The sequence below is a fragment of the Brevundimonas subvibrioides ATCC 15264 genome (genome assembly GCF_000144605.1).
Classification (GTDB): domain Bacteria; phylum Pseudomonadota; class Alphaproteobacteria; order Caulobacterales; family Caulobacteraceae; genus Brevundimonas; species Brevundimonas subvibrioides.
Genome location: NC_014375.1, coordinates 1 through 216,099, shown reverse-complemented (window position 1 = coordinate 216,099; position 216,099 = coordinate 1). Strand labels below are relative to the sequence as shown.

Annotated in this window: 240 protein-coding genes and 1 tRNA gene (1 of these 241 only partly in view); 141 read left to right on the top strand and 100 right to left on the bottom strand. The window is 68.8% G+C overall.

Translation table 11 applies throughout. The annotated features are described in order from the left end of the window. On the top strand, window positions 1-2,483 hold the 3' portion of the coding sequence (locus BRESU_RS01195; RefSeq protein WP_013267658.1) for an EAL domain-containing protein. It extends 934 nt beyond the left edge of the window; 2,483 of the gene's 3,417 nt are visible here — the last part of the coding sequence; the start codon falls outside the window, past its left edge; the stop codon is at window positions 2,481-2,483. Next, window positions 2,480-2,902 carry a response regulator gene (locus BRESU_RS01190; RefSeq protein ID WP_013267657.1) on the top strand — a complete coding sequence of 141 codons (423 nt, stop codon included), beginning with the start codon at window positions 2,480-2,482 and terminating at the stop codon, window positions 2,900-2,902. Before BRESU_RS01195 ends, BRESU_RS01190 begins: the two co-directional genes overlap by 4 nt. Window positions 2,903-2,960: 58 nt before the next feature. On the opposite strand, the gene BRESU_RS01185 is transcribed toward BRESU_RS01190, so the two are convergent. Then, window positions 2,961-3,350, bottom strand: coding sequence for a hypothetical protein (locus BRESU_RS01185; RefSeq protein ID WP_013267656.1), 390 nt, complete (start codon window positions 3,348-3,350; stop codon window positions 2,961-2,963). Between the two features lie 187 nt (window positions 3,351-3,537). On the opposite strand from BRESU_RS01185, the gene tsaB reads away from it, so the two are divergent. The 8 genes from tsaB to BRESU_RS01145 all read left to right on the top strand — a co-directional run bounded on the left by tsaB (window position 3,538) and on the right by BRESU_RS01145 (window position 10,286). After that, window positions 3,538-4,215 carry a tRNA (adenosine(37)-N6)-threonylcarbamoyltransferase complex dimerization subunit type 1 TsaB gene (tsaB, locus tag BRESU_RS01180; protein WP_013267655.1) on the top strand — a complete coding sequence of 226 codons (678 nt, stop codon included), beginning with the start codon at window positions 3,538-3,540 and terminating at the stop codon, window positions 4,213-4,215. Further along, window positions 4,212-4,652 carry a GNAT family N-acetyltransferase gene (locus BRESU_RS01175; protein ID WP_013267654.1) on the top strand — a complete coding sequence of 147 codons (441 nt, stop codon included), beginning with the start codon at window positions 4,212-4,214 and terminating at the stop codon, window positions 4,650-4,652. The genes tsaB and BRESU_RS01175 overlap by 4 nt, the downstream gene beginning before the upstream one ends. Window positions 4,653-4,675: 23 nt before the next feature. Then, complete coding sequence (locus BRESU_RS01170) at window positions 4,676-5,155, top strand: Fur family transcriptional regulator (protein ID WP_013267653.1); 480 nt, start codon at window positions 4,676-4,678, stop codon at window positions 5,153-5,155. A gap of 57 nt (window positions 5,156-5,212) precedes the next feature. After that, window positions 5,213-6,613, top strand: coding sequence for a tRNA (N6-isopentenyl adenosine(37)-C2)-methylthiotransferase MiaB (miaB, locus tag BRESU_RS01165; protein ID WP_013267652.1), 1,401 nt, complete (start codon window positions 5,213-5,215; stop codon window positions 6,611-6,613). Next, a complete protein-coding gene (locus BRESU_RS01160; protein ID WP_013267651.1) occupies window positions 6,603-7,601 on the top strand; it encodes a PhoH family protein in 999 nt (332 codons plus the stop codon). Before miaB ends, BRESU_RS01160 begins: the two co-directional genes overlap by 11 nt. Next, entirely contained in the window at window positions 7,598-8,059 is a 462-nt protein-coding gene (gene ybeY / locus BRESU_RS01155) for an rRNA maturation RNase YbeY (protein WP_013267650.1), read from the top strand. Before BRESU_RS01160 ends, ybeY begins: the two co-directional genes overlap by 4 nt. After that, window positions 8,049-9,632 carry an apolipoprotein N-acyltransferase gene (gene lnt / locus BRESU_RS01150; RefSeq protein ID WP_050762442.1) on the top strand — a complete coding sequence of 528 codons (1,584 nt, stop codon included), beginning with the start codon at window positions 8,049-8,051 and terminating at the stop codon, window positions 9,630-9,632. The genes ybeY and lnt overlap by 11 nt, the downstream gene beginning before the upstream one ends. Window positions 9,633-9,866: 234 nt before the next feature. Next, on the top strand, window positions 9,867-10,286 hold the full coding sequence (locus tag BRESU_RS01145; protein ID WP_013267648.1) for a helix-turn-helix domain-containing protein: 420 nt from the start codon (window positions 9,867-9,869) through the stop codon (window positions 10,284-10,286). Window positions 10,287-10,542: 256 nt separating this feature from the next. On the opposite strand, the gene BRESU_RS01140 is transcribed toward BRESU_RS01145, so the two are convergent. Further along, window positions 10,543-11,067 carry a hypothetical protein gene (locus tag BRESU_RS01140; protein ID WP_013267647.1) on the bottom strand — a complete coding sequence of 175 codons (525 nt, stop codon included), beginning with the start codon at window positions 11,065-11,067 and terminating at the stop codon, window positions 10,543-10,545. A gap of 112 nt (window positions 11,068-11,179) precedes the next feature. On the opposite strand from BRESU_RS01140, the gene coaBC reads away from it, so the two are divergent. From coaBC to pnp, 13 genes are all read left to right on the top strand, one after another. Next, window positions 11,180-12,418 (top strand): bifunctional phosphopantothenoylcysteine decarboxylase/phosphopantothenate--cysteine ligase CoaBC, encoded by a 1,239-nt coding sequence (gene coaBC, locus BRESU_RS01135; RefSeq protein ID WP_013267646.1) that lies wholly within the window; start codon window positions 11,180-11,182, stop codon window positions 12,416-12,418. A 1-nt stretch (window position 12,419) separates the two neighbouring features. Continuing rightward, window positions 12,420-12,869, top strand: coding sequence for a dUTP diphosphatase (gene dut / locus BRESU_RS01130; RefSeq protein ID WP_013267645.1), 450 nt, complete (start codon window positions 12,420-12,422; stop codon window positions 12,867-12,869). Between the two features lie 79 nt (window positions 12,870-12,948). After that, entirely contained in the window at window positions 12,949-13,317 is a 369-nt protein-coding gene (locus BRESU_RS01125; RefSeq protein WP_013267644.1) for a hypothetical protein, read from the top strand. A 200-nt stretch (window positions 13,318-13,517) separates the two neighbouring features. Further along, complete coding sequence (rimP, locus tag BRESU_RS01120; protein WP_041761168.1) at window positions 13,518-14,111, top strand: ribosome maturation factor RimP; 594 nt, start codon at window positions 13,518-13,520, stop codon at window positions 14,109-14,111. After that, complete coding sequence (gene nusA / locus BRESU_RS01115; RefSeq protein ID WP_013267642.1) at window positions 14,111-15,853, top strand: transcription termination factor NusA; 1,743 nt, start codon at window positions 14,111-14,113, stop codon at window positions 15,851-15,853. Before rimP ends, nusA begins: the two co-directional genes overlap by 1 nt. A 15-nt stretch (window positions 15,854-15,868) precedes the next feature. Further along, a complete protein-coding gene (locus BRESU_RS01110) occupies window positions 15,869-16,549 on the top strand; it encodes an RNA-binding protein (RefSeq protein ID WP_013267641.1) in 681 nt (226 codons plus the stop codon). Window positions 16,550-16,692: 143 nt separating this feature from the next. Next, a complete protein-coding gene (gene infB / locus BRESU_RS01105) occupies window positions 16,693-19,719 on the top strand; it encodes a translation initiation factor IF-2 (protein WP_013267640.1) in 3,027 nt (1,008 codons plus the stop codon). A 277-nt stretch (window positions 19,720-19,996) separates the two neighbouring features. Then, on the top strand, window positions 19,997-20,494 hold the full coding sequence (locus tag BRESU_RS01100) for a hypothetical protein (RefSeq protein ID WP_156796087.1): 498 nt from the start codon (window positions 19,997-19,999) through the stop codon (window positions 20,492-20,494). Then, entirely contained in the window at window positions 20,452-21,174 is a 723-nt protein-coding gene (locus BRESU_RS01095) for a DUF2459 domain-containing protein (protein WP_245528581.1), read from the top strand. The genes BRESU_RS01100 and BRESU_RS01095 overlap by 43 nt, the downstream gene beginning before the upstream one ends. 67 nt (window positions 21,175-21,241) lie before the next feature. Next, window positions 21,242-21,685, top strand: a complete 444-nt coding sequence (gene rbfA / locus BRESU_RS01090; protein ID WP_013267637.1) for a 30S ribosome-binding factor RbfA — start codon at window positions 21,242-21,244, stop codon at window positions 21,683-21,685. Between the two features lie 184 nt (window positions 21,686-21,869). Further along, complete coding sequence (truB, locus tag BRESU_RS01085; RefSeq protein WP_013267635.1) at window positions 21,870-22,802, top strand: tRNA pseudouridine(55) synthase TruB; 933 nt, start codon at window positions 21,870-21,872, stop codon at window positions 22,800-22,802. Window positions 22,803-22,813: 11 nt separating this feature from the next. Next, a complete protein-coding gene (rpsO, locus tag BRESU_RS01080; protein WP_013267634.1) occupies window positions 22,814-23,083 on the top strand; it encodes a 30S ribosomal protein S15 in 270 nt (89 codons plus the stop codon). A gap of 247 nt (window positions 23,084-23,330) precedes the next feature. Beyond that, entirely contained in the window at window positions 23,331-25,577 is a 2,247-nt protein-coding gene (gene pnp / locus BRESU_RS01075; RefSeq protein ID WP_041761813.1) for a polyribonucleotide nucleotidyltransferase, read from the top strand. Between the two features lie 64 nt (window positions 25,578-25,641). On the opposite strand, the gene BRESU_RS16715 is transcribed toward pnp, so the two are convergent. From BRESU_RS16715 to rph, 3 genes are all read right to left on the bottom strand, one after another. After that, window positions 25,642-26,094, bottom strand: coding sequence for a DUF7079 family protein (locus BRESU_RS16715; protein WP_156796086.1), 453 nt, complete (start codon window positions 26,092-26,094; stop codon window positions 25,642-25,644). A 15-nt stretch (window positions 26,095-26,109) separates the two neighbouring features. After that, window positions 26,110-26,499, bottom strand: a complete 390-nt coding sequence (locus BRESU_RS01065; RefSeq protein WP_013267631.1) for a hypothetical protein — start codon at window positions 26,497-26,499, stop codon at window positions 26,110-26,112. A gap of 78 nt (window positions 26,500-26,577) precedes the next feature. Further along, on the bottom strand, window positions 26,578-27,306 hold the full coding sequence (rph, locus tag BRESU_RS01060; RefSeq protein WP_013267630.1) for a ribonuclease PH: 729 nt from the start codon (window positions 27,304-27,306) through the stop codon (window positions 26,578-26,580). Between the two features lie 70 nt (window positions 27,307-27,376). Between rph and hrcA the strand changes: the two genes are divergently transcribed. Then, a complete protein-coding gene (gene hrcA, locus BRESU_RS01055) occupies window positions 27,377-28,474 on the top strand; it encodes a heat-inducible transcriptional repressor HrcA (protein WP_050762530.1) in 1,098 nt (365 codons plus the stop codon). Continuing rightward, window positions 28,471-29,100, top strand: a complete 630-nt coding sequence (gene grpE, locus BRESU_RS01050) for a nucleotide exchange factor GrpE (protein WP_013267628.1) — start codon at window positions 28,471-28,473, stop codon at window positions 29,098-29,100. The genes hrcA and grpE overlap by 4 nt, the downstream gene beginning before the upstream one ends. A 9-nt stretch (window positions 29,101-29,109) precedes the next feature. Here grpE and BRESU_RS01045 read toward each other — a convergent pair whose 3' ends face one another. The 6 genes from BRESU_RS01045 to BRESU_RS01020 all read right to left on the bottom strand — a co-directional run bounded on the left by BRESU_RS01045 (window position 29,110) and on the right by BRESU_RS01020 (window position 33,175). Beyond that, the gene (locus BRESU_RS01045) at window positions 29,110-30,015 is read right to left on the bottom strand and encodes a dienelactone hydrolase family protein (RefSeq protein WP_013267627.1); all 906 of its coding nucleotides are present in this window, start codon (window positions 30,013-30,015) and stop codon (window positions 29,110-29,112) included. A gap of 72 nt (window positions 30,016-30,087) precedes the next feature. Next, the gene (locus BRESU_RS01040; RefSeq protein WP_013267626.1) at window positions 30,088-30,693 is read right to left on the bottom strand and encodes an alpha-ketoglutarate-dependent dioxygenase AlkB; all 606 of its coding nucleotides are present in this window, start codon (window positions 30,691-30,693) and stop codon (window positions 30,088-30,090) included. Window positions 30,694-30,710: 17 nt separating this feature from the next. Further along, window positions 30,711-30,905 (bottom strand): Trm112 family protein, encoded by a 195-nt coding sequence (locus BRESU_RS01035; RefSeq protein WP_013267625.1) that lies wholly within the window; start codon window positions 30,903-30,905, stop codon window positions 30,711-30,713. A gap of 122 nt (window positions 30,906-31,027) precedes the next feature. Beyond that, window positions 31,028-31,687 carry an LON peptidase substrate-binding domain-containing protein gene (locus tag BRESU_RS01030; protein ID WP_013267624.1) on the bottom strand — a complete coding sequence of 220 codons (660 nt, stop codon included), beginning with the start codon at window positions 31,685-31,687 and terminating at the stop codon, window positions 31,028-31,030. Between the two features lie 13 nt (window positions 31,688-31,700). Beyond that, window positions 31,701-32,603: a thioredoxin family protein gene (locus BRESU_RS01025; protein WP_013267623.1), complete on the bottom strand. Its 903-nt coding sequence runs from the start codon at window positions 32,601-32,603 to the stop codon at window positions 31,701-31,703. A 65-nt stretch (window positions 32,604-32,668) separates the two neighbouring features. Continuing rightward, window positions 32,669-33,175 carry a prolyl-tRNA synthetase associated domain-containing protein gene (locus BRESU_RS01020; RefSeq protein ID WP_013267622.1) on the bottom strand — a complete coding sequence of 169 codons (507 nt, stop codon included), beginning with the start codon at window positions 33,173-33,175 and terminating at the stop codon, window positions 32,669-32,671. Window positions 33,176-33,225: 50 nt separating this feature from the next. Between BRESU_RS01020 and BRESU_RS01015 the strand changes: the two genes are divergently transcribed. Next, window positions 33,226-33,966, top strand: a complete 741-nt coding sequence (locus BRESU_RS01015; protein ID WP_013267621.1) for a DUF6065 family protein — start codon at window positions 33,226-33,228, stop codon at window positions 33,964-33,966. Between the two features lie 20 nt (window positions 33,967-33,986). Here the strand turns inward: BRESU_RS01015 and BRESU_RS01010 are convergent, their stop codons facing one another. The 4 genes from BRESU_RS01010 to BRESU_RS00995 all read right to left on the bottom strand — a co-directional run bounded on the left by BRESU_RS01010 (window position 33,987) and on the right by BRESU_RS00995 (window position 36,552). After that, on the bottom strand, window positions 33,987-34,535 hold the full coding sequence (locus BRESU_RS01010; protein WP_013267620.1) for a CC0125/CC1285 family lipoprotein: 549 nt from the start codon (window positions 34,533-34,535) through the stop codon (window positions 33,987-33,989). Between the two features lie 82 nt (window positions 34,536-34,617). Further along, a complete protein-coding gene (locus BRESU_RS01005) occupies window positions 34,618-35,256 on the bottom strand; it encodes a LysE family translocator (RefSeq protein ID WP_013267619.1) in 639 nt (212 codons plus the stop codon). Between the two features lie 14 nt (window positions 35,257-35,270). Further along, window positions 35,271-36,101: a S1 family peptidase gene (locus BRESU_RS01000; RefSeq protein WP_013267618.1), complete on the bottom strand. Its 831-nt coding sequence runs from the start codon at window positions 36,099-36,101 to the stop codon at window positions 35,271-35,273. A 7-nt stretch (window positions 36,102-36,108) separates the two neighbouring features. Further along, a complete protein-coding gene (locus BRESU_RS00995; protein WP_013267617.1) occupies window positions 36,109-36,552 on the bottom strand; it encodes a DUF350 domain-containing protein in 444 nt (147 codons plus the stop codon). Between the two features lie 151 nt (window positions 36,553-36,703). Here BRESU_RS00995 and BRESU_RS00990 point away from each other — a divergent pair, with 151 nt between their 5' ends. The 3 genes from BRESU_RS00990 to BRESU_RS00980 all read left to right on the top strand — a co-directional run bounded on the left by BRESU_RS00990 (window position 36,704) and on the right by BRESU_RS00980 (window position 39,651). After that, window positions 36,704-37,117, top strand: a complete 414-nt coding sequence (locus BRESU_RS00990; protein WP_013267616.1) for a (deoxy)nucleoside triphosphate pyrophosphohydrolase — start codon at window positions 36,704-36,706, stop codon at window positions 37,115-37,117. 26 nt (window positions 37,118-37,143) lie between these two features. Beyond that, the gene (locus tag BRESU_RS00985) at window positions 37,144-37,317 is read left to right on the top strand and encodes a Flp family type IVb pilin (RefSeq protein ID WP_013267615.1); all 174 of its coding nucleotides are present in this window, start codon (window positions 37,144-37,146) and stop codon (window positions 37,315-37,317) included. A gap of 111 nt (window positions 37,318-37,428) precedes the next feature. Then, complete coding sequence (locus BRESU_RS00980) at window positions 37,429-39,651, top strand: protein-disulfide reductase DsbD family protein (RefSeq protein WP_013267614.1); 2,223 nt, start codon at window positions 37,429-37,431, stop codon at window positions 39,649-39,651. On the opposite strand, the gene BRESU_RS00975 is transcribed toward BRESU_RS00980, so the two are convergent. Next, window positions 39,602-40,078 carry a hypothetical protein gene (locus tag BRESU_RS00975; protein WP_013267613.1) on the bottom strand — a complete coding sequence of 159 codons (477 nt, stop codon included), beginning with the start codon at window positions 40,076-40,078 and terminating at the stop codon, window positions 39,602-39,604. The genes BRESU_RS00980 and BRESU_RS00975 overlap by 50 nt on opposite strands. An 84-nt stretch (window positions 40,079-40,162) precedes the next feature. Here BRESU_RS00975 and pgi point away from each other — a divergent pair, with 84 nt between their 5' ends. After that, entirely contained in the window at window positions 40,163-41,770 is a 1,608-nt protein-coding gene (gene pgi / locus BRESU_RS00970) for a glucose-6-phosphate isomerase (protein WP_013267612.1), read from the top strand. Window positions 41,771-41,837: 67 nt separating this feature from the next. On the opposite strand, the gene BRESU_RS00965 is transcribed toward pgi, so the two are convergent. Beyond that, window positions 41,838-42,245 carry a hypothetical protein gene (locus BRESU_RS00965; RefSeq protein WP_013267611.1) on the bottom strand — a complete coding sequence of 136 codons (408 nt, stop codon included), beginning with the start codon at window positions 42,243-42,245 and terminating at the stop codon, window positions 41,838-41,840. A 241-nt stretch (window positions 42,246-42,486) separates the two neighbouring features. On the opposite strand from BRESU_RS00965, the gene groES reads away from it, so the two are divergent. The 3 genes from groES (at window position 42,487) to ku (ending at window position 45,454) form a co-directional block, all read left to right on the top strand. After that, window positions 42,487-42,771 carry a co-chaperone GroES gene (groES, locus tag BRESU_RS00960; protein WP_013267610.1) on the top strand — a complete coding sequence of 95 codons (285 nt, stop codon included), beginning with the start codon at window positions 42,487-42,489 and terminating at the stop codon, window positions 42,769-42,771. Between the two features lie 56 nt (window positions 42,772-42,827). Next, entirely contained in the window at window positions 42,828-44,480 is a 1,653-nt protein-coding gene (gene groL / locus BRESU_RS00955; protein WP_013267609.1) for a chaperonin GroEL, read from the top strand. A gap of 122 nt (window positions 44,481-44,602) precedes the next feature. Next, window positions 44,603-45,454 carry a non-homologous end joining protein Ku gene (ku, locus tag BRESU_RS00950; protein ID WP_013267608.1) on the top strand — a complete coding sequence of 284 codons (852 nt, stop codon included), beginning with the start codon at window positions 44,603-44,605 and terminating at the stop codon, window positions 45,452-45,454. Here the strand turns inward: ku and BRESU_RS00945 are convergent. From BRESU_RS00945 to BRESU_RS00935, 3 genes are all read right to left on the bottom strand, one after another. Next, window positions 45,451-46,302, bottom strand: coding sequence for a glutaminyl-peptide cyclotransferase (locus tag BRESU_RS00945; RefSeq protein ID WP_013267607.1), 852 nt, complete (start codon window positions 46,300-46,302; stop codon window positions 45,451-45,453). The genes ku and BRESU_RS00945 overlap by 4 nt on opposite strands. Before the next feature lie 5 nt (window positions 46,303-46,307). Beyond that, window positions 46,308-47,138, bottom strand: a complete 831-nt coding sequence (locus BRESU_RS00940; RefSeq protein WP_013267606.1) for a TerC family protein — start codon at window positions 47,136-47,138, stop codon at window positions 46,308-46,310. A gap of 210 nt (window positions 47,139-47,348) precedes the next feature. Beyond that, on the bottom strand, window positions 47,349-47,960 hold the full coding sequence (locus BRESU_RS00935) for a TMEM165/GDT1 family protein (RefSeq protein ID WP_342610988.1): 612 nt from the start codon (window positions 47,958-47,960) through the stop codon (window positions 47,349-47,351). Between the two features lie 181 nt (window positions 47,961-48,141). Between BRESU_RS00935 and BRESU_RS16710 the strand changes: the two genes are divergently transcribed. Continuing rightward, complete coding sequence (locus BRESU_RS16710) at window positions 48,142-48,594, top strand: hypothetical protein (protein WP_050762441.1); 453 nt, start codon at window positions 48,142-48,144, stop codon at window positions 48,592-48,594. Between the two features lie 115 nt (window positions 48,595-48,709). Here the strand turns inward: BRESU_RS16710 and BRESU_RS00925 are convergent, their stop codons facing one another. Together BRESU_RS00925 and BRESU_RS00920 are read right to left on the bottom strand one after the other, a co-directional pair. Beyond that, window positions 48,710-49,270 (bottom strand): hypothetical protein, encoded by a 561-nt coding sequence (locus tag BRESU_RS00925; protein ID WP_013267603.1) that lies wholly within the window; start codon window positions 49,268-49,270, stop codon window positions 48,710-48,712. Window positions 49,271-49,359: 89 nt separating this feature from the next. After that, on the bottom strand, window positions 49,360-50,112 hold the full coding sequence (locus tag BRESU_RS00920; RefSeq protein ID WP_013267602.1) for a phosphatase PAP2 family protein: 753 nt from the start codon (window positions 50,110-50,112) through the stop codon (window positions 49,360-49,362). Window positions 50,113-50,371: 259 nt separating this feature from the next. Between BRESU_RS00920 and BRESU_RS00915 the strand changes: the two genes are divergently transcribed. Beyond that, a complete protein-coding gene (locus BRESU_RS00915; RefSeq protein WP_041761160.1) occupies window positions 50,372-52,276 on the top strand; it encodes a ribonucleoside-diphosphate reductase subunit alpha in 1,905 nt (634 codons plus the stop codon). Between the two features lie 356 nt (window positions 52,277-52,632). Further along, window positions 52,633-53,463 (top strand): lipid A-modifier LpxR family protein, encoded by an 831-nt coding sequence (locus BRESU_RS00910; protein ID WP_156796210.1) that lies wholly within the window; start codon window positions 52,633-52,635, stop codon window positions 53,461-53,463. A 104-nt stretch (window positions 53,464-53,567) separates the two neighbouring features. Here BRESU_RS00910 and BRESU_RS00905 read toward each other — a convergent pair whose 3' ends face one another. The 3 genes from BRESU_RS00905 to BRESU_RS00895 form a co-directional block, all read right to left on the bottom strand. Continuing rightward, window positions 53,568-54,533 carry a magnesium transporter CorA family protein gene (locus BRESU_RS00905; protein WP_013267599.1) on the bottom strand — a complete coding sequence of 322 codons (966 nt, stop codon included), beginning with the start codon at window positions 54,531-54,533 and terminating at the stop codon, window positions 53,568-53,570. Window positions 54,534-54,562: 29 nt separating this feature from the next. Further along, the gene (locus BRESU_RS00900) at window positions 54,563-55,102 is read right to left on the bottom strand and encodes a CHAP domain-containing protein (protein ID WP_013267598.1); all 540 of its coding nucleotides are present in this window, start codon (window positions 55,100-55,102) and stop codon (window positions 54,563-54,565) included. A gap of 71 nt (window positions 55,103-55,173) precedes the next feature. Then, the gene (locus tag BRESU_RS00895; RefSeq protein WP_013267597.1) at window positions 55,174-56,277 is read right to left on the bottom strand and encodes an acyltransferase family protein; all 1,104 of its coding nucleotides are present in this window, start codon (window positions 56,275-56,277) and stop codon (window positions 55,174-55,176) included. 47 nt (window positions 56,278-56,324) lie between these two features. Between BRESU_RS00895 and BRESU_RS00890 the strand changes: the two genes are divergently transcribed. Next, window positions 56,325-56,777 (top strand): hypothetical protein, encoded by a 453-nt coding sequence (locus tag BRESU_RS00890; protein ID WP_013267596.1) that lies wholly within the window; start codon window positions 56,325-56,327, stop codon window positions 56,775-56,777. Between the two features lie 3 nt (window positions 56,778-56,780). On the opposite strand, the gene BRESU_RS00885 is transcribed toward BRESU_RS00890, so the two are convergent. Together BRESU_RS00885 and BRESU_RS00880 are read right to left on the bottom strand one after the other, a co-directional pair. Continuing rightward, complete coding sequence (locus BRESU_RS00885; protein WP_013267595.1) at window positions 56,781-57,239, bottom strand: COG3650 family protein; 459 nt, start codon at window positions 57,237-57,239, stop codon at window positions 56,781-56,783. Between the two features lie 17 nt (window positions 57,240-57,256). After that, on the bottom strand, window positions 57,257-57,715 hold the full coding sequence (locus BRESU_RS00880) for a hypothetical protein (RefSeq protein WP_013267594.1): 459 nt from the start codon (window positions 57,713-57,715) through the stop codon (window positions 57,257-57,259). Between the two features lie 105 nt (window positions 57,716-57,820). Between BRESU_RS00880 and BRESU_RS00875 the strand changes: the two genes are divergently transcribed. Next, on the top strand, window positions 57,821-58,975 hold the full coding sequence (locus BRESU_RS00875) for a DNA cytosine methyltransferase (RefSeq protein WP_013267593.1): 1,155 nt from the start codon (window positions 57,821-57,823) through the stop codon (window positions 58,973-58,975). On the opposite strand, the gene arfB is transcribed toward BRESU_RS00875, so the two are convergent. Beyond that, window positions 58,941-59,342, bottom strand: coding sequence for an alternative ribosome rescue aminoacyl-tRNA hydrolase ArfB (gene arfB / locus BRESU_RS00870; protein ID WP_013267592.1), 402 nt, complete (start codon window positions 59,340-59,342; stop codon window positions 58,941-58,943). The genes BRESU_RS00875 and arfB overlap by 35 nt on opposite strands. Further along, complete coding sequence (locus BRESU_RS00865) at window positions 59,339-59,812, bottom strand: YaiI/YqxD family protein (RefSeq protein WP_013267591.1); 474 nt, start codon at window positions 59,810-59,812, stop codon at window positions 59,339-59,341. Before BRESU_RS00865 ends, arfB begins: the two co-directional genes overlap by 4 nt. Window positions 59,813-59,897: 85 nt before the next feature. Here BRESU_RS00865 and BRESU_RS00860 point away from each other — a divergent pair, with 85 nt between their 5' ends. Beyond that, window positions 59,898-60,704, top strand: coding sequence for a hypothetical protein (locus tag BRESU_RS00860; protein ID WP_013267590.1), 807 nt, complete (start codon window positions 59,898-59,900; stop codon window positions 60,702-60,704). Window positions 60,705-60,707: 3 nt separating this feature from the next. Here BRESU_RS00860 and ald read toward each other — a convergent pair whose 3' ends face one another. Then, window positions 60,708-61,826: an alanine dehydrogenase gene (gene ald / locus BRESU_RS00855; protein WP_013267589.1), complete on the bottom strand. Its 1,119-nt coding sequence runs from the start codon at window positions 61,824-61,826 to the stop codon at window positions 60,708-60,710. Window positions 61,827-61,944: 118 nt separating this feature from the next. Between ald and BRESU_RS00850 the strand changes: the two genes are divergently transcribed. After that, on the top strand, window positions 61,945-62,421 hold the full coding sequence (locus BRESU_RS00850; protein ID WP_013267588.1) for an Lrp/AsnC family transcriptional regulator: 477 nt from the start codon (window positions 61,945-61,947) through the stop codon (window positions 62,419-62,421). Here the strand turns inward: BRESU_RS00850 and BRESU_RS00845 are convergent. From BRESU_RS00845 to nepR, 7 genes are all read right to left on the bottom strand, one after another. Next, window positions 62,396-62,617 carry a hypothetical protein gene (locus tag BRESU_RS00845; protein WP_013267587.1) on the bottom strand — a complete coding sequence of 74 codons (222 nt, stop codon included), beginning with the start codon at window positions 62,615-62,617 and terminating at the stop codon, window positions 62,396-62,398. The two genes, BRESU_RS00850 and BRESU_RS00845, sit on opposite strands and share 26 nt — an antisense overlap. Next, window positions 62,614-64,068 carry an NAD-dependent succinate-semialdehyde dehydrogenase gene (locus BRESU_RS00840; protein ID WP_013267586.1) on the bottom strand — a complete coding sequence of 485 codons (1,455 nt, stop codon included), beginning with the start codon at window positions 64,066-64,068 and terminating at the stop codon, window positions 62,614-62,616. The genes BRESU_RS00845 and BRESU_RS00840 overlap by 4 nt, the downstream gene beginning before the upstream one ends. 182 nt (window positions 64,069-64,250) lie before the next feature. After that, window positions 64,251-65,912 (bottom strand): MFS transporter, encoded by a 1,662-nt coding sequence (locus tag BRESU_RS00835; protein ID WP_013267585.1) that lies wholly within the window; start codon window positions 65,910-65,912, stop codon window positions 64,251-64,253. Between the two features lie 128 nt (window positions 65,913-66,040). Next, window positions 66,041-66,178, bottom strand: coding sequence for an entericidin A/B family lipoprotein (locus BRESU_RS00830; protein ID WP_013267584.1), 138 nt, complete (start codon window positions 66,176-66,178; stop codon window positions 66,041-66,043). 52 nt (window positions 66,179-66,230) lie between these two features. Then, complete coding sequence (gene phyK, locus BRESU_RS00825; protein ID WP_013267583.1) at window positions 66,231-68,006, bottom strand: sensor histidine kinase PhyK; 1,776 nt, start codon at window positions 68,004-68,006, stop codon at window positions 66,231-66,233. Between the two features lie 61 nt (window positions 68,007-68,067). Then, a complete protein-coding gene (locus tag BRESU_RS00820) occupies window positions 68,068-68,685 on the bottom strand; it encodes a sigma-70 family RNA polymerase sigma factor (RefSeq protein ID WP_013267582.1) in 618 nt (205 codons plus the stop codon). Next, window positions 68,682-68,894 carry an anti-sigma T factor NepR gene (gene nepR, locus BRESU_RS00815; RefSeq protein ID WP_013267581.1) on the bottom strand — a complete coding sequence of 71 codons (213 nt, stop codon included), beginning with the start codon at window positions 68,892-68,894 and terminating at the stop codon, window positions 68,682-68,684. The genes BRESU_RS00820 and nepR overlap by 4 nt, the downstream gene beginning before the upstream one ends. Window positions 68,895-69,126: 232 nt before the next feature. Here nepR and phyR point away from each other — a divergent pair, with 232 nt between their 5' ends. Beyond that, window positions 69,127-69,924, top strand: coding sequence for an anti-anti sigma factor/receiver protein PhyR (gene phyR / locus BRESU_RS00810; protein ID WP_013267580.1), 798 nt, complete (start codon window positions 69,127-69,129; stop codon window positions 69,922-69,924). 83 nt (window positions 69,925-70,007) lie between these two features. Here phyR and BRESU_RS16705 read toward each other — a convergent pair whose 3' ends face one another. Beyond that, entirely contained in the window at window positions 70,008-70,370 is a 363-nt protein-coding gene (locus BRESU_RS16705; RefSeq protein WP_013267579.1) for a hypothetical protein, read from the bottom strand. A gap of 320 nt (window positions 70,371-70,690) precedes the next feature. Here BRESU_RS16705 and BRESU_RS00800 point away from each other — a divergent pair, with 320 nt between their 5' ends. After that, the gene (locus tag BRESU_RS00800; protein ID WP_013267578.1) at window positions 70,691-71,713 is read left to right on the top strand and encodes an NADP-dependent oxidoreductase; all 1,023 of its coding nucleotides are present in this window, start codon (window positions 70,691-70,693) and stop codon (window positions 71,711-71,713) included. Further along, window positions 71,710-72,117, top strand: coding sequence for a hotdog family protein (locus tag BRESU_RS00795; RefSeq protein ID WP_013267577.1), 408 nt, complete (start codon window positions 71,710-71,712; stop codon window positions 72,115-72,117). The genes BRESU_RS00800 and BRESU_RS00795 overlap by 4 nt, the downstream gene beginning before the upstream one ends. A 106-nt stretch (window positions 72,118-72,223) precedes the next feature. On the opposite strand, the gene BRESU_RS00790 is transcribed toward BRESU_RS00795, so the two are convergent. Then, window positions 72,224-73,027: a SapC family protein gene (locus tag BRESU_RS00790; protein ID WP_013267576.1), complete on the bottom strand. Its 804-nt coding sequence runs from the start codon at window positions 73,025-73,027 to the stop codon at window positions 72,224-72,226. Between the two features lie 137 nt (window positions 73,028-73,164). After that, a complete protein-coding gene (locus BRESU_RS00785; RefSeq protein WP_013267575.1) occupies window positions 73,165-75,204 on the bottom strand; it encodes a TonB-dependent receptor in 2,040 nt (679 codons plus the stop codon). Between the two features lie 111 nt (window positions 75,205-75,315). Here BRESU_RS00785 and BRESU_RS00780 point away from each other — a divergent pair, with 111 nt between their 5' ends. After that, a complete protein-coding gene (locus BRESU_RS00780) occupies window positions 75,316-75,801 on the top strand; it encodes a Fur family transcriptional regulator (RefSeq protein WP_013267574.1) in 486 nt (161 codons plus the stop codon). 47 nt (window positions 75,802-75,848) lie between these two features. Next, complete coding sequence (locus BRESU_RS00775) at window positions 75,849-76,739, top strand: alpha/beta hydrolase (protein ID WP_013267573.1); 891 nt, start codon at window positions 75,849-75,851, stop codon at window positions 76,737-76,739. Window positions 76,740-76,759: 20 nt separating this feature from the next. Here BRESU_RS00775 and BRESU_RS00770 read toward each other — a convergent pair whose 3' ends face one another. Beyond that, window positions 76,760-77,104, bottom strand: a complete 345-nt coding sequence (locus BRESU_RS00770) for a hypothetical protein (protein WP_013267572.1) — start codon at window positions 77,102-77,104, stop codon at window positions 76,760-76,762. Between the two features lie 111 nt (window positions 77,105-77,215). On the opposite strand from BRESU_RS00770, the gene BRESU_RS00765 reads away from it, so the two are divergent. The 16 genes from BRESU_RS00765 to BRESU_RS00690 all read left to right on the top strand — a co-directional run bounded on the left by BRESU_RS00765 (window position 77,216) and on the right by BRESU_RS00690 (window position 91,249). Further along, complete coding sequence (locus BRESU_RS00765) at window positions 77,216-77,980, top strand: electron transfer flavoprotein subunit beta/FixA family protein (RefSeq protein WP_013267571.1); 765 nt, start codon at window positions 77,216-77,218, stop codon at window positions 77,978-77,980. After that, window positions 77,981-78,910 (top strand): electron transfer flavoprotein subunit alpha/FixB family protein, encoded by a 930-nt coding sequence (locus tag BRESU_RS00760; protein ID WP_013267570.1) that lies wholly within the window; start codon window positions 77,981-77,983, stop codon window positions 78,908-78,910. A 247-nt stretch (window positions 78,911-79,157) separates the two neighbouring features. Further along, window positions 79,158-79,454 carry an autorepressor SdpR family transcription factor gene (locus BRESU_RS00755; RefSeq protein WP_013267569.1) on the top strand — a complete coding sequence of 99 codons (297 nt, stop codon included), beginning with the start codon at window positions 79,158-79,160 and terminating at the stop codon, window positions 79,452-79,454. Then, window positions 79,451-79,825 (top strand): SdpI family protein, encoded by a 375-nt coding sequence (locus tag BRESU_RS00750; RefSeq protein WP_013267568.1) that lies wholly within the window; start codon window positions 79,451-79,453, stop codon window positions 79,823-79,825. Before BRESU_RS00755 ends, BRESU_RS00750 begins: the two co-directional genes overlap by 4 nt. Window positions 79,826-79,832: 7 nt before the next feature. Beyond that, window positions 79,833-80,111: a DUF167 family protein gene (locus BRESU_RS00745; protein ID WP_013267567.1), complete on the top strand. Its 279-nt coding sequence runs from the start codon at window positions 79,833-79,835 to the stop codon at window positions 80,109-80,111. Between the two features lie 83 nt (window positions 80,112-80,194). Continuing rightward, window positions 80,195-81,682 carry an amidohydrolase gene (locus tag BRESU_RS00740; protein ID WP_013267566.1) on the top strand — a complete coding sequence of 496 codons (1,488 nt, stop codon included), beginning with the start codon at window positions 80,195-80,197 and terminating at the stop codon, window positions 81,680-81,682. Further along, the gene (locus tag BRESU_RS00735; RefSeq protein WP_013267565.1) at window positions 81,682-83,037 is read left to right on the top strand and encodes an amidohydrolase family protein; all 1,356 of its coding nucleotides are present in this window, start codon (window positions 81,682-81,684) and stop codon (window positions 83,035-83,037) included. Before BRESU_RS00740 ends, BRESU_RS00735 begins: the two co-directional genes overlap by 1 nt. Window positions 83,038-83,302: 265 nt before the next feature. Then, window positions 83,303-84,355 carry a GTPase ObgE gene (gene obgE / locus BRESU_RS00730; RefSeq protein WP_013267564.1) on the top strand — a complete coding sequence of 351 codons (1,053 nt, stop codon included), beginning with the start codon at window positions 83,303-83,305 and terminating at the stop codon, window positions 84,353-84,355. Between the two features lie 121 nt (window positions 84,356-84,476). Further along, complete coding sequence (locus BRESU_RS00725) at window positions 84,477-84,659, top strand: hypothetical protein (RefSeq protein WP_013267563.1); 183 nt, start codon at window positions 84,477-84,479, stop codon at window positions 84,657-84,659. Window positions 84,660-84,753: 94 nt separating this feature from the next. After that, entirely contained in the window at window positions 84,754-85,407 is a 654-nt protein-coding gene (locus BRESU_RS00720; protein ID WP_013267562.1) for a nicotinate-nucleotide adenylyltransferase, read from the top strand. A 132-nt stretch (window positions 85,408-85,539) separates the two neighbouring features. Beyond that, window positions 85,540-86,040, top strand: a complete 501-nt coding sequence (gene rsfS, locus BRESU_RS00715) for a ribosome silencing factor (RefSeq protein WP_083777503.1) — start codon at window positions 85,540-85,542, stop codon at window positions 86,038-86,040. A 170-nt stretch (window positions 86,041-86,210) separates the two neighbouring features. Further along, window positions 86,211-86,675 carry a 23S rRNA (pseudouridine(1915)-N(3))-methyltransferase RlmH gene (gene rlmH / locus BRESU_RS00710; RefSeq protein WP_013267560.1) on the top strand — a complete coding sequence of 155 codons (465 nt, stop codon included), beginning with the start codon at window positions 86,211-86,213 and terminating at the stop codon, window positions 86,673-86,675. After that, window positions 86,675-87,742, top strand: coding sequence for a murein hydrolase activator EnvC family protein (locus BRESU_RS00705; RefSeq protein ID WP_013267559.1), 1,068 nt, complete (start codon window positions 86,675-86,677; stop codon window positions 87,740-87,742). The genes rlmH and BRESU_RS00705 overlap by 1 nt, the downstream gene beginning before the upstream one ends. Window positions 87,743-87,878: 136 nt before the next feature. Continuing rightward, on the top strand, window positions 87,879-89,249 hold the full coding sequence (locus tag BRESU_RS00700; protein ID WP_013267558.1) for a S41 family peptidase: 1,371 nt from the start codon (window positions 87,879-87,881) through the stop codon (window positions 89,247-89,249). A 188-nt stretch (window positions 89,250-89,437) separates the two neighbouring features. Next, a complete protein-coding gene (locus BRESU_RS00695; protein ID WP_013267557.1) occupies window positions 89,438-90,637 on the top strand; it encodes a divergent polysaccharide deacetylase family protein in 1,200 nt (399 codons plus the stop codon). A 129-nt stretch (window positions 90,638-90,766) separates the two neighbouring features. Next, a complete protein-coding gene (locus BRESU_RS00690) occupies window positions 90,767-91,249 on the top strand; it encodes an RNA pyrophosphohydrolase (RefSeq protein WP_013267556.1) in 483 nt (160 codons plus the stop codon). On the opposite strand, the gene BRESU_RS00685 is transcribed toward BRESU_RS00690, so the two are convergent. The 11 genes from BRESU_RS00685 to BRESU_RS00640 form a co-directional block, all read right to left on the bottom strand. Further along, window positions 91,230-91,490: a DUF1272 domain-containing protein gene (locus tag BRESU_RS00685; RefSeq protein WP_013267555.1), complete on the bottom strand. Its 261-nt coding sequence runs from the start codon at window positions 91,488-91,490 to the stop codon at window positions 91,230-91,232. The two genes, BRESU_RS00690 and BRESU_RS00685, sit on opposite strands and share 20 nt — an antisense overlap. A gap of 55 nt (window positions 91,491-91,545) precedes the next feature. Then, window positions 91,546-92,115, bottom strand: coding sequence for a hypothetical protein (locus BRESU_RS00680; protein WP_013267554.1), 570 nt, complete (start codon window positions 92,113-92,115; stop codon window positions 91,546-91,548). Window positions 92,116-92,208: 93 nt separating this feature from the next. Next, entirely contained in the window at window positions 92,209-92,454 is a 246-nt protein-coding gene (locus BRESU_RS00675; protein WP_013267553.1) for a CBU_0592 family membrane protein, read from the bottom strand. Continuing rightward, entirely contained in the window at window positions 92,451-92,606 is a 156-nt protein-coding gene (locus BRESU_RS17250; protein ID WP_013267552.1) for a phosphohydrolase, read from the bottom strand. The genes BRESU_RS00675 and BRESU_RS17250 overlap by 4 nt, the downstream gene beginning before the upstream one ends. Before the next feature lie 116 nt (window positions 92,607-92,722). Further along, complete coding sequence (locus BRESU_RS00670; RefSeq protein ID WP_013267551.1) at window positions 92,723-92,992, bottom strand: ATP synthase F1 subunit epsilon; 270 nt, start codon at window positions 92,990-92,992, stop codon at window positions 92,723-92,725. After that, window positions 92,992-94,551, bottom strand: a complete 1,560-nt coding sequence (gene atpD / locus BRESU_RS00665) for a F0F1 ATP synthase subunit beta (RefSeq protein WP_013267550.1) — start codon at window positions 94,549-94,551, stop codon at window positions 92,992-92,994. The genes BRESU_RS00670 and atpD overlap by 1 nt, the downstream gene beginning before the upstream one ends. A gap of 42 nt (window positions 94,552-94,593) precedes the next feature. Beyond that, window positions 94,594-95,472, bottom strand: coding sequence for a F0F1 ATP synthase subunit gamma (locus BRESU_RS00660; RefSeq protein WP_013267549.1), 879 nt, complete (start codon window positions 95,470-95,472; stop codon window positions 94,594-94,596). 34 nt (window positions 95,473-95,506) lie between these two features. After that, a complete protein-coding gene (gene atpA, locus BRESU_RS00655) occupies window positions 95,507-97,042 on the bottom strand; it encodes a F0F1 ATP synthase subunit alpha (RefSeq protein WP_013267548.1) in 1,536 nt (511 codons plus the stop codon). 69 nt (window positions 97,043-97,111) lie between these two features. Beyond that, window positions 97,112-97,666, bottom strand: coding sequence for a F0F1 ATP synthase subunit delta (locus BRESU_RS00650; RefSeq protein ID WP_013267547.1), 555 nt, complete (start codon window positions 97,664-97,666; stop codon window positions 97,112-97,114). Window positions 97,667-97,915: 249 nt separating this feature from the next. Then, the gene (locus BRESU_RS00645; RefSeq protein WP_013267546.1) at window positions 97,916-98,680 is read right to left on the bottom strand and encodes a metallophosphoesterase family protein; all 765 of its coding nucleotides are present in this window, start codon (window positions 98,678-98,680) and stop codon (window positions 97,916-97,918) included. A 104-nt stretch (window positions 98,681-98,784) separates the two neighbouring features. Beyond that, window positions 98,785-99,564, bottom strand: coding sequence for a nucleotidyltransferase family protein (locus BRESU_RS00640; RefSeq protein WP_013267545.1), 780 nt, complete (start codon window positions 99,562-99,564; stop codon window positions 98,785-98,787). A 148-nt stretch (window positions 99,565-99,712) separates the two neighbouring features. Between BRESU_RS00640 and BRESU_RS00635 the strand changes: the two genes are divergently transcribed. Together BRESU_RS00635 and BRESU_RS00630 are read left to right on the top strand one after the other, a co-directional pair. Beyond that, the gene (locus tag BRESU_RS00635; RefSeq protein ID WP_013267544.1) at window positions 99,713-99,919 is read left to right on the top strand and encodes a ParD-like family protein; all 207 of its coding nucleotides are present in this window, start codon (window positions 99,713-99,715) and stop codon (window positions 99,917-99,919) included. Window positions 99,920-99,953: 34 nt separating this feature from the next. Continuing rightward, window positions 99,954-100,364, top strand: coding sequence for a Cif family virulence factor (locus BRESU_RS00630; RefSeq protein WP_013267543.1), 411 nt, complete (start codon window positions 99,954-99,956; stop codon window positions 100,362-100,364). A gap of 26 nt (window positions 100,365-100,390) precedes the next feature. Here the strand turns inward: BRESU_RS00630 and BRESU_RS00625 are convergent, their stop codons facing one another. After that, the gene (locus BRESU_RS00625; RefSeq protein WP_013267542.1) at window positions 100,391-102,148 is read right to left on the bottom strand and encodes an ATP-binding protein; all 1,758 of its coding nucleotides are present in this window, start codon (window positions 102,146-102,148) and stop codon (window positions 100,391-100,393) included. Window positions 102,149-102,391: 243 nt separating this feature from the next. Between BRESU_RS00625 and BRESU_RS00620 the strand changes: the two genes are divergently transcribed. From BRESU_RS00620 to BRESU_RS00610, 3 genes are all read left to right on the top strand, one after another. Further along, window positions 102,392-102,928, top strand: a complete 537-nt coding sequence (locus tag BRESU_RS00620) for a hypothetical protein (protein WP_013267541.1) — start codon at window positions 102,392-102,394, stop codon at window positions 102,926-102,928. Window positions 102,929-103,094: 166 nt separating this feature from the next. Then, on the top strand, window positions 103,095-104,141 hold the full coding sequence (locus BRESU_RS00615) for a ribonucleotide-diphosphate reductase subunit beta (RefSeq protein WP_013267540.1): 1,047 nt from the start codon (window positions 103,095-103,097) through the stop codon (window positions 104,139-104,141). Between the two features lie 85 nt (window positions 104,142-104,226). Then, window positions 104,227-105,243: an oxidoreductase gene (locus tag BRESU_RS00610; RefSeq protein ID WP_013267539.1), complete on the top strand. Its 1,017-nt coding sequence runs from the start codon at window positions 104,227-104,229 to the stop codon at window positions 105,241-105,243. A gap of 1 nt (window position 105,244) precedes the next feature. Here the strand turns inward: BRESU_RS00610 and BRESU_RS00605 are convergent, their stop codons facing one another. From BRESU_RS00605 to BRESU_RS00595, 3 genes are all read right to left on the bottom strand, one after another. Further along, on the bottom strand, window positions 105,245-106,015 hold the full coding sequence (locus BRESU_RS00605) for a molybdopterin-binding protein (RefSeq protein WP_013267538.1): 771 nt from the start codon (window positions 106,013-106,015) through the stop codon (window positions 105,245-105,247). Continuing rightward, window positions 106,012-106,806 carry a cytochrome b/b6 domain-containing protein gene (locus tag BRESU_RS00600; RefSeq protein WP_013267537.1) on the bottom strand — a complete coding sequence of 265 codons (795 nt, stop codon included), beginning with the start codon at window positions 106,804-106,806 and terminating at the stop codon, window positions 106,012-106,014. The genes BRESU_RS00605 and BRESU_RS00600 overlap by 4 nt, the downstream gene beginning before the upstream one ends. Window positions 106,807-106,915: 109 nt before the next feature. Beyond that, the gene (locus BRESU_RS00595; protein WP_013267536.1) at window positions 106,916-107,452 is read right to left on the bottom strand and encodes a hypothetical protein; all 537 of its coding nucleotides are present in this window, start codon (window positions 107,450-107,452) and stop codon (window positions 106,916-106,918) included. Between the two features lie 154 nt (window positions 107,453-107,606). On the opposite strand from BRESU_RS00595, the gene BRESU_RS00590 reads away from it, so the two are divergent. After that, window positions 107,607-107,870 carry a hypothetical protein gene (locus BRESU_RS00590; protein ID WP_013267535.1) on the top strand — a complete coding sequence of 88 codons (264 nt, stop codon included), beginning with the start codon at window positions 107,607-107,609 and terminating at the stop codon, window positions 107,868-107,870. Here BRESU_RS00590 and BRESU_RS00585 read toward each other — a convergent pair. From BRESU_RS00585 to modA, 4 genes are read right to left on the bottom strand one after another with little or no spacing between them, the layout of a single operon-like run. Further along, a complete protein-coding gene (locus BRESU_RS00585; protein WP_013267534.1) occupies window positions 107,848-108,492 on the bottom strand; it encodes an ATP-binding cassette domain-containing protein in 645 nt (214 codons plus the stop codon). The genes BRESU_RS00590 and BRESU_RS00585 overlap by 23 nt on opposite strands. Further along, window positions 108,489-109,196, bottom strand: coding sequence for a molybdate ABC transporter permease subunit (modB, locus tag BRESU_RS00580; protein WP_013267533.1), 708 nt, complete (start codon window positions 109,194-109,196; stop codon window positions 108,489-108,491). The genes BRESU_RS00585 and modB overlap by 4 nt, the downstream gene beginning before the upstream one ends. Beyond that, on the bottom strand, window positions 109,189-109,539 hold the full coding sequence (locus BRESU_RS00575) for a winged helix-turn-helix domain-containing protein (RefSeq protein ID WP_013267532.1): 351 nt from the start codon (window positions 109,537-109,539) through the stop codon (window positions 109,189-109,191). Before BRESU_RS00575 ends, modB begins: the two co-directional genes overlap by 8 nt. After that, window positions 109,536-110,249 carry a molybdate ABC transporter substrate-binding protein gene (modA, locus tag BRESU_RS00570; RefSeq protein WP_013267531.1) on the bottom strand — a complete coding sequence of 238 codons (714 nt, stop codon included), beginning with the start codon at window positions 110,247-110,249 and terminating at the stop codon, window positions 109,536-109,538. The genes BRESU_RS00575 and modA overlap by 4 nt, the downstream gene beginning before the upstream one ends. A 70-nt stretch (window positions 110,250-110,319) precedes the next feature. Here modA and moaA point away from each other — a divergent pair, with 70 nt between their 5' ends. From moaA to BRESU_RS17245, 9 genes are all read left to right on the top strand, one after another. Then, on the top strand, window positions 110,320-111,342 hold the full coding sequence (moaA, locus tag BRESU_RS00565; RefSeq protein WP_041761149.1) for a GTP 3',8-cyclase MoaA: 1,023 nt from the start codon (window positions 110,320-110,322) through the stop codon (window positions 111,340-111,342). A 2-nt stretch (window positions 111,343-111,344) separates the two neighbouring features. After that, a complete protein-coding gene (locus tag BRESU_RS00560) occupies window positions 111,345-111,581 on the top strand; it encodes a MoaD/ThiS family protein (RefSeq protein ID WP_013267529.1) in 237 nt (78 codons plus the stop codon). A 2-nt stretch (window positions 111,582-111,583) separates the two neighbouring features. Next, window positions 111,584-112,039 carry a molybdenum cofactor biosynthesis protein MoaE gene (locus tag BRESU_RS00555; protein WP_013267528.1) on the top strand — a complete coding sequence of 152 codons (456 nt, stop codon included), beginning with the start codon at window positions 111,584-111,586 and terminating at the stop codon, window positions 112,037-112,039. After that, window positions 112,036-112,590 carry a molybdenum cofactor biosynthesis protein B gene (gene moaB, locus BRESU_RS00550; RefSeq protein WP_013267527.1) on the top strand — a complete coding sequence of 185 codons (555 nt, stop codon included), beginning with the start codon at window positions 112,036-112,038 and terminating at the stop codon, window positions 112,588-112,590. The genes BRESU_RS00555 and moaB overlap by 4 nt, the downstream gene beginning before the upstream one ends. Next, on the top strand, window positions 112,591-113,067 hold the full coding sequence (gene moaC / locus BRESU_RS00545; RefSeq protein WP_013267526.1) for a cyclic pyranopterin monophosphate synthase MoaC: 477 nt from the start codon (window positions 112,591-112,593) through the stop codon (window positions 113,065-113,067). Next, complete coding sequence (locus tag BRESU_RS00540; protein WP_013267525.1) at window positions 113,064-114,260, top strand: molybdopterin molybdotransferase MoeA; 1,197 nt, start codon at window positions 113,064-113,066, stop codon at window positions 114,258-114,260. Before moaC ends, BRESU_RS00540 begins: the two co-directional genes overlap by 4 nt. Before the next feature lie 297 nt (window positions 114,261-114,557). Beyond that, window positions 114,558-115,331: a TIGR04255 family protein gene (locus BRESU_RS17045; RefSeq protein WP_013267524.1), complete on the top strand. Its 774-nt coding sequence runs from the start codon at window positions 114,558-114,560 to the stop codon at window positions 115,329-115,331. Beyond that, window positions 115,328-115,825, top strand: a complete 498-nt coding sequence (locus tag BRESU_RS00530) for a hypothetical protein (RefSeq protein ID WP_041761145.1) — start codon at window positions 115,328-115,330, stop codon at window positions 115,823-115,825. The genes BRESU_RS17045 and BRESU_RS00530 overlap by 4 nt, the downstream gene beginning before the upstream one ends. Further along, window positions 115,826-116,287 carry a hypothetical protein gene (locus BRESU_RS17245; protein WP_156796085.1) on the top strand — a complete coding sequence of 154 codons (462 nt, stop codon included), beginning with the start codon at window positions 115,826-115,828 and terminating at the stop codon, window positions 116,285-116,287. It abuts the gene before it with no gap. A 25-nt stretch (window positions 116,288-116,312) separates the two neighbouring features. Here BRESU_RS17245 and BRESU_RS00525 read toward each other — a convergent pair whose 3' ends face one another. The 9 genes from BRESU_RS00525 to BRESU_RS17240 form a co-directional block, all read right to left on the bottom strand. Then, window positions 116,313-117,473, bottom strand: a complete 1,161-nt coding sequence (locus tag BRESU_RS00525) for a tyrosine-type recombinase/integrase (RefSeq protein ID WP_013267522.1) — start codon at window positions 117,471-117,473, stop codon at window positions 116,313-116,315. A 28-nt stretch (window positions 117,474-117,501) separates the two neighbouring features. After that, window positions 117,502-117,837, bottom strand: a complete 336-nt coding sequence (locus tag BRESU_RS00520) for a helix-turn-helix domain-containing protein (protein WP_013267521.1) — start codon at window positions 117,835-117,837, stop codon at window positions 117,502-117,504. A 70-nt stretch (window positions 117,838-117,907) separates the two neighbouring features. After that, a complete protein-coding gene (locus tag BRESU_RS00515) occupies window positions 117,908-118,519 on the bottom strand; it encodes a hypothetical protein (protein ID WP_013267520.1) in 612 nt (203 codons plus the stop codon). Further along, a complete protein-coding gene (locus tag BRESU_RS00510) occupies window positions 118,516-118,851 on the bottom strand; it encodes a hypothetical protein (protein ID WP_013267519.1) in 336 nt (111 codons plus the stop codon). The genes BRESU_RS00515 and BRESU_RS00510 overlap by 4 nt, the downstream gene beginning before the upstream one ends. Before the next feature lie 92 nt (window positions 118,852-118,943). Beyond that, window positions 118,944-119,135 (bottom strand): hypothetical protein, encoded by a 192-nt coding sequence (locus BRESU_RS00505; protein WP_013267518.1) that lies wholly within the window; start codon window positions 119,133-119,135, stop codon window positions 118,944-118,946. A gap of 151 nt (window positions 119,136-119,286) precedes the next feature. After that, window positions 119,287-121,389: a ParB/RepB/Spo0J family partition protein gene (locus tag BRESU_RS16700; protein ID WP_013267517.1), complete on the bottom strand. Its 2,103-nt coding sequence runs from the start codon at window positions 121,387-121,389 to the stop codon at window positions 119,287-119,289. Continuing rightward, on the bottom strand, window positions 121,386-121,631 hold the full coding sequence (locus tag BRESU_RS00495) for a hypothetical protein (RefSeq protein WP_013267516.1): 246 nt from the start codon (window positions 121,629-121,631) through the stop codon (window positions 121,386-121,388). The genes BRESU_RS16700 and BRESU_RS00495 overlap by 4 nt, the downstream gene beginning before the upstream one ends. Beyond that, complete coding sequence (locus BRESU_RS00490; RefSeq protein ID WP_013267515.1) at window positions 121,628-121,993, bottom strand: hypothetical protein; 366 nt, start codon at window positions 121,991-121,993, stop codon at window positions 121,628-121,630. Before BRESU_RS00490 ends, BRESU_RS00495 begins: the two co-directional genes overlap by 4 nt. 1 nt (window position 121,994) lies before the next feature. Then, entirely contained in the window at window positions 121,995-122,237 is a 243-nt protein-coding gene (locus tag BRESU_RS17240) for a hypothetical protein (RefSeq protein ID WP_013267514.1), read from the bottom strand. 198 nt (window positions 122,238-122,435) lie between these two features. Here BRESU_RS17240 and BRESU_RS00485 point away from each other — a divergent pair, with 198 nt between their 5' ends. Continuing rightward, a complete protein-coding gene (locus tag BRESU_RS00485) occupies window positions 122,436-122,900 on the top strand; it encodes a hypothetical protein (protein WP_013267513.1) in 465 nt (154 codons plus the stop codon). Here the strand turns inward: BRESU_RS00485 and BRESU_RS16695 are convergent. Next, window positions 122,897-123,700 (bottom strand): helix-turn-helix domain-containing protein, encoded by an 804-nt coding sequence (locus BRESU_RS16695; RefSeq protein WP_083777501.1) that lies wholly within the window; start codon window positions 123,698-123,700, stop codon window positions 122,897-122,899. The genes BRESU_RS00485 and BRESU_RS16695 overlap by 4 nt on opposite strands. 84 nt (window positions 123,701-123,784) lie before the next feature. Between BRESU_RS16695 and BRESU_RS00470 the strand changes: the two genes are divergently transcribed. The 35 genes from BRESU_RS00470 to BRESU_RS00295 all read left to right on the top strand — a co-directional run bounded on the left by BRESU_RS00470 (window position 123,785) and on the right by BRESU_RS00295 (window position 154,679). After that, window positions 123,785-124,111: a hypothetical protein gene (locus BRESU_RS00470; RefSeq protein WP_013267511.1), complete on the top strand. Its 327-nt coding sequence runs from the start codon at window positions 123,785-123,787 to the stop codon at window positions 124,109-124,111. Beyond that, window positions 124,108-124,506 carry a hypothetical protein gene (locus BRESU_RS00465; protein ID WP_013267510.1) on the top strand — a complete coding sequence of 133 codons (399 nt, stop codon included), beginning with the start codon at window positions 124,108-124,110 and terminating at the stop codon, window positions 124,504-124,506. The genes BRESU_RS00470 and BRESU_RS00465 overlap by 4 nt, the downstream gene beginning before the upstream one ends. After that, the gene (locus BRESU_RS16690) at window positions 124,503-125,312 is read left to right on the top strand and encodes a ParB/Srx family N-terminal domain-containing protein (RefSeq protein WP_013267509.1); all 810 of its coding nucleotides are present in this window, start codon (window positions 124,503-124,505) and stop codon (window positions 125,310-125,312) included. The genes BRESU_RS00465 and BRESU_RS16690 overlap by 4 nt, the downstream gene beginning before the upstream one ends. A gap of 1 nt (window position 125,313) precedes the next feature. Then, window positions 125,314-125,571 (top strand): hypothetical protein, encoded by a 258-nt coding sequence (locus BRESU_RS00455; RefSeq protein WP_013267508.1) that lies wholly within the window; start codon window positions 125,314-125,316, stop codon window positions 125,569-125,571. Continuing rightward, window positions 125,568-126,284 carry a hypothetical protein gene (locus BRESU_RS00450; RefSeq protein ID WP_013267507.1) on the top strand — a complete coding sequence of 239 codons (717 nt, stop codon included), beginning with the start codon at window positions 125,568-125,570 and terminating at the stop codon, window positions 126,282-126,284. Before BRESU_RS00455 ends, BRESU_RS00450 begins: the two co-directional genes overlap by 4 nt. After that, window positions 126,277-127,485 carry a DUF7146 domain-containing protein gene (locus tag BRESU_RS00445; protein ID WP_013267506.1) on the top strand — a complete coding sequence of 403 codons (1,209 nt, stop codon included), beginning with the start codon at window positions 126,277-126,279 and terminating at the stop codon, window positions 127,483-127,485. Before BRESU_RS00450 ends, BRESU_RS00445 begins: the two co-directional genes overlap by 8 nt. Beyond that, window positions 127,482-129,350, top strand: a complete 1,869-nt coding sequence (locus tag BRESU_RS00440; RefSeq protein WP_013267505.1) for a hypothetical protein — start codon at window positions 127,482-127,484, stop codon at window positions 129,348-129,350. The genes BRESU_RS00445 and BRESU_RS00440 overlap by 4 nt, the downstream gene beginning before the upstream one ends. 201 nt (window positions 129,351-129,551) lie before the next feature. Further along, entirely contained in the window at window positions 129,552-130,250 is a 699-nt protein-coding gene (locus BRESU_RS00435; RefSeq protein ID WP_013267504.1) for a hypothetical protein, read from the top strand. Between the two features lie 228 nt (window positions 130,251-130,478). After that, the gene (locus tag BRESU_RS00430) at window positions 130,479-131,105 is read left to right on the top strand and encodes a hypothetical protein (RefSeq protein ID WP_013267503.1); all 627 of its coding nucleotides are present in this window, start codon (window positions 130,479-130,481) and stop codon (window positions 131,103-131,105) included. Further along, window positions 131,102-133,282 (top strand): phage terminase large subunit family protein, encoded by a 2,181-nt coding sequence (locus BRESU_RS00425; RefSeq protein ID WP_013267502.1) that lies wholly within the window; start codon window positions 131,102-131,104, stop codon window positions 133,280-133,282. Before BRESU_RS00430 ends, BRESU_RS00425 begins: the two co-directional genes overlap by 4 nt. Continuing rightward, on the top strand, window positions 133,282-133,503 hold the full coding sequence (locus tag BRESU_RS00420) for a phage head-tail joining protein (protein WP_013267501.1): 222 nt from the start codon (window positions 133,282-133,284) through the stop codon (window positions 133,501-133,503). The genes BRESU_RS00425 and BRESU_RS00420 overlap by 1 nt, the downstream gene beginning before the upstream one ends. Before the next feature lies 1 nt (window position 133,504). Continuing rightward, window positions 133,505-135,037, top strand: a complete 1,533-nt coding sequence (locus tag BRESU_RS00415; RefSeq protein WP_013267500.1) for a phage portal protein — start codon at window positions 133,505-133,507, stop codon at window positions 135,035-135,037. Beyond that, the gene (locus BRESU_RS00410) at window positions 135,034-137,052 is read left to right on the top strand and encodes a prohead protease/major capsid protein fusion protein (RefSeq protein WP_013267499.1); all 2,019 of its coding nucleotides are present in this window, start codon (window positions 135,034-135,036) and stop codon (window positions 137,050-137,052) included. The genes BRESU_RS00415 and BRESU_RS00410 overlap by 4 nt, the downstream gene beginning before the upstream one ends. 93 nt (window positions 137,053-137,145) lie before the next feature. Further along, window positions 137,146-137,490, top strand: a complete 345-nt coding sequence (locus BRESU_RS00405) for a DUF2190 family protein (protein WP_013267498.1) — start codon at window positions 137,146-137,148, stop codon at window positions 137,488-137,490. Between the two features lie 61 nt (window positions 137,491-137,551). Then, window positions 137,552-137,989, top strand: coding sequence for a ribonuclease G (locus tag BRESU_RS00400; protein ID WP_013267497.1), 438 nt, complete (start codon window positions 137,552-137,554; stop codon window positions 137,987-137,989). A 3-nt stretch (window positions 137,990-137,992) separates the two neighbouring features. Beyond that, entirely contained in the window at window positions 137,993-138,304 is a 312-nt protein-coding gene (locus BRESU_RS00395; protein ID WP_013267496.1) for a head-tail joining protein, read from the top strand. Continuing rightward, window positions 138,304-138,993, top strand: coding sequence for a DUF6441 family protein (locus BRESU_RS00390; RefSeq protein ID WP_013267495.1), 690 nt, complete (start codon window positions 138,304-138,306; stop codon window positions 138,991-138,993). Before BRESU_RS00395 ends, BRESU_RS00390 begins: the two co-directional genes overlap by 1 nt. 1 nt (window position 138,994) lies before the next feature. Beyond that, window positions 138,995-139,426, top strand: a complete 432-nt coding sequence (locus BRESU_RS00385; protein WP_013267494.1) for a hypothetical protein — start codon at window positions 138,995-138,997, stop codon at window positions 139,424-139,426. Between the two features lie 26 nt (window positions 139,427-139,452). Further along, entirely contained in the window at window positions 139,453-140,742 is a 1,290-nt protein-coding gene (locus tag BRESU_RS00380; protein ID WP_013267493.1) for a phage tail tube protein, read from the top strand. Then, a complete protein-coding gene (locus BRESU_RS16685; protein ID WP_013267492.1) occupies window positions 140,742-141,218 on the top strand; it encodes a hypothetical protein in 477 nt (158 codons plus the stop codon). The genes BRESU_RS00380 and BRESU_RS16685 overlap by 1 nt, the downstream gene beginning before the upstream one ends. A gap of 53 nt (window positions 141,219-141,271) precedes the next feature. Further along, entirely contained in the window at window positions 141,272-141,424 is a 153-nt protein-coding gene (locus BRESU_RS17235; protein ID WP_013267491.1) for a hypothetical protein, read from the top strand. A gap of 80 nt (window positions 141,425-141,504) precedes the next feature. Further along, entirely contained in the window at window positions 141,505-144,162 is a 2,658-nt protein-coding gene (locus BRESU_RS00365) for a phage tail tape measure protein (RefSeq protein WP_169308002.1), read from the top strand. Next, window positions 144,155-144,391: a hypothetical protein gene (locus BRESU_RS00360; protein ID WP_013267489.1), complete on the top strand. Its 237-nt coding sequence runs from the start codon at window positions 144,155-144,157 to the stop codon at window positions 144,389-144,391. Before BRESU_RS00365 ends, BRESU_RS00360 begins: the two co-directional genes overlap by 8 nt. A gap of 1 nt (window position 144,392) precedes the next feature. After that, window positions 144,393-145,067, top strand: a complete 675-nt coding sequence (locus BRESU_RS00355; RefSeq protein ID WP_013267488.1) for a hypothetical protein — start codon at window positions 144,393-144,395, stop codon at window positions 145,065-145,067. Window positions 145,068-145,071: 4 nt separating this feature from the next. Continuing rightward, on the top strand, window positions 145,072-145,734 hold the full coding sequence (locus tag BRESU_RS00350) for a hypothetical protein (RefSeq protein WP_013267487.1): 663 nt from the start codon (window positions 145,072-145,074) through the stop codon (window positions 145,732-145,734). Window position 145,735: 1 nt separating this feature from the next. Continuing rightward, window positions 145,736-146,155: a DUF6950 family protein gene (locus BRESU_RS00345; RefSeq protein ID WP_013267486.1), complete on the top strand. Its 420-nt coding sequence runs from the start codon at window positions 145,736-145,738 to the stop codon at window positions 146,153-146,155. Next, a complete protein-coding gene (locus tag BRESU_RS00340) occupies window positions 146,155-149,481 on the top strand; it encodes a phage tail protein (RefSeq protein ID WP_013267485.1) in 3,327 nt (1,108 codons plus the stop codon). The genes BRESU_RS00345 and BRESU_RS00340 overlap by 1 nt, the downstream gene beginning before the upstream one ends. Before the next feature lie 10 nt (window positions 149,482-149,491). After that, window positions 149,492-150,058 (top strand): DUF4376 domain-containing protein, encoded by a 567-nt coding sequence (locus BRESU_RS00335; RefSeq protein WP_013267484.1) that lies wholly within the window; start codon window positions 149,492-149,494, stop codon window positions 150,056-150,058. Next, complete coding sequence (locus BRESU_RS00330) at window positions 150,055-150,429, top strand: DUF1353 domain-containing protein (protein WP_013267483.1); 375 nt, start codon at window positions 150,055-150,057, stop codon at window positions 150,427-150,429. Before BRESU_RS00335 ends, BRESU_RS00330 begins: the two co-directional genes overlap by 4 nt. Window positions 150,430-150,496: 67 nt before the next feature. After that, the gene (locus BRESU_RS00325; RefSeq protein ID WP_013267482.1) at window positions 150,497-150,826 is read left to right on the top strand and encodes a hypothetical protein; all 330 of its coding nucleotides are present in this window, start codon (window positions 150,497-150,499) and stop codon (window positions 150,824-150,826) included. Then, a complete protein-coding gene (locus tag BRESU_RS00320) occupies window positions 150,823-151,347 on the top strand; it encodes a hypothetical protein (RefSeq protein ID WP_013267481.1) in 525 nt (174 codons plus the stop codon). The genes BRESU_RS00325 and BRESU_RS00320 overlap by 4 nt, the downstream gene beginning before the upstream one ends. A 62-nt stretch (window positions 151,348-151,409) precedes the next feature. After that, window positions 151,410-151,745 carry a hypothetical protein gene (locus BRESU_RS00315; RefSeq protein WP_013267480.1) on the top strand — a complete coding sequence of 112 codons (336 nt, stop codon included), beginning with the start codon at window positions 151,410-151,412 and terminating at the stop codon, window positions 151,743-151,745. 188 nt (window positions 151,746-151,933) lie between these two features. Next, window positions 151,934-152,485: a hypothetical protein gene (locus BRESU_RS17500; protein ID WP_013267478.1), complete on the top strand. Its 552-nt coding sequence runs from the start codon at window positions 151,934-151,936 to the stop codon at window positions 152,483-152,485. Continuing rightward, complete coding sequence (locus BRESU_RS00300; protein WP_013267477.1) at window positions 152,482-153,684, top strand: cellulase family glycosylhydrolase; 1,203 nt, start codon at window positions 152,482-152,484, stop codon at window positions 153,682-153,684. The genes BRESU_RS17500 and BRESU_RS00300 overlap by 4 nt, the downstream gene beginning before the upstream one ends. A 65-nt stretch (window positions 153,685-153,749) precedes the next feature. Beyond that, entirely contained in the window at window positions 153,750-154,679 is a 930-nt protein-coding gene (locus tag BRESU_RS00295; protein WP_342611038.1) for an acyltransferase family protein, read from the top strand. Here the strand turns inward: BRESU_RS00295 and BRESU_RS17780 are convergent. Together BRESU_RS17780 and BRESU_RS17775 are read right to left on the bottom strand one after the other, a co-directional pair. Then, window positions 154,676-155,305 carry an acyltransferase family protein gene (locus BRESU_RS17780; RefSeq protein WP_425358230.1) on the bottom strand — a complete coding sequence of 210 codons (630 nt, stop codon included), beginning with the start codon at window positions 155,303-155,305 and terminating at the stop codon, window positions 154,676-154,678. The two genes, BRESU_RS00295 and BRESU_RS17780, sit on opposite strands and share 4 nt — an antisense overlap. Before the next feature lie 26 nt (window positions 155,306-155,331). Beyond that, the gene (locus BRESU_RS17775) at window positions 155,332-155,658 is read right to left on the bottom strand and encodes an acyltransferase family protein (RefSeq protein ID WP_425358229.1); all 327 of its coding nucleotides are present in this window, start codon (window positions 155,656-155,658) and stop codon (window positions 155,332-155,334) included. A 313-nt stretch (window positions 155,659-155,971) separates the two neighbouring features. Here BRESU_RS17775 and BRESU_RS00285 point away from each other — a divergent pair, with 313 nt between their 5' ends. The 4 genes from BRESU_RS00285 to BRESU_RS00270 all read left to right on the top strand — a co-directional run bounded on the left by BRESU_RS00285 (window position 155,972) and on the right by BRESU_RS00270 (window position 158,483). After that, window positions 155,972-156,415 carry a hypothetical protein gene (locus tag BRESU_RS00285; RefSeq protein WP_156796081.1) on the top strand — a complete coding sequence of 148 codons (444 nt, stop codon included), beginning with the start codon at window positions 155,972-155,974 and terminating at the stop codon, window positions 156,413-156,415. Window positions 156,416-156,478: 63 nt separating this feature from the next. Next, on the top strand, window positions 156,479-156,883 hold the full coding sequence (locus BRESU_RS00280; RefSeq protein WP_013267474.1) for a hypothetical protein: 405 nt from the start codon (window positions 156,479-156,481) through the stop codon (window positions 156,881-156,883). Window positions 156,884-157,219: 336 nt separating this feature from the next. After that, window positions 157,220-158,029: a glycoside hydrolase family protein gene (locus tag BRESU_RS16670; protein WP_013267473.1), complete on the top strand. Its 810-nt coding sequence runs from the start codon at window positions 157,220-157,222 to the stop codon at window positions 158,027-158,029. Between the two features lie 76 nt (window positions 158,030-158,105). After that, window positions 158,106-158,483 carry a hypothetical protein gene (locus BRESU_RS00270; RefSeq protein ID WP_013267472.1) on the top strand — a complete coding sequence of 126 codons (378 nt, stop codon included), beginning with the start codon at window positions 158,106-158,108 and terminating at the stop codon, window positions 158,481-158,483. A gap of 223 nt (window positions 158,484-158,706) precedes the next feature. On the opposite strand, the gene BRESU_RS00265 is transcribed toward BRESU_RS00270, so the two are convergent. The 3 genes from BRESU_RS00265 to BRESU_RS00255 all read right to left on the bottom strand — a co-directional run bounded on the left by BRESU_RS00265 (window position 158,707) and on the right by BRESU_RS00255 (window position 159,620). Beyond that, entirely contained in the window at window positions 158,707-159,081 is a 375-nt protein-coding gene (locus BRESU_RS00265) for a hypothetical protein (RefSeq protein ID WP_013267471.1), read from the bottom strand. Window positions 159,082-159,084: 3 nt separating this feature from the next. Continuing rightward, window positions 159,085-159,333, bottom strand: coding sequence for a hypothetical protein (locus BRESU_RS00260; protein ID WP_013267470.1), 249 nt, complete (start codon window positions 159,331-159,333; stop codon window positions 159,085-159,087). Between the two features lie 210 nt (window positions 159,334-159,543). After that, a tRNA-Arg gene (locus BRESU_RS00255) sits at window positions 159,544-159,620 on the bottom strand. A gap of 127 nt (window positions 159,621-159,747) precedes the next feature. Between BRESU_RS00255 and BRESU_RS00250 the strand changes: the two genes are divergently transcribed. Next, window positions 159,748-161,028: a hypothetical protein gene (locus BRESU_RS00250; RefSeq protein ID WP_013267469.1), complete on the top strand. Its 1,281-nt coding sequence runs from the start codon at window positions 159,748-159,750 to the stop codon at window positions 161,026-161,028. A 128-nt stretch (window positions 161,029-161,156) separates the two neighbouring features. Here BRESU_RS00250 and BRESU_RS00245 read toward each other — a convergent pair whose 3' ends face one another. Then, window positions 161,157-161,945, bottom strand: a complete 789-nt coding sequence (locus BRESU_RS00245) for an SDR family oxidoreductase (protein ID WP_013267468.1) — start codon at window positions 161,943-161,945, stop codon at window positions 161,157-161,159. 1 nt (window position 161,946) lies between these two features. After that, window positions 161,947-162,249, bottom strand: coding sequence for a 4a-hydroxytetrahydrobiopterin dehydratase (locus tag BRESU_RS00240; protein ID WP_013267467.1), 303 nt, complete (start codon window positions 162,247-162,249; stop codon window positions 161,947-161,949). Between the two features lie 122 nt (window positions 162,250-162,371). Between BRESU_RS00240 and BRESU_RS00235 the strand changes: the two genes are divergently transcribed. Genes BRESU_RS00235 through BRESU_RS00215 form a run of 5 tightly spaced genes read left to right on the top strand, consistent with a single transcriptional unit; the run spans window position 162,372 to window position 166,790 of the window. Beyond that, on the top strand, window positions 162,372-163,079 hold the full coding sequence (locus tag BRESU_RS00235; protein ID WP_013267466.1) for a Crp/Fnr family transcriptional regulator: 708 nt from the start codon (window positions 162,372-162,374) through the stop codon (window positions 163,077-163,079). Window positions 163,080-163,134: 55 nt separating this feature from the next. Beyond that, window positions 163,135-163,911 (top strand): class I SAM-dependent methyltransferase, encoded by a 777-nt coding sequence (locus BRESU_RS00230; protein ID WP_013267465.1) that lies wholly within the window; start codon window positions 163,135-163,137, stop codon window positions 163,909-163,911. Beyond that, window positions 163,899-165,497 (top strand): 2-polyprenylphenol 6-hydroxylase, encoded by a 1,599-nt coding sequence (ubiB, locus tag BRESU_RS00225; RefSeq protein WP_013267464.1) that lies wholly within the window; start codon window positions 163,899-163,901, stop codon window positions 165,495-165,497. Before BRESU_RS00230 ends, ubiB begins: the two co-directional genes overlap by 13 nt. Before the next feature lie 47 nt (window positions 165,498-165,544). Next, window positions 165,545-166,054 carry a hypothetical protein gene (locus tag BRESU_RS00220; protein ID WP_050762437.1) on the top strand — a complete coding sequence of 170 codons (510 nt, stop codon included), beginning with the start codon at window positions 165,545-165,547 and terminating at the stop codon, window positions 166,052-166,054. 25 nt (window positions 166,055-166,079) lie between these two features. Further along, complete coding sequence (locus BRESU_RS00215; protein WP_013267462.1) at window positions 166,080-166,790, top strand: EF-hand domain-containing protein; 711 nt, start codon at window positions 166,080-166,082, stop codon at window positions 166,788-166,790. On the opposite strand, the gene BRESU_RS00210 is transcribed toward BRESU_RS00215, so the two are convergent. The 4 genes from BRESU_RS00210 to BRESU_RS00195 form a co-directional block, all read right to left on the bottom strand. After that, window positions 166,787-167,059, bottom strand: a complete 273-nt coding sequence (locus BRESU_RS00210) for a hypothetical protein (protein WP_013267461.1) — start codon at window positions 167,057-167,059, stop codon at window positions 166,787-166,789. The two genes, BRESU_RS00215 and BRESU_RS00210, sit on opposite strands and share 4 nt — an antisense overlap. A 45-nt stretch (window positions 167,060-167,104) precedes the next feature. Next, on the bottom strand, window positions 167,105-167,467 hold the full coding sequence (locus BRESU_RS00205; RefSeq protein ID WP_041761760.1) for a DUF1318 domain-containing protein: 363 nt from the start codon (window positions 167,465-167,467) through the stop codon (window positions 167,105-167,107). Window positions 167,468-167,484: 17 nt separating this feature from the next. Continuing rightward, window positions 167,485-167,679, bottom strand: a complete 195-nt coding sequence (locus BRESU_RS00200; RefSeq protein WP_013267459.1) for a YnbE family lipoprotein — start codon at window positions 167,677-167,679, stop codon at window positions 167,485-167,487. A gap of 73 nt (window positions 167,680-167,752) precedes the next feature. After that, window positions 167,753-170,929 (bottom strand): intermembrane phospholipid transport protein YdbH family protein, encoded by a 3,177-nt coding sequence (locus BRESU_RS00195; protein WP_013267458.1) that lies wholly within the window; start codon window positions 170,927-170,929, stop codon window positions 167,753-167,755. A 396-nt stretch (window positions 170,930-171,325) separates the two neighbouring features. Between BRESU_RS00195 and BRESU_RS00190 the strand changes: the two genes are divergently transcribed. After that, window positions 171,326-172,696: a M23 family metallopeptidase gene (locus BRESU_RS00190; RefSeq protein ID WP_013267457.1), complete on the top strand. Its 1,371-nt coding sequence runs from the start codon at window positions 171,326-171,328 to the stop codon at window positions 172,694-172,696. A gap of 9 nt (window positions 172,697-172,705) precedes the next feature. Here BRESU_RS00190 and bioB read toward each other — a convergent pair whose 3' ends face one another. After that, window positions 172,706-173,731: a biotin synthase BioB gene (bioB, locus tag BRESU_RS00185; RefSeq protein WP_013267456.1), complete on the bottom strand. Its 1,026-nt coding sequence runs from the start codon at window positions 173,729-173,731 to the stop codon at window positions 172,706-172,708. A gap of 161 nt (window positions 173,732-173,892) precedes the next feature. Between bioB and ahcY the strand changes: the two genes are divergently transcribed. Next, entirely contained in the window at window positions 173,893-175,284 is a 1,392-nt protein-coding gene (gene ahcY / locus BRESU_RS00180) for an adenosylhomocysteinase (protein ID WP_013267455.1), read from the top strand. Window positions 175,285-175,345: 61 nt separating this feature from the next. Here the strand turns inward: ahcY and BRESU_RS00175 are convergent, their stop codons facing one another. After that, complete coding sequence (locus BRESU_RS00175) at window positions 175,346-176,461, bottom strand: hypothetical protein (protein ID WP_013267454.1); 1,116 nt, start codon at window positions 176,459-176,461, stop codon at window positions 175,346-175,348. A gap of 110 nt (window positions 176,462-176,571) precedes the next feature. Further along, window positions 176,572-177,696, bottom strand: a complete 1,125-nt coding sequence (locus BRESU_RS00170) for a hypothetical protein (RefSeq protein WP_013267453.1) — start codon at window positions 177,694-177,696, stop codon at window positions 176,572-176,574. Between the two features lie 133 nt (window positions 177,697-177,829). Here BRESU_RS00170 and BRESU_RS00165 point away from each other — a divergent pair, with 133 nt between their 5' ends. The 4 genes from BRESU_RS00165 to BRESU_RS00150 all read left to right on the top strand — a co-directional run bounded on the left by BRESU_RS00165 (window position 177,830) and on the right by BRESU_RS00150 (window position 182,049). Beyond that, on the top strand, window positions 177,830-178,036 hold the full coding sequence (locus BRESU_RS00165; protein ID WP_013267452.1) for a twin transmembrane helix small protein: 207 nt from the start codon (window positions 177,830-177,832) through the stop codon (window positions 178,034-178,036). A 15-nt stretch (window positions 178,037-178,051) separates the two neighbouring features. Beyond that, the gene (locus tag BRESU_RS00160; RefSeq protein ID WP_013267451.1) at window positions 178,052-178,624 is read left to right on the top strand and encodes a cob(I)yrinic acid a,c-diamide adenosyltransferase; all 573 of its coding nucleotides are present in this window, start codon (window positions 178,052-178,054) and stop codon (window positions 178,622-178,624) included. Window positions 178,625-178,813: 189 nt separating this feature from the next. After that, a complete protein-coding gene (locus tag BRESU_RS00155; protein ID WP_013267450.1) occupies window positions 178,814-180,316 on the top strand; it encodes a CoA-acylating methylmalonate-semialdehyde dehydrogenase in 1,503 nt (500 codons plus the stop codon). Window positions 180,317-180,396: 80 nt separating this feature from the next. After that, window positions 180,397-182,049, top strand: a complete 1,653-nt coding sequence (locus BRESU_RS00150; protein ID WP_013267449.1) for a methyl-accepting chemotaxis protein — start codon at window positions 180,397-180,399, stop codon at window positions 182,047-182,049. Between the two features lie 32 nt (window positions 182,050-182,081). On the opposite strand, the gene BRESU_RS00145 is transcribed toward BRESU_RS00150, so the two are convergent. From BRESU_RS00145 to BRESU_RS17715, 3 genes are read right to left on the bottom strand one after another with little or no spacing between them, the layout of a single operon-like run. Next, complete coding sequence (locus tag BRESU_RS00145) at window positions 182,082-182,267, bottom strand: hypothetical protein (RefSeq protein WP_041761135.1); 186 nt, start codon at window positions 182,265-182,267, stop codon at window positions 182,082-182,084. Then, entirely contained in the window at window positions 182,264-182,476 is a 213-nt protein-coding gene (locus BRESU_RS00140; protein WP_013267448.1) for a hypothetical protein, read from the bottom strand. The genes BRESU_RS00145 and BRESU_RS00140 overlap by 4 nt, the downstream gene beginning before the upstream one ends. Continuing rightward, window positions 182,473-182,604 carry a hypothetical protein gene (locus tag BRESU_RS17715; RefSeq protein ID WP_013267447.1) on the bottom strand — a complete coding sequence of 44 codons (132 nt, stop codon included), beginning with the start codon at window positions 182,602-182,604 and terminating at the stop codon, window positions 182,473-182,475. The genes BRESU_RS00140 and BRESU_RS17715 overlap by 4 nt, the downstream gene beginning before the upstream one ends. A gap of 180 nt (window positions 182,605-182,784) precedes the next feature. On the opposite strand from BRESU_RS17715, the gene BRESU_RS00135 reads away from it, so the two are divergent. Further along, window positions 182,785-183,690, top strand: coding sequence for a hypothetical protein (locus BRESU_RS00135; protein ID WP_013267446.1), 906 nt, complete (start codon window positions 182,785-182,787; stop codon window positions 183,688-183,690). Window positions 183,691-183,697: 7 nt separating this feature from the next. On the opposite strand, the gene BRESU_RS00130 is transcribed toward BRESU_RS00135, so the two are convergent. Together BRESU_RS00130 and secA are read right to left on the bottom strand one after the other, a co-directional pair. Then, complete coding sequence (locus tag BRESU_RS00130) at window positions 183,698-184,864, bottom strand: aminotransferase class V-fold PLP-dependent enzyme (protein WP_013267445.1); 1,167 nt, start codon at window positions 184,862-184,864, stop codon at window positions 183,698-183,700. A 96-nt stretch (window positions 184,865-184,960) separates the two neighbouring features. Next, the gene (gene secA, locus BRESU_RS00125) at window positions 184,961-187,816 is read right to left on the bottom strand and encodes a preprotein translocase subunit SecA (RefSeq protein WP_013267444.1); all 2,856 of its coding nucleotides are present in this window, start codon (window positions 187,814-187,816) and stop codon (window positions 184,961-184,963) included. Window positions 187,817-188,046: 230 nt separating this feature from the next. On the opposite strand from secA, the gene BRESU_RS00120 reads away from it, so the two are divergent. After that, the gene (locus BRESU_RS00120; RefSeq protein WP_013267443.1) at window positions 188,047-189,000 is read left to right on the top strand and encodes a foldase protein PrsA; all 954 of its coding nucleotides are present in this window, start codon (window positions 188,047-188,049) and stop codon (window positions 188,998-189,000) included. Further along, window positions 188,997-190,397 (top strand): bifunctional glutamate N-acetyltransferase/amino-acid acetyltransferase ArgJ, encoded by a 1,401-nt coding sequence (gene argJ, locus BRESU_RS00115; RefSeq protein WP_013267442.1) that lies wholly within the window; start codon window positions 188,997-188,999, stop codon window positions 190,395-190,397. Before BRESU_RS00120 ends, argJ begins: the two co-directional genes overlap by 4 nt. On the opposite strand, the gene rlmN is transcribed toward argJ, so the two are convergent. From rlmN to hslV, 3 genes are all read right to left on the bottom strand, one after another. Further along, window positions 190,394-191,551: a dual-specificity RNA methyltransferase RlmN gene (rlmN, locus tag BRESU_RS00110; protein WP_013267441.1), complete on the bottom strand. Its 1,158-nt coding sequence runs from the start codon at window positions 191,549-191,551 to the stop codon at window positions 190,394-190,396. The genes argJ and rlmN overlap by 4 nt on opposite strands. 211 nt (window positions 191,552-191,762) lie before the next feature. Beyond that, window positions 191,763-193,064, bottom strand: a complete 1,302-nt coding sequence (gene hslU / locus BRESU_RS00105; RefSeq protein ID WP_013267440.1) for an ATP-dependent protease ATPase subunit HslU — start codon at window positions 193,062-193,064, stop codon at window positions 191,763-191,765. Next, window positions 193,061-193,630, bottom strand: a complete 570-nt coding sequence (gene hslV, locus BRESU_RS00100; protein ID WP_013267439.1) for an ATP-dependent protease subunit HslV — start codon at window positions 193,628-193,630, stop codon at window positions 193,061-193,063. Before hslV ends, hslU begins: the two co-directional genes overlap by 4 nt. A gap of 143 nt (window positions 193,631-193,773) precedes the next feature. Between hslV and BRESU_RS00095 the strand changes: the two genes are divergently transcribed. Together BRESU_RS00095 and BRESU_RS00090 are read left to right on the top strand one after the other, a co-directional pair. Beyond that, a complete protein-coding gene (locus tag BRESU_RS00095) occupies window positions 193,774-194,163 on the top strand; it encodes a BLUF domain-containing protein (protein ID WP_013267438.1) in 390 nt (129 codons plus the stop codon). Window positions 194,164-194,208: 45 nt separating this feature from the next. Continuing rightward, window positions 194,209-194,964 (top strand): HesA/MoeB/ThiF family protein, encoded by a 756-nt coding sequence (locus BRESU_RS00090; RefSeq protein WP_013267437.1) that lies wholly within the window; start codon window positions 194,209-194,211, stop codon window positions 194,962-194,964. Window positions 194,965-195,048: 84 nt separating this feature from the next. Here BRESU_RS00090 and typA read toward each other — a convergent pair whose 3' ends face one another. Then, on the bottom strand, window positions 195,049-196,887 hold the full coding sequence (typA, locus tag BRESU_RS00085; protein WP_013267436.1) for a translational GTPase TypA: 1,839 nt from the start codon (window positions 196,885-196,887) through the stop codon (window positions 195,049-195,051). Window positions 196,888-197,082: 195 nt separating this feature from the next. On the opposite strand from typA, the gene BRESU_RS16665 reads away from it, so the two are divergent. Continuing rightward, the gene (locus BRESU_RS16665) at window positions 197,083-197,544 is read left to right on the top strand and encodes a cytochrome c (protein ID WP_013267435.1); all 462 of its coding nucleotides are present in this window, start codon (window positions 197,083-197,085) and stop codon (window positions 197,542-197,544) included. Between the two features lie 9 nt (window positions 197,545-197,553). Here BRESU_RS16665 and BRESU_RS00075 read toward each other — a convergent pair whose 3' ends face one another. Both BRESU_RS00075 and BRESU_RS00070 read right to left on the bottom strand, forming a co-directional pair. After that, window positions 197,554-199,605, bottom strand: coding sequence for an OPT family oligopeptide transporter (locus BRESU_RS00075; protein ID WP_013267434.1), 2,052 nt, complete (start codon window positions 199,603-199,605; stop codon window positions 197,554-197,556). 83 nt (window positions 199,606-199,688) lie between these two features. Then, entirely contained in the window at window positions 199,689-200,522 is an 834-nt protein-coding gene (locus BRESU_RS00070) for a phosphatase PAP2 family protein (RefSeq protein ID WP_013267433.1), read from the bottom strand. A 191-nt stretch (window positions 200,523-200,713) separates the two neighbouring features. Between BRESU_RS00070 and mutM the strand changes: the two genes are divergently transcribed. The 3 genes from mutM to BRESU_RS00055 all read left to right on the top strand — a co-directional run bounded on the left by mutM (window position 200,714) and on the right by BRESU_RS00055 (window position 203,129). Beyond that, complete coding sequence (mutM, locus tag BRESU_RS00065; protein WP_013267432.1) at window positions 200,714-201,577, top strand: bifunctional DNA-formamidopyrimidine glycosylase/DNA-(apurinic or apyrimidinic site) lyase; 864 nt, start codon at window positions 200,714-200,716, stop codon at window positions 201,575-201,577. Further along, window positions 201,577-202,110: a DUF1697 domain-containing protein gene (locus tag BRESU_RS00060; RefSeq protein WP_013267431.1), complete on the top strand. Its 534-nt coding sequence runs from the start codon at window positions 201,577-201,579 to the stop codon at window positions 202,108-202,110. Before mutM ends, BRESU_RS00060 begins: the two co-directional genes overlap by 1 nt. Window positions 202,111-202,193: 83 nt before the next feature. Beyond that, window positions 202,194-203,129, top strand: a complete 936-nt coding sequence (locus BRESU_RS00055) for a pirin family protein (protein WP_013267430.1) — start codon at window positions 202,194-202,196, stop codon at window positions 203,127-203,129. Between the two features lie 3 nt (window positions 203,130-203,132). Here BRESU_RS00055 and BRESU_RS00050 read toward each other — a convergent pair whose 3' ends face one another. Further along, window positions 203,133-204,482 carry an alpha/beta hydrolase family protein gene (locus BRESU_RS00050; protein ID WP_013267429.1) on the bottom strand — a complete coding sequence of 450 codons (1,350 nt, stop codon included), beginning with the start codon at window positions 204,480-204,482 and terminating at the stop codon, window positions 203,133-203,135. A gap of 136 nt (window positions 204,483-204,618) precedes the next feature. Between BRESU_RS00050 and BRESU_RS00045 the strand changes: the two genes are divergently transcribed. After that, complete coding sequence (locus BRESU_RS00045; RefSeq protein WP_013267428.1) at window positions 204,619-205,584, top strand: alpha/beta fold hydrolase; 966 nt, start codon at window positions 204,619-204,621, stop codon at window positions 205,582-205,584. 43 nt (window positions 205,585-205,627) lie between these two features. Further along, window positions 205,628-206,464 (top strand): aldo/keto reductase, encoded by an 837-nt coding sequence (locus BRESU_RS00040; RefSeq protein ID WP_013267427.1) that lies wholly within the window; start codon window positions 205,628-205,630, stop codon window positions 206,462-206,464. A 183-nt stretch (window positions 206,465-206,647) separates the two neighbouring features. Here BRESU_RS00040 and gyrB read toward each other — a convergent pair whose 3' ends face one another. Continuing rightward, on the bottom strand, window positions 206,648-209,095 hold the full coding sequence (gyrB, locus tag BRESU_RS00035; protein ID WP_013267426.1) for a DNA topoisomerase (ATP-hydrolyzing) subunit B: 2,448 nt from the start codon (window positions 209,093-209,095) through the stop codon (window positions 206,648-206,650). A 302-nt stretch (window positions 209,096-209,397) separates the two neighbouring features. Between gyrB and BRESU_RS00030 the strand changes: the two genes are divergently transcribed. Continuing rightward, complete coding sequence (locus tag BRESU_RS00030) at window positions 209,398-210,621, top strand: cation:proton antiporter domain-containing protein (protein WP_013267425.1); 1,224 nt, start codon at window positions 209,398-209,400, stop codon at window positions 210,619-210,621. Window positions 210,622-210,858: 237 nt separating this feature from the next. Here BRESU_RS00030 and recF read toward each other — a convergent pair whose 3' ends face one another. Beyond that, the gene (gene recF / locus BRESU_RS00025; RefSeq protein WP_013267424.1) at window positions 210,859-212,004 is read right to left on the bottom strand and encodes a DNA replication/repair protein RecF; all 1,146 of its coding nucleotides are present in this window, start codon (window positions 212,002-212,004) and stop codon (window positions 210,859-210,861) included. Between the two features lie 146 nt (window positions 212,005-212,150). Between recF and BRESU_RS16660 the strand changes: the two genes are divergently transcribed. Beyond that, entirely contained in the window at window positions 212,151-213,122 is a 972-nt protein-coding gene (locus tag BRESU_RS16660) for a lysozyme inhibitor LprI family protein (protein ID WP_013267423.1), read from the top strand. Between the two features lie 4 nt (window positions 213,123-213,126). Here the strand turns inward: BRESU_RS16660 and dnaN are convergent, their stop codons facing one another. Both dnaN and dnaA read right to left on the bottom strand, forming a co-directional pair. Further along, a complete protein-coding gene (gene dnaN / locus BRESU_RS00015; RefSeq protein WP_013267422.1) occupies window positions 213,127-214,245 on the bottom strand; it encodes a DNA polymerase III subunit beta in 1,119 nt (372 codons plus the stop codon). Between the two features lie 145 nt (window positions 214,246-214,390). Beyond that, window positions 214,391-215,827, bottom strand: coding sequence for a chromosomal replication initiator protein DnaA (dnaA, locus tag BRESU_RS00010; RefSeq protein ID WP_013267421.1), 1,437 nt, complete (start codon window positions 215,825-215,827; stop codon window positions 214,391-214,393). Window positions 215,828-216,099 lie beyond the last annotated feature (272 nt).

Here is a 216,099-nt window from a genome sequence, read left to right as displayed (position 1 = left end):
GCTATGCCGACGTGATCTCGAAATCCGGAAAGTCGCTGCTCGGCATCATCAACGACATTCTCGACTTCTCGAAGGTCGAGGCCGGCAAGATGGATCTGGAGATCGTCGAGGTCGATCTGGCCGACGCCGCCGAGGACGTGGCCAGCCTGTTTTCGGAGAAGGCCGCCAGCAAGGGACTGGATTTGGCCGTGTTCGTCGATCCCCGCCTGCCGCAGGTTCTGGGCGACCCCACCCGGCTGCGTCAGGTGATCGGCAACCTCGTCAACAACGCCATCAAATTCACCGATCTGGGCGGGGTGCTGATCGCCATCGACCGCGACCCCGAGGATCCGCGACGCATCCGCGTGGCCGTTCACGACACCGGCCCGGGCATCCCCGCGGACAAGCTGCCCACCCTGTTCGAGGCCTTCACCCAGGCCGACCAGAGCACGACCCGGACCCATGGCGGGACCGGGCTGGGCCTGGCCATCTGCGATCGTCTCGTCCGCTCGATGGGCGGCGTCTGGTCCCTGTCCAGCACCGTGGGCGAGGGGTCGACGTTCGCCTTCTCGGCCCCGCTGCACCCGGTGGCGGACCCGGCCGTCCCGGCGCCGATCGACGCCGGCTGGACCGTGGGCGTGCGCGGACTGTCGGGTCAGACGCAGCGGGCCCTTCGGCTGTATCTCGACGCCTGGGACGTGCGCGTCACGGACCACGACGCGGGGCCGGCCATCGTCGGGGCCGGTCAGGACGCGCCGGATTTCGGGGTCGTGGTCTGCGACAGCGAGGACGCGGCGGCGGCGGTTCTCCGGGGCTCGCCCGAGGCCTGCGTCATGGTCAGGCCTCTGCGGCAGGCCGACCTGCGGGACGTCGTGCGCCAGATGCAGGACGGGGTGCGGCCGCGGCTGACCTATCAGACGGTGCGCGTGCCCCCGGGAACGACCTTCCCGGGCGTGCGCGTGCTCGTCGTCGACGACTCCGAGGTGAACCGCGAGGTCGCCGTCGAGGCCCTGTCACGCCTGGGTGTCGAGACCTTCACCGCCAACGACGGACTGCAGGCCGTCGAGCGCCTTCGGCTGCAACGCTTCGACCTGGTCCTGATGGACGGTTCGATGCCCGTTCTGGACGGGTTCGACGCGACGCGGGCCATCCGCGCGGAGGAGGCGGAGAGCGGGCGCCCCAGAGCCGCGATCATCGCCCTGACCGCGCATGTGGTCGGGTCGGGCGCCGACGCCTGGAAGGCCTCGGGCATGGACGGGGTGATCCACAAGCCCTTCACCCTCGAGGATCTGGTCCGGGAACTGGCCCGGTTCTGCGGGGACAGGGCCGTGTCGGGGGCCATGTCGGGGGCCGCGGTCTCCCCGCCGGTCGCGGCCGCGACGCCCCTGGACGAGGTGCGCACCGACCTGTTCGACGCCACGATCCGGGGGGAGCTGCTCGCGATGGCGCGGAACGGCCGGGCGGACTTCGTCACCCGCGTGCACGCCCTGTATGCGACCAACGCCCCCCTGCGGCTGGCCGAGATCGTCCAGGGCGTCACGGCGGAGGACGCCGAATCGCTGGCCCGGGCGGCGCACGCCCTGAAGTCCATGAGCCTGAGCCTGGGAGCCTCGGCGGTGGCCCGCGAGACCTCGCGGATCGAGACGGCCGCCCGATCCGGCGAGCCCGTCTCCACCATCGGCGTGGACGCGATCCAGTCCCTGGTGTCGCTCACCCTGGCCGCCATGGCCGAGCCTGCGGATGAGGCCCCGGCTCAGCTCAGCGCCGCGGAGGACCTCGCCATCGCCATCGAGCGCGGCGATCTACACCTCGTCTATCAGCCGCTGGTGACCCGCACGGGGCAGCTGTCCGGCAAGGTCGAGGCCCTGGTGCGCTGGACCCACCCGCAGCACGGACGTCTGGGCCCGGACGCGTTCATCCCGCGCCTCGAGGCCGAGGGCTGTATCGCGCGGCTGACGGACTTCGTCATGACGCGCGCCATGCAGGATCTCGCGGCGCGGCCCGACCTTCTGGTGTCGATCAATGCCTCCGCCGCCGAGTTCCAGCTGCCGGGGTTCGCCGCGCGGGTGGCCACCGCCGCCGGCGCGCTCGGCTTTCCGCCGGAGCGGCTGGAGGTCGAGGTCACCGAGACGGCCATGCTCGAGGTCGAGGCCGCCCGGCAGACGATCGACGCACTGCGGGCTCACGGGTTCGGCGTCGCCCTGGACGACTTCGGCGCGGGCTACACCAGCCTGCATGCGCTTCGGGAGCTGAAGTTCACCACGCTGAAGGTGGACCGCAGCTTCGTCGAGCGCTGCACCCACGACACCGCCTCGGCCGCCATCATCCACGCCGTGATCGGCGTGGGCCGGGCCCTGGGGATGAAGGTGGTCTGCGAGGGCATCGAGACCGCGGAGCAGGCCAACTTCCTTCGCATCGCCGGAGCCCACTACCTGCAGGGCTATCATTTCTACCGCCCCCTGACGCTCGACGCCCTGCCGGGCGCCGCCGAGGACGCCGCATGACCGATCCGAGCCGTGACCCGTCGCGACCGACCATCCTGATCGCCGACGACGACCCCACCCTGCGCGCCATAGGGGCGGAACTGCTGGCGGATGAGGGCTACCGCGTCCTTCATGCCGAAGACGGCGACGACGCCCTGCGCGTGGTGGCGGCCGAGCCCGTCGACCTCATCGTCCTCGACATGCTCATGCCCAACAAGGACGGTCTGGAGACGATCATCGAGCTCCGGCGCCGAAAGGTGTCCGTCCGCATTCTCGCGATCTCGAGCGGGGGGAGCATGGATATCGACAGCCTGCTGAGACCCGCGCTCGCCTTCGGCGCCGATCGCGTCATGTCCAAGCCCCTGCGCATTTCGACCTTCGCCGCCACGATCGCGGAGATGCTGTCGCAACCGCCCTCGATGACCAGCCCGCTCGCCTGATCGGCCAGAGCGTCGTGTGGGTGCGGCCGAAGCGGAGCCCGGGAAGGTCCCGCCGCCCTCAGACCACCATCACGGTGCCGATCAGCAGCCGGGCGCCGCGCTGGCGCAGGATGATGTTCATGGCCGACTGGAACTGGCGCGACAGGCGGTCGACGTTGGGCGGCTGGCCGGGGAGCAGGGTGGCGGCCTCGCGCTGGACCAGGATGTTGAAGACGGCGCGGACGCGCGGCGCCGACTGCTGGGCCCGCAGGAGCAGGGCGGGGTCGGCGATGTCGACGCCGGTCTCGACCGTCATCACGCCGCGCCGGCCGTCGGAGGTGAAGGTGTTGGCGGTGACCGTGGGGTAGCGGAAGAAGGTGCTGGTCGACGACCCGCCTCCGCCCCCGGAGGCGAGGGCGGGCGTGGCCGCGAGGGCCAGGGGGGCGGCGAGCAGGGCGCGACGGTTCATGGGCACCGGTGTGCCACAGTGGCGCTTAAGGACGGGTTACGTCGCGTGGGTCGTTCGAAACGGCTCGCCCGGGCGGCGCGGCTGGGGCATGGTCGGGCGTGGCCCCGTCTTTCCGAAATCCCGTTTCAATCGCGCGTCCGGACCGAGCGGTCGCGCGCCCCGCGACCCTCACGCCGGAGGGCCGGGCATGAGGGTTCTGGTCATCGACACGGCGCTGGACGCCTGTACCGCCGGGGTGTTCGAGAACGGCGTGCCGCTGGGCCTGCGGTCGGAAGTCATGGCGCGCGGCCATTCCGAGCGGCTGGGCGGCTTCGTGCGCGACGCGGTGGCCGAGGCGGGCGGCGGGTTCGAGGCCATCGACCGGATCGGCGTCACGGTCGGGCCGGGATCGTTCACGGGCCTGCGGGTCGGGCTGGCCTTCGCCCAGGGCCTGGGCGCGGCGCTGGAGCGGCCGGTGGTCGGGGTCTCGACCCTGTCGGCCCTGGCCCGGAGCGCCGACCAGGGGCACGGGGCGACCGCGGCGGTCATCGATGCGCGGCGGGGCCAGGTCTATGTCCAGACCTTCGTCGACGGCCGCGCGACGTCGGACCCGCAGGCGCTCGATCTGGAGGCGGCGACCGGCCTGCTGGCGCAGGGCGGGCCCTGGCGGCTGGCCGGGTCGGGGGCGGCGCTGATCGACCCGGACGCGGACCCGGACGCGGGCGCCCTGACCGCCCTGTCGGCCGAGGCCCTGGCGGGGCTGACCGTCCTGCTGGATCCGGCCGACCATCCCCCCCGCCCCCTGTATCTGCGCGCGCCCGACGCCACGCCGCCCACCCGCCTGCCCGGGCAGGCGCGGCCCGTGGCGACCCCGTCCGGCGCATGAGCGAGTCCGGCGATGTGGTCGAGGCCCTGGCCGCCCTCCACGCGGAGGCCTTCGATGCCCCCTGGTCGACCCGGGCCTTCGCCGATCTGCTGGCCGGGCCGGGGGTTCTGCTGGAGGCCGAGACGGACGGGTTCGTCCTGGTGCAGGTGGCGGCGGACGACGCCGAGATCCTGACCCTGGCGGTGCGGCCGGGCGCGCGGCGCGGGGGCGTGGCCTCGCGTCTGGTCGCGGCCGTGACGCGGCGGGTGGCGGCGGCGGGCGCGACCCGCCTGTTCCTCGAGGTGGCCGAGGACAACGGCGCGGCGCGGGCGCTGTACGACCGGCTGGGCTTCGAACCGGCGGGTCGGCGACCGCGGTACTACGCCCGCCCGGACGGCCCGGCGGTCGATGCTCTGCTACTGGTTCTCAACTTGCCGGCGAGCCTTCCCACGGGCTGATCGCGGGCCTATCTTGCCCGCCCATGGACCGGATCGAGAAACTCTGCGCCGAGCGCGGCATGCGCATGACCGAACAGCGGCGCGTCATCGCGCGCGTCCTGGGCAGCGCCGAGGATCATCCGGACGTCGAGGAGCTGTACCGCCGCGCCTCCGCCATCGATCCGCACATCTCGATCGCCACCGTCTATCGCACCGTCCGCCTGTTCGAGGAGGCCGGGGTGGTCGAGAAGCACGACTTCGGCGACGGCCGGTCGCGCTACGAAGAGGCCGGCGACGACCACCACGACCACCTGATCGACACGCGCACCGGCGAGGTCATCGAATTCTTCGACGCCGAGATCGAGCGGCTGAAGACCGAGATCGCCGAACGGCTGGGCTTCGAACTGGTCGGCCACAAGCTGGAGCTCTACGGCAAGGCCGTCGAGGGGGCCGAGCCGTCCAAGCGCGAGGGCCTGATCTTCACGCGCAACGCCGCGCGGGTGAACCCCGAGAGCCTGTCCTGATCGACGGCCGCGGTGCCTCGCCTTGCGGTCGCCGGGATCGGCGATCATAAGCCCGCCATGACCGAAACCCTCGTCCCGCCCATGGTCGAGACGGCCGTGCCCCCTGCGGCGCCCAAGCGGCTGTTCATCAAGACCTACGGCTGCCAGATGAACGTCTATGACTCCGAGCGCATGGCCGATGTGCTGCGCCCGCTGGGCTATGCGCCGACCGATACGCCCGAGGGGGCCGACTTCGTCATCCTGAACACCTGCCACATCCGCGAGAAGGCGGCCGAGAAGGTCTATTCGGAGCTGGGCAAGCTGCGGCTGATGAAGCTGGACAAGGCGGCCTCGGGCGGCGGGGCGATGACGATCGCGGTGGCCGGCTGCGTCGCCCAGGCCGAGGGCGAGGAGATCATGCGTCGCCAGCCGGCGGTCGACATCGTCGTCGGCCCCCAGGCCTATCACCAGCTGCCCGAGCTTCTGACCCGCACGGCACGGGCGCGGGGCGAGCGGATCGGGGCGGACTTTGCGCCGAACGAGAAGTTCGACGCCATGGCCCCTGAGCTGTTGGGGGTGCGTGGCGTCGACGGCCCGACCGCCTTCCTGACGGTGCAGGAGGGATGCGACAAATTCTGCAGCTTCTGCGTCGTGCCCTACACGCGCGGGGCCGAATGGTCGCGGCCGGTCGCCGATGTGCTGGACGAGGCGCGCGGACTGGCGGCGCAGGGCGTGCGCGAGGTCACCCTGCTGGGGCAGAACGTCAATGCCTACGACGGGGCGGGGCCGGACGGGGTCTGGACCCTGGCGAAGCTGGCGCGGGCGCTGGCGGAGGTACCGGGTCTGGACCGGATCCGCTATACGACCAGCCACCCCAACGACATGTCCGAAGACCTGATCGAGGCGCACCGCGAGCTGGACGCCCTGATGCCCTATCTGCACCTGCCGGTGCAGTCGGGGTCGGACCGGATCCTGCGGGCGATGAACCGCAAGCACGGGCGGGCGAAGTATATCGACCTGATCGGCCGCATCCGCGAGGCGCGGCCCGACATCGCCATCTCGGGCGATTTCATCGTCGGCTTTCCGGGCGAGACGGACCGGGATTTCGAGGAAACCCTGGGGCTGGTGCGCGAGGTCGGCTACGCCTCGGCCTTCACCTTCATGTATTCGCCCCGGCCGGGGACGCCCGCCGCGACCATGGGGACCCAGGTCCCGCCCGAGGTGGCGCTGGCCCGGCTGCATGCGCTGCAGGCGCTGATCGTCGAACAGCAGATGGCCTTCAACGTCGCCCAGGCGGGCAAGACGCTGAACGTCCTGTTCGAGAAGAAGGGCCGCAACGGTCGCCAGGCGATCGGACGATCCCCATATCTGCAGTCGGTTCACGTCGAGGACGCGGATCATCTGATGGGCCGGATCGTTCCGGTGCTGATCGAACATGGTCAGCAGAACAGTTTGAAAGGTCGCCTGATTGGCGCGTGAAAGTGAATTCCTGGCGCTGGACGACGCCTCCCTGAGAGCCGTCATCGGGCCCAACAGCCGCCACGTCGCCCTGATCGAGGACGCGTTCAAGGTGCTGATCGAGGCCCCCGGCGGCGGGGTCTCCATCAACGGCGGCGCCCGCGACCGGGCCAATGCCAGGGCGGTCATCGCCGGGCTGATCACGCGCGCCGAGAAGGGCGCCGAGGTCAACGAGGCCGACGTGCGCGCCGGCATCGGGCAGGCGCGCGGCGTGGGCAAGGGCTTCAGCAACGACCCCATGGCCCTGCCGGTCGGCAAGCGGGGCGCGATCGTGCCCAAGACCAATGCCCAGGCCCGCTATCTGGACATCTTGGCCAACCACGAACTGAGCTTCGGCGTCGGACCGGCCGGGACGGGCAAGACCTTCCTGGCCGCCGCCTACGGCGCCTCCCTCCTGCGGAGGGGGCAGGTCGACAGGCTGGTCATCACCCGCCCGGCGGTCGAGGCCGGCGAGAAGCTGGGCTTCCTGCCCGGCGACCTCAACGAGAAGGTCGACCCCTATCTGGCTCCGATCTGGGAGGCCCTGAACGATATCCTCGGGGCCGAGGACGTGCAGCGCCGGCGCGACAAGGGCGAGATCGAGGCGGCCCCCATCGCCTTCATGCGCGGGCGGACCCTGAGCCACGCCTTCGTCATCGTCGATGAGGCCCAGAACACGTCCAGGCTGCAGATGAAGATGGTCCTGACCCGGCTGGGTGAGGGCGCGCGGATGGTGGTGACCGGCGATCCGTCGCAGATCGACCTGCTGAACCCGCGCGATTCCGGCCTGGCCCACGCCTTGCGCATCCTGCGCGACGTGAAGGGGGTCGGGGTGCTGGAGTTCGAGGCGCAGGACGTGGTGCGCCACGCCATGGTCGAGCGGATCGTGCGCGCCTATGACGCCGATGCGGCGGGCGGTCGGCCGAAGGCCGATCTCGAGGATCCAGAACGCAAGGACCCTGGCGCTTGATCGAGGTCGAGGTCGAGGCCGACGACTGGACAGACGCCATCGACGACGTCGAGGCGGTGGTCGAGCGGGCGGCGGTCGCCGCCCTGGGCGAGCAGGCCGGCGGCGTGGTCGTGCTGCTGACCGACGATGCGACGGTGCGCGATCTGAACGCGCGGTTCCGGGGCAAGGACCGGCCGACCAATGTGCTGTCCTTTCCGGCCGCCGACATGCCCGATACCGGGGGGCCGCGGCCGCTGGGCGACATCGTCCTGGCCTACGGCGTCTGTGCCGGCGAGGCGACGGCGCAGGGCAAGACCCTGACCGGCCACCTGACGCATCTGGTGGTGCACGGCGTGCTGCATCTGCTGGGCCGGGACCACGAGGACGAGGCCGAGGCCGAGACGATGGAGGCCGAGGAGCGGACCATCCTTGCCAGGCTGGGGGTCGCCGACCCATACACCCTGCCGCATGACGCCTGATCCGAAAGCCCTGCTGAACCTGGCCCTGAGCGGACGTCTCGCCCGTATCGGGCTGGCGCTGCTGGCCGGGATCGCGGCCGCCCTGGCGCATCCGCCGTTCGGGATCCTGCCCGGCCTGCTCGGCTACCCGCTGCTGATGCTGCTGGCCGAGCGGTCGACCTCGACGCGCGGGGCCTTCTGGGTCGGCTGGCTGGCGGGATTCGGCTATTTCGGTGTCGGCTGCTGGTGGGTCGCCGAGGCCTTCCTCGTGGATCCGGCCCAGGCCTGGATGGCCCCCTTCGCCGCCAGTCTGCTGCCCGCCGGGATTGGTCTGTTCTGGGGCGGGGCCACGGCCCTGTATCGCCGGTTCGCGCCCTCGGGTGTGGCCCGGGTTCTGGTCTTCGCCGCCCTGTTCGGCCTGTTCGAATGGCTGCGCGGCCATGTGCTGACCGGCTTTCCGTGGAATCCGGCGGGGGCCAGCTGGGCGGCGGGATCGGCGGGATCGCAATTCGCCTCGATCGTGGGCGTCTATGGCCTGGGGGTCGTGACGGTGGCGGCGGTGTCCGCCTTCGGCCTGCTGGTCGACGACGGCCCGCGGCGGTCGCGGCTGATCGGCGCGGCCGGGGGCGCCGTGGCGCTGGTCGCCCTGCTCGTCTTCGGCGCGGTGCGGCTGCAGGGCGCGGTGGTCCAGCCGGGCGACACCCTGGTCCGGATCGTCCAGGCCGATGTGCAGCAGGAATCCAAATGGACGCCCGAGGCCTACCGCTCGATCGTCGACCGCTACGTCGCCCTGACCGGCCGCCCGGCCGCGCGCCAGCCGGACATCGTCGTCTGGCCCGAGGGGGCCCTGCCGGCCAGCTTCAACGACGTGTTCGGCCCGGCCTCGGCGGACGGCCCGGCGATCGCGCGGGCGCTCGGTCCCGGCCAGACCCTGCTCGCCGGGTTCGCGCGCGGCGAGGCCGGGGCGGACGGCGAGGCCCGCTACTACAACAGCCTGTTCGCGCTGGAGGACGTCGGGGCCGCGGGCCTCCGGGTCGCGGCGGTCTATGACAAATACCGGCTGGTGCCGTTCGGCGAGTTCCTGCCGCTGGGCGACCTGATGGGATCGCTGGGCATCCGCAGCCTGGTGCATATGCCGGCCGATTTCAGCCCGGGACCGCGCCCGTCGCCGATCACCCTGCCGAACGGCGACCGGGTCCAGCCGCTGATCTGCTACGAGAGCCTGTATCCCGGCTTCACGCCCGGGGGATCCGGGCGGCCCGAATGGATCGCCAACGTCTCCAACGACGCCTGGTTCGGGGCCACCTCGGGCCCGATCCAGCACCTGAACCTGGCCAGCTATCGCGCCATCGAAACCGGCCTGCCCGTCGTGCGGGCCACGCCGACGGGGGTCTCGGCCATGATCGATCCATGGGGCCGCGTGGTCGGGGGCCAGAGACTGGATCCGGGCGAGAGCGGTGTCATCGATGCCCTGCTGCCGGAACCGGCCGGACTGACCGTCTACGGACGGTTCGGGGACGGGGCGTTCTGGCTGCTGGTTCTGGCGGGTCTCCTGCCTCTGGCGGGCCGGGTCCTCCGGGCGCGTCGTCCCTGAACCGAAACGCCGGCCCGACCCTCGATTCGGCGAAGGATACCGGCCGTTCCGGGGGCCAACCTTGGCCGGAACGGCCGCGCCGCACGGACCGGATCATGCCGTGGCGCGTCCCAAAGTCGCCAGGGCCCGCTGAATTCAATCGTGGAATCCTCATTTCCCAGAATTTGAATGACAGCTACAACAGACAGGCGCATGGAGCGCGGTGGTTTCAATCGAGGCGAAGACAGACGACAGATGGCAAGAGGTGTCGGTGAGGATGGACCCCATCCGGTGGATCGTCATGTGGGCAGACGCGTTTGCGAGAAGCGCATAAGTCTCGGTTACAACCAGAGCGATCTGGGACGTGCCCTCGGTCTGACCTTTCAGCAGATCCAGAAATACGAAAAAGGTGCCAACCGCATCTCGGCATCCAAGCTCTGGGACATCGCGCGCTTCTTCAAGGTCGACGTGGCCTACTTCTTCCAGGGGTTGAACAACGAACAGCCGGGCGTCGCCGACGGCGCGGGCCCTGCCGCCTTCGAACACGACTTCCCCTCGACCCGCCACACGATCGAGATCGCCCGCCTCGCGCCCCAACTGTCCAGCCGCCAGCAGAAACTGGCGCTCGACATGATCCGCGAAATGGCCGGCAAGGCCGATGCCGACGCCGCCTAGACAGGCATCGCCGCCCGACGCGTAGAGCCTCGCCGCCGGAGACACGGCGGTGTGCTGACGCTCGACGCGCGGCGTCTTACCGATAGAGCCAGGGACGTGGCCGGTGCCCGACGCGTGGTGCCGCATGGCCTGGGCGGAGCGGCGGACACCGTCCGACCTCTTCCGCGGTTCGTCTTAAACGGGAGTCTGGGGCACCGCTCGCCGGGGCGGGAGTCGCCGTTTGAGCCGCAGGCCTTCTGACAACCCTCGCGCGTATTCAGTCCGGGGTCTGCCGCTGACCGAAGGTAGGGGCCGCCGCCTTTTGCTCGGCCCAGTAGGCCGGGCCGTCGTCCGGCTTGAACATCGTGCGCGGTGACCCGTTTTTCGCCACCACCGCGAAGGTGTTGGTCGAGGCTTGGTACAGCAGGGTGTCGCCGTTGGGCCGCGTCGCCGTCTCGACGCCCGCCGGCGGGCGGGTGGTGAAGGCCGTGACCCTGGACAGGAAGTCCTCGGGCGAGGTCGCCCCGAAGGCGTCGCCGTTGCGTTCGTACAGGCGCTGGATCTTGGCATCGACCGTCTCGCGGCGACTGGCGGTCAGGACCGTCCGTTCACCCGGGCCGTCAGCCGTCGCCGCCCCGGCCGCCGGTGCCCCCGTGGCCGATGTCAGGGTCACCTCGGCGGCATCCGCCGCGCGATCGCGCGTCTCGACCGCCGAGGCCCCGTTGCCGCACGCCGCCAGTCCGGCCATCGCCGCCCCCGCCAAGGCCGCCAGAGCGGCCGTCGTCGTGATCCTGAACCGCATTCAACCCTCCATCCGAACTCGCAGAACGATGTTAGCCACAGGTTGCATGTTCATGCAATGTTCTTTTTTTTCGGTTCTCGACGCGATGACCCGGCTTCGCTAGACCGGCCCCATGTCCAGCCTGGCCCTGACCGACCGGAAAATCCTGCTGATCGTCGGCGGCGGCATCGCGGCCTACAAGGCGCTGGAGCTGGTGCGGCTGCTGAAGAAGGCGGGGGCCGAGGTCCGGACGGTGCTGACCGACAGCGGCGCGGCCTTCGTGACGCCGCTGTCGCTGGCGGCCCTGACGGAGCATCCGGTGCGGATGGGCCTGTTCCTGCCCGACGACGAGACGACCATGGGCCATATCGAGCTGTCGCGGTGGGCCGATCTGGTGGTCGTGGCCCCGGCGACGGCGGGGCTGATCGGCAAGGCGGCGAACGGTCTGGCCGACGATCTGGCCTCCACGACCCTGCTGGCCACGGACAAGCGGGTCCTGCTGGCCCCGGCGATGAACGTGCGGATGTGGCTGCACCCGGCGGTCCAGGCCAATGTCGAGCGGCTGAAAGGCTTTCCCGGCTTTCACGGCATGGCCGTGGTGGGTCCCGACGACGGCGAGATGGCCTGTGGCGAGTTCGGCCCGGGACGGATGGCCGAACCGGCCGCGATCCTGTCGGCGATCGAAGGTCTGCTGGCCGGGTCCGATGGCCGGTCGCTGGCCGGTCGGCACGCGGTGGTCACGGCCGGGCCGACGTTCGAGCCGATCGACCCCGTACGGGGCCTGACCAACCGGTCCAGCGGGAAACAGGGCTATGCCATCGCGGCCGCGCTCGCCGCGCGGGGGGCCGTCGTGACGCTGGTGTCCGGACCCACGGCGCTGGCGGTGCCGGTCGGCGTGACGCGCGTGGACGTGGAGAGCGCGCTGGACATGCAGGCGGCGACGACCGCGGCGCTGCCGGCCGACATCGCGGTGCTGAGCGCCGCCGTCGCCGACTGGCGGGTGGACACGGTCGCGGGCGGCAAGATCAAGAAGGCCCCCGGCGGCCCGCCGACGCTGAGCCTGATCGAGAACCCGGACATCCTGGCCGGTCTGGCCACGCCGGGCCCGATGCGGCCGTCGCTGGTGATCGGGTTCGCGGCCGAGACCACGGATCTGGAGGCGAATGCCCGCTCCAAGCTGTCGCGCAAGGGGTGCGACTGGATCGTCGGCAACGACGTGTCCGGTCCTGTGTTCGGGGCCGACGGCAATACGGTCCTGCTGGTCACCCGGGACGGGGCCGAGGCCTGGCCGCGCCTGACCAAAACCGAGGTGGCGTCCCGTCTGGCCGACCGGATCGCCGACCATTTCGCCGAACCAACCGAGAGCCGCTGACGTGAGCACCCTGCGTATCCTGCGCCTGCCCCATGCCGAGGGCCTGGCCCTGCCGGCCTATGAGACCGCCGGTTCGGCGGGGATGGACCTGAGGGCCGCGGTGCCCGAGGACGCGCCGATCACCCTGGAGCCGGGCGCGCGCGCGCTGGTGCCGACCGGGCTGAAGATCGCCCTGGATCAGGGGTGGGAGGCGCAGATCCGTCCGCGCTCGGGCCTGGCCCTCAAGCACGGGATCAGCGCGCCCAATACGCCGGGCACGATCGACAGCGACTATCGCGGCGAGGTCGGGGTCATCCTGATCAACCTGGGACAGGAGCCCTTCGTCATCCGGCGCGGCGAACGGATCGCCCAGATGGTCATCGCCGCCGTGGCCCAGGCCACGGTCGTTGAGGTCAAGACGCTGGACGACACGGCGCGCGGCGCGGGCGGGTTCGGCTCGACCGGGCGCTAGGCCCGCATCCAAAGCCTCGGACTGGCGTTAACCCCGCGACGGCCAAGCTGGGCCGCACGAAACGGACCGGAGCGCGACCATGGACTCGCTGTTCGCCCAGCTGGGCAATCTGCTGCAGGGGCTGCTGGCGCTCGCCGACAGCGGCTTCGACGGCGTCAACCAGGTGCTGGGCCTGGTCATCGCCGGCGTCTTCGCCTTCTTCCTGATGGGGGCCTGGAGCGGTCTGGGGAGCGCGGCCTTCGGGGCCATGGTCGTCCACACCCTGATCGAGGCCGTGCGGCCGATGCTGGACGGCGGGGCCTTCGCCCTGCCGGACCTGACCGACATGAGCTTCTGGATGACGCGTCTGGCCCTGTTCCTGGGCTATGCCATCGTCATCGCGGTGTTCTTCTTCGTGCGCACCCTGCTGACGGGCGGCTTCGGTCGCAGACGGTCGCACGCGCACTGAATGTTGGCGCTGACGGCCGTTCGGCCTGCCTGAGCGCGAGAAGGGCGGGCGTGCGCGCCCGTCCTTTCAGACGCGCCCTTTTGTTTCGAGGGCGAGTGGTCTATATCGCGTCCCACATCGTTAGACCGGCGTCCAACGGCGTCGTTCAAAGCGGCGGCCGTCGGGGCCGACCGCTTTTATTTTTGCCCGAAACGAACCCCTTGCGCGCCAAGACCGTCGAAGACCGCGAAATCCTGGAGCTGATCGATCCCGTGGCGGACTCGATCGGTCTCTCGATCGTGCGCGTGCGCCTGATGGGCGGAACGCTGCGTCGTCGCCTGCAGGTCATGGCCGAGCGCCCGTCGGACAACGACATCGACGTGGGCGAGTGCGCCCGCCTGAGCCGGGCCATGTCCGAGGTGCTGGATGCGGCGGACCCGATCGCCGGCGAGTACCTGCTGGAGGTCTCGTCGCCCGGTATCGACCGACCCCTGACGCGGCTGAAGGACTTCGACCTGTTCGAGGGCCTGGAGGCGCGGCTGGAAAGCGACCGGATGATCGAGGGGCGCAAGCGCTTCAAGGGCATCCTGGCCGGGACCGACGGCGACAACATCGCCATCGACCTGGACGGCGAGGACGATACCGCCCTGATCCCCTTCGACTGGCTGGTGGACGCCAAGCTGGTCATGAACGACGCCCTGCTGAAGCGCGGGGCCGCGATCCGCGCCGCGCGGGGCGAACCCGAAGACGACGGCCTGCCGGAAGGCACGCCTGAAGACCAAAACAACGCCAAGACTTCTGAGGACGACGCCTGATGGCCGTGACCGGTATTTCCGCCAATCGCCTGGAACTTCTGCAGATCGCCAATGCGGTCGCCCAGGAGAAGAACATCGATCGGGAGATCGTGATCGAGGCGCTGGAAGAGGCGATCCAGAAGGGCGCCAAGTCCCGCTATGGCGCGCACCACGACATCCGCGCCCGGATCGATCCCAAGACCGGCGAACTGGCCCTGACCCGTCACGTCACCATCGTCGAGGACGACTGGATGCCGGAAGACGAGCTTGAGGAGTTCAACGACTCGGCCATGGTCCGCCTGACCGACGCCTCCAAGCGCGATCCGGAAGCCGTGGTCGGCAAGGAATACGTCGAGGACCTTCCGCCGTTCGAGTTCGGCCGCGTCCAGACCCAGATGGCCCGTCAGGTCATCACCGGGAAGGTCCGCGAGGCCGAGCGGGCCAACCAGTACGAAGAGTTCAAGGACCGCGTCGGCGAGATCGTCAACGGCACCGTCAAGCGCGTCGAATACGGCAACACCATCGTCGACCTGGGCCGGGGCGAGGGCATCATGCGCCGCGACCAGTCGATCCCGCGCGAGGTGTTCAACATCGGCGACCGGATCCGCACCTACATCTACGACGTCCGTCCCGAGGCCAAGGGCCCGCAGATCATGCTCAGCCGCGCCCACCCGGGCTTCATGGCCAAGCTGTTCGCCCAGGAAGTGCCGGAGGTCTACGACGGCGTGATCGAGATCCGCGCAGCCGCCCGCGACGCCGGCTCGCGCGCCAAGATGGCCGTGCTGTCGAACGATTCCTCCATCGATCCCGTCGGCGCCTGCGTCGGCATGCGCGGTTCGCGGGTCCAGGCGGTCGTCGCCGAGCTGCAGGGCGAGAAGATCGACATCATCCAGTGGAACCCGGACGAGCCGACCTTCATCGTCAACGCCCTGGCCCCCGCCGAGGTCTCCAAGGTCGTGCTCGATGAAGAGGCCGACCGCGTCGAGGTGGTCGTGCCCGACGAGCAGCTGTCGCTGGCCATCGGCCGTCGCGGCCAGAACGTGCGCCTGGCCAGCCAGCTGACCGGCTGGCAGATCGACATCATCACCGAAAGCCAGGACTCCGAGCGCCGCCAGCGCGAGTTCAGCGAACGCACCACCCTGTTCCAGGAAGCCCTGGACGTGGACGAGGTCATCGCCCAGCTGCTGGTCACCGAAGGCTTCGCCACGGTCGAGGATCTGGCCTTCGTCGACAACTATGAAGTCGCCGAGATCGAAGGCTTCGACGAGGACACCGCCGAGGAACTGCAGGCCCGTGCCCGCGACTTCCTGGAGCGTCAGGCCGCGATCCTGGACGCCAAACGCGTCGAGCTGGGCGTCGAGGACGGCGTGATGGCCGTGCCGGGCGTCACCGGCGCCATCGCCGTGGCTCTGGGCGAAGGCGGCGTGAAGACGGTCGAGGACCTAGCCGACCTGGCCACCGACGAGATCCGTGGCGGCTACGAGATGAAGAACGGCGAGCGGGTGAAGGTCCCAGGCGTGCTGGAAAGCTTCAATCTGGCCCAGGAAGACGCAGAGCTGCTGATCCTGCAGGCGCGGGTCGCGGCGGGCTGGATCGACGCGTCAGAACTGCCGCAGCCGCCGGAGCCGGAATACGAGGAAGAGGGCGAACTGGCCGAGGGTGAGTACGACCCCGAGGCCGTCTTCGAGGACGTCGCCCCCGAAGCCGCCGCCGACGACGCCGAGGTTGCCGAAGGCGACCTCGAGCCGACCCGCGACGCGTGATGCGGTGCCCCGTCCATGAGCCTGCGCGACGCGACGATCGATAGAGAGCGCCGGGACCTGGTGACCCACCAGGCCATGGATGAATCTCGACTGATCCGTTTCGTCGCCGGCCCGGACGGGGCCGTCGCCCCCGACCTGGGGCGCAAGCTGCCCGGCCGCGGCATGTGGGTGGAGGCCTCGCGCGCCTCCGTCGACACGGCCGTGAAGAAGAACCTGTTCTCGCGCTCGGCCAAGGCCCCGCTCCGGCCCGCCGCCGATCTGTCCGACACGGTCGAAAGCCTGCTGTTCCGGCGCTGTCTGGACCAGATGGGGCTTGCCCGGCGCGAAGGCGTGCTTATCTCAGGCTTCGAGAAATCCGCCGCGACGATCCGTTCGGGCAAGGCCGCCTGGCTGATCGAGGCCAGCGACGGTGCGTCGGATGGGCGCGGAAAGCTGATGGCCTTGGCCCGGCACCAGACGACCAAGGTCTGTGGTGTTTTCAGCGCCGATGATTTGAGTTTGGCCCTCGGGCTGGAAAATGCGATACACACCGTCCTGCTGCATGGCGGCAGAGCCGATCGCTGGACCCTCGAGGTCGAACGACTGGCGGGATTTCGATCGCTTCGGCCCGCGGCCTGGGACACGGATCATCCGGGTTCTGCGAACGGGAACGGGTCGGACGAGGACCCGAAGGACGAGCCTGAACGGGCGGATTGACGGGCGGGGTCAGGCCTCTTTCGAGAGGCGGACGCCGCACGGCTTTTTGCGTTTTCAGGGTTTGAGACGACGAGACGATTTTTGCCAGGGCTACTTTTGACTAAGACGCGGCGGACTTCTCCGCCCACGAGTAAAGCGACCGGATGAGCGACGAGAACGACAAGACCAACGACGGCCAGCAGCCTTCGGCCCCCACCGGAACCCCGTCGACGACGGGACCGCGGGCCCCGCTGAGCCTGAAGCCGCGGGCCGTGGGATCGGTTTCGACCGGTACCGTGCGCCAGAGCTTCAGCCACGGCCGCACCAAGACGGTGGTGGTCGAGACCAAGCGGCGCGTCGGCGCCGTGCCGGGCCAGCAGCGGACCCAGGGCTTCGACGTCGCGCGTCCCCGCACCGACGCCCCCGCGCCCCAGGCCCCGGCTCCGCGCCCGCAGATGCAGCAGCCCGCCGGGGGCCGCCTGTCCAGCGAAGAACAGGAAGCCCGCCGCCGCGCCATCGAACTGGCCACCCGCCAGCAGGCCGAACGCGCCGCCGCCCAGGCCGCCGAACAGGCGCGCCGTGACGCCGCCGCCCGCGAGCAGGCCGCCGCGACCGCCGCCGCCGCCAATGCCGCCCAGGCCGAGGCCGCCGCCGCCCGCGCCGCCGCCGAGGCCGCCCGCGCCGAGGCCGCCAAGCTGACCGCCGCCGCGCCCGCCCCGACCGGCAAGCCGGCCGCCCGCGCCCCGCTGGCTCCCAAGCCGGCGGCTCCCGCCCCCGCCCCGGTCGCGACCCCCGAGCCGACCCCGGCTCCGGTGGCCGCCGCTCCGGTCGCCCCCGCTGCGCCCGTCCGTCCCGCGCCGCCCGCGCGCCCGGTCGTCAACTTCGGCCAGCGGGTCCCCAAGGCCCCCAATCCCGCCCGCGCCCCCATCGACCGTCCGGCCTTCGGCGCGCGTTCGGCCCGTGAAGAAGCCATGGGTGGCGGCGAGAAGTCCTATTCCGACCGTCCGGCCTCCTCGCGTCCCGGCGGCGCGCCCGCGCGTCCGGCCGAGCCCGTCCGCTATTCGGCCCTGACCCCGCGTCCGGCCCCCGGCGCGGCCCGTCCCGGCGGCGCCCGCACCGGTCCCGGCGGACGCCCCGCCCCGAACGCCCCGCCCGTCGCGGCCGAGGTCTCGCGCCCCAGCCGCGCGCCCGGCGGCGGCTTCGCCCGTCCGGTCAAGCCGGAGGACGACCGCGACAAGCGTTTCTCGGACGCCGGCAAGGCCGTCAGCCGCACGCGCGGCGAACCCAAGCGCCGTGAAGGCCGCCTGACCATCCAGTCCGTGGCCGGCGACGGCGACACGGCCGAGCGGATGCGCTCGCTGGCCTCGGTCCGCCGGGCCCGCGAACGCGAGAAGGAAAAGCGCAAGGGTGGCTCCACCGACGCGCCGAACCGTCCGCGCGAAGTCGTCATCCCCGACGTCATCACCGTGCAGGAGCTGTCCAACCGGATGGCCGTGCGCGGCGTCGACATCATCAAGTTCCTGATGAAGCAGGGCCTGATGATGAAGATCAACGACGTCATCGACACCGACACCGCCGAACTGGTGGCCGACGAGTTCGGCATGACGGTCCGCCGCGTGTCGGAATCCGACGTCGAGGCCGGCTTCCTGTCGGACGACATCGACGAGGAAGCGACGACGCCCCGCGCGCCGGTCGTGGCCATCATGGGCCACGTCGACCACGGCAAGACCTCGCTGCTGGACGCCCTGCGCACCACCGACGTCGCCTCGGGCGAGGCCGGCGGCATCACCCAGCACATCGGCGCCTATCAGGTCCGCACGCCCGGCGGCGACGCCGTGACCTTCCTCGACACGCCCGGCCACGCGGCCTTCAGCGCCATGCGGACGCGCGGCGCCAACGTCACCGACATCGTCATCCTGGTGGTGGCGGCCGACGACGGCGTGATGCCCCAGACGATCGAAAGCATCCAGCACGCCAAGGCGGCCGGGGCTCCGATCATCGTCGCCATCAACAAGGTCGACAAGCCGGACGCCGATCCGCAGAAGGTCATCAACGAGCTTCTGCAGTATGAAATCATCGGCGAGGCCCTGGGTGGCGACACCCAGATCGTCGAGGTCTCGGCCAAGTCGAAGACCAATCTGGACGGCCTGATCGAGGCCATCCTGCTGCAGGCCGAGGTCATGGACCTCAAGGCCGACCCGGAACGCTCGGCCGAAGGCGTGGTCATCGAGGCCAAGCTGGACAAGGGCCGCGGCCCGGTCGCCACCGTCCTGGTCAAGCGCGGCACCCTGCGTCGCGGCGACATCGTCGTGGCCGGCTCCGCGTGGGGCAAGGTTCGCGCCCTGCTGAACGAGCGCAACGAACAGCTGACCGAAGCCGGTCCGTCGGTCCCGGTCGAGATCCTGGGTCTGGACGAGGCCCCGTCGCCCGGCGAACCGCTGGCCGTGGTGGAATCCGAGGCCCGCGCCCGCGAGCTGACCGAATACCGCGCCCGCACCAAGCGCGAGAAGGCGACCGGCGGCATCAACCAGGTCAGCCTGGTCGACATGATGGCCAAGCTGGGCTCCAAGAAGATCTCGGAACTGCCGGTCCTCATCAAGTCCGACGTCCAGGGCTCGGGCGAGGCCATCCAGGGCTCGCTGGAGAAGATGGGCAACGACGAGGTCCGCGCCCGGGTCGTCTATTCCGGTGCCGGTGGGATCACCGAGAGCGACGTGCAACTGGCCAAGTCGGCCGGCGCGCCGATCCTAGGCTTCAACGTCCGTGCCTCGAAACAGGCCAAGGACCTGGCCGACCGCGAGGGCGTGGAGATCCGTTACTACGCGATCATCTACGACCTGCTGGACGACATGAAGGGCGTGCTGTCGGGCATGCTGGCACCGCTGCAACGCGAAACCTTCCTGGGCAATGCGGCCGTGCTGCAGGTGTTCGACATCTCCAAGACCGGCAAGATCGCCGGTTGCCGGGTGTCCGAGGGTGTCGTGCGCAAGGGGGCCAAGGTCCGGATCATCCGCGACGACGTCGTGGTGCTGGAACTGGGCACGCTGGCCACGCTCAAGCGCTTCAAGGACGAGGTCAACGAAGTCCCGTCGGGCCAGGAGTGCGGCATGCACTTCCAGGGCTTCCAGGACATCAAGGTCGGCGACTACATCGAGTGCTTCACCGTCGAAGAGATCCAGCGGACGCTGTAATAAGGGCGCTACCGCTCGCGCCGCGGGCGCTCGCTGCCTGAGCGCGGTATCCGTCTCCTCCCCGTTCGCCGCTTGGCGAATGGGGAGGGGGACCGCCCGCCGCTTGGCGGGGGGTGGAGGGGTTGTTGACGCCCCACCGACCGAGAGCGCTTCAAGAGCCCCTCCGTCAGCTCGCTAAGGGCTCGCTGCCACCTCCCCACGCCTTCGGCGCGGGGAGGAGACGATCCTCCCTCGCCCCGCCTCCCTTCCGCCGCAAGTCGCGGTATGAAGTGACGGCATGCTTCACCGTTTGATGGCCGTTCTGACCCTTCTCGCCCTCGCCACCCCGGCGGCGGCGGACACCCGCTATCTGTCCTTCAACCCGGCTGACCGGATCACCACCGCCCTGACGCGGGGGGTGACGCTGGAGGTCGAGCGCGGGCTGTTCGGGGCGGTCAGCGTGCGCCGGATCATCTCGACCAGCGCGCGCGGCGCGGCCACGATCAACAAGGGCGGGCCGGACGGGGCGAAGTCTGTCCTGCCGGACGGCGCCACCCAGGCCACCGTCTATTCCATCGACACCGAGGGCGACGGGCGCGGCCTGGCCCGGGCCCTGTGCCCCGGCGCGGACGAGACCTTCCTGGTGCTGGGACGGGTCCAGGCCGGGCGGCCGATGGCGATGCAGGCGACCGGTCGCTGGCCCGATGGCCATTTCCGGCACTGCGTGACCCTGTCCTACGACTACCGGGGCGAGTGGAGCCTGCCGCCGCGCACCCCGCCGCCCGCCGCGCGCTGATGGGGCGGGCGTTCGGGTTCCTGCTGGCCGGGGCGCTCGGGCTGGTCGCGGCCTTGTGGACCTGGACCCTGCCCGGCGATGCGGCGTCGCTGGCCGGGGGGACCGACGGCGTGACCGTCCATGTGCTGAACAACGGCTTTCACACCGACATCGCCGTCCCGCGCGCGGCGCTGGAGTCGCAGGGCGGGCCGCTGGCCGAGGCGTCGCGGTCGATCGGAGCGGGGGACTGGATCCTGATCGGCTGGGGAGACTCGAAATTCTTCATTGACACCAGCCCGATGGAGACGCGGATTCCCGACGGCCTGCGCGCCTTCTTCTGGCCCGGCAACGCCTCGGTGGTGATGCTGGACCCGGAGACGGGCGATCCGTCCCGGCGGTTCCCGCCCGCCGCCCGGCGCACCCTGCGCCTGACACCGGACGGGTTCGCGGGGCTGACGCGGCGGGTCGAGGGATCGCTGTCGCTGATCGAGGGCCGCCCCCGGCTGTCGGTGGCGCGGGATGGCGACGGGGCGCACTTCTTCGCCAGCCGCGAGCACTTCTGGATCGGCTATCTGTGCAACAGCTGGACCGCGCGCGTGCTGAACGCGGGCGGCCTGCCCGTCCGGCCGCAACGCTCGGAGACGGCGGGCGAGGTGATCGCCGCGATCGACCGGGCGCAATTGGACACCGCCGCCCCATAGGACTAGACCCCGCCCCTTCGCTTTTTCGAGCCCGGGTCCGATCCCCGGCGGCGAACAGGATCCGTTCATGGCCAACAAGAAATCCAAATCCACCGCCGGTCTGGTCAGCCAGCGCCAGCTGCGCGCCTCGGAAATGATCCGCCATGCCCTGGTCGAGGTCATGCGCGAGAACGAGATCCGCGATCCGGCCCTGATCGGGGTGTCGGTGACCGTGACCGAGGTGCGGCTGTCGCCCGACCTGAAACATGCCACCTGTTTCGTCGAGCCGCTGGGGGCCGGGATCGAGACCTCGGACACGGCCGGCCATATCGACGAGATCGTCAAGGCGTTGAACACCCATGCCAAGTTCCTGCGCGGGGCGCTGGGGCGGCACATCGACATGCGGTTCACCCCGGACCTGCGATTCCGCCACGACGAGAGCTTCGCCGCCGCCGAGCGGCTGAACCGGCTGCTGGACGATCCGCGCGTGCGGGCCGACTCCTTCGTGCCGCCGGTCGAGGAAGACGAATGATCCTCCCCCGGAGCGTAGCGAACGGGGGAGGGGGACCGCCCCCGGGTCTCGGCTTCGCCGAGCCCGAGGACAGGCATTGCGCTTGCGTCGTGGTGGAGGGGGCGACCCCGGACACCCTGCTTGCTTTCGCCCCCTCCACCGCTTCGCGGTCCCCCTCCCCCGCTGCGCGGGGGAGGATTTAGTCGTGGGTCGCAGGAAAAAAGGCCTCGTCGTCAACGGCTGGGTGTGTCTGGACAAGCCCTACGAGCTGGGATCGACCGACGCGGTGTCGAAGGTCCGCCGGCTGTTCGACGCGCAGAAGGCCGGCCATGCGGGGACGCTGGATCCGCTGGCGTCGGGCATCCTGCCGATCGCGCTCGGCGAGGCGACCAAGACCGTGCCCTTCATGATGGAGGCCGAGAAGGTCTATCGCTTCACCATCAACTGGGGCGTCTCGACCGACAGCGTCGACCGCGAGGGCGAGATCATCGGCCGCTCCGACGTGCGGCCCCCGGTCGAGGCGGTGCGGGCGGCCCTGCCGGCCTTCGTCGGCGAGATCGACCAGACCCCGCCGCGCTTCAGCGCCATCAAGGTCGACGGCCAGCGCGCCTATGACCTGGCGCGCGAAGGGGCCGACTTCGAACTGGAGAGCCGCCGGGTCACCATCCATTCGGCCGAGGTCACCGACGCGCCGGACGCCGACCACGTCGAACTGACCATCCGCACGGGCAAGGGTGTCTATGTCCGGTCGCTGGCGCGCGACCTGGCGGTGATGCTGGGTGCCGAGGGGCACGTCTCGGCCCTGCGGCGCGAGCGGGTGGGGCCGTTTTCGGTCGAGAACGCCGTCACGCTGGATTTCCTGACCGATCTGGTGCATAGGGACGCCGCCTTGGAAGGCCTACTGCCCGTTGCGACCGCCCTGGACGACATCCCGGAGTTGGCCGTCACGGACCAGGACGCCTTCTCGCTTCGTCAGGGACGACCGATCGTTCTGCTCCCCCGACAGGTCGAGACGCTGAAGAGCCGCCTTCGGGACGGTTCGCGCACCGTTTCCGCCTTTCAGGGTCAGACCCTCGTCGCTCTCGGTCAGTTGCGGGCCGGCCGGCTAGAACCCGACCGCGTTTTCAACCTCCTGTAGGAGTTTACCCGATGTCGATTACTGCCGAACGCAAGAACGAAGTCATCACCGAGAACGCCCGCTCCGCCGGCGACACCGGTTCGGCCGAGGTCCAGGTCGCGATCCTGTCGGAGCGCATCGCCAACCTCACCGAGCACTTCAAGACCCACAAGAAGGACAACCACTCGCGCCGCGGCCTGCTCAAGATGGTCTCGCAGCGTCGTCGTCTTCTGGATCACCTCGTGAAGGTCGATCGCGAGCGCTACACCGCTCTGATCACCAAGCTGAACCTGCGCCGCTAAGCGCGGTTCGCGATACCGGTTTTGAGGCGCGGGCCATGCCTGCGCCTCTTTCCGTACCTAACGACCACCGGCGCGCCGCCGGACGTACGGCGCAGACTGACGCGAGGGCCAGATCGGTCCTCTCCTTAGGAACCGTTCGCCATGGGGCGGGGGATTCCTGGATCGAAGGACTGAACACCCGACGCATCCGCACCCACTGATGGGACCCCGGCCGGAATACGCCGCCCGGGATACGAAAGACGAAAACATGTTCGATATCAAACGCAAGACGATCGACTGGGCTGGCCGCCCGCTGACCCTGGAAACGGGCCGCATCGCCCGCCAGGCCGACGGCGCCGTCCTGGCCACCTATGGCGAGACCATCGTCCTGGCCACCGTCGTCTACGGTCGCGCGCCCAAGCCGGGCCTGGATTTCTTCCCGCTGACCGTCAACTACCAGGAAAAGACCTTCGCCGCCGGCAAGATCCCGGGTGGCTATTTCAAGCGTGAAGGCCGTCCGACCGAGAAGGAAACCCTGGTCAGCCGCCTGATCGACCGTCCGATCCGCCCGCTGTTCGTCAAGGGCTTCAAGAACGAGACCCAGGTCGTCATCACCGTGCTGCAGCACGACCTCGAGAACGATCCCGACATCGTCGGCATGGTCGCCACCTCCGCCGCCCTGACCCTGTCGGGCGTCCCCTTCATGGGCCCGATCGGCGCCGCGCGCGTCGGCTACATCGACGGCGAGTTCGTGCTGAACCCGACCCTGGACCAGATGCCCGACAGCCAGCTCGACCTGGTCGTGGCCGGCACCTCGGACGCCCTGATGATGGTCGAATCCGAAGCCAAGGAACTGTCCGAGCAGGTCATGCTGGACGCCCTGATGTTCGCCCACCGCGGCATGCAGCCCGTGATCGACGCCATCATCGAGATGGCCGAGCACGCCGCCAAGGATCCGTTCGACTTCCAGGCCGAGGATCACTCGGGCGTCGTCACCCAGATCCAGTCGCTGGTCGGCGAGGACATCAAGGCCGCCTACACCCACCCCGGCAAGCATGCCCGTCATGAAGCCGTCGGTGCCGCCAAGAAGAAGGCCTCGGCCGCTCTGGTGAAGACCGACGAGAACCCGGACGGCGTCGATTCCGCCAAGTTCGGCGTCGCCTGGAAGGAATGCGAAGCCCACGTTCTGCGTCGCGACATCATCGACAATGCCCATCGCGTTGACGGTCGTGCGCTCGACAAGGTCCGCGACATCGTCTCGGAAGTCGGCATCTTCCCGCGCACCCACGGTTCGGCTCTGTTCACCCGCGGTGAAACGCAAGCCATCGTGGTCGCCACCCTGGGCACCGGCGAGGACGAGCAATACGTCGACTCCCTGGCCGGGACGTACAAGGAGAAGTTCCTCCTGCACTACAACTTCCCTCCCTACTCGGTCGGCGAGACCGGTCGTATGGGCGGCGCGGGCCGTCGGGAAATCGGTCACGGCAAGCTGGCCTGGCGGGCGATCCGTCCGATGCTGCCGACCTCGGAAGAATTCCCCTACACGATCCGCATCGTGTCGGAGATCACCGAGTCCAACGGTTCGTCCTCCATGGCTTCGGTCTGCGGCGCCTCGCTGGCGCTGATGGACGCGGGCGTGCCCCTGAAGAAGCCCGTCTCGGGCATCGCCATGGGCCTGATCCTGGAGCCGTCGGGCGAGTTCGCCATCCTGTCCGACATCCTGGGTGACGAAGATCACCTGGGCGACATGGACTTCAAGGTCGCCGGCACGCGTGACGGCATCACCTCGCTGCAGATGGACATCAAGGTCGCCGGCATCACCGAAGAGATCATGAAGAAGGCGATCGCCCAGGCCTCGGCCGGCCGTCTTCACATCCTCGACGAGATGGACAAGGCCATCGACGGCGCCCGCACCGAGCTGGGCGAATACGCGCCGAAGATCGAATCCATCAAGGTCCCGGTCGACAAGATCCGCGACATCATCGGCACCGGCGGCAAGATCATCCGCGAGATCGTCGAGAAGACCGGCGCCAAGATCAATATCGAGGACGACGGCACGGTGAAGATCGCTGCCTCGGATCAAGAGAAGATCGACGCCGCCAAGAATTGGATCTCGTCCATCGTGTCCGAGCCCGAGCCCGGCATGATCTACTCCGGCAAGGTCGTGAAGGTCGTCGACTTCGGCGCCTTCGTGAACTTCTTCGGGGCCAAGGACGGCCTGGTCCACGTGTCCCAGATCGCTCTGGAACGCGTCGCCAACCCGGCCGACGTCCTGTCGGAAGGCCAGGAGGTCAAGGTCAAGTTCCTGGGCTTCGACGATCGCGGCAAGACCAAGCTGTCGATGAAGGTCGTCGACCAGTCGACGGGTGAGGACCTGACCGACAAGATCAATGCCGAGCGCGCCGAACGCGGCGAAGCCCCCCTGACGGAAGACACCGGCGGTGGCGGCAAGAAGCGTGAAGGCGGCGGAGACCGTGGTGGCGATCGCGGTCGCGGCCGCAGCCGTCGCGACTGATCCGTCGCGTCATCGCTGAATGAAACGAGGCCCCGCTGGCGACAGCGGGGCCTTTTCTATGGCGTCACAGGTGCCAGGCGACCACAGCTATCAGGGCGGCAGCCAAGACCCACCAGACCAGATGGGCGTTTGGCGTCTTTCGACCGCCTTCGGCGGCCAGGACCTGCTCTATCGAATCGCCTTTCAGGACTCGTTCAAGCTCGGGCCACCGCCGAAGCTTGAGCAAGTGTCTTGCCGGCTTCGTTGCCAGGCGGGCGCTCACCCGGCTCACGACCCAATCAGGGTCGAACATGGCCCACTCTCCGGCGATCTGCATGAGATTGAAGCCGAGGACGGGCGCCACCTCTTCGTTCAGTATCCCGATCACCTCGTTCGGTTCAAAGCCGCCGGAACGTGCTGCCTTGAGAATCCCCTCATAGTGAACGGCCTGGATCTCCGTATCGAGAAACAGGTCGGAAAGGGCGACCCACAGCGGAGCGCGGCGTGCGGTCTCCTCCGGAGATAGAGGTTCGCCCACTCTCACGTCAGGCGATCACGCAGAGCACTCGCCAGGCTTGGTCTCGCCAGGACCATACTGGCCGCAGGCGCGGTCGATCTCGCCCTGGATCAGGGCGCAGGCGTTGTCGGGGTTGCAGGGCGGGTGGCTGGCCGGGCTGACCATGGTGCAGCGCTCGGCCAGTCGCACGGCCGCCGCCTCGCCGACCTCGGCGGTGCAGCTTCCGGCCGCCGCGGCGGACGGTTCGCCTTCCGGTGCCATGGCCTCTTCCTGGGGCGGCGCATCGGCGGGCATCTCGGCCGTCGACTGGACCGGAGCGACGGCCGCGTCGGAAGAGGTCTCCGTCGCAGGCGCGTCGGCCGGTGGCTGGCAGGCGGCCAGGGCAAGGGCGGCGATCAGGGCGAGGGACGCGGTCAGGCGGGTCATGGGCCGTCTCCGGGCGGGAAAGCGCGACGATGCGCCGCTTCCCGCCCTCTGCAAAGCCCCCTGCCTCGATCTCCCGTTCTAGCGCGCGGCGGCCGCGGCCACGGCGGCGCGCTGCAACGCGAACAGGTCGTTGCAGCCCAGTTCAGCCAGCTGGAACAGCCGGTCGAACTCGGGACGGCTGAAGCCGCGCTTCTCGCCGGTCGCCTGGATCTCGACGATGGTGCCCGATCCGGTCAGGACGAAGTTGCCGTCGGCCTCGGCGTTGGAGTCTTCCTCGTAGTCGAGGTCCAGAACGGGCGTGTCGGCGAAGATCCCGCAGGAGACGGCGGCGACCTGGTCCAGGATCGGATCGACCTTCATCACGCCCTCGGCGCGCAGGTAGTTCAGCGCCGTGGCCATGGCGACCCAGGCCCCGGTGATGGAGGCGGTGCGGGTGCCGCCGTCGGCCTGGATGACGTCACAGTCGATCAGGACCTGACGCTCGCCGAGGGCCTTCAGGTCGACGACGGCGCGAAGGCTGCGGCCGATCAACCGTTGAATTTCCTGCGTCCGGCCCGTCTGCTTGCCCGCGGCGGCCTCGCGGCGGCCGCGGGTGTGGGTGGCGCGGGGCAGCATGCCGTATTCGGCCGTGACCCAGCCCGCGCCCTTGCCCCGCATCCAGCCGGGGACGTTCTCCTCGACCGAGGCGGTCACCAGCACCTTCGTATGGCCGAACGAGACCAGGCAGGAGCCCTCGGCATAGCGGTTGACGCCGGTCTCCAGCGTCACGGCGCGGAGCTGTTCGGGGGTGCGGTCGGAGGGGCGCATGGGGGATTTCCTGAGGACGTGCGAATGCGTTGGCGTATCGGGCCGGGCTGCTTATCCTGAAAGGGTGAGCCTGTATGCCCCCCACCCGTCCCCGTTCGCCAACCAGGCCGGCCCCGCGGCCGGGCTGACGGCGCTGGACGCGCGCGCCCGCGACATCTTCCGGCGGGTGGTGGAGACCTATCTGGAGACGGGCGAGCCGGTCGGATCGCGCACGGTCTCGCGCGGCGGGGTGCAGCTGTCGCCCGCTTCGATCCGGAACACGATGCAGGACCTGACGCTGGCGGGGTTGCTGGCGGCACCGCATACGTCGGCCGGGCGGATCCCGACCCACGCGGGCCTCAGGCTGTTCGTCGACGGCCTGCTCGAGATCGGCGACATCGGCACCGAGGAGCGCCGCGAGATCGACGGGCGGCTTGCCGGACGCGGCAAGGGGTTCGAGGAGGCGCTGGACGAGGCGACGTCGCTGCTGTCCGGGCTGGCCGGGGGCGCGGGGATCGTGGCGACCCCGATCCGCGACGCCGGGGTCAAGCATGTCGAGTTCGTGGCGCTGGGGACCGATCAGGCCCTGGCGGTGCTGGTCGGCGACGACGGCTCGGTCGAGAACCGGATCATGACCCTGGCGGCGGGGGTGACGCCCTCGACCCTGCAGGAGGCCTCCAACTTCCTGAACGCGCGGCTCAAGGGCCGGCCGCTGGCCGAGGCGCGCAGCGAGATGGGGGCCGAGCTGGCCGCCGCGCGCCAGGAGCTGAACGCCGCCGCCGCCCGGCTGGTCGAGGACGGTCTGGCGGCCTGGTCGGGCGGGCCGGACCGGGAGCGGTCGCTGATCGTGCGCGGCCGCGCCAACCTGCTGCAGGACGCCGGCGCCAGCGAGGATCTGGAACGGGTGCGCGTCCTGTTCGACGACCTGGAACAGAAGGAACAGCTGATCGGCTTGCTGGACGGGGTCAATGCGGCCCAGGGGGTGCGCATCTTTATCGGGGCGGAGACGCGGTTGTTTTCGCTTTCGGGTTCCGCTGTGGTCGCAGCACCCTATATGACGGGCCGCCAGCGGGTTCTGGGCGCCATCGGCGTGATCGGACCCGCTCGACTGAACTATGCCCGCATCATCCCGTTGGTGGACTACACCGCCCGGGTGCTGGGCCGCATACTGGACGGACAAGACACGTGACCGATACGACCAACCCGAACGATCTCGAAGCCCAGCTGGACGAGGCCCTGGCCAATGCCGAGGCCGGTCTGGACGCCGATCCGGACAACCTGGCCCCGCTGGACGCCATGATCGCCGACCGCGATCTGTGGAAGGACCGCGCCATGCGGGCGGCGGCCGAGGCTGACAACGTCAAGCGGCGCACCGAAACCCAGATGAACGACGCGCGGGCCTTCGCCATCCAGCGCTTCGCCAAGGACCTGCTGGGCGTGGCCGACAATCTGGAGCGCGCCCTGATGGCGGCGCCCAAGGATGCGGACAGTGCCGCGGCGGGCCTGATCAACGGGCTGGAGCTGACCCAGAAGTCCCTGCTGCAGGCGTTCGAGACCAACGGGCTGAAGCGGCTGGCCCCGGGCCTGGGCGACGCCTTCGATCCGCACCTGCATCAGGCCATGATGGAACAGCCCTCGACCGAGGCCCCCGGCGGCACCGTCCTGCAGACGATGCAGGCGGGATACGAGCTGTTCGGGCGTACGGTGCGCCCCGCCATGGTCGTGGTGGCGGCCAAGGGCTCCGGGGCCCAGGGCGCGAACCCCTATGCCGCCGCGCCGGACGGCAGCGGCGGCACCTTCGACGGCCAGGCCTAGGGGTTCGACCTAGGCCTTCAGCTTCGCCTCGAACAGGGCCGTCAGGCGGGCCCAGCCGTCAGCGGCGTCGGCGGCGTTGTAGCTGGGGCGGTAGTCGGCGTGAAAGCCGTGCTCGGCGTCGGGATACAGCTTGATGCCGCTTTCGGTCGCGCCGGCCGTGGTCAGGGCCGCCTGCATCGCGGCGACCGTGTCATTGGGGATGCCCTGGTCCAGCCCGCCGTAGTTGCCGATCACCACGCCCTTCAGGTCGGCCGCCAGATCGACGGGATACGGGCGGCCGCTCTCGATCTGGGCCGGGGTCGCGGTCGGCGAGGGGGCCAGGCGGCCGTACCAGGCCACCCCCGCGTCGATGGCGGCGAAGCGCGCCGCGGCCTGCCAGACGACCTTGCCGCCCCAGCAGAAGCCGGTGATGCCCACCTTGTCGTCATTGGCCCATAGCTGGCCCGAGGCCCAGCCCAGGGTGGCGTCGATGTCGCCCATGACCTGTTCGTAGCCCGCGGCGCCGACGATCGCCTGGATGCGCTGGAAGTCGGTCAGGGGCGCGGGGTCCTCGACGCGCACGAAGAAGGCCGGGGCGATGGCGGCGTAGCCCTGTTTGGCCAGGCGGCGGCAGACGTCCTGGATATAGGCATGCAGGCCGAAGATCTCGGACACCACGATGACCAGGGGATACGGGCCGTCCCCTTCCGGGCGCGCGACATAGGCCGGCAGGGCGAACCCGTCCGGGGCCGGACAGGTGACCATGCCGACCTCCAGCCCCGCGGTATCGGTGACGATCGGCTGGGCCGACTGCGACAGGGCGGCGGGCGCATAGCCGGTAAACACGGCGGCCCCGACCGTCAGGGCCCCCAGGCCCCGGCGCGACAGTTTCAGGTCTTCGGCGGTCAGGCCTTCGGGACGGGTCAGCAGGGTCATGGGATTTCCTCTCGGGGCTCGGGCGAGTGTGGCGGCTGGGGGCACGGGGTCGAGTCGCCGCGGACTGCGGCCTCAGGTCGCGCGCCGCAGCGTCAGATTGATACGCCCGCCGTCGCCAAGAAGTTTCGACGACCCGACCAGAAGGCGGTCGATGCCGTGGCGCGCCAGACGCGACGCGCCGGTCAGGGCGCAGACGTCGCCGGACGCGAGGCGGATCGACCGTGTGGGTCCGCCTTCGGCCGCGCCGATCCGGAACAGGGCGGTGTCCCCCAGCGACACGGACACGACGGGCGCGGTCAGGTCGGCCTCGTCCCGGTCCTGGTGCAGGCCCATGCGGGCGGTCTCGCGATACAGGTTGACCAGACAGGCATCGGGCGGGGCGCTGCCGTCGGTCAGGGTGTTCCACAGGTCCAGCAGGCGCGCGGGGATCGCTGGCCAGGGCGCGCCGGTCTCAGGGTGGGTCGGCTGGTAGCGATAGCCCGCGCGGTCCGAGACCCAGCCGACCCGGCCGAGATTGGTCATGCGGACGGAGAACGGCTTTCCGCCTGGCGTGACCGGCCGGTAGAAGGGCGCGGCCGCGATCGTCGTCTGGACCTCGGCCAGCAGGTCCGCCTGCGCCGCCGGATCGAGCGCGCCGGGCCAGTAGCGGAAGCCGGGCAGGTCGGGAAACGGCTCCATCGCGGGGCCGCGCCGGATCAGTCCAGCGCCCGCGCCTCTTCCGGCAGCATGATCGGCACGCCGTCGCGGATGGGGAAGGCCAGTTTCGCGCTCTTCGAGATCAGCTCGTTGGCCGCGCGGTCATAGTCCAGCCTGCCGCGCGTGACGGGGCAGACCAGCACCTCCAGCAGGCGGGGATCGACGGAGGAGGGGGTGTTGAAGGTATCGGACATTGTCTGGTGGGCTACCGCTCGCGCCGCGGGCGCTCGCTGCTTGAGCCCGATCCCTGCGGCCTTGGAAAATGAAGTCTGCGCTCACGCCGCGAACGACCGCGTCGTGAGCGTTAGCGCCCTTCTTACTGCATCGCCGTGGGGCTGTCGCCGTCGCCGGGTTCGGCCGCGTCGATGCGCATCAGGGCGGTGAGGACGGCGACGCGGTCGTCCAGGCTCAGGGACTCCAGCAGGGCCTGTTTCTCGGGGCCTTCGAACGGCAGGGCCATGGAAAGGCTGTTGACCAGAGCCTCCTGCGGGGCGGCCTCGGCGGTCTCCCAGTCGATCTCCAGCTGGCGGCGTTCCAGATAGGCCCGCAGGGCCGCAAGGAAGGTTTCGCGTTGGAACCCCTCGCCGCCCGTGGGCGCGGTCAGGTCGGCTTCGAACGGGGCGAAGATCGCGCGGACCTGACGATAGGGGGTCTGGGTCGGCAGTTCCGACGCGACGCGGAAGCGGGCGACGCCCGTCAGGGTCACGAGATACCGGCCGTCGGACGTCTCGGCGAAACTGGTGATCCGACCGGCGCACCCCACGGCCGACAGGCTGGGCAGGGGGCGCGGCCCGCCGACGGGCTGGATCAGGCCGATGATCCGGTCGCCCGCCATGGCGTCGTCGATCATGTTCAGATAGCGCGGCTCGAAGATGTTCAGAGGCAGCTGGCCGCGCGGCAGCAGGATGGATCCCGGCAGGGGAAACACCGGAATGACCTGCGGCAGGTCGACAGCCTTCACATAGCCCTGGGCCATCGTCGCGCCTTCTCTAAGCAAACAGGATCGAGGACAGGCGGCGGCGGCCGTCCTTTGCGATGTCGGACGACAGGCCGGCCGCCTCGAACACCACCAGCAGCTGCTTGCGCGCGGCCTGGTCGTTCCACTCCAGATCGGCCTGGATGATGTCCAGCAGGCTGGTCGCGGCCCCCTTCAGGTCGCCGGCGGCGGCCTGGGCCAGCGACAGGTCGTAGCGGGCCTGATGATCTGCGGGATTGGCCCGGAGGGCGGCTTCCAGCGCCTCGGTCTCGCTGGCGGGCGCGGCCGAGGCCAGAGCCAGCTTGGCGCGCAGGCTGACGACCGCGGCGTTCTTCGAGTCGGCCGGAGCCATCGCAATGGTCTGGCGCGCCTGGTCGGCGTCGCCCCCGGCCAGATAGACACGCGCCATGCCGGCGATGGCGTCCTCGTTCTCGGGCTCCATGGTCAGGACGTGGGCGAAGGCCTGGGCCGCGCCCCCGAAGTCGTCCAGCCCGAGCGATTCCTCGCCCAGGGCCAGCAGCTGCTGGACGTCGGTGTTCACGCCCGCGCCGCCCGACAGCTTTTCGATGAAGGCCTTGATCTGGCTTTCCGGCACAGCGCCCTGGAAGCCGTCGACCGGCTGGCCGTCGACGAAGGCATAGACGGTGGGGATCGACTGGACGCGCAGCTGGCCGGCGTAGGCGGGGTTCTTGTCGACGTCGATCTTGACCAGCTTGACCGCGCCGCCGGCGGCCCGGACCTGTTTCTCCAGCGCGGGCGTCAGGGTCCGGCACGGGCCGCACCAGGTGGCCCAGAAGTCGACGATGACGGGCTGGATCTTCGACTGGGCGATGACGTCGGCCATGAAGCCGGCGTCGGATCCGTCCTTGATCAGGTCATCGGCGCCGGCGGTCGGGGTGGGATCGACAAGGCTCATCGGAGGTCTCTGCTGCAGTCCAGGATAACGCGGAAGGTCTCAGATGGTCGCGGGGGGCCCCAGACTCAAGCGTCGAAGGCGATCACGAGCGGTTCACGACCGATCGCGGTCAGGAACTGGCGGAAGGCGGCCTGCGACAGGGCGGTCGTCGCGGTATTGGTCAGGGGGTGGAAGTTGACGATGTCGGCCTCCCACAGGCGACGGTCCAGCACGAAGGTCACGCGCCGGTCGACGTCGTTGATGAGGCCGAGCGCCGTGACCGATCCGGGTCGCACGCCCAAGGTGTCCCACATCAGGCTCTCGTTGCCGAACGACAGGCGGTCCGAGCCGATGATCCGGGGCGCAGCCTTCAGGTCGATGACCGTGTCCTGCCGGGCCGAGATCAGCCAGAGCCGCGCCTTCTTGTCCTTCAGGAACAGGTTCTTGGTATGGGCCCCCGGCAGGGCGGCCTTGAGTTCGAGGCCCTCTTCCACACGGAACACGGCGGCGTGGTCCGTCGTCGCCTGCGGGATGCCCTGTCCGGCCATCCACGGCAGGAGGCTGTCGCGATCATGCAGCGGTTGAGGGGTCATGGGTCGCCGGGCTAGGGTTCGGCCTGTTCGATACCGAAGGATGCGTCGCCTTGGAACTGGAATGCTACCCGATGTCGTCGCGGCCGCCGGACATGGTGCCGGGACGTCAATCGCGGAACTGGATGGACGCCTTCGTCAGCCGGCATCCCTATCGCTGCCTGCCGCTGACCATGGCCAATACGACGGGCTGGGAGATCCTGTGCCCTTTCACCTTCACCGCCGAGTGGAACGGCGGGCCGTCGCAGTCCGACATCACGATCACGCCGGAACGGCCGCAGCCGGAACTGGACCATTTCGTCACCTCGCACTTCTCGCGCGGCGTCCTGACCATGCATCCGCAGTATCTGTTCCGCACGCCGCCGGGCTGGGGGATGATCTGTTCGGGCAGTCCCAACCATGTGAAGGACGGCATTCAGGCCCTGGTCGGGCTGATCGAGACGGACTGGCTGCCGTTCCCTTTCACGATGAACTGGATCTTCACCCGGCCCGGCCGGATCAAATTCGAACGGGGCGAGCCGTTCTGCTTCATCAACCTGGTCGAGCACCGGAAGATGGAGGCGGTGCAGCCGGTGATCCGGACGCTGGAGTCCAACCCGGTGATGAAAGGGCAGTTCGAGGCCTGGAACCGCCAGAGGACCGACTTCAACACCCGCCTGGCGTCGGGCGATCCGGATGCCGCCAAGGAGGCCTGGCAGCGGTTCTACTTCAAGGGTGAGATCCCGGAAGCCCTGGGGTCGGCCCCGGACACCCATGCCAACAAGCGTCGGCTGAAGACGCCCCGGGTCGGCTGAGCCGACCCGGGACTTCAGACTCACATAGGGCGGGTGACGCGGCTGCCGATGTTGGCGATGACCTCGCGGGCGTCGAACGCATTGGCGTCGCCGGCGGGCTTTGCTCCGCGACCCATGACGATCTCGGCCGTCGCCTCGTAGCGGTCGACCTGGCGAACGTCGAAGTCGTTGCGGCCCCAGAAGGGATCACCCCACGGGCTCCAGCCGCGCCGGCCGTAGTAGCGCCACGACGGGCCCCAGTAGCGATAGCGATCGAAGAAGGGGTCGCCGATCGTCTGGTAGCGGGTGTCGCGATCGGTGGCGCGGTTGGCGGTCGAGAACCAGTCGAAGCCGCTTTCGGCCGTCAGTTCGGCGGCGCGCAGCAGGAGCGACATTTCGACCTGCTCGCGCGAGGTCACCGAGTTGCCGGCGAAGCTGACTCGGTAGCGGTCGGTCTCGAGCCGCTGCTCGGCATAGCCGCCGCGCTGGCCATTGGCTCCGGCCGGGGCGTAGGGCGTCGCGGTGGCGCACGCCCCGAGGGTCAGGGCGGCCGCGGCGACCAGCAGAAGGGTCTTGGTCGGGGTTTTCATCGAAGGACTCCACAAGGAGGAGGGAAAATCCGCCTTTGCACCTGAACGGGACATGAACGTCTCCGTTCCCGGCATAGGCAAGTCATTCTAAACGCGAAATAATCAGAGCGGCGGCGGCGAGGAGCAGGCCCCCGACGAAGACGCCGAACGCCCGCCGGAACCGGGGTTCGTTCATGCGTCGGGCCAGGGCTGCGCCCCCCAGACCGTAGGCGCTCATGGTGATCAGGTCCATGCCGACGACGACGCAGGCGAAGACGGCCAACTGGGGCGCGGCGGGCCGTGCGGCGTCCATGAACGGCGGCAGGACGGCCGAAAAGAACAGGACGATCTTGGGATTGGCCAGCTGAACCAGGAACCCGTCGACGAAGGCCGGACGGCGCGGGTGGATGCGGCCTTCGGTGGCAGCCGGCGGGGACGGGGGACGGAATGCCCCGCGCAGGGCCGACACGCCCAGCCAGGCGACATACAGGGCTCCGCCAATCGCGATGATCCTGAAAACGTCCGGAAAGGCCGCGACCAGCGCGCCGAGTCCCAGGGCCGCGGCGGCGAACCAGACCAGGGTCGCGGCATTCATGCCGAGGACCGCGATCAGGGCCGCGCGCCGCCCCCTTTCCATGCCGGTGGCGACCGAGAAAAGATTGGCGGGGCCCGGGGTGACGGCCAGGACGGTCATCACCCCGACGAAGACCCAGAACAGGTGCGGATCGACCGGCAGCGTCATCGACAGGCGATCGATCAGGCGGACAGGCAGACGACCTGCGCCACCCGCAGGTCACGCCGCAGGTCGTCGGCGACGCGGCCATAGTTCTCGGTGGTGACCGGTTCGCTGAGCAGAGGCTCGTCCGGCGACTGCTCGCCCCGGATGGCCGGGCCGAGCGTGTCGGGAGAGGTGGTGTAGATGCGGCCTCGACGCGGGGCCTCGGCGATCGTGACCCCGACCACCCGGCCGCGCCGGTCCATGGCGGGAGCGCCCGACAGACCGGCCAGGGTTCCGTCCAGCCCCTCCGTCCGCCCGACCTCGGCCCAGGCGAGGACCGGCTCGTCGCGGCTGCCCCGACCCCGGACGTGCAGCACCTCGCGGCCCAGCAGCCGGGACGCCACCTCTCCGGCCGACCCTTGCGGAAAGCCGGGATGGAAGGCGCGCTGGCCGACCCGCAGGGGCGCCACAGTGGTGACCGGCAGGGCGGGCGGGCCGCCTGCGGTGATCAACAGAGCGATGTCCGCTCGCGGCGACAGGCGGACGTCGGCGGCCACCGCCCGCCCGCCCCCGACGACCAGGGCGGGCCGACGGCATCCCTCCACGACGTGCTTGGCCGTCAGCCAGCGTCCGTCGCCCGCGATGGAGAAGGCGGTGCCCGACGCGGGCTGGAAGGGGATGTCGGGCGCGACCACGGTGATGGACGGGTCGAAGGGCGTGATCGGACCCAGCAGGGCGCCCTCGATGGCGTCGGGCGGCGGGGGCGCGGGCGGGGCGTCGGCATTCTCGCGCTGGGCCAGCGATGCGAAGACGAGCAGGGAGCCCGCGCCGGCATAGAGCAGCAGATCGGCGGGGCGGGGCAGGTTCACCGGGACCTCAGCCCGTCAGGGCGGCGGCGAGGATCAGGGCGGTCGCCAGCTTGGCCGAGACCAGCAGCACCGCGGCCGAGACCTCGCCCTCCTGGATGCGCTGGGGCAGGCCGGTCAGCAGAAGATCGACGACCCGGAATGCCAGCAGCTGCAACACCAGGGTCGCCACCCCCCACAGGGCGATGTCGACGACCGAGGTCGAGACCGACATGGACACGGCCAGGGGAATGGCCAGCCCGACCAGCACCCCACCGAACGCGACGCCGGCCGCCGCATTGCCCTCGCGGATCAGGGCGATCTCCTTCCAGGGCGTCAGCAGGCCATAGACGACCGCACCCGCGCCCAAGAGGGCGAAGGTCACCACCATATGCAGGACCAGAACCGGAAATCCGCTGGCGAAGGCCTGGACTTCGGGGCTGGTCAGGGTCTCGGACAGGGTCGACGGAGCCATGAGGCCTCAGGGTGTGCGGGGCGGTGGGTCGGCAGGAGGAACGAAAGCAAAACGTCTTGCCCGATTGTGGCCACGATCGGCAAGGACGCGGCAGCCACACTGCGTGACCAATGATTGCAGTCCCGTTACGCGAACCGGTATGGGGGCCGCCATGACCGATGCTCCGCTGCCTGTCGTTCTCGTCGTTGCCGCCGCCCTCGTCGATGTGGACGGCCGGGTGCTGATCGCCAAACGTCCGGAGGGCAAGGCGCTGGCGGGGCTGTGGGAGTTTCCGGGCGGCAAGGTCGAGCCGGGCGAGCGGCCCGAAGCGGCCCTGATCCGCGAGCTGAACGAGGAGCTGGGCATCGATGTGCAGGAGGCCTGTCTGGCCCCGTTCGTTTTCGCCAGCCACGCTTACGAATCGTTTCACCTGTTGATGCCACTATATCTGTGTCGGCGGTGGTCCGGCCTGGTCGTCGCGCGCGAGCACGCGGCCCTGGCCTGGGTCCGGCCGAATGCGTTGACGGACTACCCCATGCCCCCGGCCGATGCCCCGCTCGTGGCCTGGCTGAGGGACCTGCTCTGAGGCCATCGAAGGAAAGGTGCGTGACCATGTCCCTGATCCGCCGCTTCCTGAGCGACGAGCGTGGCGCCACGGCGATCGAATACGGCATGATCGTCGGCGCGATCTTCCTCGTCATCGTGGCGGGTGCCACGGCCTTTTCCGACAAGGTCATCGTGATGTTCAACCGGGCGAGCGAGGCCATGACGGCCGCCGCCGGCTGAGCCGAGCGGCCGCTGTAACCCCGCAGGCGTCCGGCGCGACCCTTGGGAACGTGGCGGTCGCCGCGTCGGCCGGGTAAGGGTCGCCCTGTCTCGACGTTCGGATACCTCCGCTTGCGCCTGTCCCTCCTGATCGCCTGGCTGTTCGTCCTGCTCGCGGGCGGTTTCGGCCTGCCCGAACCGGCGCGGGCCCAGCCCGGAATGTCCCGGGCTCCATCGGCGATCGCCCCGGGGCCACAACGCAACGTCCGGATCGAGGTCGAACTGGTGCCCATGAACGCCTGGGCCGCGCCAGGATCGACGGCGGTGGTCGCGCTGCGCCAGAAGATCCAGCCGGGATGGCACACCTACTGGCGCAATCCCGGTGATTCCGGCGGCCCCACCACGCTGGACTGGAGCCTGCCGGCCGGGGTCGTGGCCGGCGAGATCCTCTGGCCGCTGCCGAACCGCCAGCGTCTGGGGGACATCGTCAACCTGGGCTACGAGGGACAGGTCTTCCTGCCGGTCCCCATCGATATTCCCGCCGGGGCCCGGCCCGGGACGACGATTCCCCTGACCGTGACCGCGCTGCTGTTCGTGTGCAGCGACGAGATGTGCGTACCGGACAGCTTTACCCTGAGGCTGGACCTGCCGATCCGCGAGGGGACGGCGCCGCTGACGGGGTCGGACGGCGCGGCGATCCAGCGTCTGGTCGAGACCGCCCCCCGCCCGGCCGGGATCACCGCCCGCGCGACCCTGACCGGGGGACGACTGGTCCTCAGTGCCACGGGCGGTGCGCTGGCCGGGGCCGATATCGGACGCGCGACCTTCTATCCGTTCGAGGCCGGCCGGATCGACCACGACGTCGCCCTGTCGGCGGCAGCCGGGCCCGACGGCCTCTCCCTGACGCTCGACCCCACCGACGATCTGGTCGCGAGCGGTCTGACCGCGCCTCTGGCCGGGGTGCTGGCGACCGACGCCGGGGCCTGGGAGATCGCGGCGGTGCCCGGATCGCTCCTGCCCGGGACCACCGGGCGCGGTCTGGCCACGGCCGATGCGCCCGGCGGCGGCGCGTTCGATGCGGGGACGGCGGCCCGGGCGATCCTGTTCGCTTTCCTCGGGGGCCTGATCCTGAACCTGATGCCGTGCGTCTTCCCGGTCCTGGCCCTCAAGGCGGCTGCCCTGGCGCGGTCATCGCGCGATGCCGGGGAGGCGCGGGTCGACGGCCTGGCCTATCTGGCGGGCGTGCTGGCGACCTTCCTGATGCTGGGCGGTGTCCTGCTGGTGCTGCGCGGTCTGGGTCAGGAGATCGGCTGGGGGTTCCAGCTGCAGTCGCCGCCCGTGGTCGCCCTTCTCGCCCTGCTGATGCTGGTCGTTGGTCTGAACCTCGCCGGCCTGTTCCAGATCGGGCTGGGGCTTCAGGCGGCGGGCGGGTCGCGGCTGTCGCGTCTGAACGGGCCGATCGGAGCCTTCTTTACGGGCGTGCTGGCCGTGGTGGTGGCCGCCCCCTGCACGGCCCCCTTCATGGCGGTGGCGCTCGGCGCGGCGCTGGTCCTGCCCGCGCCGCTCGCCCTGCTGGTCTTCCTGTTCCTCGGCCTCGGCCTGGCCCTGCCCTATCTGGCGATCAGCCTGTCGCCGGGTCTGCTGGCTCGCCTGCCGCGTCCCGGCCCCTGGATGGAGCGTCTGCAACAGGTCCTGTCCGTGCCCATGTTCGCCGCAGCCCTGTGGCTGGGCTGGGTCTTCCAGCGGCAGCAGGGATGGACCCCCGCGGTGTTGCTGATGGCGGGGGCGGCGCTGCTGGGCCTCGCAGCCTGGGCCTTCGGTCGCCGACAGACAGCGCGCGCGGCAGGCAAACCGGCTCGTCCCCTCATGCTCGCATCCGCGCTGGCCCTCGTCGTCGCGCTGGGCCTCACCGGGGTGGCGTCCAGTCTTGCCCCCTCGGTCCGGACCGGGTCGGGCGACGGCAGCGGCCCGGCCACCCGACCCTGGTCAGCGCAGGCGGTCGCCGAGGCGCAGGCCGCCGGAAAGCCGGTCCTCGTCGACTTCACCGCCGACTGGTGCGTCAGCTGCAAGATCAACGAGCGGACGTCGCTGCAGTCGCCCCGCGTCGCCGAGGCCATCGCCCGCACCGGGACCGTCTATCTGGTCGCGGACTGGACGCTGCGCGACCCGGTGATCGCGCGGGAGCTGGCCCGCCATGGCCGCTCGGGCGTGCCGTTGTATCTGGTCTATGCGCCGGGCGAGCCCGCGCCGCGCATCCTGCCGCAACTGTTGACCGAGGGGGTCGTCCTCGAGGCGCTGGAGGCGGCTAGTTCGTCTCGACGCCCGACTGGGCGTCCGGCTGCGGCGGGGCGGTGATGACCTCGACGTTGTCGTTCAGCAGATAGGACAGCTCCGACAGGGCGGTGGCGCGGGCTTCCGGGCTCGCCGCGCTTTCGACGGCCTGGATCCGGACCGGGATGTCCTCGGAGATGCCGCGCAGGATGCATTTCAGGTCGCCGTCGGTGCCCCGTTCCTTGAGGATCAGGTGGGCCTGCATGTCCAGGGCCGAGAGGGCCGTGGCGCGGGCCTTGAAGGCCTCGAAGTCGGTGCCGGTCGCGCCGGTCGGCCCCCAGGCGTCGACGACGGCCTTGAGCGCGCTGGCCCGGGTCACGATGTCGGCGAACATCGGCTCGCTCGCGACCGAGACCGGGGCCCCGGCGACGGCCGCGGGCTGGGCGGCGGCGAGGGCGACGCTGGGGTCCGACAGCAACAGCGAGACGGCGATGGCGATGCCACACGACATGGTCTGGTCCTTTTCGCGACTCTGCGATTGAACCGGTCTACGCCCGACCCGTAAACGAGACCTTGATTAACGAAAGGCTGCCCCATGTCCGAGATCGATATCTGGAGCGGATTCGACGCCGCAGCGGCCCGGGACGCCGGGGCGCGAATCGTCGATCAGTTCGCGGCCGACCCCGACCGGCTGGCGCGCATGAGCGTCGAGGCGGCGGGACTGTATCTGGACCTGTCCAAACAGAGCTGGACCCGGGGCGGGTTCGAAGCCTGTCTGGACCTGGCCCGCGCGGCCGGGGTCGAGGGGGAGCGCGCCCGCCTGTACGCCGGAGAGGCCGTCAACAATACCGAGGGGCGGGCGGTGCTGCATCCCGCGCTTCGGGCCGGCGATGACGCCGACTTCCATGCCTTGGGCGAGGCGGTCTCGGCCGAGGTTCGCGCCGTGCAGCAGGCCATGGCCGACTACGCCCGCGCGGTGCGGGACGGCCACGAGACCGGCGCGACGGGCAAGGCGTTCAGGGCGATCGTCCATATCGGCATCGGCGGGTCGGACCTCGGCCCGCGCGTGGTCTGGGACGCGCTGAAACCGCTGGAGCCCTCGATCGACCTGCGCTTCGTCGCCAACATCGATCCGCGCGACATGGCCGAGGCCCTGACCGGACTCGATCCCGAGACGACACTGGTCGTCGTCGTGTCCAAGACCTTCACGACCCAGGAAACGCTGGCCAACGCCGAGGCCGCCAAGGCCTGGCTGGCCGCCAGTCTGCCGGAGGCGGGTCGTGACCGGCATTTCATCGGCGTCACCGCCGCGCCGGAGCGGGCCGGGGGCTTCGGCTGCGGCCGGGCCTTCGCCTTCAGGGACTGGGTCGGCGGCCGCTATTCGCTGTGGTCGGCGGTAAGCCTGTCCTGCGTGATCGCGCTCGGTCCCGACGTCTTCGACGGACTGCTGTCGGGGGCCCGGGCCATGGACGACCATTTCGTCGATGCCCCGCTGGAGCGGAACGCGCCGGTGCTGATGGCCCTGGCGCAGATCTGGAACGTCGATGGCCTGCATCGCCCGGCCCGCACGGTCGCCCCCTACGCCCACGGCCTGCGCCGCCTGCCGGCCTTCCTGCAGCAGCTCGAGATGGAATCGAACGGCAAGCGGGTCCACCGCGACGGCGCGACCGTCACCCGCCAGACCTGTCCGGTGGTGTTCGGCGAGCCCGGCACCAACGGCCAGCACGCCTTCTTCCAGCAGATCCATCAGGGGCCGCAGGTCGTGCCCGCCGAGTTCGTGATCGTGTCGGAAACCCTTCCGGACGCGGCCGGCGCGCCCCTGTGGTCCAACGCCCTGGCCCAGGGCCAGGCCCTGATGCTGGGCAAGACCACCGAGGCCGCCCGCGCCGAGCTGATGGCGGCCGGATCCACGGACGCGGAGGCCGACCGTCTGGCCAGCCACAAGACCTTTCCGGGGAACCGCCCGTCCACCACCATCGTCATGGACCGGCTGACCCCGGAACGGCTCGGGGCCCTGCTGGCCCTGTATGAGCACAAGACCTTCGTCGAGGGTGTGATCTGGGACATCAACAGCTTCGACCAGTGGGGTGTGGAGCTGGGCAAGGTTCTGGCCAAGGCGATCCTGACGGACGTTGCGGCGGGCGGCCCGTCCCCCGATCTGGATCCGTCGACGGCAGCGCTTCTGGGGCGTCTCATGGCCTGAAGGATCGGGGCATGAAAAAACGGGCTTCCGCGAGGAAGCCCGTTTCATCAGTGAGTGCGCAGACCGACTACCAGCGGCGGTCGTAGCGGTAATCGCGCCGGTCGTCGCGGCGATCGTAGCGACGGTCCCGACGATCGTCCCGGCGGTCGTAGCGATAGTCGCGGCGGTCGTTGTAGCCATAGCCGTAGCGGCTGTTGATGCCGTGCTCGCGCTCCCAGTGGCCCCGGTTCCGCCAGCAGCGGCCGTCGCGATAGAAGCTGCAGTCGTCATTGTTGTCCGAGGCGGCGGCGGCCAGCAGGCCTCCCGCGATGGCCCCGATCACGACGCCCGCGACGACGTCGCCGCCGTTGTCGCGACGCTGGTCGTAGGAGTTCTGGCCCCCATAGTAGCGGCTCTGGGCCTCGGCCGGCGCGGCGGCGGCCAGCGTCAGGGCCAGAACCGGTGCGGCGGCGAAAGCAAGCTTGATGATCTTCATGTCCCTGTCTCCTGAAACGTGGCGTCCGGGCACAACGCCCCTCCCCAGGGTGAAGGTCTAGAACAGGCAATCTGAACGGACGGAGGGGACGTCATTCATCTGGCGTTCATCGCGCCGCCGCCTTGACGATGCCGCCCCGTCATCCTACTTCCGCCCTGCGTTAGCACTCGCGGGTCACGGCTGCCAAAAGCCGGTCCACGAGGGCGACATCAAACTCTAGAGCTATACGGAGAACTCACAGATGGCGTTTCGTCCTCTCGGCGATCGCGTGCTGGTCAAGCGCGTTGAAGAAGAATCCAAGACCAAGGGCGGGATCATCATCCCCGACACGGCCAAGGAAAAGCCCCAGGAAGGCGAAGTCGTCGCCGTGGGCCCCGGCGTCCGTGACGAGCGCGGCACCGTCAATGCCCTGGAACTGAAGGCCGGCGACCGGATCCTGTTCGGCAAGTGGTCGGGCACCGAGGTCAAGCTGGAAGGCGAAGACCTGATCATCATGAAGGAATCCGACGTCCTGGGCGTGCTCTAGCACCCGACCGTCGACCCCCTTCTTTACCCATCAGATTGACATAGGAGCCGCCTCACATGGCTGCGAAACAAGTACAGTTCTCCACCGACGCGCGCGAGAAGATGCTGCGCGGCGTCAACGTCCTGGCCAATGCGGTCAAGGTCACCCTGGGGCCCAAGGGCCGCAACGTGGTCATCCAGAAGTCCTTCGGCGCCCCGCGCTCGACCAAGGACGGCGTCTCGGTCGCCAAAGAGATCGAGCTCGAGGACGCCTTCGAGAACATGGGCGCCCAGATGATCCGCGAAGTCGCTTCGAAGACGAACGACAAGGCGGGTGACGGCACCACCACCGCAACCGTTCTGGCTCAATCAATCGTGCAAGAGGGCCTCAAGGCCGTCGCCGCCGGCATGAACCCGATGGATCTGAAGCGCGGCATCGACAAGGCCGTCACGGCCGTGCTCGCCGACATCAAGGCCTCGGCCAAGAAGGTCGAGAACAACTCCGAAATCGCCCAGGTCGGCACCATCTCCGCCAACGGCGACGCCGAAGTCGGCGAAATGATCGCCAAGGCCATGGCCAAGGTCGGCAACGAAGGCGTCATCACGGTTGAAGAAGCCAAGACCGCCGAGACCGAACTCGACGTCGTCGAAGGCATGCAGTTCGACCGCGGCTACCTGTCGCCCTACTTCATCACCAACGCCGACAAGATGGAGGTTCAACTCGAAGAGCCTCTGATCCTGCTGTTCGAAAAGAAGCTGTCGTCGCTGCAGGCCATGCTCCCGATCCTGGAAGCCGTGGTTCAGTCGGGTCGCCCGCTGCTGATCATCGCCGAGGACATCGAAGGCGAGGCCCTGGCCACGCTCGTCGTCAACAAGCTGCGGGGCGGCCTGCGCGTCGCCGCCGTCAAGGCCCCGGGCTTCGGCGACCGCCGCAAGGCCATGCTGGAGGACATCTCGGTCCTGACCGGCGGCCAGGTGATCTCGGAAGACCTGGGCATCAAGCTCGAGAACGTCACCATCGACATGCTCGGCAAGGCCAAGAAGGTCACCATCACCAAGGACGACACCACCATCGTGGACGGCGTCGGCGGCAAGGATGAGATCGAGGCCCGCATCAGCCAGATCAAGAAGCAGATCGAGGACACCTCGTCCGACTACGACAAGGAAAAGCTGCAGGAACGTCTGGCCAAGCTGGCCGGCGGCGTTGCGGTCATCCGCGTCGGCGGCTCGACCGAAGTCGAAGTGAAGGAAAAGAAGGACCGCGTCGACGACGCCCTGAACGCCACGCGTGCAGCCGTTGAAGAAGGCATCGTCCCCGGCGGCGGCATCGCCCTGCTGAAGGCGACCAAGGCTCTGGACGGCCTGACCGGTGACAACGCCGACCAGACCGCCGGCATCGCCATCATCCGTCGCGCCATCCAGGCCCCGATCCGTCAGATCGTGGAAAACGCCGGCGTCGAAGGCTCGATCGTGGTCGGCAAGGTGCTCGAGAACACCTCGGCCACCTACGGCTTCAACGCCCAGACCGAAGAGTACGGCGACCTGGTCGCCATGGGCGTGATCGACCCGGCCAAGGTGGTTCGCACCGCCCTGACCGACGCCGCCTCGGTGGCCTCCATTCTGATCACGACCGAAGCGGCCGTGGCCGACGCTCCCAAGAAGGGCTCCTCCGGCGGTGCCGGCGGCGGCATGGGCGGCGGCATGGGCGGCATGGGCGACATGGACTTCTAGTCCACGCCTGTATCGCACTGACGACAGAGAGGGCGGGTCCAGCAATGGGCCCGCCCTTTTCCTTGGCCTTTGAACCAACCTTGGCCATGGGTGTTTGACTCCGTCTCTCTGGAGGAAGTCCCATGCCCAGCCGCCCCACCTGGCAAGGCCATCTGAAGCTGTCATTGGTCAGCTGTCCGGTGGCGCTGTATACGGCGACCTCGAGCGCCGACAACGTGCGCTTCCATATGATCAACCCCAAGACCAACAACCGCATCCGCATGGTGGCGACCGATCCGGACACCGGGCCGGTGGAGCGCTCGGAGCTGGTCAAGGGCTATGAGGTGTCCAAGGACGAATACGTCCTGTTCGACGACGCCGACTTCGACAAGGTGCGGCTGGAGAGCACAAAGACCATCTCGATCGACAAGTTCGTCGACGAGACCGAGATCGATCGGCTGTTCTGGGACGCCCCCTTCTTCGTGGTGCCCGAGAAGGGGACCGGGGTGGAGGCGTTCGCCGTGATCCGCGACGCGATGGCGAAACAGGGCAAGGTGGCGCTGGGGTGTCTGGTGCTGCGCGGCAAGGAACGGCAGCTGGCGCTGGAGGTGCGGGGCAAGGGGCTGGTCGCCTACACCTTGCGGGCCTACGACGAGGTGCGCGACGCGGCGGACTATTTCGACGCCATTCCGACGGTGAAGGCCGACGCCGACATGGTCGAGATCGCCGCGCGGATCATCGCCCAGAAGGAGGCGGACTTCGATTCCTCGGACTTCGTCGACCGCTACGACGACGCGCTGAAGGCGATGATCAAGACCAAGACCAAGGGCGGCAAGGGCATGGTGGCGGTCGAGGAGCCGGACGACACCAACGTGATCGATCTGATGGCCGCGCTGCGGAACAGCCTGAAGGGCTCGGCCTCGCCGGCCGCCAAGAAGGCTCCGGCCAAGAAGGCGGCCCCGAAGAAGCCGGCGGCGAAGAAGAAGGCGGCCTAGCCGGCGGCCGGGGGCCTGGGGACCAGCCGGATCTCGAACAGCCGGGGCCAGTTCTTGCCGGTGACGAACAGGCGGCGGCCGGCGGGATCCCAGGCGATGCCGTTCAGGACGTCGTCGTTGGGATTGGCGACCGGATCGGGCAGCAGGCCGGTCAGGTCGATGATGCCCTTGACCACGCCGGTGGCCGGATCAATGCGCAGGATGAAGTTGGTCTGCCAGACGTTGGCGAAAACCTCGCCGTCGATGAACTCCAGCTCGTTCAGCTTGGGCACCGGGCGGCCGCGGTAGGTGACCGGTACCACGCCGGTCTGGGTCAGGGTCTCGGGGTCGAAGAAGCGCAAGGACGGGGAGCCGTCCGACAGGATGATGCGGGTGGCGTCGCGGGTCAGGCCCCAACCCTCGCCCTCATAGGTCCAGGTGCCCGCCGGATCGAGATCGTCGGCGTCCCAGATGAAGCCCTGCCCGCCCTGCCAGGTCAGGGTCAGGACCCGGTCGCCCCAGTCGGTCAGGCCCTCGCCGAAATGCTCGACCGGCAGCTCCTTCTTCTCCAGCACGACCCCGTCCTCGAGCCGCACGCGGCGGACGCTGGACGGGTGACGGCCGGTGCTCTCGATCAGGACGCCGTCGCGGTAGATCAGCCCCTGGGTGAAGGCGGCCGGGTCGTGCGGATAGGTGTTGACGATCTCGTAGTCATAGATCGGGGGTGCCGGCGGCTGGGGGGCCGCCTGGACCGTGGGCGCGGGCGCAGGCGCCGGAGCACTCTGCGACCAGGCGAGGGGCGCGCCCGCCAGGACGACCAGCCCGATCAGGGCCGGGATCAGGACGGGTCTCCGGGAGGGCGCGCGCATGGAGATCAGCCGTTCGGATCGGCGGCGGCGCGGGCCTCGGCGGCCTGGGCGTCGGCCTCGGCACGGTCGGCCACGCCCCGCGCCAGAAGCGCCTGGTCCTTTTTGGATGTGGCCGCTCGACCCATCATGTTCAGCGCCTCCACGCCGGCCGAGAAGGCCATGGCCGCGTAGATATAGCCCTTGGGCACGTGGAAGCCGAAGCCGTCGGCGATCAGCACCAGGCCGATCATCAGCAGGAAGCCCAGGGCCAGCATGACCACGGTGGGGTTTTTGGCGATGAAGTTGGCCAGGGGGTCGGCGGCCAGCAGCATGACGGTGACGGCGGCCAGGACGGCCACGACCATGATCGGCAGGTGCTCGGTCATGCCGACGGCCGTCAGGATGGAGTCGATCGAGAAGACCAGGTCCAGGATGATGATCTGGACGATCGCCGATCCGGCGTTGGAGATCATGACGTCCTTCTTGTCGAGGACGTCGTGCGAGGGCGTGGGGTCCACCGTGTGGTGGATTTCCTTGGTCGCCTTCCAGATCAGGAACAGGCCGCCCGCGATCAGGATCAGGTCCTTCCACGAGAACTCGTTGCCCATGACGGAGAAGACGGGCTGCACCAGGCCGACCAGCCAGGCGATGATGGACAGGAGCGCCAGTCGCATGACGAGGGCCAGGCCGATGCCGATGCGCCGGACCTTCTGGCGTTGCTCGGGCGGCAGCTTGTTCGACAGGATCGAGATGAAGATCAGATTGTCGATCCCCAGCACCACCTCCATGACCACGAGGGTGACGAGCGCAGCCCAGGCGGCGGGGTCAGACAGAAGCGGCGTAATCGAGTCGAGCATCGGGGGTCCGGAAGCAGTGAAAGGGTGCGGCGTTTCGTCCGCTATAGCGCATCGAACGCGTATCGGGACCCCTCGGGGACGCCGGGCGAGTGCGACACAATCGCAGACGACGCACGCCGTTCGCCGTGAGGGGCCGCACGGGAGCGATCGTCGCCCGATTTGAACCCATGGCGCATCCTCTGGCGGACATCAACGCCAGTGACGAACGACCTAGCCGGCGACGAGCACCCAGAGACCGGTGGCCGCGAACGCGGCCGCGGCCGCCATGCGGATGTATTTCAGCGGCAGGCGTTTGGCGGTCGCCTCGCCCAGCCAGACGGCGGGACCGTTGACCAGCATCATGCCCACGGTCGATCCGGCGACCACCAGGGGCAGGTTCTCGAACCGGATGGCGAGGCCCGCCGTAGCGATCTGGGTCTTGTCGCCCATCTCGACCAGGAAGAAGGCCGCCAGGGTGGTCCAGAAGATGCCCATGAATGTCTTGTCGACCTGGGCCTCGTCCCGGACCTCGAGCGTGTCGGGGATCAGGGCCCAGAGCGCGAACCCCAGGAAGGCGACGCCGACGATCCATCGCATCCACGGACCGTCCAGATACTGGGCCGCCAGGGTGCCGGCCAAGGCGGCGAAGGCGTGGTTGGCGAGGGTCGCGGCGAAGATGCCGAGGACGATCGGCAGGGGCCGGCGCCAGGCGGCGGCCAGGGCGATGGCCAGCAGCATGGTCTTGTCCCCGATCTCCGCGATGGAGACGAGGCCGACCGATATCAGGAAGGCGTCCAGGGCGGGCTCGATGCAGGGCGGGGTCTGTGAAAACAGACGGGCCAATGAGGCGGCGCGTTTAGGCCGGGCCCCCGGCGGGTGCAAGCTGAACGACGGCGGTAGACAGCCCAATATGGTTAAGATAACGCTGGTCGGGCCTCGAAAACGCCTTTGAAGCCATTTCGCTTCTCAGGGGAATACGTGGTCTATCAGAGGGTTAGGGGGAGAATTCATGGAACCAGTATCGATGTTGGTCGCCTCCATGCTGCTGGGCGGCATGGTCGAAGCGCCCGACGGATGCGCACCGCATCCGCATTACGACGGTGAACTGTGCCCGTGCACGCGGGAGGCCACCTTCTACGGCCCCTGGACCCCGGGTTCGCCCTGGCCGCACGGCGCGCCGGGCGGCGGCTATGGCCCGCCGATCTACATTCCGGCCGGTCCGGACATCCATGTGAGGTCGCCGGGGGCCCGGGTGTACGGCCGCCCGATCGAGGTCGCCGGTCCTGTGGTCTATATCTCCGGTCCCCCCGTCTATGTCGAAGCCCCGCCGATCCGCGTGGCCCCGGCCCAGATCTACGTCCAGCGTCCGGAAGTCCACGTGAACCCGTCGCAGATCCTGGTCGAGCCGCCGCAGGTCCATTTCTCGGACTGCACGGACGGCACCGTCTGCACGCCCGTCACGCCGGGCGGCCACTAGGCGCTGGCGAGCGCCTGCGGGTTCAGACGGCCCCGCAGGCCCCGTCGGTCGATCAACGACCAGAGACCCGGACGCTGCAGAGCGGCCGGGTCTTCCGTTGTCTGGAGAGGTGCCGTCAGCTCGCCGGCGGGACCACGGCCTGGACGTTGACCGGCTCGGCCACCGAGGCGGCGCAGAAGGCGCGGGCTTCGCGCGCCAGGCCCAGATAGCCGCCGTCCAGCGCCGCCCGGATCGCCTCCTCGCAGCGGTCCTCGGCCAGCAGACCCGTCACCGACCGCTGGACCGTCTGGTAGGCAACCTGGCGATCTCGCAGCGAACGCGCGGCGCGACGGTCGTCGGGCAGGCAGAGCGACATCCAGCCGGCGTCGGCACAGCGCGCCACCAGTCCGGCCTCGCGCTCGGTCAGGATGCCGGCCTCCGAACCGGCGGCGGCGACCTCCGTGGGGGTGGTGCCGGCCGGGGTGTCGCCCGGGACCGGGGACGGCGCGGGCCCGGTGCGCGGGGTCAGCTCCAGTTCCGAAGCATCGCCGGTGAAGGGAATGATCTCGATATTGGGCACCTGATAGCGGCAGACCCAGCGGTCCTGCTCCATGGCGCACGACTGCAGCGTGGCCTGGACCGCCTGGGGGGCGGGGGCAGGAGGGGCGACGACGAGGGCGAGCATCAGGCCGATCATGTCGGTCCTCCCGCAATACGGGTCGAAACGGGGGCTTCGACCGTCGACCCGTAGTTAACGCCGACGCCGGTCCGGGGCCTAGTGAAATTTCACGCTTCGGCGACCGTCGGTTCGTCAACCAGGGTGGCGTGATGGACCGCCTGGCGACGCTCGACCGCATAGCTGACCAGCCACAGGGCCATGGCCCAGGCGGCCCCCACGCTCCAGCCCGCGAAGACGTCCGTGGCCCAGTGCGCGCCCAGATAGATGCGCGTCAGCCCGACGAGGACCGCGATCAGCACGCCCGTGCCGATGACATAGGCCTTCAGGCTACGTCGCGGGAAGGCGCGCGACAGCATGACGGCCAGGCTGAGATAGAAGACCGTGGACAGCAGGGCGTGGCCGGACGGGAAGCTGGCGTTGATCGTTTCGACCGCCTGGAACTGCTCCGGCGGGCGGGCGCGTTCGAACATGGCCTTCAGCCCCTCGGACAGGGTCACGCCGCCCAGAAGGCCGAAGACCAGCAACAGGGCCGACAGCCGCTTCTTCTGGATGATCAGAAAGATCACCGCGATCGTGGCGAACAGGGCCAGGACCGAGATCCCGCCCAGCGCCGTCAGGTCATTGGCGGCCGTGGACAGCCACCAGGGGCCCCAGGCGTCGGACGGATCGGCGTTGGGCCGCAGGATCGACAGCACGCCCTGGTCGAAGGCCTGGCCGTCGGCCTCGCGCATGTCATCGGCGAGTTCGGCGAAGATCGAGACCCCCAGTCCGACGATCAGAAGGGCGGACAGGGCGACGAATTCGGTACGGGCCAGACGAAGGGCGCGGCGAAAAAAACGGACGGGGGCGGAGGATGGCATCGGCGGCTAACGGCCAAGCTGCTGTCGCGTTCCCGATCACGGAGTCGTGAATACGGGTCGCCCCGCGCGTCGCGAGCCTGTCGCGCCCTTTTGCACAGGGTCATCCCCTGTGCCGAAGTGATTCGGAACGAATTGCGGCGTCAAGCCCGTTGACGGGTCGTTAGGCATCTGCGCCCCATATGTTGGTTCGGGGCGCGCTTCGGCCACTAGATGCAGTGGTCGGGGCCAGGCGGCTTCTCTTCGATTTTAGTTCAGGGCGATGACGATTATGGCTGGCGGCGAAGCGTTGAAGACGGTTGATTTTGCGGCAGTTCCCGGTGCGGCACCGGCGGCGCCGACGTCCGAGCGTCCCCATCTGACGGTCGTGCGCAGCCTCGAACTGGACCGGACCCGCGACGACCTGCTGACCGACTTCGGCAAGAAGACGCTGGAGGACCGCTATCTGCTGGCCGGCGAGAGCTATCAGGACATGTTCGCCCGCGTGTCGACCGCCTATGCTGACGACGCCGACCACGCCCAGCGCGTCTATGACTATATGTCCAAGCTTTGGTTCATGCCCTCGACGCCGGTGCTGTCGAACGGCGGCGCGAACCGCGGCCTGCCGATCTCCTGCTTCCTGAACTCGGTGCAGGACAGCCTGGACGGCATCCAGCGCGTCTGGAACGAGAACGTCTCGCTGGCCTCGAACGGCGGCGGCATCGGCACCTACTGGGGCGGCGTCCGGTCGATCGGCGAAAAGGTCAAGGGCGCGGGCCAGACCTCGGGCATCATCCCCTTCATCCGCGTGATGGATTCGCTGACGCTGGCCATCAGCCAGGGCAGCCTGCGCCGGGGCTCGGCGGCGGTCTATCTGGACGTGCACCACCCCGAGATCGAGGAGTTCCTCGAGATCCGCAAACCCTCGGGTGACTTCAACAGGAAGTCCCTGAACCTGCACCACGGCATCAACATCACCGACGAGTTCATGGAGGCGGTGAAGGCCGGCTCGGACTTCGCCCTGCTGTCGCCCAAGGACCAGGCCGTGATCCGCCGGGTCGACGCCCGCTCGCTGTGGCAGAAGATCCTCGAGATCCGCCTGCAGACCGGCGAGCCCTATCTGATCTTCTCGGACACGGTGAACCGCCAGATGCCGCGCCACCAGCGCGAGCTGGGGCTGAAGGTCAAGCAGTCGAACCTGTGCAGCGAGATCATGCTGCACACCGGTCCCGACCACCTGGGCATCGACCGGACCGCCGTCTGCTGCCTGTCGTCGGTCAACGCCGAGATGTTCCTGGAGTGGCGCGAGGAGCCCCGCTTCGTCGAGGACGTGATGCGGTTCCTGGACAACGTGCTGGAGGACTTCATCACCCGCGCGCCGCCGGAAATGGCCGCCGCCGTCTATTCGGCCAAGCGCGAGCGCTCGGTGGGTCTGGGCCTGATGGGCTTCCACTCCTTCCTGCAGTCGCAGGGCGTGGCCTTCGAGTCCGCCATGGCCAAGTCGTGGAACATGCGGCTGTTCAAGCACCTGCGCCGCGAGGCCGACAAGGCCAGCGTCAAGCTGGCCGAGGAGAAGGGCCCCTGCGAGGACGCGGCCGAGCGCGGCGTCATGGAGCGGTTCAGCCACAAGCTGGCCATCGCCCCGACCGCCTCGATCAGCATCATCTGCGGCGGCACGTCGGCGGGCATCGAGCCGATCCCGGCCAACATCTATACCCACAAGACCCTGTCGGGCTCGTTCGCGGTCAAGAACCCGTACCTGGAGAAGCTGCTGGACGGCTACGGCGCCAACACCGACGCGGTGTGGTCCTCGATCCTCGAGCACGAGGGCTCGGTCCAGCACCTGACCATGCTGAACGACGACGAGAAGGGGATCTTCAAGACCGCCTTCGAACTGGACCAGCGCTGGGTCGTCGAACTGTCGGCCGACCGGTCGCCAGAGATCTGCCAGGCCCAGTCGATCAACCTGTTCATCCCCGGCGACGTGAACAAATGGGACCTGCACATGCTGCACTGGTCGGCGTGGGAGCGGGGCGTGAAGTCGCTCTACTACCTGCGGTCCAAGTCGGTGCAACGCGCCGCCTTCGCCGGGGCCGAGGACAAGGCCGAGGTCGAGCCAGATCCCAACCAGCCCGACCTGTTCAGCGCCGCCCCCACCGACTACGACGAGTGCCTGGCCTGTCAGTAGGTTAGGGGCGCTACCGCGCACCGATGTAAGGGCGCTACCGCGCGCGACGCGGTCGCGCGCTGCTTGAGCGCATCTTGTGAAGTGGGGCGCTATCCCTCGGCTCGCGGAGCCTCGCTGCTTGAGCGCGGGGCGGGCTGAAAGGCGGCCGGGACCCGGTCTGGTTTTACCCGCTGCCGGGGGAATTCGCGCGTGGCGGCGGGGTGCGGGAACCGGTGCCTCTACCCCGCGTTGCGCAGGCGTCAGGGCCTTGTCACAAAATCGCGGTTGGACGGCCCTGTTTTTCGGTGCACTCTGTGCGCTGTTAACGGGCTGTGGGAGGACCGTTGCCTTATCTGGTGCGACTTGCGTTGAGCGTGATGTCCCTGGCGACCCTGGCGGTCCCGGCCTCCGCGCAGACGTGGGTGAACCAGAACTGGTCCGAAGGCGAGCAGGCCTCGGCCAGCACCATCACCGCCCGGCTCAACACCCCCACCGCCCTCACCGTGGCCACCGGGGCCGCGTTCGGACCCGGCCTCGAGGTCGAGGACGCCTTTGCGCCCACCGACATGCGCAATCCCTTCGCCGCCGCCACGACCCACGACGTCTGGATCGAGGGCGACGGCCACGCCGACCGGCTGCGGATGCGGGCCCGCGGCGAGCTGCGTCGCGCCGACGGGGCCCCCCTGCCGGTCTCGCCGCTGGACCAGGGCGCCTTCCAGGCCGAGGGCTATGACGTCAGCTATACGCGGGGCTGGCCGGTGGCGCGGGGCTACACCGCCTCCGGGCTGGAGGTCAGCCTGACGCCGCACGCCGGCATTGGGGTCGGCGACCGGGGCGGTTTGGCCGAGGCCGGGGCGACGCTGAAGATCGGACGCGGCATCGACCGGCTGGTGCCCGAAGGCAGCGCCGCCTTCGGCCAGCGCGCCCGCTGGTATCTTTATGCCGCCGGGTCGGGGACGGCCGTCGGTTACAACTTCGCCCGCAACCGTGACGGCGACTACGCCCGCTCCGGCGTCAGCCACGACAGCGGCAACTTCCTGGGCGACGCCTCGGTCGGCATCGCCCTGCGGCGCGGCGACATGCAGGGCTCGTTCGGGATCGTCTATCGCGAGATCGAGGCCGAGGGCATGCGCAGCGGACGCGGCATCGACAACGACGTCACCGAGGGCCTTGTGGCGTTCCAGCTGTCGATCAAGCCGGAATGGTGAAGCTGAGGGCTTAGTGAGTAGGGCTTAGGGTCCAGGGCCAGGCATCGTTGTCTTGTGCCTCAGAACACGCCCTAAGCCCTAAGCCCTACTCACTAAACCTTCCACTAGATCCAGCCCTTGCGCCGGAACCACAGCAGCGGCAGCAGGGCCGAGACGGCCATGACGACCAGGGCCATCGGATAGCCCGTCGCCCAGCGCAGCTCGGGCATATGCTCGAAATTCATGCCGTAGATGGCCCCGATCAGCGTCGGCGGCATCAGGACGGCGCTGAAGATCGAGAACACCTTGAAGATCGACGACTGCTCGATGTTGATGAAGCCGAGCGCCGCCGACAGCTGGAAATTGATCCCGGCCGCCACGGCCTGGTTGTGCGCGATCAGGCTGGCGGCGTCGCTGGCGAGCGACTTCAGGTGCTCGCGGCCTTCCGGCGTCTGGTCCATCCGGTCGTCGAAGCCGACGAAGGCGAAGACGCGGGCGAGGCCGGCCAGGCTCTGCTCGATCCGGGCATTGGCGATATGGGCGCGGCCCAGCTTGGTGACCAGGTGTTCGAACCCGACGCGCTTGCTGTCGGAAAAGACGTGGTTGCCGACGGCCTCGACCTTGTGCGCGGTCTTGGCCAGCACGTCGGAGGCGCGGTCGATGATCGCCTCCATCAGGTTCAGGAACATCTCCAGGCCCGTGGCGCACAGCGACGGATCGCGCTCGAGCTTGTCGGTGAACTGGATGAAGGGGCGGGGATCGAAATAGCGGATGGTGACCATCGGTCCGGCGGTGAGCACGAAGGTCACCGGGTCGCTGCCGGGCAGGTCTGCGTCGCCGTTGTGGATGATGTCGGCTGTGACATAGGTGGCCCCGCCCTCGCGGTACAGGCGGCTGGACGCTTCCAGCTCGCTCATCTCCTCGCGTGTGGGAATGGCGATGCCCAGGGCCTTCTCGACCGCGATGTCTTCCTCGCGCGTCGGTTCGATAAGGTCGATCCAGAGCGTGTCGGGCGGCATCGTCCAGGGACCGGCGACGTCGATCTCGACGGATTCGCAGGCCGCGCAGCCGGCGCGATAGAGGCGGATCATGCGGCGCGCCTCAACGCGAAGTCAGAAGATCAGGGCTGGCCGCCGCCCGACGTCGCGTTCGAGGCCATCTGGCGTCCGGCGTCATAGGCGTCGCGGGCGCCGTTATAGATGAAACCATAGGTCGGATAGACGGTGGTGCCCAGATCATGGATCGGGTTGTACCACACCTTCACCTGGCTCCAGTCGTTGGCTCCGGAGACGTCCACGACCGTGACGTTCTCCTCGACCTTGCCGCGGCTGCCGCCCCAGTTGGCATGGGTCACGCGAATCACTCGGTCGGTCAGGATGTCGGAGACGACGGCGACGTGGCCCCGGCTCATCCGGCCCTCGGGGCGGAACACCAGAACCGAGCCGGTCTCGGGCGCGCGCCCGGTACGGAAGCGATCCACGGCCTGGTTCCACCAGGTCCAGGCATCGCCGAAGATGTTGATTCCAGAGAACATCCGCGCGAACGTCACGCACTGCCAGTAGGGATCCTCGGCTCTCGCAGGCGTGGCCACAACGGCCGGAGCGAGCGCGAAAAGACCGAGGGTCGCCGCAACCGCGGCGGCAGTGAGCCGTTTCATCATGCTGGATTGTTTCCGACTGTTACGCCCGCACTATCCCTAGACGATAGTTTACGAGCCGTGAACCACCCGCGTCAGGCGAGCTGGGCGGCCTGTTGACGCTGCCTGTTACGGTCGGCCCGGCGCTCGGCGAGACCGCGCAGGGCCCGCCGGGCGGGGTGTTCGACCAGGTGATAGGCGATGGCCGCCACGATCGGCAGGGCCAGAACCACGGCCAGCCACACGAAAAGTTGAAGCTTCTTGTCCTCGGCTCCGCTGACCCGGGCCGCCAGATTCACCGCTAGCAACTGCCAGGGCACCAGCACCATATAGACGGCATAGCTGATCTCACCCAGATAGACCGCAGGGCGCGACGCCAGCCAGCCGGTGTTGGGCAGGGACGCCAGCGCCAGGATCAGGCCGCCGCCGAACAGGACCACCACGCCGTCCGGGGTCCCGAGGGATCCGGCGACGGCCATGGCCAGGACGCAGGCGGCCGAGATCCAGCCGGGCCGCGGCAGGCTTGATCGCCGATGAACCAGGTAGAGGGCACACCCCAGGGCGAAGCACGGCACGATCCGCAGGGCTCCCCAGCGGATGGTCGCCTCGGTCAGGGAAAAGCCTGCCAGCGCCTCGAAGGCGGCATAGAGGCCGATCATGAAGACGGCGGCCCCGACCAGGGCGAGGACCGGCCGATCGCGCAGCCGCCAGGCCACGAAGGCGAAGGCCGGGAAGGCCAGATAGGCGAACCATTCCGCCGAGATGGACCAGGACGAGTGGTTCCAGCCCGCCTGCGGGGCCAGGCCCCAGGCGTGCAGCAGCAGGAGGTTGGCCGGCAGCGAGGGCCAGCTGAGGATGTTGCCGTCGATCGCCATGCCCAGGGCGACCGCCGCCAGGCCCAGAACGCCCACGCCGATCAGGGTGGCGACGTGCAGCGGATAGACCCGGGCGATCCGCGCCCACAGGAAGGTCCCGTAGCTGAATCGCTTCTCGCCGTGCGCCGCCAGATAGACGTGGCTGAGGATGAAGCCCGACAGCACGAAGAACAGTTCGACGCCCAGATAGCCCTTGGTTACCAGGGTCGGCACCACGGCCACATCGAGGTTGGGCCAGAAGGCATAGAGTGCCACCCAGGCGGCCGCGAAGAAACGCAGGGCGGTCAGGGGGCGCAGGTCGGCGGGTGCGGAACCGGGTGTCATGGGCGAATGTTTGCACCCGCACCGGTTCGGGAAGCGTTAAAACAGCCATGATAGCCCGCGACTCCATGCTGCAGGACCTCACCTTTGACGATCTGACCGTGCTCAGCGCCGGCGACTCCGGCCTGTCCCAGGATCAGGCGCGCGTCGCCCTGACCGGCGCGCTGGGCCTGCTCGATCGCCATGCAGCGCGCGAGACCGTGGTCGCCCTGTTCGACGCCGTTCCAGGGGCGGAGGCCGCCGCCCGGTCGGAGGGCGCGGCCCGCTCGAAACGCGGGCTGTTCGGCGGACTGATCGCGGGCGCGGGCGGCCTGTCCGGCAAGGCCGTCGCTGAAGCCATGGGCCTGCTGGACCAACTGGAGGACGTCGGGGTGTCGAAGGCCGATCTCAAGCGGCTGTTGCCCGCCGCGCGCGATCGTGTCCGGGCCCTGACCGGACGCGACGTGCTGGGCGAGGCCGTGCGCAGCGTGCCGGGCGTGGGACCGCTGCTCGGCGACGCCTGAGGCCTAGGGGGCGGGGGCCTGCGACAGGGCCAGGATCGTGTTTCCGCAGCCGTTGAGGGTCTCCTCGCCCAGTTCGACCTTGGCCGTCAGCGGATAGATCCGGTCGCTCATCCCGTCCGAACATTCGGTGGCGATCAGCGTCATGACGAGCGTCTGGCCCGTGTTGGTCGTGCCGCTGTAGACGGCCGTGGTGCCGGTCACCACGGGGTCGGAGGTGGGGGCCGTGACGTCGGCGACGCCCGGCCGGGTCAGGACCAGGGTCTCGTGCGCCACGTCGATCGCCCAGAACGGCTCCGTGCCCAGAACCCGCAGCGGCTGGACCAGATCGATCCCGCCGATCACCACCGGGGCCGGAGCCGTGGCGGGCGCCGCCTCGCCGGTGTCGTCCGAGCCCGCTGAACATCCGCCCAGCGATGCGCCGAGCGCGAGAACGAGGGTCAGGGCCGGGATCGAGGCGCGCATCGGAACTCTCCTGAGGATCAGGTCGTGGGACTGTCCTCGGGATAGACGCTCCGTGCGTCTGCGCAAGCCTCGTGGCGGACGTCGCCGATCTGGACGACGGATTTCAGGGCGCGGGTCTCCTCGCCGGTGTCGGGGCAGGCCTCGGCCGTCAGGGTCAGCACCAGGGGAGTGCCGTCGCTGAGCTGTGTCGTCCAGACAGCGGTCGCGCCGTTGATCGCCGGGGCCCCCGCAGGGCCCGAGCGCGGCGTGGGTACATCGCCGACCAGATCGGATTCGTCGCGCCAGGCGATGGTCCCGCCCGCCACATCGACCGTCCAGAAGGGCTCGGTCCCCATGGCGCGGATCGGCTGGGCCAGATCGAAGCTGCCGAGGGTGGCGGCCTGGACCGGCGCGGCGGGCGCTTCGGCCGGCTCGGCCGCTTCGGCGCAGGCGGACAGGGCGAGGATGGACAGGACGGGCAACAGGATCAGGCGCATTGAGAGTCCTTTTCGAAACGACGTTCGTTCAGACAACACAGCTTGTTCGGCCCGGGTCAAGCGGGGGGTGTCGCGTCGTCAGGTTCGGGCGCCTAACGTCGCCGGATGTCGATTCGCGCGCGCCCGGCCCCCGCGGTCTATGAGTTCTTCGCCGGCGGCGGCCTGGCGGGTCTGGGCCTGCACGGCTTCCGGACCCTGTTCGCCAACGACATGGACAGGGCCAAGGCCGCGAGCTGGCGGGCCAACCACGCGGGAGACATCCATGTCGGGGACGTCTGGACCCTCGACGCCGGCGACCTGCCCGGGCGAGCCGATCTGGCCTGGGCCTCGTCCCCCTGTCAGGACGTCAGCCTGGCGGGCGCGCGCGGGGGGCTGGACGCGCGGCGGTCGGGGGCCTTCTGGGGGTTCTGGCGGCTGATCGAGGCGCTGGAGACGGAGGGGCGCGCGCCGCCGGTCATCGTCATCGAGAACGTTGCCGGTCTGCTGACCTCCGGGCAGGGGCAGGATTTCGGCACGATCTGCGACGTCCTGGCCGGGGCGGGTTACCGCGTCGGCGCGCTGGAGATGGACGCGGCCCACTGGCTGCCGCAGTCCCGGCCCCGGCTGTTCATCGTTGCCATGCGGGGCCTGTCGGGGCCGGTGGCATCCGGCCCGGTCGGTCCCTTCCATTCCGCGCGGGTGGTCGCGGCCCGGACACGGCTTTCGCAGCGGGCGCAGGCGGCCTGGGTCTGGTGGTCGCTGCCCGCGCCGCCCCGGCGCAATCTCGATCTGGCCGCTCTGCTGGAGCCGGACACGGCGGTGGACTGGTTCACGCCGGCGCAGACCGGGGCCCTGATGGCCCTGACCGCCCCCCTGCACCGCGACCGGCTGGAGGCCGCCCGGGCCTCCGGCGAGCGGCGGGTCGCGGCCGGCTTTCGGCGGGTCCGGGTCGAGCGGGGGCAGAAGGTCCAGCGTCTGGAGTTGCGGTTCGACGGCCTGGCGGGCTGTCTGCGCACGCCGTCGGGCGGATCCTCGCGCCAGTATCTGATCGTGTGCCAGGCCGGCGTCGTCCGTGCCCGCCGCCTGACCGGCCGGGAGGCCGCCCGGCTGATGGGGCTGCCGGACAGCTATGTCCTGCCGAAGGGCGAGACGGCGGCGCTGAAGCTGATGGGGGATGCGGTGGCTGTGCCGGTCGTGCGGGCGCTGAGCGACGGCCTGCTGCGCCCGGCGCTGGAGGGCCGCGCCGTCAGTCCAGCGTCGGCTTTCCCCGGCCCGACTTGATGCCCGAGCGCTTGGCCTTGCCGTCCAGACGGCGTTCCTTTGACGCCCGCGTCGGGCGGGTCGGGACGCGGTAGGTGGGGGCGATCGACGCCTGATCGACCATCTCCTGCAGCCGGGCGACGGCGTCGGCGCGGTTGCGCTCCTGGGTCCGGTGGCGGACGGCGGTGATCAATATGACCCCGTCCAGCGTCAGCCGGCTTCCGGCCAGCTTCATCAACCGTTGCTTGACCGGATCGCGCAGCGAGGGCGAGTTGACGACGTCGAACCGCATCTGGACCGCGGTCGAGACCTTGTTGACGTTCTGCCCGCCCGGACCCCCCGCCCGGTAGAAGCGGAATTCCAGCTCATCCTCGGGGATGACGGTCACGGTGCCGGGCGTGCGGGCGCCACGCGCCGGGCCCGCACCACCGCCTGGTCCAGTGCCTGCAGGAAGGCGGAACGGTCCCGGGGACCGAACGGCGGCGGGCCCGAGGTGGCCACGCCCATGGAGCGCAGATGCTCGCCCACCATTCGTCCGGCCAAGGCCGAGCCGATCGAATCCGGGGTGAAGGGCTGGCCGTTGGATTTCAGCGCCTGGGCGCCCGCCGTCAGGCAGCGGTCGGCCAAGGGGATGTCCGAGGTCACGACGATGTCGCCGGGCCCGGCCCGCTCGGCGATCCAGTCGTCGGCGATGTCTGGGCCGGCATCGACCACGATCTGCTCGATCCAGCTGTGGCGCGGCGTGTTGATCCAGCTGTTGGACACGACGAAGACGTGCAGGCCGTAGCGTTCGGCCACGCGATAGACCTCGTCCTTCACCGGACAGGCGTCGGCGTCGATGAAGATGCGGGGGGCCATGGCGGCACGATAGCCCGCCTGTGTCGGTGCGAGAAGGCTCCGCGCCTTCACACGGCCTTAAGCGGCCCGGCCCAGCCTTGACCCCATGACGGCCGTGACCCCGACCTCGACGACGCCGCTGCCCGCGGCCCAGGTTTCCGCGCGCGAGCAGAAGGTCGCCGAGCGCGATCGCGCGCGTCTGGCTGAGGCCCGGTCGGCCGTGGAGACGCTGAAGGCGAACGGCGCGGGCCGGACGGGTGCGGCCGCCGAGGAGCGAAAGGCGCAGGCCAGGAAGAAGGTCGAGCAGCTGAAGGCGCGGCTGAAGATGATGCAGATGAGTGCGGCCGCCAATCCCAAGGCCCTGGCCCAGATCGCGCGGGAACTGAAGGCGGCGATCAAGGCCTACGGCGGGGCCGGCGGATCGACCGCCGGCCTGGACGCCGGCACCCCGGCCGACACGCCCTCCAGCGGGCCGTCCGTCACGCCAGAGGGCGCGGCCTCGGCGGCGGGTCCGCCCGGCGCGGAAGCCGGGGGCGAAAGCCCTGCGCCGACGACCGATGACGGTTCACCCGACGAAGCCGGTACCGATCCGTCGAAGGACGGCGGCGGGGCGGACGAGCGCGGGGCGACGTCCGACCCCTATCGGCGCATGGCCGAGGCGGCGCTGGCCCGGGGAGCGGAGGCCAGCCGACGCGGCGCCGATCAGGACGCGGACCGCGACTTCCTGTCGGGCGTGCGCGAGCTGGCGGCGATCCTCAAGAGCCTGGCCCGGCGCGCGGTCCAGGAGGCGAAGGTGAATCCGTCCCTCGGCGCGGATGCCGACGAGGCGCTCAAGGCCTCGGATGGCGTCGACAGGGCCATTGCAGAAACCGCCGGCGACCTGGGGGCCGCCGGCGTCTCGATACTCGCCTGAGGCTCAGCCCTTGGCCCAGACGCCGAACGGGTCGGACCAGGACAGGCCCATGGCCTCGGCGACGGCCGGATAGGTGATCTCGCCCTTCAGGACGTTCAGGCCGCGCGCCAGATGCGGGTCCTTCTTCAGCGCCTCCAGACCGTGGTCGGCCAGGGCCAGGCCGAACGGCAGGGTGGCGTTGTTCAGGGCCTCGGACGAGGTACGCGGCGCGGCGCCCGGCATGTTGGCGACGCAGTAGTGGACGACGCCGTCGACCGTGTAGGTCGGATCCTCGTGGGTCGTGGCGTGGCTGGTCTCGAAACAGCCGCCCTGGTCGATGGCGACGTCGACGAGGACGCTGCCGGGCTTCATCCGGGCAAGGTGCTCGCGCTTGATCAGCTTCGGTGCCTCGGCACCGGGCACCAGGACCGCGCCGATGACCACGTCGGCCTTGACGATCTCCTCCTCGATTGCGCCGATCGAGGAATAGCGGGTGATGACGCGGCCGTTGGTGACCTCGTCGATATAGGCCATGCGCGGGATCGATCGCTCCAGCACCACGACCTCGGCGCCGAGGCCCATGGCCATGCGCGCGGCGTTCAGGCCGACGACCCCGCCGCCCAGCACCAGGACGCGGGCCGGGGCGACGCCGGGGACGCCGCAGAACAGCAGACCCATGCCGCCGTTGTGCTTCAGCAGGGTCTCGGCGGCCGAGAAGACGGCGATCCGGCCGGCGACCTCGGACATCGGGGCCAGCAGGGGCAGGCCGCCGCGCGCGTCGGTGACGGTCTCATAGGCGACGGCGGCGCATTTCGAGGCCAGCAGCCCTTTGGTCTGCTCGGGATCGGGGGCCAGGTGCAGGTAGGTGTAGAGGATCTGGTCCTCGCGCAGCATCTCCCACTCGACCTTCTGGGGCTCCTTCACCTTCACGATCATGTCGGCGTTGGCGAAGATGGTCGGGGCGTCGGCGACCAGTTCGGCCCCGGCGCGCGTGTAGTCCTCGTCCGTGAAGCCGGCGCCGAGGCCGGCCCCCGTCTGGACCGAGACCGTGTGACCGTGGGCGACGTATTCGCGGACGGCCGTGGGCGTCAGGCCGACGCGGTGTTCGTTCTTCTTGATTTCCTTGGGGACGCCGACGCGCATGGGGTTTCCTCGCCTCTAATGGGGTTAGGCGGAAAATAGCGCCGGGCCGATCGCAGGTTCCTGTTCTTTTCGCTGACTGATCGGCGTAAACTCGCAGAACCTTGCGTCTGGAGCGATAATGAAGACCGTATCCGCCGTGGCGCTGGATGCCACCGACAGAAAGATGCTCCGCGCGCTCCAGGCCGACGGGCGGATGAGCAATACCGATCTGGCCCGGGCGGTCGCCCTGTCCGAAAGCGCCTCCCTGCGCCGGCTTCGGGCGCTGGAGACCGCCGGGGTGATCAGCCGTTATGCCGCGATCATCAACGAACGGGCCGTGGGCCTGCCGATCAGCGTGTTCGTGACCGTGACCCTGTCGTCCCAGGCCGAGAGCGCCCTGACCGCCTTCGAGACCGCCATCGCCACCGTGCCCGAGGTCGTCGAATGCTATCTGATGACAGGTGGGTCCGACTATCTGCTGCGGCTGGTGGTGAGGGACGTCGACGATCTGGAGCGGGTCCACGCCAAGGCCCTGACGACCATTCCGGGGGTGACGCGGGTGTCGTCCAGCGTCGCCATGCGGACGGTGGTCAAGCGCGGGGCCCTGCCGGTTTGATCACGCGGACCAGACCGATCACCAGCCAGACCGCCGCGATCAGCAGCACCAGATCGCTGACCAGCCTGATCGTGCCGTAGAGGGTGACCGTTTCGACCGATCGCGCGGTCGCCTCGGCCAGCAGGGCCGTCGCCCCGCCCGCGACCAGCAGGACGAGCGGCCAGACGAGCGGCTTCAGCCGGCGGCCGGACTTCACTTCAGCGCCAGGGTGACCTGTTTGATGTCGACGTATTCGTCGATCCCGTGGATCGAGCCCTCGCGGCCGTAGCCGGACTGCTTGACTCCGCCGAAGGGGGCGACGGCGGTGGAGATCAGGCCGGTGTTGATTCCGATCATGCCCGCCTCGATGTGGCGGCCGATGCGCATGGCGCGGTCGAGGTCGCGGGTGAACAGATAGGAGGCGAGGCCGAACTCGCTGTCGTTCGCCTTGCCCAGCGCCTCTTCCTCGGTGTCGAACGGGAAGACGGGGATCAGGGGGCCGAAGGTCTCCTCGTGGCGGAAGAGCTCGTCGTCGCCCCCGAGCGTGACCGTCGGCTGGAAGAAGCGGCCGCCCAAGGCGTGGCGCGCGCCGCCGGTCAGGACCCGACCACCCGAGGTCTGGACGCGGGAGAGGTGATCCTCGACCTTGGCGATGGCCTTGTCCTCGATCAGGGGGCCGACCTTGACGCCGTCCTCGAAGGCAGGGCCGACGGGGATCTTCGCGACCTCGGCGGCGAGCTTGGTCGCATAGGCCTCGGCGACCGAGGCCTGGACATAGACGCGGTTGGGACAGACGCAGGTCTGGCCGGCGTTGCGGAACTTGCCCTTGATGGTCTCGGCCACGGCCAAGTCTAAGTCGGCGTCCTCGAACACGATCAGGGGGGCGGCCCCGCCCAGCTCCATCGACACCCGCTTCAGGGTAGGCGCGCACTGCTCGGCGAGCTTGCGGCCGATCGGGGTCGAGCCGGTGAAGGACAGTTTGCGGATCAGGGGCGAGGCGGTCAGGACGCCGCCGATGGTGGCCGCATCGCCGGTGATCACGCTGAGCGCCCCCTTCGGCAGGCCCGCCCGGTATGCCAGTTCGGCCAAGGCGATGGCGGTGAAGGGGGTCTGGCTGGCCGGCTTGACCACGGCGGTGCAGCCGGCCGCGAAGGCCGGGCCCAGCTTGCGCGTCAGCATGGCGGCGGGGAAGTTCCAGGGGGTGATCAGGGCGCAGGGGCCGACGGCCTCGCGGAAGGTCAGGATGACGTGGCCCAGCGGGGTGTCCTGGGTCTCGCCGAGGATCCGTTCGGCCTCGCCCGCGAACCATTTGATGAAGCCGTTGGCGTAGGTCACCTCGCCCTTGGCCTCCTCGAACGGCTTGCCGTTCTCGAGCGCCATCAGGGCCCCGAGGCCCTCGGTGTTCTCGTCGATCAGCCGGGCCCATTCGCGCAGGAAGGCGGCGCGCTTGTGCGGGTCGGACCGGGACCAGGCGGGGAAGGCGTCATGCGCGGCCTGGATGGCCCGGTCGGTCTCGGCCACGCCGAGGTCGGGGATGTGGCCGAGGATCTCGCCGGTCGCGGGATCGTCGACGGCGATGCCATTCGCCCCGGCGGGGATCGCCGCGCCGGCAATGAGGGCGTGCTCACGCAGGAGCTTCAGACCGGCGTCGCGGGCGGCGGTGTTCATGGGAGGTATCCTCGTTCTTCTCCCTCCCCCAGCGGGGGAGGGTCGTCGATGCGAAGCATCGACGGGGTGGGGAGGGCTCGGCGACACATCGGGGGGCTTTACCTTGCCGCCCCCACCCGGTCGCTTCGCGACCACCCTCCCCCGCAGGGGGAGGGAGAAACGCATTCGCCAGACCTAACGCCTCAGTCGCCGATGGTGTTCAGGTCGCGACCCCGGGTTTCGGGCAGGAAGATCAGGGCCACGACGGCCGCCACCGCCGTGAAGGCCACCGAATACCACAGGCCGAAATAGATGTTCCCTGACCAGGCCACGAGCGCGAAGCTGGCGGCCGGCAACAGGCCCCCGACCCAGCCGGTGCCGACGTTGTAGGGCAGGCTCATCGCCGTATAGCGCACCCGCGTCGGGAACAGCTCGACCAGGGCCGCGGCCTGGGGCCCGTAGACGGCGGTGGCGGCCACCATGAAGACCATCAGGATGCCGAAGACGGCGATCAGGTTGATCCCCGCCGGATCGGCCGTGGCGGGATAGCCGGCTGCGGTCAGGGCCGCCTTGACGCGGGTCTCGACGTCGGTGCGGGCGGTCTTCAGGGCGGCGGCCTCGAGACCGGTGCCGTCGACCGAGGCGACCTCGACCGTGCCGATGCGGACCGAGGCGACCGAACCGGGCGCGGCGGCCAGATTGTCATAGCTGACCCCGGCATTGGACAGCACCGACTTGGCGAGGTCGCAGGACGAGGCGAAGGCGGTTTTGCCGACGGGATCGAACTGCACCGCGCAGGTGGCCGGATCGGCGATCACGGTCACGGGCGAGGACGCCTGGGCCTGCGCCAGCGCCGGGTTGGCGGCGTTGGTCAGGGCGTGGAAACCGGGGAAGACCGCCAGCAGGAACAGCACCATGCCGCCCACCATGACGGGCTTGCGTCCGACCCGGTCCGACAGCCAGCCGAAGAAGACATAGAGGAAGGCCGAGGCCAGGGTGATGGCCAGGATCAGGCCGTCGACGGTGCCGACGTCGACCTTCAGCACCCGCTCCATGAAGAAGCGGGTGTAGAAATAGCCCGCGTACCAGACGGCCCCTTGCGCGAACATGATGCCGACCAGGGCGATCAGCACGAACTTGCCGACCTTCCAGGTGCCGAAGCTTTCCCGGAACGGAGCCTGGCGTTCGGTGCTCTCGGCGACCATCCGCTTGAACGCCGGGCTCTCGTGCAGCTTCAGCCGGATCCACAGGCTGATGATGAGCAGGAGCGACGACAGCAGGAACGGAATCCGCCAGCCCCATTCGTCGAAAGCCTCGACGCCCAGGATCACGCGGGTGATCAGGATGACGCTGAGCGCCATGATCAGGCCGATCGCGGCGGTGGTCTGGATCCAGCCGGTCAGGAAGCCGCGCTTCTTCGCCGGCGCGTGCTCGGCGACATAGATGGCCGCGCCGCCGTATTCGCCGCCCAGGGCGAAGCCCTGCAGCACCCGGAGCGTCAGCAGCAGGATCGGGGCGATGATCCCGATCTGGCCGTAGTCGGGCAGCAGGCCGATGGCGACGGTGGCCACGCCCATCAGCGAGATGGTGACGAGGAAGGTCGTCTTGCGCCCGGTCTTGTCGCCGAACCAGCCGAACACGAGGGCCCCCAGGGGGCGGACCACGAAGCCGACGCCGAACGTCAGCAGGGCCAGGATGTAGGAGGTCGCCTCGCCCACGTCGGCGTAGAAATGCCGGGCGATGATCGTGGTCAGCGATCCGAAGATGAAGAAGTCATACCATTCGAACGCCGTGCCGGCCGCCGAGGCCCCCACGACCGTCTTCAGGCCTGGCCCGCCCGCATCCTTCGTGGCCGTTTCGCTCATCGTGTCCCTTCCCGCGGGCGTCGTCTGATGGACACCCTTCGCCCCGATCTAGCGTCACACCCGGGCGGCGGACAAGCGAAAGCCCCGCCGGTGAACGACGGGGCTCAAGCTTCGGGGAGGAAGACGGCCTAGTTCTTGGCGGCCTCGGCGGCACCCGTGACGGCCGATCCGGCGGCCTGGGTGTCGCGGCCGGCACCGGCGACGGTGTTGCAGGCGGCGGTGGTCAGAGCGGCGGCGGCGGCGACCAGAACGAAAATCTTGCGCATGGGAATACTCCTGAAAATCCGGGCGGCGGGGACGGATCGCCGGTTCGCCAGATCAACGCCGTGTGCGGGTCAGGGTTCCCGGCCGCACCACGGCATCGCTGCGTTCCAGATCCTGCGGGTCGGTGGGCCGCACCGCTTCGGGCGTGGCGAAGACCATCCGCGCGATCGTCCCGCCCCCGGGGGCGGGGATCAGTTCCGCCTCGCCCCGCAGCTGCTTGGCGAAGGCCCCCATCAGGGTCCGGCCGACACCGGCCTTGCCGGGCTCCTCCTGCGGCCCCGGCCCGTCGTCCTCGACCTCCAGTACACTGGTGTCGCCATGGACGCGGAAACGGACCTGGAGCGCCCCGCCGCGACCGGCGAACGCGTGTTTCTGGGCATTGGAGACAGCCTCGACGAGCCAAAGCGCCAGGGGGGCCAGCTTGTCGGGATCGACGACCAGGCTGTCGGCGTCGATCGCGCTGGTGACCAGGGGACCCCGGCCGGACTCGGCCGCCACCAGCTGTCCCACCAGCTCGTTGATGAAGTCGCGGGCATCGGCGTGACGGATGTCGTCGGACTGGTAGAGGGTGCGATAGATCAGGGCCAGGGCGGAGATCCGCTGGCGCGTGTCGCCCAGGGCCACCTTCGCGGGTTCGTCCTTTAGCGCCCGCTGTTGCATGGACAGCAAGGACGAGATGATCTGCAGGTTGTTCTTCACCCGGTGATGGATCTCGCGCATCAGCGCGTCCTTTTCCGCCAGGCTTTCGTTCAGGGAGCCGTCGCGCGTCGAGATGGCGTCGGCCAGACTGTCCAGGGTCGAGGCCAGCACCCGGATCTCGGACGGGGCATTGGCCGCCTGGACCGGACGCACCGAATAGCGACCGCGAGCATACAAGGAGGCGATGCGCTCCAGATAGTCCAGCCAGCGGATGACGATCCGCTCGGACACCAGCATCACCGCCGCAAACGCCGTCAGCCAGGCCGCCAGAGGCAGCAGCAGGACGCCGATCGGGTTCAGCCGCGCCCAGGACAGCAGGCCGGGGGAAGGGGCCGAGACCACCACATAGACATCGCGTCCCGCCAGGGCGGCACCGGCGTAGTCGCGGTGCTCCCCGGTCGCGTCCCAGGCGTCGAAGGTGGCGGATTCGCCCTGGCGGGCGCGCTCGACCCACCCCAGCAGCGTCTCGCCCCGACGCAGGTCGAAGGCCCGGGCGTCGGTGGCGACCAGCACCTGGCCGGCCTCGTCGGTCAGGGCGGCCTGGGCCCCGGCGGGCAGGGAGCGGTCGGCGAGGTCGGGCTGGAGGTCCTGCAGCGGCAGAACGGCCGCCATGGCCCCGGCGAACACGCCGCGGGGGCGTTCCCAGCGCACGCCGACGATCAGGGCGGGGGTGAAGCTGACGGCGCGCGTGGCCTGCCCCACGGTGATGGTCTCGCCCCGTCTCAGGCGCTGGAACCAGACTTCGTCGCGGAAATCGACGTCGGCCGCCGCGCCCTCGACCGCCCCGCCACAGACGGACGCGCCGCCCGTTCCGACCCGGTACAGGGCCTGGAAGCCCTCGACCCGGTCCACCAGCGAGGACAGGCGTTCGGCGCAGGCGGGGCCGTTGCCCTCGGGTGCGAGCGCCTCCAGCAGCACGGTGGCCGTGTCCAGCCGCGCCTTGGCCGTCATCGCGGCGCGTCCGGCCGCCTGCTGCAGGTCCGCCTGGCGATCGATCGACTGGCGTCTGAATTCGTCCTGGGCCTGGACCGCACCCAGCACGAGGATGGGCAGCAGGGCGATGGCCATGGCCATGCCCATGCGGAACCGGATGCCCTGAAACCGGGGCGAACGCGTCAGGAACCGCTTCATCGAGCGCGGAACCCGCGACGAGAGACGAGGCCCCGCGACCGGGCCGCTTTCAGCCATCCGGTCAGCCCCGGCTCGCGCTGCTCAGACGGTCCGCGTCGGCCAGGATGGAGCGCATGGCGTCACCGGCGGCCCGGCCGTCGCGGCCGTATCCGCCGCGTTCAAGCGTGGCCTGCAGCGCCTTGCGGGCCCGGCTGACCCGGCTTTTCACCGTGCCGACCGCGCACTGGCAGATCTCAGCCGCTTCCTCGTAGGCGAAGCCGCCGGCACCGACCAGAATCAGCGCCTCGCGCTGTTCCTCGGGCAGGGTGTTCAGGGCCTGACGCAGCTCGTCGAGGGCGACCGGGGCTTCCGGATCGTCCACGGCGACCAGGGTCCGCTCGGCCGCTTCCTGGTCGAGCTGGGTCGACCGCCAGGACCGGCGCTTCTCGGAATAGAACTGGTTGCGCAGGATCATGAAGGTCCAGGCCTTCATGTTCGTGCCCATCTGGTAGCTGGCGCGCGCGTCCCAGGCCTTCATCATCGCGTCCTGGGCCAGGTCGTCGGCCGCCGTCGGATCGCCCGTCAGGGTCCGGGCGAAGGCGCGCAGGTGAGGGATCAGCTGGACCAGCTCGCGCTTGAAGCCCTCGTCGTCGGCGGACGGCGGCTTGGGCGCGGTCGAGCGCGGGGTACCGACGCTCACGCCTTGTCTCCCCCGGCCTTGCGCTCATCGGCGCGGCGCAGGATCTCCAGGAACTCGTCCAGCACCGGCTCGTTCACGACCTCGTCGAACATGTGGCGCAGCTTGACCCCGATCGCCTGCTGGCGAAGACGCGCCTCTTCCAGAGGCGGTTCTCCGGCACTGGTCTTGGCCGCGGCAGGCTTGCGCCCCTGGTCGGGTGTGTCGATCATGAATTACAGGCCGCCAATGTTGATCTCGATGATGAATGCGCGCCGCCGACTGACACCGGCTTGTCGTTGCTTCGACCCGCTGAACGTCATGGCTTGACCCCGGTTCCGGGGTTAACGGCATTTAATGGTCAAGCTGGCTTGTGTCACGGGAACCGTTGCAGCACGGATACGTTCTGCCCTTCACGCCCGCCCGGGAACGGGTGGCAAAATCGATTAGTCGGGGACTACCTGAATGAGCCTTCTGGCCAGACTTGCGCCGCACCTGCCCTATGTCCGTCGTTATGCGCGGGCGCTCACCGGCGATCAGGCGACGGGCGACAACTACGTCCGCGTCGCGCTGGAAGCCCTGGCCGCCGGAGAGCGGCAGCTGTCGCCGGACATGACGCCGCGGGTGGCCCTGTATCATGTGTTCCACGCCATCTGGTCCTCGACCGGGGCGCAGCTGGAAGACACCAGCGGCATGGGCGACGGCACCGACGCCTCCAGCCGCCTAATGCGCATCGCCCCCAAGTCGCGCCAGGCCTTCCTTCTGACCGCTCTGGAAGGGTTCACCCCGTCCGAGGCGGCCCAGATCCTGTCGGCGGATGCGCAGGGCGTCGAACGCCTGATCGCCGACGCCCAGGCCGAGATCGATGCCGAACTGGCCACCGACGTCCTGATCATCGAGGACGAGGCGATCATCTCCGCCGACATTGAAAGCCTGGTCCGCGAGCTGGGTCACAACGTGACCGCGACCGCGACGACGCATGACGAGGCGGTCGATGCCGTCGCCCGTCATCGTCCGGGTCTGGTTCTGGCCGACATCCAGCTGGCCGACGGTTCGTCGGGCATCGATGCCGTCAAGGATATCCTGAAGCGGTTCGACGTGCCGGTGATCTTCATCACCGCCTTCCCCGAGCGGCTGCTGACCGGCGAACGCCCCGAGCCGACCTTCCTGATCACCAAGCCGTTCCAGCCGGAAACGGTGAAGGCGGCGATCAGCCAGGCCCTGTTCTTCCACCCTACGCGCCAGACCCGGGAAGCCGCCTGATCCCAGGCGAACTCTCCGACACGACAAAAAACCCCGCCGGTTCGCACCGGCGGGGTTTTCTCATTGCAGGAGAAGCTGCGTCCTCAGTTGGAGGACGGGGCGACCTGAACCGTCGGGGCATTGACGTTGGGGGCCTCGCCGGTCGGCGGGTTGGTCGGCTCTCCGGTCGCGGTCGTGGGCGCATCGGCCGTCGCGACGCCGTCGCCGACGTCGAACGCCTGGGCCTGGCTGACCTGGTTGTCGTCGTCATCGTTGCCGGGGCGGTTGAACGCGCCGCTGAAGAACAGGAACACGACGAGGAACCCGATCACGGTCAGGCCGATGGCGATGGCCATTTCGGTGCTGATACGCCGTCCGCCCTTGCCTTGCTTGGTATACTGGGCTTCGACCGGCCGGCCTTCGTGCACGGCGTCGGCGGCTTCGGAATGGGGGTCGTCGTGGGACATCAGGGGCTCCGGTCTGGCCAAAAGGGTCGGACAGACAACGCCATGAAAGCGTCACCGTTCCTGATCCGGCGGGCGTTCGTGGATGAATCGAAAAAGATCGCACGCGCTGGAACCGTCTCGGCGTTGTGCGGTTATCCCTCTGCGGAGGCGGCGACGCCCCCCCGACTTGGACCGGCCCCGTGCCAGTCCTTGCCGCCTCCGCGCCTCATTCTCGATGATGCCACCTTGAAGGCGACCCGGATCGGGTCGCCTTTTTCTTTGGCCTCAGGGTCCGGCTGGGCCATGATGGGTCTGCAAAAGAAACCAACCGGGAGACGACCATGGCCCTCATGAACCGCCAGTGGGTCCTGCGCCAGCGGCCGCAGGGTCTGGTGCAGGACGCCGATCTGGAGCTGGTCACCCATCCGGTGCCGGATCTGGAAGACGGTCAGGTCCTGATCCGCACCATCTATCTTTCGCTGGACCCGACCAACCGCACCTGGATGAACGACGCCGTCGGCTATCTGCCGCCGGTCGGGCTGGGCGACGTCATGCGCGGCCTGACCCTGGGCGTGGTCGAGCAGTCGCGGTCCGGCCGGTTCGCGGAGGGCGACATCGTCTCGACCGCGATGGGCGGCTGGGGCGACTACGGCGTCGTCGCCGACAGCGCCGTCTCGAAGGTCCACCGCGCGCCCGGCCTGCCGCTGACGGCGAACATGTCGGTCATGGGCATGACCGGGATGACGGCCTATTTCGGCGTCACCGACGTGCTGCGGCCCGAGCCCGGCCAGACCATGGTCATCTCCGCCGCCGCGGGCGCGGTGGGCTCGATCGCCGGTCAGGTCGCCAAACAGCGCGGCGCGCGGGTCATCGGCATCGCGGGCGGCCCCGAGAAATGCCGCTGGCTGGTCGAGGAGCTCGGCTTCGACGGAGCCGTGGACTACAAGAACGAGGATGTGGGCGAGGCGCTCGACCGGCTGTGCCCGGACGGCATCGACCTGAATTTCGAGAACGTCGGCGGCGACATCATGATCGCGGTCTGGAACCGGCTGAACCTCAAGGCCCGGATGGCGGTGTGCGGCATGGTCTCGGCCTATAACGCCACGAAACGTCCGCCGTCGCCGGACCTCAGCCGCCTGATCACCCACCGGATGACCGTCCAGGGCTTCCTCGTCATGGACTATGCGCCTCGCGCGAAGGAAATGGTGGCCGAGCTCGGTCCCTGGCTGGCCTCGGGCAAGGTCAAGTGGAAGGTCCATGTCGACGACGGCCTCGAGGGGGCGGTCACCTCGCTGAACCGGCTGTTCACCGGCGACCACGACGGCAAATTGCTGGTCCGGGTGTCCGAGGAACCCGCCTCGTGAGCGATCCGCTTCACGTCCATTTCGAGGATCTCGAGATCGGCCAGGTGCTCCAGCTGGGGGCCTGCGCCGTGGACGAGGCGGCCATCGAGGTGTTCGTGACCCATTTCGCGCCGGGCTGGGACCTGGCCTATGGCGCGCCGGACGCCCTGGTCTATGCGCTGTGGAGCCGGCTGCAGTCGGACAAGTCCGCGGGCTGGGCCCAGTCCAAGCTGCTGGCGGTCGACGGCCTGCGCTACATGCGCAATCCGCCGGCCGGCGAGCTTCTGCGCGGCCGGATGACGGTCATGGGCAAGGATCCGGTCGGGGACGAGAAGGGCATCGTCATCGCCCAGCACGACCTGCTCGACGAGGGCGGCCGGCTGGTCTTCTCGTGCCTGACGCGCGGGCTGTTCGTCAGAAGGTAGGCAGTAGGCAGTAGGCAGTAGGCAGTAGGGAATAGAAGCAAGGCAGGTCTGCGATCGACGCCTTCTACTGCCTACTCCCTACTGCCTACTGCCTACTGCCTCGTTTTCAGGCGTTCGCGGCCGTCGGCATTTCGGACGCGCGCTGGAAGGCCAGGGCGATCAGGCGGTCCCAGCCCAGCAGCGACACGAGGTGGGCGTAGATCTGGCCCAGGGCGCCGTTGTCGCGCAGCTCGGCCAGCTTCTCGGGCGACAGGGCCTTCAGCTTCTCTTCCGACACGGCGAAATAGTCGGCCAGCTTCTGCGGTTGACCGGGGTTGCCCTTCTCGTCGCGCGGCGTGAACACGGCCTCGCGCACGTCGAACAGGTCCAGTTCGGTCAGCAGGGCGACGAAGCTGTCGGTGCGCTGGCGCTCCTGCTCGAAGTTGTTGCAGAACTCCATCGCCTGGGTGACGTATTCGGTCGGCTGGCCGTTCTCGAACAGCGGCACGCTGCCGCCCTCGGCGATGAAGGGCGCGGCGCGATCGATGCACAGGATCAGGCGACCCTGATCGGCGTCGTTGGCGAACACGAACGGATAGCGGCGGACATAGGCCGGGATGTAGGCCTCGGGACGGAAGTCACCGGCGGCGCTGACGTACAGGTTCTCGCCCTGGCGCAGGCCCATGACGGCGCACGGTTGCTTGGTCTCGCCCAAGAAGACGATCGGGTAGGACAGGGCGCCCGGCGCAAACTCGGTCACGGTGATCGGCACGACGTGCGAGGCGCCGACGAAGGCATAGGGCTTGTCCAGCGCATTGACGCCCAGCTTGCCGTGCAGTTCGGCCGACAGGGGCTCCGGCTGCGCATAGAACAGGACGTTGCCGTCCAGCTGGGGCATGCCGTTCGGGGCGGACGTGGTGGTGTCGGTCATGGACGCGGGCTCTGGAATTGCGGGAAGGCGCGCTTCTAGCCGAACACGCCGGTTCGGGCAAACGGGGGCGCAGATGCCCTGCCGGATTCACGCGGCAGGGCATCTCGCCTCGTCGTTTTTCCCCGGGCGATCACGGTTCAGAACCGGTAGGCGACCCCCACGCGCAGGTTCCGGCCCGGCATGGGCGCGATGTCCTTCAGGAAGGAGACATGCTCGCGGGCCTCCTCGTCGGTCAGGTTGCGCGCCTCGGCGAAGACCGTGACGTTGCGATCGGCCAGCGGACGCCAGGCACCGGTCAGGTTGACGAGGGTATAGCTGTCGGTCCCGATCTCGAACGCGGCCAGCTCGTCCTGCTCGCCGACGTGGCGCACCTCCAGCCCGGCGTCGAAGGCCGTCGAGGCATAGGCGACGCGCCCGGTGACCGAATACGGAGGAATGCGGGCCGCGGGCCCCAGGTCGGTGTCGGCATGGACATAGTCGACCTGGCCTTCCAGCGAGACGGTGCGGTCGCCGCTGGACCAGACGGCATAGGAGCCCTCGGCCTCGAAGCCATAGAATTCCGCGTCGGTCTGGATGAACTGGAAGACGGGAAAGTCCTCGCCGCCGTCCGAGAAGATCGCGCCGGTCGGCCGCTCGTCGATGAAGCCGTCATAGCGCGAGCCATAGACGTGCAGGTCGCCCTCGAACGCGCCCTTTGCATAGTGGATCGTGCCCTCGAGGGTCGTGACCTTCTCGGTGTCGAGGGTCGGATCGCCCGTCTCGTAGGCAGCCGTGGCTATGTGCAGCCCGTCGGCGAACAGCTCGACCTCGCTGGGCGCGCGCTCGTTGCGGGCCAGGCTCAGGGCCACGAACAGGCCAGGCGCCGGCCGGGCGAAGGCGGCGATGGAGGCCGATACGTTGTCGTACTCGCGCTCGATCTCGGTCGTCGTGCCCAGCGGCGTGGCGGTCAGGGTGCGGCGGTCGAAGCGCAGGCCGCCCTCGAACCCGGTCGCGCCGCGGTCATAGCGCTGGATCGCATAGATCCCCTGTTCCTCGATGTGGGTCGACGGCACATAGGCCTCGTCGCCGATCGCGGAGAAGTCGCGGGACAGGGCCTGGACGCCGATGCCGCCGTTCCAGGCCCCGGTCTCGCCGACCGGCCGCTCGCGCTGGACCAGGTCGATCCGGCCTTCCTGGCCGTCGGAGTTGAAGATGGTGCCCGGTTCGCCCGGACCCTCGAACTCGGTGTGGGTGTATTCGGCATGGCCGTAGTTGCCGCGCAGGGCCGAGAAGGGGCCGGCGTCGAAGCGGTACTCGCCCCGGACGTCCTCGCGCGTCTGGTTCAGCTGGATGAAGACGTCGGGTTCGGCCACCGTGCCGTACTGGCTGTCGGTCTCCTTGTAGGAGGCCCCGATGAAGCCCTTGGTGCCGACATATGAGCCGCCGGCGCCCCAGGCCTGCAGTTCCGTCGCGCTGTTGGGCTGGGTGTCGTTGTCGTCGCGCGCCACGCCGTCCAGCGCGGCCTTGCGCGCCGACAGCGACGGCGAGGGGATGGAATAGTCGTCGGTCCGGCGATCGACGCCGTCGACGTTGAAGACGAACGGCCCCGCCCCGAACGTCAGGCGACCGAAGATCGACCGGCCGTCGTCGACGCTGGAGGCCTGGGTCGAGATCACGCCGTCGACGCCGCCCTCCGGCTGCTCGCTCGGCACCCGTCCGTCGATGATGTTGACGACGCCGCCGATGGCGGATCCGCCATAGATCAGGGTGGAGGGTCCGCGCACCACCTCGATCCGGCTGGCCTCGGCCGGGTCCGTGGCCACCGCGTGGTCGGGCGAGACCGAACTGGCGTCGATCAGGCCGATGCCGTTCGACAGCACCTGGACGCGCGGTCCCGACAGACCCCGGATGACGGGGCGGCTGGCCCCCGGCGCGAAGCTGGTCGAGCGCAGGCCGGGCTGGCTGGACAGCAGGTCGCCCAGGGACTGGGCCGGGGCCACGGCCAGGGCCTGCTCGTCCACCACGTCGGTGGCGATCACGGAGGCGCGCTGGCTGACGCCATAGGGCGCGGCCGTGACGATGATGTCGTCCACCTGGTCCGCACGGGGTGCGGACTGGGCGGCCGCCACGCCGGCGAGGGCCGTCCAGGCGGATGCGGTGGACAGGAGGACGCGAAGGGAGGTGCGGGCAGTGGGCATGGCGTGGGGTCCGGAAGCGGGGAGGGCTCGTGGTTTGTGTTATGAGATAACATCACGCTCCGTCAAGCGGCCATGGTTGCGGTTGTCGCCGTCCCGCCCTAGCTGTGGCCCATGGGTTCCTCCTGCGATCACGACCATGCCCCGGGCGGCCTGACGGCCACCGAGGTCGGCCGCGCCCTCGACCTGGCCGAAAGCCGCTGCGTGGCCGAAGGCGAGCGGATGACCGCGCCGCGCCGCCGCGTGCTGGAGCTGCTGCTCGACGCGGGCGAGCCGGTGAAGGCCTATGACCTGATCGCCCGGTTCGGCACCGACGGCACCGCCGCCAAGCCGCCGACCGTCTATCGGGCGCTGGAGTTCCTGGAAAAGCAGGGCATGGCGCACAGGATCGCGTCGATCAGCGCCTATGTGGCCTGTTCGGTGGGCGACCGCGCCCATGCCGCGGCCTTCCTGATCTGCGACTGCTGCGGCGCGACCGAGGAGGTGACCCCGCCGCAGGGCGAGGCCCTGCAGCAGGCCGCGACCGCGTCGGGCTATCTGCTGGAACGGACCACCATCGAGGGCCACGGCCGATGCCCGGCGTGCCGGGTCGCCGCATAGGGTCTTCCTCGCTGGCGTCCGGCCCTGCGACTCCCTAGGTTCTGTCCATGGACGCCGCCCGGCTCTTCCCGCCACGTCGCCTGAGCGTTCCCATCGATAACCGATGGGGCGGTGGAACCATGGCGGTGCTGGACTTCGGCGATCCGAAGCGCCCGGTGGACCTTGTCTTCAGCCACGCCAACGGCTTCAACGCCGTCACCTATCGCTCCATCCTGGCCCCGCTGGCCTCGTCGTTGCGGATCCTCGCCCCCGATCTGCGCGGCCACGGGGCGACCCGGCTGCCGACGGCCATGGACGGCCGACGCGCCTGGCACGATCACCGCGACGACCTGATCTCGCTGCTGGACGCCTTCCCGGGCCCGCCGGTGGTCATGGCCGGGCATTCGATGGGCGGCACGTCCAGCCTGCTGGCCGCCGCCGAGCGCCCCGACCGGGTGTCGCAGCTGGTCCTGTTCGATCCGGTGATCTGGGGCGGGCTGACCAACGTGCTGTTCCGCACGCCCCTGCTGCGCCGCTTCAGCGACCGCATTCCGCTGGTGAAGAGCGCCCGTCGACGCCGCGCCGTCTTCGACAGCCGCGAACAGGCCCTGGCCGCCTATCGCGGGCGCGGGGCCTTCAAGGGCTGGCCGGATACGGTGCTGGTCGACTATCTGGCCGACGGCCTGACCGCCGCGGACGAGGGCTTTGCCCTGAGCTGCGCCCCGGCCTGGGAGGCCTCGAACTTCGTGTCCCAGGGTCACGACCCATGGCGCGCGATGCGGACCTATCGCAAGCCCATCCGCATCCTGAAGGCCGCCACGGGCTCGATCACCCAGATCCCGGCCCACCCGCGCGGCCTGCCGCACGTCTCGGTCGAGACCGTGGCCGACACGGGGCATCTGTTTCCCATGACCCGGGCCGACGTGGTGCGCGACGCCCTGTTCGACGCGGCGGTCTGACGCGACACCGGGATCCGGCGTCAGGTCTTGGGCAGGCTGGCCTCATAGGCCTTGCGATCGCGCAGGATGGCGGCGGCGCGCGCGTCCCGCTCCAGCTTCAGGCGATCCTCGATGGCGACCAGTTCACGGTTCTGTTCGGCCGACGCCTCGGCGCGGCTGACCCCGGCCGGCCGCTTGGTGATGTCGGGCAGATAGATCGGCTGAACGCATTCGCGCCCCTCGGCGTACCACCAGCGCCCGCTGTCGATGCATTTGTCTTCCGGATCGACGTAGAACCGCTGCACAGCGAACAGACCCACCATCAGCAGGGCGAACAGGCCGAAGAACAGTCCGCCGATGCGGCGCGCGGTCAGGAAGCGGTTCATCTCAAATCATATCCCGGTGCGACGCCCGATCACGCCACGTTACGTTGACAGGCCGGTTCGCCCGTTCCATTCCCTGCGCCAACATTCCGGCGATCCTATGGACAGGCAAACATGAAGGTTCTCGTCCCCGTCAAACGGGTGATCGACTATAACGTCAAGGCCCGCGTCAAGGCCGACCAGACCGGCGTCGATCTCGCCAACGTCAAGATGAGCATGAATCCGTTCGACGAAATCGCCGTCGAGGAGGCGGTTCGTCTGAAGGAAGGCAAGGAGCACCACGCCGCCGGCACCGTGACCGAGATCGTGGTCGTCTCCATCGGCGTGACCCAGGCCCAGGAAACCATCCGCACGGCGCTGGCCATGGGGGCCGACCGCGGCATCCTGATCCAGGCCGACACCGACCTCGAGCCTCTGGCCGTCGCCAAGCTGCTGAAGGCCGTGGTCGACGAGGAGAAGCCGGACCTGGTCCTGATGGGCAAGCAGTCGATCGACGGCGACAACAACGCCGTGGGTCAGATGCTGGCCGCCCTGCTGGACTGGCCCCAGGCCACCTTCGCCGCGAAGATCGAGATCGCGGACGGCAAGGCCAAGGTCACCCGCGAGGTCGACGGCGGCAACCAGACCCTGTCGGCGGCCCTGCCGGCCGTCATCACCGTGGACCTGCGCCTGAACACCCCGCGCTATGCCTCCCTGCCCAACATCATGAAGGCCAAGAAGAAGGAGATCGCCATGAAGGCGGTCGCCGACTACGGCGTCGACACGGCCAACCGTCTGACCGTGCTCAAGGTCACCGCCCCGCCGGTCCGCTCGGCCGGGATCAAGGTCGCCGACGCCGCCGAACTCGTGTCCAAGCTCAAGACCGTGGGAGCCCTGTAAATGGCCGTTCTCGTCATCGCCGATCACGACGCCACTCACGTCCGCGACACCACCCACAAGACGGTCACCGCCGCCCTCGCGCTGAGCCCCGACGTCGACGTCCTGGTCGTCGGCCAGGGCTCGAAGGTCGTCGCCGATGCGGCCGCGCAGATCGCGGGCGTCCGCAAGGTCCTGCTGGCCGAGAGCGGCGAGCTGGGTCACACCCTGGCCGAGGCCGTCACGGCCACGGTCGTGCCGCTGATGGCCGACTATGACGCCGTGCTGTCGCCGGCCACCATGGACGGCAAGAACTTCATGCCGCGCATCGCCGCGAAACTGGACGTGGCCCCGATCTCGGACATCGTCGAGGTCGTCTCGGGCGACACGTTCATCCGTCCGATCTACGCCGGCAACGCGCTGGAGACCGTGCAGTCCTCGGACGGCAAGAAGGTCATCACCGTGCGCGCGACGGCCTTCACCCCGGCCGCGGAGGGCGGTTCGGCCGCCGTCGAGACCGTGACGGGCACCGATGCGGGCAAGGCCGGCTTCGTCGGCGAGGAACTGGTCAAGTCCGACCGTCCCGAACTGGGGGCCGCCAAGATCGTCGTCTCCGGCGGTCGCGCCCTGGGCTCGGCCGAGGAGTTCCATGCCGTGATCGAGCCCCTGGCCGACCGGCTGGGGGCCGCCGTCGGGGCCTCGCGCGCCGCCGTGGACGCCGGCTATGCTCCCAACGACTACCAGGTCGGCCAGACCGGCAAGGTCGTCGCCCCGGGTCTCTACATCGCCGTGGGCATCTCGGGGGCCATCCAGCACCTGGCCGGCATGAAGGACTCCAAGGTCATCGTCGCCATCAACAAGGACGCTGACGCCCCGATCTTCCAGGTCGCGGACTACGGCATCGTCGGCGACTACAAGACCATCGTGCCGGAGCTGATGTCCGCCCTGGGCTAGAGCGATGCTTCGGCGCAACCCGAGCCATCGGTGGTTCATGCGTGGCATAGGGGGGCCACTGCTGCCGCGCACATGGGAGGGCTGGTTGATTGTCGGCATCGCAGGCGGAGCCTGTGTCGCGTTAATCGCCTTGCTGAGCTGAGTTCACCGGATCTTGGAGGGCGCGGCACCGCAAGGTCCGCGCCCTTTTTTCGTTCTGGCACACAGGCCTCTTGACTCATTTCGACGTTTAGCTAATTGTCGATTCATGAGCTCGGTGTTCAAGGCCCTTTCCGATCCGACCCGTCGCCGGGTGCTTCAGCTGCTCCGCCAGGGGCCGATGACGGCCGGCGAGATCAGCGACCGTTTCGACGTCTCGAAGCCGACCATGTCGGCGCATTTCGCGGTGTTGAAAGAGGCCGACCTGGTCCACGCCGAGAAAGCCGGAAAGACGGTCGTCTATCACCTGAAACTGTCTGTGCTCGAAGAGGCCCTGCTGGGCTTCGTCCATTCGTTCGGTCTCGACGCCCGGCCGTCGACGCCCCCAGAGGAGCCTGCGAAATGAACAAGGACCTGATCAACAGCCTGGCCTGGGGCGGCGGCATCGTCGCCCTGGCGCTGGGTGCCAGTTTCGCCCGCAGCCAGGGCTATATCGACCATGAGACCACCCTGCGGATCGTGCTGGGGGCCACCGGCCTGATGATCGTCGCGTTCGGCAACCGCATCCCCAAGACCTTCGTCCCGGGCGCCGGTGCGCGGAAAGCTCAGCGCGTCGCCGCCTGGTCCATGGTGATCAGCGGCCTCGTCTATACGGCAGCCTTCCTCTTCGCGCCGATCGCGACGGCGGTGATGATCGGCTGCGGCGCGGTGATCGCCGGGATCGCCGTCACCTTCGGCTACTGCCTGTCGCTGCGGAGCCGGGCCCGGGCCGCTTGAACCCATCATGGCGCGCCTCCCCGTCAGATTGACCCCCGGGGCCTCGACCGACCGCATCGACGGCTGGGATGCAGACCCCGAGGGTCGGCCCGTCCTCAAGGTCCGGGTCCGCGCCCGCCCGGTCGAGGGCGAGGCGAATGCGGCCCTGATCCTGCTGCTGGCGAAGGCCCTCGGCGTGCCCCGCTCGACCGTATCCCTTGCGCGCGGCGGACAGTCGCGGCTGAAGATGATCGAGGTCGAAGGCCTGGACGACGCGGGGCTGCGGGCCCGTCTTACCGATCTGTAACATTTCCGCCTTTGACGGACGACGCCGTAGGCCTTTGTAATCCTCCCTCGTTCGGTGCCGTCGGCATCACAGGGGAGCGTTCCATGATCCGTCACGCCTTGCGGGGCCCCAGCCTCGCCGTCTTCGCCTGCGCGCTGGCGCTATCGGCCTGTGCCACCACCGGGGACGGGGCCGCAAGCCCCGACGGATCGGACGAGGCGGAGGCCTCGAGCGAGCGGACCCTGGCCACCGGCCTGGACTACGCCGCCAACCCGGACCCCTATCCCTCCACCTATCAACCGTTGCCGCGCGACAACGTCGCCATCGTCGGCGGAACGGTCCTGACCGGCACCGACCAGCGGATCGAGGCCGGCGTGGTCCTGGTCTCGGACGGCAAGGTCGAGGCGGTCGGCCCGGCCTCGACCCCGGTGCCCGCCGGATACCGCGTCGTCGACGCGCGCGGCCGGTTCGTCACCCCGGGCATCATCGACGTCCACTCCCACCTCGGCGTCTATCCCTCGCCCGGCGTCAGCGGCATGAGCGACGGCAACGAGGCGACCAGCCCGAACACCGCCCAGGTCTGGGCCGAGCATTCGATCTGGCCCCAGGATCCGGGCTTCAACACCGCCCGCGCGGGCGGCATCACCACGCTGCAGATCCTGCCCGGATCGGCCAACCTGTTCGGCGGCCGCTCGGTCACCGTCCGCAACATCCCCTCCATCACCATGCAGGGCATGAAGTTCCCGGGCGCGCCCTATGGCGTGAAAATGGCCTGCGGCGAGAACCCCAGCCGCGTCTATGGCGGCCGCAACCAGTCGCCCGCCACCGGCATGGGCAATGTCGCCGGCTACCGCGCCGCCTTCATCGCCGCCCAGGACTATCGCGACAAATGGGACAAGTGGCGCGAGACGGGCGAGGGCTCGCCGCCCACCCGCAACCTGCAGAACGAGACCCTGGCCGGGGTTCTGGACGGCACCATCATGGTCCAGAACCACTGCTATCGCGCCGACGAGATGGCCGTGATGCTCGATATCGCCAAGGAGTTCGGCTACCGGATCACGGCCTTCCACCATGCCATCGAGGCCTACAAACTGGCTCCGCAACTGGCCGCGGCCGGGGTCTGCGCCGACATGTGGACCGGCTGGTGGGGCTTCAAGATGGAGGCCCTGGACGGGATCGAGGCGAACGTCGCCCTCGTTGATGCGCCCGAAGGCTCCTGCGCCGTCATCCACTCCGACGACGCCCAGCTGACCCAGCGCCTGAACCAGGAGGCCGCCGCGGCCCTGGCCGCCGGCCGCGCCGCCGGGCTGGACATCACCGAGGCCCACGCCATCAGCTGGATCACCTCCAACGCCGCCCGCTCCATCGGCATCGGTGACGAGACGGGCTCGCTGGAGCCCGGCAAGCGCGGCGACGTCGTGATCTGGAGCGCCAATCCGTTCAGCGTCTATGCCCGCGCCGACCAGGTCTTCATCGACGGGGCCCTGACCTTCGACCGGTTCGATCCCCGCTATCAGCCCGTCTCGGACTTCGAACTGGGCCAGCCCGGCTTCGGCCTGGTCGCCGCCACCGTGAACGAAGGAGCCCGCTGATGCGTCGTCTCGCCCTGATCTCGCTGACGGCGCTCGCCCTGTCGGCCATGCCCGCCCTCGCCCAGGAGCTGACCGCCATCACCGGCGGCCGGGTCCTGACCGGCACCTCGATCATCGAGAACGGCACCGTCGTGATCCAGAACGGCCGCGTCGTCTCCGTCGGCACCGGCGCGGCGCCGTCGGGGGCCCGGATCATCGACGCGCGCGGCAAGGTCGTCGCCCCCGGCTTCGTCGCCGTGGACGCCGGGCTGGGCGCGTCCGAGATCTCGTCCGTCGACGGGTCGGACGACCTGTCCAACCGGGCCAACACCATCTCCGCCTCGTTCGACGTCAGCTACGGCCTCGATCCCTGGTCCTTCACCCTGCCGGTGGCGCGTCTGGGCGGCATCACCCGGGCCATCGTCATGCCGAACCACGCGGGTTCGGGCGGCGGCGGCCTGCACCAGGACGATGGCGAGGTCGAGTTCGCGGGTGCCGGCGACGGCGGCTACCAGACGCCCGGCCTGTTCGCGGGCACGGCCTCGGTGATCCATCTGGCCGCCGGGACCGACATTCTGGTCAAGCCACGCGTGGCCATGGTCGCCCCGTTCGGCGAAGCGGGGGCCGGCATCGCCGGGGGCGCGCGCGGCGCCCAGTTCGTCCAGTTCAGGGAGACCCTGTCCGAGGTGCGTCTGTATGCCCGCAACAAGGCCGCCTACGACCGGGCGGGCCTGCGCGACCTCAGCCTGTCCCGCGCCGATCTGGAGGCCCTGATCCCGGTCGCCAACGGCGAGATGCCGGTGGTCGTCACCGTGCGGCGCGCGGCCGACATCCTGCAGGTCCTGCGCCTCGCCGACGAGGAGGGGGTCAAGGTCATCCTCGACGGCGCCGACGAAGGCTGGCTGGTCGCGCCCCAGATCGCGGCGGCCGGCGTGCCCGTGCTGCTGAACCCGATCGACAACCTGCCCGGCAGCATCGAGACCCGCGCCTCCCGCATGGAGAACGCCGCGGCCCTGAACGCGGCGGGCGTGGTCATCGCCATCAAGGGCAATGGCGTCCACCGGGCCCGCGAGGCCCGCTACAACGCCGGAAACGCGGTCTCGCACGGCCTGCCGTTCGAGGCGGCGATCGCGGCCCTGACCGTCAACCCGGCCCGCATCTTCGGCATGGGCGGACAGTTCGGCGAGCTGCGCGCCGGGGCCGCCGCCGACGTGGTGGTCTGGTCCGGCGACCCGCTGGAGCCCCTGTCCCTGGTCACCGCCGAGTTCATCAACGGCCAGGAACAGTCCCTGACCAGCCGCCAGATGCTGCTGCGCGACCGCTATCGCGCGGGCGGACGGGTCAACGGCGGCATGCCGGTGGCGTACGGCAACTAGGACCCTCTCCCTCCCCCTCGGGGGAGGGTGGCTGAGCGAAGCGAGGCCGGGTGGGGGCGGCGAGGCAAGGCCGCACAGGTCTGTATCTGGATCGCCGTGCCCTCCCCACCCCGCCATCGCTGCGCGCTGACGACCCTCCCCCGAGGGGGAGGGAGACGTCCGTCGTACGCCCGCCTGTAATTCGCCGCTCTCTTCGCCTATAGGCGGCGCTCAAGCAGCGAGGCTCCGCGAGCCGAGCGGTAGCGCCCCTCTTAGAAATACCCGAATGAAGTTCCTCGACCAGGCCAAGATCTACATCCGCTCCGGCAACGGCGGGGCGGGCTCCGTCTCGTTCCGGCGGGAGAAATTCATCCCGAACGGCGGGCCGGACGGCGGCGACGGCGGCAATGGCGGCAACGTCTGGGTCGAGGCCGTGGACGGTCTAAACACCCTGATCGACTATCGCTACCAGCAGCATTTCAAGGCCCCGACCGGCGGCCACGGCCAGGGCCGCCAGATGCACGGGGCCAAGGGCGAGGACATCGTGCTGAAGGTCCCGGTCGGCACCCAGGTGCTGGGCGAGGACAAGGAGACGGTCGTGCTCGACATGGTCGAGGCGGGCCAGAAGGAGCTGCTGCTCAGCGGCGGCAACGGCGGCTGGGGCAATGTCCGCTTCAAGGGCCCGATCAACCAGGCCCCGCGCCACGCCAACCCCGGCCAGGAAGGCCAGGAGATGTGGATCTGGCTGCGGCTGAAGCTGATCGCCGACATCGGCCTGGCGGGCCTGCCCAACGCCGGCAAGTCGACCTTCCTCGCCGCCGCCTCCGCCGCCCGGCCCAAGATCGCCGACTATCCGTTCACGACGCTGGCCCCCAACCTCGGCATGGTCGACCTGTCGCCGGGCGAGCGGTTCGTCATCGCCGACATCCCCGGCCTGATCGAGGGTGCGTCCGAGGGGGCGGGGCTGGGTACCCGGTTCCTGGGCCACGTCGAACGCTCGGCCTCGTTGATCCACCTGATCGACGGCACCCAGGACGATGTCGCCGAGGCTTACCGCATCATCCGCGGCGAGCTGGACGCCTACGGAGAGGGCCTGGCCGACAAGCAGGAGATCCTGGCGCTGAACAAGATCGACGCCCTGACCCCCGAGGCGCGCGAGGAGAAGGCCGCCGAACTGGCCGCCGTCGCCGGTCGCCGGCCCATGCTGGTCTCGGGCGTGTCGGGCGAGGGCGTGCCCGAACTGCTCCGCGCCGCCTGGGCCGAGGTCCGCAAGACCCGTGGCGAGATCGACGAGGAAGGCGACGAGATCGAGACCTTCGCCGACGGCTGGAAGCCCTGATCCAGAGCTTGATCGCTTGAGATGGGTCCCGGCGCGGGTCCGCCGAAAGCGTGACCCGGACTCGCTGAAACCGGGAACCGCATCGGTCCTTCGTCCGCTCCTTCCCCCGCAAGGAGCCAGCATGACCGATAGAGACCAGACCCGCGGCCGCGAGAAGAACGGGGCCATTCCCGGCGGCAAGCCCGATGCCTCGACGTCGGATCAGGCCGTCGAACGCACCGGCAAACAGGGCCGCGAGAACGCGGGCCCTGACGGCCCCGATCCCACGGTGGTGGGCGACACCTTCAAGAAAACCGGCGGCTGACGGGCGACAAGCGCGCCGGGGCCGTGTTAGCTGCGGACCTGTTTGCTCATTCGTGAGCATAACCGCCCTCCGGCCCTGACCCGAGACCCGCCGCTTGTCCTTCTTTCATGCCGGTCCCGCGCCCAAGGCCAGCGGTCCCAGACCCGGAGCCCTGAGGGACGGGCTGGACCTCCGCCCCGGCATGCGGGTCGGGCTGTTCGGCGGGTCGTTCAATCCGGCGCACGACGGCCACGCCCATGTGGCGGAGACCGCGATGCGGCGGCTGGATCTCGATCGCGTCGTCTGGCTGGTCTCGCCCCAGAATCCGCTGAAGGATGCCCGCCAGACCGCGCCCCTGGCCGACCGCCTGGCCTCCGCGCGGGCCATCGCTCCGGGCCCGCGCATGATCGTCTCGGACTTCGAGACCCGCGCGGGCACCCGCTGGACGGTCGATACCCTGAGAGCGCTGAAGGCGCGGCATCCGGGGGTGCGCTTCGTCTGGCTGATGGGGTCCGACAATCTGGAGAGCTTTCATCGCTGGCGCGGCTGGACCGACATCATGCGCATGATGCCCGTGGCCGTCGTGGCCCGGCCCGGATCCCTGCTGGAGAGCCGCTCGGCCCCGGCTGCCCGCCGCTTCGCCGGCCACCGCGTCGCGTCGGAAGAGGCGCGGATGCTGCCCCTGATGGGCGCCCCGGCCTGGACCTATCTGACCGCCCCCCTGAACCCGAGTTCGTCCACAGCGCTGCGGGCCAAAGCCCAAAGGTGACCTTTCCGGGCTTTCATGCTAGAGAGCCTCTTTAGTGAACCCGCCCGGAGCCTTCCGCTGACCCCCTCGCCCGCGCACGACGCGCAAGACCATCCCGTTCAGGACGACGCCGTTTCCAACACGGCCCACGAGATGGACCCGATCGAACCCATCCACGCCGAGGACGGCGACGACGGTTCGGACGAAGACCTTTCCGACGATTCCGCCGCCGACTTCCCGTTGTTCAACGCGGATTCCGACGACGCCGACGACGCCTCGAACTTCGACCGGCAGGGCGAGGTGCCCACCGGATCGAACCCGCTGGAGATCGCCCTCCTGTCCAAGCTGGACGAGGACAAGGCCCAGGACATCGTCCTGATCGACCTGAAGGGGAAATCCCCGATGGCCGACACCATGATCGTGGCCTCCGGCCGCTCGCACCGTCACGTCGGCGCCCTGGCCGACCACCTGCTGCGCACACTGAAGGAACAGGGTCTGGGCCGCGCCAAGGTCGAGGGCCTGCCGCACTGCGACTGGGTTCTGATCGACGCCGGCGACGTCATCGTCCACCTGTTCCGCCCCGAAGTCCGGATGTTCTACAACATCGAGAAGATCTGGGCTGTCGACAGCGCGCACCGGACGGCGCAGGCGTAAAAACCCTTCTCCCCCTGCGGGAGAAGGTGGCCGAGCGAAGCGAGGTCGGATGAGGGGTCACCACGACGCCCGAAGTTGCGGAGCCTGACCCTCATCTCGAACGCCAACTTGACCCCTCATCCGTCAGCCTTCGGCTGCCACCTTCTCCCGCAAGGGGAGAAGGGACGCCGATGAAACTCGCCATCGTCGCCATCGGCAAACCCGGTCGCGGTCCCGAAGCCACGCTCGCGACCGACTATGCCGCCCGCGCCACCGCCGCCGGGCGGGCGCTCGGGCTCGGCCCGCTTGATCTGGTCGACCTCGACCCGCGCAAGCCCGGCAAGGCGCCGGAGGCCGAACTGATCCTGGCCGCAGCGGAAGGGGCGCACCTGATCGCCTGCGACGAACGGGGCAGGACCTATCCCAGCCGCGCCTTCGCCGACCACATCGCCACCCTGCGCGACCGGGGCGAGCGGCGACTGGTCTTCGCCATCGGCGGGGCGGACGGGCTGGACGCCTCGGTCCTGGCCGCCGCCGGATCGACCCTGGCCTTCGGGCCCCAGACCTGGCCGCACGCCCTGGCCCGCGCGATGCTGGCCGAACAGCTGTACCGGGCCGTGACGATCCTGGCCGGATCACCCTATCATCGCGACTGATGAATAGGCCTGTCCTCCTGTCCCTGCTGATCGCCCTGTCGGCCCTGCCGGCGGCGGCATCGGTGCAGGAGGATCTGGAGCAGCTTCAGGCCCGCTACCGCGACGAGGTCATTCGCGCTCGCCGCCTGCGCGCCGACGCGGCCGAGGCCACCGTCTCCCTCGCCGCGCTCGACCGTCAGCTGGCCTCCCTGCGGCGCGACCAGACGGCCGACGACATCCAGATGTCGTCCCAGCGCCAGCGTCTGCGCGACCTGTCCCGACGCGAGGCCGCCATCGTCACCGAACTGGCCCGCACGCGGGATGCGCAGGGCCGGCTGTTCTCGGCCCTGCAGATGATGAGCCGCCGTCCGCCGCCGCCCCTGCTGATCCCGGCGGACGAGGCGGTCGACAGCGTGCGCGCCGCCATCCTGATGAAGGCCATGGCCCCCGCGCTTCAGCGCCGCGCCGCCGGCTTCGATGCGCGTCAGGCCGAGGTGCGCCGCATCCGCCGCCTCGCCGTCCTGGCCAGCGAGCGCCTGCTGACCAGCGAGAGCGCGCAAGGGGATCGCCGGGCCGAGATCGAGGATCTGGTCGCCCGCCGCGCCGCCCTTCTGGCCGTGCTGAAGGCCGACGCCGACCGGGCCGAGCGCGCCTCGGCGGCGCTGGAAACCCGCATCCGCAATCTGGGGGGCCGCCCCGCCGACGTGGCCCGGTCCGAGGACGCCACCCCCGCCATGCGCCTGCCCGCCGGTCGCGCCCGCCTGACGCCGCCGGTCGCGGGATCGCCGACGGTCCGGTTCGGACGCGGATCCAGCGGCTGGCGCTGGCCCTCGTCGGCCGGGCCGGTCACATCGCCCGCCGCCGCCCGGGTCGACTATGCCGGTCCACTGAGCGGCTGGGGCCAGGTGGTCATCCTCGATCTCGGGCCCGGCTGGCGGGCCGTGATCGCGGGTCTGGACGGGGTTTCGGTCACCGCCGGGGACCGGATCGCCGACGGCCAGCCGGTCGGGACCGGAACGGCGGGCGGAGAGGTCTATCTGGAACTGCGCCGCGAGGATCGCCCCATCGATCCGGCTCCCTATCTCTAAAGAGCGGAAACAGGCGAAACCGCTTCCCAACCCCGCCGCGCACTGATTTTATCCACCGACGCGGCGTCGCCACGATTTCATCGTGACATGCCGTTCCACGACGTTTCCGCCGGATCGGCGGGCTGAAAGAGACCGAATGCGTAAACTGCTCATCGCCGGTGGCACCGTCCTCGCCCTGGGCCTCAGCGGGATGACCGTGGCGTCCCAGACGCCGCGAAACGAGACCTTCCGCATGCTGCAGCTGTTCGGCGACACCCTGGCGGTGGTCGAGCAGTATTACGTGGTCCCGGTCGACAACAAGAAGCTGATCGAGGCGGCGCTGGCGGGCATGATGACCGCGCTGGATCCCCACTCCAACTATCTGTCGCCGGACGGATTTGGCGACCTGCAGGAGCGCACCACCGGCGAGTATTCGGGCGTCGGCCTGACCATCTCGGCCGAGGGGGGCTTGGTGAAGGTCATTTCGCCGATGGACGACAGCCCCGCCGCCCGCGCGGGCGTCAAGGCGGGCGACATCATCTCGGCCATCGACGGCCAGAACGCCTCGGGCCTGACGGTCTCCCAGGTGTCGGACAAGCTGCGCGGCGCCATGGGCACCTCGGTCAAGGTCACCTTCCTGCGCGACGGCGAGGAGCCGCTGGAAACCACCCTCGTCCGCGAGGTCATCAAGGTCGAGAGCGTCACCGGGCGGCTGGAGGGCGATTTCGGCTATCTGCGTATCTCGACCTTCAACGAGAACACCGGCCGTGAACTGGCCGCCGCGATCGAGAAGATCAAGACCGAGAAGCCCGACGTGAAGGGCTTCGTCCTGGATCTGCGGAACAACGGGGGCGGGCTGCTGACCGCCGCCATCGACGTGTCCGACGCCTTCCTGGAACGCGGCGAGATCGTCAGCCAGCGGGGGCGCAAGCCCGACCAGATCGAACGCTATGCCGCCCGGTCCGGCGACCTGACCGGCGGCCTGCCGCTGGTGGTTCTGATCAACTACGGTTCGGCCTCGGCGTCCGAGATCGTGGCGGGCGCCCTGAAGGACCAGGAGCGGGCGACGCTGGTCGGCCTGACCAGCTTCGGCAAGGGCTCGGTCCAGACCGTGATCCCCCTGCGCAACGGCCAGGACGGAGCCCTGTCGATCACGACGGCGCGCTACTACACGCCGTCGGGGGCCTCGATCCAGAAGATCGGCATCGAGCCGGACCTCGAGGTGGCCCGCAACGAGGCCGAGGCCCGTATCGTCTCGCGCTCCAGCTTCATCTATTCCGAAGCCGCCTATGCCACAGCGCTGGACGCCTCCATCGGGGCCGAACGCAAGGGAGCGCACACCCCGCGCGAGGCCCCGGGCGAGGACTACGACAAGGACGCCGACTACCAGTTGCAGCGGGCGCTCGACGTGCTGCGCGCCGGTGGCGACCTGACCCGCCTGGCCGCCGCACCCGAGGGCATCGTCATCAGCGACGGCACGGTCCAGACCGCCGCCGTCGACACGACGGAAGAGCCCGAGGGGGAATAGACAGGACTGACTGGCAAAGACGCGCTCAAGTCGGGAGGCTCCGCGAGCCGACCATAGCGCGCCGCGTCAGCGGCCAGAAACATGCCTAACGCCCCGTTAGGCTTTCTTAACCGCCGTCCGTTCATAGTCGCAGGCGAAGGTCGAGGTCTGGAAATCCGTCCGGTCCCTGCATCGAGCGTCCGCCCATCATGTTCGCCAAGCGTCAGTCCGCCCTCGCCGCCGCCGCCGGTGCCCCGCCCACGGGCCGGGGGCTGAAACTCGACTTCAAGCCGGTCGGGGCGCTGCTGAAGAAGCCGCCCGTCGCCGTCGGGGCCGCGGGCCTGCTGCTGCTGGGCACCGTCGCCCTGTTCCTGACCGTTCTGGGCGATCCGCGCGCCGGTACGCCTTCCGCCCGCGTCGCCCTGAAGCGCGAGGCCCCCGTCGCCCCGCCCGCGCCCTCGGGCCTGGAAGCGTTCAGCATGGGCGGCTTCGGGGCCTGGCAGGGTCTGTCCGGCGCCCCCGTCGACCCCGCCACCGGCGCGGCCGGAGGCGATGCCCTGATCACCCTGCCCGACGGCGCCAGCGTCGCTGGAGGCTCGGCCATCGCGGCCCCGCCCCAGCCCGCCCAACCCCTCGTCGCCGCCCCCATCGCGGGCCTCAGCCAGCCGGGACCGCAGGGCTTCCTGCCGGTCATCGCGTCGGACGGCCGCGTCCCGGCCCAGGCCTATGCCCGGCCCTTCCGCCCCAACGGCAAGCCGACCGTCGCCCTGATCGTCGGCGGCCTCGGCCTCAACGCCGTGACGACCCGCGCCGCGATCGAGCGCCTGCCCGCCGACGTCACCCTGTCGTTCGTGCCCTATGCCGAGGGCCTGCAGGGCTGGATCAACCTCGCCCGCGCCCAGGGCCATGAGGTGATGATCGAGATCCCGATGGAGCCGACCGGCTATCCCAACACCGATCCCGGCCCCTACACCCTGCTGAACAACGCCACGCCCGACGATGTCCAGGCCAAGATGGCCTGGCTGCTGGGTCGCGCCACCGGCTATTTCGGGGTCACCAACTATCTGGGCGACCGGTTCGTGACCTCGGACACGGGCATGAGCGCCTTCCTCGGCATCCTGCGCCAGCGCGGCATCGCCTTCCTCGACGATGGCTCGGCCCGCCGCCGCCCGGGGGCCTGGGCCAGAGCCTCTGCCGACAGCATCATCGACGAGACCCAGACCCCCGCCGCCATCATCGGGGCCCTGAACATGCTGGAGGCCACCGCCAAGAGCCGCGGCGCGGCGCTCGGCACCGGCTTCGCCTATCCCGTCACGGTCGAGGCGGCCGCCCGCTGGACCGCCGGCCTCGACGCCCGCGGCCTGCAGCTGGCCCCGGCGTCGGCGATGACGCAGCGGCCGGGGCGCTGACGCGCAGGCAGTAGGCAGTAGGCAGTAGGCAGTAGGGTGCCGCGATCGTGCGCCCCTCGCAAATCCCGACCTGCGCGCCCGCCATTTTCCTTGCTTCCTGTTGCCTACTGCCTACTGCCTACTGCCTCCATGTCTGACTTCCCCAAACACCGCCCCAACGTCGGCGTCGTCCTGTTCAATGCCGAGGGCCAGGTCTGGTACGGCCACCGCGCCGGCCAGCTGACCGGCCACGCCTGGCAGTTCCCGCAAGGGGGCGTGGACAAGGGCGAGGACCTCGAGGCCGCCGCCCGGCGCGAACTGGAGGAGGAGACCGGCGTCACCTCGGTGGAACTGCTGGGGCGGACCGACGGCTGGATCGTCTACGACTTCCCCGAGGCCCTGAGGCTGGCGCACAAACTCAAGGGGCGGAAGCCGTGGGACGGCCAGAAACAGGTCTGGTTCGCCTTCCGCTTCACCGGCCCCGCGGACGAGATCGACCTGAACCGCCATGCGGAGGTCGAGTTCGATTCCTGGCGCTGGGGCGACCTGTCCGAGGCCTGCGACCTGATCGTGCCGTTCAAGCGCGAGGCCTATGTCCAGGTGGTGGCGGCGTTCAGCCGGTTCGCCGGCTGAGCCCACGGGATTCAGCCTGGGGACAGACGTCCTTCAGCACCCGCTTCGTCGACGGCGGGTATTTTTCCAGCAGCCGCGCCGGCCGGACCGGTCGCTTCACCAGCTCACCCCCGCAGTTCAGGCAGACATCCTCCGCGCAGTCGGCGCAGAAGGTGCATTCGAAGGTGCAGATGCGCGCGTCAGGGCTGTCATACGGCAGGTCCCGGTCGCAGCATTCGCAGTTGGGTCGAAGCTCGAGCATATCGCGCCGTAACAGGTCGCCATGCGCCGCGCCAGCCGTCGCCCCCGCCGGAGCCTCAGTCTTCCTGCGCCGCCGGGTTCATCAGGGTGACGATCAGCCCGGCGGTGCGGCCATAGCCGGGGGCCATCGCGGGGTCGATCACGCGGGCGAAGACGGCCTCGCCGTCCAGCCGCGCGAAATACTGGGTCACGCCCGCCTCCAGCCGGCCCGTCTCGGACCAGTCGTCCAGCGTCGCCAGCCCGGCCTTCATCGCCGCGACATCGGCCGGGGTCACACCCAGGGCCACAACCCGGCACCAGGCCACAGTCTCGTTCACCCCGACGACGATGCTGCCGGTGTCGGAGACGACGAAGCCGAACTCGAGGTCGGCCCATTCCAGATCGTGGAAGGCCGACCGGGTGGGGGCGTCCTGCGACGCATCGACCAGCACCACCCTGTCGGCATTCAGGTCGGCGTTCATCAGGTCGAACGGCAGACGTCCCGCGATGTTAGGCGCGCATACCGACCGCACCGCGTGCATGAAGGCGGCGGCGGGTACGGCGTCGGGGGTCTGGGCCTTCGCCCCGGGTGCCAGGGCGGCCAGGGCCAGGGCGACGGCGGACAGGCGGGCAGGGGACAGCGGCATGGCGTCGTTCCTCTCAAGGTCGACGAAGCTTAGCCATGCGCCTCAGCGGCGCCCAGAGCCCGGACGGCCTCCACCCCGCGCCGTCGGAAACCGTCAGCCGCGCCGCTGCAGCGCCAGCCGCACCAATCCGGCGATCGCGACCAGGGCCCAGGCGCCCTCCATCAGCGCCGCCGACAGGTTGAAGTCCACCGACAGCGACCACAGGATCAGCAGGGCTCCGGAAAGGTTCAGGCACAGGGCCGGCCACTGCTTGGGATCGAGCTTTCCCGACGTCGCCCCGGCATAGGCCACCAGGATCAGCAGGACGCCGAAGATGCCGGCCAGGTCGATGGGGGTCATGAGGGGGCTCCGTTCGCGCGTTTCAGCGTCAGGATGACGATCTCGGGCGGCGCGCGGAACCGGACCGGCAGGATGGAGATCCCCACCCCACCGGTCACAAACAGCTTGCGGCCGCCCTCGTCATAGAGCCCGCAGGCCCAGCGTTCCGACAAGAAAAATCCGGCGACCGCGAAGCAGTCGCCGGATCAGAAAGATGCAGCCGAGAGGTCCGAGGACGGCTCCGATCCAGGCCAGGGTCAGGATGGCCCCCGGCCCGGCCATGTCGGGATCAGGCCGCCGCGATCTCGGTGGCTTCCTCGGCCAGGATGGACAGGCCGGCGGGAGTCACGTCGGCGAAGCCGCCGCGCACCGTGAAGGTGCGCCGCGACGACCCGTCGAACACCACGACCGGGCCTTCGCGCAGGGCGGTCATGAAGGGCGCGTGGTCGGCCAGGACGCCGAAGTCCCCTTCGACGCCGGGCGCGTCGACCTGGTCCACGAGGCCCGAGAAGACCTCGCGTTCGGGCGACACCAGCGAGAAGCTGAGCTTGCCCGCCATTACGCCGCGTCCGCCGCCAGCTTCTGGGCCTTCTCCACGGCTTCCTCGATGGGGCCGACCATGTAGAAGGCGGCTTCGGGCAGGTGGTCGTATTCACCGGCGACGATGCCCTTGAAGCTGCGGATGGTGTCGGCCAGCTCGACGAACTTGCCGGGCGAGTTGGTGAACTGCTCGGCGACGAAGAAGGGCTGGGACAGGAAGCGCTGGATCTTGCGGGCGCGCGAGACGATCAGCTTGTCCTCTTCCGACAGCTCGTCCATGCCCAGGATGGCGATGATGTCCTTCAGGGCCTTGTACTGCTGCAGCACTTCCTGGACCGAACGGGCGACCAGATAGTGCTCCTCGCCGATCACCAGCGGGTCCATGATCCGCGAGGTGGAGTCCAGCGGGTCCACGGCCGGGAAGATGGCCTGGGCGGCGATGTCGCGGTTCAGCACGGTCGTCGCGTCCAGGTGGGCGAACGAGGCGGCGGGCGCGGGGTCGGTCAGGTCGTCGGCGGGCACGTAGATGGCCTGGACCGAGGTGATCGAACCCTTCTTGGTCGAGGTGATGCGCTCCTGCAGGTTGCCCATCTCGGTCGCCAGCGTCGGCTGATAGCCCACGGCCGACGGGATGCGGCCCAGCAGGGCGGACACTTCCGAACCGGCTTGCGTGAAGCGGAAGATGTTGTCGACGAACAGCAGCACGTCCTTGCCTTCCTCGTCGCGGAAGTACTCGGCCTGGGCCAGGCCGGTCAGGGCGACGCGAGCGCGGGCGCCGGGAGGCTCGTTCATCTGGCCGTAGACGAGGGCGCATTTCGAGCCCTCGGTCGAGCCGCCGTTCTTGGACGGGTCCACGTTCACGTTGGACTCGATCATCTCGTGATACAGGTCGTTGCCCTCGCGGGTGCGCTCACCCACGCCGGCCAGCACCGAATAGCCGCCGTAGGCCTTGGCGATGTTGTTGATCAGCTCCTGCATGGTCACGGTCTTGCCCACGCCGGCACCGCCGAACAGGCCGATCTTGCCGCCCTTGGTGTAGGGGCAGATCAGGTCGATGACCTTGATGCCCGTGACCAGGATTTCCGACGAGGTCGACTGTTCCTCGAACGTCGGGGCCTCGCGGTGGATCGGGCGGTACATGGTGGTGGCGATCGGGCCCTGTTCGTCGATCGGCGCGCCGACGACGTTCATGATGCGGCCGAGCGTGCCCGGGCCGACCGGTGCCAGGATGGAGGTGCCGGTGTCGGTCACCGGCTGGCCGCGCGTCAGGCCCTCGGTGGTGTCCATCGAGATGGCGCGGACCATGTTCTCACCCAGGTGCTGGGCGACTTCGAGGACCAGGGTGAAGGGCTCGCCCGTCTTCTGGTCGACGTTCTGGGTTTCCAGCGCGTTCAGGATGGCGGGCAGCTGGCCGGTGAACTCGACGTCCACCACGGCGCCGATGACCTGGGCGATCTTGCCCACGCCGGTGCCGGCCGTATAGGCGGCGTTTCCGGTCGCCGAGGCGGCGGCGGGGGCGACGGGCGCCTTGGGCTTGCGGGGCGCGGCGGGCTTCTTGGGGGCGACGGTGTCGGTCATCGGTGGGGTCCGTTTCGGTCTGTATCTGTCAGGATCGGAGGATCAGAGCGCTTCCGCGCCGGCGATGATCTCGATCAGTTCGGTGGTGATCTGGGCCTGGCGCTTGCGGTTGTACGTCAGCCTCAGGGAGGTGATGAGTTCGCCCGCGTTGCGCGTGGCATTGTCCATGGCGCCCATCTGGGCCCCGAAGAAGCTGGCCTGGTTCTCGAACAGGGCGGCCAGGACCTGGGTCGTCAGGTTGCGCGGCAGCAGGGTCTCGAGGATTTCCTCTTCCGAGGGCTCGTATTCATAGACCGCGCCGTTCAGGTCGACCGGGGCGGCATCGCCGTCGACGACCGCGGGGATCAGCTGCTTGGGCGTCGGCACCTGCGAGATGACCGACTGGAAGCGGCTGTAGAACAGGGTCACGACGTCGGCGTTGCCGGCCTCGAACTCCTCGGCGATCATGCGGGCGATCGGCTCTGCGGTCGTCATGCCGATGACCTTGTGGTCGCTCAGCTCGAACGTCTTGATGATCCGGCCGCCGTACAGGCGGGTCAGGCCGTCGCGGACCTTGCGGCCCACGGCGATGATCCGCACGTCCTTGCCGTTCGCGATCAGGGTGTTGATGCGTTCCTTGGCGGCGCGGATGACGTTGGTGTTGAACCCGCCGGCCAGACCCTTGTCGCCCGTGGCCACGACGATCAGGTGCTTGTGGTCGTTGCCCGTGCCGGACAGCAGCTTGGGTGCGCCGTCGCCCGACACGCCCGCCGCCAGGTTGGCGATGACGGCGGCCATCTTGCGGGCATAGGGCCGCGCGCTTTCAGCCTGCCCCTGGGCACGCTTCAGCTTGGCCGCGGCGACCATGTTCAGGGCCTTCGTGATCTTCTGCGTGGACTTCACGCTTTCGATCCGATTGCGCATTTCCTTGAGGCTGGCCATCGGGCGCTACTCTTTCAGCTTTCCGGGGTCAGACTTAGGCGAAGGTCTTGGCGAAGGCTTCGATCGCGGCCTTCAGCTCGGCTTCCAGGTCCTTGGACAGGGCCTTGGTCGACTTGATCGCGTCCAGCGTCGACTGGTGGGCCGAGTGCATGCGGGCCAGCAGTTCGGCCTCGAAGCGGCCGATGTCGGCCACGGCGATCTTGTCCAGGAAGCCGCGCGTGCCGGCATAGACCGAGACGACCTGCTCCTCGACGGTCAGCGGCGAGTACTGCGGCTGCTTCAGCAGTTCCGTCAGGCGGGCGCCGCGCGCCAGCAGTTGCTGGGTCGAGACGTCCAGGTCCGAGCCGAACTTGGCGAAGGCGGCCATTTCCCGGTACTGGGCCAGCTCGCCCTTGATCGAACCGGCGACCTGTTTCATCGCCTTGATCTGGGCCGAGGAGCCCACGCGCGACACCGAGATGCCGACGTTCACGGCCGGGCGGATGCCCTGGTAAAACAGGTCGGATTCCAGGAAGATCTGGCCGTCGGTGATCGAGATCACGTTGGTGGGGATATAGGCCGAGACGTCGTTGGCCTGGGTCTCGATGATCGGCAGGGCGGTCAGCGAGCCCGAGCCGTTGTCCTCGTTCAGCTTGGCCGAACGCTCCAGCAGGCGGCTGTGCAGGTAGAAGACGTCGCCCGGATAGGCTTCGCGGCCCGGCGGGCGGCGCAGCAGCAGGGACATCTGGCGATAGGCCACGGCCTGCTTGGACAGATCGTCATAGATGATCAGGGCGTGCATGCCGTTGTCGCGGAAGAACTCGCCCATGGCGGTGCCGGCGAACGGGGCCAGGAACTGCAGCGGGGCGGGCTCCGACGCCGTGGCGGCCACGACGATGGTGTAGTCCAGGGCACCGCGCTCCTCGAGCGTCTTGACGATCTGGGCGACGGTCGAGCGCTTCTGGCCGATGGCGACGTAGATGCAGTACAGCTTCTCGCCTTCCGACGCGCCTTCGACGTTGATCGACTTCTGGTTCAGGATCGCGTCGATGGCCACGGCGGTCTTGCCGATCTGGCGGTCACCGATGATCAGCTCGCGCTGGCCGCGGCCGACGGGGATCAGGGTGTCGATGGCCTTCAGGCCGGTCTGCATCGGCTCGTGCACCGACTTGCGGGGAATGATGCCCGGAGCCTTCACGTCCACGCGGCGACGCTCGGTGAACTGGATCGGGCCCTTGCCGTCGATCGGCTCGCCCAGCGGGTTCACGACGCGGCCCAGCAGGCCCTTGCCGACCGGAACGTCCACGATCTCGCCCAGGCGGCGGACCTCGTCGCCTTCGGCGATCTGGGCGTCGGCGCCGAAGATCACGGCCCCGACGTTGTCGCGCTCGAGGTTCAGGGCCATGCCCTTCACGCCGGCCTTGGGGAATTCGATCATCTCGCCGGCCTGGACGTTGTCCAGACCGTGGATGCGGGCGATGCCGTCGCCGACCGACAGGACCTGACCCACGTCGGACACGTCGGCTTCGACGCCGAAGTTGGCGATCTGGGACTTGAGGATGGCCGAAATCTCGGCGGCGCGGATGTCCATGGTCGGGCTCTCTGGCTTTCGTCTTCTTGGGCGTCGGCGGCGAGGCCGACGGTCAAATCGTGGTGTGGCTTATGCCCGTTTGAGGGCGAACTTCATCTGGTCGAGCTTGGTCTTCAGCGAGGCGTCGAACAGTTTCGACCCGACCTTGACCTTCAGGCCGCCGAGGATCGACGGATCGACGCGGGCGGTCATTTCGGGGGCCTTGCCCAGCGCCTGCATCAGGGCCGAGCGGATGTGGGTCGTCTGGGCCGTCGTCAGCGGCATCGCCGACACGACCTCGGCCGCCACCACGCCGGTGTGGCGGGCATACAGGGTCTCGAAGCCGGTGATGACGCCGCCCAGGTCGCGGGTGCGGCCGTTCTGGGCCAGCAGACCCAGGAAGTTCCGGGTCGTCGTCTCGAATTTGGCGGCCGTGGCGATGGCGGTCAGGCCCTTGCCCTGGTCCTCGGCCGACAGGATCGGCGACATGGCCATGCGGCGCAGATCCGCGCTTTCGACCCAGGCCGCCTTCAGCGACTTGAGGTCGGCGCGCACGGCGTCGAGTTTGCCCGTTTCAAGGGCGAGATCGAACAGCGCCTGGGCATAGCGCGCGCCGACTTCCGTCGTTCTGAAATCGTCAGCCAAGGCCTGTCCGTCCGAATACGTATCTGTTCAAACGACCGGCCGCGAGCCTCGCGCCGGTCAAAGGCTTGAAATGCTTAAGGAAAGCACGCCAGTGACCGGTTCATGCGAACGACCCTCTGGAAGCCGGGCGCCTGATAGCATGGGCTTTTGCCGGTCGCAACCGACGTGCGGACCCACGACCGCCCGCGCCCGTGCCGGGAGGGCCTGTCCACGGACGCTGACGACCGGGCAGCGACAGATCGCCCCGGTCTAGACCTCGAACACCCGATAGGGCGTCTCGCCCAGGGTCCGCAGCACCGGCAGGGCCACATTATAGACGGGCACGCCCCGGTTGGTCCGCCCCTCGGGCGCGCCCCGGTGGGCATGGCCGTGGACCACCAGTTTGACGTTGTCGTAGCGGTCGATGGTCTCGGCCAGCCGCGACGACCCCAGGAAGGTATGGATCTCCGGCGGCTCTCCGACCACGGTGTCGACCACGGGCGCATAGTGCAGCAGCACCACCGACCGCTCGGTCCGCAGCGACCGGATCGAGGTCTCCAGCTGGTTGGCGTCCTCGACCGCCTCCTGCACGAAGGCCTTGATCGAGGCCTCGCCGAAGGAACTCAGCATGTAGCGGCCGAAGCCGCCGACGAACCCCTTGGTGCCGGCGAAGCCGACGCCGTCGATCTCGTGGTTGCGCCCGCCCGACAGCATGGTGACGCCCGCGTCGCAGAACATCTCCATCACCACCTCGGGCTGGCCGCACTCGTGCTCGTGGTTGCCCATGACGCCCACGATGGGGATGGTGCAGAGCTTGAGGTCCTCCAGCAGGGCCTCGACCTCGCCCGTCTTGCCGAAATTGACCATGTCGCCGCACAGGCACAGCACGTCGGCGTCGTCGCTGACCCGCTCGAACAGGTCGCGATAGGGCGAGGGACCCTCGCCGACGTGCAGGTCGCCCACGGCCGCCACGCGCAGCCGTTTCGCCGGCCCCGCATCCATGCCCGGCTGCGGCGCCTGAAAGTCATCGGTCACAGGCCACCCCCGCGCTCAAGTCGCGAGGCTCCGCGAGCCGAGCATAGCGCCCTGCATCTGCGCTCAAGTCGTGAGCGACCGCGTCGCGAACATAGCGCCCTCGTTCAGGGTATCGGGTCATGGCGTTCCTCAAGGCCCTTGCCGACCACGTCGCCGAAGCCGAAGTCGGTGATGTCGGCGATATAGTCGCGCGGACTGAACAGGCGTCCGCGGCACACCTTGACACGCGGGGCGGGCAGGGTGACCTGGGCCTCCAGCCGCTGCGCCAGTTCGGTCATCAGCCAGGCCGGGATGTTGTCGCGCTCGGTCGGATAGGCGAAGCGGAAGTTCAGCAGGTGCGCCATCAGCACCTCCCAGTACAGATCCATCTGGTCCAGCAGCGACTTCCAGTCGATGGCCTCGGACTGTTTCAGGATGACGTGGTTCACGTCGGCCCCGTCGTAGCGATAGCGGTCCTGGATGAAGACCTTGGACAGGATCAGCGCCGTCGGCGGGGTGATCTTCACCGCGTGGCCATAGACCTCGATCGTGTCGTCGCCGAACCAGCTGTCGGACACTGCGATGGTGCCGTTCGACATGGCGAAGATCACGTCGAAGAAATGCTTCTCGTCCTTCCAGACCTTGGCGATCCAGCGCTCGTCCTCGACGTCGGTGCGGTACCCGCGCGTCTGGAAATAGGCCAGGATCCGGGGATAGTCCCCGGGCTTGCAGAAGACGTCCAGATCCTTGGTCGGCCGCCGGATCCCGGTATAGGCCGTCACCGCATAGGTGCCCGACAGCAGGAAGGGGATGCCGCTCTCCTGCAGCAGCCGCAGAGATTCCGCATAGAATTCGACCGCGTCCTCGGGCGGATGGAAGCTCGGTTCGGCGGCGGTATCGGACATGCGGGCAACCCCTGCGGACAAGGGCTTCAGAACGGCCGCCCCGCGCGCCGGGTTCCGTCGTCAGGTTCGCGGTACGGGACGTGCGCACCGGATTGACGGCCCCATATACGAACCGTATATGATCCATATACGTAAGAAGGGGCCCCTCATGGGACTAGTGAAGATCGACGACGGCCTGCACGAGGACATCCGCCGCGCCAGCACGGTGATGTGCCGGTCCATCAATGCCCAGGCCGAGTTCTGGATGAAGATCGGCAAGCTGGCCGAGGCCAATCCCACCCTGACGTTCAACGACATCGTCCGGGCCGAGATCGAGGCGGCGTCCGCGCGCCCGCCCCTGACCGTCGTCGCCTGACCGGTCGCCCGGCCCGAACCTCCGCAGGATCCGAATGACCGTCCAGGCCGACCTCGCCGCCTTCTTCGCCGACTATGTCGAGGCCTTCGCCCGTCGTGACCCGGATCGCCTCAGCGACCTGTGGGAGCCGGTCGGCCTCTTTCCCTCGCCCACGGGCAATTTCGCCATGCCCCGCGCGGCCTTTCGCGACCACTGCGTGACCCTGATGGAATTCTATCGGCAGCAGGGCGTGGTCCGGCCCGTGGGTGACCTGCTGTCGGCCGAGGCCCTGTTTCCGGACGTGGCCCAGGCGCGGATGGCCTACCGGATGCTGGGCGAGGCCGGCGAGATCATCGCGACCTGGGAGCATGTCTACATCCTGCGCCGCAGCGACCGCTGGCGGATCTCGCTGACGATCGCCGACGGCGAAATGGCGGCCTGGGCGGACAAGGGCGTCGACCTGTGATCCGCCGCCCGGCCTGATCCGGGGGCTCAGGCCGCGAGGTCGGCCAGGGCGTCGGTCCGGGTCTCTTCCGACGTCGGGAGGACGGCCTCGATGGCCGCCAGCAATCGCGCCATCTCGATCGGCTTGGCGACGCTGACGTTCATTCCGGCCTGCCGATACGCCTCGACCTGATGGGTCATCACGTTGGCCGTCAGGGCGATGATGGGCACGGGCGGGCGGCCCATGTCCGCCTCCTCCGCGCGGATCGCGCGCGCGGCGGTCGGGCCGTCCATCACCGGCATCTGGACGTCCATCAGGATCAGGTCCCATAGCCCGTCGGCAGCGCCCCGGCGCCAGGCCGCCACGGCCTCGGCGCCGTTCTCGACGATATGGGGGACGATGCCGGCCTGGCCGAGCAGCACGGACAGGACCTGGCGGTTGACCGGGTGATCCTCGGCGGCGAGGACGCGCAGCGCGCGATGGTCCCGCGCGGGGACATCGCCCGGGTCCCCGACCGGATGGCGTGGCGCGTCGACCCGCTCCAGCGGTGCCTCGAAGGTGAAACGAAGCCCGTGCGGCTCGATCCGCTCGGCCTCGATCGACCCGCCCATCAGATGGGCCAGCTCCATGCAGATCGACAGTCCCAGGCCCGTGCCGCCATGTTTTCGGGTGGTCGAGGCGTCGGCCTGGACGAACTTCCCGAACAGCAGGGGCAGCTGCTCCGCCGTCACCCCCGCGCCGGTGTCCTCGACGGTGACACGCAGGCGTCCATCGACGGCATCGGCGACCACGGAGATCGTGCCCGCATCCGTGAATTTGATCGCGTTCGAGATCAGGTTGGACAGGATCTGGCGCAGGCGGGTCGTGTCCCCCCGCCAGGTTCCCGCCGCCGCCGGCTCGACCCGTGCGTCGAACGACAGCCCCTTGGCGTCGGCGACGGCCCGGAACGTTTCCCGCGACTGTTCCACCAGGGTCTCCAGGTCGAAGTCCGCCGTTTCCAGCTCGACCTTGCGCGCCTCGATCTTGGCCAGGTCCAGCACGTCGCTGAGGATGGTCAGCAGGGCGTGGCCCGACTGGGTCACGATATCCAGCCTCTGGCGCTGCCGCACGGACAGCCGGTCGGCGGTCATGGCCTGGGCCATCCCGAGCACCCCGTTCAGCGGCGTTCGGATCTCGTGGCTCATGGTCGCCAGGAAGTCGCTCTTCGCCCGGTTGGCGTCTTCGGCGTCGGTCTGGGCGCGCTCGAGGGCGAGCACCGTGCTGGACAGCTTCATCCACGTCGCCAGCCCGGCGGCCGGCAGCAGCAGGGCACCCAGGGTGATCTGGAAGGCCTCCAGCGCTCCGAAGCCATGCGCGATGGCCCCGACGGGAACCAGCGTCAGGTACAGGACCGGCGGAAGCGCCGCCGAGAACGTCATCTGCCGGGAGCCCGGACTGACCATGACCGCGTTCAGGAAGGCCCCGCCGAGCAGGAGCGGGCCGCAGATCAGCCCCATGGTCGTGCCGGACAGCATCGGCATGGCCCCGCCGAGGCCGAAGATGACATTGTTGATGAAGACCAGCGCCAGACAGACCGGGGGATAGGTCTCTGCGCCCAGCCAGGCGGCCAGCGTCCCCTTGGGTCCCATCTGGCTCTCGACCACCTGGGTCAGGGCATAGATCGCCAGCCAGACGAGGCTGAACGTCACGCTCGACACGTTGCAGAAAACGGCTCCGATCACGACCGCCATCCCGATCCGGACCGTCCATTGTCGCGAGCGACTGAGCATCGCGACTTCGATCTGGTGCGTCTCTGCCGGCGTCATTCTGGCGTCTCCCTGCGAGGACGGAGCGCCTGACGTGTTCAGGGAATGTAAATTTCGCAGACCGGTGTAATTCTACCTAGGCCGTTCGGGGGATCGCCCCGGGTCTGCGCCCTCTTCCTGGGTGTCCGTTATCATCGCCCGAGTTAGGACAGCTGACGCTCAAAACCGCCGCCTTTTCAATGACCGTCCTCGCCAGCGACCCTTCGAACGCGCCTTGTATCCGGCCCGTGCCAGACTCGCTGGATGACCCATGCCACTCACACCCCCCGCCCCACCGCCGAGACCTGGGCCCTGATCCGGGACGACTATCGGTCCGGCATCACCGCGCCCGTTCTGGCCGAACGCTATGGCGTACCCGAGCGAACCCTGCGGCGCCGAGCCGCACTGGAGGGCTGGCGACGGGCCGATGCGCCGACCCCGTCTCTGGCAACGCCGCCGGCCTGGCTGCGACCGCCGGTGTCGCGCGAGGAGGCGCTGGCGAGGGACCCCGACCTGGCCGAGGTCGACGCGGCTGAGGGGGGCGACCGGATAGGCCTGTTGTTCGACCCTGATCCCCGCCACCTGCGGCTTTTTGCCTTCCGTCAGGCCTCGGAGGCGGCGGCCATGGATCGGCCGGTCCAGGCGGTGTCGTGGATGCGGCTGGCCCAGATTGTGGATCGCTGCGGCGACCGGATCGAGGCGGACGGCCGGCCTCTGCGCGAGGTGGACCATCTCCGCGCGGCCTACCTGCGCCGTCTGGGCGAGCTGTTACCGGAGGACATGCCCGCCGACGACGCCTGACTGGCAGGCGTGGCACCCGCTTTTTCTGGCAGGCCTGCCAAACGCTCCCCTGTTCCACACAAGATGTTGATGTTGGGGATCGTTAACCAACTACCCGTAGCTTTTGGATCGATTCTGGGGTTGGATAGAGCCTCGGTCCCCCATCGCTCCTGTTTTGGTCATTCGCATGAACGCCCACGTCTCGATCAAGCCCGCCCTGCCTGGCCTGCTGACCCCCTCGGCCGCCTACAAGCCCTTCCGCTATCCGTGGGCGTTCGACATGTGGAAGAAGCAGCAGCAGGTCCATTGGATGCCCGAAGAGGTGCCGCTGGGCGAGGACTGCAAGGACTGGGCGGCGAACCTGAACGACAAGGAGCGCAACCTGCTGACGCAGATCTTCCGCTTCTTCACCCAGTCCGACATCGAGGTCGCGGACAACTACATGGAAAAATACGGTCGGGTGTTCAAACCGACCGAGGTGAAGATGATGCTGTCGTCCTTCGCCAACATGGAGACCATCCACATCGCGGCCTACGCCCTGCTGCTGGAAACCATCGGCATGCCCGAGAGCGAGTTCGGGGCCTTCATGGAATACGAGGCCATGCGCGACAAGCATGACTTCATGCAGACGTTCGGCGTGGACACCGAGGCCGACATCGCCCGGACGCTGGCCATGTTCGGCGGCTTCACCGAGGGGCTGCAGCTGTTTGCCTCGTTCGCGATGCTGATGAACTTCCCGCGCCAGAACAAGATGAAGGGCATGGGCCAGATCGTGTCCTGGTCGGTCCGCGACGAGAGCCTGCACTGCGACGGCATCATCAAGCTGTACCACGCCTTCAACAAGGAAACGGGCGTGGTGACCAAGGCCGTGGCCGACGACATCGTCCAGTGCTGCGAGACCGTGGTCGGGCTGGAGGACAAGTTCATCGACCTGGCCTTCGAGGCCGGCGAGATCAACGGCATGACGCCCGAGGACATCAAGCAGTACATCCGCTTCATCGCCGACTGGCGTCTGCGCCAGCTGAAGCTGCCCGAGCTCTACGGCGTGAAGGAAAACCCGCTGCCCTGGCTGCAGTCCCTGCTGTCGGGCGTCGAGCACGCCAACTTCTTCGAGGCCCGCGCCACGGAATACTCCAAGGCCGCCACCACCGGTGCCTGGCACGGCGCCGAAGGCGTCTGGGGCGAGTTCGACAAGATGCTGGCCCGCCGCGACATGAGCATGGTCGCGGGTTAAATCTCGGCTTCTCCTCCCCATTCCTCCGGAACGGGGAGGAGAAGCTTAACGTTTGTTCCTTGTTTGTTCCAGAGGGGGTGCTGACATGATCAACGTCGCCCTCGTCGGGTTCGGGTTCGCCGGTCAGACCTTCCATGCGCCCCTGATCTCGGCCACCCCCGGCCTGACCCTCCATACGGTGGTGACCTCGCAGGCCGACCGACTCGCAGCCGCCTGGCCAAAGGCCCGGGCCGTGCCCGACCTTGAGACAGCGCTCGCCGACCCCGCCGTCAATCTGGTCGTCCTCGCGACCCCGGACCCCCTGCACGCCGACCAGGCCGAAGCGGCCCTGCGGGCCGGCAAGGCGGTGGTGGTCGACAAGCCCTTCGCCCTGACCCTGGCCGACGCCCGGCGCGTGGTCGACCTGGCGAAGGCGCGGGGCCTGTTGCTTTCGGTGTTCCAGAACCGCCGATGGGACGCCGATTTCCTGTCCCTCCGGGCCGAGATTGCCTCGGGCCGGCTGGGCCGGGTGGTGACCTTCGAGAGCCGCTTCGACCGCTATCGTCCCGTCGTCCGCGACCGCTGGCGCGAGGCCGCGGGGGCGGGCGTCTGGTTCGATCTGGGGCCCCATCTGGTCGATCAAGCCCTCGTGCTGTTCGGCCGGCCGCTGGGCGTCACCCTGGACCTTGCCGTCCAGCGCGACGGCGGCCTCAGCCCCGACTGGGCCCATGCCGTCCTGCGCTACGAAGCCACCCGCGTCGTCCTGAACGCCGCCATGATGATCGCCGCGCCCGATGTCCGTTTCGCGGTCCACGGGACCCGGGCCAGCCTGCTGTCCTCGGGCCTGGACCCGCAGGAGGATCAGCTGAAGGCCGGTCTGCCCGTCGGCGGGCCCGGCTGGGGCGTGGATCCCTCGCCGATGATCCGGGTCGAGGGCGACAGCGGCCATCGCGTGCCGGTCGAGGGCCCGGCCGGCGACTATCCCGCCTACTACTCAGGGATCGCGGCGGCCCTTCGCGGCGAAGGGGACAATCCGGTCCCGCCTGAACAGGCCCTCGCCGTCATGGAGGTGATCGAGGCCGGGGTCGAAAGCGCCCGGCTGCACCGCGAGGTCGCCCTGTAAATCAGATCCCCGCGTACCAGGCGTAGCCGCGGTCTTCCCAGTAGCCGCCCTTGCCGCCCTGGATGTCGTCGAAGCTTTCGACGGCTTCGATCCGGCGGATGTATTTGGCGTGCTTGTAGCCCAGCTGCCGTTCGACCCGCAGCCTCAGCGGGGCCCCGTGAGGGACGCCCAGGACCTCGCCGTTCATGTCGTAGGCCAGGATCGTCTGCGGGTGCCGGGCGTCGATCAGGTCGATGCTCTCATAGTAGCGCGGGCCGTCCTCGGTCTGGGTCAGGGCGTCGAAGCAGTGGAAGACGATGTATTTCGCCTCGGGCTTCAGCCCCGCCTCGTCCAGCAGGGTCTCCAGCCGCACGCCGGTCCATTGCCCGATCGCCGTCCAGCCCTCGACGCAGTCGTGCTTGGTGATCTGGGTCCTGCCGGGGCGGGCCCGCAGCTCGGGCAGCGACAGGCTCAGCGGCCGCTCGACCAGACCGCCCACCTCCAGCCGGTAGTCGGCGAAGCCGGCGTCCCTCAGCGCCACATAGTCCGCCGCCGCCGGCGAGATGGATCCGTTGGGCTTGAAGTCCGGGCTGATCTCCGAGACGTCGTATTCCGGGGCCAGGGCCTCGCGCGGAATGAGCAGCCGCTGGGCGCGCAGCGTCAGTTCTTCCGCCGAGACCAGCAGGCGCGTGCCCGCCTCGCCGACGCGCTGGCAACCCGCCAGGGCCACCACGCCGACCGTCGCCAGCGCCCGGCCCAGCCAGGACCGGCGGTTCATCGGGGTCCCGCTCATGCCCCGTCTCCCTTCGTGTGATCGGACGGCTCCAGCACGAACCATCCCGTGATCATCGCCCGCATGTTGTTCACGAAGCCGGTCCAGACGACGAGGAAGACGTGGATCACGATGAACCCCACGATCAGCCCGGCCGAGATGAAATGCAGCGTCCGCGCCGACTGACGGCCCCCCATGATATCGAGCAGGAACCCGCCCACGGCGTTGAACCCCGGCGACATCGACAGCCCCGTGATGAGCATCATCGGCAGGATCACCAGGATGATGGAGACATAGGTCAGCTTCTGAATGACGTTGTAGTTGCGGGCCTCCTCGTCCTTCGGGAAGTGGAAGCGGGCGTGTTCCTTGACGCTGGCCCAGGTGCCCTTCAGCTCGTCCGACGTCGGCCAAAGCCGCCGCCCGAACCGCTTCGAGACGAAGCCGTAGGCCAGATAGATCAGGCCGTTGATGACGAAGACCCAGGCGAAGAAGAAATGCCAGGTTCGCGCCTCGGCCAGGTTCCGCCCCTGGGGGATCAGCAGCCAGTTCGGGATCGCCGGAATGCTCAGCCACGGATCGGCGAAGGTCGACCGCACGCCCCAGTACAGATGGGGATGGGCCAGCAGGATGTTGGCCCCGCTCATCAGCAGGATGACGATCGCCGTCACGTTGAGCCAGTGATTGATCCGCACGAGCGGCGGATGACGATAGGTATCGGTCCGGCCGCCGGGCAGGGGGCGATCCGCGTGACCGTCGCCCGGCGGGCCGGATGCGATCTCGCCCGGCGAGGCGTCCAGCGTTCCGTCCGTCATCGTTCCCCTCCCGCAGCCACCGGATGATCCTACAGGAACCCCCCGTCCGGCAAATCGCCGTCTGCGGCGAATACGCCCGCCCGGCGTCGAGGGTTACCCGACCGGTATCCTATTTCGGCGATCCGCACCGGCTGCGGTCCCCGGCCCGACAGGCCAGCAGGTCCGCGGCGTACTGGCCGCGCGCCCGCTCGGCCGCATCGCGATCCAGTTCCCACTGCCGGCGAGCAGCCTCGGCCTGCCGCGCCGCCTCCTCATAGGCCAGTCGGTCGCGGGTCGCCTGGTCCACGGTGGCCTGATAGCGGGCGCGCTCCAGCTCGTACGCCTCCCGATCCGCGCGCTCCTGGTTCTCGGCCAGCTGGTTGCGGGAGGCGATCTCGTCGTTCAGGGCCCGGGTCGTCCGCAACTCCGCCGGGTCCTGTTGCGCATCGTCGGCCCGGTGATAGGCCTCGCCGTCGTTGACCGCGGGGACAGCCGGCGTCGCCGCATCAGTCGGGCTCAACAGGCGGTCGACGGGGTCGGAGGTTGAGCCGTTCTGTGCCTGCACCGGCACCTGCGTCGCGCGAGGATCGGTCTTCTGGGCGTGACCGGTTCCGGCCGTCATCAGCAGGGCCGCGAGGGCCAGGGTCACAGGGGTCGTCACCGTCATCGTCTTCACCTCCGGCCGCCCGTGCCGGCGGCGTCGCTCAACCCGATCCTTCGGCCATATCAGGACGACGCGCCATCGACCAAGACCGTTCACCCGTGAGGTGCGAACGACCTGAGCCTTGCCTCAGCATCATCTTGCCCTAGGGTTATGCATCATGATGCTGTCGACCACATCCGGGACCTTTCCCATTCCTCCGGACGTGGCCGCGCGCCTGCCATGGGTGCCGCCCGTGCCCAATGCCGACGCGCCGGACTACGAGGTCCTCAGCAAGGCACTCACTGAATGGCTGGACGAGTCGCCGACCCACCTGATCGACTTCGAGCGCCTGCGCCGCTGGCATCTGGTCCAGGAAGACCTGGCGGCCGAGGCCGCCTCGAAAGGCGTGACGTACCAGGTCACGGCCGACGGTCTGGACTGATCCGGCCCCCGGCCATCACGATCCGGTCTGCCCCCAGTGCCTCCAGATCGGCCGCGTCATGCGAGACCACCAGGACCGTCGTCCTGATGTCCTGCGTCAATGCCACCAGCCACGGGATCAGGTCCGCACGACGGTCGGCGTCCAGGCCCGAAAAAGGCTCGTCCAGCAGCAGCAGGCGCGGATCGGCCGCCAGGGCGCGGGCGATCGCGATGCGCCGGGCTTCTCCGCCCGACAGGTTCCGCGTCCATCGACCCATCAGGTGCCCGATGCCCAGCCGCTCGATCACGGGGTTCATGTCGACAGCGCCGGCGGCGAACCGACGGCCATAGGCGATGTTATCGGCCACGCTCAGATGCGGAAACAGCCGCGCATCCTGAAAGACATAGCCGATCCTGCGGGCATGGACCGGCGGGTTCAGCGCCTTGTCCGTCTCGACGAGGACGGCCTGATCCACCGCGACCCGCGCGTGCTCCACGGGAATGAGGCCCGCCACGGCGTGAAGCAGGGTGGTCTTGCCGGCTCCCGACGCGCCCTGGATGCCGACGATGCGGGCCGGGCTCTCGAAGGACACGTCGATGCGGAAGCCCCCGCGTTCAGCGCGGATGGCGCAGGCCAGGCTCATGCCACCACGCTCCGTCGGCCGAGGACGCGGCTGACGGCTTCGGTCCCGACCAGCGCGATCACGGCGACGGCGATCGAGATCAGAGCCAGCCTCAGCGCCGAGGTTTCGCCGTCCACGCCCTGCAGCGCGCCGTAGATGGCGACGGGCAGGGTCCGGGTCTCACCGGGGATGGCTCCGACGAAGGTCACCGTCGCGCCGAACTCGCCGAAGGCGCGCGCGAATCCCAGCAGCGCGCCGGCGATCACGCCGGGCAGGGCCAGCGGCAGGACGACCGAGAAAAAGACGAAGGCCGGGGGCGCGCCCAGGGTCGCCGCCGCCTGCTCAAGGCCCCGGTCGACGCCCTCGATCGCCAGCCGGATCGGCCGGACCATCAGCGGCAAAGCCATGATCCCCGCCGCCAGTGCCGCCCCGGTCCAGTGGAACAGCAGGCTGACGCCGAAGACGTCCGCCAGGAGGCTTCCCAGCGGTCCGCGCGACCCGAACAGCAGCAGCAGGGCCAGACCCGTCACCACCGGCGGCAGGACCAGCGGCAGGCTGACCGCCGCCTCGACCAGCCATTTTCCCGGAAAGCGCCCGCGCGCGAGGATCCAGCCCAGACCGACGGCGGCCGGCAGCGTCGCGAGCGTTGCGATGCCGGCCACGCGCAGCGACAGCCCGAGGGCCTCGACCTCCGCGGCCGAAAGGGGCGCGACCAGATCACTCACCGGCAGGATCCATCGCCGCCAGATCACGAAGGGTGGAGGCCGCTGTAACGTCGAGCGCGGCCCGCAGTTGCTCGTAGGCCGCCAGCAGCGCTTCGCCTCGCGGCGTCAGTTTCGCGCCGCCGCCGCTGGCCCCGCCGCGCTCTGTTTCCACGACGGGGACTCCGGTCAGGGCGTTGACGGCGTCAAGCAGGGTCCAGGCGCGGCGATAGGACATGCTCATGGCCCGCGCTGCCGCGCTGATCGAGCCGGTGTCGCGGATGTGCGCCAGCAGTTCGGCCTTTCCGGGCCCGAAGCGGCCTTCGCCGATCCGGATCTGGAACCAGAGGCGGGGGGCGTCGCTCACGCGGCGGCTCCGAAGCCGTGTCGTTCGAAGGCGATGCGGGCCGGGGTCGAGCGCAGGAAGGTCATCAGCGCATCGGACCTCGCGCGCGCTCCGGTGGTCAGGGCCGCCGGATAGATGATCCGGGGCTGGACGGCGGCGGTCGGGGTCGCCACCACGCGGACGGCGTCGAAGCCCAGGGCGTCGCTGCGATAGACCACGCCCAGATCGACGTCGCCGCGCGCCACGAAGGCGCGGACGGCCCGGACGTCGGCGGCCGTCACCCGGGTGGAAGTCCCGGTGTCCCACACGCCCAGCCTCTGCATCATCTGGCGCGCATAGCGGCCCGCTGGAACGCTGTCCGGGTCGCCGATGGCGATGCGGCCCTGCCAGGCGAAGGGTTTGGACGATCGATCGGCCGGGGCGATCACCACCAGGCTGTTGGTCAGCAGGTCGATGCGAGTGTCCGGCCGGATCGCCCGGGCCGCTGCCAGCCGGTCCATCCACTCGCTGTCCGCCAGGATCACCAGATCGGCCGGGGCCCCGACCTCGACCTGACGCGCGATCTCGCCGCTGCCGGCGAAGACGGTGCGCACCGGACGACCGGTGTCGGCGGTGAACCGGGCAGCCAGCTCGGTCAGGACGTCGGTCAACGACACGGCCGCGAACAGGGTCAGGGGCGCGACCGACGACGGCTGTGCGCAGCCGCCCAGCGCAGCCAGGCCTGTAACCATCAGGGCGCGGCGGTCGATCAGGACAGAAATGACTTTGCTCCCACACCGTGACCGTTATGCTGGTTTGAGCATGACGCCCCTGTCAACGTCCAGCCAGACCGCGATGCCCATGGTCGATCCGTTCGGCCGGTCGATCGACTATGTCCGCGTCTCGGTCACCGACCGCTGCGACCTGCGGTGCACCTACTGCATGAGCGAGCGCCAGACCTTCCTGCCGCGGGTCGAGCTTCTGTCGATCGAGGAACTGGACCGGCTCTGTTCGGTCTTCGTGGGCCTGGGGACGCGCCGGCTGCGTCTGACGGGCGGCGAGCCGCTGATCCGCAAGGGGTTCATGGATCTGGTCGCCGGCCTGTCCCGGCATCTGCGCTCCGGTGCGCTCGATGAACTGACCCTGACCACGAACGGTACGCACCTGGCGGAGCATGCCGGGTCCCTGGCCCGCCACGGCGTGCGGCGGATCAATGTGTCGCTGGATACGCTGGACCCGGACGCCTATCGCCGCGTCACGCGGGGCGGCGATCTGTCGAAGGCTTTGGCGGGGATCGCGGCGGCCCGGGCGGCGGGGATCGCGATCAAGATCAACACCGTGGCCCTGAAGGCCGACAACGCCCCCGACCTGCCCGACATGGTGGCCTGGGCGCACGGCGAGGGCCATGAGATCACCCTGATCGAGACCATGCCGCTCGGCGAGATCGACGCCGACCGGACCGACCAGTTCCTGTCGCTGACGGAGGTACGGCGCGACCTCGAGGCGCGCTGGACCCTGACCCCGCTGGCCAGGCGGACCGGCGGCCCCTCGCGCTATGTCCGGGTCGAGGAGACGGGCGGGACGCTGGGGTTCATCACGCCGATGACCCACACCTTCTGCGAGACCTGCAACCGGGTTCGGGTGACCTGCACGGGGCGGCTCTATCTGTGCCTCGGCCAGGACGATCATGCGGACCTGCGGCCGGTCCTGCGCGCGGGCGACGACGCGGCCGTGGCCGAAGCGATCCGCGCCGCGGTGGCCCGCAAGCCGAAGAGCCACGATTTCCGCATCGGGACCGGCCTCGCCCCCGCCGTGGCGCGGCCCATGTCCATGACGGGGGGCTGACCATGGCGCGCGTGCTGCTGTTCGGATCCCTGGCCGACGTCGCCGGCTGGCGCGAGCGCGAAATCGATGGCGACAGCGTCGAGGCATTGCGGGCGACGCTGGCCGAAGACGAGCGGCTGGCGGACCGTCTGGCGCGGCCCGGCCTGATGACGGTGGTGAACCAGGTCGTGGTGCGCGGGGACCATCCCGTCGGGCCGGACGACGAGGTCGCCTTCGCCCCGCCCGTCTCGGGCGGCTGACGATGGTGCGGCTTCAGACAGACCCGATCGATCCGGCCGCCCTGCTGGCGGCCTTCTGCCGCGAACGGACGGACGTCGGGGCGGTGGTCAGCGTCACCGGCCTGTGCCGCGCCGCGACGGACGGGCAGGCAGTCGAGACCCTGGCCCTGGACGCCTGGCCCGGCTTCACCGAACGGGTCATGGGCGAGCTGGAGACCGAGACCCGCGCGCGGTTCGACCTCATCGACGTGGTCGCCGTGCACCGCTGGGGAGAAGTCCGGGTGGGCGAGGCGATCGTCTTCGTCGCCGCCGCCGCCGTTCATCGCCGCGATGCCTTCCTGGCGGCCGATTTCCTGATGGACCAGCTGAAGACCCGCGCCCCCCTGTGGAAGCGTGAGGACGGGCCGGACGGCCGCCGCTGGATCGAACCACGCGTCAGCGATCACGCCGACGCCGCCCGCTGGGAGACCCGACCATGACCGATATCCTGCCCGCGCCGGGCGGCAAGCTGCTGCTCGATCAGCCGGTGGTGCCCGTGCGGATCGCGGTCCTGACCGTGTCGGACACACGGGACCATGACAGCGACACCTCCGGCGGTATCCTGGCCGAGCGGATCGCGACGGCCGGCCACATCTGTGTGGAAAAGGCCATCGTGCCCGATGACGTCGACGCCATCCGCACGCAGGTGCGGGCCTGGATCGACGCGGGCGCGGTGGACACGATCCTGACCACCGGCGGCACGGGCCTGACCGGGCGCGACGTCACGCCAGAGGCGCTGGAGCCGCTGTTCGACAAGCGGATCGACGGCTTCTCGGTCATCTTCCACACCGTCAGCTACCAGACCGTCGGCCTGTCGACCCTGCAGTCGCGGGCCACGGCAGGCATCATCGACGGGGTCTTCGTCTTCTGCCTGCCGGGGTCGAACGGGGCGGTGCGCGACGGCTGGGACCGGGTCATCCGGTGGCAGCTCGACAGCCGCCACCGGCCCTGCAACCTCGTCGAGATCATGCCCCGGCTGCGGGAGGTCTGAATGGCGGACCTGACCCATATCGACGCCGACGGCCGCGCGCGGATGGTCGACGTCTCGGCCAAGGCCACGACCGTGCGTGAGGCGGTTGCCACGGGCCGGATCATGATGGCCCCCGAGACCCTGTCCGTGGCCCTGTCGGGCGGCGGCCGGAAAGGCGACGTCCGCGCCGTGGCGGAGATCGCCGGCGTCATGGCGGCCAAGAAGACGGCCGACCTCATTCCCCTGTGCCATCCCCTGCCGCTGGATGCGGTGGTCGTGGCCGTTGAGGCCAGTGCCGACGGATCGGGCCTGTCGGTCACGGCGACGACCCGGACCACGGGCCGGACCGGCGTCGAAATGGAGGCGCTGACGGCGGCGACGGTCGCGCTCCTGACCCTCTATGACATGCTGAAGGCCGTCGACCGGGGCATGACGATCGAGGCGGTCGGGCTGTTCAGCAAGACGGGCGGCGAGTCCGGCGACTGGGTCCGCGCGTGAGCCTGCCGACGGTCGAGACGGCCCGCGCCGCCATGCTGACGGCGGTCGGCACCCCGGCTGCCGAGCCCGTGCCGCTGATCGAGGCCGACGGTCGCTGGCTGGCCGAGCCCGTCGTCGCCCTGCGGGACCAGCCCCCCTTTGATGCGTCGGCCATGGACGGCTGGGCGGTGCGCACCATGGACCTCGGCACGCTCGCGCTGCGGATCGTGGGAGAAAGCGCCGCCGGGCGGGGCCGCGACACGCCGCTCGGGCCGGGAGAGACCGTCCGCATCTTCACCGGTGCCCCCCTGCCACCCGGGGCCGACCGGGTGGTGATCCAGGAGGAGGCCAGCCGAGACGGCGATCACTTGACCGTTCCGGCCAGCGCCGACGCGCCGGCCTGGGTCCGGCCGCGCGGGGCCGACTACGGGAACGGCGCGCGCCTGCTGGAGGCGGGTCTGCGTCTGAGCCCGTGGCGGGTCGCCCTGGCCGCCTCCGCCGGTCGCCCCGAGGTCCTCTGCGCCCGCCGTCCCCGCGTCGCGATCCTGGCGGGCGGCGACGAGGTGGTCGAACCCGGCACCCCTGCGGGCCCGTACCAGATCCACGACGCGGCCGGGCCGGGCGTGGCCCTCGTCGCCCGCCGCGCAGGCGCAGAGGTGCGCCGGTTGGCGCTGGTGGGCGACACGCTTGACGCCATCGCCGAGGGGCTGGGACACGCCAGCGCCGACCTGATCGTCACCATCGGCGGGGCGTCGGTCGGAGACCACGACCTGCTCAAGCCCGCCGCCCGCACCCTGGGCGCCACCCTTCTGGTGGAGGGGGTGGCCATGCGGCCGGGCAAGCCGGTCTGGTTTGCCACCCTGCCGGACGGTCGCCTGCTTCTGGGCCTGCCCGGCAATCCGGTCTCGGCCCTGGTGTGCGCCGAACTGTTCCTGGTGCCGTTGTTGGCGGCGATGCAGGGCGGACGCGTCGCACCCGCCTTCCGGCCCATGACGCTGGCAGAGGCCCTGCCCGCCAACGGACCCCGCGACCACTATATGCGGGCCGTGATCGTGCGCGATGAGGACGGCCTTGCGACGATCCGGGCGCTCCCGGATCAGGATTCCTCCATGGTCACGGTGCTGGCCGGCGCCGACGCCCTGCTGCGTCGCCCGCCCCACGCGCCAGCACTCGCGGCAGGCGATCCCGTGCCCGTCGCCGGCCTCGATGTCTGAAGAAAAGTGGCGCACCCGAGAGGATTCGAACCTCTGACCCCTGCCTTCGGAGGTTATTGGCGGCGCTTGGCACGGGGTTGTTTTGGCTCGGCAAATTCCGTCTCCGGGGCTTGGGCTCCGGGACTATTCCGGGACTCCCATCATCCCGTGCCGGCCGCCGTCCAGAGCTTGGGTATAGCGTAGCCCATTTGGTGCCGGCATCGCCCATCTATGACTGGGTGTCCTCCCTCATCTGAGCGGTGCCTTGCACCGGTCGTTGAAGGGTCGTAGGAATCTATATCGAAGGAAGAAACGCCATTGAGCCGAAGAACCTATGATCGCGCGCCTCTCTTCGAGGTTGGGATCAGCCTCTTCACCGAGGCAAATGGCCTAGTCGATGCTTACGATATAAAGGGGCTTCACGATCGCTATCGCGACATTTTCCCAAATGTCGAAAAGCAGCTGCCTATTATAGCCGGCACGAACGGCACGCCATTTCAGGTGACAGGACCCGAAGATGATCATCATCGCTGGTGGTTTGTTTCAGAGGACGGGCGCGATCTAGTTCAGGTTCAAACAAACTTCCTTGGGCGGAACTGGCGTCGCCAGAGCCTGCCAGGCGGTGACATGCCTCCCTACGGTGGGTTCAGCTCTCTTCTGACAAGCCTGGAGGACTGCTGGGGCCGTCTAACTGCGTCGATCACCGACGCTGGTCGCGACATGCCCGAGATCTCACGGGTTGAAGTGTTTTACGACAATATGTTGCCCTATGGGGATGGCGTTCGGATTCGTGATGTCCTGGAAGGGATCGCCCTAGGGACGCCTGGTCCTGTTTCCAATTTCCAACTCGCTTGGAGCGAGTCGCTCCCCAACTCGGCGTCGGGGCACCTGCAGATTGAAGCGCGCGCTGTTCATGCTACGGCGCCTACCGGTGAGCAGGGCGATTTCATTAGGCTGCGGTTCATCGCCAAGGATGATGCTTCTACCCTAGAGGAAGCGCTCGCCATCCTGAATGAGGCTCACGCGACTATGACGGATCGATTGCACAGCTTGACGACAGAGGCCTACAGGGCCACTTGGAAAGCATCATGAATGCACTTCTGACCTCTGATGAAGTCCATAAGGTGCAAACGCAGCGCGTCCCGGCAGCCGCGCGGGAGACCTCGCGCTTTGTCCAAGTCGACCCGGTGCCTGATGCGACCGTCGACACCGCCACACTGCCAGTCGACCATTTCCGTTTCGGAACATGGATTGGCGAACAGCTCACGGCAGTTAGACACCTGCCGGAAAACTGGGATGGCTATGGCGCGCCGAAAATCGCGTGGCCCGTGATCCGTGCAATGTCCCGCTCCCTCGCGGGCCTACAGCCGGCGAGGGCTTTTCGTGCTGGTGCCATCGTTCCTGGCGCAGATGGGTCGCTTCAGATCGAGTGGCATCTCGCCACCGTCTCTATCGAGTTCTGCATTGATCATGACCTCGCCGAAACGTTTTGGATGAAGGATCGTGTGACGGGGGCTGTCGTTTTAGTCGAGGGCGCGGCTGCACAAGAGGCTTTTCGTGCCTCGATGGGAGCGTTGCGCTGCTGAGTGTGCAATCCGATTGTCCAACCATATGGATCGACTGATCTGGTCGATGATTTGGGAATCGGTAACGCCGACAGGGTTATCCGCCATTGCCGAACGCCCGTTCAAATAGTCCAAGATGAACTGACCGGCGGCAAGCGGGTATCAAGTCAAGCATTTGCACCACGGCGCGGCGAAACCACTTCCATTGATCTAGAATGCCTCCTGCTAAAAGCGGGATTGAGTTCGCTTCATCGCTGCGGTGAAATGCCGAATACATATGCGATGATCGCAATCGCTGCGGGCAAACTCCGAGAGAAGAGCGGCGTTGTTGCCCACACGCCGAAAGGTGAGGACGACACTCCCGCTAACCCCTTTCACGGCGACATTTTCGGCTGGACCAAAAATGACGGTCGCAACTTAGTGGCGGACAGCGTGATCCTAGCCTTGAGCGATACGCCGTTTCCCGCCGGAGGGGCCGGATAATCTGAGGGGCTCCGCGTAGTCACGATTACTGGCGGCGCTTTGCCCGGCGTTGTTTCGCTGCCGCAAACTCCGCCTCCGGAGCCGGGGCACCAGGACTATTTCGGGACTCCAGCTGCGACCGCAGGCCGCTGTCCAGGGCGTGCGAATAGCGCAGGGTCGACTTGATGTCGGCATGGCCCAGCAGGCTCTGGACCATCCGCAGGTCGCCGGTCTCGGCCAAGGTAGTGGTGCCGACGTGATGGCGGGTGCCGTGGATCAGCCGCGGCTGCGTCAGGCCCGCGCGCTTGGCGGCATTGCGCAGGCGGGTGGCCATGCCGGAGCGCGAGACCTCGACCAGCTGGTCCTGGCCCTCGGCATCACGACCGGCAGTCTCGAACAGGATGGACTGGAGGCCGGCAGCACGGGCTCGGCCAGCGCGGGCCGCGATCTCGCGCGCGTCGTCGGCGCGGAGCGGCAGATACAAGGCACCGCGCTTCCTCTTGTTGATCGCCAGCACTGGGCCGCCGGGGGCGTCGGGAATGAAGGCCGCCGGCGGAATGAAAGTCTCGCCGAAGCGCAGCCCATAGGTCAGCAGCAGGCGCAGGACGAACCGGGCGGTCGGGTCGCATTCGGCCGACCAGGCGGCCTGCTGTTCGGCGCTGTAGAGCCGGATCTCGGTCTCGGGCTCTTTCAGGACCAGCGCCTTGTAATCGATCACCGGCAAGCCCTGGACCTCCCAGACGTCGCGGGCGCGGAAAAGGACGCGGCGGATGGGGCGCATGACGTCGGCATTGACCGTCGCGTTCGACAGCGTGTGGCGCTTGGCCTTGCGGTCCTTGGTGTCGGCGTGCCGGGTGAAGGTCTCGCCCCGGCGCTTCTCGATCGCGCGGGCGATGGTGCGGGTCGTGATCTGGGAGATCGGCGTGGTCGGGCCGATCAGTCGGGTGGCGATGGCGAGCCGGTGTTCCAGCTGATAGGCGCTGGCCCTGTGCTGACCGACCTCTGCCCACCAGCGGCCGGCGGCCTGGTCCCACGTCATGCCCGAGCCGTCGTCCAGAGTGCCCAGCGCGGCCTGCTGGCGGATGCGGCGTTCCACGTCCTCGGCCTTCCGGCGCGTCTCGACGCCGGTCGAGCCATGGTAGCGCTGGCGCTTGTACTGGAAGTCGTAGGCCCAGAACCGGCTGTTCTTCGGCAGATAGACGGTCATGGATCAGGCCTCGATCGATGCGGTCGCGTCAGCGCCCGGGTCGGCCCTTGCGCTGGGTGAAAGGGACGACCCGGGCGCCGCCATGGCTGACGACGGGTCGGGCCTCCCGAACAGGGGCGGCACTCTCTGTCAGGTAGGCGCGAATGTCACCCTCGGTGTAGGCGCGGTGTCCGCCGCCGCCCCGGCGGACCGCGCGGATCAAGCCCGCGTCGGTCAGGGCGCGCAGGGACTTCACGTCGATGCCAAGGAAGGCGGCGGTCGCCTCGGCCGTCGCCAGGGCTGCCGAGGCGAACAGGGACAGCAGGCGCGCCTCGGTGGCCGGGCCGATGGCGACAGGGTCGAACTGAGTGCTGCCGTCAGCCATCACCGCGCCACCCATCGGCCGCGCCGGATCAGGTCGTGGGCCCAGCCGATCAGGTATCCAAGCAGACCGGTCATTGGCCGTGGCCCTTCGGCATCGGCCGATCGCCCCAGCGATAACCCGTCGGGATAGGGTCATCTGGGCCGAGCGGTTCGCCGGTCCCGATGTCCTTGACGTAGGAGTCGCGCTCCGGTCCGCAGCACGCGACGTGCAGAACGTCACCGCTGACGTCGTCCATGACTATGTCGTCGTCTTTCAACACTTCATCGCACGCCAGACAGTACGTCGCGCCTTCGATGACCTCGGGATTGCGCGTTGAACGGAACTTCCAGGGCGTGGGAAGCAGGTGGCCCCACTTCACCACCCACGTCGCGATTGCCGCATCCAGGTCCGCGAATGCCGCCTGGTGCACTTCCGGCTTGCCCGCAAGATCGTAATCGCCGTCCTTGCCGAACTCGCCTTCGTCGGCCGCATCCTCCAAGGCGCGGGATACGAAAGTCTCGGCGTTGGGAAGCATCTGCGCCGGGTCGCCTTTGATCGCCTCGACGATGTGGAAGGATCGGCCGTCGAAATCGACCAAGCCCGCTTCGATCACGGCTTCACGCGTGTCCTCGGGACCGACGGTGTAGGTCTCTTCGTCGAGGCTGGCCCACCACTGCCAAACCGGCTGGTTCTGCGCGCTCATGCTGCCCTCCGCCGGGGCTCAGCGCGGGCGCGCTCGGGGGCAGCCGCGCGAAGGGCGGGCTCCAGCGTCTCGCGACCGCTCTCGTTCAGCCAGGCGATGCCGATGCGGGTGTCGCGGCCGTTGGCCATGTCCAGCGTCCAGACCTCGACCACTGTGTGCAGCAGCTTGTCGGTCTCGAACTCGAAATCCTCGCGCTCCACCAGTTCGATGGACCGGCCCTGGCGGTCGCGCTCGATGGCGCGCGCGAGGGCGGGAAGGCTATCGAAGCCGATCGGACGGGTGTCGAGGTCGGCGGGTCCCTGACGGATCAGGGCGAAACGCAGGTCGTTCATCTTGGGTCTCCGGTAGGGGACGCGACGGCGGGCCGGCGCGAGGGGTTGGGGTAGGAAGGCGAGGAGGGCGGCGGCCTCGGACCAGGGCGGCCTCACGACAGGCCCGCCACTTCGACGACGCGGGTCCCGGCGATCCGCTCGATGCGAATGTTCGGGGCGATGCGGCGCAGGCGGTCGAACAGGGCGACGGCCATGTCGTGGTCGACGCAGGGTGCCTCGATCGCGCCACCGCCGAGGATGGCACGCACACGATGGTCGCCAGCGGCGAGAGGGGCGCGGGTCATCTGGTGGTCACCGGCTGCCCGTCCTCGGGCGTCGCGGGCCGCTGTCCGTCCTCGGGCGAGGCGACGGGCGGAAGATCGAAGACCTGGCCATGCCGGGGAGCGCGTGGCGATGGGCGCGGGCTTGTGGGCGGGCGGCGGGCGTCGCGCGGGGTCATGCCGCCGCTCCCGATCCGAACACGACTTCCATGGCCCAGCAGGCCAGCAGGGCGATGGCGCGGCTGCGTTCGTGCGGCAGTTCCCGCTCCACATCGACGAAGGCAATCGAGGCCGCGTCCCCGTCGATCGTGGCTACCAGGCCGCCGTCACCGTCCTCGGTGAACGGTCCCTCGACCTTCAGTTCCGCCATCAGGGCGCGGGCGGCGTCTTCGTCGATGTCGTCGCGGCTCTGGAAGAAGGCCTCGACCCGGTCCAGCAGGCCCTGATCGGCGGCGATGTCGGCGGCACTGCGGTTCCAACGATCAAGGGGATCGTCCAGCAGTTCGGGCTGGGTGCCGTCGACCGAAGCGGGCGCGGGGGCGGCCGGGGCGACCTTGGTCTCCAGCCAATCAGTGGCATAGACGGCCGGGGCGGCGGGGATGGCGTTCGCCGCGTGCTGGGCCGCGTTCAGGTCCATGTGCGGGACCATCAGGTCCAGGCCTTCACGTTCGAACCACGCGAGGCCATCGGCTGTCAGGACCGCCATCGGCGGGATGCCGCCCGGCACGCTGACGGCACGGATCAGACGCGCCGTGACCAGTTCGCTGAATGCGGCATCGGTCCAGTATTTCCCGCAGTAGGCCCCCCACGTCGTCCAGGCCTCCGGGATGTTGGAGGCGGCCAAGATGTCCGGTGCGAGAGCCGTTGGGCTGATGGTGCGCGGTTCGCGGCCAATCTTGTGGGCCAGTTCGATCAAGGCCAATCGGGCGCGTGGCGACAGTGGCCGGGCTTCGTCGGTGTTATCGGTGCCGGGTAGAGCGGGGGTTTCAGCCGAGTCCGCGGTGCGGGTCGATCCGCCGCCGCTGGCGGCCTGGCGCTTGTCCCAGCCCAGAGCAAAGCGGCGCTCCTGGGCGTTGGAAGCGTTCAGGCAGTTCCGGCCCTGGACGTAGAAAGGGCCGCTCTTGCGATCCAGCCACTCAATCAGCGGCCGATGGAATGTCGGCCGCATCGCGGCGACAATGTCGTCGGTCGCCATCTGGATCGCGAGGGCCGGCGTTTCCATGCCGTGCGGAAGCGGACGGCTTTCCGCGATCCGGCCATCCGACATGGTCACCGCGACTCGAGCACAGTAGCGGCCGCCCCGCTTGTAGATGGTCAGCGTCGGCGGGATCGGCGACTCCGGCGGGCGCGTCGAGGGCGGCGCGATTTCATCCGTCGCACGCTCCCATCGCTCTGCCAGCCATTGAGCGTCGTGTTCGGCCTCGGGCTCGGCTTCGCTGGGTGCCGATGTGGCCGATGCCGTCGCCCGCCCGAAGACGGCGTTGCGCAGGGCGTCCCAGCTGCCGGTCGCCTCATAGGCCGCGATCTGCTCGGGCGTGGCCTCTCGCGCGATGCGCAGCTTATCGGTGACGTCCTTTTCCTTGTTGCGGTCGCCGTTCGACGATCGCCCTGTCTGGCGCGCCAGTTCGGCCCCTGACCAGCCTGAGGCCTCGGCCAGTTTCAGCAGCTGGCGGGCGTCCTCCAGCGGCGTCATGTCCTCGCGCGCGCTGTTCTCGATCATGATGATCTTGAGCGCCTCGACCTCGGTCGCCTCGCGCTCGACGAACGGCAAGCCGTCGACGATGCCCAGGCCCGACAGGTCGGTCTGCTGCGCCAGCATCATCGCGCCGCGCCAGCGCCGCTCGCCCGCCAGGATCATGCGAACGCCGTTCGCGTCAGCCGGGGTCAGCAGGCAGGGCTGCAGGATGTCGCCCGCCGCCACGATCTGGCCCGCCATTTCGGGGATGGTCGCCGGATCGATCGGCCGGTTGGCCGGGTTGGGGCGGCATTGGTCCAAGGGCCAGCGTGTCGGGACCGGGATAGCGTCGTTCGCGGGCGTCAGGCCCTGGGCGATGTCGATCCCGCGCAGGGTCTGGCGGCCCAGATCGGTGATGGCCGGGACCTCGCCGGGCGACCAGACGAAAACGCCGTCGTCGGCCAGACCCTTGATCGTCTTCCTGAGGTTGGACGGGTCGCGCTGCAGTTCCTCGGCAAGGCTCCGCATCGACGCGATGGGGCGGTCCTCGCGGTCGGCGACGCGGCGGACCAGGTCCGCATGTTCGAAGGCGGCGGCGGTCATGAATGAAGTCCTTGCGATGCTTGGTCGGAAACGAGGGGGACGAAGATCAGCCGATCGGGCCGGACCAGCCGACGCCGTCTGGCGACGGTTCGCAGCGATGCCGCGATGGCCTCGGCCATGGCCTCCTCCTGAGCGGCGCGCGTCCGTGCGGCGCTGTCCGGGGCAGCGCGCGAGGCAAGGCGTCGCGCCTGTGCCGCCCGTCCCTGTGCCCAGGCGATCTGTTGCTTGAGGGTCTTGCTCATGCTGCCAGCCCTCCGGCCGAGCGCATGCGGTTCAGCGCGGCCTCGACCTCGACCGGGTCGCAGGCGCGCTCGCCCGTCGTCCAGCCCAGCCATTCCTCGTCGAGCGGATCGGCGGTCGGTTCGCCCCGGCGCAGGGCCTCGCGGCGGCGTTCCAGGGCATCGCCGGGGCGCATCGCGAAGACGTTGACGACCGGCACGCCTTCGGCCCCCGACCGGGAACAGACGCCCGGGCAGAACTCCAGCCGTCGGCTGGGACGCTGTCGCAGCAGGTGGACGGCTAGGGCGTCGATGCTGACGAAGGTCAGCGGATCGTCGGAGCGGGCGGCCGGGATGAAGGTCGGAGGGTTGGCATAGCGGACCATGTCAGGCGGCCCCGCTCAGAACGGCGACGGCCGCGCCCAGCACGGCGTTCAGCAGAACACCTGCGACCAGAGCGCCGGCGGCGACCGTGATCCAGAAGGTGACCGCCTGGCTGACGGCGTCCGCCCAGCGGGGCAAGGGTGGCCGGGGTGCCCAGACCACGCCATCCCATGGCGGCGGATAGTGGAAGGGTCGTGCGACCGTTTCTGACGTGGCCAGATGGTTGGCTGATCTCAGGGCGTCCATATCGGGCATCCGAATGCGACAGGGCCAGATACCCTGCAGCCTCGTTATCCCAACTGTTTGGTTTAGATGTCAACCTGACGGTTTAAACAAAACGGTTTAGTCCGACCTCGTCGGCGAAACCGTTCGAGCGTCTCGACACCCGTACAACGGGCAGACTACCGTCAATGCGCGCCGACATGGCGCTGCTGGGGAACCTCAATGGACGTGAAGAAACTAGCCATCCTGCTCGCGCTGACGGCACCGATTGCCGCCTGTGCGACAGCGCCCGCGACCTATGCGGTCACGAACACAAGGGTCCTGCCAGACAGCAAGGACGTCGTCTGGGAGAGGGCTGTCGAGTTCTTCGCCATGAACAACCTCTCGATCAAGACTATCGAGAAGGACAGCGGCATTATCGCAGCTGAGCGGATGATCGGCTCGCCCAGCAGGGGCGGGATGATCGGCACCTGGGCCAGCTGCGGGTCGGAACTCCTGATGCTGCCAGTGGCTCAGAGCGTTGACCTGAATGTCTTCGTGCGCTCCGTGCCGGCGGGCGGCACCTCGATCACCGTCAACACTGATTTTACGGAAACGAGGACGTTTGATGCCTCGCGAACGACGGTCAACTGCAACAGCACTGGCGTGCTTGAGACCAGCATTCTGGACTCGGTTTCCGGACGTTAGAACCGACGGATAGACTGCACGACTAGGCCGCGAATGCGGACCTCGACATCTTCGCTGGCTCCGTCCGTCATGCTCAACGGCGCGGACCAGCGGGGATTGCCCGACCGAGGCCACAGCAGGGGGCCGGTCGCGGTCAACTCGACCTGTTTGATGCTGAGTTCGCGCTCGGCTCCGCTGAAGCGGAGGCGCTCGACCTCAACGATCTGGCCGGTTTGAAGCCCTAGGCCCGAGCCCTCGAAGTCCACGCAGTGGACCAGGTCCCCGTCGAAGATGCCCAAGCGATCGACGGAATCTCCGAACACTTCGGAGAGCCATTGGTCTGCGTGGGGGAAGCGCGGATCTCGCGCGAAGGCATGACGGCGCGGCGAGACCTGCGAGGTATCGTCCGCCTCAAGCCAATTTCCTGCCTGCACGCGATCACGGATGGGCAAGGTCTGCGGCTTGGCCGGTTCCTGCCAAGTGCGCAACTCGGTCACGCTGGCCTCTCGGCCGCCGCCCATCAGCGTCAGTCGCTCACGTTCCAGATCGCTGAGCGAGAAACCCAGCCCCGTAACCAAACGCAGCTGGACGGTCGGATTGAAAATCGTCGGAGCCTGGCCCCGTTCGTACTTGGCCCAGCCCTGGCCCGTCATGCCCGCATGACCGCCAGCGGTTTCCTGGCTGACGCCGGCGCGCTTGCGTAACACCCCGAGGGCGCGGCCCAGAAGGACGGCGTCTTCGTTCGGAACTGAGGTTTCAACCGTCCGGGCCATGTGGCGCGGACGATGAAACGACGTTTGCGCTAAGGCGAGCGACCGCATAGCTGTGATTACCTAAACTAAACGGTTGCGAAATCCACCGAATAAGTTTCCATCTGTCCGGCGACGCGAATCAGAGCGACCGCCATGACCGATCAACCGACATTGAAACTTCGCCCCAAGCTGCATCGCTGGCTCGCCGATCGTGGCCTCGGCGCGCGTGCGCTGGCCGAGCGGTGGAGCATCACACCGCAGGGCGCGAGCCGTTACCTGCTGCCGTTCGATCATCCGAAGCGGATCGTGCCTAGCGAGGCGCTGATCGGCGATGTCCTGAACTGGACGCTTGGGGAGATTGGCGCGGCCGATTGGTATCCGGTGGCTCTAGCCGGTGGACCTCTGCGCGGCTCCACCGGCTATGCCGCCGAAGTCGTGAGCCTCCCAGCTACGAACGCCGTTCGCGAGGCGACCCAGTGAGCGCGGGGTTCAAGCGCCGCCGCAAGGCGCAACCGGGGAACATCACCACGGCCGACGACGTCGCCCTGTTCCAGACGCTGGCGAAGCGCGCCCGCACCTTGGCTGCCCAGCCATCAGGCGATGCGATCGGGCTGGTCCAGTGCGCCGAGAAGGCCGCCCACGCGGTGCCGCCGCAAGGTCATCGTCAGGCCGACAGCGCGTTCTTCAGCCTGGTCCGTCTGGGCAAGCGCTTCCTGCTGCTGACCCCGGCTGAGCGGGAGGGCGCGGTCGCCGACCTGATCGCCTGGGCCACCACCATCGAACGCGCGCTGGCGGATGTTCAGACCGCGCCGGTTCGATCCACCCCGCGCCCCGCCCCGACCTATCGCGCGCCCTATGCGGAGAACGACCTATGACGACCCTTCGTAAACTCGCGCCGATTGCTGGCGCAGAAAAGATCATCCGAAACCCAGTCCCGCCGCCCCCCAAGCTGGCGTGGCTGCAACTTGATCTGCTGGTGATCGACGAAAGCTATCAGCGCAGCCTGTCTGGCCGATCGATGGCCTTGATCCGCAAGCTGGTCGCCCACTGGGACTGGAACTGTTTCAAGCCCCTCTCGGTCGCCCCGATTGGCGACGGCCGGTACGAGATTGTCGATGGCCAGCACACGGCGATGGCTGCCAGCAGCCACGGGTCCATCGACACCCTGCCTTGCCTCGTTCTGACCGCCGAAACGCGCGAGGCTCGCGCTCAGGCCTTCGTGGGCATCAACTCGGATCGGGTGAACCTGACGCGGTTTGCCATCTATCGCGCACAGGTCGCAGCCGGAGATCCCGAAGCCGTGGCGGTCGACGCCGGTGTGGCTGCAGCAGGTGCCACGCTGATCGACAAGCTGCAGCCCTGGCAGGAGTACGAACCCGGTAGCTGCGCCACCGTCGCTACCCTCCTTCAGCTGGCCCGTAGCGGCGGAAAGAACCGCGTCGCGCGCCTGTTGAAGATCGCCAAGGCTGGTGGCGTCGGTCCGGTGCCAGGCGCACTCCTCAAGGGCCTGGAACTGATCACCACGACGCCGGAGCCACCGTCCGACGAGGCGCTGTCCAAGGCTCTTATCAGCATCGATAACGACGAACTGGGACGTCGCGTCCGTCAAAAGCGGTTCCAGCGTCCGGACCTAACGCCGGCAGCTGCCTGGGCCGACGTCGTGCGGTCACTTGTCGCCTGATATGACCTCGCCTCAGCGTACCTCTATCGATCAGCCCGCCAAGCGCATCATCGGTGCCCATCACAAGATTGACGGCCTCGTTTATGAGCGGCCCGAGGTCATGCCGCCCGACCCTGCCGTGCTGTCGGAGGAGCGGCACGAGCGAACCTTCGTCCGGCAACAGCGCGCCCGTGACGTCAGCTGGCAGAATATCGCCCAGCAGCTGCAGCGCTGCGTGCTGGACGTTCGCCGGCGGCACGATCCCCGGTGGCCCGGATGACCAGCCTGCCGCGCAACGCCATGGCCGTGATGGCGCACCGTGTGACGACCGATCCGGACAGTTCCGACTTTGCGCCCACGCCGCCCTGGGGCGGACGTGCGGGTGCCGAGATTATCAGGGAACTGGACCCGCATGCGCAGTCCGCCTGGGACCCGGCCTGCGGCGGCCTGCATCTGGTCCATGGGCTGGAGGACTATTTCCCGACCGTCCACGCCTCGGACGCCTACCTGTACGACGGCAACGTCATCCATGACTTCCTCGGCCCCGATCGCCCGCCGTTCGGGGCTGTCGATTGGATCGTGACCAACCCTCCGTTCCGCCCGGCCGGGGCCTTCATCCGGCGCGCGTATGGGCTGGCTGGACGCGGCGTGGCCATGTTGCTGCGGACGGGGATGCTGGAAGGGCAGGCCCGGCACGGGCTGATCTATGGCGACTGCCCCTATGCCGTGGTCGCGCCGTTCAGCGAGCGCCTGCCGATCCACATGGGCCGCTATGAGGCGGACGGGTCGAGCGCGGCCTTCTACAGCTGGTTCTTCTGGATCAAGCCGATCCTGCGTCCGCGTCGCTTCATGAGCCGCTGGCCCGACGGAGCGTGGCGTCCGAGCGTTCGGGACATCGCGCCAGGCGCTGAAAAGCGCCTTTTCCGATCGTCGGACCTCGCCTTCGCCGTCACCGATCCGAACGCCGTTCGCACCGAGGCAGCCGATGTCTGATCGCAAGCTGTTCGAAGATGCCCGGTCACGGGTCGAGATTCAGGACCTGGTCAAGGACCTGGTCGTGCGGGCCGGGAGCCAATGGCGTGGGCAGTGCCCCCTGTGCAAAGCGTCCAAGGCCAAGTCGCCGACCGGTCAGTTCGCGATCAAGCCGGACAAGGGGACATGGCGATGTTTCGCCTGTGGCCAGTTTGGCGACGTCGTCGATCTGGAGCGCGAACTGTCGGGCGGGACGGCGGTCGAAGCCGCGCACCGACTGCTGGGATCGTCGCCGGCCGCGCCCCGGATCGAGCGTGATGCGGCTGCTCGGCCTGCGCCTGTCGACGACGGGCCGTCATGGTCGGACCGCCATGCGCTGGACCTGTGGCGCGAGGCCGTGGCCTTCGCCGGGTCGCTGGCCGAACGGTATCTGCTGGCGCGCGGCATCGACCCGCGCGTGCTGGCGGCGGCGGGCCCGGCGATGCGGTTCCATCCGAACGCCAAATGGGGCTGGTCCAAGGATAGGGGCCAGTGGATCAAGGCCCCGGCGCTGATCCTGCAGACCGTCATCCAGGGCGAGCACGGCCGGGCGGTCTGGACCGGCGGGGTCCACGCGACCTTCCTGAGCCGCGACGGCAAGGCGAAGTCGAGCCTGGTGCCCGCCAAGCGGATGTTCGGCCCGCAGCAGGTCGACGGGGTCGCAGCGGGTGCCGTGCTGATCCCGTTCCAGGTCATCGGCCACAGCGAATCCGCGGGCGATCTGCTGGGCGACATGGGCACCGGCGAAGGCGTCGAAAGCGTGCTGTCGGTCGTGACCCTGCATCTGCGGCGGACGGGCGAAGTCCTGGCCGCCTGCGCCGCCCTGTCGCTGGACCGGTTGCAGGGCGGGCTGCTGCGCGACGCCGAAGGGTGCATTGACCCCTACAATCCCCAGCCGAACCCGGAGCGACCGCCCTTCACCTGGCGCGGCCGGCACCGCCTGTGCCTGATCGGCGTCGACCGCGACATGTCGTCGATCAGGGTCAAGGCGCGGACCCCGCGCGGCCGGACGTGCGAGTTCACTCTGGACGCCGAGGCGCGGGCACGGTTGTGCGGGCGGTTCGCCAGCAAGGCCTGGAAGGCCGCCGGGGCGCGCGAGGCGCGGGCCATCGCCCCCAGCCCCGGATGCGATTTCAACGACGAACTGCGGCGCGTTCTGGCCGCTGAAATGAGGCGTGCGTGAGCGACTACGAACCCGTCATCGATACGCTGAGCGAGGCCGATCCGGACACGGAGCGTCGGCTGGGCGCGTTCCCCAATCCGTCGCCGGCGGAATGCCCGGTCGTGCCGCTGGGCTACGACGGCAACCTGATGATTTTCGGCATGCCCGAGGGCGAAATCCGGCGCGAGATCGCCGGGCGGATCGGCAGCCTGCTGAAGACCGATATCTTCTGCTGCTCGGCGGGGCAGGCCTTCCTGGCGAACTGGCGGGACAAGGACGACAAGTTCCAGCGCGAACTGGCGGCCGTGTGGTTCAACCGTCAGTGCCGCGAGGCGGGCAAGTGGGATGCGCGGCGGATCTCGCGTTCGCTGGGCGTCTGGCCCGACGGGCCGGTCAAGATCGTGCTGCACAAGGGCGACGAGGTCCTGCGCTATTCGCCCGACGGCATGGTCGAGACCGTGCCGATCATCGACGCCCTGCGGGTGCGCTCGGGGCCGCTCTACAAGCTGTTTCCGCCCGGCATCGCGCCGACCGATCCGGCGACCTCGGCGGATGGCCACTGGCTGTTGAAACAGTTCGGGATGTGGCGGTTCGACGTGCTGGCGGAGGATGGCCTGACAGGTGCGGATGTCCTGGCCGGATGGGTCATGGCGGCCATGCTGGGGGCCGTGGCACCGTTTCGAGGGCATCTGCTGATCCGGGCCATGGCGGGGTCGGGGAAGACGACCCTGATGACGCTGGTCCATGCCGCGATGTCGGCCCTGTCGGGGGAACTGATCAACAGCTTCTCGGACGCCGGTTTCCGGTCGGACATCGCCGGGATGGCGCGGCCGATCGCGCTGGACGAGGTCGAGGGCGCGCTGGACGGCGGGCCGAGCCCGGTCGAGCAGGTCATGGCCTATCTGCGCAACATGGCCACCGGTTCGGGATCGAACCGCAAACAGGGATCGCAGGACGGCGGGACGGTGACCCAGACGGCCGTGGGCTCGGTCATCATGGCCGCGATCCTGCCCCCGCCGCTGGACTCGGCGCTCGGGTCGCGGGTCGCGGACATCCGCCTGCTGCCGCTGAACGGATCGGACCTGTCGGAGGAGGACCGGCTGGCTCGGCCCCGGCTCGCCACCGATCCGGTGATCGCTGAGGCGACGCGGCGGGCGGGCGAACTGTCGCCGGCCTTCCTCGGCCGTGCCCTGACGGGGGCGTGGCGGTATCGCCAGGACGTGGAGTCGATGAAGGCGGCGCTGATCGACGCGAACCACGACGCCCGGACGGCGGACCTGATCGCCATGCTCGCGGCCGGGCGACGGTTGCTGCTGCATGACGCCCCCCTCACCCCCCGGGAAGCGGCGGACGACGTCGGTTTCTGGGCTCCGCTGCTGAAGCAGCGGGAGACGGTCGAGGTGACGTCCAATCCGGGGGCGGACGCCCTGGCCCACCTGCTGACGGCCGACAGCGGTCTGCATCGCGGGGATCGGCGCGTCACCATCGGCGAACTGGTGACGTCCACAGTGTCGGGCGACAAGTTCTATGACGACGAACTGAAGGTGCTGGGCCTGCGCATCGAGAAGGGCGTCGGCAAGGATGCCCGCGAGGGGCCGTGGCTGCTGGTGGCGAACCATCACCCCGGCCTCGATCGCATCTTCGCGAAGACGCGGTGGCGCGATCACCGATCGGCCCTCGCCTATCTGGACGCCATGGGGCCGGACTATGCGACCTGGGCCACCAAGCCGCTGACCTATGGGCTGGGCATCAAGCAGCGCGGGCTGGCGATCCCCCTAACCCCCTGGCTGGAGAACAACCTCTCGCGCGGGTCGGGGGCCAAGGCGAGCGACGGCGTTCCGGCCCGCGTTCTCGAAACCGTTCCGGACGAAGCCTATGACTTCTAACGGGAAAGACCCGCCCGGAACGGTCGGAACGCCCGGAACGCCGGGCCGCGCACATGTAGGGGCGAGCGGGCAGGCAGGCACACAGGACAGGTGCGTTCCGTGCGTTCCGACCGTTCCCTCTCTCTTATTCAATAGACCTATCAATAGATTAGACTGGAACGCTGGCCGGAACGCCAGCGGAACGGTCGGGGGAGCCGCCCGATGACCACGTTCATGCCGCGCGAGAAGGACGAAAGCCTCGCTCGCCACCTTTTCCGCAACGCCGACGCGATCGGTGCCAGCCGCGACCAGGTCACCCGCCTGCGCCGTGCGGCGGTGCTGGCAATGGGCGGTCGCTATGAGCGGATCGAAGCCGGGCGGATCGCCGCCGAGGTACGCGACGAACTCAAGGGCAACCTGGCCGAGGCCGTGATGGTGGCGCAGGCCAAGGGCGAAACCATCCTGCCGTTCAACGATGACGGGGCTGTGCGGATCAAGGGCCGCGACGGGCTGTGGTCGGCGCAGGACGCCGGGATGATCACGATGGGTCAATGCCAGATCGGCCTGGAGTATCGCCGCCTGTGGGAACTGGTGTCCGCCTCGCCGCTCGGGTCGCAGTTCGGACGGATGAGCGAGACGCGGGTCGCCGCGTCCTCGACGGACGGGACCGTGCTGCGCGGTCTGCACCTCGCCTATGCCGGGATGCGCCTGACGGCGGCGGAGGCGGCGGTCATCGAGCGTGACCCTGGCCAGCGTGGGCTGACAGTGCTGCGTGCCGTGGCCGGCGAGGGGCGCACCATCCGGTCGCTGGCCGCCAGCGGGCACCAGAACGCGGTGCTGCGTGCCAAGCTGGGCGAGGCCCTCGACCTGGCCGGTCGATCCTTTGTTCAGACCGAGGGCTTGCGAATCACAGGACGTTAAGTTCACAACTTCATTGCGGTTGAAGTGCCGCCCAAAGCCCGCCCCGCCAATCGGCCCGGCGGGCTTCTCTTTGCCTCGAATGGCAGAAAACCCAATCAAGTCAGACGACTAGACCGACCCGATCGGGTCGCGGGTCCCTTCCAGCAGGGGGCCACCCTATACGGTGGGGCAGAGCGCGATTTCGCGTTAGCCGCACTCTTCGAAACATTCTGAAGCCGGTGAACTCGCATGACCTTGCTCATGAAGTCCGAGTTTGCGGCGCATCAGGGCGTCGGGGCCTCGGCGGTATCGAACTGGGCGAAGAAAGGCCTCCTGGTCTTCGGGGCCGATCCGGCCCGGCCGGGGAAGGAACTGGTCGACGTCGAGAAGTCGGTCCTGCTGATCCGGGGCACGATCGACCAGACGCGGGGTCGCCCGCGTTCGGCTGAGGCTGCCCAGGTCGAACAGGGCGAGGCGGCGGTGCCGGCGGCGGCGACCGTCGCACGGGTCATGGCGCTGAGCGGGCCTGAGGCGGCGCGGATGGAGGAGATGCGGGAACGCACCCTCGGGCGTCGGATCGAGAACGAGAAGAACCTGGGCCGCCTGGTCCAGCTGCCGGAGGTGGAGCGGCGGACGGCGGATCGCGGGCGGCTGATCCGCGAGCGGACCCTGTCGCTGCTGCGGCAGCAGTCGGAGCGGGTCGCAGCCGAGACGGACCCGAGGAAGATTTACGCCCTGCAGGCGGAAGAGTTCGAGCAGCTGTTCACGCGGCTGGCCGACGAAATCGAGGCGGAGGCCTCGGCGGAGGCGCAGGCCGACGCGGTGCTGGCGACGATCGCCGACAATGCGGAGGACGACGAAGCGGAGGCTGCATGACCAACGCGGCACGCTTCGACGGATATGCCGGGACGATCCTGGCTGCGAACGCCGTTCGCGTGGACCGCGCGCTAGCGACAGGCCTGCGTCCCACGCCGCGCATCAGCGTCTCAGCCTGGTCGGAAAGCCATCGGCATTTCGCCGACGACGCGCCCGAGCCCGGGCCGTTCAGGAACGGCAAGGCCCCGTATCTGGTCGAGCCCATGGACCGGCTCTCGCCGCACGATCCGTCCAGCGTGGTGACGATGACAAAGTGCGCCCAATCGGGCGGTTCGGTAACCGGCGAGAACTGGATCGCTTACACAGCTGACGTCGCGCCCGGGCCGATGATGTACGTCGGGCCGACGATCACGGCGGCCAAGGATTGGCTGGCCGAGAAGTTCTGGCCGATGGTCGAGGCCTCGCCCCGGCTTAACCCGGCGCGCCGCGACGGCGTCGTGATGCCCAAGCGGTCGCGGGACGGAAACGGCACCACGGCGCTGCGCGTCCGGTTCCGGCGCGGTGGCTGGATGCTGATCGCCGGAGCCAACTCGGCCGCGACGCTGCGGCAGCACTCGATCCGCTACGCGATCGAGGACGATCTGGATCAGTTCCCCGACGACCTGGACAACCAGGGCTCGCCGGAATCGATGGTGAACGCGCGCCTGACCGTCTTCACGCGGCAGGGCATCGCCAAGCGGCTGAAGATTTCGACGCCGACGAACAAGGGCAGCTCCAAGATCGAGCGGGCCTATGGCGAAAGCGACCAGCGTCGCTACTACCTGAAGTGCCAGCACTGCGGCGACCGGTTCGACCCGGTCTTCTCGGATCTGGTCTGGCCCGAGGGGCAGCCGGCCAAGGCCTTCCTGAAAGCTCCCTGCTGCGGGGTCGTGACCCAGCATTGGGAAAAGGCGGCGATGTCGCTGCCCGATGGCTGGGCACCCACCTGTTCGATCGAGGGCGAAAGCCCTGACCGTGTCCTGAGCGAAGAGGAGTTCCAAGCCGCGCGTGCGCGGGACGTCGGGGGCCGCAATCCCGGCTACCAGATCACCGGGATCATCTCGGCCTTCCTGACTTGGTCGGACCTGTGCGTCGGCTTCGTCGACGCTCAAGGCGACGTGAACCGGCTGCGAACCTGGACCAACCTGCAGCTGGGAGAGAGTTTCGTCCTGAAGGGCGACGCGCCTGCGGCGGACTCGCTGAAGGTCCTGATCGAGCAGGACTGGGGCAAGGGGCAGCTGCCATGGGGGCCGCTGGTCTTCACCCTGGGCTGCGACGTCCAGGGCGACGGGATCTATGTCGAGGCGCTCGGCTGGGCCTTCGGCCTGGAGAACTGGAGCCTTGATCACCGGTTCCTGCCGGGGAAGACGGACGTCCCGGGCGAGGGGGCGTGGGCCCTGCTGGAAGCCTACGCCAAACAGACCTTCACCCTGCCGGGCGGCAAGGCGTTCGGCTTCGACATGGTCTGCGTCGATGCCGGCTATCACACCGAGGCGGCGAAAGCCTTCGCACGCCGCTCGCCCAAACGCCTGCCCGTTTTCGGGCGTCCGGGCTGGTCCATCCCCATTTTGGGACGCGGCCAGCCAATCCATTTCGACCCGCGCCGGACCGGCCGGGCCAAGCGTCGCAAGGTGGCGGGCGAGGAAGCTCACCTGGTCGGGACCTTCGGCGCGAAACTCAGCTGGTTCGGGTTCCTGAAAGCGTCGATCGACCAGGCCGAGGCCGAGCAGCGGGGCGAGCGTCCAGAGAAAATCAAGGGCCGGGTCCACTTCGGGCGCGACGCCACCGACGACTATTTCGACATGCTGACCAGCGAGTCCGGCGTGGTGCGGATGAAGGCCGGTCAACCGGTCCGGGTCTGGGAGGTCGAGGCCGGCCGACAGAACCACTGGCTCGACTGCCGCATCTACAACCGCGCCGCCGCCGAGGCCTTGGCGCTGGACCTGAAATCCGAAGCCGACTGGCTGGCGCTCGGTGCATTCCGAAACGCCGCCGCCGATCCCGTCCAGGGCGACCTGATCGCCCTGGCCAACCGACCCGTTCCTGACGCCGCGTCCATGCCCGAGGGCGGGACGGCGACGGAAGGGGCCGCGCCTGCGACACCCGCCCCCGACCCCGCCGCAGGCGCGGCCATCCCCACTACCCCGACGCTGGCGGCGACGCCCTGGGTCGACGTCGACGAAGGATGGCTGGACTGATGGCTGAGATCGATCCGCAGACCCAGATCACCGCGCTGGAGAACGCCCTGTCGTCCGGCGAACTGACCGTCGAATCCAACGGCGATCGCGTCACCTATCGCAGCGTCGCCGACCTGACGTCCGCGCTCGACTACTTCCGTAGCAAGCTGGCCACCCAGACGGCCGCGCCCGGCACGCGGTCATCGTTCGGCTTCAGCGCTGTCGCCTTTTCGAGGGACTGAGATGGCCGAATCCTGGACCCTCGGCCGCGTCCTGGACGCGGCGATCGAACCGTTCATGCCCCGCGAGGCGCTGCGCCGTCGCACCCTGCGCATGGCGCTGGACGCGACGCGGCAATACGACGGTGCCGCGCACGGCCGCCGCACGCAGGGTTGGAAGCGGACGAGCGGAAGCGCCGCCCGCGAGGTTCAACAGGGTCTGGTCGGCCTGCGCAACGGCGCGCGCGAACTGGTCCGGAACGACAAATACGCGGCGTCGGCCCTGCGCCAGATCGTGGCGAACATGGTCGGCGACGGCATCACCGCGACCGCCACCCACGCCGATCCGCTCTTGGCCGAGAAGGCCCAGGCCGTCTGGGACGACTGGGCCGAGAGCCTGGTCGACGGCGAGGAGGATTTCTACGGCATCCAGAAGCTGACTGCCCGGTCGATGATCGAGGGTGGCGAGACGCTGCTGGTCTGGTCGCCGGACAAGAAGGGGCCGAACGGTCGCGTCCGGGGACTCGAGGGCGATTTCCTTGACCACCAGAAGTCGCTGGATTCCGCGGCTGGAACCCGCATCGTGCAGGGCGTCGAGTTCGATCCCGATGGCTTTCGGGCAGGCTACTGGCTGCTGCCCGAACATCCCGGCGACGCGCGCGGCTATGTCGGCGCGGCCCGCAAGTTCGACGCGGCCCATGTGGACCATGTGTTCGAACGCCTGCGCTGGGGCCAGCCGCGCGGCGTGTCCTGGTTTTCGCCGGTCATCATGGACATCCGCGACGTCGGCGACATCGAAGACGCCGTCAGGATGCGAAAGAAGGTCGAGGCGTGCCTGGCTCTGATCCTGACCCCGCCCGAAAACGGGAGCCCGTCGGACGCTTTCGACCAGGCCAAGGCCGCCGCCGGAATGGGTGACGGGACCGGCGTCCGGGTCGAGAAGGAGGCCGACAGCGTCCGACCTGGCATGGTGTTCCGCGCGCGCCCCGGCGAGACGGCCAACACCCTGAACCCGCCGTCCTCGGGCGACACCGTCGGCTTCATCCGCCAGCAGATGATGGGCGTCTCGGCCAATCTCGCGCCCTATCACCTGGTCACGGGCGACGTCAGCCAGGCCAACTATTCGAGCCTGCGGGCATGCCTGCTGGGTTTCTGGGCGAACCTGGACGACTGGCAGCAGAACGTGCTGGTGCCGAAGATGCTGACGCCCGCGTTCCGTCGGATCATGACCCGTCAGGCCCTGCTGACAGGCGACCGGCGCTATCTGCAGGTCAAGCCGTCCTGGGCCATGCCGCCCCGTCGGTTCGTCGATCCGCAAAAGGACATCGCGGCCGAGAAGGAAGAAATCCGCGTCGGGCTGAAGACCGAAACCAAGGCCCTGGCCGAGCGCGGCCTGAACCCCGCCAAGCACCGGGCCGAAATCGCGGCCGATAACGCCGACCGCGATCGGCTGGGCCTGGTGAACGATGCCGATCCCCGGAAATCGACCAAGTCGGGCCAGCTGCAAAAGCCGACCGGCTTCATCCGACCCCAGCCTGACGCAGGAAAGCAATCATGACGGACACCCAGACCCGCCGCGAGGCGCGCCTCACCGTGGCTCGCGCCGCGCTGACGCCGCGCAGCTATGACGCCGAAAACCACACCGTCGAACTGATCGCCGCGACCGGCTTTCCCGTGCGCCGCTACGACTGGGAAGCGGGCACCTACTATCTGGAGCAGCTGGACATCAGCGAAGCGGCCATCGACGGCAGCCGCATCGACCAAGGCGTCTGCCCGATGCTGAACGCGCACTCGTCCTGGGCGATCGGGGACCAGCTGGGCCGGATCGAAAGCTGGCGGGTCGAGAACGGCCAGCTGATCACCGTGGCCCGGTTCGGCGTCTCCGACGCGGCCGTGGCCGCCGAGGCCGAGGTCGCGGCCGGCACGTGGCGCGGCGTGAGCGTCGGCTATCGCCGGGATGAAATGCTGAAGGAGGTTCGCCAGGACGGCAAACTCCCGACCTACAAGGTTACGCGCTGGGGACTGATGGAAGTGTCCCTGGTCCCGATACCCGCTGATCCGGCCTCAGGGGTCCGGTCAGAGGACGATCTCCACCCCTGTTCCATCATCGAAAACCGGGATTCGACCGACACGATCGGCGCGCCCGACAGCCCTGAAGAGGACGAAACCATGATCCGTTCCCGTATGCTGGGCGGCGTCGCCGCTCTTGCCCAGAACGCGCCCAACGACAACCCGGGTGGTGCGCCTGCGTCGGAGGTTCGCAGCGAACCCGCGACCCCGGCCGTTCAGTCCGATCCGAACGTCGTTCGCATGGACGTCTCGGCCACCCTCGACTTCATGGATGACGTCCGCACCTTCGGTGTCGACGAAACCCAGGCCCGCACCTGGGCCACGACGCTGACGCCCGACGGTGCCCGCGCGGCCCTGATCCGGGCGGCGGCGGAAGTGCAGCGCGGGCAAGCCCCGCTGCAGCCCGGACAGCGGCAGAACGCCTCGATCACCCACGATGATCGCGACAAGCAGCGTGAGGCGATGTCGAACGCCATCCAGCACCGCTTCAACCCCTCGGTCGAACTGACCGATGGCGGTCGCCAGTTCCGCAGCATGTCGCTGATGGAAATGGCGCGCGAGAACCTGGAGCGGAACGGCACCCGCACGCGCGGCCTCGGGAAGCGCGAACTGGCGGATCTCGCCCTGCGCCAGCACTCCACATCCGACTTCCCGAACGTGCTGTCCAACGTCACCCGCGCGACCTTGCGCAGCGGCTATGCCGAGGCCCCGCAGACCTTCAAGGGCTGGCAGCGCCGCGCGACCGTGTCGGACTTCCGTCAGGTCTCGCGCCTGCAGATGGGTTCGGCCCCGTCCTTCCTGCTCGTCCCGGAAGGCGGCGAGTTCAAGATGGGGACCATCGGCGACGGCAAGGAAGTCTATGCCCTGGCCACCTATGGCCGGAAGTTCGCGATCACGCGCCAGACGCTGATCAACGACGACGTCGACGCCTTCACCCGCATCCCGGGCCTGATGGGTGCCGCTGCCGCCCGGTTCGAATCCGACGCGGCCTATGCGCCCCTGATCGCCAACCCGAACATGTCGGACGGCGTCGCCCTGTTCCACGCCAGCCACGGCAACCTCGCCGCGTCGGGCGGGGCCATCGCCGAGGCCGGCGTCCAGGCGGCCGAGATCGCCATGGGCAAGCAGGTCGGCCTCGGCGGCGAAATCCTGAACCTCGCGCCGAAGTTCATGATCGTCGCCCGCAAGGACGCCCTGCCTGCCCGCAAGCTGATGACGGCGGTCCAGGCCACCCAGACCTCGGGCGTGAACGTCTATTCGAACGCGTTCGAGATCATCGTGGAATCGCGGCTCAACCGGACCTCCGGTGCGACGCCCTGGTTCATGGCGGCCGATCCCAACCAGGTCGACACGATCGAATACGCCTACCTGGACGGCGACGACGGCGTGTTCCTGGACGAGCGCGAGGGCTTCGACGTCGACGGCATCGAATACAAGGCCCGCCTGGACTTCGCCGTGAAGGCGATCGACTGGCGCGGTCTGTATCAAGACCCCGGCACCTGATCCTCCTGACCAGCCGGCAACCTTGAAGGGCCGCACCGAAAGGGCGGCCCTTCGCGCATCCGCCTTCAAACTTTCAGCTGAGGAACCAGCATCATGAAGACCAAGATTTCTTCGGGAGAGGTGATCGACTTCACCGCCCCGGCCGGGGGCACCGTTTCGGGCACCGGCGTACTGCTCGGCACCGACCTGTTTCTGATCCCGGTCACTTCCAACGTCGCGGGCGACACGGTGTCGGGCCATGCCAATGGCGTGTTCGACCATGTCGCCGAAGGCGCGGGTTCGGGTCAGGCCTTCGCCGTCGGCGACCCCGTCTATTGGGACGCGACGAACAAGCGGATCACCAAGACCACGACCTCGAACACCAAGGTGGGCGTGGCCGTCGCCGCCAAGCTGACCGCCGCGACGACCGTCCGTTTCCGCATCAAGCAACCCGCCTAAGGGGTGCGCTGCCCTCCGGCAGCTGCGCCTTTTCCTTCACCCCCGACACCGGAGACTTCCGATGAAGACCCGACTGCTGATGGCGGCCTCGGCCGCTGCCCTGGCCGCATATGCCGCCCAGACCGACGCCGCCGGCGGCAAGCCCGACCCGATCAAGAAGTCCGACCCCGGACCTGCGCCGCTGACGGCAGATCAGGTCGACCCCGCCGCGCCGCAGCCCGATCCCGCCCCCGGTGCGGTCGGCAATGCGCCCGACGCAAATCCGAATCCGCCCGTGAACAAGGACGAGGCCGCCAAGGCGTCCTCGACCCACAAGAAGACGTCGATCGTCTGGGTCCAGCCGGGCCACGAAACCCTCGGCATCGGCCAGCTGCTGACCACGTCGCCGCACGAAGCCGAGGCCCTGCGCGCCGCCGGCCGCGCGCGGTACGCGTCCGAGGCCGAGATCAAGGCGGCGAAGACCGACAAGGTCGACGTCCCTCATCTGGACGGCATCTAGACCATGTCGTTTCCCGAGGCGCGTGCGCGGCAGCAGGCGGCCGTGTTCGCGCGCCTCGGGGAGCCGGGCCACTGGAACAGTGCGACTGACCCGGTGCAAGTCCGGCTGGTCGAGGCGGACGACATGGCCTCGCTCGGCGAACTGCAGCTGATCGTTCCCACGATGGCTATCCGGGTCCGCAAGGCCGACCGCCCCGATGTTCAGGTCGACGATACCTGCTGGATCGTGGCCATTGATCGCACCTTCCGCGTCACCTCCGATCCCATGCTGGATCGGAACGGCGTCTGGGTCTGCCCCGTGGTCGAGGTGACCTGATGCGCCACAGCGTCCTAGGCCGCGAGAGCATCGAAGACCTGGCGCGAGGCACGGAGGACGAGATTGCAGGGTTCGTCACGTCCGCCATCGGCGAGGCCGGTCAGGACCTGAAGGCCGCATGGTCGGACCAGATCAGGGCGGCGCGGCTGGGCGAGAGGCTTGCCCGCACGATCAAAGTCCGGGTCTATCCGCAGGGGCAGACCAGCGTGGAAGCAGCCGCCCTGGTCTCGACCAAGGCCCCCAAGATCATCGACGCCTATGCGCGCGGGGCGACGATCCGGCCGGTCAACGGTGCTCGCTATCTGTGGATACCGACCGAGGACGTGCCCCGGAAGCGCCAGGGCAATGCGCTGACCCCGCAGGAGGTGGAAGCCCGTTTCGGGCGCGACCTGGTTGTGATCCAGCCGGGCCATCACCGGCTGGGCAACACGCCGTCGATCGTGCGATCCGGCGTCGCCTACGCGGGGCTTCGCGGGCTGTCGATCCGCAAGGCCAGCGGGCGCTGGAAGAACGCGACCGCCAACCAGAGGACGCGGGGCAACCGGTCCTTTCGCGAAGTCACCCAGTCGTTCGTCATCATGTTCACCCTGGTGCCGAGCGTCCGCGTCGGGAAGCGGCTGGACCTTGAAGCGCTGCAGCGTGAGTCCGAGGCCGCCTATGGCACCCTTCTGAGCAAGCACTGGAGATAGGATGGCCAGTCTGCGCGAACAGGTGATCGAGGCCGTCGTGGCCCTTCTCCAAACGGCGGTGCCCACGGCGGAGGTCAAGCGGAACGTGGACGCCCCGGATCGCGCCCCGACGGGGGGGCTGATCGTGGTGCGCGATGGCGATCCAGGAGAACCCGAACAGACGTTCTCGCCTCTGACGTACACCTACACCCACGCGATCGGCGTCGAGGTGGTCGCTCCCGCCGACCCTGACGCCCGCAGCGCCGCCTTGGACGCGATCCTGATTGGGATCGGCAATGCGGTCGAAGCCGATCGCACCCTGGGCGGCCTGGCTGAGTGGCTGGAACCCACGTCGCCAGATCTCGGCGATGCCCGGGCGACGAACGCCCAGCCGGTCCGCTGGGCCACCTTCGACCTGAACGCCGTCTATTCGACCCGCAATCCGCTGGTCTGACCCACCCTTTTTGACAGGAGACTGCCATGTCCCGCGCACGCGGTTCCAACGCCCTGATGGCGCTGGCCTATGAGACCGACTACGGCGTTTCGCCCGGTTCGGGTTACAAGCAGGTCCCGTTCGTGTCGTCGAACATCGGCGAGTCGCAGGGCCTGATCGAAAGCGACGTCCTGGGGTTTGGTCGCGATCCGCAGCAGCCGGGCCGCGACGTGGTCGAGAACGCGGGCGACGTCGTGGTGCCGATGTGCGCGCGCAACATCGGCTTCTGGCTCAAGCTGCTGTTCGGCGCCCCGACGACCACGGCCGGTCTGGCCGCGACCGGGAGCCTGACCTTCACGGCGCAGCCGACGGCCAGTTCGACGATCACCATCGGCGGCCAGGCCTTCACCTTCGTCTCGACCACCCCGACCACGAACCAGATCAAGATCGGCGCGACCCTGGCAGAGACGGTCGCGAACGCCGTTCGCGCCCTGAACCTGAGCGTCGTCGCGGGTGTCGCGGCGGCGACCTATCGCGGCGACCCGCGCGGCGCCCGGATCGACATCGCCCATGACACGATCGGCACCTCCGGCAACAGCATGACGCTGGCGGCCGGCACGTCGCCCGCCTCCAACGTCACCGTGTCGGGTGCCACGCTGGCGGGCGGCGCAACGTCGGGCGGCTACAATCACGTCTTCATCGCGGGCGCCCAGACCCTGCCGTCGGCCTCGATCGAGATCGGCATGCCGGAGGTCCCTTCCTACGGCCTGAACTGGGGGGTGAAGGCCAACACCTTCGGCGTGCCGCTGCAGCGCGGTGGCAACCTGAACGCCACGATCGGGCTGGTGGCCCAGGGCGAGACGACGGGGGCCGCGACGTCGGCAGGTTCGCCGACCCTGCTGGACCTGATGAAGTTCTCGTCCTTCGCGGGCCTGGTCCGCCGGTCGGGCGCGCCGGTCGCCGACCTGGTCAGCGGCCAGTTCAACGCGTCGAACGGCCTGGACCCCGTCCCGGCAATCCGGGGCGATGGCCGGATCAGCGGCGCGGACGAAGGCATGCTGTCGGTCACCGGTCAGGTCGGCATCCGCTACTCGACCCGCGAGTTACAGGTGCTGGCCGAGGACGGTACGGCCTCCGAACTGGAGTTCGCCTGGACGATCCCGGCCTCGATTTTCGCGCTGCGAGCCGTCGCGCACAACGTCTATCTGCCGCGCGCCAAGACGCCCGTGACCGGTCCGACCGGCATCCAGGCCGACTATGCCTGGCAGGCGTCGGAAGCCCCCGGCCTGGGCCGGACGCTGACGATCACCCTGGTCAACGACGTCGCGAGTTACTGATGTTCGTTCTGGACCAGACCGCCGCGCCCGTGTGGCTGGACGTGGCGCAGGACATCCGCATCGCGTTCCGCCCGGCCGGGACGGAATGTCTGGCCGCCGGTCGTCGTGCCGCGCGGCTGGCGGTCCGCGACGACGACACCGCCGACGGCACCGTGGCCTTCGTCATGGGCTGCGCCCGCTGGGGAGCCGTGGCCTGGGAGGGGATCGGAAACGACGAAGGGGAGGTCCTCGCCCTGACGCCGGAGGGTGTCGGTCGGCTGCTGGACCAGCGGCCGGACATCTATCAGGCCGTGGACGATCAGTATGTCGGCCCGCTGCTGGAGCTGCTCGCAGAAAAAAAAGGATCGTCGCCCTCGCCGACTGGCATTTCGGCCAGGGCGGCCCCGCCTACTGCGAAGCGTGCCCGGAAAGAGCGGAAGACGAAGCCGACTGCCCCGTCTGCCCCTATCGAGAACACGAGCCCGCCAGCGCCCTAGGCGACGGTGTCTGGTCCACCCTGCGATCCTGCCAGGGGCAGCTGAGGGTCGGGATGGGCGGGGCTTTCGCGCTGGATTTCTCGGCCGTGATCCAGACCGCCAACCTGGCCGGACCGATCAGCCCGGCCTTCGGCCTGTTGCTGGCCGAGAGCCTGCCCGAGGTCGAGCGGGCCATCGTGGCCAGCCTTCGAAAGGATGAGGAATGAGCACGCGCAACGTCGCCTTCCGTCTGAAGTCCGAAGGCAAGTCCGAACTGATCCGCGACGTCAGCGAGGCCAAGGCCGCCATGGTGGGGGCCTATGATGCCGCCGCCGCCTCGGCCGAGAAAGCGTCTGTCGCGACGGAGCGGCAGGAACGCCGTTACCGGCAGCTGGCCCAGGCCGCGCGCGAGAGCGAATCCCAGAGCCGCAACCAGGCAACCATTAACGGCCTGATCGGGGTCGGCGATGGGTCTGGCAAGAGCGCGCGGGACTCCGCGGCCCTGTTCGAAGCGCAGGCTGATGCGATGGAGAAGGCGGAACGCCGGGCGGCCCAGCTGAAGGTCGTCCTGGACCCGGTCGGCCGCGCGCAGGACCAGCTGAACGACGAACTGCGCGAGAACATCGAACTGCAGCGTCAGGGGTTCCTGACCACGGAGCAGCTGGCCCAGGCCCAGCAACTGGCCCGGACGCGGTTCGACGAAACCACGATGGCGATCGAGCGCCAGAACCGGGGAATGAGCCGGCAGGCCGTGGCCAGCCGACTGAACCTCGCTCGGCAAGGGGCCGACGTCGCCGTCACCGCTGCGATGGGCATGAATCCCGCGATGATCGCGATCCAGCAGGGTCCGCAAATCCTCGACGCCCTCGCGACATCGGGGTTCAAGGCATCGGCGGGGCTGATCGCTGCGGGTGCCGCCGCCACTGCCTTGGCGGGCGGTGTGGCCCTTCTCGGCGCGGCATGGCTTGAGGGAGAGGACGCAGCCCTCGCCTATGAACGCGCCGTCACGGGTATCGGCCGCACCGCAGACCTGAGCGCCGCAGAACTGGAGGCGCTGACGGTTACCGCAGCCGAGCAGGGCGAGGTCTCGGAAAAGGCTGCCCGCCAGCAGGCGACCGCCTATCTGGCGACCGGTCGCATCGGAGGCGAGGTGATCGGCGGGCTGATCCGGATCGGCAAGGACTATGCATCGGTCATGGGGCTGGATGCAGAAGCTGCGACCCAGTCTCTGGCGCGCGCCATGGTGGAGCCTGACAAGGCCGGTCGCGAACTGACGCGGACGATGGGGCTGCTGGACCAGGCGCAGCTGCGTCAGATCGACAGCCTGATCAAGTCGGGCGATCTGCTCGGCGCGCAGAAGATTCTGCTGGAAGCGCTGGATGGAGCGGTCAGCGGCCACGCCGCGAACGTGGGGCAGATCACCAGCGCATGGGATGCTGCCAGCCGCGCCATCGGCGGGGCGATCAACAAGTTCGGAGAGTGGCTCTACGTCACCGAGACCGAAAAACTGGCGAAAATGGATAGCGACATCGCCAAGGTGCAGCGCGGAGAGGGCGCGGGCGACCTTGGCGTCATGACCGATCGCCGCAACCAACTGGCGTTCCAAATCGGTTACGATAACGCCGCGCGCGAGAACGCCGCGCGGCTGGCCAGCCGAAATCAGACTGCTCAACTGAGCGAGGATCGCCGGGCCGCCGCTGCTCGGGGAGGCTCGACGCGCCGAGGGCCCGACCCCGCCGTCGAAGCGGAGCGCGAAGCGCGAGAGGCTTTGCAGCGCCAGCGGCGCGAGGAAGACGTGGCCGCTCAACAAGCCTTGGCCATCGCCCAGGCTCGCAACGACGTCGACATGGTCCGACGTCTGGAGAACGAGAATGCGCTGCGTCAACGAACGCGGCAGCTGATCGACGACGAAGTCAGCGCGACGGAGGCGGCGACGAAGGCTGAGCGCGAACAGGCCGAACTGATCGCCGCGCGCGGGGTGCAGCGGGATCGCGAACTGGCAACGATCATCCGGATGAACGATCTGGAGGTCGCGCGCATCCTCGGCAACGAGCGCCTAGTTGCCAGCGGCGAGCGGTATCTAGACCTGCAAGATCGGATCGCCCGGTATCAATCCGCCGGCGCGCAAAGCCTTGAGGCGGCCGTCCGGGCAGGGTTCGATCTGCTGGCTGTGGACCAGGCCCGCGCCAAAGTCATGGAACAGGTCAATGCCGAGGCGGAGGCGGATCGCCGCCTGACCCTGGCACGACTGAGCGGAGACGACGGCGAAGCCCGTCGCCTGCTCATGGAAAAACGCATTAACGACCGCGCCCGAGAGATCGAGGACCAATCACGCCTCGGCCCAAATCCGATGAACCGGGGCGACGGCGTCGACCAGGCCATGTCCGAAATCCAGGGGGAACTAGACGCCGAAGCGCGCGGCGTGCGCCGGGCGTGGGTTCGGGACTTCATCGGCGACATCCGCGAAGGCGGAATCGGCGAGGCGCTGGGCCGCCAGTTCGAAACCGCCTCCGATCGCCTGATCAACCGGCTGCTGGACCAGCTGTTCGAGATCGACTGGGGCCAGATGTTCAAGGGTGGCGGGGGAACCGGCGGGAGCGGCGACTGGGCCAGCGCGATCGTTCAGGGCGCGAAGTTCCTGTTCGGCAAGAACGCTAACGGGACGGACTTCTGGACCGGCGGCCCGACCTGGGTCGGGGAGCGGGGTCCAGAACTGATCAATCTGCCGCGCGGCGCGCAAGTCATAGAACACAACCGGGCCATGCGAACGGCGTTCGCAGGTTCGGAGCGTTCGGCCCCAAACATCTCATTGGTCATCAACGCACCAGGGGCCGACAGCGCGGCTGCGGACAGGATCGAAGCCAAGGTCGACGCCTTCGCTGCCGCCTTGCCGTCAATGCTGAACAGCATGGTGCCCGGCATCGTGACCGACGGATACAAGCGCCGGGTCATCAGGTTTGAGTGAGTGGGGAATCGCCGTCTCGACGGTCGTGGACAAGGCGGGTGAGGCCGTTGTGACTGTCGTCGCGCAAAAGGGCGACACAGTTTTGCGGTGGCCCATCCTGATCGATTGGCCCGCCGGTGAAGAAGCCGCCGATGTCGAGGCCCGCGCGCTGGCGGTGCTGGCAGGCCAGTTCATCGATCTCGCTACTGCCTTGAGCCAGGCATTCTTCAAACGCCGAGAAGAGGGCTGACATGGCGCTGACGTTCCCCCTGGCGCTGCCCGTCGACGGAGCCGCCGCCCAGTATTTCGAGATCGAGCAGGTCGACTATCAATCCCAGCGCGCGGGCGGCCGGGTCAACGGCGTCACGGCGGGCTTTCCGCTGTGGCACGCCAGCTGGTCGTTCGGATCTTCGATCAGTCGCGCGAAGTCGGACGCGTGGCGCGCCTTCGTCGCATCGCTGCGCGGGGGCAAGCGTCCGTTCTTCGGTTATGACCAGTCGCGCCCCTATCCGCTTCTGACGCCGCGCGGATTCGCGGGTCTGGTGCGGGCCGGGACCAGCACGCCCTACGACGGAACCGCGACCTCCTGGGCCACCAATGCCGAACGCGAGATCATCGCGATGTATGGCCAGCCGAACGGCTTCATCCTGAGTGTCGGCGACTATGCGATGTTCAGGTGGGTGAACGGAACGGAGCCGCGCCGATCGCTGCACCGGGTGACGGATCTGGGGATCGCGACGGGTGCCGGGGCGCTGGGCGTCACGATCGAGCCGCCGATCCCCAACCTGGTGCCCGGTTCAGCCATCTGCGACGTCGCGCGGCCCAACTGCATCATGAAGCTGAAGCCTGAAGCGAAGATCGGCACCATGGGCCGCGCGCACCGCGTCGAAGGCCAGGTCCTCGCGATCCAAGACCTGAGGGAATGATCCCATGAAATCGTTCAGCGCAGAGGCGCTGGCCGCCCTGGCCAGCGGCGACGTCATCGTGTCCGGAGCCGTGCGGTTCGGGCTGCCGACCCCGGCATTGTTCTGGGGCGGCCACGGCAACCAGGTGCTGGACGGCGAGGTCTATGTCGGCCTTGGCGACCAAGGCTTGATCGAGGCGGTCGGTGGGACACTGGGCGGTCAGGAACAGGGCATCACCCTTACCCTCTCGGACGTCGACCCGGATGTCGCCGCCCGCGTCGACGTGCCCGCGCTGCGGAACGTCAGCGTCGTGATCCGCCGGCTGATCTTCAACGGGTCGGGGTCGACTCTTCTGCACGAAGGCGTCTGGCTGCGCGGTCGGGTGGACAGCGCGACGACGGAGGAGACGCCCGGCGGCACCTCGACCCTGAGACTTGGGATCGAGGGCGCGGCACGGGGGCTCGGCCGCCGGTCGGAACGGATGCGCAGCGACGCCGACCAGCGTCTGATCCTGTCCACGGACGGGTTCTTCAGCCGGGTCGCCTATGCCGGGGAGAAGACGATCAGCTGGGGCGGCAAGCCGCCTGCGCGCGCCGCGACCCTGATGGGCGGGACCTATGGCAGCGTTCGTGGCGGCGGAGCCGGGGGCGGTTACGGCGGCGGCTTCGAACTGACGAGCGGGGTGTGAGATGACGGCCATCCCTGCACCCGCCCTGACCCGCGATGGCGTCGCGCTGATGGCCTATCTGGAATCCCGGATGGGCTGGGCCTTCGGCTATGGGCCGGAGCCGCTGACGCAGGATTGCGCGCGGTTCGTCGGAGGCGGGGTCAAGGCCGCACGCGGCGTCAACCCGCTGGACGCATTCTCCAGCCAATGGACCACGCGGCGCGGCGCGCGGCGGGTCCTGGCGGCGCACGGCGGCATGGCCAGGGCGGTCGGCGAGGTTATGCGGCCGATCCCGCCGACGATGGCGGCGCGGGGCGACGTTGGCCTCACGGCCGACAGCACTCTGGTTCTGGTCGAGGGTGAGATGGTCGTCGGGCTACATCCCGAGCGCGGTCAGGTGCGGCTGCCCCGGACCGCGATGACGTCGGCCTGGAGCCTGTGATGCGCCTGAAACGCCTGCTTCTGGGCAGCGCCTTGGCGCTGAGCTTCGTCGTGACCGCGCCTACGCCTGCGAAGGCTGACCCGATCACGGCGACGATCACCGCGATCTCGGTTTTTGCCTCGTCTGCCGTCGGCAGCTTCATCGTCAACGCGGCCCTGACCGCCGCCGTCAGCTGGGGGGCCAGCAAGCTTCAAGGGAAGAACAAGGCGGGCGTGGCGGAGCGGCAGGCCAGCGTCCAGTCGCTTTCGCTGGGGGAGGTGCCCCGCGAGGCTTTGCTCGGAGAGACGATCACCGGCGGGTCCCTGGTCGACGTCTTCAATCACGGTGGCCAGTACGGCACGGACTACGTCACCCGCTGCATCGCCCTGGCCGACCACAGCGTCGATGCGCTGGTCGGTTACTACATCGACGACGTCTTCTATGCCTGGACGGGCAATGGCCTGCAGCCGGGGTTCGGCGATGCGCTGGACATGGAGTTCGTCAACGCCTCGGCCACGGGCACGTCACCGCCCGCGCGCTGGCTGTCGGCCTCGGGCTGGTCCAACACCGACGTCGGCGTCGGCGTCACGCGGATCTGGGTCAGCTGCAAGTTCGACGAGAAGGTCTGGCCGCAGGGCCTGCCGCAAATCCGGTTCGTGCTGCGCGGCCTGAAGGTCTATGACGCGCGCAAGGACCCGGGCCTCGGCTATGTCGGAGCCGGTGCCCAGACCTGGGACGATCCCTCGACCCACGCCTGGTCCCGGAACGCCACCCTGCTGCGCTATGCGACGGTGCGCGGCATCTATGTCGAGGGACATCAGGGCGAGGCGGAACACCTGCTGATCGGCCGTGGCCTGACGCCCGAGGAAGCGCCGCCTGCGCGCATCATCGCCGCCGCCAACCTGTGCGACGAGGACGTCGACGGCGACTTCGCCCCGGGCACGACGCTCTACATGGTCAACGGCACGATCCGGGCCTCCGACAGCTTCATCTCGGTCGAGGAAATGTTCGCCGCCGCCATGGCGGGCGTCATCGTCCAGCGCGAGGGCGGGGTCGAGATCGAGCCCGGCCAGGCCAAGGCTGCGGTTCTGACCATCACCGACGACGACCTGGTCGTGGGCGAGCCGGTGACCTTCTCGGATTTCCTGACGGACGGCGACGGCGGTCGGATCAACACGGTCGTGCCGCGCTATGTGTCGCCCGAGCAGAACTGGAAGGATTTCGCCGGTCCGGTCCGGCGCGATCTGGCCGACATCGCCGAGGACGGCGGCCCGCGCGAGATGACGCTGCCGCTGGTGCTGGTCACTGACGGGCGTCAGGCCGACTGGTGCGCCGAGATCGTGCGTCGATCCAGTCGTCTGGAACGGCGCGCCACCGTCGTCCTGCCGCCCGACTGTTCCATGCTGGAAGAGGGCGACTGGATCGCCTGGCAGAGCGCCCGGCACCACGCGGGCGCGACGGTCCGATATCAGATCGCGGGATGGTCCACCGACGCCTCCTGGCGGATGCGCCTGTCGCTGCGCGAGATCGCGTCTTCGGTGTTCGGAGTACCGTACCCGGTGGAGTCGACGGCCCTGCCGCCGCCCGCACCGGTCCCTGTCGACGCGCTGGCGCTGAACAGCGTAGCGGCCGAGGCTGCGATCCTGGCGGGCGACACCTCGACCATGCCGGGCGTCCGATTCACCTGGGCCACGCCCGTGGACGGTGCCATGACGGCGATCCGGGCCGAGGTGCGCCGCGTCGGCGAAACGGAAGCGGCGACCGCGCGGACGGAGGACCTGGCGTCAGGCGTCATGGTCATGTCGAACGGCGTGCCGGCGGATGCCGCGATCGAGGGCCGCCTGGTGCCGATCGGGAACCCAACGCGGCCAGTGCTTCCCAGCGTCTGGTTCCCACTGTCGACAGCGCAACTGGTCGCCGGCGACGTCGATCCCACCAGCCCCACGGTCGTCGATCTGTTCGGTGACATCACCGACATCTTCGGCGACCTGTCCGACCTGTCCGGCGACCTCGTCACGGAAACTACGATCCGCGCCCAGCAGGTGAGCAACATCAACACCCGCCTGATCTTCCAGGCGAACAAGCTGCTCAACTCCAACTTCACCGACGGACTTAACCACTGGAGCGCGTCGGGTTGGAGCGTCCTTTCCGACCCCACACAAGGCACGTTCGCCTATATGGCCGCCGCCGGGACGCACAGCGCAATCTCGGACACCATTTCGGGCAATGCCGGAGCAACCTATTCCGTCGCGCTGAACGCTGAGGTCGGAGGTGTCGGGGGCAATGCGTCGGTCTTCGTGACCTTCTACAGCGGCGCGTCGGCGATCTCTGACAGCGCGGCCCTGACGTTTGCCAATCCAGGCTGGGGCCGGGTCGAATACAGCTTCACGATGCCGACGGGCACGAACGGCTTTAGGGTCGTGGCGCGGAAGAACGGCGCGGCCTCCTATCTGGCCTGCAACAAGGTGATGGTGAACGGCGGCCCGGTGGCCCTCCCATGGAACGACCAAGCCTCGAATGATGAGGTCGGGGCCTCGGTCATCAGCAACAGTCTCGCCATCATCGACCTGGAGACCCAGCAGGCGCTTGCCTATTACGAGGTCGTCGCCTCGGCCAGCGGAGGCGCTCCAGCGCGACTGCGGCTGGTCTCGTCCTCGCTGGGCTCGGCCGTCGCCCTGGACGCGCCCTTCATCTATTTCGGCGGCAACACGGTCTTCGACGACGCCACCGACACATTGCGCACCACGACAGGCGGCACCACGCGGGTCATCGCCTGGGGCGCGCCCTTCGGCACGACCGGCGACCTGACCCAATGGGAGGGGCCGTCCAGCATCGCCTTCTCGGCCATGAGCCGTGCCAACGCCTTCACCTGCATCGCCAATGCCCCGCCCTATGTCGACGGAACCTCCGTGCGGGGGACCGCGCGGACATGGGCTGTCAGCGGACAGATCGGAGCCTTCGCCAGCTATCCGACGGTCTCCACCAACGACCCGGGCGGGACCTGGACGGTCGGTGCCGGCGGGCGGTGGGAAGTCGAGGTCAAGGGCACGACGCAGTTCGACAGCGGTGCGAGCTTTCCGGCCGTGCCGCCTGTCTTCGCCAGCGGCTACTACCTGATCAGGCTGGTCCGGGTCAGTGACAACACGATCCAGTGGACGAGCGACCCGATCGACTGCTCGGCCCGCCAGACGACCAAGGTCGGCTGCATCCCGATCAGAGAGGTCATCGATAATCCGGGGGCCGAAACCTATCGCTGGCAGGTGGCCCTGACAGGCCGGGGCAGCACGGCCGAGACGACATCGGGCACCGTCGATCTGTCGATCAAGATCACCCACTACACCTCCTGAGAGCGAGCTCATGACCGATCAGACCCTGACGACCCGTGCCGCCGTCGAAGCCGCGCTGGCCGAAAAGATGGCCGAGGCTGCCGCCATCCTGGACGGCGCGGCCGACCTGTATCCGGACGGCCTGCCCGCCAACCTGGACCGCGCCCGCCGGTTCGCCGCGACGACAGCGGCAGTTCTGGCCGTCACCACGCAGCCGACAGTCGAGACCGTCAGTCGCGAGATCGACCGCGAGCGGGACCGGCGCATCGATTCCGGGTTCACGTTCGACGGTCACCGCTATCAGTCCCGTGCGTCGGACCGCGAGAACATCATGGGCGCGGCGCAGCTGGCCATGGGCGCGCTGGCCCAGGGCGCGCAGGCCGGCGACCTGCGCTGGGCCGATCCGGATCAGGACTTCGTCTGGATCACGGCCGACAACGAACTGGTCCCCCTGGATGCGCCGCAGGTCCTGGCCCTGTTCCAGGCCGGGGTGGCGTTCAAATCCGCCCTGACCTTCCATGCGCGAGGCCTGAAGGACGCGGCGGCCGAGGCTGCAGACGTGGCCGCCTTCGACTGGCGGACGGGCTGGCCGGAATGAGCCGCTTCACCGACGCGACCTGGCGCGAGACGGGCGAGACCCGCGCCGGTCGGCCGATCGTCTGCCTGACCTCGCCGCTGTCCTATGACGTCGGCTTCCTCGGGTCCGGATGGGCCATCACCGCCCCGGAAGGGTTCTGCACCGACCTGGCATCGATTCCGCGGTTGATCCTGCGGACGGAATGGGGCCAACGGCTGGCTGGGCAGATTGCCCGGTCCGCCGTGGTTCATGACCGGATGCGGACCGACAGGCGGTGGCCCAAGCTGCTGGGCGACTATGTATTCCTTGAGGCCATGGGCGTCGACGGCGTGTCGCGTGTGTCCCGAGCGGTCGCCTTCGTGGCCGTGCTGCTGAACTTCAATCGAGACTGACCTTCGCTCGCCAAGCCACGCCCGTCGTCGGCTGCCTGTTTTCAGCCTGACGTCATGGGAGGGACCGATGTTGGACCCGCGAGAGTATGCGGCGTTCTGGGGCGCATGCGGCGGGCTGTTGTCCGGGGCTGTCGGCCTGGTGACGGCCTATTCGGCCAAGGCCGGCAACCCGATCGCCCAGCGTCGGGCCTGGCTGGGTCTGGCGCTGGGGATCGTGGCCGGACCGATCGCTGCCGAGGCCCTGACCGAGGGGATCGTGCTGAAGATCATCCCCGCGCTGGATATGCGCGGCGTCGCCCTGACCGTCGGGTGGATGGTCGCCAATGATCCGCGTGCCCTGTTCGATATGCTGACCCGCGTGGTGCGGGCCGTCTTCAACCTGGAGCCTTCGTCATGAACGCCCACGTCGTCATGGTTCTCTATGCCGGTATGGCCTTTCTCGCCTCCGGTGCCGCCCTTCTCGAAATCGCCCGGCTCTTGGGCAAGGCGTTCGAGACCAAGGTCAGCGCGCCCTGGTGGGTGCGGGGGCTGGTGTTTTTGGCCTCGGTCATCCTGTTCGGATACGGCGGGGTGATCCTGTTCCCCGGCCACGCCCTGCAGGTGCATTCCATGTCGATCGGCCTGCCGCTGGTGGGCACGGTCATGCTGGCGATGGCGCTCTGGATTCTGGACCAGGTCACGGGTGAGCGCGACCCGCCCCCCTGGAGCGTCGATTTCCTGCGGCTGGCCGCGATGATCGGGCGGGACAGCGTGATCAAGGCTGCGGCCTTTCGCACCGAACCGGCCGTCTATCTGGACCCTATCCCGACCGACGTCCCGACGCCCGGCCGTCTGGCGCGCGTGGTCGTCATCCTGGGGGCTGCAGCGGTCATCGGGAGCGTCGCGGCCCTGATCCTGACCGACAGCTTCGCGGGCTGATTCCGCTCCATCCCCGATGATCGCGAACGCCGTTCGCATCCCGCACCGACAAAGGACCCGTCATGGCCACTGCTCATCTGAACTTCGCCGCCCGCCTCAACCAGGGCACCGTCGGTGTGGAAGCCCAGTGCTTCCCTGGCGTCGGGGCGCAGGATCGCGTCGACATCGCCTCGGTGCCCGCCTCACAGCCCACCAGCCCGCAGGCCGTGGTCGCCACCGGCGTTCGCTACGTCGAGGTCATCACCGACGCGAAGGTGAAGGTTTATGCCGGGGCCGAGGCCACTGGCGCCGACGACACCGCCAAGGCCGCTGTCCGCGCCGCCCGCGCCATGGTCATCGACACCGCCCGCGCGTTCGAGGTCGCGGCCGGTCACGTCATCTACGTCTGGACCGTCTGACCATGGTCGGCTCGATCGGCCAGATCGGCCGCACGATCGGGGGCGTGGGCCTTTCCGCCCCTGCCAAGGGCGGGGGGGCTCCGGCTGGCTATGGCTTCCTTCGCATCGGCTCTGCCTCATCCAATCAACTCGTGCGTGTCGGTAGCGACAGCTCCGCGCCGCGCATCGTCATTCCTACGGGGGCATAGATGGCCGACCTATTCACCAGCAGCCCAGCCGACCTTGGCGCGATCACGAAGGCGCTCCGGAGCGGATGGCGCGCGGCCAGCGGCACGCCCGTCTCCGTCGTCAACTCGACGGCCCTGACGCTGCTCGACTACTGCATCGTGCCCAAGGCGGTGCTGAGCCCGAGCAGCGAGATCCACGTTCGTGGCATCTTCAATGCCGTCACGCCCAGCGGAAACTGCGCGATCAATGTGGCGATGAACCAGGCGGGGTTCACCCCTGCCGGAAACGCCAACGGTCACACCCTGCTGTTCAACGGCAACGCGACGACGGCGAACGGCCTGTTGATCGTCAACTCCACCATCATCTTCCGGAACAGTCTGCACGCCCAGATCTCGGGCATGACCGGCTCAGCGGGCGGTGCGGGGGCGGCAGCGTCGAACAACCTCGCGCTTTCGACCTACGACTTCGAGAACAACGACGTCGAAATCTACTTCGCGGCCCTGAACGCAACAGCGGCCAACACCCACTATGCCACCCTTCTGGGCTGGGCTGTCGAGGTCTTCAACCAATGATTACGAGCGCCACGCGGTTCACCGACAAGTCGGGCTTTCTGAGCGTCTATTTCAACGGCACGAACTGGATCGGGATTGAGCCGTCAGATCTGACGGCGGTTTTCCTGCCGGCGGGCGTCACCAGCGACCCCCTCGCGTTGATCTCCCAGGTCAGGGGCACCGATATCGCAATGGGCGCGAAGTCGGTCGGCCTGGCCATGGGCTACAGCAGCGGCAACGCGGCCTCGGCAAACGGTTGGACTGGCGCGGCCGATCAGCCGACGACATTCGGCACCCTGCGAACCCATGACACGGGCGTGTTCTGGCAGGACATTGAGACGTCGCAGGGGGTTTACAACGCGGCCGCCGTCGCCCGCCTGGATTCCATGGTCAACGCAGCTTCGGCGGCCGGGAAAGACGTTCTCTATTCCATCGGCTATGTGCCCGCCTGGGCTAGCGGCGGCTCCATTCAGGCCCCGCCGACCAACAACGCGTTTGTCAGCAACTTCGTCGCCTGGCTCCTGGCCCGATACGGCACGAAGATCACGCACATCGAGGGCTGGAACGAGCCGAACGTCTCGGGGTCTTTCACCGGCACGCTCGCCCAGCTCGTCGCGCATCAGAAGGCCATCTGGACGGCTGTGCAGACCTACAACACGGCCAACTCGACGACCATCAAGGTTCTGAGCCCTCAATGGACCTTCCAGAGCGGGGTCGCGGCCACGCTGGGCCTGAACGCCTACATGGCCGCCGCCTACGCGGACAGCGGTTCGACCGGCTACTACTGCAACGTCATCGCCTATCACTTCTATTCGGAGACGAACTCGCTGCGGTTCGACCGAGCGTGCGTCAACGCCGTGATCACGGCCATCGCCGCCTTCACCGGCGCGAGCGCCCTGGAACTGTGGTGCACCGAGGTCGGGGACTCGTTCCCCAATGCCCGCGCGGTCAAGGAGATGATCGCCTTCTGCCTGGCGAACAACGTCAAGCGGGTGATCCTGTACGACTGGTATCTGCCGGGCGGCAGCGGCAGTGACATGCGCCTGTCCCGTGTCCTGACCCCTGCCCAGTTCGACGCCATCACCGCGATCTTCCAGGGCAAGACGATGAACTGCCTGAACTCCTATCGATCGCAGAGCATCAACAACGGCGGGTCGCCCCAGACCCAGGGTGCCCCGCTCGGCGCAACGATCAACAACGTCGCCGTACTGCTCACCTAACCTGCGTCGTTCTTGCGGTGAGAGACCATGTCGGCCAAAGCTCTCGACGGGATGGGGGCTTGAACGTGCAGCGACACAACGCGGTGGAATGGCTTCGTGTCGTCAGCGCCCTGGGCATCGTGTGGTTTCACGCCGGGGTTCCCGGCTCGCAATGGGGCTATGCGGGTCTGGTCGTCTTCCTGCTGCTTTCGCTGATGTTCGAGGCCGGTCCGAACCACGCCAAGATCCAGCCCCTCAAGACGCGGGCGGCCCGCCTCCTTGTCCCGTGGGCCTTCTGGTGGGCCGTCTATGCAGGCCTGAACATCGTCCAACAACAGCCGATCGTGGACGCCGACAACGGGCTGATCGCAGGCGTCCTCACAGGCCCCAGCGCTCACCTCTGGTATCTGCCATTTGCGTTCGTCGTTCTCGCCGTATTCGGCGCGCTCAAGTCCAGGACACCGTTGTCGGCGCTGGCCTTAGGTTCGGCGGTCGCTGCTGTCGTCCTGATCTGCGGCATCCCCCTCTGGCGGCCGATTTCTCTCGGGGCCGGCTTCCCCTTCGCGCAGTGGGCGCACGCCACGACGCCCGTGTTGATTGGCATTCTGGTAGGCTGCTGCCTGCGGTCGCGCGGGGTGTGGATATTGTCCGCTCCCGTCATCGCCGCGTTGGTCTGGGCCTGTTTGAGACCGTTCCCGGACGTCGCCTCGGTCTATCTGCTTGCGCTGGGCCTGACCGTCGGTGCGATCCTGTTTCCCCGCGCCACAGCCAATCGTCTCCCGTCTGCCGAGAGGATCTCAGGGGCTATGATGGGGGTCTATCTTGTGCATCCGCTGGCGCTGTTCGTCGTTCGGCCGCTCACGGAGATGGCACCCCCGGTAGGGGTCATCGCCGCCTTCGGGATTTCGATGCTTGGCGTCTTGTTGGCCCAGTGGATCGCGCCATGGCCGTCTTCGCTGGTGCTCGGCACACCAATGTCGAAGGGCCGAGGCATGAGCAAGGTCGCCCTGGGCTAGGCCTCACGCCGCAAGCCGGACGCGAACGCCCGAGCAAGCCATTTCGTTACGGGCTTCTCAAACAAGAAGTAGGTGAAAATCGCAGCACAGATCGCTGCTGTGATGCTGCCAGCTACCGATAGCCACCCTATCGTAAAGCCTAGCTTCCCCAAGACTTGGGGCACTACGGGCGCTGCGATCGGGTGAATAAGGTAAAGCGAGTATGAGGCCGCCCCCAAGAAGATCACCCAGGATGGAAAACGGCCTTTAAAATGTGGCTCCAACGCAACCGCGCCACAAACCACCAAGCTCGCTGGAAGAACGAGGGTGATGATCTCTCCTAGTCCTCCGCCAGCGCTGGGTGCGAACAGGATGAGGATGAAGCCTCCCACCAAGGCGGCGAGTGGAACCCAAAGGGGAGCTTTTCGATGGCTGAGATGCTGCGCAATCAGCATGCCCGCGAGGAACTCCAGGACGCGCATATTCAGATAGACCGTCCATGCGGGCCAGTCGGGCTGCCGGAAAAGCGCGCCGATCGCGCACAAGGAGAGAACGACGGCGAGGAAGGGCAAGACACGGAGGCGCAGCAGCAGAGCCAACGTGAAGAGAGCGTAGAAAAACATTTCGAAGATGAGCGTCCACCCCACCCCCAGCAATGGTTCGATGTTTCCATCTACATTGTAGGCGGGGATGAAGAAGTAGGACTTGATGATGTAAGGCCAGTCGATCTGAGGTGCAGAACGACTGACGGTATGACCAACAAGATGGCCAGCTTCATCGACGTAACGAGCCAGTATAGCGGCACGATCCGGATTAGGCGCTTGGTAGCGAACTCTCTCCAGCCGCCCGACGCACGTTCTAGGTGGATCGAGGACGCGTACATTACGAAGCCGCTGATCACGAAGAAGATGTCTACGCCCATGGTGCCGCGGCCCCAGACATAAGACCCCGGCGTTAAGCGTTCGCTGGCGTAGAAAGTCGAGTGAGTAACTACAACCATGAGAGCAGCGACAAAGCGAAGGCATTGAATGCCGTCGAATGTCACGCGTGCCCGCGCGGTCGGCAAAGTCTCAACCATCACCCGATCCCCCAAGGCCCCTTCGGGTTAACTTCAAGCGGCGAAGAAATCTAGGGTTCGCAGGACGCTCTGAAGAGACCGTCAGCGGCGATACCACGGGCGATCGTGGCGGGGTGCCAATACCCCGCCTTGACCCCCACGCCCCTGATCCAAGTGTGTGGATTGTCGCTAACTCAACTCTTGCAAGTATCGCTCCGCTTACCATGTCAAATCTAGGCATGGGTTGGAGGGTCTTGTGGCTCGCAGTTTCTTGGACGACATCCGGATTTCAGGTGGGAAAACTGGAGTGAAAATCGAGGGGGCCTCAAGAATCAGCTTTGGAAGGCTGATCGTCTCGGACACGCAACAGGCGATTGATATCAGCCATTCCACCGACCTCGCGTTCGGTAAGGTGGATGTGCAGTATTCCGATGGTGGCGTAGCGATCGTAAACTCGTCGGATATCAGATTTGATGAGCTTCATGTGACCGGCAAAGTGCCGCCGGAACTGGCTCAGAGCGCGAGAAACGATGTGCTGGCCAACCCAAGCATCTCCGCCAAAGAGATCGCCAGCAAGTACGGGGATCGGCTAAAGCCCGCTGGCGTCGACCTGGATGCGTGGGTGGCCAGAGGCGCAAACGCCGCGTCCATCGTCGCGCTTTTGCTCCAGCTGGCTGGCTTGGGTGGTCCAACCGGCTGAATTGTCGATTATCGCTATTGGACCGTACGTTGACCGAGTGCTGACTGCCCCTACCGTAGGGGTATGACACCCGGCGACTGGCAACGATTCCTTCAGAGCGGACAGCGATCCGAGCGCCCGATCGGCCGGATCTCGGCCTATCTTAACGGCTATTTGGAAGCGTCCGACCGTCAGGTCCGGGTTGGGCACGAATATGTGCGGAAGGCGATCGAGAAGCATGGCCTGACGATCGAGCATCTTCCCGTCATGGCAGAGGCCCTCGCAGCCGGAGAGGTTTATCATGATCGTGGACGTGACCTGACCTTCGTCCACTTTTCCGCTGAGCATCAGCGTTGGTTTCAGCTGACCATCAAATGCTGCACCGAGCGGCGTCGCCTTTACGTGAAGACATTCCACGGCCTCGCCATCGGCGACGTCCTGCGGAAACGGAAGCTCTATCAGGTCGTGTGGCCTATCCCAGGCCAATAAAAAGGGGCGGTTGCCCGCCCCTTATACGCGGTGGGGACTCCGATTCCCCCACATTGCACCCGCCCACTTGCCGAGAAACGGACTGGCTACGGCCCGGAGATTCACCGTGTCGCGCGCAGGTGCATAATGCACGACTTCACCGTGAGGGTCCAGTTAGGCGTCTGATCCGCACGGTCGGCTGACTGAGCCATGCCCAGACCGTCAGGCCGATCATCGCGGCCGAAGCGATGACCATCGCGACCTTGAGCCAGCGCTAGGTTCGATCCCTCCCAATCCTAGTGCCCTGACGCCCGCGCGCATCGCGCGCCAAACCCCAAACATTCCCGGAGACTGACCATGGACGTTCGCGCGCTCCAGCGCCTGCTGCTGGCCCAGGGGTTCGATCCCGGGCCGATCGACGGGCAGATCGGAAAGAAGACCGAGGCCGCCCTGAAGGCGTGGCAGGCCGCGCGGCGGCTGCTGCCCGATGCCGTCATCGGTCCGCGCACGCGTGACGCACTGGCCGCCGCCGGGCTGACTTTTTCGACGCTGCGCGTCACCACCCGCTGCGTCGACCTGATCAAGGCGTGGGAGGGGATCGAGGACGGAAACCCGCGCACCGTCAATCTGGAACCCGCCCCCGATCCGGTCGGCATCTGGACCCTGGGCTGGGGGCACGCCCTACAGAACCAGGATGGCTCGTGGTGCCGGACCAAGGCGCAGGCGGACGCCGCCATGCTGCGCCTGTTCAACGCGCTTTCGATCACCCGCGACCAAGCCAAGGTGCTGCTGGCCGCCGATATCGAGGTCCGCCTGCCGTCGCTGCTGGCCCTGCTGGATGGGGTCGCGACGACGCAGGACCAGCTGGATGCCCTGATGTCGTTCGTCTTCAACGTCGGAGCCGGGCAGAAGGGCTTCGCCGGGTCCACTCTACGTGCCCGCCATGCGAACGGCGTTCGGGTCTCCGCGCAGATCGACTATGGGGCAGCGAAAGCCTTCAGCCAGAACGCCAACCCGGCGGGACCTACGGAGCATGCGTTTGGCGCGTATTCGAGGTCTGGCGGCAAGTGGTTCCTGGGTCTGTTCCGCCGGCGGATGTGTGAAGCCATGATCTATCGGGGCGACCCCGTTGACGTCGCCTTGGCGCACGCGGGGGCTCTGTCGTGACCCCGCGCCTCGCTCTCTATGCCTTCGCCATCGTGTGCGTGGTGATGGTTCTGCATGCGCTGGGGAGGCTCACCCGATGACCTCCCTGCTTACCGGCATCATCGCCGCCTTCCGGACCTTCCCCCTTCGGTCGTGGCTGATCCTCGCGGCCGTGGCTGCCCTGCTGACCCTCGGGGCCTGGCTCTACTTCGCCGGGCGCGAGGATGAACGCGACGACCAGGCCGACCGGCAGGCCAGGGTCGAGGCCAAGGCCTCGGCCGGACGGGAGACGGCGGCCACCGAACGAACCCTCGACACGACGGCCATCCAGGCCAGACAAGCGGAGAGAGACCATGCGGCTGAAGCCCTTCCTGACAGCGCTCCTGATGAGCGCGATCTGCGGCGTCGGTGTCGCCAGCTGCGCGACGCCGGGCTCGATCCGGCCGCCTGTCGAGGACTTGAGGGTCCAGGCTAAACCCCGGCCGTCTGAGGATGTCCTGACCAGCCGCATCGCGGGCGAGCGTTACGACAACGCGGTCGAGGCCTGGGGCGAGGCGGGCTGGGCTGCAGTCGGTCGTTCGTGCCGGTTCTGGCGTGCCCAGGGAATGGCTCTGCCGTTCGAGTGTCCGGCACCGGAGCCGGAGCGCCACCCCGATCCGGGGTAGGTCGATCCCCGTCCATCGATCCCGCGTCGAGCCTCACGTTTCCGCATTGAGCCCCGGTCCCGTCGCAGGGGCCGGGGCTTTCGCGGTTTCAGGCCCGATCCACTTGCCCATCCGTACCCGCCACCCGGCCGCCTCCAGCGCCAGCCGCCAGGTCTGGGTATGCGCCCACCATTCCGCGCTGTTGACCTTCAGCCGGGTCAGGTCGCGCGGCCACAGGCTGTTGCCGTCGGTGAAGGTGATGACGCCGGGGCAGAGGGGGCAGGGCGGCCAGGTGTCCGCCAAGTCGTGATCCTCGCCCCGATCGGCTATCATCGCCGACAGATCGACCTTCCCTCCGTGGCCGGTGTCGCATCGCCAGCGGACCTTGCCCCCGTTGGCCGCCAGATAGCCGAGCGTCGAACCGGTCACGGGCTAGGCCTGCGGCCAGTCCAGGGCCGGGGTATCGAGCGGCCGGGCGGGGCCGACCCCTCGGCCGGCGGCGATGCGCGCGGCCTGTCGCTCGACCTCGCCCGGGTGCATGGCCTCGATGTCGCGCAGGATCTGGGCCGCGCTGATCCGGCCGCCCGGCCCATGGCCGAGCCGGGCCGCGTGACGCGCGATCCGTTCGACGCGCCGGGCCGGGCTGATCGTCGCCGGCGTCGTTTGCAGATTGTCGTTCATGTTCATCCCTCGGTGCCGCCGACGGACGTGGCCTCCTAGACGCGAACCCGGTTCGCGGGCAAGCGAAACGTGAACGGAATGAGAACGGCCTCCGGGACTATTCCGGGACTATCGGTCCCGGAGCGGCCCGATCTTCGCCAAATGTTCCCAGCCGGGCGCTTGACGCCTTGGCCGGAGATGGCGGTAACGTGTTGATCTGCATGAAGGAAGTGGCGCACCCGAGAGGATTCGAACCTCTGACCCCTGCCTTCGGAGGGCAGTACTCTATCCAGCTGAGCTACGGGTGCATCGCCATGGCCTCGCGGCCGGACGAAGGGCCTTACAGCAGGTCTGCGGACGTCTCAATCCCGGAATGAGGCTTGGCGTGCCCGAACCGCGCGCATAGCGTGCCGCCGGTCGTTGCCGGAGTTCGCCATGCGTCGCCTGTTTCTCGCCGTCCTGCTGCTGCTCGGTGCCTGTGCGTCGACCCCGGGCGTCGCTCCCTCGGGCGACAGTCTGGACGCCATCGCCGCCGACTATGTGCATCTGACGCTGGAGATCGGGGAGCGCGAGCCCGGCTACGTCGACGCCTACTACGGACCGCCGGAATGGGCCGGGGCCGCCAAGGCCGCACCGCGCGACGTCCCCGCCCTGATGCAGGCGGCGGCCGCCCTGACCGACCGGCTGAACGCCGTGTCCGTGCGCGGGGCGGATCCCATGATCGTGCAGCGCAAGGCCTATCTGCTGGCCCATGTCTCGGCCGCCTCGGCCCGGCTGCGTTTCATCCAGGGCGAGCGGCTGCCCTTCGCCGACGAGGCCTTCGCCCTGTTCGGGGTCCGGCCGGAGCTGAAGCCGCTGTCGGACTATGACGCCACGCTGGGGCGGATCGATGCGATGCTGCCGGGCGACGGGGCGCTGGTCGACCGGGTCGCGGCGTTCAAGTCGGCCTTCATCATCCCGAAGGACCGGCTGGATACGGTCATGACCGCCGCCATCGCCGAATGCCGCCGGCGGACCGCCGGTCACATCGCCCTGCCGGCCAACGAGCGGTTCACCCTGGCCTTCGTCACCGACAAGCCGTGGTCCGGCTACAACTATTTCCAGGGTGATGCGGCCTCGAAGATCGAGATCAACACCGACTTCCCGATCTACACCGAGCGGGCGATCGATCTGGGGTGCCACGAGGGCTATCCCGGCCACCACGTCTACAACGCCCTGCTGGAACGCACCTTCGTGCAGGAGCGGGGCTGGGTGGAGATGAGCGTCTATCCGCTGTTCTCGCCCATGTCGTTCGTGGCCGAGGGCAGCGCCAACTACGGCATCGACCTGGCGTTTCCTGGCGACGAGGGCGCGCGGTTCGAACAGGAGGTGCTGGCACCCCTGGCCGGGATCACGAACGCCGATTTCGAAAAGAAGGCGCAGCTGCAGGCCCTGACGCGGCAGCTGGGGCGGGCGGAATACACGATCGCCGACGACTTCCTGGCCGGGCGGGTGAACCGCGAGGAGACCATCGCGCGGCTGGCGAAATACACGCTGACCACGCCGGACAAAGCGGCCCAGCGGCTGCGGTTCATCGAGACCTATCGCAGCTACATCATCAACTATGGCCTCGGCCGCGATACGGTCCAGGCCTGGGTCGAGGCGCAGGGCGGGGATCACTGGCGCGGGATGGAGACCCTGCTGTCCAGCCAGATCCTGCCGGTGGATCTGGGGTAGTAGCAGGCTTCAGAACCCCTCCGTCAGTTCGCAAGAGGCTCACTGCCACCTCCCCATTCGCTCCGCGAACAGGGAGGAGACGCGCTCAAGCAGCGAGCGACCGCGTCGCGAGCGATAGCGCCCTTAACTCACTGCGCCGTCATTCCGCCGTCGATCTTGAACTCCGATCCCGTGACGAATTTGGATTCATCCGACGCCAGGTAGAGCACGCACCAGGCGACGTCGTTCGGCTCGCCGATCCGCTTGAGGGGAATGCCGCGCGCCAGCCGCTCGTGGGCCTTGACCTCGTCACCGCCGGCCATGGCGATGAAGGGGTCCAGGATCGCGGTCTTGATGAAGACGGGGTGCACCGAGTTGACGCGGACGTTCCAGTCCATCTTGGCGGCCTCGAGCGCGACCGTCTTGGTGTACATCCAGACGGCGGCCTTGGTCGCATTGTAGGCCCCCATGCCGACCCCGGCGGCCAGTCCCGCAATCGACGAGATGTTGACGATGGAGGCTGCGCCCGAGGCCCGCAGATGGGGCATGGCGTGCTTGCAGCCGAACATCACCGACCGCATGTTGATCTCGTACTGACGCTGCCAGTTCTCGGCGGTGTCCTGCTCGGAGAACAGCAGGACGTCGCCGACGCCCGCGTTGTTCACCAGAATCGACAGCCCGCCCATGTCGGCCGCCGCGCGTGCCACGACGTCGGTCCACTGGTCCTCCGCGGTGACGTCGTGGGCGTAGCCAAAGGCCGAGCCGGGAATTTCGTCATTGATGCGGGCCGCCAGGGCCAGCGCGCCCGGGCCGTTAATGTCGGTCACCGCGACCTTCGCCCCCTCGCGCGCCAGCATCCAGGCGATCGCCTCTCCCAGGCCCTGGGCCCCGCCGGTGATCAGGGCCGCCTTGCCGGCGACGCGTCCAGGTTTCGTCATGTCATTCCCCTCCCAGGGACGTCGCGGCGTCATTGATGAAGCGCGCCAGCGTGAGATCGAGCTCTGTCACCCCGCCCGCGTCGTGCGTCGTCAGCAGGATGTCGACCCGGTTGTAGACGTTCGACCATTCGGGATGATGGTCCATCGTCTCGGCCTTCAGCGCCACCCGGGCCATGAAGGCGAAGGCCGTGTTGAAGTCGGCGAACTTCAGCGCGCGGGCGATGGCGGGGCGGTCGCCGGGGGCCACGGCCCAGCCCGACAGGGCGGCGGCGGCTTCGGTCGGGGGAACGGTGGGACGGGTCATGCCGCTGGCCTAGACCCGCTGGCCGGAGCGGGCAAGATCACGCGGGGGAAGCGCCGGGGCGTCAGGAACCCTCGGTCGGGCCTGACGTTTCAAAGCGTCACTGTTCGTCGTGGAGGGCCGTCATGGACAATCTGTGGATCGCGTCGCTGGAGCCCGCCGATCGCAAACGGCTGGAGCCTCATCTGCATGAGACTGCGTTCACGCAGGGGCAGATGCTCTATGACGCCGGCGAGGCGGTCGACGAGGTCTGGTTCCCCATGAGCGGCGTGGTCAGCCTGATGACCGTCCTGCCCGAGGACCGGATGGTCGAGACTGCCGCCATCGGGCGCGAGGGTCTGGTGGGCGTCACCTGCGGGCCGATGAATGCGCGGGCGTCCAGCCGCGCCATCGCCCAGATCGAGGGGGCGGCCGCCTGCTGCCCGGCCGACGTGTTTTCGGACGCCCTGGCCCGCAGCGAGGCGATGCGGGTCGCCCTGTCGAAATTCACCGAGGGCCTTTTCGCCCAGGTGCAGCAGACCGCGGCCTGCAATGCCCAGCATCGGCTGGACGAGCGGCTGGCCCGGTGGCTGCTGACGCTCCACGACCGCGCCGACGGGGCCCGGTTCAACCTGACCCAGGCCGATATCGCGGTGATGCTGGGCGTGCGCCGGGCTACGGTTTCGGAAGTCGGTACCGACCTCGAAGGCAGGAAACTGGTCAAGCGCGGCCGCGGTTGGGTCGAGATTCTCGACCGTCCGGCGCTCGAGGACGCCGCCTGTGGCTGCTACCAGTCCATGCGCGGTGTCCTGAAGGATCTGGGTGTGCCCCGCCCCAAGGCACCCGCCATTTGAGGCCGCGACGCCACCGCCCGGTGACGCGCCGGTTGTCTCGCGCTAGACCGCCCGGATGAGCGATACCGACAGCCCCTCCGCCAAGACCTCGCCGTTTGGATTCCGCGACGTCGACGCGCGCGAAAAGGTCCAGATGGTCCGGGGCGTGTTCGACAGCGTGGCCTCCAGCTACGACCTGATGAACGACCTGATGAGCGGGGGCGTGCACCGGCTTTGGAAGGACGCGGCCGCGGCCAAACTCAACCCCCGTCCGGGCGAGGTCATCCTGGATGTCGCGGGCGGCACCGGGGACATGGCCCGCCGCTATTCGAAGATGGCGCGCGCGGCCCAGGAGCGGCGCGGCGGCGAAGATGCCCGGGTCGTGGTCCTCGACTACAATGCCGAGATGATCCTGGCGGGCGTGGACAAGGGCGGCGAGCCGGAGATGATCTGGACCGTCGGGGACGCCATGGCCCTGCCGATGCCGGATGCGTCGGTGGACGCCTATTCGATCAGTTTCGGGATCCGCAATGTCTCGGACATCGCGGGCGCGCTGAAGGAAGCCCGCCGGGTGCTGAAGCCCGGGGGGCGGTTCCTCTGCCTGGAGTTCTCGCGTCCCACGGCCGAGGCGGTGAGGAAGGCCTATGACGCCTGGTCCTTCCACGCCATTCCGCGAATCGGCGGCTGGGTCGCCAAGGACCGCGACAGCTACCAGTACCTGGTCGAGAGCATCCGCCGCTTCCCGGACCAGTCGACCTTCAAGGCCATGATCGAGGACGCCGGGTTCAGCCGGGTGACGGTGACCAATCTGTCCGGCGGTGTCGCCGCGATCCATTTCGGGTGGGCGATCTGAGCCTGTCCACGTCATACCGGGTCGCGCCCGCGCCGCCGCCCACGGTCCCCGTGCGCGATCCCGTCGGCGCGACCTGGCGGCTGCTGCGCTGGGGCGGTGCCCTGGCGAAGCACGACGCGCTTCTGCCGCGTGAGCTGACGCCGCTGCTGCCTGGCTGGATGCGGCCGGTCGCCGGGTTCATTCACCTGTTCGCCGGCAAGGAAAGCCGCGACGGGCGTCCCGGCCAGCGGCTGGGCCGCGCCTTCGAGACCCTGGGGCCCGTGGCGATCAAGCTGGGGCAGGTCATGGCCACCCGCGCCGACATCTTCGGCATCGAGTTCGCGCGCGACCTCGGCCGGCTGAAGGACAAGCTGCCGCCCTTCCCGACCGAACTGGCGCGCCAGGAGGTCGAACGTTCCATCGGTCGCCCGGTCGAGAGCCTGTTCACGGACTTCGGCGATCCGATCGGCGCCGCCTCCCTGGCCCAGGCGCATCCCGCCTGGCTGGCGGACGGGCGCAAGGTCGCGGTCAAGGTCCTGCGCCCGGGCGTGGAGCGGCGCGTGACGACGGGGCTGGATGCGATGCGCCTCGCGGCCCGTCTGGTGCACCGCTTCGTGCCCGCCGCCCGGCGGCTGGAACCGGACGCCTTCGTCGAGACGGTGGCCCGGTCGATGTATCTGGAACTGGACATGCGGCTGGAAGCCGCGGCGGCGTCCGAGCTTCACGACATCATGGAAAGGGCCCGTGGCGACGGGGCTCACATGTCGGCTCCCAAGGTCGTCTGGGACGGGGTGGGCAAGCGCGTCCTGACGCTGGAGTGGGCGGTCGGCATGCCCATGACGGACCCCGGGGCGATCCTGCAGCCCGGGCTGGATATCGATGCCCTGGCCGACAACGTCGTGCGCGCCTTCCTGGTCCAGGCCCTCGACTACGGGACGTTCCACGCCGACCTGCACGAGGGCAATCTGTTCGCCTATGCCCCGGCCGAGCTGACCGCCGTCGATTTCGGCATCGTCGGGCGGCTGGGCGAGGGGGAGCGGCGCTATCTGGCGGAGATCCTCTGGGGCTTCCTGACGCGCGACTATCCCCGCATCGCCCGCGTGCATTTCGAGGCCGGATACGTCCCGCCGCACCATTCGGTCGAGGCCTTCGCCCAGGCCCTGCGCGCGGTCGGCGAGCCGGTGATCGGCCGGGCCGCCAGTCAGGTCTCGATGGGCCGGCTGCTGGGCCAGCTGTTCGAGATCACGGCCCTGTTCGACATGCACCTGCGGCCCGAGCTGATCCTGCTGCAGAAGACCATGGTGTCGGTCGAGGGGGTGGCCCGGCGCCTGAACCCGGATCACGACCTCTGGTCGGCGGCCCAGCCCGTGGTCGAACGCTGGATCACGCGCGAACTGGGCCCCCGCGCCCAGGTCCGCGACGGCCTGAAGGAGATCCTGTCCGGGGCCCGGGCCCTGTCCCGGCTGGTCCAGGATCCGCCCGCGCCGCAGACGGTGGTGGTCGAGCCCGTTCGCACCCCGACCTGGATCGTCGTCTGCATTTCCGCGGCCACGACGATGTCGGCCGCCGCCCTCGTTCTGTCGCTTTGGACCCGGATCATGGGCTGAGCCTTCCGGAGTATCGAATGCCAGTCTCTTGCCGCCTTGCGGGCCTGATGGCCCTGTCCGTCCTGACCTGGGCCGGGCCGACGCTGGCCCAGAGCCTGCCCTCGACGCAAAGCCGCTCGCTGGCCCCCTCGGGCGGAGCCGCCGCGACCCTGCCCAACAGCTTCGATGCCCCGGCCCGCGCACCGACGCCGGCACCCGCCACGGCCCCGACACCGCCGACGGCACCGACCGAGGTCGCGGTGGCCGAAGCGGCCTTGCGCGTCGTCATCGAACAGCTTCGGGCCGGGACCATCGACGCCCGCCTTTACACCCCGGGGCTGGCCGCGCGGCTTCGGGGCCAGCTGCCGACCATCACCCCGATGCTGAACGGCTATGGCGATCTTCTGACGATCGAGGCCCAGGGCACGCGCGACGGGGCCGGCCAGTTTCTGGTCACCTTCGACGAGGCGGCCACCCAGTGGGTGATCGGGCTTGACGAAGAGGGCCTGATCGCGGCGCTGTTGTTCCGTCCGGCTCCGCCGGAATCATCCGAACCGGCGACCCCGCCGCCCGCCTGACCCTCCTCAACGACCCGGGATTCCCATGCGCGCATCCGTCCCCTCTCTCGCCGCCCTGACGCTGGCGGGTGTCGTCTGTTCGGCGTGCGCCAGTGATCCGGGACCGGGGGGCGGTCTGCTGGGGCCCGGACCGCTGGCGGGCGGACCCGGCCTGTTCGTCAGTCCGTTCGGCGAACTGTTCGCGTCCGAGCCCGGCCAGCCCTGGCCCGTCGGTCAGTGGTTCGCGAAAGCCGACGCCAACGGCGATGGCCGGCTGACGGGCGTGGAGTTCGTGGCGGACGGCCAGCGTGTCTTTCGCGCTCTGGACCTGCGGCCGGACAATCGCCTGACGCCCGACGAGATCGTCCTCTACGAACGGGGCCTGGATGCCGCGCGCGCCACCATCCCCGGATTCGAGGGGCAGGGAGGACCGGTTGGCCGGCCCGGCGCAGGTTATGGCGGCATGGCGCTGAATGGCGGGGCGCAGGAAATCGAGTCCCGCATCCCGCCCACGCCCGTGCGGGGACCGCGGGCCCCGCGGGGTCCGCTGGCCTATGGCCCGATCGCGGCGGCGGGCTTCTTCAACTATCCGCAGCCCATCAAGGCGGCGGACACCGATACCAACCAGACCGTGACCGCCCAGGAGTGGTCGCTGGCCACCGATCGCTGGTTCCTTGCGCTGGACACGGATCGCGACGGCGTCCTGACCCTGGCCACCCTGCCGCGCACGCCGCTGCAGGGGCTGGTGGAGCGCTAGTCGTCCTTGAAGGGGCCGTGGCCGGGGTCGAGCGAGTTGTCGACCCGGTCGTCCCATCCCTCGCGATGTGACTTGAACGCCAGCGCCATCAGCCCGTAGGCGAGGCCGACGGTGCCGACGACGCCCAGCCCCATGGCGATCCATCCGTGGAGCGGCAGAGCGCCGCCCCCGATCGCGAGCCAGAACAGATTCAGGCCCCACGTCGCCACGGCGGAGATCGCCAGGCCCAGCAGGGCGACCAGACAGATGCGGACGATGCGGGCGTTCATGCCCCGCTCGTTAGCACACCGTCCGTTTTCACGCCTGCGTCAGATTCAGCGCTGGACCCACTGGCCGGCGGCGTTGCGGTACCATTGGCCGGACGTGATGCGCGGCAACAGCTGGCTTTCGAACATGCGGGCACCCGCTACGTCGGGCGTCGTGCCGGCCTGGGCCGCGCTGGCGGCATAGGCCCGGGCGCGGGCGGCATTCGTCGTCGTCACGGCGTCCTGGACCGCCGGGTCCGACGCGGACGTCCTGATGCCCAGGTAGCCGTCGGCCTGTTCGCCGACGACACCCTGCGCCTTGGCGGCATCGATGGTGGCCTTCTGGGCCGGGGTCTGCGCGAACGAGGCACCGGCGGCGACGCCCAGGGCCACGACGGCGGCGCCGAGGACGAACATCTTGCGAAGGGACATGGGGTTGGTCTTTTCCATCAGAACAGATTGGGGTTTTCGGTCAGTAGGTCGCGCAGCTCCTGATCCAGCCGAACGCGAACGTCGGCGTCCAGCTTGGCGTAGATCTGGATCGGATCGACCTGCAGCCGGATCGTCGGGGTGCAGCCCGCGAGCAGGACGGCCGTCCCCATCGCCAGAAGCAGGGGGCGTGTCAGGCGAAAAGGCAGGGTCATCGGCTTGTCTCCGTCGGCGTCTTCACATCGTGAGGCCGGTGTGCGCCCGGGGCGGTGAACGGGGTCTGAACGGTCAAGGCCGGGTTTCGTTCGGTGCGGCCTCGATCTCGGTGGGGCCGGACCGCGCGCGATTGATCGCCAGCAGGTCCGAGACAAGCTGGTTGAGGTTCAGGGTGGTGTCCAGCGTCAGGTCGATCCCCGTGTTCGAGGGCAGGGGCAGGGGCCTGTTCAGGAATTCGCGGCTGATCAGCTCCGACAGGCTCAGGCGCAGCTCCTGGCGCTGGGGCGGATCGTGCCGGCCCTTGATGTGGAACAGAACGCCGACACGGCCCTGATCCAGGCTGTTCACGTCGGCGGTCAGCACGTCGAAGGCCAGGTTCTCCATGGCCTGATAGGCCAGATCCTCGACCGTACCGGGCGGGACCTCCCCTCCGCCGCCGGCCTCCAGCCCCGTCAGGGCTTCGCGCTGGATCGACAGGCGTCCGGCCTGGGCGGCGTACAGGGTGCCGCCGGTGATCTTCACGCCGCTGTCCGGATCGCTGGTGAAGGGCAGGCGGCCCGACACGACGGCATCCAGCTTGACCTTGTCGCCGAACCCGGACCCGGCGATCAGATCGCCCAGCTGAACCCGGTCCAGCACGATGACGCCGGAAAACGGCCGGCGGTCCAGAGGCACCGAGAAGGGCTCGACGCTGACCGACCCGCCGGCCGCATTGATGCGGCCGCCGGCGACGGTGATGGCGGCCTTGTCGAGCTGGAACGTCAGGTCCAGGTCGGTCAGGGGCGCGATCGACTCCAGCGTGGCGACGCGCAACGTCTGGCCCGGTGCGGTGGTCAGGGGGGCCAGGTTGGTGAAGTCGATGGTTCCCGACAGGCCCTTCACCGGCCCGGCCGGGCTGACGAAATCCATGCCGGGGATGACCAGACGCCCGGAACTGGATCCTTCGGGCAGGTCGGGCCGCCAGTCGATCCGGCCGGTGAACGACGCAGTGCCGGTCGCGGGGGACTGGACGAAGTCGGCGGCGAGGGGGCTGAGGTCGGCGGGCTGCAGACCGCCTTCGGCGAAGACCAGAGAGGGTGCATCGATCGTGACGCCGCCCGCGCCGGTCAGGCCGTCATGGGCCAGGGTCAGGCGGCCGAGGCTGTCGCCGCTGCTGGCCAGATCGAACGTTCCGGACCACTGCTCGTCGGCAAGTCTCGCGGTCCCGGACGCGGTCAGGGGGTTGAAGCGGCGCGGCCGGGTCGCGTCTTCCACGCCCGCCGAGGTCACGACGGCCTCCAGCCCGAGGCCCGCGGCCGAACCCGTCACGCTGACGCGGCCGGTCGCATCGACCACATCCAGGGCGAGGAAGGGGGCGACGGCGGACACCGCCTCGAACCGCCCGCCGGCACGCCAGCGGCCGTCCTGTGACACCACGAGCGGGCCCCCGGAGGGACACAGCCGGCCCGAGACGTCCATGACGTCGTTCTCGTCCAGCTCCAGCCGTTCGACGCTCAGCGGGATGCAGGTTGCGGCGGTGTAGGTCAGCCGCCCGCCGTCGGTCGCCAGGACGCCTCGCGTCTGGACGCGGAGCCCGCGCGCGAGGCCGAATTCCAGCGCCGCCCGTCCGTCCAGCGTCGCCTGGAACCCGCCTGCCGTCAGCCGCCAGTCGGGGACGGCAAAGGTCGCCTCGGGCAGGCCGCGTCCGCGCGTGGCCGTCAGGGACAGGGCACCGCCCCCGCGCTGGCCGGGGGCGGCGGCGAAGATCGGCCGGGCGACGGGGCTGAGGGTCAGCACGCCGCCGTTGGCCGGGGCGATGCGGGCGGGCTGCGTCAGGCCGATGGCCAGACCGGCCGTGCCCGACGTGACGCGCAGCGATGGCGCGCTCAGGGCGAAGGCCCCCAGCGCCCGCTTCATCTCGGCCAGTTCCGGCACGTCCTCCGGGCCTGTCGGGCCGAACAGCGGCCAGGCCCCGTTCCGCGCCGCGACGCTTCCGGTCAGGGCCAGCGCCTCGGGCCGGTCCGAGACATAGTCCAGCGCCATCCGGCTCGAGACGTCGTCCAGCTGCAAGGTGTCGAAGCCGAAACGGCCCAGGGCTGCCGTGACCGATCCCCCGGCGATGAGGCGTCCGGCCTGTGTCGCGAGGCTCAGATCGGGCACCGACAGCGACACGGCCGACAGATCGAAATCGGCGGCACGACCCGACGCCGCCCGCAGGGTGACCGGCCCCTCGAACCGCCCGCCCAGTCCGCTTCCGCGCCGGGTGGCGGAGACGCGGGCGTTCGTCGCGCGGACGGTGGCCTCGCGGGCCGAAATGGCCGGCGACACGAACCGTCCCGCCGACAGGCGGACATCGGACACACCGCTGAAGGCCAGGGTCTCGATCCAGCCGGTGACCGTGCCCTCGGCCCTGAGCGTCAGATTGGCCCCGGTGGCCGTCACCTCGCCTTGGCTCAACCGCCGCCCGGTCAGGGCCAGGTCGATGACGGCGCGGCCATCCCCGCGCCGCGCCTTGAAGTCCGGATAGGGCAGGTCGCCCGTGGCGCGGAGCGACACCGCCTCGCCCGATGCGCCTGCCACGGTCAGGGCGTCGGCCGACAGGTCGGTGCTCACCGCCACCCGGTCGCCGGTCGTCGTCAGGTCCAGTCGCCCACCCAGGCCCCGTGCCTCGGTGTCGCCGCTCTTCAGGGCGGCGGCGGGCATGCGCGCCGCCAGCCGCATCAGCTTGCCGTCGTCGATCCGGGCATCGGCCAGCAGGGACACGGGCCCGTATTCGGTGTCCAGCCGCAGGCGTCCGGTCTCGATCAGGACCAGCGGGCCCCGGCTGTCCGGGCGGGCGGGTCGACCGGTGAATTCCTCGACCAGGGGATCCAGCGACCCCAGCGACAGCTTTCCGGCCTTCCAGGTGGCGCGCGCGACCGGTCTCACCAGCCGGATGCGCGAGGGCGTCACCCCGAACCCCTGGCGCGACCACGGCAGGCCCAGCGCATAGTCCACCTCGACCCGTTCGACGGTCACGTCCGGGTTCGAGGGATCGCCGATGCGGACCCGACCGACGAAGCCGGTCAGCTCCAGCCGCTGGATCGTCACGTCGGCCTCGATCCCGCGCCGATCCAGCCAGCCGACGAGGATTTCCCGCGCTGCAACACGCCGGTTCATCCATGCGGTCGCGGCCAGGACCATGACGATAAGCAGGACGACGCCCAGAACGGTCAGGATGCGTCGGCCCGTCCGCCGCTGCCGGGTCCCCCGCGGAGACGGGTCGCTCATGCCTGGGCCGTTGCGTCGGCCCGGTCTGGCACAGCCAGCCGTGCCAGAAGACCGGAAGAGGAGGGGGTTCGGCTTTGCGTTGCGGCGCTGCCACAATGAGTGGCGCGATAGCCACGTTGAATGAAGCCTCCCGCACCCTCGGGCCGGGACGTGTCGCAGCGAACAGCAAAGCGGATCATAGCTTGGCGATAGACTGTCGCGACCACTGTAGAAATACCTGGATAGCCATGTTTCTACCCGATGGGATCACGGCGGTTAATGGTTTGTAACGAACCTGCTTCCCATCCTGCGATCGGCGAGTTATAGGGCTTGCTTCGCGATTGGGGGGCTCTCCGGCGCGATCCTTGCTTTTCGTAGAACCAGTCGCCGTGTGGCGTCGTTGTTTGCCGGGGACCGATGGCCCAGTTCGATCCGCGCCGCCAGCCGATGCGTTTTGCACCGCACCTGCTCACAGCCGTGGCAGCCGTGTCGGTGGCGATGCTCGCGGGTCGGGTGTACCAACCCGCCCAGGCTGAGGTGGTTCCCGAACTGACCCCCCAACAGATGGCTTCGCTGGAAGCCCGGGCCTTTGAATCCGCCGGGACGCCCGCCGGACTGACCGCACCCGAAGCCATTCCCGTCCAGATTCGCCGGGGCGAGACCTTCGAACAGGCCGTGCGTCGCACCGGGATCGGTGCCGCAGAGGCTTCGGCCGTCGCCGCCACCCTGTCCAATGCCTTTGACCTCAGCCAGATGCGCGCCGGCCTGCGCTTTGAAACCGCGATCTCGCATCCGCGCGGCGGCCGCGGCGACGCCCGCCTGATCGGCCTGACGATGCGCACGGGTCCGGCCAGCCAGCTGACCGTGTCGCGCAGCTTCGACGGCGCGCTTCGCCTGCGGGCGCTCGAGGAACGCGTCAATCACGAGACGATGGTGGTCAGCGCCAATGTCGAGGGCTCGCTGACGGCGACGGCCCAGCGCATGGGGGCCGATGCCGCCATCCGCCGCAAGGCCAACCAGCTGTTCGGCCATCGCTTCGACCTTGATCGCGATATCCGTGCCGCCGACGAGTTCACCCTGGTCTTCGATCGCTCGGTGACCGAGAACGGCCGCACAATCGACACCGGCGACCTGCTGTACGCAGAGCTGAAGGGTGCCGTCTTCTATCGCTTCCAGCGCCCCGGCGCGCGCGAGGCGGAATATTTCGACGCCACCGGCAAGAGCATGCGTTCGTCGATGATGCGGACGCCGCTGGACCGGGCGACCCGGATCAGCTCCAGCTTCGGTTTCCGCGTGCATCCGATCTCGGGCTACCGCAAGATGCACCAGGGCATCGACTTCGCCGCCGGAACCGGGACGCCCGTCGTCGCTCCCGCCGACGGCGTGGTGGTCGAGGCCCGTCGCTGGGGCGGCTACGGCAACTGGCTGCGCGTGCGTCATGCCAACGGCCTGGAAAGCGGCTACGGCCACCTGTCCCGCTATGGCTCGGGCATCCGGGCCGGCCAGCGCGTCAGCCAGGGCCAGGTGATCGCCTACGTCGGCTCGACCGGTGCCTCGACCGGCCCTCACCTGCACTACGAACTCTGGCGCAATGGCCAGCGGATCAATCCCGGCAGCATTCGCGTCGAGGACAATGTCCAGTTGGCGGGTTCCGATCTGGCGGCCTTCCGCGCCGAGAAGTCGCGGATCGACCGGATCATCGCCTCGGGCGGCGAGCGCCGTCCGGCCGTGATGCGCGCCAGCGTCGAGGGGCTCCGCCCCGCGACCGCGACGACGACCCGTTCCTGATCGAACCCGTCAGGCGGTCTGAACGGCCGCCGTCGGTGCCATCGGCCGCAGGTCCAGCAGCGAGAACAGCCGCGCATCCTCGTCCTGTTCCGGGTTGGGCGTCGTCAGCAGCTTGCCCCCCACGAAGATCGAGTTGGCCCCCGCCAGGAAGCACAGGGCCTGCATCTCCGGGCTCATGGTCTCGCGACCGGCCGACAGCCGCACCATGGCCTTCGGACAGACCAGACGCGCGACGGCGACGGTCCGCACGAACTCGATCGGATCGATCTCGCCGGACTGCAGCACGCGTTCGCCCAGCGGCGTGCCCGTCACGGGCACCAGCGCATTGACCGGCAGGCTGTCGGGATGGACCGGCAGGGTCGCCAGCGCATGCAGCAGGCCCGCGCGATCGCGACGGCGCTCGCCCATGCCGACGATGCCGCCGCAGCAGGTCGACATCCCGGCGTCGCGGACGTGCTCCAGCGTGTCGAGCCGGTCCTGGTAGGTCCGGGTCGTGACGACCTCGGCATAGTAGTCGGGCCCGGTGTCCAGGTTGTGGTTGTAGTAGTCGAGGCCCGCCGCCTTCAGCTGGCGCGCCTGGTCGGCCGTCAGCATGCCCAGGGTGGCGCAGGTTTCCAGACCCAGGGCCTTCACGCCCGAGATCATCGCCGCCAGCTTGGGCGTATCGCGGTCCTTGAGCTCCCGCCAGGCCGCTCCCATGCAGAAGCGCGACGCCCCGCCGGCCTTCGCCGCCATGGCCTCGGCCAGCACGGCGGTGGTGTCCATCAGCTTTTCGGCCTTCAGCCCGGTGTCGAAGGACGCGGACTGCGAGCAATAGCCGCAGTTCTCGGCACAGCCGCCGGTCTTGATCGACAGCAGCTGCGACTTCTGGACCTCGGAGGGGTCGAACCAGCGGCGGTGGACCGTGGCGGCCGCGAACACCAGTTCCATGAACGGCCGTGCGAACAGGGCCTCGACCTCGGACAGGGTCCAGTCGTGACGGGGAACCGACAGGTCGGCGAGGGCGGGGCGAAGGGGGGATGCGTCGTCAGCCATGGCGGCTTGCTACCCTCCCGAAGCGGCCGCGCCAAGTCGTGCGCCGTCGGCAACATATAAGGACATCCTTATGTGATCTTGCTCGTTGCCCGGTTGGGGGCTATACGCGCGCCATCCGATTTCACGCCAACGGTCCCCGGGGCCGGAAAGAGCCGCAGCCCATGCCCGACTATATCGTCCGCGACATCTCCCTCGCCGAGTTCGGCAACAAGGAAATCGCCATCGCCGAAACGGAAATGCCAGGCCTGATGGCGCTGCGCGACGAGTTCGGCCACGACAAGCCGCTGAAGGGCGCGCGGATCGCCGGCTCGCTGCACATGACGATCCAGACCGCCGTGCTGATCCAGACGCTGGAAGCCCTCGGCGCCGACGTCCGCTGGGCCTCGTGCAACATCTTCTCGACCCAGGACCACGCCGCGGCCGCCATCGCCGCCGCCGGCACCCCGGTGTTCGCCACCAAGGGCGAGACCCTGGAAGAGTACTGGGACTACGCCCACAAGATCTTCGAATGGGCCGACGGCGGCTACCCGAACCTGATCCTCGACGACGGCGGCGACGCCACCCTGCTGTGCGTGCTCGGACCCAAGGCCGAGAAGGACATCTCGGTCCTGTCCGACCCGCAGAACGAGGAAGAAGAAGCCCTCTACAAGGTCATGAAGCGCTACATCGCCGAGAAGCCGGGCTTCTATTCGGCGATCCGCGACGCCATCGGCGGCGTGTCGGAAGAAACCACGACCGGCGTGCACCGCCTGTACCAGATGGCGGAAAAGGGCGAGCTGCCCTTCCCCGCCATCAACGTCAACGACAGCGTCACCAAGTCCAAGTTCGACAACCTGTACGGCTGCCGTGAATCGCTGGTCGACGCGATCCGTCGCGGCACCGACGTCATGCTGTCGGGCAAGGTCGCCGTGGTCTGCGGCTACGGCGACGTGGGCAAGGGCTCGGCCGCCTCGCTGCGCCAGGGCGGCGCGCGCGTGATCGTCACCGAGATCGACCCGATCTGCGCCCTGCAGGCCGCGATGGAAGGCTATGAAGTCCAGACCCTGGACGACTCGGTCGGTCGCGCCGACATCTTCGTCACCGCCACGGGCAACAAGGACGTCATCACCGTCGACCACATGCGGGCGATGAAAAACAACGCCATCGTCTGCAACATCGGTCACTTCGACTCGGAGATTCAGGTCGCCGGCCTGAAGAACTTCAAGTGGGACGAGATCAAGCCGCAGGTCCACCACGTCGAGTTCCCGAACGGCAACAAGATCATCCTGCTGTCCGAAGGTCGCCTGGTGAATCTGGGTAATGCGACGGGTCACCCCAGCTTCGTGATGTCGGCGTCCTTCACCAACCAGACGCTGGCCCAGATCGAGCTGTGGACCAACAAGTCCAAGTACAAGAACCAGGTCTACGTCCTGCCCAAGCACCTCGACGAGAAGGTCGCCACCCTGCACCTGGGCAAGCTGGGCGCGAAGCTGACGGTCCTGTCCAAGGAACAGGCGGACTACATCTCCGTCCCGACCGCCGGACCATTCAAGCCGGACCACTACCGCTACTAGGCGGTCGCGGTACGCCGCACCGACGGGAAAAAGGCCGGCCGCAGGGCCGGCCTTTTTTCGTTCAGGCGGCGATCGCGTCCTCGGTTTCGTCGCGGCCCCGCAGGCCGGTCTCGAAATCCATGAAGATGTCCATCAGTTCTTCCGCGCCGGCGGGCGTCGCGTGGGGACCGAACCGGAACGTCCAGAAGCTGACGATGTGCTGGATGGCCCCCAGCTGGTCTCCCAGGCGTGCGAACAGGGACGGGGCTTCCAGCAGGAAGTCGCGAAAGCCCGAGGGATTGCCGTCCCGCGTCAGGCTGGCATAGGCCTCGTCATACACCTGGAGCGTGGCTCGTACGGCCGCGCAGGTCTTGACGATCCGGGCCCGGAGGACATGGCGTCCCCGGGCGATATAGTCGCGCGCAGCCTGGTCCACGGGGCCGACGGGTTTCACCGAGGCCACCCGGTCGGCCACTTCGGAGATCTGGGACGTCATGCTCCGCAGGCTCCACTTGTAGTACAGGAAGCCCTTCCAGCAGAAGACGCCCTCCTGATACTGCTCCGGGTTCAGCCGCAGCGTCTGGCCCAGGGCGTCCATCCCGTCCTCGCCGGCGTTGGACAGGATTTTGGACGCCATCCGTTCGATGGAGTTTCCGTTGCCGGAGGCCCCGCCCATGCTCAGCGCGACCAGGGGCGTGATCTCGGCCTTCACGAAGTTGAGCATGTTCTGCAGGTCGGCCTCGCTGAGCGCGAAATAGCAGGGGGCCGGATCGATCCCGGACCGCCTGAGCTGCTCGCGCAGGAGGAAGGGGTCCAGGGACGGCAGCTTGTCGATCAGGCGAAGCGTGGTCACGTCGGGGTGCTCGGGCGGGATGCCGAACACCTCCATCAGCGTCATCTCGAAATTGATCTGATTGACGAAGACGTAGCGCCCGCCGGACTTGAGCTCGCCGTTGTCGATCGGAACGATCACCTTGGTGGCGATCTGGCGGCGGCCCCGGAAGGAATCGATCTCGTTGCGGCGCAGCCGATGCTTCACCAGCAGGCAGGCGTTCAGCGCTGGGGTCTGGAACAGCGGGGCCTCGCGCCATTCCGCCGTGTGTCGATGTTCCCTGGAGATCTTCAGCAGGTTGAGCACGCGGGCCGTGGACGCCGAACGCTCGAGGTTCTCAAGGCTCCGAACGGCACGATCCGACATGAACGCTACTTACCAGGGATTGATCCTGGTCTGTCGATACAAGCTACAGCTTTACAACAGGATAACCTTCATTGGCCCCCGGGGGACCCCGGGACCCGCCCCTGCGGGCATCAGGCCGCGAGGGCCAGAATGTCCGGCCTCTCCCGCCCCGACAGGCTCATCTCGAAGTCAGACAGCAGGTCGATCAATTCGTCGGCGTTGGGCGGGGCCTTGTCGGGCGCCATGCGGTAGGACCAGAAGCTGACGATATGCTGGACCGCGCCCAGTCGCTCCCCGAGCCGGGAGAACAGCAGCGGCGCGTCGCGCAGGAAGTCGCGGAAGGCCGTGGGCCGGCCTTCCTGCGTCAGGCCCCGGAACGCGTCGTCATAGACCCGCAGCATGTCGGCCGTGGCCTCGCAGGTCAGCAGGATCCGACGACGGACCTGTTCGCGGGCACGGTCGATCGCGGCATGCTGTTCGGCGTCCACCCGGCCGGACGCCCGGACGCGTCTCACGCTGTCGACGACGCCGCCGATCTGGCCCGTGATCGTCTGCAGGGCCCATTTGTAGTAGAGGAACCCCTTCCAGCAGAAGACGCCCTCCTCGTACTCGTGGGGGGCGAGCTGAAGGGTCTGGCCCAGCGCGCTCATGTCCTCGCCGGCCGAGTTGGACATGATCTTGGCCGTCAGCCGGGCCACGGGGTTCTCCGCCGTCAGGTCGACGTCCGACCCCAGGCTCAGGTCGACCAGCGGCGTGATCTCGTCGGCCACGAAGGCCGTCATCCGCGCCACATCGGCCTCGGACAGGTTGAAATAGCAGGCGGCCGGGGTCTGGCCGTTCCGTCTCAGCTGTTCGCGCAGCAGGAAGGGGTCCAGTCCCGGCAGTTCGTCGATCAGCGCCAGGGTGCGCCGGTCCGGATGGTGCGGGGCGATGCCGAAGCTCTCCTCCAGCGTCTTGTCGAACCCGATCTGGTCAACGAACAGATAGCGGCCGCCCACGCGCAGGTCGCCGTCGTCGATCGGCAGGATGATCTTGGTGGCGACGTAGCGGCGGACACGGAACTGTTCGATCTCGTTGCGGCGCAGGCGGTGCTTGATGATCAGGGCCTTGTTCAGGAGGGGATTCCGGAACAGGGGCTGGGATTTCCACGCGTCGGAGCGCCCATGCTGACGCCAGACGTGCAGCAGGTTCAGCACGCGCGCGGTGGACGCGGACTTGCGCAGATTGGCGAGATTTCGAAAGGCACGGTCGGTCAATCGGGGCTCCTGACCCCGATATCCTGCACGGCAAAGGTTAGGGCTGCGCAGACAACTACGGTTCGCGAGGCGTTAAAGGGTGCGGCGTGGCTGCCGCTGGCGTCGCGCCTTCAGCGGGATTAAGGACGCGCTCATGAGCATCGTCTTCAACATCCTGATCCTGCTGGCCATCCTCGCCGTCGCGGTGGTGCTGGGCTTCGGCATCTATTCGCTGTTCCGCGGCGGGGACTATGCGCGCTCCAACTCCAACCGGCTGATGCGCCTGCGCGTCGTCCTGCAGGCCACGGCGGTCGTATTGCTGATGGCCGGGCTGTGGTGGAAGACCAGCCACGGCGGCTGAACAAGGAACACGCCTTTGGTCGTCCTGAACAAGATCTATACCCGCACGGGGGACGGTGGAGACACCGGCCTGGCCTCGGGCGAACGCGTGTCCAAGAGCGATCCCCGCGTGGAAGCCTACGGCACGGTCGATGAGCTGAACGCCGTGATCGGCGTGGCGCGCCTGCATTCGGGCCAGAACGACCGCATCGACGCCATGCTGGGGCGCATCCAGAACGAGCTGTTCGATCTGGGCGCCGATCTGGCCACCCCGCTCGATCCCGCCCCGAAATGGGAGGCCCTGCGCATGGTGGCGTCTCAGGTCGAACGGCTGGAGGCCGAGATCGACTGGATGAACGAGAGCCTGAAAGCGCTGGACAGTTTCATCCTGCCGGGCGGTTCGCCCCTGTCGGCGCATCTGCACCTGGCCAGAACGGTCGCCCGGCGCGCCGAGCGCGACACCATCCGCCTCGTGGAGGCGGGCGCGGCCGTCACGCCGGAGGCGCTGCGCTATCTGAACCGGCTGTCCGACCACCTGTTCGTGGCGGCCCGGCGCGCCAATGCGAACGGCGCGGGCGACGTGAAATGGGTTCCCGGTTCGACGCGGTGACTAATCCTCCCCCTTGGGGGAGGTGGCACGAAGCGAAGCGAAGTGACGGAGGGGGCCCACGCAAACGCCCATGTCTGCGGCCTACCCCCTCTACCCCCGCGTAAAGAACGCGGCGGTCCCCCTCCCCCTGGGGGGGAGGATCGGCTAAACCGCCCGCCAATCAAGAACATTCAGGTCCAGGGAAACGCCATGCGCGACATCCACCATTTCATCGACGGCGCGTCCTTCACCGGGTCGTCCGGCCGGTTCGCCGACGTGTTCAACCCCAACACGGGCGAGGTCCAGGCGCGGGTCCAGCTGGCCTCGGTTGCCGAGATGGATCGCGCGGTGCAGGCGGCGCAGAACGCCTTCGAAGGCTGGTCCTCGACCAACCCCCAGCGCCGCGCGCGGGTGATGTTCGAGTTCAAGCGGCTGGTCGAGGCCAACATGACCGAGCTGGCCGAACTGCTGTCGTCGGAGCACGGCAAGGTGGTCGCGGACTCGAAGGGCGACATCCAGCGGGGCCTGGAGGTGATCGAGTTCGCCTGCGGCATCCCGCATGCGCTGAAGGGCGAATACACCTGGGGCGCGGGCCCCGGCATCGACGTCTATTCGATGCGCCAGCCGCTGGGCGTGGTGTCGGGCATCACCCCGTTCAACTTCCCGGCCATGATCCCGATGTGGATGTTCGGCGTGGCCATCGCGGTCGGCAACACCTTCATCCTGAAGCCGTCGGAGCGCGATCCGTCGGTGCCCGTGCGTCTGGCCGAGCTGATGATGGAGGCGGGGGCCCCCGCCGGGGTGCTGAACGTCGTCCACGGCGACAAGGCGGCGGTCGACGCCATCCTGGAGCATCCGCTGGTCCATGCGATCAGCTTCGTCGGCTCGTCGGACATCGCCCACTATGTCTACCAGACCGGCGCGGCCAACCATAAGCGGGTCCAGGCCATGGGCGGGGCCAAGAACCACGGCATCGTCCTGCCCGACGCGGACATGGACCAGGTGATCAAGGACCTGTCGGGGGCCGCCTATGGCAGCGCCGGCGAGCGCTGCATGGCCCTGCCGGTCGTCGTTCCCGTGGGCAAGAAGACCGCCGACGAACTGCGCGAGCGGATGGTGGCCGAGATCCCGACCATGCGGGTCGGCGTCTCCACCGACGCCGGCGCCCACTACGGCCCCGTCGTCACGGCCCAGCACAAGGCCCGCGTCGAGGGCTGGATCGACCAGGGCGTCAAGGACGGTGCCGAACTGGTCGTCGACGGCCGCGGCTTCAGCCTTCAGGGCCACGAGCGCGGCTATTTCATCGGCCCGTCGCTGTTCGACCACGTCACGCCCGAGATGGAGTCCTACAAGGAGGAGATCTTCGGCCCCGTGCTGCAGATCGTCCGCGCCGCCAGCTTCGAGGAGGCGCTGAGCCTGCCGTCGAAGCACCAGTACGGCAACGGCGTCGCCATCTTCACCCAGAATGGCCGCGCGGCGCGCGACTTCGCTGCCCGGGTCAACGTCGGCATGGTCGGCATCAATGTGCCCATCCCGGTGCCGGTCGCCTATCACACCTTCGGCGGCTGGAAGCGCTCGGCCTTCGGCGATACCAACCAGCACGGCATGGAGGGCGTGAAGTTCTGGACGAAGGTCAAGACCGTCACCGCCCGCTGGCCCGACTCGGACTTGGAGCACGCCGACAGTTCCTTCGTGATCCCGACGATGGCGTAACGACCGACCGAACAGCGTCCGTAGTTCTACCTATGACGTTGTAAAGGCGTTGTTATTTTTCCCGCGAGAAGTTTCCCCCCATGCACGACGACCGTGCCGGGGGAGATTTCGCGGTGTCTGACGACCTGGGCCTGAAAGAACGGCTGGACTTCATGCAGCTGGATGCGGCCGCCCGCGGGCGCATCCAGGCGATGAAGCCCATGATCATGGACGCCATGCCGGCGGCCCTCGATACCTTCTACGACCGTGTCCGGGCCACGCCGGCGACGCGGGCCTTCTTCTCCGACGACAAGCATATCGGCAAGGCCCACACCAAGCAGCTGAACCACTGGGGGGTGATCGCCGACGGCGAATACGACGGCACCTATGCCAAGGCCGTGAACACCATCGGCGAAGTTCACGCCCGCATCGGGCTGGAGCCGCGCTGGTACATCGGCGGCTACGCCGTGGTGCTGGAGCAGATGGTCGGCAAGGTTCTGGACCAGCGCTGGCCCCGCCACGCGCTCGCGCACAAGGGGGCCACCGCGGGCTCGACCGCCGCCGAGCTCAGCGTGCTGGTGAAGGCCAGCCTGCTCGACATGGACCTGGCCATCTCGGTCTATCTGGACTCGCTGGAGGCCCGTCGGGTGGCGGCCGAGACCGCCCGCCAGACGGCCGAGGCCGAGCAGGCCCGGATGCGCGAGACGGCCGAGGCCGAACGCCACAAGGCCGAAGGCGAACAGACGGTGGTGTTCGAGGCTCTGGCCTCCGGTCTGAAGCGCGTCGCCGGCGGCGACCTGACGGTGCGCATCGACGTCGCGGTCGAGCCGCGCTTCCAGTCGATCAAGGATGATTTCAACGCGGCCATCGCCGCCCTCGGCGAGACCATGAACTCGGTGCGGGGATCCGCCGGCGGCGTGCTCAACGGGTCCGAGGAGATCGCCTCGGCGTCAGACGATCTGGCGCGGCGCTCCGAACAGCAGGCGGCCTCGCTGGAACAGACTTCGGCGGCTCTGGAGGAGATCACCGAGACCGTGCGGCGCACGGCGGACGGATCCCAGAAGGCGGCCCAGGCGGTCGCCTCGGCCCGCGAGGACGCGGCGCGTTCGGGCGAGGTGGTCCAGCGCGCCATCGGCGCCATGGGGGCCATCGAGACCTCGTCCAGCGAGATCAGCCAGATCATCGGCGTGATCGAGGAGATCGCCTTCCAGACCAATCTTCTGGCCCTGAACGCCGGGGTCGAGGCTGCGCGGGCGGGGGATGCCGGTCGCGGGTTCGCCGTCGTGGCCTCCGAGGTGCGGGCCCTGGCCCAGCGCTCGGCCGACGCCGCCAAGGAGATCAAAGGTCTGATCACCACCTCCGGCAAACAAGTCGGCCAAGGGGTGGCCCTGGTCGGCGAGACCGGCGAGAGCCTGACCCGGATCGTTGAACAGGTCGCGGTCGTGGACCGTCTGGTGAAGGAGATCAGCACCTCCGCCCAGGAACAGGCCAGCAGTCTGGGCGAGGTCAACATCGCCGTGGGGCAGATGGACCAGATGCTGCAACAGAACGCGGCCATGGTGGAACAGACCACCGCGGCCTCCCACTCCCTGAAGGGCGAGGCGGGCCGGATGAACGCCCTGGTCCAGCGCTTCACCCTCGGCGCCGCCTCGCGCGAAACGGGCGGCCGCGCGGTCGCCGCCCCCCCGCCGAGCCGGTCCCTTTCGGTCGTCGGCAATGCGGCGCTGAAGGCCGACGAATGGGAGGCGTTCTGACCGCCGGCGGCAGATGTACCGGACGGGCGGGCTCATCCCTCGCGCAGGACCACGACATATCCCGGATGCGCCTCCGCTTCATCGCGGGCATGACGCAGGGCTGCGCGGCGGTCCCGGAACGCGCCTGAAAGCAGACCGTCGGTGGACGACAGCCGCCACAGGGGACCCACGCACCGGACCTCGATGACCGGCGGTGGAGCGGCGGGCCCGGGGATCACGACGGTTTCGCCAGCGACTGGTGCCGCAGAGCGTCGGCCTCGGCCTGGAGCGCGCGGGCCAGGGTCTCGGCCCGCGCCCGGTCGGCGATCGGTCGGGTGGCGCAGCCGTTCAGCACGACCGACCAGCCGCCGGCCCGGGCGCGGACGGCGTAGCGCAGCGGCCGGACCTCGCGAGGGTGTTCTCCGGAGAAGGCAGACCCCTGCATCATCGGACCGGAGCTCTGCGGACCGGCGCGCCAAAGGCGGTGCCGATCATCACCAGCGCCATCGACCAGACGCTCCGCGACGGCGCGGCGGGCTTTCTCAGGCTTTCGACCACGAGGGCATTTCGGTTCATCACGATCTCCTTCGATCAGGACCGGACAGGACACCCGATGGCCGTAAGGTCGCTATGCCGAACGGGGGCGGGCGGATAAGGCCGGCATAAGCCGGGCTCGCCTGCGCGGTGTGCGAAGCGACGCAATTCGGTGTTAAACGTTAGGCTGGCCGATATGCTGAAGCTGGAGTGCCTCCCCGCATGCGTCGTTTCCTGATCTGGTCCGCCCTGGCGGTCGTTATCGGCCTGACAATCGCCGGCGGCGGCTACTGGGCCTACTGGAACTTCTATGCGCGGTTCCAGCCGGTCACGGTCGCGCGCAACCAGGCCGAAATCCAGCGCCTGCTGGACGAGTCGTCCTGGGTGTCCGAGGGCGGCGGCGGCCAGCCGCTGTACATCATCGGCTATCGCGACAGCGCCGCCAGCCAGCGATACGAACGCGAGGAAACCGAGAAGCTGCGCGCCGGTGGCGTGGAGGTCCGTGTCGTCGTGTTTGCCCGCCCCGACCGGGAAGGCCAGGCCCTGTCCACGGGTGCCGAGCGCGCCACGGTCGCGGAGCTGTGGCTGAGCCGCGACTGGAGCCTGTATCAGCGCTGGACCGCCACCCCGGCCGCCAACTGGACGGCGGCGGGCATCCCGGCGGCGGACGGGAACCTCGCGCGCTCGGCCGTGGTCGATGCCAGCCGGGCCTTCGTGGAGAAGCTGACCGACCTGCTGCGCGATGCCGGCGTGCCGACCGGCTATCCGCTGGTCATCTGGCGCGACCGCGAGGGGTTCATGAAGGCCTGCGCCTGTTCCGACGCCCGGTCCTGGGCCTTCATCCGCGACGACTTCGACGCACCCGACGCCGTGGCTCCGACCGGCCTGGACGAGCCCGGCGATCCGGTGCCGCCGGGCGTTCCCGGTCCGGCCGCGCCCGGCAGCCTGCCCTATCCGACCCTGCCGGGCATCCCGCCCGTCGATGGCCAAGTCGCGCCCGGCCAGCCGGTCCCGCCCGCGGGAGCCCCGGGCGCGCCCGCGACCCCGCCCCGCGCGACCCCGACCCGGCCCAGCCAGCCGACCGCGCCGCCTCAGCCGACGCAGCAGGAAGACACGACCTTCTTCTAGGGCGACGTCAGAACAGGCGACTGCAGGTCTGGATCAGGCGTTCGACGTCGTCTTCGTCCTGGTAGAGCCCGAAGCCGAAGCGGATGACCTCGTCGCGCACGTCGGTGACGACGTTGGCCTCCAGCAGGCGCGCCCGCCAGGCCTGGGCGTCCTTGTGCTTCAGCGCCAGGAATCGGGCGCGAGGCGCGTTGTCGCCCGCGACCGGGTTCAGGATCACTGCCTCGCCCAGGCGTCCGCACTCCCCGGCCGCCAGCGCCTTCGCGAACCGGGCCGAGAGCCTGTCGGCATGGGCGGATATGGCGGCGGTCGTCAGGCCCTGCTCATCCAGCATCCGGCGCACGGCGTTGAACCGGTACAGGGGCGTGGAATCGAAGGTCGCCCCCCAGAAGCGGCCGGCATCGGCGCGGTACTGGACCCCTTCCGGCGGTCCCATCAGGTTGCCGAACTCGGCGAACCAGCCCGTGACCACGGGGCGTTCGCAGAACCCTGCGGGCGCGTGCAGGAAGCCCGCCCCTTCGCCGGTCATGGCGTATTTGTAGCCGCCCGAGACATAGAAGATGCGGTCCGCCACGGCCGACAGGTCTGTCGGCGTGGCCATGAAGCCGTGATAGCCGTCGACGATCACCCACGGTCCTTCGGGCCGGGCCAGCGCCGCCAGATCGTCGATGCAACCGATCGCCTGGCCCGTCTTGAAGAAGACCTGACTCACGAAGATCACATCATGACCGCCGGCCTGCGCCGCCGCCGTGAAGCGCGCATCGAAGGTCTCGAACGGCTCCAGCGGCACGCGGGTGACGACCGCCTCGCCGCTCTCTTCCCAGCGTTCGGCCTGTCGGCGGAAGGCGTGGAACTCACCGTCCGTCGTCAGGATGCGGACGGGCTTCGTTTCCCAGCCGGAAAAGACGCGGATCAGGAAATCGTGGGTGTTCGGCGCGAAGACGACCGTCTCCGGGTCCGGCAGATTCAGCTCGCGGGCCACATGCTTCTGCGCCTCGGGCACCACGTCGCCCAGGATCAGGTCCCATTTCCGGTCGGCGAAATGGTTCGCCTCGACCCAGGCCCGCACCTGTCCGTCGAAGGAGGCGTCGGGCCACAGATGATGGCTGTGGGCCGCGAAATGAAGCCGCTCCGGATCGAGCTCCAGGGCGCGGGAGAAGAGGGGCTTGTAAGTCATGCGAACTCCTGAAGACCCTTCTTCAACGCGCGTCACGGCAACCCGTCCCGCCGTCGGCGCTCAAGTCGCGCGCCACGGCTACCAAGCGGTGGTGCCTTAGACCAGCGCGCCGTGGCAGTGCTTGAACTTGCGACCCGAGCCGCACGGGCAGTCCGAGTTGCGGGCCGTCCGTTCCCAGCCGGCGGGCAGAAGCTCGACGGGCAGGCGTGCACGGTCGTCGCCCGTCACCTGGCCCTCCGGGTTCTGGGCCAGCGGATCGGCCATCTCGTTGACGCCGGTCCCGGGGTTCAGGTGGATTTCCTGGAACTCGGGCATCTCCATCGCCGGCGGCTGCTCGAAGCGGAACTCCACCGTCATCAGCCAGCGCGTCACATTGTGCCGCAGCTCGTGCAGGAGCGTTTCGAACAGGCTGAAGGCCTCGGTCTTGTACTCGTTCAGCGGATCGCGCTGGCCATAGCCGCGCAGGCCGATGACGCCGCGCAGGTGGTCCAGATGCACCAGGTGCTCGCGCCACTGCATGTCGATCATCTGCATCAGGAACTGCTTCTCCAGACCGCGGGTCTGGTCGGCCCCCAGCTGCTCCAGCCGTTCGGCGGCGCGGGCGTCGGCGGCGTCCTGCAGACGCTGCTCGACCTCCTCGTTGGACACGCCTTCCTCGGCGGCCCAGTCGTGCAGCGGCAGGTCGAGCCCCAGGGTCGACTTCACCTTCTCGTCCAGGCCGTCGATGTCCCACTGTTCGGCATAGGCCTTGGGCGGCATGAAGCGGTCGACCAGGTCGGTGACCACGTCGCGGCGGAATTCGCCGACCAGTTCGGACAGGTCGTCGGAGTCCATGAACTCCTGGCGCTGCTCGAACACGGCCTTGCGCTGGTCGTTCACGACGTCGTCGTACTTCAGCAGGTTCTTGCGGATGTCGTAGTTGCGCGTCTCGACCCGCTTCTGGGCGGTCTCGACGGCGCGGTTCAGCCACGGGTGGCTGATCGCCTCGCCCTCGGCGACACCGAAGTTGCGCATGATCGCGTCCAGCCGGTCGCCGGCGAAGATGCGCAGCAGGTCGTCCTCGCAGCACAGGAAGAATTTCGACGTGCCGGGGTCGCCCTGACGGCCCGTCCGGCCGCGCAGCTGGTTGTCGATGCGGCGGCTTTCGTGACGCTCGGTGCCCAGGACGAACAGGCCGCCGGCATCCAGGGCGATCTTCTTCTGGACGGCGATGTCGGCCTTCAGCCGGGCCTCTTCGGCGGCCAGCATCTCGGGCGTGACCTCCACGGCCATGTTGCGCTGGTCCAGACGGTACTTGTCGAGACGCATCTCGAGGTTGCCGCCCAGCTGGATGTCGGTGCCGCGGCCGGCCATGTTGGTGGCGATCGTGACCGCGCCGGGCAGGCCCGCGTCGGCGACGATGAAGGCTTCCTGCTCGTGCTGGCGGGCGTTCAGAACGTTGTGCGGGATGCCCTTGAACTTGGTCTCGTATTTGATGTCCCAGGCGGCGTCGCCGATCTTGGCGGCCTCCTTGTCCTTGCCCGCGAACTCGGGCTTCAGCGTGCGCGACACCTCCACCTTGTGCTCGTAGTTGTTCAGGATCTCCGACAGCTGTTCGGACTTCTCGATCGAGACGGTGCCGACCAGGATCGGCTGGCCGCGCTCGCGGCACTCGGCGATCTGGCGCGCGATGGCCTGAACCTTCTCGGCATAGGTCCGGTAGACCTCGTCGTCATAGTCGATGCGCTGGACCGGGCGGTTGGTCGGAACCTCCAGCACGTCCATCTGATAGATGTCGCTGAATTCCTGGGCCTCGGTCGCGGCGGTGCCGGTCATGCCCGACAGCTTTTCGTACAGGCGGAAATAGTTCTGGATCGTCACCGAGGCCAGGGTCTGGTTCTCGGGCTGGATCTTGACGTCCTCCTTGGCCTCGATGGCCTGGTGCAGGCCTTCGGACAGGCGGCGACCGGTCATCATCCGGCCCGTGAACTCGTCGATCAGGACGACCTCTCCGGCCTTGATGATGTAGTCCTTGTCCTTCTGGTACAGGGTGTTGGCGCGCAGGGCCTGGTTGACGTGGTGGACCAGGCTGATGTTGGCGGCGTCGTACAGGCCGGTGGTGTCCTCGGCGAAGTGTCCGCCCTCTTCCAGCAGCTGCTCGATCTTCTCGGAGCCTTCTTCGGTCAGCAGCGACTGGCGCTGCTTCTCGTCGAGATCGAAGGTCGTCGGGTCCTTGATCAGGTCCTTCACCAGGGCGTCGCAGATCTTGTACAGGTCCGAACGGTCCTCGGTCGGGCCCGAGATGATCAGGGGCGTGCGCGCCTCGTCGATCAGGATGGAGTCGACCTCGTCGACGATGGCGAAATGATGCGGACGCTGCACCATCTCGCGGCGGTCATAGACCAGGTTGTCGCGCAGATAGTCGAAGCCGAATTCGTTGTTGGTGCCGTAGGTGATGTCGGCGTTGTAGGACGCCTGGCGCTGGCCCTGGCTCAGGCCGTTGACGATCACGCCGACCTCGAGACCCAGGAACCGGTAGACCCGGCCCATCCACTCGGCGTCGCGCCGGGCCAGATAGTCGTTGACGGTGATGACGTGGACGCCCTTGCCCGACAGGGCGTTCAGATACACCGGGGCCACGGCGACCAGGGTCTTGCCCTCGCCGGTGCGCATCTCGGCGATGCCGCCCTCGTGCAGGATCATGCCGCCGGTCAGCTGCACATCGTACTGGCGCTGGCCCAGGACCCGCTTGGACGCCTCGCGCGACACGGCGAAGGCGTCGTCCAGCAGCTTGTCCAGGCTCTCGCCGGCCGCGACCCGGTCCTTGAAGGTCTGGGTCATCATGCGCAGCTCGTCGTCCGACAGGGCGGCGTAGCGAGGCTCCAGCGCATTGATCTTCTGGACCCGGCCCATGAAGTCCTTGACCTTGCGGTCGTTGGAAGAGCCGAAGAATTTCTTGGCAAAGCCGAGCATGGGCGGTCCGGAAACGGTCGAGCGGTCGATCACTCTGGGAATGCCCTGAACGGGCGTCGATGAACGCCGCGTGAGTGGCTGCCGGGCGAGGCGGCGAAACACGCCGCGCAAACGATCGAAAACCCCTCGACTTGGGCGCAGGCGGGACTTAAGCACCGACCCTACCCCTGTCAACGCGAGGGGCTTTTCAGCCCGGCGTTTGGACCCCTTCAGTCGGGACGGAGCGTCCGATGCGACATTCGCGCAACCCCCTCGTTTTGATCGCCTTCAGCGCCGTTCTGGCGCTGGCTGCGTGCGGTCGCGGCGGGGGAGACGACCAGCCGCCGGAGCCGGGCGACCGGGCCGTGGCCAGGGTCCAGGACCAGACGATCTGGGCCTCCGACGTCAAGCGCGAGGCTGTGGCGCAGGGACTGGTGGGCGAGGGCGAGCCGCTCGACATCACCTCCAACCTGTTCCGGCGGGTGCTGGACGAGGTGGTCGATCAGAAACTTCTGGCCCGCGAGGCCGAGCGGCGGGGGCTCGACAATTCCGCCCTCGCCCAGCGGCGGCTGGAGGCGACCCGCGAGCGGATCCTGGGCGACATGCTGGTCGAGAACGTCGTCAACGGCCGCATCAACGACCAGGCCGTCCAGACCCTGTACCAGGAGCAGCTGCGTCTCGCCCGCACGTCGGAGGAGATCCGCGTCCGGCTGATCCTGTCGCGTACCAAGCCCGAGGCCGATGCCGTCATCGGCATCCTGGGGCAGGGGGCCTCGTTCGAGGCCGTGGCGCAGGAGCGTTCGATCGACGAGGCCACCCGGTTCTCCGGCGGCGATCTCGGCTATTCGACCGCCGACGTCATGCCCCAGGCCTATGCCGGGGCCCTGCGCGACGCGCCCGCGGGCTCCACCGTCGGGCCGTTCCAGACCGAGGGCGGCTGGGCCGTCCTGCGCGTCGAGGACCGGCGTCGCGAAAGCCCGCCGACCCTGGATCAGGCCCGGCCCCAGATCGTGCGCTACCTGACCTACGAAGGCGTGCGTCAGCTGCTGGAGGAACTGCGCGGCAAGGCCAAGGTCGACGTTCTGCTGGCCGCCGAGGGCAATGCCCCCCAGGAGCCCGCCTCGGCCCCGCGCGCCGCTGCGGCGCCCGCACCGACGGCTTCCGCGACCGCCCCCGCTCCCGCTCCGACGGCGGCTGCCCAGTGAGCGGCGATCCGAAGAAGCCCGTCTCGACCGGCAAGGCCATCGAACAGGCGTTCGAGAAGGCGCTGGACCCGTTCGCCACAGCGATCCGCAAGGCGACCCAGCCGGCCCAGGCCGCCAGTCCGGCCGCCGCCCCCGGCAAGCCCGGGCTGAAGGTGTCGCCCCTCGCCGTGCCCTTCCCGACCATCCCGCCCGTCGGCGGGGTCGAGATCACCACGGCCCGCGCGGGCTTCTACAAGCACGAGCGCGACGACCTGGTGGTGTTCCGCTTCGCCCGGGGCACGACCTGCGCCGGCGTCTTCACCCGCCACAAGATCGGCTCGGCCCCCGTCGACTGGTGCAAGCGGCATCTGGACGGGGCGAGTGGCGGCGAGGACGTGCGCGCCCTGGTCGTCAACGCCGGCTGCGCCAACGCCTTCACCGGCAAGGCGGGGGCCGATGCCGCCCGCCGAACGGCCTCCGAAGTCGCCAAGCGGTTCGGCTGTCGCCAGCGCGACGTCATGCTGGCCTCGACCGGCGTCATCGGCGTCCTGCTGGACGACCGGAAGATCGCGGCCAGGCTGGGCGAGATCGAGACGAAGCTGGACGGCGACACGACGCCGACCGAGCAGTGGGCGGCGGCCGGTCGGGGCATCATGACCACCGACACCTTCCCCAAGGGGTCGTACGCCGAGTGCCGCATCGATGGGGTCAAGGTGCGGATCGCCGGGATCGCCAAGGGTTCGGGCATGATCGCGCCGGACATGGCGACCATGCTGGCCTTCATCGTCACCGACGCCAGCATCCATCCGAACGTGCTGCGGGCCATGCTGGGCCTTCATGTACGCACGACCTTCAACTCGGTGACGGTTGACGGCGACACCTCGACCAACGACACCTGCCTGCTGTTCGCCACCGGGGCATCGGGCGCGCCGCGCATCGGCCGTCTGGGCGACCGCCGGCTGAAGGAGTTCTCAGCCGCGCTCGACAAGGTCATGCTGGACCTGGCGCACCAGCTGGTCCGCGACGGCGAGGGCGCGACCAAGTTCGTCCGCGTGACCGTGGACGGCGCCGCCAGCCCCGCCTCGGCGCGCAAGCTCGCCAAGTCGATCGCCGACAGCCCGCTGGTCAAGACCGCCATCGCCGGCGAGGACGCCAACTGGGGCCGGGTCGTCATGGCCGTCGGCAAGACCGAGGAACCCGTCGACCGCGACCACCTGGCCATCCGCTTCGGGCCGAACGTGGCGGCCGTCGACGGGGCCGTATCCCCGACCTACGACGAGGCGAAGATGGGCGCCTATATGAAGAAATCCGAGATCGAGATCAGCGTGGACGTCGGCTCCGGCCGCGCCTCCGCGACCGTCTGGACCTGCGATCTGACCAAGGGCTACATCGAGATCAACGGAGATTACCGGAGCTAGGCCGCCGCCTGCTCGGCCTTCCTGAGCGCGCTGGCCCGGACCTTCTCGCTCTCGGACTTCAGCTGGCCGCAGGCCGCCAGGATGTCCCGCCCGCGCGGGGTCCGGATCGGGCTGGCGTAGCCGGCCTTGTTCAGGATCGCCGCGAACCGCTCGATCGTCTTCCAGTCCGAGCATTCATAGTCGGTGCCGGGCCAGGGGTTGAAGGGGATCAGGTTGACCTTGGCGGGGATGCCTTCGATCAGCTTGACCAGGGCGCGGGCCTCGTCGGGGCTGTCGTTGACGCCCTTCAGCATCACATATTCGAAGGTCACGCGCCGGGCGTTCGAGATGCCCGGATAGGCGCGGATGCCGTCCATCAGCTGTTGCAGCGGATATTTCTTGTTCAGCGGCACCAGGACGTCGCGCAGCGCATCGTTGGTGGCGTGCAGGCTGATGGCCAGCATGGCCTGGGTCCGGGTGCCCAAGGGCTCCAGCTGAGGCACCACGCCCGAGGTCGAGACCGTGATCCGGCGGCGCGACAGGGCGATGCCCTCGTTGTCCGAGATGATGTCGATGGCGTCCGACACGTGGTCCAGATTGTAGAGCGGCTCGCCCATGCCCATGAAGACGATGTTGGACAGGCGGCGGTCTTCCTTGGGCGACGGCCATTCGTTCAGGTCGTCGCGCGCCACCTGGACCTGGGCCACGATCTCGGCCGCGGTGAGATTGCGGACCAGGGCCTGGGTGCCCGTGTGGCAGAAGGTGCAGTTGAGCGTGCAGCCCACCTGGGACGAGACGCACAGGGCTCCCGCCCGGCCGACGTCGGGGATGTAGACGGTCTCGATCTCGATGCCGGGGGCGGTGCGGATCAGCCATTTGCGCGTGCCGTCGGCCGAGACCTGGCGCTCGACGATCTCGGGCCGGGCCAGGGTGAAGGCGGCCGCCATCTTCGCCTTGGCGTCCTTGGCCATGTTCGTCATGGCGTCGAAGTCGGTGACGCCGAAATGGTGGATCCAGCCCCACACCTGGCTGGCGCGCATCTTCGCCTTTTCCGGCGGGCAGATGTCGGCGTCGATCAGGGCCTGCCGCAGGCCCGCACGCGTCAGACCGCTGAGGTTGACGGGGGCCCTGGGGGCCGAGGCAGAAACGCGGGACAGGTCGAGCGTGACGCTCACGGGCGATGATCCTGAAGGGAGGGGAGGGGGCTTGTAACACAAAACCCTCTCCCGGCGGGAGAGGGCTTGAGCGCACGGCGGCGAAGCCGTCATTCTGGCGCGAAAGGGTGAGGGGCCGGTGCCGACCGGTGAGGGCTGCCCCTCACCCGTCCGGCTTCACGCATCGCTGCGCTCTGCGAGCCTCAAGCCCTCCCCCGCCGGGAGAGGGAGATCACAGAATAAACCGGCTCAGGTCTGCGTTCTTCGCCAGCTCGGCCACCTTGCCGCGCACCGCGTCGCCGTCGAAGGCCACGGTCTGGCCCGACAGGTCGGAGGCCTTGAACGAGGTCTCCTCCAGCACCCGTTCGATCACGGTGACCAGACGCCGCGCGCCGATGTTCTCGACCGCGCCGTTGGCCGCCACGGCCGCGTCGGCCAGGGCCTCGACCGCGTCCGGCGTGAACGTCAGGGTCACGTCCTCGGTGGCCAGCAGGGCCTGGTTCTGGCGGATCAGATTGGCCTCGGGCTCGGTCAGGATGCGCACGAAGTCATCCCGCGTCAGGGCCTTCAGCTCGACCCGGATCGGCAGGCGACCCTGCAGCTCCGGCAGCAGGTCCGAGGGCTTGGCGACGTGGAAGGCCCCCGAGGCGATGAACAGCACGTGGTCGGACTTCACCGGCCCGTATTTGGTCGAGACGGTCGTGCCCTCAATCAGGGGCAGCAGGTCGCGCTGCACCCCCTCGCGCGACACGTCGGCCCCGCCGCGATCCTGACGGCCCGCGACCTTGTCGATCTCGTCGATGAAGACGATGCCCTCGTTCTCGGCGAGCAAGAGCGCCTCGCGGGTCAGACTGTCCTGATCCAGCAGCTTGTCGCTTTCCTCGGCCAGCAGGGGCTGAAGCGCGTCACGGACCGTTGTCCGCACCGACTTGGTGCGCCCGCCACCCAGCTTGCCCAGCATGTCGGACAGGTTCAGCAGGCCCACATTGCCGCCGCCGCCGACGTCCAGACCCTGGATCGGGGACGCGGTGTCGGCCAGTTGCAGCTCGATCTCCTTGTCGTCCATCTCGCCGGCCCGCAGCTTTTTGCGGAAGGCGTCGCGCGTCGCCGGCTGGGAGCCGGGCCCGACGAGGGCATCGAGGATCCGCTCCTCGGCGGCCGCCTCCGCCTTGGCCCGGACGCCGGCGCGGCGGGCGTCGCGCACCATCAGCAGGGCCGCCTCGACCAGGTCGCGCATGATCTGGTCCACGTCGCGGCCGACATAGCCAACCTCGGTGAACTTGGTCGCCTCGACCTTCAGGAAGGGCGAGCCCGACAGACGCGCCAGACGCCGCGCGATCTCGGTCTTGCCGACGCCGGTGGGCCCGATCATCAGGATGTTCTTGGGCGTGACCTCGTCGCGCAGATCGTCGGGCACGCGCTTGCGCCGCCAGCGGTTGCGCAGCGCCACGGCGACGGCGCGCTTGGCGTCATCCTGGCCGACGATGAACCGGTCGAGTTCGGACACGATTTCGCGGGGGGACAGGTCGGTCATGCGCGGCCTCCGCCCAGGATTTCAACGGTCAGATTGCCGTTGGTGTAGACGCAGATGTCGGCCGCGATGGCCATGGCGCGGCGGGCGACGGCCTCGGCATCCATGTCGGTGTTGTCGATCAGGGCCCGGGCGGCGGCCAGGGCATAGTTGCCGCCCGATCCCACGGCGGCGACGCCGTATTCGGGCTCCAGCACGTCGCCCACGCCGGTCACGGTGAAGATCGCATCCTTGTCGGCGACCAGCAGCATGGCCTCCAGCCGGCGCAGATAGCGGTCGGTACGCCAGTCCTTGGCCAGATCCACGCAGGCGCGGGCCAGCTGGTCGGGATACTGTTCCAGCTTGGCTTCCAGCCGCTCGATCAGGGTGAAGGCGTCGGCCGTGGCCCCGGCGAAGCCCGCCAGGACCTTGCCGCCGGCCAGGGTGCGCACCTTGCGGGCCGCGCCCTTGACGATGGTCGCGCCCATCGAGACCTGGCCGTCGCCCGCGATGACGGTGCGTCCATCTTTGCGGACCGCCAGGATGGTGGTGCCGTGCCAGTCGGGGAATGTGGGTGGTGTCTGGATCATGAGTCCCAAATGGAGACGCAATTGGGACCCGGCAAGCCGAAAGCTCAGCAAATACAATGTGACGGAACTGCCACATTTTTACCCATGTAACGGGTTACAAGGACACAATCATATCCGTTAATGTCCCTATTTGAGGTAACAACTTGCTTTACCGCCTCATCTACATCAGTGAAGCCGTCGGATCGACGGGGGCCTCCACCCTCTCGATCGCGCAGATTCTGGGCATTTCCGAACGCAACAACCGTCGCGACCACATCACCAGCGGTGTGATGTTCCACGACGGCTGGTGTCTGCACGCCATCGAAGGCGCGCGGGTCGACATCGATCGCCTGATGCGCCGTCTGCGCGAAGACCGGCGTCACACGAACATCCGCGTTCTGGTCGACAAGCCGATCGCCGAGCGCCGTTTCTGCGAGCCCATGGGCCTGTGTCACGACCCCTTGGCCATGCTGCGGATGATCGGCTCGCCCGAGATGGCCTCGATCACGGGCTACGAGGCCGAACGCATCGTGGACATCCGGCTGGCCGCCTAAACCGCAGCGCGTGACCTTCGCCCTCCGAGCCCCTAACTGGGGCGGATGGCATTTTCTCCCGAAGAGGTCGAACGCTACGCCCGCCATCTGGTCCTGGCCGAGATCGGTGGACCGGGTCAGCAGAGGCTGGCGGCCGCGACCGTCCTGATCGTCGGTGCCGGCGGGGTCGGCGGCCCGGCCGCCCTCTATCTGACGGCGGCGGGCGTAGGGACGATCCGCATCGTCGACGGCGACACGGTCGCCCTGTCCAACCTGCAGCGCCAGGTCCTGTTCGACACCCCCGACGTCGGCCGATCCAAGGTCGAGGCCGCGGCCGACCGGCTGCAGGCGATCAACCCCCATGTCCGGGTCGAGACGATCGACCATCCCCTGACCACCGGAAATGTCGCCGGGATCATCGCCGGGGTGGATGTGGTGCTGGACGGCACCGACGACTTCGCCACGCGTCACGCGGTCAATGCGGCCTGCGTCGCCGCCGGGGTGCCTCTGGTCTCCGGGGCCCTGGGCCGGTGGAGCGGTCAGGTCGCGGTCTTCGCGGGCCGCCCCTGCTACCGCTGTCTGGTCCCGGAAAGCCCGCCGGACGCGGAGACCTGCGCCCGTGTCGGCGTCGTCGGTGCCCTCGCGGGGGTCATCGGTGCCATGGCCGCGCTGGAGGCGATCAAGCTCATCACCGGGGCGGGCGAGCCGCTGACCGGCCGCCTGCTGCTCTACGACGGCCTGTCCGCCACCAGCCGCACGGTCACGGTGACCGCGGACCCGGCGTGTCCGGTGTGCAGCGAGGCAGTAGGCAGTAGGCAGTAGGCAGAGCAGGTCTTGCAGCAGTCGCGGGCGGACGAGCCTTCCCTACTGCCTACTGCCTACTGCCTACTGCCTACTGCCTGATCATCACGCCCAGTCGGGACGCGCGCGCTTCTTGCGGAACGACGGGTTCAGCGTCTGCTTGCGCAGGCGGATGGACTTGGGCGTGACCTCGACCAGTTCGTCGTCGGAGATGTAGGCGATGGCCTGTTCCAGCGACATCTGGCGCGGCGGGGTCAGGCGCACGGCCTCGTCCTTGCCGGAGGCGCGGACGTTGGTCAGCTGCTTGCCCTTGATCGGGTTGACGTCGAGGTCGTCCCAGCGGGCGTTCTCGCCGATGATCATGCCTTCGTAGGTCTTCTCGCCGGCGCCGACGAACATGATGCCGCGATCCTCGAGGTTCCACAGGGCGAAGGCCGCCGTGTCGCCGTCGGAGTTGGAGATCAGCACGCCCTTCAGACGGCCGGCGATCTCGCCCTTGAAGGGCTCGTAGTGGCTGAACACGCGGTTCAGCACGCCCGAGCCGCGCGTGTCGGTCAGGAACTCGCCCTGATAGCCGATCAGCGACCGCGACGGGGCCTTCAGGCTGATGCGGGTCTTGCCGGCGCCGGACGGACCCATGTCGGTCAGCTCGGCCTTGCGCTGCGACAGCTTCTCGATGACCACGCCGGAGTATTCGTCGTCGACGTCGATCATGACGTCCTCGATCGGCTCCATCTTCTCGCCGTTGGGGCCTTCCTGATAGACCACCCGCGGACGGCTGATGGAGACCTCGAAGCCTTCGCGGCGCATGTTCTCGATCAGCACGCCCAGCTGCAGTTCGCCCCGGCCCGCGACCTCATAGGCGTCGCCGCCCTCGGTCGTGGTCACGCGGATGGCCACGTTGGCCTCGGCCTCCTTCAGCAGGCGGTCGCGAATGACGCGCGACTGGACCTTGTCGCCTTCGCGGCCGGCCAGGGGGCTGTCGTTGACCGAGACGGTCATGGAGATGGTGGGCGGATCGATCGGCTGGGCGGGCAGGGCCTCGGTGACTTCCATGGCGCACAGGGTGTCGGCCACGGTCGCCTTGGACATGCCGGCGATGGCGACGATGTCACCCGCCTCGGCACCCTCGTCGACGGCCTGACGCTTCAGCCCGCGGAAGGCCAGGACCTTGGTGATCCGGCCGCGTTCGATTTCCTTGCCGTCGCGGTCAAGGGCGTGGATCGCCATGCCGGGAACGGCCTTGCCGCTCTCGATCCGGCCGGTCAGCAGACGGCCCAGGAAGGGGTCGCTCTCGATCAGCACGTTCAGGATCTGGAACGGCTTGTCCTTGTTGTCCTGCACCTTGGGCGCGGGCACGTGGTCGACGATCAGGTCAAACAGCGGGGCCAGGTTATCGTTGGGGACGTTCAGGTCCATCGTCGCCCAGCCGTTCCGGCCCGAGGCGTAGATGTGCGGGAAGTCCAGCTGCTCGTCCGTCGCGCCGATGGCGGCGAACAGGTCGAAGGCCTCGTTGTGGACGCGGTCGGGATCGGCGTGGGCGCGGTCGACCTTGTTGATGCAGAGGATGGGACGCAGGCCCATCTTCAGCGCCTTGGTCAGCACGAACTTGGTCTGGGGCATCACGCCCTCTTCGGCGTCCACCAGGATGACGCAGCCGTCCACCATGCCCAGGATCCGCTCGACCTCACCGCCGAAGTCGGCGTGGCCGGGGGTGTCGATGATGTTGATGCGGGTTTCGCCGGCCTTGCCGTTCCAGAGCACGCTCGTGCACTTGGCCAGGATGGTAATGCCGCGTTCCTTCTCCTGGTCGTTGGAGTCCATCGCCCGTTCGGTCTGGGCCTCGTTGGCTCGGAAGACGCCGGACTGGGCCAGCAGCTGGTCCACCAGGGTGGTCTTGCCGTGGTCGACGTGGGCGATGATGGCGACGTTGCGTAGGTTCATGGCCGAGGTTCTAATTCTGTCAATGCGAAAAGGCGGCCGACAAATGCGGGGGCCGCTCGTTAGGGGCGTCATGCGGGGAGCGCGCGCCTCTTACAGGCTGGACGCGCGAAAGGCCATAGGGGCGCAATACGGCACCGGTTTGACAGATTCCGGGTCACGGCGCAGCTTTCCCCCTCAATCAGAGGGAGCGGGCCGGTGAAGCGTACGATCGTGATGGGCGTCGTCGCCCTGATGTGTGTGGCGGGCGTTGCAGGGGCACAGGGCCAGACCTCGCCCGGCCCGTCCGAAATCGTCGCGGCGCGTCAGGCGGCCTTCGCCATGTCTGCGGCGGCCTTCGGGTCGATCAGGACCGGCCTGGACAGTGGCGCCCCGGCCCAGGGCCTGGCCTTCACGGCCGGAGGCCTGAACCGCTGGGCGACCGCCCTGCCGACGATGTTCCCGGCCGGCACCGGGTCGGACAGCCTGCCGGGCGCGACAAAGGCGAAGGCCGGGATCTGGACGAACCGCGCGGACTTCGAGGCCAAGGCCGCGGCCTACAAGGCTGCGACGGCCGATCTTCAGGCGAAGATCGCGGCCAACGACACGCCGGGCGCGCTGGAGGCCTGGACCGCCGTGCGCGGTACCTGCGGGTCGTGCCACGACGCCTATCGGGAATAGGCCGCCGCCTCAGACCTTGGCGGACCGGCTCCGGACCCAGGTGTAGAGGGCGAAGGTCAGGACCGCGAACACGGCGATACCCGACAGCATCGCCGGCCAGGTCGAGCCCTCGGGCAGCATGGCGAAGGGCGCGTCATCGCCGGTGGAGACGATGACCCCGGCGGTCATGACCAGGAACAGGCTCTCGCCCACGATCAGGCCGGAGGCCAGCAGCACACCCATCCGGCGGCCGACGTCGGCGAAGCGCGTCGTCTTGATCGCCCGGTCGTAGAACCAGCCTGCCACAGCGCCGATCACCAGCATCGTGGTGACGGCGGCCGGCAGATAGAAGCCGATCCCGACGGCCAGCGGCGGCAGCTTCACCTTGCCCTTGGTCGTGGCGTTCAGGACCGCGTCCACGATGATGATGACCACGCCGATACAGGCTCCGAGGCCGATCAGGTCCCAGCGCAGATCGCCGCCGATGACGCCCCGCGCGAGGGCCGAGATCAGCGTCGCCTGCGGGGCCGCCAGCGGCTCGTCGGCGATCCCGGGCGGGCCTCCGGCAAAGCCGAAGGCCTTGTTCAGAAGGTTCAGGATCAGGGGGATCACCAGAGCCCCCGCGCCGACACCCACGATCAGGGCCGTCTGCTGACGCCACGGCGTCGCCTCGACCAGCTGGCCGGTCTTGAGGTCCTGCAGGTTGTCATTGGCGATCACGGCCACGGCGAAGACGACGGCCGTCACGATCAGGGCGAAGGCGACCACAGAAGGATCCGCGGGCACACCGGCGAGGGCCAGGACCCCCAGCATCAGCACCGAGGCGATGACCACGGCCAGAATGCCCACGCCCGAGACCGGGCTGTTGGACGAACCGATCAGCCCGGCCATATAGCCGCAGATGGCGGCCACGGCGAAACCGATGACCACCACATAGACCAGCCCGCCCGCGACCAGCAGGCCGGTCGAGCTGGCCAGGGTCGGATTGCCCTGGGCGAACCAGGCCAGGATGCCGGCGATCCCGATCAGGCAGACGACCGACAGGCCGGCCACGATGGTCATGGGGATGTCCTGTTCCGTCCGGTCCAGGACCTGCCCGGCGTTGCGCTGACGGTTCGCCGCCAGGGCCGAGGTCAGGCCGCCGATCAGGGGCCCGGCGAGCTTGATCAGGGTCCAGATGGCGGCGACGCCGATGACGCCCGCCCCCATGAACCGGACCTCGCGGGCCCAGACGGTGGAGGCCAGTTCCTCGGCCCCGACACCGGCGGGCAGGGTGGTGGCGATGGAGGGGATGCCGTTGGCGGTCAGCCAGGCGATGGTGTCCGGGCTGGTCAGGATCGGCACGGCGATACCCCAGGCCAGCAGCAGGCCGAAGGCCTGGGCGAGACCCACACTGAGACCGATCAGGTGGCCGGCGCCCAAGAGGGCGAACTGCATGCCGAAGCCGAGGCCCGTTGCCCCGCCACCCAGCGATGCGGGCAGTTTGATGAACCGGGCCGCCTCTCCGGCGAAGACCCGGCCGGCGACCAGCAGGGCGTAGCCCGCCGACACGATCGCGCCCGTGACCACGACCCACAGGCCGGAAGCGTTTTCCCGCACCGCGCTTTCGGTCTGTTCGGCCCCGCGCGAACCGACGGTCAGCACCTCGGCGGCGGCGACGCCTTCCGGGTAGGGCAGGCCGGCCTCGACGACGAGGGCGCGACGCAGGGGGATGGAGAAGGTCACGCCCAGGACGCCGCCGAAGACGCAGATCAGCACCGATTCCCAGAACGGAAACTCAAGCCACCAGCCGACCATGACCAGGCCGGGCAGGACGAAGATGATCGAGCTCATGGCCCCGCCGACCGAGGCCACGGTCTGGACCGTCATGTTCTCCCAGATCGTCGAGGTCTTGAACATCCGCAGGATGGCCATGGAGATGACGGCCGCCGGGATCGCGGAGGCGAAGGTCAGACCCACTTTCAGGCCCAGATAGGTGTTGGCGGCCGTGAAGATCACGGCCAGCACACAGCCCAGCAGCACGGCCCGGACGGTCAGCTCGACCCGTTTGGCGGGGGCGGCGGCAGCGGTGGTCTGGGTCATTCAGGGATCCTCGGCGATCGGTCGCGCGACCTAATCGACAAAACCCCCTTTCGGCAACGCTCCTCTTCGAGCGGTCGAGCTCCTCAGGCGGCCTGCAGGCCGCGCGCCCGTTGCCGGAGCGCCCGCCGGGCCCGACGCGCCTCGACCGGGCAGGCCAGCATCAGCCGGTGCAGCACCGCCAGCACCAGACCGGTGATGGCCCAGGACAGCAGGGTGTCGGACAGGAAATGCCCGCCGAACGCCATCCGGTTGACCGACAGGGCCGCGCCATAGGTCAGGGCGGCCGGCACCGTCCAGCGCCGCCACTCCGGCGGTGTCATCAGCCAGACGGCCGCCACCATCCAGGCCGCCGACGAGGCCTCGCCCGACACGAAGGAGCAGTTGCGGGCGCAGCCGTCGCTGATCGTCCAGGCGGGGGTGAAGGCCGCTTCGCCGCCGAACAGGTCGACCTGGACCGGACGGGGGCGGCCCCAGGCGGACTTCAGCAGGCCATTGACGATCAGGCCCGGTCCGATGGCCAGGCCGGCCAGCAGGACGACCGCGCGGCGGCTGTAGTGCCGGAACCGGACGGCCTTTGTCCTCAGGCCGACGGCGACCTCGCCCAGCAGTCCCAGCGCGATTATCATCAGCGCATAGGTGGAGGACTGGCGCAGGGCCTTCAGCACCACATCGCCGGACAGGGGGAAGCCGGAGCCGGGAGAATAGAACAGCCGGGTCACGGCCAGATCGACGCCGGGCAGCATCACGAAATAGACGGACAGGGCCAACAGGGCGACGGCGGCCACCGTCACCGGTTCGCCGAGGCGCAGCCCGGCCGCCAGGGACAGGCGGACCCGCGTGGCCTCGCGCCGGATACCGTGCAGGCTGACCCGCGGCCGGGGCCGTTGGCGTGTGTCGTCTGCCGTGATGTGCGCCATCGAATCCCCCGATACGAAGCTGAGCCCAAGCCCTGCCCCTTTCCTGCGGCGGATGCATCACGAAAAGATAGGTGTTCGGTGGCGATCGCGTGGCGTTTCGGTTCAGAACGCTCCGTCCACGGTTGATCGCGCCGGTCCGGTCGGTGGAGGGTGCCCCTTCACCCGGCGTGCGCCGTCGGCTAGACCGCGCCATGCCCGAGCTTCCCGAGGTCGAGACGGTCCGCAGGGGCCTTGAGCCCGTCCTGGTCGGCGCAGCGCTCACCCATGTGCGACAGAACCGTCCGGACCTGCGATTCCCCTTCCCCGAGCGCTTCGTGGAGCGTCTCTCCGGCGCGGTGGTCGAGCGGATCGACCGCCGGGCGAAATATCTGCTGACGGCCCTGTCGACCGGCGAGACCTGGGTGACCCATCTGGGCATGACCGGCCGGTTCACCGTCGACGGCGAACAGCTGGGCGAATTCGAGGAACCGGCCCCCATCAGCGGCAAGCACGAGCACATGAGCCTGTGCGCGCTGCGCGACGGCGCCGCGACCCGGATCGGCTTCGCCGACGCCCGTCGGTTCGGCTTCATGGGGCTGATGGCGACCGAGGCGGTCGACAGCCATCCGTGGTTCGCCGGCCTGGGCCCCGAGCCGCTGGGCAACGGCTTCTCCGGCGCGCATCTGGCCGAGGCGTTCGACGGCAAGAAACAGAACATCAAGGTCAGCCTGCTGGATCAGCGGACCGTTGCGGGCCTTGGCAACATCTACGTCTGCGAGGCCCTGTATCGCGCCCGCATTTCGCCCCGGATCGCGGCGGGCAAGGTGTCCCGACCGCGGCTGGAGCGGCTGGCCGTCGTGGTGCGCGAGGTTCTGAACGATGCGATCGCGGCGGGCGGCTCGACCCTGCGCGATTTCGCCAATGCCGACGGCGGCCACGGCTATTTCCAGCACCGGTTCGACGTCTATGGCCGCGAGGGCCAGCCCTGCCTCGGTGAGGACTGCAGCGGCGTCGTCCGGCGCATCGTCCAGGGCGGGCGCTCGACCTTCTACTGTCCCGGCTGCCAGAGGCGGTGATGGACCACCGCATCATCCTGTTCCGCGCCATGAACACCGGCGGCGTGCGCGCCCCGGTGACCGAGCAGCGCGCGATGGCCGGGGCGATGGGGCTGAACAACCCGCGCACCCTCCTGGCCAGCGGCAATCTGGTGGTCGAGAGCGACCGGGACCCGGCCGGACTGGAAGCCGCGATCGAGGCGGAAACCGAGGTCCGGTTCGGCCGCCGGATCGAAACCCTGGTCCGCACCCCCGCCCAATGGGCGGCGATGATGGCCGCCAATCCCTTTGTCGAAGGGGCGGCATCGGATCCGACCCGGCTGCTCGTCATGGTGATGAAGGGCGAGATCCGGCCCGGCGCGGTCGAGGCGCTCCGTGCCTTCGCCACCGGCGACGAGGGCGTCGAGGCGGTCGGCGGAAACCTGTTCTTCTGGCATCCGCACGGCATCGGGTCGTCGAAGATGGCCGAGAAGGCCCAGCCCCGGCTGATCGGCACCGGCACGGGGCGCAACTGGAACACGGTGCTCAAGCTGGCGGCCATGGTGGGCCTGTGACGACGCGGGCTTGATCCCCGGACTTGAAACCATGCCCCGGCTCGCGCGATGCTGGTGGCCACAGCCTCCCAGGAACGACCGACATGATCGAGATGGTGATCGACGCGCGCAAGAAGGACCTGGGCGGGTTCGAGGTCGGGCGCATCCTGCCCTTCCATTCGCGCCGGATGGTGGGACCATTCATCTTCCTCGATCAGATGGGCCCGGCCGAGTTCGCGCCGGGGTCCGAGGCGATCAACGTTCGCCCCCACCCCCACATCGGCCTGTCGACCCTGACCTATCTGTTCGAGGGCGAGATCATGCACCACGACAGCCTGGGCTATAATCAGGCGATCCGGCCGGGCGAGGTCAACTGGATGACGGCGGGCAAGGGCATCGTCCATTCCGAGCGCACCGACCCGCTGAAGAAGGCGCAGGGCGGCCCCATGAACGGCATGCAGGCCTGGATCGCCCTGCCGAACGAGGCCGAGGAGATGGACCCCGGCTTCCAGCATTACGGCGAGGACTCGCTGCCCGCTTATGAGAACGGCGGCCTGTTCGCGCGCCTCGTGGCGGGCGAGGCCTACGGGGCCGTGGCCAATGTGAAGACGTCGTCGCCCCTGTTCTACGTCCACTGGGAGATGCAGCCGGGCGTGCGCACGACGCCGCCGGCGGGCAAGGGATCCGGCGGCATGTCGGAGCGGGCGCTGTATGTGGCCAAGGGCTCGATCGAGGTCGGCGACCGCACCTTCCACGAGGGCCAGATGATCGTGCTGGAGCCCCATGCCGAACCGACGGTGAAATCCCTGACCCAGGCCACCGTCATGGCCCTCGGCGGCGAGCCGGTCGGCGAACGCATCATCTGGTGGAATTTCGTCTCGTCGTCCCAGGCCCGGCTGGATCAGGCCAAGGCCGACTGGCAGGCCGGACGGATGAAACTGCCCGATGAGGACGATCTGGAGTTCATCCCCCTGCCCGAGGACTCGGCCGTCACGACCCGCTCCGAGCCGATCCAGCCGCCGCCGACGCACCCGGTCTAGGGCTCAGGGCGCGGTCACCTTCACCACCCAGTCCGTCACCGTCGCCAGCGCAGCCGGCGACACCGTCTCCTCGATCGTCCCGTATTCGCCGGGCAGGCCGGTGGTCGCGGTCTGCATCAGGTGGTTCAGCCCGGGCAGGATGACGATCTCGGCCGCGGGCTGCAGCCGCCGCAGCGCTCCGGCGTCGAGGTCGGCCGGCACCTGCAGGTCCTTCTCGCCGTACACCGCCAGCAGCGGCACCGTCAGGGCGGACAGCGCCGGGCCGGGGTCGTAGGCGACGAAAGACCGGTACCAGCCCGAGGCGATGGCGGCGGTGCTGCCGCGTGCCTGTTCCGTCGGTATGCCGGCCTCGACCAGCACGGCCTGGGCGGCCGCGGCCGCGGCGGGGCCGTCGTCCTTGTTGGCCAGCACGGCGGCCATGATCCGGCTTTGCAGCTGTCGCAGCTCAACGACCTGCGCCGGTGTTTGACCCGAAGCGGTGGCGATGCGGACGGCCTGTTCGATGATGATCTCGGCGCCCGGCATGGCCGGTCCGGCCAGCAGGACCACGAACGCGGCCGGTGCGCCGTTCCGGACCGCCAGCGGCGCGGTGGCACCGCCCTCGCTGTGGCCCATCAGGCCGATACGGGCGGGATCGATCTCGGGCCGGGTGCGCAGGAAGGCGATGGCGGCCTGGGCGTCCGTGGCGAAGTCGCCGGTGGTCTCGTTCGGCCCGCCGCCGCCCGACCCGCCGACCCCCCGGTCGTCATAGCGCAGCACCGCAATCCCGCGCCGTGTCAGGGCGTCGGCCCAGACGGCGAAGGGCTTGTGGTCGAGGATCGTCTCGTCCCGGTCCTGGGCGCCCGACCCGGTCAGCAGGACCACCGCCGGGAATGGCCCCGTCCCCTCGGGCAGGGTCAGGGTGCCCGCCAGAGCGATGCCCGCGCCGTCGTTCCGGAACGTCACGGCCTCGGCGGCATAGGGGAAGGGCGGTCGGGGCGTCTGGGGCCGGTTCGGACCGGCCGGCTCCGCGGTCGCGGCGGCTCGCGTCAGGATCAGCGGCAGCGACCCCGCCCCTTGCGTCCACACCCCCGTCCAGGTCCCGCCGTCGGCCGAGACCGCGCCCTCGAACCCGCCCCGCGCCGCCGGGACCGTGAACCGGACCGTGCCGCCGCTCCGGGTCAGCCCGGCGACCGGCAGGCCGCGCACGTTCTGGGCCGGGCTGTCCATGACCGTCACCAGACCGCCGGGCCCCGGCTCGACCCGGATCACGATCGGCAGGGCCGTGCCGCCGACGGTCAGGGCCCCCTCCCACCGTCCGGCCAGATCGGTCTGGGCCGCCTCGGCCTGAACCATTTCCATCGCCACGATCATCGCTGGGCCCCTGACAGGTTGCAGCGTCAGAGTGCGCCGGTTGCCGGACGCTCGCCAGTGCAATCGGAGGCGACGGACCCCGATTGCGGCGGGTGTGGTGCCGGTGCACGGTGGGGCGCCAACCGGAGCGCCGCCCATGCAGACCCGCATCCTCGAGACCGACGGCCTGACCCAGCAGGTGCTGGAGGACGGCCCCGAAGGCGGCCCCCTGGTCCTGCTGATCCACGGCTTCCCGGAACTGGGGATCAGCTGGCGGGCCCAGGTCAAGGCGCTGGGCGAGGCCGGCTACCGCGCCGTCGCGCCCGATATGCGGGGCTATGGCGGGACCGACCGGCCGGAGCGCACCGAGGACCATTCGATCCTGCATCTGGTCGGGGACATGGTCGATCTGGTCCGGGCGCTGGGGCGGAGCGACTGCACCGTCGTCGGTCACGACTGGGGCGCGCCGGTGGCCTGGCACTGCGCCCTGATGCGACCGGACCTGTTCACGGCGGTGGCGGGCCTGTCGGTGCCGTTCCAGCCGCGCCGCGCGGGCGGTCCGCCCACCCCGGCCATGGCCGCCCTGGCGAAACGGGCCGGCAAGGGCGAGCTCTACATGAACCAGTTCCAGGCCCCCGACGCCCATCGGATCTTCGAGACCGATGTGGCGACGGCGCTCAGGAAGGGCTTCTACAGCTACGACGGCGCGACGCCCGACGGCCGGCAATCCACCGGCTTCATCGCCCCCGGCCACGACTTCCTGTCCGAGGTGCCCGACGACGCCACCCTGCCGCCGTGGATGAGCCCGCCGCATTTCGCCGAATATGTCTCGGCCTTCGGCGCGGGCGGCTTCAAGGGACCGATCGACTGGTACCGCTGTCTGGACCTCAACTGGTCCCTCACCGCCTTCCTGCAGGGCCAGAAGATCCGCCAGCCGTCGATGTTCATGGTCGGGGAGCGCGATCCGGTCCGCCACTACGCCGGTCAGCACGAGGCGCGGCTCAAGGACTGGCTGACCGACCTGCGCGGCCAGACCGTGCTGCCGGGCGCGGGCCACTGGCTGCAGCAGGAACGGCCCGACGCGGTCAATGCGGCGCTGATCGGGTTCCTGAAATCCCTCTGACCCCGCTTGGCACCCGGGCGGCGGCTCGTGCATTGTCGTTGGCATGACCCGCATGACCAGCTTCTCCGACGGCACCTCGGTGCCCATCCTCGGCCAGGGCACCTGGATGATCGGCGACGATCCGAAGACGCGCGACGCCGAGCAGGCGGCGCTGGCGCGGGGGATCGACCTGGGCCTGACCCTGATCGACACGGCCGAACTGTATGGCGACGGCCGCTCCGAGCGGCTGGTGGGCGAGGTCATCGCCGGCCGGCGCGACGAGGTCTTCCTGGTGTCCAAGATCAAGCCCGAGAACGCGGGCGAGATGACCATGATGCTCCACTGCGAGAAGTCGCTGGAACGGCTGGGGGTCGAGCGCCTCGACCTCTATCTGCTGCACTGGTCGAGCCGCCATCCGCTCGAGGAGATCGTCGCCGGCTTCGAGGAACTGATCGACGAGGGCATGATCGCCCGCTGGGGCGTCTCCAACCTCGACCTCAAGACCATGAACCGGCTGGAGGCGATCGACGGCGGCGACCTGTGCTCGGCCAACCAGGTCCTCTACCACCTCGGCTCGCGCGGGATCGAGTTCGACCTTCTGCCCTGGTCGCAGGAGCGGATCATGCCGCTGATGGCCTATTCGCCGCTGGGGCGCGGCGACATCCTCAACCACCCGGCGCTCCAGGCCGTCGCGGACCGCCACGACGCCACCCCCGCCCAGATCGCCCTGGCCGCCGTCCTGCGTCAGGAGGGGGTCATCGCCATCCCGAAAGCCTCCACGGTCGACCACGTCGAGGCCAATGCCGCCGCGCTCGAGATCGAGCTGGACGCCGAGGACATCGCGGTGCTCGACCGCGCCTTCCCGCCGCCCACCACCAGCCAGCCGCTGGATATCATCTGACGGCCGAAGGCCAATCGTCCGACCGGGTCGACGGGATCGAAAGGTTCATCACGGCGACCACAACGAAAGAGGCACGGCGATCACGACGAGAGGGCGGCCGCTGACCCATCGCGGTTCCCGTCGTGATCGCTGTGATCCCGCTGTGCTCGCTGTGATGAAACCCCTTGCGCTGACGCGCGAAGTCTAGACGTCCACCGCCGCATCCAGCGCATTGTCCTGGATGAACTCGCGGCGCGGTTCGACGACGTCGCCCATCAGCTTGGCGAACAGGTCGTCGGCGTCGTCGGCGTGGTCGACCTGGACCCGCAGCAGGGTGCGGGCGTTGGCGTCCAGCGTGGTCTCCCACAGCTGTTCGGGGTTCATCTCGCCCAGACCTTTGTAGCGCTGGATGGCGAGGCCCTTCTTGCCCTGGTCCAGCACCGCGTTCAGCAGGTCGATCGGACCCCGAATGGTGATCGACCTGTCCTTGCGCCGATAGGTGGCGGGCGCGTCGAACAGGCCCTCGAAGGCCGCGGCGCGCTCGGCCAGTCGGCGGCCGTCCAGCGAGCGGATCAGCGCCTCTTCCAGCACGATCGTCTCCTGCACCGCGCGGCGGCTTCGCCCGAACACGATGGCGCCCTGTTCGCCGGGCGAGCCCGACCACACCCCGTCGCCTTCTTCGGCGTACAGGTTCAGGCGTTCGGCGGAGGCGGCGGAGGCCCCCACCGGATCGGCGTTCTCCGCGAACAGCCCGGCCAGGGCCCCCTGTTCGATGGCGAAGGCCGGGGCACGCTGGCTCAGCCGGTCGACCTGGGCCTTGAACGCCTTGGCGTCGCGGACCAGGGCCTGCAGGTCGTGGCCCGTGCGGCGTTCGCCCGTGGCCATGTCCAGCTCGGCGTCCGACGAGCCCTCCTCGATCAGATAGGAGTCCATCTCGGACTGGTCCTTCAGGTAGCGAGACTGCTTGCCCTTGGAGACCTTGTAGAGCGGCGGCTGGGCGATGAAGACGTGGCCGCGCTCGATCAGCTCGGGCATCTGGCGATAGAAGAAGGTCAGCAGCAGGGTCCGGATGTGGGCGCCGTCGACGTCGGCGTCGGCCATCAGGATGATCTTGTGATAGCGCAGCTTGTCGGCGTTGAAGTCGTCGCGGCCGATGCCGGTGCCGAGTGCCAGGATGAGCGTGCCGATCAGCTCGGACGACAGCATCCGGTCGAACCGGGCCCGCTCGACGTTCAGGATCTTGCCCCGCAGCGGCAGGACCGCCTGGTTCTCGCGGTTGCGCGCCTGTTTGGCCGAGCCGCCGGCGGAATCACCCTCCACGATGAACAGTTCGGACTTGGCCGGGTCGCGTTCCTGGCAGTCGGCCAGCTTGCCGGGCAGGGAGCTGATATCCAGCGCCGACTTGCGCCGGGTCAGGTCACGGGCCTTGCGCGCCGCTTCACGGGCGGAGGCCGCCTCGATGATCTTGGCGACGACCGCCTTGGCCTCGACCGGATGTTCCTCGAACCACTGGTTCAGGCCGTCGGTGCACAGCCCCTCGACCGCCGGGCGGACCTCGGAGGAGACCAGCTTGTCCTTGGTCTGGCTGCTGAATTTGGGGTCCGGCACCTTGACCGACAGCACGCAGGTCAGGCCCTCGCGCGCGTCCTCGCCGGTCGGGGCGACCTTCTCCTTCTTCAGGGCACCGGAGGATTCCATATAGGCCCCCATGACCTTGGTCAGACTGGTGCGGAAGGCCGACAGGTGGGTGCCGCCGTCGCGCTGGGGGATGTTGTTGGTGAAGCACAACATGGTCTCGTGGTAGGAATCGTTCCACCACAGGGCCAGGTCGATCTCGATGTTGTCGCGCTTGCCGCGAATGACGATGACGTCCTTCAGGATCGGCGTCTTGGACTTGTCCAGGTGGCGCACGAAGGCCTCGACGCCGCCCTCGTAGTGCAGGATCTCCTCGAACGGCTCGACGCCGCGATGGTCCTGCAGCTTGATGACCACGCCCGAGTTCAGGAAGGCCAGTTCGCGCAGGCGGTGTTCCAGCGTCTTCAGGTCGAAGTCGATGTGGGCGAAGGTCGTGACCGACGGATAGAAGGTCACCTGGGTGCCCGACAGGACCTTGCCGTTTTCGCGCATCGGGGCCTCGCCCGTGACCCGCAGGCTCTCGACCGTGTCGCCCCGCTCGAACTTCATCTCGTGGCGCTGGCCGTTCCGGAAGATCACCAGCTTCAGCCAGTCGGACAGGGCGTTGACGACGGAGACGCCCACGCCGTGGAGGCCGCCCGAGACCTTGTAGGAATTCTGGTCGAATTTTCCGCCCGCGTGCAGCTGGGTCATGATGACCTCGGCGGCGGACACGCCTTCCTCGGCGTGGATGTCGACCGGGATGCCGCGTCCGTTGTCGGTCACGGTGACCGAGCCGTCGGCGTTCAGGATCACCTCGACCAGATCGGCGTGGCCGGCCAGGGCCTCGTCGATGGCGTTGTCGACCACCTCATAGACCATGTGGTGCAGGCCCGAGCCGTCGTCGGTGTCGCCGATATACATGCCGGGGCGTTTGCGCACCGCGTCCAGGCCCTTGAGAACCTTGATGGATTCCGCGCCGTAGGCGGCTTCCTCGGCATTGTCGGCGGTACGTTCGTGGATCGGTTCGTCGGTCATTCGGTCGTCCGGAGACGCGGGTCTGTCGGGCTGCGCCGCGCGCCACCCGACCCGCTGAAAAAGGTCGTGCCCGGACGCGACGATTCACCCCGTCCGGATGTGACGTTTATATAGGAATTTCCGCGCCGAAAGCGAGCGAACAAGCGCAGCCGAACGGGTTGCGAATAGACCGACCAGCCCCATATGTTGGGCTCACCCATCGAAAGACCCACCACCGACGCCCGAGCCTGATCGGCCGAGGTGGGATCGCTTCGCGATTCCGCCGACGCCGTGAATCAGGCTCCTTCTGACCCCGAGCGCCGATGCCGCATGCCGACAGCCTGATTTCCACCCTCGTCGCCGGCTTCGTGCTGGCCTTCGTGTTCGGGATGATCGCCAACCGGCTGAAGCTGTCGCCGCTCGTGGGCTACCTCGTCGCCGGGGTCGTGGTCGGCCCCTACACCATAGGTTTCGTCGCTGACACGACGCTCGCGCCCCAACTGGCCGAGATCGGCGTGATCCTGCTGATGTTCGGGGTCGGTCTGCATTTCTCGCCCGCCGACCTGATGAAGGTCAGGAAGGTCGCCATCCCCGGGGCCCTCGTCCAGATCGCTTCGGCGACGCTGCTGGGCTGGCTGCTCGGGCGGTTCCTGCTGGGTCTCGGCGACGTCGAGGCGCTGCTGATGGGCTTCGCCCTGTCGGTCGCCTCCACGGTCGTCCTGATGCGGGCGCTGGAGGAGCGGCACCAGAACAAGGGCGAGGTCGGACGCATCGCCGTCGGCTGGCTGATCGTCGAGGATCTGGTGATCGTCATCGCCCTGGTCATGCTGCCCATGATCGTGCTTCCGGCCGGGACCGCGGTCGATCCGTCCGCCCTGGCCCTGAACGTCGGCTGGACCCTGCTCAAGGTCGTGGGCTTCGTCCTGGCCATGCTGTTCGTCGGCGGGCGCGTCCTGCCCTGGCTCCTGGTGCGGATCGCCCACACGCGGTCGCGCGAGCTCTTCACCCTGGGCGTCCTGGCCATCGCGCTCGGCATCGCCTGGATCGCCTACTACCTGTTCCACTCCTTCGCGCTCGGGGCCTTCCTGGCCGGGCTGGTTCTGAACGGCACGCCGCTGGGTCACAATGCGGCGGAGCGGTCGCTGCCGCTGCGCGACGCCTTCGCCGTCCTCTTCTTCGTGTCGGTGGGCATGCTGTTCGACCCGACCATCCTGTGGCGCGAACCCCTCTCGGTGCTGGGCGTGCTGGGCATCGTCATCGTCGGCAAGACGATCGCGGCCCTGGCCATCACCCATATGTTCAAGCTGGATCGTGCCACCGGCCTGACGGTCGGGGCCAGCCTGGCCCAGGTGGGGGAGTTCTCCTTCATCCTGGCGGCGCTCAGCATGTCGCTGGGGGCCATGAGCCAGCAGACCCACGATCTGGTGCTGGCCGCCGCCCTGCTGTCGATCTCGCTGAACCCGTTCGTGTTCGCCTTCATGGACCGGATCGGCGGCAAGCTGCCCGGCGCCCGCATCGAGGGCGAGGCCAATCCGGCGACGGCCTGACCTCCGGGACGCGACTTAGGAATAAATTCGGCTTCGCCTGTTGCGGTTCACCGATCGGCCTCCCACCTGAGATGCGGATCTTTGACACGTTGAACCGCGAAGGGGCCGCCACCCAGGATTTCGCATAATCTGGCACGTCGGCCGGGTCGCCGAGCTTCATGCCGCTGTTTTACCGAAGGTTTATGTTGGCACCTGGCAGGCTGGCAGGCGAATTTCGCCGTGGCACCCGCCCCGTCCTCAGCCTGACGTCAGCGCCCCGCCCTCGACCCGGACGAAGGCCGCCCGGCCCCGAAGTGGTTCGAACAGGTCGGCCTCGGTGCCGGTCATGAAGGCCTGCAGGTCCAGGGCCACGATCTCGTCGAACAGGGCCGCACGGCGACCGGCGTCCAGATGGGCCGGCGCCTCGTCCAGCAGCAGCACGGGCGGGGCGGGCGTGGGCCCGCCCGTCGCCTTCAGCCGCCCGATCTGGGCCAGGATCAGGTTCAGGACCAGCGCCTTCTGTTCGCCCGAAGACCCCTCGGCGGCCGGGCGGTTCTTCTCGCGATGGAGCGCGGTCAGGTCGGTGCGGTGCGGCCCGAACAGGGACCGGCCGGCGGCGCCGTCCCGCGCCCGCGACCGGGCCATCCCTTCGCGGATGCCGGCGGCGATAGCCTCGTCATCGGACCCGTTCGCCGCCGCCGTCTCGGCCGCGCCGTCCAGGCCCAGGTCGGCCTGCGGAAAGGGGCGTTCCGCCCGCGCGTCGATCGCGGCCTGCAGCACCCCCAGCGCCCGGGCCCGCGCCGAGGCCGCCCGCGCGCCCGTCTCGCCCAGCCGGACCTCCAGCGCGTCGAGCCACAGGGGATCGGCCTCGCGGCCTTCCGCCCCGTCGACCAGCAGCCGCAGTCGCTCGCGCAGGGCCTTCTCATAGCCCGCCACCGCCGCCGCATGGCCGGGATCGGCGGCGAACACCAGACGGTCGAAGAACTTCAGCCGCTCGGCCCGCGCGTCCGAGAACAGCCGGTCCTGCTCCGGCGTCGCCCACACGGGCCTCAGATAGTCCAGCAGCCGTCCGGGCTGGGCCGTCTCGCCCTCGATCCGGACCATCCGCCGTCCCGCGCCCGCGACCTGCACGCCCGTGCCCAGCCGGACGTCGTCGCCGTCGGGCCCGGCCAGCGTCAGGGCCACGGCCCAGGCCCGCCCCCCGGTCTCGCCGGGCTCCCGGCGGCCCATCTCCTGGGCGGTGGCCGCGCGCAGCCCCTTGCCGGGCGTGAACAGGCTCAGCGCCTCCAGCAGGTTGGTCTTGCCCGCCCCGTTCGGCCCGTGCAGCACCACGGGCCCTGTCTCCACGGACAGGGTGGCGGCGGCATAGGACCGGAAGTCGGTCAGGGTCAGGGCGCGGATCAAGCGCCCGACATAGCCCGCTTCGTCCGGCAGGTCACAGTCTCGGGCGTCCGGCGGGTCAGATTCCGTATGGCAACGCTGGCCCGGGCCCCGGACTAGGGTCGCATTTCGACCGCCGTGGGGGTGGTCGGCGTCATGGGGGCGCGGGCATGAGGACACTCTGGATCGTGGCGGCGGCGATGATCGCCGTCGCTGGCGTCGGCGGGGTCGTGACGCGGGCCGTCGCGATCGCCGGGCGCGGACCGCAGGGGCTGGACGCCTGTCGCAGCGCCGAGACGCGCGCGGGCCTCCGCGACGCCATCCTGACCCGGATCGCGGCCCGGGGCGGCGAGGTGGACGGAGCCTTCGCCTTCTCGCTGGACACGCCGCGTCTGGAAGCCGTCGACTACACCGCCGACCGGACCGTCTGCGGCGGCGTCGCCCGGATGTCGGTGCCCGAACACCGCCGCGCGGCCCTGGACGGGGTCTCCGAACTGTCCGACAGCGTCCGCTTCATGATCGAGCCCTCGCGCACCGGATCGGGCCGTGTGGTGGCCCTGATCGGCGGCGGCGACGTCATGGCCAACTGGCTGGGGGCGCCGCCCGCGCCGCCCGCGCCGCCATCCCCCGAACTGCTGCAGGCCGGCTATGTCGCCGAGGCGGTGGAGGTCGTTGATGCGCCCGCCGACCCCGAACCGGTCGAGGAGGCTCCGCCCGCCCGTCGTCCGGTCGAACGCGCCACCCCGGAGCGAACCCCGACGGCGGCCCGTGCGCCGTCCCCTCCCGTCCCGACGACGCCTTCGACACGACCCGCGCCCCGCCGACCTGTGCCCGCGCCGCCGGTCCGCCGCGCCGACACCCCACCTCCGCCTCCGCCGCCTCCGGCCCGGCCCAGTTTCGACTGCCGCCGCGCCCGCAACAGCGCCGAGCGCACCATCTGCGCCGACCCCGGCCTGGCCGACCTCGATGTCGCGATGGCGCGCCGCTACGCCCGGATGCAGAACAACGTCGACGGCAAGGCGGCCCAGATTCTGCGCGACGAGCAGCGCGAATGGCTCCGCCGCCGCGACGCCTGCGAAACCCGGTCCTGCCTTGCTCTGATGTACGAGACCCGCGCGGCGCGCATGGACCGGATGGGGTGAGGGACTAGACCCTCAGCGGCATCAGCACATACTGGACGCCCGGATCGCCCGGATCGAGCACCAGCGTGGGGCTGGCCGGGTCTGCGAACAGGAAGGTCGCGTTCTCGCCGGTGATCTGGCCGGCGACGTCCAGCAGGTAGCGGGCGTTGAAGCCGATCTCGAACGGGGCTTCGGAATAGCCGATCTCGACCTCCTCCACGCCCTGGCCGGCCTCCATGTTGCGCACCGTCAGGGTCACGCGGTCCAGCTCGAAGGCCAGTTTCACCGACCGGCTCTTCTCGGCCGAGATGGTGGCCACGCGGTCGACGGCCGAGGCGAAGACGGCATTGTCGATGTCGGCCTGTTTGTCGTTCCCCTTGGGAATGACGCGCATGTAGTCGGGGAAGGCGCCGTCGATGACCTTGGACGTCAGCGACGCCTGGCCGAACTCGAAGCGGATCTTTTGCGGGCTGACCGAGATCTCGACCGGGCCCGTGCCGTCGTCCAGCAGGCGGCGGACCTGGTCGATGGTCTTTCTGGGCACGATCACGCCGGGACCGCCGGCGGCGCCTTCGGGCGCGGGCGTCTCGGCCAGGGCCAGGCGGTGGCCGTCGGTCGCCACGGCGCGCAGCAGGGGAATGCCGCCTTCCGCCACCGTGTGCAGGTACAGGCCGTTCAGATAGTAGCGCGTCTCCTCGGTCGAGACCGCGAACCGGGTCTTGTCGATCAGGCGGGCCAGATCGTCCTTCATCAGGGTGAAGCGCGCGCCCGACTGGTCGGTCGACATCACGGGGAAGTCGCCCGCCGGCAGAACCGGCAGATTGAACTTGGAGCGCCCCGCCTGCACCGTCAGCCGCGGATCGTCGCCGTTGTAGGTCAGGGCGACCTCGGCCCCGTCGGGCAGTTTGCGCACGATCTCGTACAGGGTGTGGGCGGGGGCGGTGATCTGGCCCTCGACCTGAACGGTGGCGTCGGCCTCGTCCACGATCTCCATGTCCAGATCGGTGGCGGCGAAGCTCAGCCGATCGCGGCCCGCCGACAGCAGCACATTGGACAGGATCGGAATGGTGTTCCGGCGTTCGACCACGCTCTGCACATGCCCGAGGGCCTTCAGGAGCGCGGATCGTTCGATGGTCAGTTGCATGGTGTCTCGGGCGTCCGGAGCGAAGGCGGAATCATCCCTCGCTGAAACAGTGGCTACGGACACTAAAGGATTGGCGGCGGGGGGCAACGGGGGGTGCGCCTGTCCACAGACTTCTCCCTCCCTGAGGGGAGGGAGAAGGGTCGGCCTAGCCCCGCAGCTTGCGCGTCAGCGCCTCGACGTCCTTGGCGATCTGGTCGTCCAGCGGCATCAGTTCCTCGATCTTGCGCACGCCGTGCAAGACCGTGGTGTGGTCACGCCCGCCGAAGCGGCGACCGATGTCGGGATAGGACCGGGTCGTGTGCTGCTTGCACAGCCACATCGCGATCTGACGCGGGCGGGCGACGGCACGGGTGCGGCGCTCGCTGAGCAGGTCGGCCTGTTTCATGTTGAAATGCTCGGCCACCGTCTTCTGGATCTCGTCCACGGTGATGCGGCGCTCCGGCCCGCCGCGCAGGGCCGAGCCCAGCAGGGTCAGGGCCTCGTCGACGCCCAGCGACGTCAGGCGCGGTCCGGCCGCGGCCGCCAGGGTGTTCACGGCCCCTTCCAGTTCGCGCACCGAGCCCGGCGTGCGGTCGACCAGCTGTTCCAGCACCTCGCGCTGGGCCTCGCCATTGACCACGCCCAGACGGGCGAAGGCGGCGATGCGGTTCTGGGCCACGGCGATCTTCAGCGAGCGGTCGGCGGGCTCGACCGGGCAGGTCAGGCCGGCCGCCAGGTGGCTGCGCAGGCGCGGCTCGACCTCGGTCAGGGCCATCGGCGGACGGTCGGCCGACAGGACGATGCGCTTGCCGTCCTCGATCAGGGCCGTCAGCGTCGACAGCAACTCTTCCTGGGTGGAGGCCTTGCCGCCGACGAACTGGACATCATCCAGCAGCAGCATGTCGGCTGAGCGCAGGCTTTCCTTGAAGGCGGCGGTCGAGCGGTCCTGCATCGCCTTGACGAAGGTCGACAGGAAGCGCTCGGCGGTCAGGTAGACCACCTTGGCGTCGGGACGGAGCCGCTGCGCCTCCCAGGCGATGGCGTTCAGCAGGTGCGTCTTGCCGTAGCCATAGGGGCCGCAGAAGAAGATCGGATTGAAGTGCCCGTCGGCCCAGCTGGCCGTCTGGCGTGCGATGGCCAGGGCGAAGGCGTTGCCTTGGCCCTCGACGAAGCTGTCGAAGGTCAGACGTTCCTGCAGGCCGGCGGCGCGGACCGCGCGGGCACCGTCGGTGACCGGGGCGATCGTCGGTGCCACCGGTGTCTCCAGCCCGACCGACGACAGCGACGGAAGGGCCACGGCCGAGGCCGGGGGCGCGGAGGACACCTCGGCCCGGCAGCGGACGTCCAGACGGCGCGACAGACCGTCCAGGCCCAGCCACAGTTCGTTCAGGCGGCGCAGGGCGTTCTTGCGGACCCAGTCGCGGGCATAGCCGGTCGGCGTGACCAGGATCAGGTTCCCGGCCGCGTCGATCCGGACGGCCGACGGCGCGATATAGGAGCTGAACGGGCCTTCGCCGATTTCAGCACGGAGCCTCACCGAAGCCTCGTTCCAGATACGGTCCGGATCCGTCATGCTCGTCGTCGCCAACCCTGTGCCCCCCATCGCCCGTCACCACCCCAAAACTCGATACATCCCGCAATCGAACGATTGCGGGCCACGCCGGAAGCGCCGGTCTCGGGGACGCGTTCTCCTGCCCCGAAAAGCATGCGCTTTTCAGGCGGGGGCGACCTCGCGGACAGACGTCTCCCGCCGGCTCAGGGGTTCGCCCCCGCTCCGTCTTCATCCGTGTGGGGATGGAAGTGCGTTAGAGCCCAAAACTTACGCCCGGCGGGCCGGGGGTCAACGCTGATTCGAAGCCGATTCGCGAACTAAAT

What these genes read in the sequence shown, in the direction of transcription:
- BRESU_RS00505 (WP_013267518.1), bottom strand. Translation starts at nt 119,135, where the DNA reads ATGACCCGCGCCCCTCTCGCCGCTGGCGACCATCGTGTGCGTGCCATC.
- typA (WP_013267436.1), bottom strand. Translation starts at nt 196,887, where the DNA reads ATGAACCTACGCAACGTCGCCATCATCGCCCACGTCGACCACGGCAAG.
- BRESU_RS00030 (WP_013267425.1), top strand. Translation starts at nt 209,398, where the DNA reads ATGCCGCATGCCGACAGCCTGATTTCCACCCTCGTCGCCGGCTTCGTG.
- BRESU_RS00985 (WP_013267615.1), top strand. Translation starts at nt 37,144, where the DNA reads ATGTCCCTGATCCGCCGCTTCCTGAGCGACGAGCGTGGCGCCACGGCG.
- BRESU_RS00210 (WP_013267461.1), bottom strand. Translation starts at nt 167,059, where the DNA reads ATGAACGCCCGCATCGTCCGCATCTGTCTGGTCGCCCTGCTGGGCCTG.
- BRESU_RS16670 (WP_013267473.1), top strand. Translation starts at nt 157,220, where the DNA reads ATGGACGTTCGCGCGCTCCAGCGCCTGCTGCTGGCCCAGGGGTTCGAT.
- BRESU_RS01035 (WP_013267625.1), bottom strand. Translation starts at nt 30,905, where the DNA reads ATGTCCGATACCTTCAACACCCCCTCCTCCGTCGATCCCCGCCTGCTG.
- BRESU_RS00865 (WP_013267591.1), bottom strand. Translation starts at nt 59,812, where the DNA reads ATGGCCCCCCGCATCTTCATCGACGCCGACGCCTGTCCGGTGAAGGAC.
- BRESU_RS16705 (WP_013267579.1), bottom strand. Translation starts at nt 70,370, where the DNA reads ATGTCCCACGACGACCCCCATTCCGAAGCCGCCGACGCCGTGCACGAA.
- BRESU_RS00205 (WP_041761760.1), bottom strand. Translation starts at nt 167,467, where the DNA reads ATGTCCCTTCGCAAGATGTTCGTCCTCGGCGCCGCCGTCGTGGCCCTG.
- BRESU_RS00520 (WP_013267521.1), bottom strand. Translation starts at nt 117,837, where the DNA reads ATGGCTGACGGCAGCACTCAGTTCGACCCTGTCGCCATCGGCCCGGCC.
- infB (WP_013267640.1), top strand. Translation starts at nt 16,693, where the DNA reads ATGAGCGACGAGAACGACAAGACCAACGACGGCCAGCAGCCTTCGGCC.
- BRESU_RS01170 (WP_013267653.1), top strand. Translation starts at nt 4,676, where the DNA reads ATGGACCGGATCGAGAAACTCTGCGCCGAGCGCGGCATGCGCATGACC.
- BRESU_RS00320 (WP_013267481.1), top strand. Translation starts at nt 150,823, where the DNA reads ATGAACGCCCACGTCGTCATGGTTCTCTATGCCGGTATGGCCTTTCTC.
- BRESU_RS00780 (WP_013267574.1), top strand. Translation starts at nt 75,316, where the DNA reads ATGGGTTCCTCCTGCGATCACGACCATGCCCCGGGCGGCCTGACGGCC.
- BRESU_RS00680 (WP_013267554.1), bottom strand. Translation starts at nt 92,115, where the DNA reads ATGCCGCTGTCCCCTGCCCGCCTGTCCGCCGTCGCCCTGGCCCTGGCC.
- BRESU_RS17240 (WP_013267514.1), bottom strand. Translation starts at nt 122,237, where the DNA reads ATGGACGCCCTGAGATCAGCCAACCATCTGGCCACGTCAGAAACGGTC.
- hslU (WP_013267440.1), bottom strand. Translation starts at nt 193,064, where the DNA reads ATGACCGACCTGTCCCCCCGCGAAATCGTGTCCGAACTCGACCGGTTC.
- BRESU_RS00060 (WP_013267431.1), top strand. Translation starts at nt 201,577, where the DNA reads ATGGACCACCGCATCATCCTGTTCCGCGCCATGAACACCGGCGGCGTG.
- BRESU_RS01175 (WP_013267654.1), top strand. Translation starts at nt 4,212, where the DNA reads ATGAGCGAGTCCGGCGATGTGGTCGAGGCCCTGGCCGCCCTCCACGCG.
- BRESU_RS00885 (WP_013267595.1), bottom strand. Translation starts at nt 57,239, where the DNA reads ATGCGCGCCTCGATCCCGGCCCTGACCCTCGTTCTCGCGCTCGGCGCA.
- BRESU_RS00835 (WP_013267585.1), bottom strand. Translation starts at nt 65,912, where the DNA reads ATGAGCGAAACGGCCACGAAGGATGCGGGCGGGCCAGGCCTGAAGACG.
- BRESU_RS00490 (WP_013267515.1), bottom strand. Translation starts at nt 121,993, where the DNA reads ATGGTCCGCTATGCCAACCCTCCGACCTTCATCCCGGCCGCCCGCTCC.
- BRESU_RS01140 (WP_013267647.1), bottom strand. Translation starts at nt 11,067, where the DNA reads ATGCGGTTCAGGATCACGACGACGGCCGCTCTGGCGGCCTTGGCGGGG.
- BRESU_RS00090 (WP_013267437.1), top strand. Translation starts at nt 194,209, where the DNA reads ATGGCATTTTCTCCCGAAGAGGTCGAACGCTACGCCCGCCATCTGGTC.
- BRESU_RS00600 (WP_013267537.1), bottom strand. Translation starts at nt 106,806, where the DNA reads ATGACGGACGGAACGCTGGACGCCTCGCCGGGCGAGATCGCATCCGGC.
- BRESU_RS16695 (WP_083777501.1), bottom strand. Translation starts at nt 123,700, where the DNA reads ATGCGGTCGCTCGCCTTAGCGCAAACGTCGTTTCATCGTCCGCGCCAC.
- BRESU_RS00165 (WP_013267452.1), top strand. Translation starts at nt 177,830, where the DNA reads ATGAGCATCGTCTTCAACATCCTGATCCTGCTGGCCATCCTCGCCGTC.
- rbfA (WP_013267637.1), top strand. Translation starts at nt 21,242, where the DNA reads ATGGCCAACAAGAAATCCAAATCCACCGCCGGTCTGGTCAGCCAGCGC.
- BRESU_RS00055 (WP_013267430.1), top strand. Translation starts at nt 202,194, where the DNA reads ATGATCGAGATGGTGATCGACGCGCGCAAGAAGGACCTGGGCGGGTTC.
- BRESU_RS00560 (WP_013267529.1), top strand. Translation starts at nt 111,345, where the DNA reads ATGGCGCGCGTGCTGCTGTTCGGATCCCTGGCCGACGTCGCCGGCTGG.
- BRESU_RS00405 (WP_013267498.1), top strand. Translation starts at nt 137,146, where the DNA reads ATGAAGACCAAGATTTCTTCGGGAGAGGTGATCGACTTCACCGCCCCG.
- BRESU_RS00585 (WP_013267534.1), bottom strand. Translation starts at nt 108,492, where the DNA reads ATGAGCCTGGCCTGCGCCATCCGCGCTGAACGCGGGGGCTTCCGCATC.
- BRESU_RS00625 (WP_013267542.1), bottom strand. Translation starts at nt 102,148, where the DNA reads ATGACGCCGGCAGAGACGCACCAGATCGAAGTCGCGATGCTCAGTCGC.
- gyrB (WP_013267426.1), bottom strand. Translation starts at nt 209,095, where the DNA reads ATGACCGACGAACCGATCCACGAACGTACCGCCGACAATGCCGAGGAA.
- BRESU_RS01190 (WP_013267657.1), top strand. Translation starts at nt 2,480, where the DNA reads ATGACCGATCCGAGCCGTGACCCGTCGCGACCGACCATCCTGATCGCC.
- BRESU_RS00860 (WP_013267590.1), top strand. Translation starts at nt 59,898, where the DNA reads ATGACGGCCGTGACCCCGACCTCGACGACGCCGCTGCCCGCGGCCCAG.
- BRESU_RS16710 (WP_050762441.1), top strand. Translation starts at nt 48,142, where the DNA reads ATGTTGGTCGCCTCCATGCTGCTGGGCGGCATGGTCGAAGCGCCCGAC.
- hslV (WP_013267439.1), bottom strand. Translation starts at nt 193,630, where the DNA reads ATGATCCAGACACCACCCACATTCCCCGACTGGCACGGCACCACCATC.
- BRESU_RS00905 (WP_013267599.1), bottom strand. Translation starts at nt 54,533, where the DNA reads ATGATCCGCCTCTATCGCGCCGGCTGCGCGGCCTGCGAATCCGTCGAG.
- BRESU_RS00070 (WP_013267433.1), bottom strand. Translation starts at nt 200,522, where the DNA reads ATGGCGCACATCACGGCAGACGACACACGCCAACGGCCCCGGCCGCGG.
- BRESU_RS17715 (WP_013267447.1), bottom strand. Translation starts at nt 182,604, where the DNA reads ATGAACCGAAATGCCCTCGTGGTCGAAAGCCTGAGAAAGCCCGCCGCG.
- BRESU_RS00195 (WP_013267458.1), bottom strand. Translation starts at nt 170,929, where the DNA reads ATGAGCGACCCGTCTCCGCGGGGGACCCGGCAGCGGCGGACGGGCCGA.
- BRESU_RS00620 (WP_013267541.1), top strand. Translation starts at nt 102,392, where the DNA reads ATGACCCATGCCACTCACACCCCCCGCCCCACCGCCGAGACCTGGGCC.
- obgE (WP_013267564.1), top strand. Translation starts at nt 83,303, where the DNA reads ATGAAGTTCCTCGACCAGGCCAAGATCTACATCCGCTCCGGCAACGGC.
- BRESU_RS00605 (WP_013267538.1), bottom strand. Translation starts at nt 106,015, where the DNA reads ATGAGCGGGACCCCGATGAACCGCCGGTCCTGGCTGGGCCGGGCGCTG.
- BRESU_RS01025 (WP_013267623.1), bottom strand. Translation starts at nt 32,603, where the DNA reads ATGAGCCTTGTCGATCCCACCCCGACCGCCGGCGCCGATGACCTGATC.
- moaB (WP_013267527.1), top strand. Translation starts at nt 112,036, where the DNA reads ATGACCGATATCCTGCCCGCGCCGGGCGGCAAGCTGCTGCTCGATCAG.
- BRESU_RS00425 (WP_013267502.1), top strand. Translation starts at nt 131,102, where the DNA reads ATGACCAACGCGGCACGCTTCGACGGATATGCCGGGACGATCCTGGCT.
- BRESU_RS17500 (WP_013267478.1), top strand. Translation starts at nt 151,934, where the DNA reads ATGGCCGACCTATTCACCAGCAGCCCAGCCGACCTTGGCGCGATCACG.
- BRESU_RS00240 (WP_013267467.1), bottom strand. Translation starts at nt 162,249, where the DNA reads ATGACCCGTCCCACCGTTCCCCCGACCGAAGCCGCCGCCGCCCTGTCG.
- mutM (WP_013267432.1), top strand. Translation starts at nt 200,714, where the DNA reads ATGCCCGAGCTTCCCGAGGTCGAGACGGTCCGCAGGGGCCTTGAGCCC.
- BRESU_RS00770 (WP_013267572.1), bottom strand. Translation starts at nt 77,104, where the DNA reads ATGAACCGCTTCCTGACCGCGCGCCGCATCGGCGGACTGTTCTTCGGC.
- rlmH (WP_013267560.1), top strand. Translation starts at nt 86,211, where the DNA reads ATGAAACTCGCCATCGTCGCCATCGGCAAACCCGGTCGCGGTCCCGAA.
- BRESU_RS00325 (WP_013267482.1), top strand. Translation starts at nt 150,497, where the DNA reads ATGTTGGACCCGCGAGAGTATGCGGCGTTCTGGGGCGCATGCGGCGGG.
- BRESU_RS00850 (WP_013267588.1), top strand. Translation starts at nt 61,945, where the DNA reads ATGAAGACCGTATCCGCCGTGGCGCTGGATGCCACCGACAGAAAGATG.
- BRESU_RS00670 (WP_013267551.1), bottom strand. Translation starts at nt 92,992, where the DNA reads ATGGCGGGCAAGCTCAGCTTCTCGCTGGTGTCGCCCGAACGCGAGGTC.
- BRESU_RS00235 (WP_013267466.1), top strand. Translation starts at nt 162,372, where the DNA reads ATGGACAATCTGTGGATCGCGTCGCTGGAGCCCGCCGATCGCAAACGG.
- BRESU_RS00785 (WP_013267575.1), bottom strand. Translation starts at nt 75,204, where the DNA reads ATGCCCACTGCCCGCACCTCCCTTCGCGTCCTCCTGTCCACCGCATCC.
- ald (WP_013267589.1), bottom strand. Translation starts at nt 61,826, where the DNA reads ATGCGCGTCGGCGTCCCCAAGGAAATCAAGAAGAACGAACACCGCGTC.
- rpsO (WP_013267634.1), top strand. Translation starts at nt 22,814, where the DNA reads ATGTCGATTACTGCCGAACGCAAGAACGAAGTCATCACCGAGAACGCC.
- moaC (WP_013267526.1), top strand. Translation starts at nt 112,591, where the DNA reads ATGGCGGACCTGACCCATATCGACGCCGACGGCCGCGCGCGGATGGTC.
- BRESU_RS00760 (WP_013267570.1), top strand. Translation starts at nt 77,981, where the DNA reads ATGGCCGTTCTCGTCATCGCCGATCACGACGCCACTCACGTCCGCGAC.
- BRESU_RS00725 (WP_013267563.1), top strand. Translation starts at nt 84,477, where the DNA reads ATGACCGATAGAGACCAGACCCGCGGCCGCGAGAAGAACGGGGCCATT.
- BRESU_RS00280 (WP_013267474.1), top strand. Translation starts at nt 156,479, where the DNA reads ATGACACCCGGCGACTGGCAACGATTCCTTCAGAGCGGACAGCGATCC.
- BRESU_RS00345 (WP_013267486.1), top strand. Translation starts at nt 145,736, where the DNA reads ATGACGGCCATCCCTGCACCCGCCCTGACCCGCGATGGCGTCGCGCTG.
- BRESU_RS00430 (WP_013267503.1), top strand. Translation starts at nt 130,479, where the DNA reads ATGACCTTGCTCATGAAGTCCGAGTTTGCGGCGCATCAGGGCGTCGGG.
- BRESU_RS00045 (WP_013267428.1), top strand. Translation starts at nt 204,619, where the DNA reads ATGCAGACCCGCATCCTCGAGACCGACGGCCTGACCCAGCAGGTGCTG.
- BRESU_RS00830 (WP_013267584.1), bottom strand. Translation starts at nt 66,178, where the DNA reads ATGCGCAAGATTTTCGTTCTGGTCGCCGCCGCCGCCGCTCTGACCACC.
- nusA (WP_013267642.1), top strand. Translation starts at nt 14,111, where the DNA reads ATGGCCGTGACCGGTATTTCCGCCAATCGCCTGGAACTTCTGCAGATC.
- BRESU_RS00220 (WP_050762437.1), top strand. Translation starts at nt 165,545, where the DNA reads ATGGCCCTGTCCGTCCTGACCTGGGCCGGGCCGACGCTGGCCCAGAGC.
- nepR (WP_013267581.1), bottom strand. Translation starts at nt 68,894, where the DNA reads ATGATCGACACACCCGACCAGGGGCGCAAGCCTGCCGCGGCCAAGACC.
- BRESU_RS00755 (WP_013267569.1), top strand. Translation starts at nt 79,158, where the DNA reads ATGAGCTCGGTGTTCAAGGCCCTTTCCGATCCGACCCGTCGCCGGGTG.
- BRESU_RS01100 (WP_156796087.1), top strand. Translation starts at nt 19,997, where the DNA reads ATGCTTCACCGTTTGATGGCCGTTCTGACCCTTCTCGCCCTCGCCACC.
- BRESU_RS00140 (WP_013267448.1), bottom strand. Translation starts at nt 182,476, where the DNA reads ATGATGCAGGGGTCTGCCTTCTCCGGAGAACACCCTCGCGAGGTCCGG.
- BRESU_RS00750 (WP_013267568.1), top strand. Translation starts at nt 79,451, where the DNA reads ATGAACAAGGACCTGATCAACAGCCTGGCCTGGGGCGGCGGCATCGTC.
- BRESU_RS00705 (WP_013267559.1), top strand. Translation starts at nt 86,675, where the DNA reads ATGAATAGGCCTGTCCTCCTGTCCCTGCTGATCGCCCTGTCGGCCCTG.
- BRESU_RS16660 (WP_013267423.1), top strand. Translation starts at nt 212,151, where the DNA reads ATGAGGACACTCTGGATCGTGGCGGCGGCGATGATCGCCGTCGCTGGC.
- BRESU_RS00700 (WP_013267558.1), top strand. Translation starts at nt 87,879, where the DNA reads ATGCGTAAACTGCTCATCGCCGGTGGCACCGTCCTCGCCCTGGGCCTC.
- BRESU_RS00610 (WP_013267539.1), top strand. Translation starts at nt 104,227, where the DNA reads ATGATCAACGTCGCCCTCGTCGGGTTCGGGTTCGCCGGTCAGACCTTC.
- BRESU_RS01125 (WP_013267644.1), top strand. Translation starts at nt 12,949, where the DNA reads ATGGACTCGCTGTTCGCCCAGCTGGGCAATCTGCTGCAGGGGCTGCTG.
- BRESU_RS00340 (WP_013267485.1), top strand. Translation starts at nt 146,155, where the DNA reads ATGCGCCTGAAACGCCTGCTTCTGGGCAGCGCCTTGGCGCTGAGCTTC.
- BRESU_RS01065 (WP_013267631.1), bottom strand. Translation starts at nt 26,499, where the DNA reads ATGACCCGCCTGACCGCGTCCCTCGCCCTGATCGCCGCCCTTGCCCTG.
- BRESU_RS00895 (WP_013267597.1), bottom strand. Translation starts at nt 56,277, where the DNA reads ATGACACCCGGTTCCGCACCCGCCGACCTGCGCCCCCTGACCGCCCTG.
- BRESU_RS00765 (WP_013267571.1), top strand. Translation starts at nt 77,216, where the DNA reads ATGAAGGTTCTCGTCCCCGTCAAACGGGTGATCGACTATAACGTCAAG.
- BRESU_RS01185 (WP_013267656.1), bottom strand. Translation starts at nt 3,350, where the DNA reads ATGAACCGTCGCGCCCTGCTCGCCGCCCCCCTGGCCCTCGCGGCCACG.
- bioB (WP_013267456.1), bottom strand. Translation starts at nt 173,731, where the DNA reads ATGGCTGACGACGCATCCCCCCTTCGCCCCGCCCTCGCCGACCTGTCG.
- BRESU_RS00740 (WP_013267566.1), top strand. Translation starts at nt 80,195, where the DNA reads ATGATCCGTCACGCCTTGCGGGGCCCCAGCCTCGCCGTCTTCGCCTGC.
- atpA (WP_013267548.1), bottom strand. Translation starts at nt 97,042, where the DNA reads ATGGACATCCGCGCCGCCGAGATTTCGGCCATCCTCAAGTCCCAGATC.
- BRESU_RS00615 (WP_013267540.1), top strand. Translation starts at nt 103,095, where the DNA reads ATGAACGCCCACGTCTCGATCAAGCCCGCCCTGCCTGGCCTGCTGACC.
- BRESU_RS00385 (WP_013267494.1), top strand. Translation starts at nt 138,995, where the DNA reads ATGGCCAGTCTGCGCGAACAGGTGATCGAGGCCGTCGTGGCCCTTCTC.
- BRESU_RS00075 (WP_013267434.1), bottom strand. Translation starts at nt 199,605, where the DNA reads ATGACCCAGACCACCGCTGCCGCCGCCCCCGCCAAACGGGTCGAGCTG.
- modA (WP_013267531.1), bottom strand. Translation starts at nt 110,249, where the DNA reads ATGGTTACAGGCCTGGCTGCGCTGGGCGGCTGCGCACAGCCGTCGTCG.
- BRESU_RS17235 (WP_013267491.1), top strand. Translation starts at nt 141,272, where the DNA reads ATGGGCGGGGCTTTCGCGCTGGATTTCTCGGCCGTGATCCAGACCGCC.
- BRESU_RS00130 (WP_013267445.1), bottom strand. Translation starts at nt 184,864, where the DNA reads ATGACTTACAAGCCCCTCTTCTCCCGCGCCCTGGAGCTCGATCCGGAG.
- BRESU_RS00135 (WP_013267446.1), top strand. Translation starts at nt 182,785, where the DNA reads ATGCGTCGTTTCCTGATCTGGTCCGCCCTGGCGGTCGTTATCGGCCTG.
- BRESU_RS16685 (WP_013267492.1), top strand. Translation starts at nt 140,742, where the DNA reads ATGTTCGTTCTGGACCAGACCGCCGCGCCCGTGTGGCTGGACGTGGCG.
- BRESU_RS00900 (WP_013267598.1), bottom strand. Translation starts at nt 55,102, where the DNA reads ATGATGAAACGGCTCACTGCCGCCGCGGTTGCGGCGACCCTCGGTCTT.
- BRESU_RS00590 (WP_013267535.1), top strand. Translation starts at nt 107,607, where the DNA reads ATGATGCTGTCGACCACATCCGGGACCTTTCCCATTCCTCCGGACGTG.
- BRESU_RS00040 (WP_013267427.1), top strand. Translation starts at nt 205,628, where the DNA reads ATGACCCGCATGACCAGCTTCTCCGACGGCACCTCGGTGCCCATCCTC.
- BRESU_RS00910 (WP_156796210.1), top strand. Translation starts at nt 52,633, where the DNA reads ATGTCCCTGGCGACCCTGGCGGTCCCGGCCTCCGCGCAGACGTGGGTG.
- lnt (WP_050762442.1), top strand. Translation starts at nt 8,049, where the DNA reads ATGACGCCTGATCCGAAAGCCCTGCTGAACCTGGCCCTGAGCGGACGT.
- BRESU_RS00420 (WP_013267501.1), top strand. Translation starts at nt 133,282, where the DNA reads ATGGCTGAGATCGATCCGCAGACCCAGATCACCGCGCTGGAGAACGCC.
- BRESU_RS00330 (WP_013267483.1), top strand. Translation starts at nt 150,055, where the DNA reads ATGAGCCGCTTCACCGACGCGACCTGGCGCGAGACGGGCGAGACCCGC.
- BRESU_RS00415 (WP_013267500.1), top strand. Translation starts at nt 133,505, where the DNA reads ATGGCCGAATCCTGGACCCTCGGCCGCGTCCTGGACGCGGCGATCGAA.
- BRESU_RS00395 (WP_013267496.1), top strand. Translation starts at nt 137,993, where the DNA reads ATGTCGTTTCCCGAGGCGCGTGCGCGGCAGCAGGCGGCCGTGTTCGCG.
- BRESU_RS00450 (WP_013267507.1), top strand. Translation starts at nt 125,568, where the DNA reads ATGACCAGCCTGCCGCGCAACGCCATGGCCGTGATGGCGCACCGTGTG.
- BRESU_RS01030 (WP_013267624.1), bottom strand. Translation starts at nt 31,687, where the DNA reads ATGGCCCAGGGCTATGTGAAGGCTGTCGACCTGCCGCAGGTCATTCCG.
- BRESU_RS00400 (WP_013267497.1), top strand. Translation starts at nt 137,552, where the DNA reads ATGAAGACCCGACTGCTGATGGCGGCCTCGGCCGCTGCCCTGGCCGCA.
- BRESU_RS00260 (WP_013267470.1), bottom strand. Translation starts at nt 159,333, where the DNA reads ATGAACGACAATCTGCAAACGACGCCGGCGACGATCAGCCCGGCCCGG.
- BRESU_RS00175 (WP_013267454.1), bottom strand. Translation starts at nt 176,461, where the DNA reads ATGTCGGATCGTGCCGTTCGGAGCCTTGAGAACCTCGAGCGTTCGGCG.
- BRESU_RS00355 (WP_013267488.1), top strand. Translation starts at nt 144,393, where the DNA reads ATGGCGCTGACGTTCCCCCTGGCGCTGCCCGTCGACGGAGCCGCCGCC.
- BRESU_RS00840 (WP_013267586.1), bottom strand. Translation starts at nt 64,068, where the DNA reads ATGAACACCGCCGCCCGCGACGCCGGTCTGAAGCTCCTGCGTGAGCAC.
- BRESU_RS00200 (WP_013267459.1), bottom strand. Translation starts at nt 167,679, where the DNA reads ATGACCCTGCCTTTTCGCCTGACACGCCCCCTGCTTCTGGCGATGGGG.
- BRESU_RS00150 (WP_013267449.1), top strand. Translation starts at nt 180,397, where the DNA reads ATGCACGACGACCGTGCCGGGGGAGATTTCGCGGTGTCTGACGACCTG.
- BRESU_RS01045 (WP_013267627.1), bottom strand. Translation starts at nt 30,015, where the DNA reads ATGACCCTGCTGACCCGTCCCGAAGGCCTGACCGCCGAAGACCTGAAA.
- BRESU_RS00485 (WP_013267513.1), top strand. Translation starts at nt 122,436, where the DNA reads ATGGACGTGAAGAAACTAGCCATCCTGCTCGCGCTGACGGCACCGATT.
- BRESU_RS00745 (WP_013267567.1), top strand. Translation starts at nt 79,833, where the DNA reads ATGGCGCGCCTCCCCGTCAGATTGACCCCCGGGGCCTCGACCGACCGC.
- moaA (WP_041761149.1), top strand. Translation starts at nt 110,320, where the DNA reads ATGACGCCCCTGTCAACGTCCAGCCAGACCGCGATGCCCATGGTCGAT.
- BRESU_RS00350 (WP_013267487.1), top strand. Translation starts at nt 145,072, where the DNA reads ATGAAATCGTTCAGCGCAGAGGCGCTGGCCGCCCTGGCCAGCGGCGAC.
- BRESU_RS00510 (WP_013267519.1), bottom strand. Translation starts at nt 118,851, where the DNA reads ATGAACGACCTGCGTTTCGCCCTGATCCGTCAGGGACCCGCCGACCTC.
- BRESU_RS00635 (WP_013267544.1), top strand. Translation starts at nt 99,713, where the DNA reads ATGGGACTAGTGAAGATCGACGACGGCCTGCACGAGGACATCCGCCGC.
- BRESU_RS00515 (WP_013267520.1), bottom strand. Translation starts at nt 118,519, where the DNA reads ATGAGCGCGCAGAACCAGCCGGTTTGGCAGTGGTGGGCCAGCCTCGAC.
- BRESU_RS00660 (WP_013267549.1), bottom strand. Translation starts at nt 95,472, where the DNA reads ATGGCCAGCCTCAAGGAAATGCGCAATCGGATCGAAAGCGTGAAGTCC.
- BRESU_RS17775 (WP_425358229.1), bottom strand. Translation starts at nt 155,658, where the DNA reads ATGGTTGTAGTTACTCACTCGACTTTCTACGCCAGCGAACGCTTAACG.
- BRESU_RS00155 (WP_013267450.1), top strand. Translation starts at nt 178,814, where the DNA reads ATGCGCGACATCCACCATTTCATCGACGGCGCGTCCTTCACCGGGTCG.
- BRESU_RS00915 (WP_041761160.1), top strand. Translation starts at nt 50,372, where the DNA reads ATGACGATTATGGCTGGCGGCGAAGCGTTGAAGACGGTTGATTTTGCG.
- BRESU_RS00920 (WP_013267602.1), bottom strand. Translation starts at nt 50,112, where the DNA reads ATGCCATCCTCCGCCCCCGTCCGTTTTTTTCGCCGCGCCCTTCGTCTG.
- BRESU_RS01110 (WP_013267641.1), top strand. Translation starts at nt 15,869, where the DNA reads ATGAGCCTGCGCGACGCGACGATCGATAGAGAGCGCCGGGACCTGGTG.
- BRESU_RS00050 (WP_013267429.1), bottom strand. Translation starts at nt 204,482, where the DNA reads ATGATCGTGGCGATGGAAATGGTTCAGGCCGAGGCGGCCCAGACCGAT.
- BRESU_RS00675 (WP_013267553.1), bottom strand. Translation starts at nt 92,454, where the DNA reads ATGACCCCCATCGACCTGGCCGGCATCTTCGGCGTCCTGCTGATCCTG.
- BRESU_RS00630 (WP_013267543.1), top strand. Translation starts at nt 99,954, where the DNA reads ATGACCGTCCAGGCCGACCTCGCCGCCTTCTTCGCCGACTATGTCGAG.
- BRESU_RS00685 (WP_013267555.1), bottom strand. Translation starts at nt 91,490, where the DNA reads ATGCTCGAGCTTCGACCCAACTGCGAATGCTGCGACCGGGACCTGCCG.
- ahcY (WP_013267455.1), top strand. Translation starts at nt 173,893, where the DNA reads ATGCCCGACTATATCGTCCGCGACATCTCCCTCGCCGAGTTCGGCAAC.
- BRESU_RS01010 (WP_013267620.1), bottom strand. Translation starts at nt 34,535, where the DNA reads ATGAAAACCCCGACCAAGACCCTTCTGCTGGTCGCCGCGGCCGCCCTG.
- BRESU_RS00365 (WP_169308002.1), top strand. Translation starts at nt 141,505, where the DNA reads ATGGTGGGGGCCTATGATGCCGCCGCCGCCTCGGCCGAGAAAGCGTCT.
- BRESU_RS00335 (WP_013267484.1), top strand. Translation starts at nt 149,492, where the DNA reads ATGACCGATCAGACCCTGACGACCCGTGCCGCCGTCGAAGCCGCGCTG.
- groES (WP_013267610.1), top strand. Translation starts at nt 42,487, where the DNA reads ATGGCGTTTCGTCCTCTCGGCGATCGCGTGCTGGTCAAGCGCGTTGAA.
- phyR (WP_013267580.1), top strand. Translation starts at nt 69,127, where the DNA reads ATGAGCCTTCTGGCCAGACTTGCGCCGCACCTGCCCTATGTCCGTCGT.
- BRESU_RS00470 (WP_013267511.1), top strand. Translation starts at nt 123,785, where the DNA reads ATGACCGATCAACCGACATTGAAACTTCGCCCCAAGCTGCATCGCTGG.
- BRESU_RS00530 (WP_041761145.1), top strand. Translation starts at nt 115,328, where the DNA reads ATGAATGCACTTCTGACCTCTGATGAAGTCCATAAGGTGCAAACGCAG.
- BRESU_RS00245 (WP_013267468.1), bottom strand. Translation starts at nt 161,945, where the DNA reads ATGACGAAACCTGGACGCGTCGCCGGCAAGGCGGCCCTGATCACCGGC.
- groL (WP_013267609.1), top strand. Translation starts at nt 42,828, where the DNA reads ATGGCTGCGAAACAAGTACAGTTCTCCACCGACGCGCGCGAGAAGATG.
- BRESU_RS00880 (WP_013267594.1), bottom strand. Translation starts at nt 57,715, where the DNA reads ATGCGCCTGATCCTGTTGCCCGTCCTGTCCATCCTCGCCCTGTCCGCC.
- BRESU_RS00640 (WP_013267545.1), bottom strand. Translation starts at nt 99,564, where the DNA reads ATGTCCGATACCGCCGCCGAACCGAGCTTCCATCCGCCCGAGGACGCG.
- BRESU_RS00975 (WP_013267613.1), bottom strand. Translation starts at nt 40,078, where the DNA reads ATGTCGTGTGGCATCGCCATCGCCGTCTCGCTGTTGCTGTCGGACCCC.
- BRESU_RS00875 (WP_013267593.1), top strand. Translation starts at nt 57,821, where the DNA reads ATGTCGATTCGCGCGCGCCCGGCCCCCGCGGTCTATGAGTTCTTCGCC.
- BRESU_RS00120 (WP_013267443.1), top strand. Translation starts at nt 188,047, where the DNA reads ATGCGACATTCGCGCAACCCCCTCGTTTTGATCGCCTTCAGCGCCGTT.
- BRESU_RS00945 (WP_013267607.1), bottom strand. Translation starts at nt 46,302, where the DNA reads ATGCGCGCGCCCTCCCGGAGACCCGTCCTGATCCCGGCCCTGATCGGG.
- BRESU_RS00315 (WP_013267480.1), top strand. Translation starts at nt 151,410, where the DNA reads ATGGCCACTGCTCATCTGAACTTCGCCGCCCGCCTCAACCAGGGCACC.
- rsfS (WP_083777503.1), top strand. Translation starts at nt 85,540, where the DNA reads ATGGACCCGATCGAACCCATCCACGCCGAGGACGGCGACGACGGTTCG.
- BRESU_RS00215 (WP_013267462.1), top strand. Translation starts at nt 166,080, where the DNA reads ATGCGCGCATCCGTCCCCTCTCTCGCCGCCCTGACGCTGGCGGGTGTC.
- BRESU_RS00775 (WP_013267573.1), top strand. Translation starts at nt 75,849, where the DNA reads ATGGACGCCGCCCGGCTCTTCCCGCCACGTCGCCTGAGCGTTCCCATC.
- secA (WP_013267444.1), bottom strand. Translation starts at nt 187,816, where the DNA reads ATGCTCGGCTTTGCCAAGAAATTCTTCGGCTCTTCCAACGACCGCAAG.
- BRESU_RS00190 (WP_013267457.1), top strand. Translation starts at nt 171,326, where the DNA reads ATGGCCCAGTTCGATCCGCGCCGCCAGCCGATGCGTTTTGCACCGCAC.
- phyK (WP_013267583.1), bottom strand. Translation starts at nt 68,006, where the DNA reads ATGAAGCGGTTCCTGACGCGTTCGCCCCGGTTTCAGGGCATCCGGTTC.
- BRESU_RS16690 (WP_013267509.1), top strand. Translation starts at nt 124,503, where the DNA reads ATGACGACCCTTCGTAAACTCGCGCCGATTGCTGGCGCAGAAAAGATC.
- BRESU_RS00525 (WP_013267522.1), bottom strand. Translation starts at nt 117,473, where the DNA reads ATGACCGTCTATCTGCCGAAGAACAGCCGGTTCTGGGCCTACGACTTC.
- BRESU_RS00800 (WP_013267578.1), top strand. Translation starts at nt 70,691, where the DNA reads ATGGCCCTCATGAACCGCCAGTGGGTCCTGCGCCAGCGGCCGCAGGGT.
- rph (WP_013267630.1), bottom strand. Translation starts at nt 27,306, where the DNA reads ATGCGCCCCTCCGACCGCACCCCCGAACAGCTCCGCGCCGTGACGCTG.
- pgi (WP_013267612.1), top strand. Translation starts at nt 40,163, where the DNA reads ATGTCCGAGATCGATATCTGGAGCGGATTCGACGCCGCAGCGGCCCGG.
- dnaN (WP_013267422.1), bottom strand. Translation starts at nt 214,245, where the DNA reads ATGCAACTGACCATCGAACGATCCGCGCTCCTGAAGGCCCTCGGGCAT.
- BRESU_RS00445 (WP_013267506.1), top strand. Translation starts at nt 126,277, where the DNA reads ATGTCTGATCGCAAGCTGTTCGAAGATGCCCGGTCACGGGTCGAGATT.
- BRESU_RS00695 (WP_013267557.1), top strand. Translation starts at nt 89,438, where the DNA reads ATGTTCGCCAAGCGTCAGTCCGCCCTCGCCGCCGCCGCCGGTGCCCCG.
- BRESU_RS16700 (WP_013267517.1), bottom strand. Translation starts at nt 121,389, where the DNA reads ATGACCGCCGCCGCCTTCGAACATGCGGACCTGGTCCGCCGCGTCGCC.
- BRESU_RS01145 (WP_013267648.1), top strand. Translation starts at nt 9,867, where the DNA reads ATGGCAAGAGGTGTCGGTGAGGATGGACCCCATCCGGTGGATCGTCAT.
- BRESU_RS00455 (WP_013267508.1), top strand. Translation starts at nt 125,314, where the DNA reads ATGACCTCGCCTCAGCGTACCTCTATCGATCAGCCCGCCAAGCGCATC.
- BRESU_RS00380 (WP_013267493.1), top strand. Translation starts at nt 139,453, where the DNA reads ATGTCCCGCGCACGCGGTTCCAACGCCCTGATGGCGCTGGCCTATGAG.
- atpD (WP_013267550.1), bottom strand. Translation starts at nt 94,551, where the DNA reads ATGACCGACACCGTCGCCCCCAAGAAGCCCGCCGCGCCCCGCAAGCCC.
- dnaA (WP_013267421.1), bottom strand. Translation starts at nt 215,827, where the DNA reads ATGGGGGGCACAGGGTTGGCGACGACGAGCATGACGGATCCGGACCGT.
- tsaB (WP_013267655.1), top strand. Translation starts at nt 3,538, where the DNA reads ATGAGGGTTCTGGTCATCGACACGGCGCTGGACGCCTGTACCGCCGGG.
- BRESU_RS01040 (WP_013267626.1), bottom strand. Translation starts at nt 30,693, where the DNA reads ATGGAGCCGTTTCCCGACCTGCCCGGCTTCCGCTACTGGCCCGGCGCG.
- ku (WP_013267608.1), top strand. Translation starts at nt 44,603, where the DNA reads ATGCCCAGCCGCCCCACCTGGCAAGGCCATCTGAAGCTGTCATTGGTC.
- BRESU_RS00555 (WP_013267528.1), top strand. Translation starts at nt 111,584, where the DNA reads ATGGTGCGGCTTCAGACAGACCCGATCGATCCGGCCGCCCTGCTGGCG.
- pnp (WP_041761813.1), top strand. Translation starts at nt 23,331, where the DNA reads ATGTTCGATATCAAACGCAAGACGATCGACTGGGCTGGCCGCCCGCTG.
- BRESU_RS01005 (WP_013267619.1), bottom strand. Translation starts at nt 35,256, where the DNA reads ATGACGCTGCCGGTCGATCCGCACCTGTTCTGGGTCTTCGTCGGGGTG.
- BRESU_RS00990 (WP_013267616.1), top strand. Translation starts at nt 36,704, where the DNA reads ATGACCGATGCTCCGCTGCCTGTCGTTCTCGTCGTTGCCGCCGCCCTC.
- BRESU_RS00390 (WP_013267495.1), top strand. Translation starts at nt 138,304, where the DNA reads ATGCGCCACAGCGTCCTAGGCCGCGAGAGCATCGAAGACCTGGCGCGA.
- BRESU_RS00690 (WP_013267556.1), top strand. Translation starts at nt 90,767, where the DNA reads ATGTCTGACTTCCCCAAACACCGCCCCAACGTCGGCGTCGTCCTGTTC.
- miaB (WP_013267652.1), top strand. Translation starts at nt 5,213, where the DNA reads ATGACCGAAACCCTCGTCCCGCCCATGGTCGAGACGGCCGTGCCCCCT.
- BRESU_RS00435 (WP_013267504.1), top strand. Translation starts at nt 129,552, where the DNA reads ATGACCACGTTCATGCCGCGCGAGAAGGACGAAAGCCTCGCTCGCCAC.
- BRESU_RS00495 (WP_013267516.1), bottom strand. Translation starts at nt 121,631, where the DNA reads ATGAGCAAGACCCTCAAGCAACAGATCGCCTGGGCACAGGGACGGGCG.
- BRESU_RS00965 (WP_013267611.1), bottom strand. Translation starts at nt 42,245, where the DNA reads ATGAAGATCATCAAGCTTGCTTTCGCCGCCGCACCGGTTCTGGCCCTG.
- BRESU_RS00300 (WP_013267477.1), top strand. Translation starts at nt 152,482, where the DNA reads ATGATTACGAGCGCCACGCGGTTCACCGACAAGTCGGGCTTTCTGAGC.
- BRESU_RS00735 (WP_013267565.1), top strand. Translation starts at nt 81,682, where the DNA reads ATGCGTCGTCTCGCCCTGATCTCGCTGACGGCGCTCGCCCTGTCGGCC.
- BRESU_RS00270 (WP_013267472.1), top strand. Translation starts at nt 158,106, where the DNA reads ATGACCTCCCTGCTTACCGGCATCATCGCCGCCTTCCGGACCTTCCCC.
- BRESU_RS00230 (WP_013267465.1), top strand. Translation starts at nt 163,135, where the DNA reads ATGAGCGATACCGACAGCCCCTCCGCCAAGACCTCGCCGTTTGGATTC.
- coaBC (WP_013267646.1), top strand. Translation starts at nt 11,180, where the DNA reads ATGTCCAGCCTGGCCCTGACCGACCGGAAAATCCTGCTGATCGTCGGC.
- BRESU_RS00995 (WP_013267617.1), bottom strand. Translation starts at nt 36,552, where the DNA reads ATGGCTCCGTCGACCCTGTCCGAGACCCTGACCAGCCCCGAAGTCCAG.
- BRESU_RS00595 (WP_013267536.1), bottom strand. Translation starts at nt 107,452, where the DNA reads ATGACGGTGACGACCCCTGTGACCCTGGCCCTCGCGGCCCTGCTGATG.
- BRESU_RS00890 (WP_013267596.1), top strand. Translation starts at nt 56,325, where the DNA reads ATGATAGCCCGCGACTCCATGCTGCAGGACCTCACCTTTGACGATCTG.
- BRESU_RS00940 (WP_013267606.1), bottom strand. Translation starts at nt 47,138, where the DNA reads ATGCTCGACTCGATTACGCCGCTTCTGTCTGACCCCGCCGCCTGGGCT.
- BRESU_RS00925 (WP_013267603.1), bottom strand. Translation starts at nt 49,270, where the DNA reads ATGATCGGCCTGATGCTCGCCCTCGTCGTCGCCCCTCCTGCCCCCGCC.
- BRESU_RS00790 (WP_013267576.1), bottom strand. Translation starts at nt 73,027, where the DNA reads ATGACCGACACCACCACGTCCGCCCCGAACGGCATGCCCCAGCTGGAC.
- BRESU_RS00250 (WP_013267469.1), top strand. Translation starts at nt 159,748, where the DNA reads ATGCGTCGCCTGTTTCTCGCCGTCCTGCTGCTGCTCGGTGCCTGTGCG.
- BRESU_RS00410 (WP_013267499.1), top strand. Translation starts at nt 135,034, where the DNA reads ATGACGGACACCCAGACCCGCCGCGAGGCGCGCCTCACCGTGGCTCGC.
- BRESU_RS01020 (WP_013267622.1), bottom strand. Translation starts at nt 33,175, where the DNA reads ATGACCCCTCAACCGCTGCATGATCGCGACAGCCTCCTGCCGTGGATG.